Origin of the sequence: Tetzosporium hominis (genome assembly GCF_002265435.1) — a bacterium.
Classification (GTDB): Bacteria; Bacillota; Bacilli; order Bacillales_A; family Planococcaceae; genus Chryseomicrobium; species Chryseomicrobium hominis.
In genome coordinates this window covers 56,613-287,298 of the sequence record NZ_NOKQ01000134.1, presented here as the reverse complement: position 1 = coordinate 287,298, position 230,686 = coordinate 56,613, and the positions used below count along the sequence as shown (strand labels likewise).

Annotated in this window: 232 protein-coding genes, 1 pseudogene and 3 other annotated features (2 of these 236 only partly in view); of the genes and pseudogenes, 43 read left to right on the top strand and 190 right to left on the bottom strand. The window is 42.4% G+C overall.

From position 1 onward, the window contains the following. From CF394_RS02380 to CF394_RS02180, 41 genes and pseudogenes are all read right to left on the bottom strand, one after another. Positions 1 to 1,430, bottom strand: a pseudogene (locus tag CF394_RS02380) (PolC-type DNA polymerase III) (its annotated part extends 2,368 nt beyond the left edge of the window); the annotation flags it as partial. A 64-nt stretch (positions 1,431 to 1,494) separates the two neighbouring features. Further along, positions 1,495 to 2,748: an RIP metalloprotease RseP gene (gene rseP, locus CF394_RS02375; protein ID WP_094941662.1), complete on the bottom strand. Its 1,254-nt coding sequence runs from the start codon at positions 2,746 to 2,748 to the stop codon at positions 1,495 to 1,497. Between the two features lie 30 nt (positions 2,749 to 2,778). Next, positions 2,779 to 3,924, bottom strand: a complete 1,146-nt coding sequence (gene dxr / locus CF394_RS02370; protein ID WP_094941661.1) for a 1-deoxy-D-xylulose-5-phosphate reductoisomerase — start codon at positions 3,922 to 3,924, stop codon at positions 2,779 to 2,781. Positions 3,925 to 3,956: 32 nt separating this feature from the next. Then, the gene (locus tag CF394_RS02365; protein WP_094941660.1) at positions 3,957 to 4,748 is read right to left on the bottom strand and encodes a phosphatidate cytidylyltransferase; all 792 of its coding nucleotides are present in this window, start codon (positions 4,746 to 4,748) and stop codon (positions 3,957 to 3,959) included. After that, positions 4,745 to 5,521 carry an undecaprenyl pyrophosphate synthase gene (gene uppS / locus CF394_RS02360; protein ID WP_094941659.1) on the bottom strand — a complete coding sequence of 259 codons (777 nt, stop codon included), beginning with the start codon at positions 5,519 to 5,521 and terminating at the stop codon, positions 4,745 to 4,747. Before uppS ends, CF394_RS02365 begins: the two co-directional genes overlap by 4 nt. Before the next feature lie 163 nt (positions 5,522 to 5,684). Then, positions 5,685 to 6,242 carry a ribosome recycling factor gene (gene frr / locus CF394_RS02355; protein ID WP_094941658.1) on the bottom strand — a complete coding sequence of 186 codons (558 nt, stop codon included), beginning with the start codon at positions 6,240 to 6,242 and terminating at the stop codon, positions 5,685 to 5,687. Then, on the bottom strand, positions 6,242 to 6,967 hold the full coding sequence (gene pyrH, locus CF394_RS02350) for a UMP kinase (protein ID WP_094941657.1): 726 nt from the start codon (positions 6,965 to 6,967) through the stop codon (positions 6,242 to 6,244). The genes frr and pyrH overlap by 1 nt, the downstream gene beginning before the upstream one ends. A 72-nt stretch (positions 6,968 to 7,039) precedes the next feature. Next, the gene (gene tsf / locus CF394_RS02345) at positions 7,040 to 7,924 is read right to left on the bottom strand and encodes a translation elongation factor Ts (protein ID WP_094941656.1); all 885 of its coding nucleotides are present in this window, start codon (positions 7,922 to 7,924) and stop codon (positions 7,040 to 7,042) included. Positions 7,925 to 8,006: 82 nt separating this feature from the next. Further along, entirely contained in the window at positions 8,007 to 8,726 is a 720-nt protein-coding gene (gene rpsB, locus CF394_RS02340) for a 30S ribosomal protein S2 (RefSeq protein WP_094941655.1), read from the bottom strand. A gap of 174 nt (positions 8,727 to 8,900) precedes the next feature. Further along, positions 8,901 to 9,677, bottom strand: coding sequence for a GTP-sensing pleiotropic transcriptional regulator CodY (gene codY / locus CF394_RS02335; RefSeq protein WP_094941654.1), 777 nt, complete (start codon positions 9,675 to 9,677; stop codon positions 8,901 to 8,903). Between the two features lie 82 nt (positions 9,678 to 9,759). Beyond that, positions 9,760 to 11,136: an ATP-dependent protease ATPase subunit HslU gene (hslU, locus tag CF394_RS02330; RefSeq protein WP_094941653.1), complete on the bottom strand. Its 1,377-nt coding sequence runs from the start codon at positions 11,134 to 11,136 to the stop codon at positions 9,760 to 9,762. Continuing rightward, complete coding sequence (gene hslV / locus CF394_RS02325; RefSeq protein ID WP_094941652.1) at positions 11,114 to 11,677, bottom strand: ATP-dependent protease subunit HslV; 564 nt, start codon at positions 11,675 to 11,677, stop codon at positions 11,114 to 11,116. The genes hslU and hslV overlap by 23 nt, the downstream gene beginning before the upstream one ends. 12 nt (positions 11,678 to 11,689) lie before the next feature. Continuing rightward, entirely contained in the window at positions 11,690 to 12,580 is an 891-nt protein-coding gene (gene xerC, locus CF394_RS02320) for a tyrosine recombinase XerC (protein ID WP_094941651.1), read from the bottom strand. Positions 12,581 to 12,641: 61 nt separating this feature from the next. After that, positions 12,642 to 13,952 (bottom strand): FADH(2)-oxidizing methylenetetrahydrofolate--tRNA-(uracil(54)-C(5))-methyltransferase TrmFO, encoded by a 1,311-nt coding sequence (gene trmFO / locus CF394_RS02315; RefSeq protein ID WP_094941650.1) that lies wholly within the window; start codon positions 13,950 to 13,952, stop codon positions 12,642 to 12,644. 18 nt (positions 13,953 to 13,970) lie between these two features. Further along, a complete protein-coding gene (topA, locus tag CF394_RS02310) occupies positions 13,971 to 16,046 on the bottom strand; it encodes a type I DNA topoisomerase (RefSeq protein WP_094941649.1) in 2,076 nt (691 codons plus the stop codon). Positions 16,047 to 16,142: 96 nt separating this feature from the next. Next, positions 16,143 to 16,997, bottom strand: a complete 855-nt coding sequence (dprA, locus tag CF394_RS02305; protein ID WP_094941648.1) for a DNA-processing protein DprA — start codon at positions 16,995 to 16,997, stop codon at positions 16,143 to 16,145. A gap of 62 nt (positions 16,998 to 17,059) precedes the next feature. Next, on the bottom strand, positions 17,060 to 17,962 hold the full coding sequence (gene sucD / locus CF394_RS02300) for a succinate--CoA ligase subunit alpha (protein WP_094941647.1): 903 nt from the start codon (positions 17,960 to 17,962) through the stop codon (positions 17,060 to 17,062). An 18-nt stretch (positions 17,963 to 17,980) separates the two neighbouring features. Then, positions 17,981 to 19,141 carry an ADP-forming succinate--CoA ligase subunit beta gene (gene sucC, locus CF394_RS02295; RefSeq protein ID WP_094941646.1) on the bottom strand — a complete coding sequence of 387 codons (1,161 nt, stop codon included), beginning with the start codon at positions 19,139 to 19,141 and terminating at the stop codon, positions 17,981 to 17,983. Between the two features lie 105 nt (positions 19,142 to 19,246). Next, positions 19,247 to 20,005, bottom strand: coding sequence for a ribonuclease HII (gene rnhB, locus CF394_RS02290; protein WP_094941645.1), 759 nt, complete (start codon positions 20,003 to 20,005; stop codon positions 19,247 to 19,249). A gap of 519 nt (positions 20,006 to 20,524) precedes the next feature. Further along, positions 20,525 to 21,388: a ribosome biogenesis GTPase YlqF gene (gene ylqF, locus CF394_RS02285; protein ID WP_094941644.1), complete on the bottom strand. Its 864-nt coding sequence runs from the start codon at positions 21,386 to 21,388 to the stop codon at positions 20,525 to 20,527. A gap of 10 nt (positions 21,389 to 21,398) precedes the next feature. Further along, entirely contained in the window at positions 21,399 to 21,956 is a 558-nt protein-coding gene (lepB, locus tag CF394_RS02280; RefSeq protein WP_094941643.1) for a signal peptidase I, read from the bottom strand. A gap of 117 nt (positions 21,957 to 22,073) precedes the next feature. Next, complete coding sequence (rplS, locus tag CF394_RS02275) at positions 22,074 to 22,418, bottom strand: 50S ribosomal protein L19 (protein ID WP_094941642.1); 345 nt, start codon at positions 22,416 to 22,418, stop codon at positions 22,074 to 22,076. A gap of 128 nt (positions 22,419 to 22,546) precedes the next feature. After that, positions 22,547 to 23,278, bottom strand: a complete 732-nt coding sequence (gene trmD / locus CF394_RS02270; protein ID WP_094941641.1) for a tRNA (guanosine(37)-N1)-methyltransferase TrmD — start codon at positions 23,276 to 23,278, stop codon at positions 22,547 to 22,549. Then, positions 23,275 to 23,793, bottom strand: coding sequence for a ribosome maturation factor RimM (gene rimM / locus CF394_RS02265; RefSeq protein WP_094941640.1), 519 nt, complete (start codon positions 23,791 to 23,793; stop codon positions 23,275 to 23,277). The genes trmD and rimM overlap by 4 nt, the downstream gene beginning before the upstream one ends. A 62-nt stretch (positions 23,794 to 23,855) precedes the next feature. Continuing rightward, on the bottom strand, positions 23,856 to 24,089 hold the full coding sequence (locus CF394_RS02260; RefSeq protein WP_094941639.1) for a KH domain-containing protein: 234 nt from the start codon (positions 24,087 to 24,089) through the stop codon (positions 23,856 to 23,858). A 14-nt stretch (positions 24,090 to 24,103) separates the two neighbouring features. Continuing rightward, on the bottom strand, positions 24,104 to 24,376 hold the full coding sequence (rpsP, locus tag CF394_RS02255; RefSeq protein WP_094941638.1) for a 30S ribosomal protein S16: 273 nt from the start codon (positions 24,374 to 24,376) through the stop codon (positions 24,104 to 24,106). 93 nt (positions 24,377 to 24,469) lie between these two features. Next, positions 24,470 to 25,825 carry a signal recognition particle protein gene (gene ffh / locus CF394_RS02250; protein WP_094941637.1) on the bottom strand — a complete coding sequence of 452 codons (1,356 nt, stop codon included), beginning with the start codon at positions 25,823 to 25,825 and terminating at the stop codon, positions 24,470 to 24,472. 12 nt (positions 25,826 to 25,837) lie between these two features. Further along, the gene (locus CF394_RS02245; protein ID WP_094941636.1) at positions 25,838 to 26,164 is read right to left on the bottom strand and encodes a putative DNA-binding protein; all 327 of its coding nucleotides are present in this window, start codon (positions 26,162 to 26,164) and stop codon (positions 25,838 to 25,840) included. Positions 26,165 to 26,228: 64 nt separating this feature from the next. Further along, on the bottom strand, positions 26,229 to 27,245 hold the full coding sequence (gene ftsY / locus CF394_RS02240) for a signal recognition particle-docking protein FtsY (RefSeq protein WP_094941635.1): 1,017 nt from the start codon (positions 27,243 to 27,245) through the stop codon (positions 26,229 to 26,231). A 12-nt stretch (positions 27,246 to 27,257) separates the two neighbouring features. Beyond that, positions 27,258 to 30,803 (bottom strand): chromosome segregation protein SMC, encoded by a 3,546-nt coding sequence (smc, locus tag CF394_RS02235; protein WP_094941634.1) that lies wholly within the window; start codon positions 30,801 to 30,803, stop codon positions 27,258 to 27,260. 2 nt (positions 30,804 to 30,805) lie between these two features. Beyond that, positions 30,806 to 31,540 carry a ribonuclease III gene (rnc, locus tag CF394_RS02230; RefSeq protein WP_094941633.1) on the bottom strand — a complete coding sequence of 245 codons (735 nt, stop codon included), beginning with the start codon at positions 31,538 to 31,540 and terminating at the stop codon, positions 30,806 to 30,808. A gap of 115 nt (positions 31,541 to 31,655) precedes the next feature. Continuing rightward, a complete protein-coding gene (gene acpP / locus CF394_RS02225) occupies positions 31,656 to 31,895 on the bottom strand; it encodes an acyl carrier protein (RefSeq protein WP_094941632.1) in 240 nt (79 codons plus the stop codon). Between the two features lie 52 nt (positions 31,896 to 31,947). Continuing rightward, positions 31,948 to 32,694 (bottom strand): 3-oxoacyl-[acyl-carrier-protein] reductase, encoded by a 747-nt coding sequence (fabG, locus tag CF394_RS02220; RefSeq protein WP_094941631.1) that lies wholly within the window; start codon positions 32,692 to 32,694, stop codon positions 31,948 to 31,950. Beyond that, on the bottom strand, positions 32,691 to 33,632 hold the full coding sequence (gene fabD, locus CF394_RS02215; RefSeq protein ID WP_094941630.1) for an ACP S-malonyltransferase: 942 nt from the start codon (positions 33,630 to 33,632) through the stop codon (positions 32,691 to 32,693). The genes fabG and fabD overlap by 4 nt, the downstream gene beginning before the upstream one ends. Next, positions 33,629 to 34,621 (bottom strand): phosphate acyltransferase PlsX, encoded by a 993-nt coding sequence (gene plsX, locus CF394_RS02210; protein ID WP_094941629.1) that lies wholly within the window; start codon positions 34,619 to 34,621, stop codon positions 33,629 to 33,631. Before plsX ends, fabD begins: the two co-directional genes overlap by 4 nt. Further along, entirely contained in the window at positions 34,618 to 35,196 is a 579-nt protein-coding gene (gene fapR / locus CF394_RS02205; protein WP_094941822.1) for a transcription factor FapR, read from the bottom strand. The genes plsX and fapR overlap by 4 nt, the downstream gene beginning before the upstream one ends. A gap of 88 nt (positions 35,197 to 35,284) precedes the next feature. Then, positions 35,285 to 37,402 (bottom strand): ATP-dependent DNA helicase RecG, encoded by a 2,118-nt coding sequence (gene recG, locus CF394_RS02200; protein ID WP_341476719.1) that lies wholly within the window; start codon positions 37,400 to 37,402, stop codon positions 35,285 to 35,287. Then, positions 37,323 to 38,222 carry an L-serine ammonia-lyase, iron-sulfur-dependent, subunit alpha gene (sdaAA, locus tag CF394_RS02195; RefSeq protein ID WP_243370627.1) on the bottom strand — a complete coding sequence of 300 codons (900 nt, stop codon included), beginning with the start codon at positions 38,220 to 38,222 and terminating at the stop codon, positions 37,323 to 37,325. The genes recG and sdaAA overlap by 80 nt, the downstream gene beginning before the upstream one ends. A gap of 11 nt (positions 38,223 to 38,233) precedes the next feature. After that, on the bottom strand, positions 38,234 to 38,896 hold the full coding sequence (gene sdaAB, locus CF394_RS02190; protein ID WP_094941627.1) for an L-serine ammonia-lyase, iron-sulfur-dependent subunit beta: 663 nt from the start codon (positions 38,894 to 38,896) through the stop codon (positions 38,234 to 38,236). A gap of 286 nt (positions 38,897 to 39,182) precedes the next feature. After that, on the bottom strand, positions 39,183 to 40,826 hold the full coding sequence (locus tag CF394_RS02185) for a DAK2 domain-containing protein (protein ID WP_094941626.1): 1,644 nt from the start codon (positions 40,824 to 40,826) through the stop codon (positions 39,183 to 39,185). 13 nt (positions 40,827 to 40,839) lie between these two features. Then, positions 40,840 to 41,202 carry an Asp23/Gls24 family envelope stress response protein gene (locus CF394_RS02180; protein WP_094941625.1) on the bottom strand — a complete coding sequence of 121 codons (363 nt, stop codon included), beginning with the start codon at positions 41,200 to 41,202 and terminating at the stop codon, positions 40,840 to 40,842. A gap of 208 nt (positions 41,203 to 41,410) precedes the next feature. On the opposite strand from CF394_RS02180, the gene rpmB reads away from it, so the two are divergent. After that, positions 41,411 to 41,599 (top strand): 50S ribosomal protein L28, encoded by a 189-nt coding sequence (gene rpmB, locus CF394_RS02175; protein WP_094941624.1) that lies wholly within the window; start codon positions 41,411 to 41,413, stop codon positions 41,597 to 41,599. A 175-nt stretch (positions 41,600 to 41,774) separates the two neighbouring features. On the opposite strand, the gene CF394_RS02170 is transcribed toward rpmB, so the two are convergent. From CF394_RS02170 to gmk, 12 genes are read right to left on the bottom strand one after another with little or no spacing between them, the layout of a single operon-like run. Then, positions 41,775 to 42,419 (bottom strand): thiamine diphosphokinase, encoded by a 645-nt coding sequence (locus CF394_RS02170; RefSeq protein WP_094941623.1) that lies wholly within the window; start codon positions 42,417 to 42,419, stop codon positions 41,775 to 41,777. A 2-nt stretch (positions 42,420 to 42,421) separates the two neighbouring features. After that, a complete protein-coding gene (gene rpe, locus CF394_RS02165) occupies positions 42,422 to 43,069 on the bottom strand; it encodes a ribulose-phosphate 3-epimerase (protein ID WP_094941622.1) in 648 nt (215 codons plus the stop codon). A 2-nt stretch (positions 43,070 to 43,071) separates the two neighbouring features. Then, positions 43,072 to 43,947 carry a ribosome small subunit-dependent GTPase A gene (gene rsgA, locus CF394_RS02160; RefSeq protein WP_094941621.1) on the bottom strand — a complete coding sequence of 292 codons (876 nt, stop codon included), beginning with the start codon at positions 43,945 to 43,947 and terminating at the stop codon, positions 43,072 to 43,074. Positions 43,948 to 43,959: 12 nt separating this feature from the next. Further along, entirely contained in the window at positions 43,960 to 45,909 is a 1,950-nt protein-coding gene (pknB, locus tag CF394_RS02155) for a Stk1 family PASTA domain-containing Ser/Thr kinase (RefSeq protein WP_094941620.1), read from the bottom strand. A gap of 2 nt (positions 45,910 to 45,911) precedes the next feature. Beyond that, the gene (locus tag CF394_RS02150; protein WP_094941619.1) at positions 45,912 to 46,658 is read right to left on the bottom strand and encodes a Stp1/IreP family PP2C-type Ser/Thr phosphatase; all 747 of its coding nucleotides are present in this window, start codon (positions 46,656 to 46,658) and stop codon (positions 45,912 to 45,914) included. A 4-nt stretch (positions 46,659 to 46,662) separates the two neighbouring features. After that, a complete protein-coding gene (rsmB, locus tag CF394_RS02145) occupies positions 46,663 to 48,006 on the bottom strand; it encodes a 16S rRNA (cytosine(967)-C(5))-methyltransferase RsmB (RefSeq protein WP_094941618.1) in 1,344 nt (447 codons plus the stop codon). Then, a complete protein-coding gene (gene fmt / locus CF394_RS02140; protein ID WP_094941617.1) occupies positions 48,003 to 48,941 on the bottom strand; it encodes a methionyl-tRNA formyltransferase in 939 nt (312 codons plus the stop codon). Before fmt ends, rsmB begins: the two co-directional genes overlap by 4 nt. Then, positions 48,938 to 49,429, bottom strand: coding sequence for a peptide deformylase (gene def / locus CF394_RS02135; protein WP_094941616.1), 492 nt, complete (start codon positions 49,427 to 49,429; stop codon positions 48,938 to 48,940). The genes fmt and def (CF394_RS02135) overlap by 4 nt, the downstream gene beginning before the upstream one ends. Positions 49,430 to 49,444: 15 nt before the next feature. After that, positions 49,445 to 51,844, bottom strand: a complete 2,400-nt coding sequence (gene priA / locus CF394_RS02130) for a primosomal protein N' (protein ID WP_243370624.1) — start codon at positions 51,842 to 51,844, stop codon at positions 49,445 to 49,447. Then, positions 51,835 to 53,031: a bifunctional phosphopantothenoylcysteine decarboxylase/phosphopantothenate--cysteine ligase CoaBC gene (gene coaBC / locus CF394_RS02125; protein ID WP_094941614.1), complete on the bottom strand. Its 1,197-nt coding sequence runs from the start codon at positions 53,029 to 53,031 to the stop codon at positions 51,835 to 51,837. Before coaBC ends, priA begins: the two co-directional genes overlap by 10 nt. A gap of 57 nt (positions 53,032 to 53,088) precedes the next feature. After that, positions 53,089 to 53,313: a DNA-directed RNA polymerase subunit omega gene (gene rpoZ / locus CF394_RS02120; protein WP_094941613.1), complete on the bottom strand. Its 225-nt coding sequence runs from the start codon at positions 53,311 to 53,313 to the stop codon at positions 53,089 to 53,091. Next, complete coding sequence (gene gmk / locus CF394_RS02115) at positions 53,314 to 53,934, bottom strand: guanylate kinase (protein ID WP_094941612.1); 621 nt, start codon at positions 53,932 to 53,934, stop codon at positions 53,314 to 53,316. 85 nt (positions 53,935 to 54,019) lie between these two features. Between gmk and CF394_RS02110 the strand changes: the two genes are divergently transcribed. After that, positions 54,020 to 55,675 (top strand): Rqc2 family fibronectin-binding protein, encoded by a 1,656-nt coding sequence (locus tag CF394_RS02110; protein WP_094941611.1) that lies wholly within the window; start codon positions 54,020 to 54,022, stop codon positions 55,673 to 55,675. A 48-nt stretch (positions 55,676 to 55,723) separates the two neighbouring features. Here the strand turns inward: CF394_RS02110 and pyrE are convergent, their stop codons facing one another. The 42 genes from pyrE to CF394_RS01895 form a co-directional block, all read right to left on the bottom strand. Then, entirely contained in the window at positions 55,724 to 56,347 is a 624-nt protein-coding gene (gene pyrE / locus CF394_RS02105; RefSeq protein WP_094941610.1) for an orotate phosphoribosyltransferase, read from the bottom strand. Next, entirely contained in the window at positions 56,348 to 57,046 is a 699-nt protein-coding gene (pyrF, locus tag CF394_RS02100; protein ID WP_094941609.1) for an orotidine-5'-phosphate decarboxylase, read from the bottom strand. Beyond that, on the bottom strand, positions 57,043 to 57,954 hold the full coding sequence (locus tag CF394_RS02095) for a dihydroorotate dehydrogenase (protein ID WP_094941608.1): 912 nt from the start codon (positions 57,952 to 57,954) through the stop codon (positions 57,043 to 57,045). The genes pyrF and CF394_RS02095 overlap by 4 nt, the downstream gene beginning before the upstream one ends. Beyond that, on the bottom strand, positions 57,951 to 58,718 hold the full coding sequence (locus CF394_RS02090; RefSeq protein WP_094941607.1) for a dihydroorotate dehydrogenase electron transfer subunit: 768 nt from the start codon (positions 58,716 to 58,718) through the stop codon (positions 57,951 to 57,953). The genes CF394_RS02095 and CF394_RS02090 overlap by 4 nt, the downstream gene beginning before the upstream one ends. After that, entirely contained in the window at positions 58,715 to 61,912 is a 3,198-nt protein-coding gene (gene carB / locus CF394_RS02085) for a carbamoyl-phosphate synthase large subunit (RefSeq protein ID WP_094941606.1), read from the bottom strand. The genes CF394_RS02090 and carB overlap by 4 nt, the downstream gene beginning before the upstream one ends. Next, positions 61,905 to 63,002: a carbamoyl phosphate synthase small subunit gene (locus tag CF394_RS02080; protein WP_094941605.1), complete on the bottom strand. Its 1,098-nt coding sequence runs from the start codon at positions 63,000 to 63,002 to the stop codon at positions 61,905 to 61,907. The genes carB and CF394_RS02080 overlap by 8 nt, the downstream gene beginning before the upstream one ends. Further along, complete coding sequence (gene pyrC / locus CF394_RS02075; RefSeq protein ID WP_094941604.1) at positions 62,999 to 64,270, bottom strand: dihydroorotase; 1,272 nt, start codon at positions 64,268 to 64,270, stop codon at positions 62,999 to 63,001. Before pyrC ends, CF394_RS02080 begins: the two co-directional genes overlap by 4 nt. Next, positions 64,270 to 65,148, bottom strand: coding sequence for an aspartate carbamoyltransferase catalytic subunit (locus CF394_RS02070; RefSeq protein ID WP_094941603.1), 879 nt, complete (start codon positions 65,146 to 65,148; stop codon positions 64,270 to 64,272). Before CF394_RS02070 ends, pyrC begins: the two co-directional genes overlap by 1 nt. A 125-nt stretch (positions 65,149 to 65,273) precedes the next feature. Next, positions 65,274 to 66,500 (bottom strand): uracil-xanthine permease family protein, encoded by a 1,227-nt coding sequence (locus tag CF394_RS02065; RefSeq protein ID WP_243370637.1) that lies wholly within the window; start codon positions 66,498 to 66,500, stop codon positions 65,274 to 65,276. 64 nt (positions 66,501 to 66,564) lie between these two features. Beyond that, on the bottom strand, positions 66,565 to 67,101 hold the full coding sequence (gene pyrR, locus CF394_RS02060) for a bifunctional pyr operon transcriptional regulator/uracil phosphoribosyltransferase PyrR (RefSeq protein WP_094941602.1): 537 nt from the start codon (positions 67,099 to 67,101) through the stop codon (positions 66,565 to 66,567). 203 nt (positions 67,102 to 67,304) lie between these two features. Next, positions 67,305 to 68,213: an RluA family pseudouridine synthase gene (locus CF394_RS02055; RefSeq protein WP_094941601.1), complete on the bottom strand. Its 909-nt coding sequence runs from the start codon at positions 68,211 to 68,213 to the stop codon at positions 67,305 to 67,307. Then, complete coding sequence (gene lspA, locus CF394_RS02050) at positions 68,210 to 68,686, bottom strand: signal peptidase II (protein ID WP_094941600.1); 477 nt, start codon at positions 68,684 to 68,686, stop codon at positions 68,210 to 68,212. Before lspA ends, CF394_RS02055 begins: the two co-directional genes overlap by 4 nt. Before the next feature lie 99 nt (positions 68,687 to 68,785). Next, positions 68,786 to 71,539 (bottom strand): isoleucine--tRNA ligase, encoded by a 2,754-nt coding sequence (gene ileS, locus CF394_RS02045; protein WP_094941599.1) that lies wholly within the window; start codon positions 71,537 to 71,539, stop codon positions 68,786 to 68,788. Positions 71,540 to 71,746: 207 nt separating this feature from the next. Then, positions 71,747 to 71,952: a binding site (T-box leader), on the bottom strand. Between the two features lie 44 nt (positions 71,953 to 71,996). Beyond that, entirely contained in the window at positions 71,997 to 72,506 is a 510-nt protein-coding gene (locus CF394_RS02040) for a DivIVA domain-containing protein (RefSeq protein ID WP_094941598.1), read from the bottom strand. Between the two features lie 80 nt (positions 72,507 to 72,586). Then, on the bottom strand, positions 72,587 to 73,372 hold the full coding sequence (locus CF394_RS02035; protein ID WP_094941597.1) for a YlmH family RNA-binding protein: 786 nt from the start codon (positions 73,370 to 73,372) through the stop codon (positions 72,587 to 72,589). A gap of 78 nt (positions 73,373 to 73,450) precedes the next feature. Next, positions 73,451 to 73,720 carry a YggT family protein gene (locus tag CF394_RS02030; RefSeq protein ID WP_094941596.1) on the bottom strand — a complete coding sequence of 90 codons (270 nt, stop codon included), beginning with the start codon at positions 73,718 to 73,720 and terminating at the stop codon, positions 73,451 to 73,453. A 19-nt stretch (positions 73,721 to 73,739) separates the two neighbouring features. Continuing rightward, a complete protein-coding gene (locus CF394_RS02025) occupies positions 73,740 to 74,204 on the bottom strand; it encodes a cell division protein SepF (protein ID WP_094941595.1) in 465 nt (154 codons plus the stop codon). Positions 74,205 to 74,208: 4 nt separating this feature from the next. Next, positions 74,209 to 74,886 (bottom strand): YggS family pyridoxal phosphate-dependent enzyme, encoded by a 678-nt coding sequence (locus tag CF394_RS02020; RefSeq protein ID WP_094941594.1) that lies wholly within the window; start codon positions 74,884 to 74,886, stop codon positions 74,209 to 74,211. A 204-nt stretch (positions 74,887 to 75,090) separates the two neighbouring features. Next, positions 75,091 to 75,321: a sigma-70 domain-containing protein gene (locus tag CF394_RS02015; protein WP_165767429.1), complete on the bottom strand. Its 231-nt coding sequence runs from the start codon at positions 75,319 to 75,321 to the stop codon at positions 75,091 to 75,093. Further along, positions 75,299 to 75,409 carry a hypothetical protein gene (locus CF394_RS16260; protein WP_165767428.1) on the bottom strand — a complete coding sequence of 37 codons (111 nt, stop codon included), beginning with the start codon at positions 75,407 to 75,409 and terminating at the stop codon, positions 75,299 to 75,301. The genes CF394_RS02015 and CF394_RS16260 overlap by 23 nt, the downstream gene beginning before the upstream one ends. A gap of 128 nt (positions 75,410 to 75,537) precedes the next feature. Further along, a complete protein-coding gene (ftsZ, locus tag CF394_RS02005) occupies positions 75,538 to 76,689 on the bottom strand; it encodes a cell division protein FtsZ (RefSeq protein WP_094941591.1) in 1,152 nt (383 codons plus the stop codon). Between the two features lie 33 nt (positions 76,690 to 76,722). Further along, on the bottom strand, positions 76,723 to 78,021 hold the full coding sequence (gene ftsA / locus CF394_RS02000) for a cell division protein FtsA (RefSeq protein WP_094941590.1): 1,299 nt from the start codon (positions 78,019 to 78,021) through the stop codon (positions 76,723 to 76,725). Between the two features lie 97 nt (positions 78,022 to 78,118). Next, entirely contained in the window at positions 78,119 to 78,469 is a 351-nt protein-coding gene (locus tag CF394_RS01995; RefSeq protein ID WP_094941589.1) for a small basic family protein, read from the bottom strand. Positions 78,470 to 78,471: 2 nt separating this feature from the next. Next, the gene (locus tag CF394_RS01990) at positions 78,472 to 79,191 is read right to left on the bottom strand and encodes a DUF881 domain-containing protein (RefSeq protein WP_243370622.1); all 720 of its coding nucleotides are present in this window, start codon (positions 79,189 to 79,191) and stop codon (positions 78,472 to 78,474) included. Positions 79,192 to 79,204: 13 nt separating this feature from the next. Further along, positions 79,205 to 79,909, bottom strand: a complete 705-nt coding sequence (locus CF394_RS01985; RefSeq protein WP_094941588.1) for a DUF881 domain-containing protein — start codon at positions 79,907 to 79,909, stop codon at positions 79,205 to 79,207. Beyond that, positions 79,887 to 80,675: a cell division protein FtsQ/DivIB gene (locus CF394_RS01980; RefSeq protein WP_094941587.1), complete on the bottom strand. Its 789-nt coding sequence runs from the start codon at positions 80,673 to 80,675 to the stop codon at positions 79,887 to 79,889. Before CF394_RS01980 ends, CF394_RS01985 begins: the two co-directional genes overlap by 23 nt. Further along, on the bottom strand, positions 80,663 to 81,037 hold the full coding sequence (locus tag CF394_RS01975; RefSeq protein WP_094941586.1) for an FtsW/RodA/SpoVE family cell cycle protein: 375 nt from the start codon (positions 81,035 to 81,037) through the stop codon (positions 80,663 to 80,665). The genes CF394_RS01980 and CF394_RS01975 overlap by 13 nt, the downstream gene beginning before the upstream one ends. A 92-nt stretch (positions 81,038 to 81,129) precedes the next feature. Next, on the bottom strand, positions 81,130 to 82,479 hold the full coding sequence (gene murD, locus CF394_RS01970; protein WP_094941585.1) for a UDP-N-acetylmuramoyl-L-alanine--D-glutamate ligase: 1,350 nt from the start codon (positions 82,477 to 82,479) through the stop codon (positions 81,130 to 81,132). After that, positions 82,476 to 83,450 (bottom strand): phospho-N-acetylmuramoyl-pentapeptide-transferase, encoded by a 975-nt coding sequence (mraY, locus tag CF394_RS01965; protein WP_094941584.1) that lies wholly within the window; start codon positions 83,448 to 83,450, stop codon positions 82,476 to 82,478. The genes murD and mraY overlap by 4 nt, the downstream gene beginning before the upstream one ends. Positions 83,451 to 83,868: 418 nt before the next feature. After that, positions 83,869 to 86,079 carry a peptidoglycan D,D-transpeptidase FtsI family protein gene (locus tag CF394_RS01955; protein ID WP_094941582.1) on the bottom strand — a complete coding sequence of 737 codons (2,211 nt, stop codon included), beginning with the start codon at positions 86,077 to 86,079 and terminating at the stop codon, positions 83,869 to 83,871. Next, positions 86,076 to 86,435, bottom strand: a complete 360-nt coding sequence (ftsL, locus tag CF394_RS01950; RefSeq protein ID WP_094941581.1) for a cell division protein FtsL — start codon at positions 86,433 to 86,435, stop codon at positions 86,076 to 86,078. Before ftsL ends, CF394_RS01955 begins: the two co-directional genes overlap by 4 nt. Continuing rightward, on the bottom strand, positions 86,436 to 87,386 hold the full coding sequence (gene rsmH, locus CF394_RS01945; protein ID WP_094941580.1) for a 16S rRNA (cytosine(1402)-N(4))-methyltransferase RsmH: 951 nt from the start codon (positions 87,384 to 87,386) through the stop codon (positions 86,436 to 86,438). Positions 87,387 to 87,407: 21 nt separating this feature from the next. Continuing rightward, the gene (gene mraZ / locus CF394_RS01940; protein ID WP_094941579.1) at positions 87,408 to 87,839 is read right to left on the bottom strand and encodes a division/cell wall cluster transcriptional repressor MraZ; all 432 of its coding nucleotides are present in this window, start codon (positions 87,837 to 87,839) and stop codon (positions 87,408 to 87,410) included. A gap of 139 nt (positions 87,840 to 87,978) precedes the next feature. Further along, positions 87,979 to 89,598 carry a bacillithiol biosynthesis cysteine-adding enzyme BshC gene (gene bshC, locus CF394_RS01935; protein ID WP_094941578.1) on the bottom strand — a complete coding sequence of 540 codons (1,620 nt, stop codon included), beginning with the start codon at positions 89,596 to 89,598 and terminating at the stop codon, positions 87,979 to 87,981. Positions 89,599 to 89,661: 63 nt separating this feature from the next. Further along, a complete protein-coding gene (locus CF394_RS01930) occupies positions 89,662 to 90,051 on the bottom strand; it encodes a DUF3397 family protein (RefSeq protein ID WP_094941577.1) in 390 nt (129 codons plus the stop codon). Further along, positions 90,048 to 90,890: a ketopantoate reductase family protein gene (locus tag CF394_RS01925; protein WP_094941576.1), complete on the bottom strand. Its 843-nt coding sequence runs from the start codon at positions 90,888 to 90,890 to the stop codon at positions 90,048 to 90,050. Before CF394_RS01925 ends, CF394_RS01930 begins: the two co-directional genes overlap by 4 nt. A gap of 59 nt (positions 90,891 to 90,949) precedes the next feature. Further along, positions 90,950 to 92,488 carry an acyl-CoA carboxylase subunit beta gene (locus CF394_RS01920; RefSeq protein ID WP_094941575.1) on the bottom strand — a complete coding sequence of 513 codons (1,539 nt, stop codon included), beginning with the start codon at positions 92,486 to 92,488 and terminating at the stop codon, positions 90,950 to 90,952. Positions 92,489 to 92,510: 22 nt separating this feature from the next. Continuing rightward, on the bottom strand, positions 92,511 to 92,723 hold the full coding sequence (locus CF394_RS01915; protein WP_094941574.1) for an acyl-CoA carboxylase biotin carboxyl carrier protein subunit: 213 nt from the start codon (positions 92,721 to 92,723) through the stop codon (positions 92,511 to 92,513). A gap of 2 nt (positions 92,724 to 92,725) precedes the next feature. Next, the gene (locus CF394_RS01910) at positions 92,726 to 94,078 is read right to left on the bottom strand and encodes an acetyl-CoA carboxylase biotin carboxylase subunit (protein WP_094941573.1); all 1,353 of its coding nucleotides are present in this window, start codon (positions 94,076 to 94,078) and stop codon (positions 92,726 to 92,728) included. 96 nt (positions 94,079 to 94,174) lie between these two features. Further along, complete coding sequence (locus tag CF394_RS01905; protein WP_094941572.1) at positions 94,175 to 94,933, bottom strand: enoyl-CoA hydratase/isomerase family protein; 759 nt, start codon at positions 94,931 to 94,933, stop codon at positions 94,175 to 94,177. A 279-nt stretch (positions 94,934 to 95,212) separates the two neighbouring features. Beyond that, entirely contained in the window at positions 95,213 to 95,386 is a 174-nt protein-coding gene (gene rpmF, locus CF394_RS01900) for a 50S ribosomal protein L32 (RefSeq protein WP_094941571.1), read from the bottom strand. Between the two features lie 21 nt (positions 95,387 to 95,407). Beyond that, positions 95,408 to 95,932, bottom strand: coding sequence for a YceD family protein (locus CF394_RS01895; protein WP_094941570.1), 525 nt, complete (start codon positions 95,930 to 95,932; stop codon positions 95,408 to 95,410). Positions 95,933 to 96,057: 125 nt separating this feature from the next. On the opposite strand from CF394_RS01895, the gene CF394_RS01890 reads away from it, so the two are divergent. Next, positions 96,058 to 97,257 carry a nucleotidyltransferase gene (locus CF394_RS01890; RefSeq protein WP_094941569.1) on the top strand — a complete coding sequence of 400 codons (1,200 nt, stop codon included), beginning with the start codon at positions 96,058 to 96,060 and terminating at the stop codon, positions 97,255 to 97,257. On the opposite strand, the gene CF394_RS01885 is transcribed toward CF394_RS01890, so the two are convergent. Continuing rightward, complete coding sequence (locus CF394_RS01885; RefSeq protein WP_094941568.1) at positions 97,247 to 98,290, bottom strand: SepM family pheromone-processing serine protease; 1,044 nt, start codon at positions 98,288 to 98,290, stop codon at positions 97,247 to 97,249. The genes CF394_RS01890 and CF394_RS01885 overlap by 11 nt on opposite strands. Before the next feature lie 121 nt (positions 98,291 to 98,411). Here CF394_RS01885 and CF394_RS01880 point away from each other — a divergent pair, with 121 nt between their 5' ends. Beyond that, positions 98,412 to 98,621, top strand: coding sequence for a hypothetical protein (locus tag CF394_RS01880; protein WP_094941567.1), 210 nt, complete (start codon positions 98,412 to 98,414; stop codon positions 98,619 to 98,621). Positions 98,622 to 98,628: 7 nt separating this feature from the next. On the opposite strand, the gene coaD is transcribed toward CF394_RS01880, so the two are convergent. Together coaD and rsmD are read right to left on the bottom strand one after the other, a co-directional pair. Next, positions 98,629 to 99,108: a pantetheine-phosphate adenylyltransferase gene (coaD, locus tag CF394_RS01875; RefSeq protein WP_094941566.1), complete on the bottom strand. Its 480-nt coding sequence runs from the start codon at positions 99,106 to 99,108 to the stop codon at positions 98,629 to 98,631. Position 99,109: 1 nt separating this feature from the next. Next, a complete protein-coding gene (rsmD, locus tag CF394_RS01870) occupies positions 99,110 to 99,670 on the bottom strand; it encodes a 16S rRNA (guanine(966)-N(2))-methyltransferase RsmD (protein ID WP_094941565.1) in 561 nt (186 codons plus the stop codon). A 76-nt stretch (positions 99,671 to 99,746) separates the two neighbouring features. On the opposite strand from rsmD, the gene CF394_RS01865 reads away from it, so the two are divergent. Beyond that, entirely contained in the window at positions 99,747 to 100,133 is a 387-nt protein-coding gene (locus tag CF394_RS01865; RefSeq protein WP_094941564.1) for a DUF7147 family protein, read from the top strand. Here CF394_RS01865 and CF394_RS01860 read toward each other — a convergent pair. Further along, positions 100,128 to 100,400, bottom strand: a complete 273-nt coding sequence (locus CF394_RS01860; protein WP_094941819.1) for a YlbG family protein — start codon at positions 100,398 to 100,400, stop codon at positions 100,128 to 100,130. The two genes, CF394_RS01865 and CF394_RS01860, sit on opposite strands and share 6 nt — an antisense overlap. A gap of 104 nt (positions 100,401 to 100,504) precedes the next feature. Between CF394_RS01860 and CF394_RS01855 the strand changes: the two genes are divergently transcribed. Then, the gene (locus CF394_RS01855) at positions 100,505 to 101,413 is read left to right on the top strand and encodes a glycerophosphodiester phosphodiesterase family protein (protein ID WP_094941563.1); all 909 of its coding nucleotides are present in this window, start codon (positions 100,505 to 100,507) and stop codon (positions 101,411 to 101,413) included. Between the two features lie 24 nt (positions 101,414 to 101,437). Here CF394_RS01855 and CF394_RS01850 read toward each other — a convergent pair whose 3' ends face one another. Further along, positions 101,438 to 101,887 carry a YlbF/YmcA family competence regulator gene (locus CF394_RS01850; protein WP_094941562.1) on the bottom strand — a complete coding sequence of 150 codons (450 nt, stop codon included), beginning with the start codon at positions 101,885 to 101,887 and terminating at the stop codon, positions 101,438 to 101,440. 52 nt (positions 101,888 to 101,939) lie between these two features. Here CF394_RS01850 and CF394_RS01845 point away from each other — a divergent pair, with 52 nt between their 5' ends. Continuing rightward, on the top strand, positions 101,940 to 102,428 hold the full coding sequence (locus CF394_RS01845; protein WP_165767427.1) for a PaaI family thioesterase: 489 nt from the start codon (positions 101,940 to 101,942) through the stop codon (positions 102,426 to 102,428). Here CF394_RS01845 and CF394_RS01840 read toward each other — a convergent pair. After that, the gene (locus CF394_RS01840) at positions 102,388 to 102,759 is read right to left on the bottom strand and encodes a glutamate ligase domain-containing protein (protein ID WP_279327635.1); all 372 of its coding nucleotides are present in this window, start codon (positions 102,757 to 102,759) and stop codon (positions 102,388 to 102,390) included. The two genes, CF394_RS01845 and CF394_RS01840, sit on opposite strands and share 41 nt — an antisense overlap. Positions 102,760 to 102,827: 68 nt before the next feature. On the opposite strand from CF394_RS01840, the gene CF394_RS16255 reads away from it, so the two are divergent. Then, complete coding sequence (locus CF394_RS16255; RefSeq protein WP_094941559.1) at positions 102,828 to 103,193, top strand: amino acid kinase family protein; 366 nt, start codon at positions 102,828 to 102,830, stop codon at positions 103,191 to 103,193. Here CF394_RS16255 and CF394_RS01830 read toward each other — a convergent pair. Further along, the gene (locus CF394_RS01830; RefSeq protein WP_094941558.1) at positions 103,162 to 104,235 is read right to left on the bottom strand and encodes a CAP domain-containing protein; all 1,074 of its coding nucleotides are present in this window, start codon (positions 104,233 to 104,235) and stop codon (positions 103,162 to 103,164) included. The two genes, CF394_RS16255 and CF394_RS01830, sit on opposite strands and share 32 nt — an antisense overlap. Positions 104,236 to 104,368: 133 nt before the next feature. Between CF394_RS01830 and CF394_RS01825 the strand changes: the two genes are divergently transcribed. Both CF394_RS01825 and ytvI read left to right on the top strand, forming a co-directional pair. Next, positions 104,369 to 104,734 (top strand): YugN family protein, encoded by a 366-nt coding sequence (locus CF394_RS01825; RefSeq protein ID WP_094941557.1) that lies wholly within the window; start codon positions 104,369 to 104,371, stop codon positions 104,732 to 104,734. Between the two features lie 60 nt (positions 104,735 to 104,794). Continuing rightward, the gene (gene ytvI, locus CF394_RS01820; protein ID WP_243370620.1) at positions 104,795 to 105,856 is read left to right on the top strand and encodes a sporulation integral membrane protein YtvI; all 1,062 of its coding nucleotides are present in this window, start codon (positions 104,795 to 104,797) and stop codon (positions 105,854 to 105,856) included. A gap of 36 nt (positions 105,857 to 105,892) precedes the next feature. Here ytvI and CF394_RS01815 read toward each other — a convergent pair whose 3' ends face one another. The 7 genes from CF394_RS01815 to cyoE all read right to left on the bottom strand — a co-directional run bounded on the left by CF394_RS01815 (position 105,893) and on the right by cyoE (position 112,322). Further along, on the bottom strand, positions 105,893 to 106,354 hold the full coding sequence (locus CF394_RS01815; protein ID WP_094941556.1) for a DUF420 domain-containing protein: 462 nt from the start codon (positions 106,352 to 106,354) through the stop codon (positions 105,893 to 105,895). 21 nt (positions 106,355 to 106,375) lie between these two features. Next, positions 106,376 to 107,281 carry a cytochrome c oxidase assembly factor CtaG gene (gene ctaG, locus CF394_RS01810; RefSeq protein ID WP_094941555.1) on the bottom strand — a complete coding sequence of 302 codons (906 nt, stop codon included), beginning with the start codon at positions 107,279 to 107,281 and terminating at the stop codon, positions 106,376 to 106,378. A 128-nt stretch (positions 107,282 to 107,409) separates the two neighbouring features. Then, positions 107,410 to 107,745 (bottom strand): cytochrome c oxidase subunit IVB, encoded by a 336-nt coding sequence (gene ctaF / locus CF394_RS01805; protein WP_094941554.1) that lies wholly within the window; start codon positions 107,743 to 107,745, stop codon positions 107,410 to 107,412. Position 107,746: 1 nt separating this feature from the next. Then, complete coding sequence (locus CF394_RS01800; protein WP_094941553.1) at positions 107,747 to 108,373, bottom strand: cytochrome c oxidase subunit 3; 627 nt, start codon at positions 108,371 to 108,373, stop codon at positions 107,747 to 107,749. Continuing rightward, positions 108,373 to 110,238, bottom strand: a complete 1,866-nt coding sequence (locus tag CF394_RS01795) for a cytochrome c oxidase subunit I (RefSeq protein ID WP_094941552.1) — start codon at positions 110,236 to 110,238, stop codon at positions 108,373 to 108,375. Before CF394_RS01795 ends, CF394_RS01800 begins: the two co-directional genes overlap by 1 nt. An 18-nt stretch (positions 110,239 to 110,256) precedes the next feature. Beyond that, complete coding sequence (gene coxB / locus CF394_RS01790; RefSeq protein WP_094941817.1) at positions 110,257 to 111,330, bottom strand: cytochrome c oxidase subunit II; 1,074 nt, start codon at positions 111,328 to 111,330, stop codon at positions 110,257 to 110,259. A gap of 74 nt (positions 111,331 to 111,404) precedes the next feature. Beyond that, positions 111,405 to 112,322, bottom strand: coding sequence for a heme o synthase (gene cyoE, locus CF394_RS01785; RefSeq protein ID WP_094941551.1), 918 nt, complete (start codon positions 112,320 to 112,322; stop codon positions 111,405 to 111,407). A gap of 300 nt (positions 112,323 to 112,622) precedes the next feature. Between cyoE and CF394_RS01780 the strand changes: the two genes are divergently transcribed. Beyond that, positions 112,623 to 113,543, top strand: a complete 921-nt coding sequence (locus CF394_RS01780; protein WP_279327633.1) for a COX15/CtaA family protein — start codon at positions 112,623 to 112,625, stop codon at positions 113,541 to 113,543. A 40-nt stretch (positions 113,544 to 113,583) separates the two neighbouring features. Here the strand turns inward: CF394_RS01780 and pyc are convergent, their stop codons facing one another. The 3 genes from pyc to CF394_RS01765 form a co-directional block, all read right to left on the bottom strand. After that, a complete protein-coding gene (gene pyc, locus CF394_RS01775) occupies positions 113,584 to 117,024 on the bottom strand; it encodes a pyruvate carboxylase (protein ID WP_094941550.1) in 3,441 nt (1,146 codons plus the stop codon). Positions 117,025 to 117,044: 20 nt separating this feature from the next. Beyond that, positions 117,045 to 118,211, bottom strand: coding sequence for an FtsW/RodA/SpoVE family cell cycle protein (locus tag CF394_RS01770; RefSeq protein ID WP_094941549.1), 1,167 nt, complete (start codon positions 118,209 to 118,211; stop codon positions 117,045 to 117,047). An 84-nt stretch (positions 118,212 to 118,295) separates the two neighbouring features. Further along, positions 118,296 to 118,580, bottom strand: coding sequence for an Fpa/YlaN family protein (locus CF394_RS01765; RefSeq protein WP_094941548.1), 285 nt, complete (start codon positions 118,578 to 118,580; stop codon positions 118,296 to 118,298). A 163-nt stretch (positions 118,581 to 118,743) separates the two neighbouring features. Here CF394_RS01765 and CF394_RS01760 point away from each other — a divergent pair, with 163 nt between their 5' ends. Beyond that, a complete protein-coding gene (locus tag CF394_RS01760) occupies positions 118,744 to 119,241 on the top strand; it encodes a hypothetical protein (RefSeq protein ID WP_094941547.1) in 498 nt (165 codons plus the stop codon). Between the two features lies 1 nt (position 119,242). Further along, entirely contained in the window at positions 119,243 to 119,446 is a 204-nt protein-coding gene (locus CF394_RS01755; protein ID WP_094941546.1) for a YlaI family protein, read from the top strand. A gap of 203 nt (positions 119,447 to 119,649) precedes the next feature. Here the strand turns inward: CF394_RS01755 and CF394_RS01750 are convergent, their stop codons facing one another. Together CF394_RS01750 and typA are read right to left on the bottom strand one after the other, a co-directional pair. After that, the gene (locus CF394_RS01750) at positions 119,650 to 119,973 is read right to left on the bottom strand and encodes a YlaH-like family protein (RefSeq protein ID WP_243370617.1); all 324 of its coding nucleotides are present in this window, start codon (positions 119,971 to 119,973) and stop codon (positions 119,650 to 119,652) included. Between the two features lie 16 nt (positions 119,974 to 119,989). Next, the gene (gene typA, locus CF394_RS01745) at positions 119,990 to 121,837 is read right to left on the bottom strand and encodes a translational GTPase TypA (protein WP_094941545.1); all 1,848 of its coding nucleotides are present in this window, start codon (positions 121,835 to 121,837) and stop codon (positions 119,990 to 119,992) included. Between the two features lie 102 nt (positions 121,838 to 121,939). Here typA and CF394_RS01740 point away from each other — a divergent pair, with 102 nt between their 5' ends. After that, positions 121,940 to 122,128, top strand: a complete 189-nt coding sequence (locus CF394_RS01740) for a YlaF family protein (RefSeq protein WP_094941544.1) — start codon at positions 121,940 to 121,942, stop codon at positions 122,126 to 122,128. Between the two features lie 26 nt (positions 122,129 to 122,154). On the opposite strand, the gene CF394_RS01735 is transcribed toward CF394_RS01740, so the two are convergent. Continuing rightward, positions 122,155 to 122,943, bottom strand: coding sequence for an inositol monophosphatase family protein (locus CF394_RS01735; RefSeq protein ID WP_094941543.1), 789 nt, complete (start codon positions 122,941 to 122,943; stop codon positions 122,155 to 122,157). Between the two features lie 93 nt (positions 122,944 to 123,036). Next, positions 123,037 to 123,228, bottom strand: coding sequence for a YkzI domain-containing protein (locus CF394_RS01730; RefSeq protein WP_094941542.1), 192 nt, complete (start codon positions 123,226 to 123,228; stop codon positions 123,037 to 123,039). A 92-nt stretch (positions 123,229 to 123,320) separates the two neighbouring features. Here CF394_RS01730 and CF394_RS01725 point away from each other — a divergent pair, with 92 nt between their 5' ends. Further along, entirely contained in the window at positions 123,321 to 123,935 is a 615-nt protein-coding gene (locus tag CF394_RS01725) for a YktB family protein (protein ID WP_094941541.1), read from the top strand. A gap of 14 nt (positions 123,936 to 123,949) precedes the next feature. Here CF394_RS01725 and CF394_RS01720 read toward each other — a convergent pair whose 3' ends face one another. Both CF394_RS01720 and CF394_RS01715 read right to left on the bottom strand, forming a co-directional pair. Further along, complete coding sequence (locus CF394_RS01720) at positions 123,950 to 124,231, bottom strand: UPF0223 family protein (protein ID WP_094941540.1); 282 nt, start codon at positions 124,229 to 124,231, stop codon at positions 123,950 to 123,952. Beyond that, the gene (locus tag CF394_RS01715; RefSeq protein ID WP_094941539.1) at positions 124,221 to 125,189 is read right to left on the bottom strand and encodes an NAD(P)H-dependent flavin oxidoreductase; all 969 of its coding nucleotides are present in this window, start codon (positions 125,187 to 125,189) and stop codon (positions 124,221 to 124,223) included. Before CF394_RS01715 ends, CF394_RS01720 begins: the two co-directional genes overlap by 11 nt. Before the next feature lie 100 nt (positions 125,190 to 125,289). On the opposite strand from CF394_RS01715, the gene CF394_RS01710 reads away from it, so the two are divergent. Next, a complete protein-coding gene (locus CF394_RS01710) occupies positions 125,290 to 126,759 on the top strand; it encodes an aminotransferase class I/II-fold pyridoxal phosphate-dependent enzyme (RefSeq protein ID WP_094941538.1) in 1,470 nt (489 codons plus the stop codon). Between the two features lie 56 nt (positions 126,760 to 126,815). On the opposite strand, the gene CF394_RS01705 is transcribed toward CF394_RS01710, so the two are convergent. From CF394_RS01705 to CF394_RS01680, 6 genes are all read right to left on the bottom strand, one after another. Further along, the gene (locus CF394_RS01705; RefSeq protein ID WP_094941537.1) at positions 126,816 to 127,640 is read right to left on the bottom strand and encodes a polysaccharide deacetylase family protein; all 825 of its coding nucleotides are present in this window, start codon (positions 127,638 to 127,640) and stop codon (positions 126,816 to 126,818) included. A 93-nt stretch (positions 127,641 to 127,733) separates the two neighbouring features. Then, positions 127,734 to 129,146, bottom strand: coding sequence for a dihydrolipoyl dehydrogenase (gene lpdA, locus CF394_RS01700; RefSeq protein ID WP_094941536.1), 1,413 nt, complete (start codon positions 129,144 to 129,146; stop codon positions 127,734 to 127,736). A 5-nt stretch (positions 129,147 to 129,151) separates the two neighbouring features. Then, on the bottom strand, positions 129,152 to 130,531 hold the full coding sequence (locus CF394_RS01695; protein ID WP_094941535.1) for a dihydrolipoamide acetyltransferase family protein: 1,380 nt from the start codon (positions 130,529 to 130,531) through the stop codon (positions 129,152 to 129,154). Between the two features lie 20 nt (positions 130,532 to 130,551). Beyond that, entirely contained in the window at positions 130,552 to 131,529 is a 978-nt protein-coding gene (locus CF394_RS01690) for an alpha-ketoacid dehydrogenase subunit beta (protein ID WP_094941534.1), read from the bottom strand. Positions 131,530 to 131,532: 3 nt separating this feature from the next. After that, a complete protein-coding gene (pdhA, locus tag CF394_RS01685) occupies positions 131,533 to 132,645 on the bottom strand; it encodes a pyruvate dehydrogenase (acetyl-transferring) E1 component subunit alpha (RefSeq protein WP_094941533.1) in 1,113 nt (370 codons plus the stop codon). A 256-nt stretch (positions 132,646 to 132,901) separates the two neighbouring features. Further along, positions 132,902 to 133,531 (bottom strand): YkyA family protein, encoded by a 630-nt coding sequence (locus CF394_RS01680; protein WP_094941532.1) that lies wholly within the window; start codon positions 133,529 to 133,531, stop codon positions 132,902 to 132,904. A gap of 111 nt (positions 133,532 to 133,642) precedes the next feature. Between CF394_RS01680 and def (CF394_RS01675) the strand changes: the two genes are divergently transcribed. The 3 genes from def (CF394_RS01675) to rnjA all read left to right on the top strand — a co-directional run bounded on the left by def (CF394_RS01675) (position 133,643) and on the right by rnjA (position 136,347). Beyond that, a complete protein-coding gene (def, locus tag CF394_RS01675; protein ID WP_094941531.1) occupies positions 133,643 to 134,212 on the top strand; it encodes a peptide deformylase in 570 nt (189 codons plus the stop codon). A gap of 255 nt (positions 134,213 to 134,467) precedes the next feature. Beyond that, entirely contained in the window at positions 134,468 to 134,674 is a 207-nt protein-coding gene (locus CF394_RS01670) for a DNA-dependent RNA polymerase subunit epsilon (protein ID WP_094941530.1), read from the top strand. A gap of 5 nt (positions 134,675 to 134,679) precedes the next feature. Next, positions 134,680 to 136,347 carry a ribonuclease J1 gene (gene rnjA, locus CF394_RS01665; RefSeq protein WP_094941529.1) on the top strand — a complete coding sequence of 556 codons (1,668 nt, stop codon included), beginning with the start codon at positions 134,680 to 134,682 and terminating at the stop codon, positions 136,345 to 136,347. Between the two features lie 30 nt (positions 136,348 to 136,377). Here rnjA and CF394_RS01660 read toward each other — a convergent pair whose 3' ends face one another. Then, positions 136,378 to 137,037: a potassium channel family protein gene (locus tag CF394_RS01660; RefSeq protein ID WP_094941814.1), complete on the bottom strand. Its 660-nt coding sequence runs from the start codon at positions 137,035 to 137,037 to the stop codon at positions 136,378 to 136,380. Positions 137,038 to 137,156: 119 nt separating this feature from the next. On the opposite strand from CF394_RS01660, the gene CF394_RS01655 reads away from it, so the two are divergent. From CF394_RS01655 to CF394_RS01635, 5 genes are all read left to right on the top strand, one after another. Continuing rightward, positions 137,157 to 138,263, top strand: coding sequence for an ABC transporter ATP-binding protein (locus CF394_RS01655; RefSeq protein WP_094941528.1), 1,107 nt, complete (start codon positions 137,157 to 137,159; stop codon positions 138,261 to 138,263). Beyond that, positions 138,253 to 139,071: an ABC transporter permease gene (locus tag CF394_RS01650; RefSeq protein ID WP_094941527.1), complete on the top strand. Its 819-nt coding sequence runs from the start codon at positions 138,253 to 138,255 to the stop codon at positions 139,069 to 139,071. The genes CF394_RS01655 and CF394_RS01650 overlap by 11 nt, the downstream gene beginning before the upstream one ends. Next, a complete protein-coding gene (locus CF394_RS01645) occupies positions 139,058 to 139,861 on the top strand; it encodes an ABC transporter permease (protein ID WP_094941526.1) in 804 nt (267 codons plus the stop codon). Before CF394_RS01650 ends, CF394_RS01645 begins: the two co-directional genes overlap by 14 nt. Next, a complete protein-coding gene (locus CF394_RS01640) occupies positions 139,861 to 140,940 on the top strand; it encodes an ABC transporter substrate-binding protein (protein ID WP_094941525.1) in 1,080 nt (359 codons plus the stop codon). The genes CF394_RS01645 and CF394_RS01640 overlap by 1 nt, the downstream gene beginning before the upstream one ends. Positions 140,941 to 141,056: 116 nt before the next feature. After that, positions 141,057 to 142,259, top strand: a complete 1,203-nt coding sequence (locus CF394_RS01635; protein WP_094941524.1) for an MFS transporter — start codon at positions 141,057 to 141,059, stop codon at positions 142,257 to 142,259. Here CF394_RS01635 and ccpC read toward each other — a convergent pair. From ccpC to fadH, 3 genes are all read right to left on the bottom strand, one after another. Next, a complete protein-coding gene (ccpC, locus tag CF394_RS01630; RefSeq protein WP_094941523.1) occupies positions 142,256 to 143,134 on the bottom strand; it encodes a transcriptional regulator CcpC in 879 nt (292 codons plus the stop codon). The genes CF394_RS01635 and ccpC overlap by 4 nt on opposite strands. A 45-nt stretch (positions 143,135 to 143,179) precedes the next feature. Continuing rightward, a complete protein-coding gene (gene cbpB, locus CF394_RS01625) occupies positions 143,180 to 143,626 on the bottom strand; it encodes a cyclic-di-AMP-binding protein CbpB (RefSeq protein ID WP_094941522.1) in 447 nt (148 codons plus the stop codon). A gap of 66 nt (positions 143,627 to 143,692) precedes the next feature. Beyond that, a complete protein-coding gene (fadH, locus tag CF394_RS01620) occupies positions 143,693 to 144,451 on the bottom strand; it encodes a 2,4-dienoyl-CoA reductase (protein WP_094941521.1) in 759 nt (252 codons plus the stop codon). Between the two features lie 99 nt (positions 144,452 to 144,550). Between fadH and CF394_RS01615 the strand changes: the two genes are divergently transcribed. After that, complete coding sequence (locus CF394_RS01615; protein WP_094941520.1) at positions 144,551 to 145,018, top strand: YkyB family protein; 468 nt, start codon at positions 144,551 to 144,553, stop codon at positions 145,016 to 145,018. Positions 145,019 to 145,042: 24 nt separating this feature from the next. Here CF394_RS01615 and CF394_RS01610 read toward each other — a convergent pair whose 3' ends face one another. From CF394_RS01610 to ykzS, 3 genes are all read right to left on the bottom strand, one after another. Then, positions 145,043 to 145,906, bottom strand: coding sequence for an NAD(P)-dependent oxidoreductase (locus CF394_RS01610; protein WP_094941519.1), 864 nt, complete (start codon positions 145,904 to 145,906; stop codon positions 145,043 to 145,045). Positions 145,907 to 146,058: 152 nt separating this feature from the next. Beyond that, a complete protein-coding gene (locus tag CF394_RS01605; protein WP_094941518.1) occupies positions 146,059 to 146,217 on the bottom strand; it encodes an aspartyl-phosphate phosphatase Spo0E family protein in 159 nt (52 codons plus the stop codon). 55 nt (positions 146,218 to 146,272) lie between these two features. Continuing rightward, a complete protein-coding gene (ykzS, locus tag CF394_RS15540; protein WP_106408200.1) occupies positions 146,273 to 146,449 on the bottom strand; it encodes a protein YkzS in 177 nt (58 codons plus the stop codon). A gap of 90 nt (positions 146,450 to 146,539) precedes the next feature. Here ykzS and CF394_RS01600 point away from each other — a divergent pair, with 90 nt between their 5' ends. The 3 genes from CF394_RS01600 to CF394_RS01590 all read left to right on the top strand — a co-directional run bounded on the left by CF394_RS01600 (position 146,540) and on the right by CF394_RS01590 (position 148,084). Beyond that, positions 146,540 to 146,731, top strand: a complete 192-nt coding sequence (locus CF394_RS01600) for a YkvS family protein (RefSeq protein ID WP_094941517.1) — start codon at positions 146,540 to 146,542, stop codon at positions 146,729 to 146,731. Positions 146,732 to 146,793: 62 nt separating this feature from the next. Then, complete coding sequence (locus CF394_RS01595; RefSeq protein WP_094941516.1) at positions 146,794 to 147,402, top strand: CPBP family intramembrane glutamic endopeptidase; 609 nt, start codon at positions 146,794 to 146,796, stop codon at positions 147,400 to 147,402. Positions 147,403 to 147,448: 46 nt separating this feature from the next. Further along, a complete protein-coding gene (locus CF394_RS01590) occupies positions 147,449 to 148,084 on the top strand; it encodes a hypothetical protein (protein ID WP_094941515.1) in 636 nt (211 codons plus the stop codon). Between the two features lie 36 nt (positions 148,085 to 148,120). Here CF394_RS01590 and CF394_RS01585 read toward each other — a convergent pair whose 3' ends face one another. Then, entirely contained in the window at positions 148,121 to 148,570 is a 450-nt protein-coding gene (locus CF394_RS01585) for a MarR family winged helix-turn-helix transcriptional regulator (RefSeq protein ID WP_094941514.1), read from the bottom strand. Between the two features lie 513 nt (positions 148,571 to 149,083). Here CF394_RS01585 and CF394_RS01580 point away from each other — a divergent pair. Next, on the top strand, positions 149,084 to 150,799 hold the full coding sequence (locus CF394_RS01580) for a B12-binding domain-containing radical SAM protein (protein ID WP_094941513.1): 1,716 nt from the start codon (positions 149,084 to 149,086) through the stop codon (positions 150,797 to 150,799). Positions 150,800 to 150,820: 21 nt separating this feature from the next. On the opposite strand, the gene CF394_RS01575 is transcribed toward CF394_RS01580, so the two are convergent. The 5 genes from CF394_RS01575 to CF394_RS01555 form a co-directional block, all read right to left on the bottom strand. Then, entirely contained in the window at positions 150,821 to 152,173 is a 1,353-nt protein-coding gene (locus CF394_RS01575; RefSeq protein ID WP_094941512.1) for a TrkH family potassium uptake protein, read from the bottom strand. 79 nt (positions 152,174 to 152,252) lie between these two features. Then, positions 152,253 to 153,029 carry a TerC family protein gene (locus CF394_RS01570; RefSeq protein ID WP_094941511.1) on the bottom strand — a complete coding sequence of 259 codons (777 nt, stop codon included), beginning with the start codon at positions 153,027 to 153,029 and terminating at the stop codon, positions 152,253 to 152,255. A 209-nt stretch (positions 153,030 to 153,238) separates the two neighbouring features. Continuing rightward, the gene (locus CF394_RS01565; protein ID WP_094941510.1) at positions 153,239 to 156,313 is read right to left on the bottom strand and encodes an efflux RND transporter permease subunit; all 3,075 of its coding nucleotides are present in this window, start codon (positions 156,311 to 156,313) and stop codon (positions 153,239 to 153,241) included. Positions 156,314 to 156,436: 123 nt separating this feature from the next. After that, positions 156,437 to 158,005 carry a peptide chain release factor 3 gene (locus CF394_RS01560; protein ID WP_094941509.1) on the bottom strand — a complete coding sequence of 523 codons (1,569 nt, stop codon included), beginning with the start codon at positions 158,003 to 158,005 and terminating at the stop codon, positions 156,437 to 156,439. Positions 158,006 to 158,066: 61 nt separating this feature from the next. Continuing rightward, a complete protein-coding gene (locus CF394_RS01555) occupies positions 158,067 to 159,098 on the bottom strand; it encodes a M42 family metallopeptidase (RefSeq protein ID WP_094941813.1) in 1,032 nt (343 codons plus the stop codon). A gap of 121 nt (positions 159,099 to 159,219) precedes the next feature. Here CF394_RS01555 and CF394_RS01550 point away from each other — a divergent pair, with 121 nt between their 5' ends. Next, entirely contained in the window at positions 159,220 to 160,806 is a 1,587-nt protein-coding gene (locus CF394_RS01550) for a PAS domain S-box protein (protein ID WP_165767425.1), read from the top strand. A 27-nt stretch (positions 160,807 to 160,833) separates the two neighbouring features. Here CF394_RS01550 and CF394_RS01545 read toward each other — a convergent pair whose 3' ends face one another. Next, positions 160,834 to 162,222 (bottom strand): aldehyde dehydrogenase, encoded by a 1,389-nt coding sequence (locus CF394_RS01545; protein WP_094941507.1) that lies wholly within the window; start codon positions 162,220 to 162,222, stop codon positions 160,834 to 160,836. 193 nt (positions 162,223 to 162,415) lie between these two features. Here CF394_RS01545 and CF394_RS15705 point away from each other — a divergent pair, with 193 nt between their 5' ends. Continuing rightward, complete coding sequence (locus tag CF394_RS15705) at positions 162,416 to 162,556, top strand: hypothetical protein (protein ID WP_165767424.1); 141 nt, start codon at positions 162,416 to 162,418, stop codon at positions 162,554 to 162,556. A 59-nt stretch (positions 162,557 to 162,615) separates the two neighbouring features. After that, positions 162,616 to 163,296: a thermonuclease family protein gene (locus CF394_RS01540; protein ID WP_341476718.1), complete on the top strand. Its 681-nt coding sequence runs from the start codon at positions 162,616 to 162,618 to the stop codon at positions 163,294 to 163,296. 61 nt (positions 163,297 to 163,357) lie between these two features. Here CF394_RS01540 and CF394_RS01535 read toward each other — a convergent pair whose 3' ends face one another. Beyond that, positions 163,358 to 163,948 carry a phosphatidylglycerophosphatase A family protein gene (locus tag CF394_RS01535; protein ID WP_094941505.1) on the bottom strand — a complete coding sequence of 197 codons (591 nt, stop codon included), beginning with the start codon at positions 163,946 to 163,948 and terminating at the stop codon, positions 163,358 to 163,360. An 86-nt stretch (positions 163,949 to 164,034) separates the two neighbouring features. On the opposite strand from CF394_RS01535, the gene CF394_RS01530 reads away from it, so the two are divergent. The 4 genes from CF394_RS01530 to CF394_RS01515 all read left to right on the top strand — a co-directional run bounded on the left by CF394_RS01530 (position 164,035) and on the right by CF394_RS01515 (position 166,453). Beyond that, positions 164,035 to 164,754: an alpha/beta hydrolase gene (locus CF394_RS01530; protein ID WP_094941504.1), complete on the top strand. Its 720-nt coding sequence runs from the start codon at positions 164,035 to 164,037 to the stop codon at positions 164,752 to 164,754. Positions 164,755 to 164,807: 53 nt separating this feature from the next. Next, positions 164,808 to 165,320 carry a YjcG family protein gene (locus CF394_RS01525; RefSeq protein ID WP_094941503.1) on the top strand — a complete coding sequence of 171 codons (513 nt, stop codon included), beginning with the start codon at positions 164,808 to 164,810 and terminating at the stop codon, positions 165,318 to 165,320. A gap of 3 nt (positions 165,321 to 165,323) precedes the next feature. Then, the gene (locus CF394_RS01520; RefSeq protein ID WP_094941502.1) at positions 165,324 to 165,761 is read left to right on the top strand and encodes a GNAT family N-acetyltransferase; all 438 of its coding nucleotides are present in this window, start codon (positions 165,324 to 165,326) and stop codon (positions 165,759 to 165,761) included. A 176-nt stretch (positions 165,762 to 165,937) separates the two neighbouring features. Further along, positions 165,938 to 166,453 carry a CotY/CotZ family spore coat protein gene (locus CF394_RS01515; protein ID WP_094941501.1) on the top strand — a complete coding sequence of 172 codons (516 nt, stop codon included), beginning with the start codon at positions 165,938 to 165,940 and terminating at the stop codon, positions 166,451 to 166,453. Between the two features lie 34 nt (positions 166,454 to 166,487). Here CF394_RS01515 and mgtE read toward each other — a convergent pair whose 3' ends face one another. Genes mgtE through CF394_RS01490 form a run of 5 tightly spaced genes read right to left on the bottom strand, consistent with a single transcriptional unit; the run spans position 166,488 to position 170,623 of the window. Next, the gene (mgtE, locus tag CF394_RS01510) at positions 166,488 to 167,852 is read right to left on the bottom strand and encodes a magnesium transporter (RefSeq protein ID WP_094941500.1); all 1,365 of its coding nucleotides are present in this window, start codon (positions 167,850 to 167,852) and stop codon (positions 166,488 to 166,490) included. 5 nt (positions 167,853 to 167,857) lie between these two features. After that, entirely contained in the window at positions 167,858 to 168,784 is a 927-nt protein-coding gene (locus tag CF394_RS01505) for an RluA family pseudouridine synthase (RefSeq protein WP_243370614.1), read from the bottom strand. After that, positions 168,750 to 169,556 (bottom strand): NAD kinase, encoded by an 807-nt coding sequence (locus CF394_RS01500; protein WP_094941499.1) that lies wholly within the window; start codon positions 169,554 to 169,556, stop codon positions 168,750 to 168,752. Before CF394_RS01500 ends, CF394_RS01505 begins: the two co-directional genes overlap by 35 nt. Further along, a complete protein-coding gene (gene yjbM, locus CF394_RS01495; protein WP_094941498.1) occupies positions 169,553 to 170,224 on the bottom strand; it encodes a GTP diphosphokinase in 672 nt (223 codons plus the stop codon). Before yjbM ends, CF394_RS01500 begins: the two co-directional genes overlap by 4 nt. 18 nt (positions 170,225 to 170,242) lie before the next feature. Then, positions 170,243 to 170,623, bottom strand: a complete 381-nt coding sequence (locus tag CF394_RS01490; RefSeq protein ID WP_094941497.1) for a UPF0738 family protein — start codon at positions 170,621 to 170,623, stop codon at positions 170,243 to 170,245. A gap of 84 nt (positions 170,624 to 170,707) precedes the next feature. Between CF394_RS01490 and CF394_RS01485 the strand changes: the two genes are divergently transcribed. The 3 genes from CF394_RS01485 (at position 170,708) to CF394_RS01475 (ending at position 172,555) form a co-directional block, all read left to right on the top strand. Further along, on the top strand, positions 170,708 to 171,253 hold the full coding sequence (locus tag CF394_RS01485) for a CYTH domain-containing protein (protein ID WP_094941496.1): 546 nt from the start codon (positions 170,708 to 170,710) through the stop codon (positions 171,251 to 171,253). 88 nt (positions 171,254 to 171,341) lie between these two features. Further along, positions 171,342 to 171,740 carry a globin domain-containing protein gene (locus CF394_RS01480; RefSeq protein ID WP_094941495.1) on the top strand — a complete coding sequence of 133 codons (399 nt, stop codon included), beginning with the start codon at positions 171,342 to 171,344 and terminating at the stop codon, positions 171,738 to 171,740. Then, positions 171,737 to 172,555 carry a DsbA family protein gene (locus CF394_RS01475; protein WP_243370611.1) on the top strand — a complete coding sequence of 273 codons (819 nt, stop codon included), beginning with the start codon at positions 171,737 to 171,739 and terminating at the stop codon, positions 172,553 to 172,555. The genes CF394_RS01480 and CF394_RS01475 overlap by 4 nt, the downstream gene beginning before the upstream one ends. A gap of 223 nt (positions 172,556 to 172,778) precedes the next feature. On the opposite strand, the gene pepF is transcribed toward CF394_RS01475, so the two are convergent. The 5 genes from pepF to CF394_RS01450 all read right to left on the bottom strand — a co-directional run bounded on the left by pepF (position 172,779) and on the right by CF394_RS01450 (position 178,587). Then, positions 172,779 to 174,590: an oligoendopeptidase F gene (gene pepF, locus CF394_RS01470; RefSeq protein ID WP_094941494.1), complete on the bottom strand. Its 1,812-nt coding sequence runs from the start codon at positions 174,588 to 174,590 to the stop codon at positions 172,779 to 172,781. Between the two features lie 33 nt (positions 174,591 to 174,623). Continuing rightward, positions 174,624 to 175,760, bottom strand: a complete 1,137-nt coding sequence (locus CF394_RS01465; RefSeq protein ID WP_094941493.1) for a competence protein CoiA — start codon at positions 175,758 to 175,760, stop codon at positions 174,624 to 174,626. Between the two features lie 83 nt (positions 175,761 to 175,843). Continuing rightward, positions 175,844 to 176,482, bottom strand: a complete 639-nt coding sequence (gene mecA, locus CF394_RS01460) for an adaptor protein MecA (RefSeq protein ID WP_094941492.1) — start codon at positions 176,480 to 176,482, stop codon at positions 175,844 to 175,846. Positions 176,483 to 176,625: 143 nt separating this feature from the next. Next, positions 176,626 to 177,021 (bottom strand): transcriptional regulator SpxA, encoded by a 396-nt coding sequence (spxA, locus tag CF394_RS01455; protein ID WP_133079788.1) that lies wholly within the window; start codon positions 177,019 to 177,021, stop codon positions 176,626 to 176,628. 354 nt (positions 177,022 to 177,375) lie between these two features. Beyond that, positions 177,376 to 178,587: a putative glycoside hydrolase gene (locus CF394_RS01450; protein WP_094941490.1), complete on the bottom strand. Its 1,212-nt coding sequence runs from the start codon at positions 178,585 to 178,587 to the stop codon at positions 177,376 to 177,378. A gap of 102 nt (positions 178,588 to 178,689) precedes the next feature. After that, positions 178,690 to 178,908 (top strand) — a binding site (T-box leader). Positions 178,909 to 178,956: 48 nt separating this feature from the next. On the opposite strand from CF394_RS01450, the gene trpS reads away from it, so the two are divergent. Continuing rightward, entirely contained in the window at positions 178,957 to 179,943 is a 987-nt protein-coding gene (gene trpS / locus CF394_RS01445; RefSeq protein ID WP_094941489.1) for a tryptophan--tRNA ligase, read from the top strand. 243 nt (positions 179,944 to 180,186) lie between these two features. Here trpS and CF394_RS01440 read toward each other — a convergent pair whose 3' ends face one another. The 7 genes from CF394_RS01440 to CF394_RS01410 all read right to left on the bottom strand — a co-directional run bounded on the left by CF394_RS01440 (position 180,187) and on the right by CF394_RS01410 (position 188,500). After that, positions 180,187 to 182,022: an oligopeptide ABC transporter substrate-binding protein gene (locus CF394_RS01440; protein ID WP_094941488.1), complete on the bottom strand. Its 1,836-nt coding sequence runs from the start codon at positions 182,020 to 182,022 to the stop codon at positions 180,187 to 180,189. A 54-nt stretch (positions 182,023 to 182,076) separates the two neighbouring features. Then, entirely contained in the window at positions 182,077 to 182,985 is a 909-nt protein-coding gene (locus CF394_RS01435; RefSeq protein ID WP_094941487.1) for an ABC transporter permease, read from the bottom strand. Positions 182,986 to 183,014: 29 nt separating this feature from the next. Beyond that, complete coding sequence (gene opp4B / locus CF394_RS01430) at positions 183,015 to 183,977, bottom strand: oligopeptide ABC transporter permease (protein ID WP_094941486.1); 963 nt, start codon at positions 183,975 to 183,977, stop codon at positions 183,015 to 183,017. A gap of 2 nt (positions 183,978 to 183,979) precedes the next feature. Continuing rightward, positions 183,980 to 184,927, bottom strand: a complete 948-nt coding sequence (locus CF394_RS01425) for an ABC transporter ATP-binding protein (RefSeq protein WP_094941485.1) — start codon at positions 184,925 to 184,927, stop codon at positions 183,980 to 183,982. Beyond that, on the bottom strand, positions 184,924 to 185,943 hold the full coding sequence (locus tag CF394_RS01420) for an ABC transporter ATP-binding protein (protein WP_094941484.1): 1,020 nt from the start codon (positions 185,941 to 185,943) through the stop codon (positions 184,924 to 184,926). The genes CF394_RS01425 and CF394_RS01420 overlap by 4 nt, the downstream gene beginning before the upstream one ends. 369 nt (positions 185,944 to 186,312) lie before the next feature. Then, positions 186,313 to 187,545 carry a beta-ketoacyl-ACP synthase II gene (fabF, locus tag CF394_RS01415; protein WP_207761666.1) on the bottom strand — a complete coding sequence of 411 codons (1,233 nt, stop codon included), beginning with the start codon at positions 187,543 to 187,545 and terminating at the stop codon, positions 186,313 to 186,315. Positions 187,546 to 187,564: 19 nt separating this feature from the next. Next, entirely contained in the window at positions 187,565 to 188,500 is a 936-nt protein-coding gene (locus tag CF394_RS01410) for a beta-ketoacyl-ACP synthase III (protein ID WP_094941482.1), read from the bottom strand. A 171-nt stretch (positions 188,501 to 188,671) separates the two neighbouring features. Here CF394_RS01410 and CF394_RS01405 point away from each other — a divergent pair, with 171 nt between their 5' ends. Beyond that, the gene (locus CF394_RS01405) at positions 188,672 to 188,857 is read left to right on the top strand and encodes a DUF2929 family protein (protein WP_094941481.1); all 186 of its coding nucleotides are present in this window, start codon (positions 188,672 to 188,674) and stop codon (positions 188,855 to 188,857) included. 37 nt (positions 188,858 to 188,894) lie between these two features. Here CF394_RS01405 and CF394_RS01400 read toward each other — a convergent pair whose 3' ends face one another. Together CF394_RS01400 and CF394_RS01395 are read right to left on the bottom strand one after the other, a co-directional pair. Then, positions 188,895 to 191,018: an ATP-dependent Clp protease ATP-binding subunit gene (locus CF394_RS01400; protein ID WP_094941810.1), complete on the bottom strand. Its 2,124-nt coding sequence runs from the start codon at positions 191,016 to 191,018 to the stop codon at positions 188,895 to 188,897. Between the two features lie 126 nt (positions 191,019 to 191,144). Next, on the bottom strand, positions 191,145 to 191,453 hold the full coding sequence (locus CF394_RS01395; RefSeq protein ID WP_094941480.1) for a metal-sulfur cluster assembly factor: 309 nt from the start codon (positions 191,451 to 191,453) through the stop codon (positions 191,145 to 191,147). 122 nt (positions 191,454 to 191,575) lie between these two features. On the opposite strand from CF394_RS01395, the gene CF394_RS01390 reads away from it, so the two are divergent. Then, on the top strand, positions 191,576 to 192,394 hold the full coding sequence (locus tag CF394_RS01390; protein WP_094941479.1) for a Cof-type HAD-IIB family hydrolase: 819 nt from the start codon (positions 191,576 to 191,578) through the stop codon (positions 192,392 to 192,394). A gap of 10 nt (positions 192,395 to 192,404) precedes the next feature. After that, entirely contained in the window at positions 192,405 to 193,256 is an 852-nt protein-coding gene (locus tag CF394_RS01385) for a DegV family protein (RefSeq protein WP_094941478.1), read from the top strand. Positions 193,257 to 193,310: 54 nt separating this feature from the next. Here CF394_RS01385 and CF394_RS01380 read toward each other — a convergent pair whose 3' ends face one another. The 32 genes from CF394_RS01380 to CF394_RS01225 all read right to left on the bottom strand — a co-directional run. Continuing rightward, positions 193,311 to 194,624 (bottom strand): alpha-amylase family glycosyl hydrolase, encoded by a 1,314-nt coding sequence (locus CF394_RS01380; RefSeq protein WP_133079785.1) that lies wholly within the window; start codon positions 194,622 to 194,624, stop codon positions 193,311 to 193,313. Positions 194,625 to 194,739: 115 nt separating this feature from the next. Continuing rightward, positions 194,740 to 195,114 (bottom strand): YisL family protein, encoded by a 375-nt coding sequence (locus tag CF394_RS01375; RefSeq protein ID WP_094941476.1) that lies wholly within the window; start codon positions 195,112 to 195,114, stop codon positions 194,740 to 194,742. A gap of 15 nt (positions 195,115 to 195,129) precedes the next feature. Then, on the bottom strand, positions 195,130 to 196,026 hold the full coding sequence (locus CF394_RS01370; protein WP_094941475.1) for a fumarylacetoacetate hydrolase family protein: 897 nt from the start codon (positions 196,024 to 196,026) through the stop codon (positions 195,130 to 195,132). A 56-nt stretch (positions 196,027 to 196,082) separates the two neighbouring features. Then, entirely contained in the window at positions 196,083 to 197,240 is a 1,158-nt protein-coding gene (locus tag CF394_RS01365; RefSeq protein ID WP_094941474.1) for a DUF418 domain-containing protein, read from the bottom strand. Positions 197,241 to 197,254: 14 nt separating this feature from the next. Further along, positions 197,255 to 200,863: a helicase-exonuclease AddAB subunit AddA gene (addA, locus tag CF394_RS01360; protein ID WP_094941473.1), complete on the bottom strand. Its 3,609-nt coding sequence runs from the start codon at positions 200,861 to 200,863 to the stop codon at positions 197,255 to 197,257. After that, on the bottom strand, positions 200,860 to 204,330 hold the full coding sequence (gene addB, locus CF394_RS01355; RefSeq protein ID WP_165767423.1) for a helicase-exonuclease AddAB subunit AddB: 3,471 nt from the start codon (positions 204,328 to 204,330) through the stop codon (positions 200,860 to 200,862). Before addB ends, addA begins: the two co-directional genes overlap by 4 nt. A 57-nt stretch (positions 204,331 to 204,387) precedes the next feature. Further along, entirely contained in the window at positions 204,388 to 204,891 is a 504-nt protein-coding gene (gene lepB / locus CF394_RS01350; RefSeq protein WP_165767422.1) for a signal peptidase I, read from the bottom strand. Beyond that, positions 204,872 to 205,519: a TVP38/TMEM64 family protein gene (locus CF394_RS01345; protein ID WP_243370605.1), complete on the bottom strand. Its 648-nt coding sequence runs from the start codon at positions 205,517 to 205,519 to the stop codon at positions 204,872 to 204,874. Before CF394_RS01345 ends, lepB (CF394_RS01350) begins: the two co-directional genes overlap by 20 nt. Before the next feature lie 80 nt (positions 205,520 to 205,599). Further along, positions 205,600 to 205,860 carry a CsbA family protein gene (locus CF394_RS01340; protein WP_094941470.1) on the bottom strand — a complete coding sequence of 87 codons (261 nt, stop codon included), beginning with the start codon at positions 205,858 to 205,860 and terminating at the stop codon, positions 205,600 to 205,602. Then, on the bottom strand, positions 205,857 to 207,035 hold the full coding sequence (locus tag CF394_RS01335) for a PDZ domain-containing protein (RefSeq protein WP_094941469.1): 1,179 nt from the start codon (positions 207,033 to 207,035) through the stop codon (positions 205,857 to 205,859). The genes CF394_RS01340 and CF394_RS01335 overlap by 4 nt, the downstream gene beginning before the upstream one ends. Positions 207,036 to 207,405: 370 nt before the next feature. Continuing rightward, complete coding sequence (locus tag CF394_RS01330; protein WP_341476717.1) at positions 207,406 to 207,972, bottom strand: redoxin domain-containing protein; 567 nt, start codon at positions 207,970 to 207,972, stop codon at positions 207,406 to 207,408. Further along, positions 207,969 to 208,571, bottom strand: a complete 603-nt coding sequence (locus CF394_RS01325) for a hypothetical protein (protein WP_094941467.1) — start codon at positions 208,569 to 208,571, stop codon at positions 207,969 to 207,971. Before CF394_RS01325 ends, CF394_RS01330 begins: the two co-directional genes overlap by 4 nt. A gap of 69 nt (positions 208,572 to 208,640) precedes the next feature. Next, positions 208,641 to 209,969 (bottom strand): murein hydrolase activator EnvC family protein, encoded by a 1,329-nt coding sequence (locus tag CF394_RS01320; RefSeq protein ID WP_094941466.1) that lies wholly within the window; start codon positions 209,967 to 209,969, stop codon positions 208,641 to 208,643. Between the two features lie 38 nt (positions 209,970 to 210,007). Continuing rightward, positions 210,008 to 210,895 carry a permease-like cell division protein FtsX gene (ftsX, locus tag CF394_RS01315; protein WP_094941465.1) on the bottom strand — a complete coding sequence of 296 codons (888 nt, stop codon included), beginning with the start codon at positions 210,893 to 210,895 and terminating at the stop codon, positions 210,008 to 210,010. Next, positions 210,885 to 211,571 carry a cell division ATP-binding protein FtsE gene (ftsE, locus tag CF394_RS01310; RefSeq protein WP_094941464.1) on the bottom strand — a complete coding sequence of 229 codons (687 nt, stop codon included), beginning with the start codon at positions 211,569 to 211,571 and terminating at the stop codon, positions 210,885 to 210,887. The genes ftsX and ftsE overlap by 11 nt, the downstream gene beginning before the upstream one ends. Before the next feature lie 149 nt (positions 211,572 to 211,720). Next, positions 211,721 to 212,050, bottom strand: a complete 330-nt coding sequence (gene cccB / locus CF394_RS01305; RefSeq protein WP_094941463.1) for a cytochrome c551 — start codon at positions 212,048 to 212,050, stop codon at positions 211,721 to 211,723. A 42-nt stretch (positions 212,051 to 212,092) separates the two neighbouring features. Further along, positions 212,093 to 212,959 carry a YitT family protein gene (locus CF394_RS01300; RefSeq protein ID WP_094941462.1) on the bottom strand — a complete coding sequence of 289 codons (867 nt, stop codon included), beginning with the start codon at positions 212,957 to 212,959 and terminating at the stop codon, positions 212,093 to 212,095. Between the two features lie 267 nt (positions 212,960 to 213,226). Continuing rightward, positions 213,227 to 214,328 (bottom strand): peptide chain release factor 2 gene (prfB, locus tag CF394_RS01295; RefSeq protein ID WP_106408201.1). Its coding sequence is split into 2 segments (ribosomal slippage): positions 213,227 to 214,255 and positions 214,257 to 214,328, totalling 1,101 coding nucleotides; the frame shifts between segments, so codons are not numbered across the junction. Between the two features lie 20 nt (positions 214,329 to 214,348). Then, complete coding sequence (gene secA / locus CF394_RS01290; protein WP_094941461.1) at positions 214,349 to 216,859, bottom strand: preprotein translocase subunit SecA; 2,511 nt, start codon at positions 216,857 to 216,859, stop codon at positions 214,349 to 214,351. A gap of 118 nt (positions 216,860 to 216,977) precedes the next feature. Next, the gene (gene hpf, locus CF394_RS01285) at positions 216,978 to 217,532 is read right to left on the bottom strand and encodes a ribosome hibernation-promoting factor, HPF/YfiA family (protein WP_094941460.1); all 555 of its coding nucleotides are present in this window, start codon (positions 217,530 to 217,532) and stop codon (positions 216,978 to 216,980) included. Positions 217,533 to 217,697: 165 nt separating this feature from the next. Further along, entirely contained in the window at positions 217,698 to 218,288 is a 591-nt protein-coding gene (gene leuD / locus CF394_RS01280; protein ID WP_094941459.1) for a 3-isopropylmalate dehydratase small subunit, read from the bottom strand. A 15-nt stretch (positions 218,289 to 218,303) separates the two neighbouring features. Then, on the bottom strand, positions 218,304 to 219,710 hold the full coding sequence (gene leuC / locus CF394_RS01275; protein ID WP_094941458.1) for a 3-isopropylmalate dehydratase large subunit: 1,407 nt from the start codon (positions 219,708 to 219,710) through the stop codon (positions 218,304 to 218,306). Between the two features lie 15 nt (positions 219,711 to 219,725). Continuing rightward, complete coding sequence (gene leuB, locus CF394_RS01270; RefSeq protein WP_094941457.1) at positions 219,726 to 220,826, bottom strand: 3-isopropylmalate dehydrogenase; 1,101 nt, start codon at positions 220,824 to 220,826, stop codon at positions 219,726 to 219,728. Between the two features lie 13 nt (positions 220,827 to 220,839). Then, positions 220,840 to 222,375, bottom strand: a complete 1,536-nt coding sequence (locus CF394_RS01265; protein ID WP_094941456.1) for a 2-isopropylmalate synthase — start codon at positions 222,373 to 222,375, stop codon at positions 220,840 to 220,842. Beyond that, positions 222,362 to 223,393 carry a ketol-acid reductoisomerase gene (gene ilvC, locus CF394_RS01260; protein WP_094941455.1) on the bottom strand — a complete coding sequence of 344 codons (1,032 nt, stop codon included), beginning with the start codon at positions 223,391 to 223,393 and terminating at the stop codon, positions 222,362 to 222,364. The genes CF394_RS01265 and ilvC overlap by 14 nt, the downstream gene beginning before the upstream one ends. A 12-nt stretch (positions 223,394 to 223,405) precedes the next feature. Further along, positions 223,406 to 223,921 (bottom strand): acetolactate synthase small subunit, encoded by a 516-nt coding sequence (gene ilvN, locus CF394_RS01255; RefSeq protein ID WP_094941454.1) that lies wholly within the window; start codon positions 223,919 to 223,921, stop codon positions 223,406 to 223,408. After that, on the bottom strand, positions 223,918 to 225,621 hold the full coding sequence (gene ilvB / locus CF394_RS01250) for a biosynthetic-type acetolactate synthase large subunit (RefSeq protein WP_094941453.1): 1,704 nt from the start codon (positions 225,619 to 225,621) through the stop codon (positions 223,918 to 223,920). Before ilvB ends, ilvN begins: the two co-directional genes overlap by 4 nt. A gap of 61 nt (positions 225,622 to 225,682) precedes the next feature. Then, positions 225,683 to 225,900, bottom strand: a binding site (T-box leader). Further along, the gene (ilvD, locus tag CF394_RS01245; protein WP_094941452.1) at positions 225,896 to 227,563 is read right to left on the bottom strand and encodes a dihydroxy-acid dehydratase; all 1,668 of its coding nucleotides are present in this window, start codon (positions 227,561 to 227,563) and stop codon (positions 225,896 to 225,898) included. Its footprint overlaps the feature before it by 5 nt. A gap of 150 nt (positions 227,564 to 227,713) precedes the next feature. Then, a complete protein-coding gene (locus CF394_RS01240) occupies positions 227,714 to 228,343 on the bottom strand; it encodes a ComF family protein (RefSeq protein ID WP_094941451.1) in 630 nt (209 codons plus the stop codon). Continuing rightward, positions 228,340 to 229,653 (bottom strand): ATP-dependent helicase ComFA, encoded by a 1,314-nt coding sequence (locus tag CF394_RS01235; protein ID WP_165767420.1) that lies wholly within the window; start codon positions 229,651 to 229,653, stop codon positions 228,340 to 228,342. The genes CF394_RS01240 and CF394_RS01235 overlap by 4 nt, the downstream gene beginning before the upstream one ends. Positions 229,654 to 229,749: 96 nt before the next feature. Continuing rightward, positions 229,750 to 230,340, bottom strand: a complete 591-nt coding sequence (locus CF394_RS01230) for a nuclear transport factor 2 family protein (RefSeq protein WP_243370602.1) — start codon at positions 230,338 to 230,340, stop codon at positions 229,750 to 229,752. A 182-nt stretch (positions 230,341 to 230,522) separates the two neighbouring features. Then, positions 230,523 to 230,686: the final stretch of a response regulator gene (locus CF394_RS01225; RefSeq protein ID WP_094941449.1), read on the bottom strand. 511 nt of this gene lie beyond the right edge of the window; 164 of the gene's 675 nt are visible here — the last part of the coding sequence; its start codon lies off the right edge, out of view; its stop codon occupies positions 230,523 to 230,525.

Below are 230,686 nucleotides of genomic sequence, written 5' to 3'. Positions count from 1 at the left end.
GTAATCCCTGTCAATTCAATCGTAGTAGCAGATAACGTTTGGTGCGGGTTAACGAACCGTTCGAACTTATCTACTATAGCGCCGTCACGTATCTTCACAGCAGCAAGCTCAATGATTTTGTCATAAGTCGCAGATAGACCCGTTGTCTCTACGTCAAATACGATAAAGTCAGCGTGCTCTAGATTTCGGTCAACCGGCTCATAAGCAATGGGTACACCGTCATGAACTAGACTTGCCTCTAGACCATAAATGACTTTGATGCCGTTTGCTTTTCCAGCAGCATAAGCGTCAGGAAACGCCTGGACATTCCCGTGATCGGTAATGGCAACTGCAGGATGTCCCCATTTGGCCGCTTGTTTGATCAACTCTCCAACTGGAGTGACCGCATCCATAGCACTCATAGGTGAATGCATATGGAGCTCAACTCGTTTTTGTCCTTCAGGAGCTTTGTCTTGCTTCACTTCCGGACGAATTTCATTCATATCTTGAGCCATCATGATCAAATCACGAACGAATGTATCGTTTTGCACAGATCCTCTCGTACGGATCCACATGCCTTTTTTCAGACGCTCCATCATCTGGACATCTTCTTTATCTCTTGAGAACATTTTAACAAGGATCGAATCCGTATAATCTGTAACTTTTGCTGTCAGTAAAGAACGCCCACTTCGGAGTTCCTTGATTTCTACATCAAAGACGTATCCTTCGATTGTTATGCGTCGCTCCTCATCTTGAATGCGACGAATTTCCACGACTGGCTCGTCGTGCTTGATTTGAACACCCAATTGGAATGGACCTTGTGGCACATTCTCATCTGAAGTGTTTTGTTCACGGTTCATTTGGTCAGCAAGAGCTTTCCGGCTCAGTTCTTCTTCTTCTTGACGCTTCTGTTCAAAGAACTGACGCTGCATTTCAGCAAGTTTTTCCGTATTCTCCTCTAGCACACAATCAAACCGAACCGAGTGAATGCCGAGTTTTTGATAAGCACCTGCAAGAGACGGGAAGTACTTTGTTTGAAGAGTACGAAGCTCGAGCTCTTGCGCGCATTTTACGCGAACAAGTTGCCCTTCTACCTGTGGTGTTTGAGAAGCAAGCAACTCTTTTAAAGGTGGACTCATCTCATAAAAGGATTCAACCACGTCAAGCCAATAAGCCGGAATTACTTCTGATAAATCATAAGGTCCCGTCAGTTGAATCTCTAGATCTACAACTGCAATGCCTTTGAAGCGCTCGACAAGACGTTTTTTAAACTCTCGAAAAATGGGGCCAGGTAAAGCGTGTTGCCCAATCAGACGGAATTTCCACAAGCGGTCTTTTTTATGTACAGTCAATTTTTCAAGTTCATAACTTTCAAATGCATTACTATAGCTATCTTCTTCTAACTCAAGTTGTTGCAATAGAAGGAGCATTTTCATTCGATTTGTTTGCATAGTGGTCCCTCCTTACCGTAAAAATAAGGGAAAGTTCAGCATGTGAACTTTCCCCAGGTCTTCATTAAAAGAAAAAGCGTTGAATATCGTTCCATGTAACGACAACCATTAATACCATCAATAACATGATGCCCACAAAGTGGACCATTCCTTCCCGTTGCTTGTCGATCGGACGGCCTCTCAATGCTTCAAATCCAAAGAATAACAAGCGGCCCCCATCTAATGCTGGTAAAGGAAGCAAGTTCATAATACCAAGATTGATACTTAGTACGGCTGTCCAGTTCATGAGGTTGAATATCCCAAACTTCGCTACTTCTTCCGTTGCTTTGTAGATGCCAACAGGTCCCGATAAATCATCGATACTGAACTGACCGGTAATCAAATTCCCAAGTAATTGGAAAATCAGTACAGTCCATTCATAGGTTTGTGTTGCTCCGTAACTAAAAGATCCTAACACTGACTTTTCAAGTGGACTTTGAATACCTATCTGCCCAATCGTTTGTTCTCCATTTTCCACAGCATTCGGTGTGATTTCAAGAGAAACCGGCTGGCCATCTCGTTCTACATCAAACGTTAGTGGTGTTTCTGGATTTTCTTGAATCGTAAGCGCCATTTCTTCCCATGAAGAAATCGCTTGTCCATCAATTGCAGTGACTTCATCTCCTTGCATCAATCCCGACTCTGCCGCTGGTGAATCTGCCATAACAGTGCTAATCAGAGGCTCATCTGTAGGAATACCTCGGAAAAGCGCAAGTGCTGTAAACACAAGAAACGCTAAAATGAAATTGAATAGTGGACCAGCAAAAATAGCAAGTGAGCGCTGGCCAACCGTTTTAGAATGGAACTGACGATCAAACGGCGCAATTAAAGATTCGCGACCAGATTCGTTCACCTTTGCATCTCGTGCAATGGAGTACCGTACAAATTGTTCGGACTCGTCATACCCTTCAATATACATGTCTTTCATTAAGTCGGCACGTTCAACTTCAAGGAAATGCATATCCGGCAAATAATTTTTTTGGTTCATTACTAGTAAATCCACTTCGCCCGCATCATTTAACCGGACACCTACTCGGTAACCTGGTTGTAAATCGATTGCGTCAAGATCTTCCCCTGCCATCCGGACGTAACCTCCGATTGGTAAAAGACGAATGGTGTAGACCGTTTCACCTTTTGTATAACCAATCAGTTTAGGTCCCATTCCAATTGCAAATTCCCGAACCATGATACCCGCTCGTTTTGCAAAAATAAAATGGCCAAGTTCATGAAAAAACACGATGGATCCAAATATCAATATAAACGCAATAGCTGTTTCCATGTTACCCCACCTTCATTTCTTACAATATGCTTAGTGTACCATGTTTTCAACCATTCTTCTTGTTTCAGCATCCACTTCTAAGATGGTTTGTAAAGATGGTTTTTCAATCACTTGATGGTTTTCGAGTGCTTTTTCAATAGCGCTATCAATAGCTAAGAAAGAAAGTTTTTCTTGCAAAAAGAGACTGACGGCAGCTTCATTGGCCGCATTTAAAACAGTTGTGGCCGTTCCGCCAATTTTACCTGCTTGAATTGCTAAGTCTAGAGCTTTGTACCGCTCAAGGTCCATCTTCTCGAAATGTAACTTTCCAATCTCTACTAGATTCAATCGTTTGCCTTGAGGTAGTGGAAAGCGGTCTGGGTATGTCAACGCGTACTGAATCGGTACTCGCATATCAGGAGTTCCTAGTTGTGCTATAACACTAGTGTCTACAAATTCAATCATGGAATGAATGATACTCTCTCGGTGCAATACGACTTCAATGTCTTCGTAAGGCATATCAAACAATACGTGAGCCTCAATGACTTCAAGCCCCTTGTTCATCATCGTCGCAGAATCAATCGTGATTTTACTTCCCATGGACCAATTAGGATGGTTGAGTGCATCTTGTACGGTCACATGTTCAAGCTCTGCTCGTGTCTTATCTCTGAAGCTACCACCAGAAGCGGTGATGATCAATTTATTGATCTGTTTTGGATTTTCTCCGTTCAAAGCTTGAAATAAAGCAGAATGTTCACTGTCTACAGGTAAAATGGCAACTTGATGTTTGCGGGCTGCTTCCATTACCAAATGACCGGCTGTAACAAGAGTCTCTTTGTTGGCAATAGCAATGGTAATACCTTTTTCAATGGCTTTTAAAGTAGGTTGTAACCCAACACTTCCAAGCACTGCATTGACAAGTAAATCCGCACCGGATTCTGCTGCGACAGCTACTAATCCTTCGGCTCCAAATAGAACAGTTGATTCAGGTAAAGCCGCTTGTACCATCTTCACATCACTCTCATTAGCTATGGATACAAGTGGAACACGAAATTCACGGGCAATCTCAATAGCTTGATTCACTTGTTGCCCAACTGAAAATGCAACTAATGTAAAATTTTCTGGGTGTGTGCGAAGTACGTCTAATGTTTGGAGACCAATGGATCCTGTTGCTCCAAGTAAACTAATCTTTTTCATCCGGCAATCTCCTCATCGATCAAACCTGTGATTTAAACAAAATGTAAAAAGTGCAGTAATGGAATTACAAATAGCAGGGAATCAAAGCGGTCTAATATACCACCGTGCCCCGGCAGCAATGTACCAGAATCTTTCACATGATAATGGCGCTTAATAGCTGATTCAGCTAAGTCACCAAACTGTCCGATGATGGACGCAGCAATGGTTACAAAGAGTAGTTGCAGAAGAGAATCTGCAAATGGGAATAACCAGTTTAATACAAAAGCAAAAACGATTGCTGCCAAGACACCACCGTAGAAGCCTTCAACAGTCTTGTTTGGAGAAATCTCAGGCCATAACTTTTTCTTACCAAACTTTCTTCCTGTGAAGTAAGCTCCAGAATCTGTCGTCCACACAATTAGCAACGCAAAGACGACGTATATTAATCCGTCCATACGTGTCTCGATTAAATAGTAGAAACCGATTCCGATATAGAGCATACCAAAAAATACAAATGCAGCATCATCGTATGTAAATGTGTTTTTTACTAACACAGCATACAAAAGCAACATAAACACTAAGACATAAACCAAAGTCATTTTGTCGTGTCCTGTCCACCCTAAAAGTGTTTCTTCATACTTTAAAGGTAATAACAGCACATATAAATTGATCAGAGCTAGCGCTCCAGGAATGGACACTAAACGTATTTGTTTCATTCGCAAAATTTCATAAAGAGCAATTGTCGCTAGCGCATAAATTGCAAGAGTAAAAGGAATACCACCTAGCCATACTAGAGGTATGAATAACGCCATCGCTACGATAGCGGTAATGATCCGTTCTTTCATTTTGTTTGTTCCTCCAGTCCGCCATAGCGTCGGTTCCGTGTTTGGTACACTTGAATCGCTTCTAATAGGCAGGCTTCATCAAAATCTGGCCACAATACATCTGTAAACCAAAACTCCGTATAAGCAAGTTGCCACAGCATGAAATTGCTTAAGCGGACTTCTCCACTCGTTCGGATCAAGAGGTCAGGTTCCACCAAATGTTTTGTCATTAAATGTTCGCTGATGCACTGTTCTGTTATATCCTCAGCAGCGAGTTCCCCTTTTTGAACAGCTTGCGTAATAGCTTTCACTGCATGTACGATTTCTGTTCGACTGCCATAGTTAAGTGCAAAATTTAAAATAAGTCCGGTATTGTGACTCGTTTCATCAATTGCTCGCTTTACGGCGCGTTGTGTATGTTGAGGAAGTGAGTCAAAATCTCCCATGATCTGTACTTGTACATTCTTTTCAATCAGTTCTGGTAAATACGTGCTTAAAAATTCTTCGGGAAGACGCATTAAAAATTCGACCTCTTTTTTAGGTCGAGACCAGTTTTCCGTTGAAAATGCATAGAGAGTGAGTACTTTTACACCGATGTCATTTGCATAGCGTGTAATTTTCCGCACCGTCTTCATGCCTTCATGATGTCCTGCTATCCGAGGAAGCGCACGTTTTGTTGCCCATCGCCCGTTACCGTCCATAATAATGGCAATGTGCTCTGGTATGGGACCAGCGATAATCTGCTCGTCGCCTTCAATTGGTGTATGCTTTTGTGTAAAAAGCTTTTTAAACATGTATAAGTTCCTCCAAACGCTCGTATCAAAACATATATATCCTATCATACCAAATTTCATACATGTTATGAGTCGAATTTTTAACTTTCATCATATGAACGCTTTTTTGGGTGGAAGGTTTCGGGACAAAAGAAAAGCATCCTCCGAAGAGGACGCTTAGGACCTAAATTTCCATGATCTCGTTTTCTTTTTCTTTCGCCAACTCATCGATTTTCGCGATGTACTGGTCTGTTAGCTTCTGAACGTCGTCTTGATAGCTGCGTAGATCATCTTCTGTGATCTCGCCATTCTTTTCAAGTTTTTTCAAATCTTCATTTCCGTCACGACGCACGTTACGAATATGAACTTTTGCTTCTTCCGCTTCTTTTTTCACAAGTTTTGCAAGGTCTTTACGACGCTCTTCCGTAAGGGCTGGAACTGCAAGACGAATGACAGAACCATCATTTGTTGGAGAAATCCCTAAATCTGATTTCATGATTGCTTTTTCGATATCATTGATTACTGTTTTATCGTAAGGCTGAATTACTAGAAGACGTGCTTCTGGAGTCGAGATTCCAGCCATTTGATTAATCGGTGTTGGAGAACCGTAGTAATCTACAGTGATTTTATCAAGAAGAGACGCATTGGCACGGCCCGCACGAATAGTTGCAATTTCGCGTGAATAGGCTTGTACCGATTTCTCCATTTTATCTTTCGTTTGATCGATAACTTGCTTCGACATTATGAATTCCTCCTTACGACAGTCCCAATAGTCTCACCGAGTGCCGCTTTTTTAATATTTCCATTTTCCATAATAGAGAATACAATAAGATCGATGTCATTGTCCATACATAGCGTAGACGCTGTAGAATCCATCACTTGAAGACCATTTTGGATGACTTCAAGGAAAGAAAGATTTTCATACTTCACAGCAGTTGGATCCACCATAGGATCTGCCGAATAGACACCATCTACATTGTTTTTCGCCATTAAAATCACATCTGCTTCAATCTCAGCGGCACGTAATGCTGCTGTTGTATCTGTTGAGAAGTACGGGTTGCCTGTACCTGCTGCGAAAATGACAACTCGGCCTTTTTCTAAATGACGAATCGCTTTACGACGGATATACGGTTCAGCTACTTGACGCATTTCAATAGATGTTTGAACTCGAGACTCTACACCTTGTTTTTCTAATGCATCTTGTAAGGCAAGTGAGTTCATCACTGTTGCCAACATGCCCATGTAATCAGCAGTAGCACGGTCCATTCCCATTTCACTACCTACTTTTCCACGCCAGATATTGCCGCCGCCCACGACTACAGCTACCTCGATACCTAAATCCACTACTTCCTTTACTTGCTCAGCAACAGATTTAATGATGGCTGGGGATAAACCGAAACCTTGCTCTCCTGCAAGTGCTTCTCCGCTCAGCTTTAATACGATTCGTTTATATTGTGGTGTCGTCATTTATATCCTCCCAGATTTTGTCTTGAAAAATAGGGAACACACAGGTGTGTTCCCTAGTGGGTTCATATGAAATTAGTTCCCTTTAACTTGGCTCATAACTTCTTCAGCGAAGTTGTCTTCACGTTTCTCGATACCTTCACCAACAGCGTAGCGAGTGAATGAAACCAACTCTCCACCAGTAGCTTTTACGAAGTCACGAACTTTTTGATCTGGGTTTTTAACGAAAGTTTGGTCTAGGACACAAACGTCTTCGAAATATTTACCAAGGCGACCTTCAACCATTTTAGCAACAATGTTTTCTGGTTTGCCTTCGTTTAATGCTTGCTCAGTTAATACTTTGCGCTCGCGCTCTACTTCGTCTTCAGAAACTTCGTCACGAGAGATGTATTGTGGGTTAAGAGCAGCGATGTGCATAGCTACATCTTTAGCTGCTGCTTCATCAGTAGTACCTTCAAGAACAGCTAGAACACCAATACGTCCACCCATGTGTAGGTATGGTCCGAATGCGTCTGCATCTGTTTTTGTTTTGATGTCGAAACGGCGAAGAGTAATTTTCTCACCGATTTTAGCTACTGCGTTTGAGATGTAGTTTTCAACAGTTGAACCGTTTTCCATAGTAGATGCTAATGCTTCTTCTACTGTTGCTGGCTCAGTTGCTAGTAAGTGTGCAGATAGATCTTTAACTACTTGTTGGAAGTTTTCGTTTTTAGCAACGAAATCTGTTTCTGCGTTTACTTCTACTAGTACTGCTTTATTTCCTTGAACTTCAATTGCAGTAATACCTTCAGCCGCGATGCGGTCTGCTTTTTTAGCTGCAGATGAAAGACCTTTTTCACGTAAGAAATCAATAGCTGCGTCCATATCACCATTTGTTTCTACTAACGCTTTTTTACAGTCCATCATACCTGCGCCTGTTTTTTCACGTAATTCTTTTACCATTTGAGCTGTAACTGCCATGTTTAGTTCCTCCTATACCGTTTATGTTCTTAAAAAAAGGTGATAAGTGGGTTGGCCGCTTATCACCTGTTCGTTTTAAAAATTACTCAGCTGCTACTTCTTCAGTATCAGCTAGCTCTTCACCTTGTTTTGCTTCAAGTAAAGCGTCCGCCATTTTACCAGTTAGAAGTTTAACAGCACGGATTGCATCGTCGTTTGCAGGGATTACGTAATCAATTTCATCCGGATCACAGTTTGTATCTACGATACCTACGATTGGGATGTGTAATTTGATTGCTTCTGCAACTGCGATACGCTCTTTGCGTGGGTCTACAACAAACATAACGTCTGGTAGAGATTTCATATCACGAACTCCGCCTAAGAATTTCACTAAGCGCTCGTGTTCTTTTTTAAGTTGAACAACTTCTTTTTTAGGAAGTACAGCGAAAGTACCGTCTTCTTCCATTTTTTCGATTTGCTTCATACGAGCAACACGCTTTTGGATTGTACCGAAGTTTGTTAACGTACCACCTAACCAACGTTGGTTGATGTAGTAGTTACCAGAACGTTCTGCTTCTTCCTTGATAGCTTCTTGTGCTTGCTTTTTCGTACCAACGAACAAGACTTTACCGCCTTCTTCGCCAACTTGACGCATGTAAGCATAAGCTTCTTCTAATTTTTTCACCGTTTTTTGAAGATCGATGATGTAAATGCCGTTACGCTCAACGAAGATATATTTCTTCATTTTTGGGTTCCAGCGGCGAGTTTGGTGACCGAAGTGTACACCAGCCTCAAGTAGTTGTTTCATAGAAATGACTGACATGATATTTCCTCCTATTGGTTTAAACTTCCGCCATTCTTCCTGTGATCAAACGACCCGTAGGCACCTGCTTGACCATCAGAACAGCGTGTATAATCATACCGTCTTATAATGTACCATACATTGGACAGCTTGACAACAAAAAAATCCGACCAAATGAATGGTCGGATGCGTTTTTTATAACTTCATGTTTTCAAGTTCTTCTAGGAACTTGTTGTTAAGGACTTTGATGTAAGTCCCTTTCATACCAAGTGAGCGTGACTCAATAACACCAGCCGACTCTAATTTACGAAGAGCGTTAACGATTACTGAACGAGTAATCCCTACGCGGTCTGCGATTTTTGAAGCAACTAGAAGTCCTTCGTTACCATTCAACTCTTCAAAGATGTGCTCAATAGCTTCTAACTCACTGTATGAAAGTGAGTTGATTGCCATTTGAACAACCGCTTTACTGCGCGCTTCAATTTCGATTTCTTCAGATTTCTCACGAAGAATTTCCATACCGACTACAGTAGCACCGTACTCAGCTAAGATTAAATCGTCGTCACCGAATGCATCTTTAATGCGAGCAAGGATCAGCGTCCCAAGACGTTCCCCACCACCATTGATTGGCACGATTGTTGTAAGACCGTCTTTGAACAAGTCTTTGTTCTCTACTGGGAAAGCAGTAAACTCACTGTCCACATCTAGGTTTGAAGAAGTTTCTGTTACTTTGAAAAGATTTTTTGTATATTCCTCTGGGAACTGACGCTCCTCGAGCATACGGATCATGCGGTCGTTATCGATCTGTTGGTTGATATCAAACCCTAAAAGTTTCCCTTTACGGCTTACGATAAATACGTTACACTCAATTACTTGTGATAACGATTCAGCCATTTCTTTAAAATTCACTTGCTGCCCTGCAGACGCTTGGAGCATGGAATTGATTTTACGTGTTTTCGTTAATAGATTCATTATGAACCTCCATCTTTAAATTTTTTCTATTTATAAAATATTCTAAAGCTTTTTAATTGTTTTTAAAACAAAAAAGTTTCATTTACAAGATAAATTGTGACAAATCTTTGTTTTTTACGATATTTTTGAGCTTACTGTCCACAAATGCAGGTGTAATATCAATATGAGCTGGTGAAATATCTGATGCTTCATACGATAAATCTTCCATCACCTTCTCCAACAGCGTATGCAAACGACGCGCTCCGATGTTATCGGTCTCCTGATTTACTTCAAAAGCAAGCTCCCCTAAGCGGTCAATCGCTTCATCCGTAAATGCCACTTCAATACCTTCTGTAGCAAGCAACGCTACATATTGCTGAATCAAGGAATGATTCGGCTCTTTTAAAATTCTCACGAAATCGTCTTTCGATAACTTTTCGAGTTCCACGCGAATCGGAAAACGACCTTGTAGTTCCGGAATCAAATCAGATGGTTTTGCCATGTGGAACGCACCAGCTGCGATGAATAAAATATAATCTGTCTTCACTGCACCATATTTTGTAGATACGGTAGACCCTTCAACAATCGGTAAAATATCTCGCTGAACCCCTTCACGAGAGACGTCTGCGCCGTGACCAGATTTTGCGGCAATCTTATCAAATTCATCAATAAAGATGATGCCGTCTTGTTCTGCCTTTTCGATAGCCGCTTGATTCACTTCATCGCTATCGAGAAGCTTAGCTGCTTCTTCTGTAATCAGTGCTTTACGGGCATCCTTCACTTTCATCTTGCGCTTCTTCTTTTTCTTAGGCATCAGATTCGATAGCATATCTTGCATTTGAGCGCCTTGCCCTTGATCTGCGCCTGGCATCATATCAAACAAAGAAGGTACAGATTCGGTTACTTGAATCGTGACTTCCTCTTCTTCTAGAAGCCCTGCTTTTAGCTTTTCTGCAATTTCACTTCTCTTGATCCGAACCGTGCTGTCTTCTTCCTCTTCTTGTTCCATCCGGCCTCCAAGGAGTGTTTCAAAAGGATTGCTTGGATTAGATTTCTTTTTTAATGAAGGAACTAAATATTTTACTAATTGTTCTTCAGCAAGACGTTCTGCTAAAGGACGCACTTGTTCCATCTTTTCTTCTTTCACTAAGCGAATAGACGCTTCGACCAAATCACGTACCATAGACTCCACATCTCTACCCACATAGCCGACTTCTGTAAACTTGGTCGCTTCCACTTTGATGAAAGGAGCACGAGTTAGCTTTGCGATACGGCGAGCAATTTCTGTCTTACCAACTCCAGTAGGCCCAATCATCAACATGTTTTTTGGAACGACTTCTTGTTGCATCTCTTCTGACAGCATCTTCCGACGGTAGCGATTACGAAGTGCTATGGCAATAGCCTTCTTTGCTTCGTCTTGGCCGATAATATAGCGGTCTAAATAAGCTTTAGTCTGTTTAGGCGTTGTTTCTTTCGTCATGATCAATCGCCTCCAAAATAATATTATGGTTTGTGAATACACAGATATCTGCTGCTGTTTCAAGTGCTGCTTGGGCAATTTCTTTAGCTGTGAGAGCTTCCCCACTAAATTTCTTTAGTGCTCGACCTGCAGCTAGAGCGTAATTGCCACCTGACCCTATGGAAAGAATTCCATCATCTGGCTCTATTACTTCTCCTGTACCTGAAACGAGCAGTAACGTGTCTTTATTCATCACGAGTAGCATGGCTTCTAATTGACGTAGCATTTTATCCCCTCGCCACTCTTTTGCTAATTCTACAGCTGCACGCTGCAAGTTGCCGTTATACATCTCCAGCTTCGCTTCAAACTTCTCAAATAGCGTGAATGCATCCGCTACAGAGCCTGCAAAACCTGCCACAACCTGACCACCGAATAGTCTTCGGACTTTTTTCGCTGTATGTTTCATGACGACTTGGTTTCCTAGAGTCACCTGACCATCGCCTGACATGGCAGACTGCCCTTTATGTTGAATCGCGAATATCGTTGTTGCGTGGATTGCCATTTGGATAACCTCCTATGCACGTGGATGTGCATTTTTATATGTGGAAAGCAAATGATCTTTTGTAACATGTGTATAAATTTGAGTCGAACTCAGACTACTATGCCCTAAAAGCTCCTGAACTGTTCGCATATCAGCCCCATTGTTCAACAGATGCGTTGCAAATGTATGACGAATCATATGAGGATAGATAGATTTCGTGAGCGTACTCTTCTTCACAATCTGCTGCAAGATATGGCGGACACCCATCTCAGTCAGAGGGTCTCCCCTATGATTAACAAAGACCACCGCGTGATCCTTGGCTTTCATTAAACGAGGACGAGCTGTCTCTAAATAAGTTTCAAGCGCACTTTGTGCAAAGCTGCCAAGAGGAATGTACCGCTCTTTTCTTCCTTTTCCCATCACACGAACAATGCCATATGACAAGTCGAGAGCGTCTCGTTCAAGATTTGTCAGTTCACTGACGCGCATGCCAGTCGCATAGAGAAGTTCAAGTAAGGCCATGTTGCGAAGGTCCAGCGGTTGTTCACCTTGTGCGGCTTCAAACAATGCTTGAAGTTCTTCTTCATAAAAGAACTGCGGAAGCTTTTTCTGTTGTTTTGGATGAAACAACGCTTGGAATGCATCTGAATTCACTTGAAGCTCTTTTGATAAATAAGAGAAAAATGTCCGGATAGCCGAAATTTTGCGGGAGATGGTCGTGCGCGCAAGCTTTTGATCATATAGTCTCGTCACAAATAGTCTGGCATGGACATACTCAACTTCTTCAAAAGAAGAAATAGCTTCTTCTTGAAGAAACTGTACAAATTGCTGAAGATCCGTTTCATATTCTTTTACAGTATGCGGAGAATAGTTTTTATCTAACTGAATGTATTCCAGAAAACCTTGCAATTCCTGCGATTTCATTGTGCATCCTCCTCCACGTAAAAACCCCTAAGATTATACCAATCTCTAGGGGCTCAAGCAATTAAAGTGAATTACTCTTCACAAAATTTTGAATTGTTGTCAAAGCTCGGTCGGCTAATTTCTCAGACTTCACCTTTTTATCGCGGATGCGCTCTGGTAATGCTGGGAAAAGACCGAAATTGATATTCATCGGTTGGAAGTTTTTTGAATCGGCTTCTGTAATGTAACGAGCCATGCTTCCTAAAGCCGTCTCAGGAGGAAGAACAATTGGCTCTTCTCCTAAAACAAGACGCGCTGCATTAATTCCCGCTAGTAAACCAGACCCTGCCGACTCTACGTATCCTTCTACGCCAGTCATTTGTCCTGCAAAGAAAATCTTTTTATCGGCTTTCAACTGATACGTCGGTTCAAGAACCGTAGGAGAGTTGATAAACGTGTTGCGATGCATAACGCCATATCGTACAATTTCCACATTCTCAAGTCCTGGGATCAATTGAAGAACCTCTTTTTGTGGTCCCCATTTAAGGTGCGTCTGAAAACCAACGATGTTGTAAAGAGTTCCAGCCGCGTCATCTTGACGAAGTTGAACCACTGCAAATGGACGCTTGCCAGTTTTCGGATCTTCAAGTCCTACTGGTTTCATTGGTCCGAATAGTAATGTCTTGCGACCACGAGACGCCATCACTTCTACAGGCATACAACCTTCAAAGTAAATTTCTTTTTCAAACTCTTTTAGTGGCACAACTTCCGCCTCTAAAAGGGCCTCGTAGAATCGGTCAAATTCTTCTTCTGTCATCGGACAGTTGAGGTAAGCTGCTTCGCCCTTATCGTAACGAGACTTCAGATACACTTTTTCCATATCGATACTATCTTTTTCGATGATCGGTGCTGCCGCATCATAAAAGTACAGGTAATCTTGACCTGTCAACTCTTTTACTTTTTCTGCAAGCGCCGGTGATGTCAAAGGACCTGTAGCAATAATTGTGATGCCATCTGGAATCTCTGTGACTTCTTCGTTGATCACTTCAATGTTAGGGTGGTTGCGAATTGTGTCCGTTACTCGACCAGCAAAGTCATGACGGTCTACTGCTAAAGCGCCTCCTGCAGGCACGGAACTGTTGTCTGCTGACTTGATAATCAACGAGTCGAGCATACGCATCTCTTCTTTGATGACACCAACTGCGTTTGTCAATGTGTTGGCACGTAATGAGTTAGAACAAACGAGTTCCGCAAATTTATCTGTATGGTGCGCGGGCGTCTGTTTCACCGGGCGCATTTCATAAAGTTTTACTTGAATGCCACGTTTTGCTAATTGCCAAGCCGCTTCACTACCTGCAAGACCGGCTCCGATTACATGTACTGTCTGATTCATAAGATGATTGCCTTCTTTCTAGCTTTGTACTTCTTCTTTATAATCACAAGACACACATTGAATTTGAATGCCTTTTTTCAGTTTTTTCTCCACAAGAAGTGCTTCACACTTCGGACATGGACGGTTGATTGGTTTATCCCAAGAGACAAAATCACATTCCGGGAACTGATCGCAACCGTAGAAAATACGTTTGGTTTTACTTTTTCTCTCTAACAGCTGTCCTTTTTTACAAGTTGGACATGGAACTCCTATTTCTTTGACGATTGCTTTTGTATTGCGGCAATCTGGGAAGTTGCTACACGCCATGAACTTGCCATAACGCCCTAATTTGTAGACCATAGGTGAACCACACTTCTCACAGTCTTCTCCTGTCGGTTCATCTTTGATTTCGATTTTTTCCATCTCTTCATCTGCATGTTTGATGTGTTTTTCGAAGTCCACATAGAAGCGGTCAATCAAGTTCACCCATTCAATCTGCCCATCTTCTATTCGGTCTAAGTCTTGCTCCATCTGAGCAGTGAACTCGATATCGATGATATCAGGGAAGAACTCAATCATGAGTTCATGCACGATTGTACCTAATTCTGTTGGTACAAAACGTTTCGTTTCAAGCGTGACATAGCCTCGCTTTTGAATCGTATCCAATGTCGGTGCATACGTTGACGGACGACCTATACCTAGCTCTTCTAGTGTCTTGACAAGACGCGCCTCCGTATAGCGTGGAGGTGGTTGCGTGAAGTGTTGCTTCGGTTCAATGGCAGAAGCTTTCACTTTTTCGCCTTCAGCGAGGTCTGGAAGTAACTTGTCTTTGTCATCGACTTGGTCGTCAGAACCTTCCACGTATACTTTCATGAACCCTGCAAACTTCACTTGTGAGCCGTTTGCGCGGAACATCACATCTTGGTTGACGAGGTCGACAGCTACTGTATCCAGTACAGCAGGTGACATTTGACTAGCAATGAAACGCTCCCAGATTAACTTGTACAAGCGGTACTGATCACGTGACAAAATAGCTTTTACTTCATCTGGTGTTCTCAAGGCACTTGTAGGTCGAATCGCTTCGTGGGCATCTTGTGTCTTTTTCGAAGATTTTGCTGCCTGAGTAGTTGAATTAAATTCTTTGCCGTATTTTTCTTCGATGTAGCCTGAAGCTTCTATTTTAGCGCTATCAGAAATTCGAGTCGAGTCTGTACGCATATATGTGATCAAACCGACCGTTCCTTGTTTCTTTCCAAGGTCGATTCCTTCATAGAGCTGCTGTGCAAGCATCATCGTCTTACGAGCTCGGAAGTTCAGTTTACGTGCTGCTTCTTGTTGAAGCGACGATGTCGTGAATGCTGGAGATGGATTGCGTTTGCGTTCCTTCTTCACGACTTTCTCTACTGTAAACTGTTTGCCTTTCATCGACTTTAATACAGCGTCTACTTCTTCTTTAGAAGTCAGTTTTTTCTTTTCTTTTGTTGTTCCGTAATACATGGCGTCGAACACGCTTTTCCCTTTTTCAAAGGCGCCTTCAATTGACCAGTACTCTTCTGGAACGAATTGTTTGATCTCATTCTCACGGTCGATGATTAAACGTAACGCTACGGATTGAACGCGACCTGCAGAAAGGCCTTTTTTGACTTTCTTCCATAGTATTGGGCTGATGTTGTACCCTACAAGACGGTCAAGAACACGTCGCGCTTGTTGTGCATCGACTAAATCACGGTTTAATGGTCGTGGATGCTTAAACGATTCGATGACCGCATCTTTTGTGATCTCATTGAACACAACACGGCAATCAGAATCTGCATCAATGGAAAGCGCATTAGCAAGGTGCCATGCAATAGCTTCCCCTTCTCTGTCGGGGTCAGCCGCGAGATAGATTTTTTTCGCTTTTTTGGCAGCTGTCTTGAGTTCTTGAAGAACAGGGCCCTTTCCACGAATCGTTATATATTTTGGTTGGTAGTTATTCTCTACATCGACACCCATCTGACTACGTGGTAAATCAATGACGTGTCCTACTGATGCTTTCACTTTATACTTTTTCCCCAAATACTTTTCTATGGTCTTCGCTTTGGCTGGGGACTCTACAATGACTAGATAATCTGACATAATTGGCCTCCTTTAAATAGAAGGTAATCCGCTTCACGATAAAAACAAATACCTGAAGCAAAATGTATAACAGTTTTCCACTGATTGCAAGGCTTTTCATCTCACGAAGTTTTTTTGCGTCCCCAAAATGTGGTGTAAATCTTCTATTGAATGGAGCAATTGAGCCCCTTGTTGAAGTAAAAAATGAGGCCCTGCACTGAGGGGAGAATCAATCCTTCCAGGCACTGTAAAAACTTCTTTACCAAGGTCCAAAGAGAACTCAACCGTGGACATGGTGCCGCTCTTTTTCTCAGCCTCAGTCACAAGCAATCCGTCAGACAATGCACTGATAATACGATTTCTTGCGATAAATTGGTGAGGAGAAATAGCTGTATGCGGAGGATACTCGCTAATAACTAGATGATGATTTACAAGTCGTTCAAATAATTTACGATTTGACGGAGGATAGATAAATTGAAACCCGGACCCTAATACGGCTACTGTGCTCACGTCATGTGAAAGTGCCGCTTCATGAGCCATCGTATCTGCTCCAACTGCCATTCCACTGCAGATTCCCCAGTTCTGTTCTTTAAAATACGGCATAAAATGTGCAATGCATTCTTTAGAATAGGAAGTAGCTTTTCTAGAACCAATGATAGCCATTGTACGTTTTTGAAGTAACTCGGCGTGGCCTTTTATATAAATCACAGCAGGAGGATCATGTAATTCCTTGAGACGAGCTGGATAGGAAGTGTCGAATATAGTGATAGGTGTGATAGTGTGTTGTTCGTAGTAGAGATCGAAAGGAAACGTTGAGGCCTCGGGCCATTTTTGAAGGACAACATTAGGGATATTAGGTATCTCTGTAGGAAATGGGTGTGAAGAGGTCAAATAATCGAAGATTGGTCGGAGACGGTTCCATGGCCAAGGGATCAGGCTGTGCAGTGCGAGCAATTGCTGACGTTTGTTCACAAGTCACCTCTTTAGTAGATTTGGGGATAAAAAAAGATACGGCGGCTGCCGTATCTTTTATATTAGTGTGTTTTACAAGCGTCGTAAAGACCTGCTTCTTTAATTGCTTCAATTAAAGTTTCTCCGATTACAGATGGAGTTGCAGCTACTTTCATACCCGCTTCTTTCATTGCGCTGATTTTACCTTCAGCTGTACCTTGACCACCAGAGATGATTGCTCCTGCGTGGCCCATACGTTTTCCTGGAGGTGCAGTTTGTCCACCGATGAAGCCGACAACTGGTTTCTTCATGTTAGCTTTGATCCACTCAGCTGCTTCTTCTTCTGCAGTTCCACCGATTTCACCGATCATGACGACAGCATATGTGTCTTCATCTTCGTTGAACTCTTTAAGAACATCGATGAAGTTTGTTCCGTTAACTGGGTCTCCACCAATACCTACAGCAGTAGTTTGGCCGATTCCTTCTTGAGTTAACTGGTGAACCGCTTCATACGTAAGTGTACCAGAGCGAGAAACCACTCCGACGTGACCTTTTGTATGGATGTAACCAGGCATGATTCCAATTTTACACTCGTCAGCTGTGATAACACCTGGGCAGTTAGGACCGACTAAGCGAGTCTTTTTACCTTCCATGTAGCGTTTCACTTTGACCATGTCTAGAACTGGGATGTGCTCTGTGATACAGATAGCCATATCTAGTTCAGCATCTACAGCTTCTAAGATTGCATCTGCAGCGAATGGTGCAGGTACATAGATAACAGATACATTAGCGCCTGTAGCTTTAACAGCTTCTTCAACAGTGTTGAATACTGGAACGCCTTCTACTTCTGTGCCGCCTTTACCAGGAGTCACACCTGCAACGATTTTTGTACCGTACTCAATCATTTGTTTTGTATGGAAAAGAGCAGTTGAGCCCGTGATTCCTTGAACGAGTACTTTCGTATCTTTATTAATATATACGCTCATTTTATCTCCCTGCCTTTCTTATCCTACAAGTTTCACGATTTTTTGTGCGCCGTCTGCCATTGAATCTGCAGCAATAATATTCAAGCCAGATTCGTTCAGCATTTTCTTACCTAAGTCAACGTTCGTACCTTCAAGACGAACAACAAGTGGTACTTGTAGTCCTACTTCTTTAGCAGCGATGATGACACCTTCAGCAATAACGTCACACTTCATGATACCGCCAAAGATATTAACGAAAATACCTTTTACGTTTTTATCTGAAAGGATGATTTTGAATGCTTCAGTTACTTTCTCAGCTGTAGCACCGCCCCCAACGTCAAGGAAGTTAGCGGGTGAGCCGCCGTAGTAGCTGATCGTATCCATTGTAGCCATTGCAAGACCTGCACCATTAACCATACAACCGATGTTGCCATCTAAAGAGATGTAGCTTAGGTCATATTTTGATGCTTCGATTTCTTTTGCATCTTCTTCATCGTAATCACGCATTTCCATGATTTCCGGATGACGGTACAATGCGTTCGCATCGAAGTTGAATTTCGCATCAAGAGCGATAACTTGATCGTCGCCAGTTACAACTAGTGGGTTGATTTCCACGATAGCTGCATCTTTTTCAACGTATACTTTGTAAAGACCCATCATGAATTTAACAGCTTTGTTTACAAGCTTAGCTGGGATGTTCATGTTGAACGCCATACGACGAGCTTGGAATCCTGTTAGGCCGACTACTGGATCAATTTCCTCGTAGAAAAGTCTTTCAGGTGTGTTAGCTGCTACTTCCTCGATATCCATTCCGCCTTCTTCAGAACCCATAAGAGTTACTCGTGAAGTTGCACGATCTAATACAAGGCCGATATAATATTCTTTTGCAATATCGCTACCTTCTTCGATGTAGATACGTTTCACTTCTTTACCTTCTGGACCTGTTTGGTGCGTCACAAGAACTTTACCTAAAAGTTCTTTTGCGTATTCACGGACTTCATCAAGATTTTTGGCAATCTTAACTCCGCCAGCTTTACCGCGACCACCTGCGTGAATTTGTGCTTTGACAACTGTTACTGCTGAGCCTAATTCTTTTGCTGCTTTCACTGCTTCTTCAGGTGAGAAAGCAACGATTCCATTTGGCACGGCAACTCCATATTGACGTAGCAATTGTTTTCCCTGGTATTCATGGATATTCATTGTGCGTCCTCCAATCGAACTATTGAGTTTACTACCTTCCCCATTGTATAAAACCTGTCACAATATGTCCATAAAAGTCTGAAACTGCGAATTTTCAAATTTCTCTCATTTTGCAACAAGTGACTTTATAGGCTCGAATGAGCGTCGGTGCTCCTCACATATGCCGTGCTCTTCAATTGCTTGCAAGTGAGAGGGCGTTCCATAGCCCGCATGTTGCTCAAAACCAAATTGAGGATACTTGAGCCCTAGTTCTTCCATATACGCGTCACGGGTCGTTTTTGCGAGAATGGAGGCTGCCGCAATCGATAGACTTTTCGCATCTCCTTTAATAATGGCATGACACGGCTGTGTCACAGGTAAGGGCATGGCATCCGATACTATAATAGTTGGCGTTTGTTCCAGTTGCTCAATTGCGAGTACCATGGATTGTTTTGTGGCTTCGTAAATATTGAGTTGATCGATTTGTTCACGTGATTGAATATGTATTGCATAATGGAGAGCGTGTTGTCGTATAAGCTCTGCAAGATGTTTTCGTGCTTCTTTAGTAAGTTGTTTGGAGTCATTGACTTCCCAGAGTGCGGTCGTATCTTCCGGTAAAATGACGGCAGCAGTAACGACAGGTCCTGCGAGGGGGCCTCTCCCTGCTTCGTCGACTCCTGCTACGATTCCTTCGCCAAAGGAGCGATCGAATGCGGTGCGCTCAAGATAGTCCGACCAGCGTTGCTCGCGCTTGGCTAATCTACGGTCCCAGCTTGTGATGAGCTTTTGGACGCCGCTACGCGTGTCTTGCCGGAGTGCACTAAGCCATTCGGTTTCTTGCTCAAGCAGTTTTAGCTTTTCTTTGATTGTTTGAATCGACTCCATTTCATCGACCCCTTTCTTTTAAAAAATATAGTTTAACTAGTTAGCTGAGAGCGTTCGGAAAAGACACGCTTATCTGTGGGAGTAGCCATCAGAATTCTATATTTGTGTAGCGAGTTTCACCTGAGAAGCCCCTTTCCAAGGGGAGAACCTTGAAGCCTCCCTCGTCGTGAACAAAGCTTCGCTTTACTCCTGCGGGGTCTCCGAGAACCTCTTAATTCCCTGGGAAAGAGGCATCTCAGGTTCAAAATTATGTATGTTCTCGAATCCATTTTATTTGAAAGCGAAAAAGCGTGCCGTAGATCTTGGGGCTGTTTCCTAAAGGATCAGGTCGATGCCGGATATCACCCGTGTCGCTTCATCCGTGAAGCGATTGGGAAGATTCGGCACGGCCCTTCTGGAAACAGTGCCAAGTCAGGCACGATTTAAGCGTAAAAGTCGGTTCAGCTGTTAAAAAATTTTATAAAAGAACACTTTAGCTTTCTCAATTTAATTTCTAGACCTAGCAAAAAACCCCTTGGATCAGTCCAAAGGGTCTTGTTCTTCCACAAAATCAAATGTTAACCTGCCAAGATATTCATTCCGAACATCACGCACAATGAGTTCTGCCACTGCATCATAATCGATCTCTCCACCAGCAGCATACGTCTTCCGTAACTGACCAATGTGAGAAAATACCGCTTCCAAGTCATCCCCGACCGTAGTCATCTGATAGCGCTCTTGCAAACGCTCCGGATAATGCTCTTCTAAGAAACGAAGTGCGTAGACTGCCAAATCTTCCATTCGAAGCACAGCGTCTTTAATCGCTCCAGAAAGGGCTAATTTAAAGCCAATCTGCTGGTCTTCAAACTTCGGCCAAAGAATCCCTGGTGTATCAAGAAGTTCTAGTTCTTTTGCAATCTTGATCCACTGCTGCGACTTCGTAACACCTGGTGTGTTCCCTGTACGAGCAATGTTCTTTTTAGCAAAGCGGTTGATCAAAGTCGATTTCCCAACGTTTGGAATTCCGAGAATCATGGCACGGATGGCTCTCGGCTTCATGCCTCGTGCTTTCATTCGGTCAAATTTTGGCTGAAGCAGCACTTTTGTTTCTTTCAATACTTTTTGAAGATCTTTGCCTTCAAAAGAATTGATGGCCACTGCTTGAATGCCGTGATCTGCGAAATACTGAATCCATTTGACTGTCTGCTTTTCATCTGCCATGTCAGCTTTCGTCAAAATCATCAACTTGATTTTCTGATGGACGATCTGTTCGAGCATCGGATTGCGTGATGACACAGGTAAACGTGCATCGACTAATTCAAATACGATATCTACTAATTTTAAGTTTTCTGTTACTTCCCGACGGGCTTTCGCCATATGGCCAGGGAACCATTGAATGGTCATGTAATCACCTTTACTCTATAATGGTCGCATCTTGAAGAGGCCAGAAAATCAGATTGGTCGTTCCAATAATTTCATTTTGGGGAACAAGACCAATGTGGCGGCTATCCTTTGAATAGCGGCGGTTGTCTCCCATAACGAAGAAATAGCCTTCTGGAATTTCCGACATATTCGTTTGCTCTTCAAGTGTAAAATCTTCCGTTAGAGTTCCTTCTGTAATTTCAGCTTTCTTTTCTTCTAAATATGGCTCATCAATGGGTTCTCCATTGATATAGAGTTGGTCATCTTTATAGGCAACATGGTCTCCAGGAAGACCAATGATGCGTTTAATATAGTTTTTTTGTTCAGGTGCATGGAATACGACTATCTCAAACCGTTCAGGAGTTCCAATTTCATAGCCAATCTTGTTGACGACCATGCGGTCTCCATCATGTAATGTTGGCATCATTGATTCACCGTCCACCACTATTGGTGTGAACAAGAAGAACCGGATGATGGCCGCAATACTGAATGCGATCAAGATGGCTTTTGCCCATTCCCATACTTCATTTTTCTTTTTAGTTGTTTCCATAGTAGCTCGCTCTCCCCTCAGCTTCTATCTTACAAAAATTACAGGGTTTTCTCTACTGTTAGCCTTGCCCAAATAAAAATACTGTATGCTGTCTTGCGACAACATACAGTATTCCAATTAGCGAAGTTCTTTAATACGAGCTGCTTTACCACGTAGGTTACGTAGGTAGTACAATTTCGCACGACGTACTTTACCACGACGAACCACTTCAAGACGTGCAATCTTTGGTGTGTGTACAGGGAATGTACGCTCAACGCCTACACCAGAAGAAATTTTACGAACTGTGAAAGTTTCGCTGATACCGCCGCCACGACGTTTGATTACAACACCTTCGAACATCTGTAAACGTTCACGAGTACCCTCGACAACTTTAACGTGTACACGTACAGTGTCTCCAGGACGGAATGTTGGTAGGTCAGAACGAAGCTGATCTTTTGTAATCTCTGAAATAATGTTTTGCATAATCATTTCTCTCCTTATACGAATGCTCTTACACGCATATCCGCTGCAGCGGAACATCCAAAATAGGTGCAACTTATAAGAAGCACATCAGTCATCATAGCACAAAGTTTGACAAGTTGCAATACTTGTCAGTTAGATTTTAAGGTTTTTAAATAAGCTTGGTCTTGTTCGGATAAGTTTGCCGTTTCCAGTAAATCTGGACGGCGTTCAAATGTCCGTTTCAAGGATTGTTCACGACGCCACTGCTCAATCTTTGCATGATTTCCAGACAACAAGACATCTGGTACCTTCATACCGTTGAAATCAGCAGGACGTGTGTAATGAGGATGTTCTAGAAGCCCTGTAGAAAACGAATCTTGTTCATGTGACGCCTGCTTACCTAATACATCAGGTAACAAACGAACCACACTGTCGACGACCGTCATGGCCGCGAGCTCACCACCCGTCAATACAAAATCACCAATTGAGATCTCATCCGTCACTAAGTGCTCACGGATTCTTTCATCGTAGCCTTCATAGTGACCACAAATCACAAGAAGCGACTCTTCTTCAGCAAGCTCTTCCGCTTTCTTTTGCGTGAAGCGCACTCCTTGAGGACACATTAAAAGCACGCGAGGTGGTTTGCTAGACGCGCTCTTCAGCTCTTCCACAGCTGCAAACAGGGGTTCAGGCTTTAACACCATCCCTGCTCCACCACCATATGGATAATCGTCTACTTGCTTATGTTTCGACGTAGAAAACTCTCTAAAGTTGATTACTTCGAGCTCAGCACGTCCCGACTCTTGGGCTTTCTTTAAAATCGAAGAACCAAAGACCCCTTCAAACATTTCAGGAAACAGTGTCAGCACTTGAATCTTCATTCACTGAGCAGTCCTTCCATGACTTCAATCACAATCTTATTCTCAGCTGGATCAACCGATTTCACGACTTGTTCAATGTAAGGGATATAATGTTTCTTGCCTTTTTTAGGCGTCACTTCCCATACATCATTGGCTCCAGTCGCTAAAATCTCTGTTACCGTACCCAGCTCATCACCTTCTGTTGAATAGACCACGCAGCCGATAATTTCATGATAATAGAATTCATTATCCTCAAGTTCTGTCAATGCGGCTTTCTCTACTTTCAATAAGTGATCACGGTAACGTTCCACTTCATTGATTGACGGCATGCCTTCAAAAGTCAGCAAATCGAAATTTTTATGAGTGCGGTGCGATGCGACCGTTACTTCTGTAACAAGCTGATCTCCGCTGAATAAGCCTAATTTATTTCCTTTTTTAAATCGCTGTTCCGGAAAATCTGTCGACGACATCACGCGGACTTCTCCACGAATCCCATGTGTATTGACGATCTTTCCGACATTTAACCATTCTGTCATAGTGACTTCCTCCCTCTACGTAAACGAACAAAAAGGAAGAACCAGTGAGTTCTTCCTTTTGATCAATCCATAATATCGACAAAAACACGTTTTGATTGGTGACTGCTTGCTGCTGAATAGACAATTGTGCGAATCGCTTTCGCGACGCGCCCTTGTTTCCCAATTACTTTCCCCATATCTTCTGGATGTACAGAAAGCTTATAGACGACTCGGTTGCCTGAAGTCTGTTCATGGACCTCGATGGATTCCGGGAAGTCAACAAGTGGTGTAACGATCGTTTCAATCAGCTGCTTCATGCTGTCACCTCCGATTATTTATTGAATTTTGAGTTATGGAATTTTTCCATGATACCTTGTTCAGAGAACAAGTTACGTACTGTATCAGATGGTTTTGCTCCATCTTGAAGCCATTTCAATGCAAGTTCTTCATTGATTTTAACTTCAGCTGGTTTAGTAAGTGGGTTGTATGTACCCACTGTTTCGATTTGACGGCCGTCACGTGGAGAACGTGAATCAGCAACTACAATACGATAGAAAGGAGATTTTTTAGCTCCCATACGTTTTAAACGAATTTTTACTGCCATTTGTTAGTGCACCTCCGAATAGTTTCACACAAGATAGTATATTACCAAGCTTTTTTTAGTTTGTAAAGTGTTTTTTCTTAACACTACATAAAGTTATCGAAATAACCCGTCCATACCAGGGAAATTCATCTTTTTCTTGCCTTTTTGTTGCATAGAAGACATCTGTTTCATCATTTTTTTCATGTCATCAAATTGCTTTAGCAGACGGTTTACTTCTTGAATAGAAGTTCCCGATCCTTTTGCAATTCGCTTTTTACGACTTCCATTGATACTTTCTGGATGACTCTTTTCATGTGGCGTCATAGAATAGATGATTGCTTCTACACGGCCCATCTGTTTCTCGTCCACTTTTGCGTTTTCTATACCCTTGATTTTCCCTGCACCAGGAAGCATCTTTAAGATCTCATCAAGAGGCCCCATCTTCTTCACTTGTTGCAGTTGTTCAATAAAGTCGTCAAATGTGAACGACTGCGTCCGAATCTTCTGTTCAAGCTCTTTTGCTTTTGTCTCATCGACTTCGGTTTGCGCCTTCTCGATAAGGGATAACACATCTCCCATACCTAAAATACGGGATGCCATACGGTCTGGATGGAACTCTTCAAGAGCGTCCATCTTCTCACCCATACCGACAAATTTAATCGGTTTCTGAGTGACAGAACGAATTGAAAGGGCAGCTCCCCCACGAGTGTCTCCGTCAAGTTTCGTCAAGACGACTCCTGTAATACCTAGAGCTTCATTGAAGTTTGACGCCACATTGACTGCATCTTGCCCCGTCATGGAATCCACAACTAAGAAGATTTCATCCGGCTCTTTAATAGCGCGAATCTGCTTCAACTCGTCCATCAACGCTTCATCCACGTGAAGACGACCAGCGGTATCGATGATTACCACATCATGGTGCTCTTGTTTCGCATGCTCAATCGCTTGGCGTGCAATTTCGACTGGTGAAATCTCCGTGCCAAGCGAAAATACAGGCAACGATAACTGCTTCCCGAGCGTTTCAAGCTGTTTAATAGCAGCTGGTCGGTAAATATCAGCAGCTACGAGAAGTGGTTTTTTGTTGTACTTTTTCCGAAGAACAGATGCAAGTTTCCCACTTGTAGTGGTTTTACCGGCACCTTGCAAACCAACCATCATGATCACAGTAGGTGGTCGCGTAGAGAACGCAATCTTGCTTTGTTCTCCACCCATCAATTGGGTCAATTCATCTTTAACGATTTTAATGACCTGCTGGCCTGGTGTTAGACTCTTCATGACGTCTTGACCAATTGCGCGTTCAGAAACCGTCTTAATAAATTCTTTGACGACTTTCAAGTTGACGTCAGCCTCAATCAAAGCAAAGCGAACTTCACGCATCATTTCTTTGACGTCCGCCTCGGAAATCTTTCCTTTACCTTTAATCTTTTGCATCGTCACTTGGAGTCGTTCTGCTAATCCTTCAAAAGCCATTATCTGCTCCTCCTATTCGACGCCTTTTAATTGTTCTAGAATTGCGTGGAGCTGTTCGTGAGAGCCATCCGCAATGGTCTTCTCAAGCTCTTCAATCAATTGTTGACGCTGTTCAAATTTCTCAAACAAATTCAATTTCGTTTCATACTCTTCCAGCATCATTTCTGTACGACGAATATTATCATAGACCGCTTGTCTCGAAATCTCATATTCCTCGGCGATTTCTCCTAATGAGAGATCATCTAAATAATACAGTTCCATATATGAGCGCTGTTTATCGGTTAAAAGAGATTGATAAAAGTCAAAAAGGAAGTTGATACGGGTCGTTTTCTCAATCATCTTCTCGCTCCTTTATAGGTACACCCACTAGTTTAGTGGGTGTCCAACGTAGTGTCAAGTAATTTTACTTGTCTTCAGTATCTTCAAGTTCCAATCCTTCAGCAAATAAACCGTACACATATTTGTCTGCATCGAATGGTTGAAGGTCATCCATTTGTTCGCCTAAACCAACAAATTTCACTGGAATTCCAAGCTTGTTTCGGATAGCCAGTACAATTCCACCTTTAGCTGTACCATCTAGTTTCGTGAGCACGATACCTGTGACATTTGTGACTTCCTTGAACGTTTGAGCTTGAATCAAGGCATTTTGACCCGTAGTAGCATCCAGCGCTAGTAGAACTTCATGCGGAGCATCTGGAATTTCACGAGAAATTACGCGGTGAATCTTTTCAAGTTCATTCATCAAATTCACTTTATTTTGCAAGCGTCCTGCTGTGTCACAGATCAACACATCGACACCACGACTCTTTGCTGCTCGGACTGCGTCGTACATCACGGCAGCTGGGTCAGAGCCCTCTGCTTGTTTGACGACTTCAACACCTGTTCGGTTGCCCCATTCTTGCAGTTGATCAATAGCTCCAGCACGGAATGTATCTCCTGCAGCGAGCATCACAGTTTTTCCTTGTTGTTTCAAGCGATGTGCAAGCTTACCGATTGTCGTTGTTTTACCGACACCATTCACCCCAACTAAAAGGATGACACCGAGACCTGTTTCTGGTAGTTCAAGCTCAGATAATTGCTCTTCACCACTTTCATAGATCTCTACAAGTTTTTCTGCAATGACGGACTGGATACCTGATGTATCTTTAATGTTCTTGCGTTGTACTTCGTAACGAAGCTTGTCCATCAATTCCATGACTGTCTCAAAACCGACATCTGCTTGAAGAAGCAATTCTTCTAGTTCTTCAAAGAAGTCTTCGTCCACTTTCCGGTATTTAGCGACAAGGTCATTTACTTTTGATGTGAACTGGTCACGCGTCTTTGTCAGACCACCTTTAAATTTTTCGGTGATGGTCTGTTTTTCAATTTGTTCTTCCGGTGTACCGGACATTTTTTCTTTTAACTTTTTAAAAAAACTCATCGTCCTCATCCTTTATACGTAATCTTCAAGTTTTACAGAGACCAGCTTGGAAACTCCTGACTCCTGCATAGTAACACCATATAACACGTCAGCACCTTCCATGGTCCCTTTACGGTGTGTAATTACAATGAATTGTGTATCCTCAACAAATTGCTTCAAGTAGTCGCTATAGCGCACGACATTTGCTTCATCGAGTGCCGCTTCCACCTCATCTAGTATACAGAAAGGAACCGGACGCGTCTGCAAGATCGCAAATAGTAGTGCGATGGCTGTTAGCGCTCGTTCACCACCAGATAATAACGACAGGTTCTGCAATTTCTTACCTGGCGGTTGTGCGACGATTTCAATGCCCGTTTCAAGCATGTTGTCGGGCTGCGTGATTACAAGATCTGCCTGACCTCCACCAAAGAGTTTGCGGAAGACGACGCGGAAATGTTTTTGAATTTCAAAGAATGTCGTCGAGAACCGTTCTGTCATCTCTTCATCCATTTCAGCAATGGCCACGTGTAGTGTTTCTTTAGCCTCTAGAAGGTCCGTGCGCTGCTCAGTCAAGAACTGATAGCGCTCATTCACTTGCTCAAACTCTTCAATTGCTGAGAGGTTGACAGGTCCCAGTTCTTCAATAGACTTCTTGAGAAGACGAATCTTAGAACGCTCTTTTTCACTATCTTGCGGCAGAGTAAACTGAGTCTTCGCTTCTTCAAAATCTAAATCGTAGTCTTCTAGCAGAAGCATGTGAAGGCTATGAATAGATTTTTCAAGCTGCTCGCAAACTAGTGCCACTTTCTCATGACGAATCGAGACATCTCGTAGGTTCGAAGAACACGCTTCTTCTTTAAGTTCAGTTTTACGAATTTCTTGTTGATGTGTCATACGAGTGTCACGTAGTTGCTGAATAGTAAGAGAGAGCTGTTGTTTTGTTTCAGCCAGTCGCACAATTTCTTGATCAAGCTCTTGTTCCGTTTGCTGATCATGTCCTGACTGGTACCAAGTCAACTCGTCTTCCCATAGCTTGATTTGCTGAGCTGCTTTATCTCTTGATTCTGAAAGTGTCGACAGGTCGCGGTCAAATTGCTGACCCCGTTCTCTTTCTACTGCGATCGTCGTCAACAGTTCCCCAAGCTGATGCTGAAGTGCATCTTTCTCTTCTACTGTCTTGGTTTTCACTTCTGTAAGAGACTGAATCTGTTGTTGGATTGTGACCGTTTGTTCTGCAAAAAGAGCCAATTGGTCTTTAATTTCTTGCAGACGCGCACTTGCTACATCTCGGTCCTCTCCTTGTTCGCGTTGCTGCAAGTGATAGACCGAATGTTTTTCTTGCCATTTTTCTAACTGAGAACTAGCAGTCACTAGGTCTCGGTGCAACGTTTGCTGCTGATGTCGAAGCTGTTCTCCTAGAGCCGTCACCTTTTCCACTTCACTATCTAAGCGGATTTTTTGTTCTTTAAGATCAGCAACAACCGCCTCGGCACGAGCTAAATCCTTTTCCAACTTATGTACGAGCTTTGTGTAGTTTTCTAGATCTGCTTTTCTAGTAAAGACAGAGCTTTGTTTTTTAGCAGCCCCACCCGTTAACGAACCTCCTGGATGCACAACGTCTCCATCAAGCGTCACAATGCGGTAACTGTGCTGGATGACCCGAGCAAGTTCAGTTGCGCCTTTCAGGTTTTTAGCCACAATAGTTGTGCCCAATAAATTGTCGCGAATCGCTTGGTAAGAAGGTTCAGTCGTGACCAGTTCATTCGCTGTAGCGATAAATGCCGGGTGTCCATTTACTTTTTGCAGCTGGTGGCTTGCCACTTGACGTGGTTTGATGACGTCCATCGGAAGGAACGTCGCTCGTCCGTAGCGATGCTGTTTTAAAAACGAAATCGCTTGCTGCGCATCTTTTGTCGATTCAACGACCACATGCTGTGCTTGCCCGCCAATAGCTGTATCGATAGCCGCTATGTATTCAGAGGGAATCGTAAACAGTTCGGCAACTGCACCATGAATTCCAGAAAGCTTTCCACTCTCCCGTTGTTTTAGAAGCTCTTTGACTCCTTGGAAATAGCCACTAAACTCTTCTTCAAGCTCTGCGAGAGAGTCCCGTTTTGCACGCAACTGGTGTAGCTGTTGATAGCCATCAAACACAAGCTGACGTTTTTTCTCATACTCTTCTGTGACGCGATCTGCTTGCTGCTTACTTTCACGGTGAGAACTCAGTGCCTGCTCCAACTTCTGATCAATCTGTTCTTTTTCAAGAGCCACTGCATCGACTTTCTTTTTAGAATCGGCTAAATGGATCTCAATCTCCTCTACTTCTTGCGAGAACCGTTCTAAATGCGCTAACTGCTTTTCATTTTGTTGCAGTAGGAGGCGCTGCTCATTTTTGAGTGCTGCTTCTTCATTCAATAACTCGATGTAATCGGATTTCAATTGCTCGATTTGTTGCTCGATTTGCTGTTCGGACGTCCCTGTCAATTGTTCCAGTTTCGCTCGCTCCGAACGAAGTGCTTTCACTTTTTGGGCGTGTTCTTGTTTTTGTTCTGAGATCTGTTGTAATTTGCTCTCAATATCTTGAAGTTCTTGTGTCGCCACTTCAAGAGAGCGCGTCAACTTGTCAACTTGTTGTGCCCTGTTGTTCTGCTTTTCTACGAGAACTAGCTTGCGACCTTCTTGCCGTTCTAGAGTTGCTGAAATTTGTAACGCTTCATCTTGAAGCTGATCCAGTTGTTGCTCTAGTTCGGACAAGGATGCTTTGGACTGTTTTAACTGCGCAAGCATCTGTTCTCGTTCTTCCGTCAACCTATCCATCGCTTCTTTAGATGACACTTTCTCCTTACGGCTCTCTTCCAGTTGAACTGTCTGATGAGAAATATCATAAAGAGCAAGACTGACTTCGCGCTCTTTCAACTCTTCTGCGAACGCTAAATAATCCTTAGCTACAGAAGCTTGGATTTGAAGCGGTTCAATTCGCCCTTCTAATTCATGTAAGATATCCAGTACACGGCTTAAGTTGTCATCGGTCTCAATAAGCTTGAACTCTGCTTTTTTCTTACGTTGTTTATACTTCAATACACCTGCTGTTTCTTCAAAAATCGCGCGACGATCCTCTGCTTTGCTGTTTAAAATTTCATCAACTTTCCCTTGAGAGATAATCGAGAATGCTTCTTTTCCAAGCCCTGAGTCCATGAACAATTCTGTAATGTCTTTTAAGCGACAGCTCTGTCGGTTTAGTAAGTAATCAGAATCTCCGGACCGGTAGACGCGTCTTGTGACACTGACTTCTTCATACTCTGTCTGAAGTAGCTGGTCGCTGTTGTCTAGTACTAACGTGACTTCCGCAAAATTCAGCGCTTTTCTCGAGGCACTCCCAGCAAAGATGACATCTTCCATCTTAGCTCCTCGAAGCGACTTAGCAGATTGCTCTCCAAGCACCCAGCGAATGGCATCCGTGATATTGCTCTTTCCACTTCCGTTTGGCCCGACGACTGCTGTGACTCCAGGAACGAAATCCACAGCAATACGCTCTGCAAACGATTTGAAGCCTACAATTTCAAGCCTCTTTAAAAACATAGTTATTCCTCCGTCTTCACTTTCTCAATCGCGACCTGCGCAGCCTGTTGTTCCGCTTCTTTTTTGGAGCGTCCACTTCCTGTACCGAGCGGTTTGTCATCTAACGAGACCTGAGAAATAAAGAGACGATTGTGTGCTGGTCCTTTTTCATCCACAATTTCGTATTTTAGCTGGCCTGCATTATCTTGTTGAATCAATTCTTGGAGCTGGCTCTTGTAATCCGTAACTTTTGAAAAGGCACCCACTTCTACTTTAGGGAACATTACCTGTTCTAATAATTCGGTTGCTTTATCGAGTCCTTGATCCAGATAAATAGCTCCTACTAACGCTTCGAAGACATCCGCAAGAAGAGCAGGGCGCTTGCGCCCTCCTGTATTTTCTTCGCCTTTCCCTAATAAGATAAAGGTTCCTAACTGAAGCTCATTGGCCAAATGAACAAGGGACGGTTCACAGACTATCGACGCACGAAGTTTCGTCAACTCTCCCTCAGTCATTTTCGGGTAACGGTGAAATAAATATTGAGAAACAGCTAATTCCAGTACTGCATCTCCTAAAAACTCAAGCCGTTCATTGTCGATGAAGGATTTGCGGCGATGCTCGTTCACATAAGATGAATGCGTAAATGCTTCAAATAAAAGGCTTTCATTCGCAAATACAATGCCCGATTCCTGTTGGAAATCTGCAATCTTCTTTTTTGCCTCTTGGCTATATAGTGGTTTTTTCTTTTGGTCTTTCATTTTCCTCAGCCTTTCTCTATCTAGCGGTCTATCCTTACTAGTTTACTGCTATTTCTAGCTGTTGCATAGTAAAAGTAAAAGCCGGAGAGACAAGTCTCACCGGCTGTGTTACCTCTTATTCACCAAGTTTGCTTTCAATGTATGTTACTGCCGAACCTACAGTTGAAATATTTTCTGCTTCCTCATCAGAAATTTCCATATCGAACTCATCTTCAAGTTCCATAACAAGTTCTACAACGTCCAATGAATCTGCGCCTAGATCTTCACGGAAAGAAGCTTCCATCTTCACTTCGCTCTCATCTACACCTAAACGGTCTACGATGACTTTAGTAACGCGCTCTAATACTGTTGACATGTGATGTCACCTCCCCTCACTAGTATACGAAACTTCAAGGCCATTGCCTAGATTACATATACATTCCGCCGTTCACATGAAGCGTCTGCCCCGTAATATAGTTGGCATCGTCTGATGCTAAAAAGGCTACTGCAGCTGCAATGTCTTCTGGTTTACCAAAATGGCTAAGTGGAATTTGACCCAGCATCGCCGATTTGATGTCTTCTGGTAACTGTTCGGTCATTTCCGTTTCAATAAAACCTGGGGCAATGGCATTCACTGTGATCCCTCTTGATGCCAGTTCAAGTGCCACCGTTTTGGTCATCCCGATGACACCAGCTTTCGCTGCCACGTAGTTCACTTGACCCGGATTCCCTGAAGCGCCAACGATAGACGAGATATTGATAATTCGTCCAGAGCGTTGTTTCATCATTTGACGTGTGACAGCTTTCATTGTCATAAATACGCCTTTTAAGTTCGTATCAATGACTTCATCCCACTCGGAATCTTTCATTCGCATCAAGAGATTATCTCGCGTGATTCCTGCATTGTTGACTAGAATGTCTACACGACCAAACGCATCCACTGTTTCTTTAATAAGTGCAGTCACTTCATCTTGATTCGATACAGACGCTTTTATAGCAATCGCTTTGCCACCTGCCGCTTCAATATCTGCAACTACTTGCTCCGCTTTTTCTTGACTGCCACTATAGTTGACAACGACTTGAGCACCTTTAGCAGCTAAATATTTTGCAATGGCACTACCGATACCGCGAGAACCACCTGTTACGATGGCTGTTTTTCCTTGTAAAGTCATCAAGAGACCCCTTTCACAAACTGAATCGTCTTCACAAGACTTTCCGAATCATGCACAGAAAGAGTTGTAACAGAACGGTCTATTTTCTTCACTAATCCAGATAATACATTTCCTGGCCCACATTCAATAAATGTGTCAACACCAAGGTCAATCATCTTTCGCACGGATTCTTCCCAGCGTACTGGAGCCGTCACTTGCTCAATCAGCAACTGACGAATTGGTTCAGCTGTCGTCACTGGTTGTGCTGTTACATTGGCAATCACCGGCACTTTTGGTGTATTAACTGAGATCATAGCAAGTTCTACTGCCAGCTTTGAAGATGCTGGACGCATTAGTGATGAATGGAAAGGTCCACTGACCGCTAATGGTATTGCGCGTTTAGCACCGTTTTCTTTAGCAGATTCTGACGCCAGACGAACGCCTTCTGCAGTCCCCGAAATCACAATTTGACCGGGGCAGTTCAAATTCGCAATTTGAACAGGATGACCGTTAGCTGTAATAGAATCGGTTATTTCTTCAAGAGCCGCAGCTTCCATTCCTAGAATGGCTGCCATGGCTCCCTGTCCTGCAGGAACAGCTTCATTCATAAATTTCCCGCGCTTGTGCACGATAGTTGCTCCATCTTTCACAGATAGGGCACCGGCCATGACCAGAGCTGAATATTCCCCTAATGAGTGACCTGCAAGATACTCAGGCTGCACTCCATATTCCATTAACAAAGAGGCTGCGATCGTGCTGCTTAGCAGTAAAGCTGGTTGTGCGTTATATGTTTTCGTCAACTCTTCCATCGGTCCTTCAAACATTAAAGTGGAAATAGAAAAACCAAGTGACTTTTCAGCTGTTGATAAATACTTTTCATATTTCGAGTAAGTGTTGACTAAATCTTTTGCCATACCTACTGATTGGGATCCTTGACCTGGAAATAAAAATGCGATTTTCATTCGGATTGATCCTTTCTGATGGTTTCTGCAATCACACCACTGACATTCCATTCCACCATGGTGCGCGCTTGACGAATAGCATGGAAGATCGCGTTGGCATTTGACGAACCATGCGCCTTAATGACAGGTGCATTGAGCCCAAATAACCCTGCTCCTCCGTATTCTGTATAATCCATTAAGCCTTTCAAATCGGACAGATCGTTTTTGACAAGAGCTGCAGCTAGTTTCGTTTTCGTTGACTTCATAAATGTTGCTTTCAGCATCTTGAACAGACTTCCTGCTGTTCCTTCAATCGTTTTCAATACCATGTTTCCTGTAAATCCGTCTGTTACTACGACATCCGCAACTCCGTCTAATAGGTCACGAGCTTCTACATTGCCAATAAAGTTTACTGGCGCTTCTTCAAGCAAGCTATAAGTTTGTTTTGTCAGGTCATTTCCTTTACCCGGCTCTGTTCCGATGTTTAAAAGTCCTACTCTCGGACGTTCGATTGAACGGACATTTTGTGCGTATATCGAGCCCATGATCGCATACTGAACCAAATGTTCTGGTTTGGCATCTGCATTGGCACCAAGATCGAGCATCACAAAGCCCTTGCCATCAATCGTAGGAAGGGTCGGAGCAAGTGCTGGACGGTCAATACCAGGAATTCTTCCAACAATGAAAAGTCCAGATGCCATAAGTGCCCCTGTATTCCCTGCTGAGATGGCCGCATCTGCTTCTCCGTCTTTTACAGCTTGAGCCATTCGTACCATCGAAGCGTCTTTTTTACGACGGATGGCACGCACAGGTTCATCGGTTGCTTCAATTTTTTCTGTAGTTGGAATGAACGTTAATCGGTCATGCTGTTTTAGAAGTGGAGAAACTTCCGATTCGATTCCATAGAGTTGAATCTCAATGTCTGAGAATGCATCCAGTGCACGGTAGGCACCTTCTACAATTTCACGAGGGGCATTGTCGCCGCCCATTGCGTCTAGAGCTAATTTCATTCTGTCACCTTCTCTTCTGTCTTTGACACGTGATACATCTCAAACTCACCTTCGAACACGACTTCTTGATGTACCTTACTCGTTACATAAATGGTAGAGTTTCGTTCGTTATGGCGAGCCGTTACATGGGCTTTCGCTACGACACGATCTCCTTTTTTCACTTGCTTCACGAAATGAATCGTGGCTTTTTTAGTTAAAGCGAGCTCGTCATCTAGAAGAGCTACAGCCAATGAATTGGCCTGAGCGAACAAATGGTGGCCTCGAGCGATATTTCGTGTATGGAACACATGGTCTTGTCCGATTTCTAGCATTGAAATAGCCGTTTCTCCTAAAGTCAGATCTATGATTTCACCAATGACATCATCTTCTGTTAAGGAACGCACTGTAGTTAAACGATCCGTCGCCACATGTTTAATTCGTTCACGTAGTTCAGGAATGGATAATTCCATACGGTCCAAGCGAATCGTTTGAACACTTACATGAAAGGAAGTAGCTAATTGCTCATCTGTTATAAACGGGTTGTCTTCTAGCTTTTTTTTCAAGCCGGCTTGTCGATCTTTTTTAGAATAACGCAGAGTTATCACCTCAATTAGCACTTGGTACTAATATCAGTATATAAATACAAAAAAGAGAATGCAAGAACTCTTTCGTTCTGTGCATTCTCTAATCGATTCGTTGACCTTCTAAAATACCGGATTGCTGAAGTGCATTCCTGTAGACTGCCCATTCTTCAGACTCCCAGAAATGACAGCTCTCAACTAGCTTTTCTGCATCCTCTCTAGCAGTCTGGAGCGCGCGGTAATCGTGTACAAGATCCGCGACTTTGAATTCTGGCATCCCGCTTTGTTTGCGTCCAAAGAAATCCCCAGGTCCTCTAAGCTCTAAATCTTTTTCTGCAAGTGCAAAGCCGTCTGTTGTCTCCGTCATCGAAGTCATTCGTTCTTTCCCGACTTCCGTCTTCGGGTCAGCAATAAGTACACAATACGACTGCTGGTCCCCACGCCCTACCCGTCCACGGAGCTGGTGAAGCTGCGCAAGACCAAAGCGTTCTGCGTCAAAAATCATCATGAACGTCGCGTTCGGGATATTAACCCCTACTTCAACCACGGTAGTGGAAACAAGGATCTGACTGTCATTTTCGGCAAAGCGTCTCATGACCTGATCTTTTTCATCAGAGGGTAGTTTCCCATGCATCAGTTCCACTTTATACTGCGGTTCATAGTAGGTCTGTAATTGATGGTAGATTTCTAAAACATTTTGTAGGTCTAGCTTGTCCGATTCTTCGATAAGTGGACAGATGACATACGCCTGACGTCCCGCATCCAATTCTTTTTTAAGTCGTGCAAGGAGTGCCGGAAGCTGCTGCTCTTTCATCCAATACGTCTCTATCGGCTTTCTTCCTGCTGGCATTTCATCTACAATCGTAACGTCCATCTCTCCAAATGCTGTGATAGCTAAAGTTCGCGGAATCGGTGTTGCTGTCATGAACAGCACATCAGGTTCCAAGCCTTTTTGTTTTAACACTCTCCGCTGCTCTACACCGAACCTGTGCTGTTCATCTGTGACGACGACACCAAGATTCTGGAATTGCACATCCGGTTGAATCAAAGCATGAGTTCCTATCACCACGTCTATTTTCCCTGTCTGTAAGCCTTCTAGGATTTGCCTGCGAGCTTTTGCTTTTGTAGACCCTGTCAGCAGTGCCACTTGGATCCCAAGTGGCGCAAACCATTCGTAAAAAGCATTCGCATGCTGTTCAGCAAGGATTTCTGTCGGAGCCATGATTGCACCTTGCATTCCTGCACTGTACGCTGCAACTAGCGAGATAGCGGCTACAACTGTCTTACCAGAACCCACGTCTCCTTGTAACAAACGATTCATTTGGTACGGCGCACGGAGGTCTCGTAAGATCTCGTCGACGGCGCGTTTCTGGGCCCCTGTCAATTCATAAGGGAGCGACTTGATAAAACTCGTGATTAACAGCTGGTCATAGGAAACCGATCTTCCTACATTCGCTTCTTTGCGAAGTTTTTTCAATGCTTGCATCTTCAACTGGAATTGGAGCAGTTCTTCATAGACGAAGCGGCGTCTGGCGTGTTTAGTCTGTTCTGCATCTTCAGGAAAGTGAATGGCTTGGAGTGCATGGTAGAGATCCGGCAATCTATAAGACTCACGTACGGAAGCAGGTAAGGGGTCCACCAAGTCGTCTTTTGTCAGTTCAAACGCTTGAGTTAGTAGACGTCGAAACACTTTTTGAGTGACACGTCCCTTCAACCCATAGACCGGTTCAAAATCATGGGTATCCGTTCGTGGACCTAAGTGGTGAGCAGAAGCTTGAATCACTTGTCTGCCTTTGTCCCATTTCCCGGAAATCGAGACAAGTTCACCTGGTATCAATTTTGCTTTTAGATACGGTTGGTTGAAGAACACAGCTTTGATCAAATGGCGTCCCGTTAATACTTTGACCTGTAACCTTGATTTTCTCCCCATATATAAAACTGTCGGCTCACTCTCAATTCGTCCTTCCACTGTCACCCGCTCATTGTGCTCGGTCATCGTCAAATCTTTAAGACGAAAATCTTCATGCCTTGTTGGAAATGTGAACAGGACATCTTCCAAAGTGGAGATGCCCAGTTCTTGCAGTGCTTCAGTTGTTGCTTTTCCTACACCTTTTAAAATCGAGATAGGTTGGGAAAGGGTACTATTGTTCACGGCCGACCACAGCTCCGCCAAAGATTTTCGCTTCGAGCCAACGACCTGTTGGTGTTGCAGCCAAGCCACCTTGTGCAGTCTCTTTGAGAGCAGTTGGCATGGTTTGACCGATTTTGTACATCGCATCGATGACTTCATCACATGGAATTCGGCTAGTAACTCCTGCTAGAGCCATATCTGCAGCTACAAGAGCATTGGCTGCTCCCATTGCATTCCGTTTAACACACGGTACTTCTACTAGACCCGCAACCGGATCACAGACGAGACCTAACATGTTTTTTAATGTGATGGCAAATGCTTCCGAACATTGTTGTGGTGTTCCACCTGCCATTTCAGTAATAGCAGCCGCCGCCATACCAGCCGCAGAACCGACTTCTGCTTGACAACCTCCAGCTGCGCCTGAGATTGAGGCATTATTCGCCACCACAAAGCCAAATGCTCCTGAAGTGAACAGGTAGTTAATCATCTGCTCACGAGTTGGGTTCAGTTTATGGATGACCGCAAACAAAGTCCCCGGTACGACACCTGCAGAACCTGCAGTAGGTGTTGCGCAAATCGTCCCCATAGCTGCGTTCACTTCATTAGTAGCTACTGCCTTACTGACAGCATCAAGTAAAAGTTCCCCTGAAAGTGTATTGCCTTTTTTCATGTAGTTTTGAATGAGGACCGCATCTCCACCTGTTAATCCAGAAGTTGAGCGAACTCCTTGGAGACCCTTTTCGACCGCTTCTTCCATTACGGTCAAGTTGCGATCCATTTGCTTCATGATATCTTCTCTTGAACGATCCGTGATGAGCATCTCTTGCTCGATCATGATCTCGGAAATCAATTTATTTTCAGACTCTGCCCGTTCTACTAGCTCGCGGACATTACGAAATAATACTTCCATTTGAACCCCTCCTATTCTGCAATTCGTGTGACTTGAATAATATTTGGAAGAGCAGCAATCTGCTCGAGTACCTCTTGACTAACCGTCTGGTCGACTTCAATGACCATAAGTGCCATATTGCCTTTCTCTTTACGAGAAACTTCCATATGACCAATATTGATCTGTTGCTCCGCTAAACAACTCGCAACAGAAGCAATACATCCAGAACGGTCATCATGTACTACTAAAATCGCCGCGTGACCGCCTGAGAGTCGTAAAGGAAAACCATTAAGCTCAACAAGTTCTACTTTTCCGCCCCCAATTGAAATTCCGACGATCGACATTTCTTGTTTGTCGTCACCCAATACAATGCGAGCTGTATTCGGGTGTTCTGTATGCGCAGTCTCCGGAATAAATTCATAAGTCATTCCAACTTGCGCTGCTTCTTCAAAAGCCGTCTTGATGCGTTCATCATCTGTATCGTAATCAAGGAGACCCCCGACAATTGCAACGTCCGTGCCATGTCCCTTATAAGTCTCCGCGAACGAACCATATAAATGTATGCGAGCCCATGTAGGTTGTTTCCCAAATAAATCCCGTGCTATTCGTCCAATTCTTGCGGCTCCCGCTGTATGTGAAGAGGATGGACCTATCATTACGGGTCCAATAATATCAAAAACAGATTTAAACTTCATACTCGATTCCCCCAAACCTTTATCCTTACCATCTTACTATGAAAACGCTTTTAGTTCTAGCTCTAAAGTAAAGTGGCTGCAACGTAACACCTTTATCTAAACAAATGAAATAAAAGAGGACTATATTTAAAGTGTGCAGGGGTGACTCCAGCGGGATAAAAAGCGGAAGCTGAGACCGAGGCTCAGCCCGCGCCTGCGGAACGCTTCCCCTGCACACAATAGAACACACAAAAGGGAGTTTCCCATGACGAGAAACTCCCTTTACTGGATTCAGACTCAGTTTCTTTTATTCTACTGAAAGAATGTAAGGATATAACGGCTGCTTGCCATTATAGACTTCCACTTCTACATCTGGATACGTTTCTTCAACCCATTCAGCTAATGATTGTGCATGATCTTCTGTTGTGTCTTCTCCGTAAAGAATCGTTAACAATTCCGCATCTTCATCAATCATAGAAGCTAGAAGTTCTTTAGCTGCTTCATCTAGATCTTTCGTAGCCAAAATAATTTTACCTTCAGAAATCGACATGAAGTCGTCTTTAGCAATTTCCACACCGTCAATGGAAGTATCACGGACCGCATGAGTGATTTGTCCCGTTTTCACGTGAGCGAATGCCGAAGTCATCGCCTTTTGGTTCTCTTCAACGGATGCTTCAGGATTAAACGCTAATACTGCCGCCATACCTTGAGGAACCGTTTTCGTTGGAACTACAGCTGCTTCGATTTCAAGAAGCTCTGCAGCTTGCTCTGCCGCCATGATGATGTTTTTGTTATTTGGCAAAATCAAGACGCGTTCTGCACCGACCTCTTCAATCGCTTTGACGATATCTTCCGTAGAAGGATTCATCGTTTGGCCGCCTTCAATAACTGCAGATGCTCCTAAGCTCTTTAACATTTCACTGACGCCAGAACCCATTGCTACTGTGACAACCGCATAAGGATGTTTCGTTTTCTTAGCTTTTTTTGGTTGTTCCCCTACAATATCCGTATGCTGTTCACGCATATTTTCAATCTTGATTTTAATCAAGTCACCGTATTGTTGACCATAAGAAAGCACTTCTCCTGGTTGTTCGGAGTGAATGTGGATCTTTGCCACTTCATCATCTGAAATAACTAGAAGAGAATCTCCGAATGCACTTAAATCATTTCGGAAATCGCCTTCGTCGAATGCTTTTTTAGATTCATCCAGACGAACCATGAATTCTGTACAGAAACCGAACTCAATATCCGCTGTATCCATGAAGCCTTGGATTGCCATATGGTGCTCTGCGCTGACCATCTCATCCATTGAAGAAGCTACTGTTTTTTCAGGAAGTTCTTCCCCTTTAAGTGACGCAAGGAACCCTTCATAAACATAAACAAGTCCTTGACCACCGCTATCTACTACGCCTACTTCTTTTAATACTGGAAGTAAGTCTGGAGTGCGCTTAAGAGAAGCTTTTGCTTCTTCAAGTGTCAATGTCATGAGTTCATCGATCGCATCAACTTCTTTAGCTGCTTCTACTGCTTTTTTAGCTGCATCTTTTGCAACAGTTAGAATTGTACCTTCAACTGGTTTCATAACGGCTTTGTAAGCAGTATCTACACCATATTGAAGTCCTGCTGCAAATTGCTCTGCTGTCAGTTCCGCATGGCCTTCTACTGATTTTCCAAAGCCTCTAAATAGTTGAGATAAAATAACGCCAGAGTTTCCGCGAGCTCCCATTAACAAACCTTTTGCTAATGATTGAGCTGTTTTTCCAAGGTGCTCAGAAGTTCCTTTTGCGGTCTCAGCTGCACCTGATGTCATCGATAAATTCATGTTCGTCCCCGTATCTCCATCAGGGACTGGAAACACATTCAGTGCATCTACATACGCTGCATTTTGAGCCAGATGGTGTGCACCCATTTGAACCATTTCAGCAAATTGAATACCATTGATCGTTTTCATTGTGTTCTCTCCCTTACATTGTCGCGACGCGAACGCCTTGCACATAGACATTCACCGATTCAACAGCCATGCCTAATGATTTTCCTAGCGTATATTTTACTTTAGATTGAACTTGATAAGCGATTTCAGAGATTTTCGTCCCATAGCTTACAATAATGTACATATCGATATGCACTTTTCCGTCCACTTCGCGAACGAGCACACCTTTTGCAAAGTTTTCTTTTCTTAAAATATCAGCGAGTCCATCTTTTACTTGATGTTTGGATGACATTCCTACGATGCCGTAACACTCAATGGCAGCTCCACCCGCAATCTGTGCTATTGCATCTTGTGAGATCTCGATCTGCCCAAAGTCATTTTTAATTTCAATTGACATTGCTAGTTCCCTCCTACAGTCAAAGTGACTACCTTTCATTGTACTATAGGTTGCAGGGCATGAAAAGAAACGATTTCTTAAAGAGCTGTAAAGGAATTTTTCTTGATAACACTTGCGAACTGAAATAAAGTGTGGTAAATTACTAAAGTATGTGAAATAACGAAGTAAAACAATAAGCATAGCTTCTTGTTGTGAGGAGGGAATTAGTATGCCTAAACAATGTGTTATTACAGGACGCAAAGCTCGTACTGGAAACAGCCGTTCACACGCTATGAACGCTTCTAAGCGTACGTGGGGTGCTAACTTACAAAAAGTTCGTATTCTTGTAGATGGTAAACCAAAACGCGTATGGGTTTCTGCTCGTGCATTAAAATCAGGAAAAGTGGAGCGCGTATAATTCGCTCTTCTTTTTTAAAAGAACCACAGCTCTCTTTGGAGATGCTGTGGTTTTTTCTTTACTCCAAACAAAAAACCGCCTAATGGCGGTTTTTCTTCGTTGACTTTTGATCCCGAAAGAACAAACGCAATACCTTTGTAACAGCTGCAGGCAACTGAAATGTAATAACTCTCATTTAATCCCCACTTTCCTCGCGACTCTGTATAGTTAAACATATGCCCGAGGAAAATGTGATAGACCCCGCAACCGACAAAATCTCATTACTTGTAAATCGAGAGGAACGCATTGCGATAGTATCTTGTACTACAGGGTATTTGAATCCTTCAAGTGTCAAACCTTCTACGTCTTGGTGCCAAGCAAAAAATGAACAGTACGTATAACAATCCTTCTGAAGATTCGTTGTACCTGGTAAGAGAAAGCGTAAGCGGTTCGTCTCATTTACAATTTCAAATTGTATTTTTGGATACCGTTGTTGGTAAGAGGCGACGTCATGAAGGACAGCTTGATAATGATCCAGCCTTCCTCCTGTCACGCCATGTAGCGTCACACGATCAGGCTGTTGTTGAACTGCTTTTTCTAGAGCAAGCTGCGTATCGGTCTCGTCTTTCTCAGCAGGCAATACAATTGCTTGATTCAAACGTGTGGCCCACTCGGCCCTAGCTAGGTCGGAAATCGAGTCCATATCTCCAATGATCATATCCGGTTCAATACCCACTTCAAGCAAGTGAATGGCACCACTGTCAGCTGCTATCCAAAAATCAGCTGTGATCATTGTTGAAATTTCTTGTCGAGGTCCCCCTGCACAAATCCCGATATGCATACTTACGCTTCCTTGATTTGTTGCAAGGCTTGTCCTTTATCAGCTGCGCCGTAGATTGCAGACCCAGCTACAACGACTGTTGCACCAGCAGCTGCACAGTCTTTCACAGTATCCTTGTTGACGCCGCCGTCAATCTCAATCTCAAAACTCAAACCACGTTGTTCTTTAAGTTCTGCTAACGCTTTCACTTTTTCAAGGACAGCTGGAATAAATGACTGACCTCCAAAACCTGGGTTGACTGTCATGAACAATACTACATCTACATCTTCTAGCACGTGTTCAATTGTTGAAATAGGTGTATGCGGGTTCAATACGACACCGCATTGAAGTCCGAAAGACTTAATATAATGCAGCGTCCGGTGTAAATGACGGCAAGCTTCTACATGAACCGTAATGATATCGGCCCCAGCCTTTGCAAACGATTCAATATACTGGTCTGGTTGTTCAATCATCAAATGAACATCTAACGGTAGTTTAGTATGTGGACGGATAGCATCTACGACTAACGCACCCATTGTGATGTTCGGAACAAAATGGCCATCCATAACATCCACATGGATCCAATCGGCTCCCGCACGCTCCACTAATTCAATCTCACTTTGAAGGTTTGCAAAATCTGCTGCTAAAATTGATGGTGCTACTTTTACCATTGTTAGTACCTCGGCTTTCTGTCCATGATTTCTTGTAAAAATTGTAGGTAATGATCGTATCGGTGTTGTGCAATTGTCTGTTCTTCGACAGCTTCTTTCACAGCGCATCCTGGCTCTTTCAGATGGAGACACCCTCTAAATTTACAGGACAGCTCACGCATCTCTATGAAACAAGAGCCCAATTCTTCTTTTTCGATGTGGTCAAGTTCGAATGTACTAAAACCGGGTGTATCAGCAAGTAACCCTCCACCGACTTCAATCAATTCTACATGTCGAGTCGTGTGTTTTCCACGGCCTAATGCCATCGAGATCTCACCTGTCTTTAAGGCAAGCTCGGGTAACAACGTATTCAACATTGTCGACTTACCAACTCCAGATTGACCGGCCAGGACGCTCACTTGATCAACAAGCATAGGATTAAGCTGTTGTGTTAAATCTGCATCCCCTATACTCGTATAGATGACAGAATATCCAATTTTCTCATAATACAGAGCTTCCTGGCGTACTCCAGCTTCTTGTTCAGGAGACAGTAGATCCATCTTGGTAATGATAATAACCGGATCAACAGCGTAGCCTTCAATCACAGTAATAAAACGGTCTAGTAAATGAACGTTAAAATCTGGCTCCGTAGCAGAAAACACGAGTAGCGCCTGGTCCACATTGGCAATAGGCGGACGAACGAGTTCATTTTTCCGTTCAGCGATTTCTGTTACCACTCCATCATTTTCTCCATCAAAAGTATATGTCACGAAGTCGCCTACGAGTGGCGACTGACCGCGCTTCCTAAAAACACCTCGAGCTCTTGTTTGAATGAGTTCTCCTTGGTCGTAGACATAATAAAATCCACTTAACGCTTTACGAATTTGTCCTGTCGGCATCCCATTCCTCCTTTACGGTAATTCTTTGTAATCGATTGTTTCTTGCTCTACGACTACATTGTCTATTTCGATACGATAGGCACCTTGTGTACCTTCTACAATTTCTAATTGCAAGCGACGCGTCACGGTTTCCGTAATTTCAAATTCTTCAATTGGTTCAGCTAAAGTTCGGGTTTTATCTTGAACAAAGATTTTTACATTCTTCGGTTCCGCTTCTTGCCCTTCTTCAGGCTGTTCGTACGGAATCTCCACACTGACTACGTAAAGCTTCGTTGCCGCTGCTTGTGGACCCGATGAGAGAACTACTGTGACGGTGCTTCCTGGCTTCAACCTTGTTCCTGCAGCTGGGTCTTGACGGATTACTTCTCCTGCTGGAACTTCTGAAGAGTTTTCAGTTGCTGAAGAATTGATTACAAACCCCGAAGATTCCGCGTATGCATCTAACGCTCGCTTATTGTAGCCTTTTAAATCTTGAACTTCTCTCAGATCAGGTCCTTTACTCACTGTCAGCACAAGATCTGTATCAACCGGATTCACTGCTTCTCCAGCTTCGGGCTGTTGAGCGAGAATCGTTCCAGCTGGTTGTTCTGAGAACTCTTCATTTTCCGTCAGTGATTTGAATTGATCAGCAACGAGCGGACGTACTTGCTCCACACTTCTTCCTACATAGTCATTCATTTCCACAAGTTCCGGACCTTGCGAGACTAACAAAGTGACCTCTGTTTCTAAATCGCGCATCCTGCCAGCTTCCGGTGTCGTTCGAATGATTCGATCTTGTTCAACTTCTTCTGAAAAATCTTCACGGACATCGCCCACTACAAAGCCATTTGCCTCAAGTTCTTCAGTTGCTTCTTCTACCGTCATGTTCGTGACATCTGGAACGGCCACTTTGTCTGGTTTAAAGAGTCCAGGAAATGCCACAACTACAAGTAAGCCAATCAACAAGAGAGCCCCGATGATAGATGCGATGATGAGTCCCGTTCTCTTCTTTTTCTTTTTCGGTTTTGTTTGTGGTTCTGGAGCGTCACTTAATTTTCTTGTCTCAGCTAATGAATCGACTGGGATTGGTTGTTTGATGACAGGCATCACTTTTGTTGCATCGTCATCTACACTTGGCATATATTTTTCTTCGTTCATCCGGTCCGGGTGTAGGGACTGGACCAAATGCTCGTGCATTTCTTTAACAGACGCATACCGGTCTTCTGGTTTTTTCGCAGTTGCACGGAGCACTACATTCTCTAAGCTCTGCGGAATTGCTGGATTGATAGCTCGTACTGATGGAGTCTCAGCCTGAAGATGCTTCAATGCGATTGAGACTGCAGATTCGCCTTTAAAAGGCAGTTGACCGGTAAGCAATTCGAACAATACAATTCCAAGCGCATAGATATCCGATTTACGAGTTGCCGTCCCCCCTCTTGCCTGTTCAGGAGAAAGATAGTGGACGGTACCAAGGACCGAGTTGGTCTGAGTGAAGGAAGTTGCGGATAAAGCCATCGCAATCCCAAAATCGGTAACTTTCACATTGCCTTCCTCATCAAGTAAAATGTTTTGCGGCTTGATGTCTCGGTGAATGATGTGATGGTCGTGAGCGTGTTCAATTGCAGATAGCAGCTGCTTCATAATTTGAACGGCTTTAGCTGGTGATACAGGAGCATGTTCTGCTATGTATTCTTTGAGAGTTTTCCCTTTGACGTGTTCCATAACAATGTAATGGATATCGCCATCTTCTCCGACATCATAAATGGTAACGATATTGTCGTGAGTCAATGATGTGACAGAAAGGGCTTCCCTCTGGAATCGTCTGTGCATGTCCTCTTCACTTGAAAAATCATAGCGTAAGATTTTGATGGCCACGTCTCGGTCCAAAATCATGTCATGGGCTTGATATACATTGGACATCCCGCCTCCGCCTATATGCTTCTCAAGTTTATAGCGGCCGCTGATGCGTTTTCCAATTAACATGGTTATTCACCTGCCCTTACTCGGCTGATAATCAGTGAAATATTATCTTCCCCACCTTGTTCGTTTGCAAGTTCTATAAAGGTTTCCACTTTGGCCTGCAGCGACGCCTCCGACTGCAAGACATGGACCATTTGCTCAGCCGATACCATGTTGCTTAAGCCATCGGAACAAATCAACATATATTCTTCAGCTCGAAGAGACACAGTCAAAATATCAGGATCGATTGAAATTTCCGTACCAATTGCTTTCATCAACATATTTTTCCGTGGATGTGTCCGTGCCTGCTCTTCATTGATTTCTCCAGAGTCTAACAGCACATTGACGTAAGAGTGATCTTTAGTCAATGGATTGATTTCTCCTTTGGAATACAAATAGACGCGGCTGTCTCCAATATGAGCAAACGTCACTTTATTGTTTTGGAAAACGGCGGCAATCAAAGTAGTCCCCATCCCTTTACAGCTGGGATCTGATTCTGCGATAGTGCTGATTCGCTCGTTTGCTCCTTCATAGGCTTCTTTTAACCATGAAGATACCGCGTTCGAATCACTTGTAAGATGTAGCTTGGATTTATGAAAACGGTCGACCAGGAATCGTACGGCTAGTTCACTAGCCACATCCCCTGCGTTATGACCACCCATTCCATCTGCCAAAACAGCTAATACCATTCCCTGCTCTTTTTCCACTACATCTAAATAATCTTCATTAATAGCACGTTTCTTCCCAATATCCGTGCGATGAATAAACTCCATTATGTCACCCCTTGGTATCCGCTTTAAGTAATGCTGCTAAATAAAACCCATCTCCGTCTTCATAAGGTAGAACTTGCAGACCCGGACTTGTGGCTGCGTGAGGCAACTGGTGTAAAAAGTCAGGAAGAGCTTGTTCAGAAAGATCCGGATGAAGCTTCAAGAAAGAACTCACCACTTCCTGGTTTTCAGTTGGCTCGATAGTACACGTACTATAGACTAGGACGCCACCTGGCGCAAGTAAGTTATAGGCCTCTTCTAATATATCAAGCTGAATCGTAGCAAGTCTTTCCGCATCTGCTGGTTGTTTTGAATACTTCATATCCGGCTTTCTCCGAATGACCCCGTAACCACTACAAGGAGCGTCTACTAGTATCCGGTCAAACTGCTTCTGTTCAAGTGATTCTGTTGCTTTTCTTGCGTCAGACACAATCGTAGTAATCGTGTGAAAACCTAAACGGTCTGCATTGTCATGAATCAGCTTCATTTTATGCTCGTGAAGATCAAGCGCAGTAATCTCGCCCGTATCGTTCATCAACTGCGCAATATGAGTTGTCTTGCCTCCAGGGGCAGCACACATGTCGAGTATGTTCAAACCTTCCCGTAGACCCAGAGCATGTGCAGGCATCATAGAGCTTTCATCTTGAATTGTCAGTCCTCCTGTTGCAAATAACTCGGAACCTGCTGCTACTTTTCCAGAAAGGTGCAAGCTTTCCGGAAGAAGCCCGCGTCTCACTTGGAATCCTTCTTGTTCAAGAGCTTGAATTGCCTCATCTACTGAAATCTTATGAGTGTTAACGCGAACTGTCTGTGGGGGTGCCACATTGTTCTGATGCGCAATCTTTTCTGCTTTTTCAAATCCAAATGCTGCGACCCAGTTGTCAATCATCCAGCGAGGGTGACTGCTCTCGATAGAAAGTCGGTCAACCGGATCTTTAATTCCATCAAGACTTGGAGGTCCTTTTCGAAGATAAGAACGAAGTACGCCATTAACAAGCCCCGAAACGCCTTTGTGTCCATGAAGTTTAGCGAGCTGTACAGACTCGTTCACTACTGCATGGTCCGGAATTCGGTCCAAGTAGGTGATTTGATAAATGGCCATTCGAAGCAACCACTGAACCCAGGGCTCAATCTTGCCTTTAACAAAAGGCTTTAAATAATAGTCTAACGTCATTTTGTGTTGCAACGTACCATACGTTAACTCCGTCATCAAGCCACGATCGACTGGTGCAATTTTATGTTGTTTTAAATGCTTGGACAGCAACAGATTACTGTATGCCTGATTCTTGTCTACTTCAAGTAAAACATGAAGAGCTGCGTCACGAGGATTACCTATTGATTTTTTCTTCATTCAAATTTATCTCCCACTCTATAGCTCTGCCCGACACCTCTAAGAAATTCTTCAATAGAGAGTTTTTTCTTTCCAGCAGGTTGTAACTCTTGAATTTCTAACGCTTTGCCGTCTCCAGTTTGAACTTGAAAGACTCCGTTCGTTGCGATAATTTCACCTGGAGTGGCTCCTTGCTTTCCGTCCACTGGCGTCGCAGCCCAGATTTTTACTACTGTCTCTTGAAAAGTAGTATACGCACCTGGCCATGGAGACAGTCCACGAACTTGATTCCACAGGTCACGAGCTGATTTCGTCCAGTCGAGACGTTCCTGTTCCCTTGAAATATTGCGCGCAAATGTTACAAGCTGCTCATCTTGAGGTGAGCGAGGATTTGTACCATTTACGATAGATGGAAGCGTTTCTTTTAATAGTTCCGTTCCGGCAGCACTCAGTTTATCAAAGAGCGTACCTGTCGTGTCTGTGTCCTCGATAGGAAGTTCGACTTGAGAAATGATATCTCCTGCATCTAATTTCTTTTCCATGTACATGATGGTCACACCTGTTGTAGGTTCTCCATCAATCACGGCTTGGTGAATCGGTGCCCCTCCTCTGTATTTAGGAAGGAGTGAAGCGTGCACGTTGATAGCGCCCAGTTGTGGCAAATCCAAAACTTCTTGTGGAAGCAATTGCCCAAAAGCAGCCGTTACGATTAGGTCTGGATTGATTGCTTGAAGTCGTTCCCACTCTTCACTACCCTTTAACTTTTCAGGCTGTAATACTTCGATTCCGTGAATGAGTGCTTGCTCTTTCACTGGTGGTGGGGTCATTACTTTCTTACGTCCTACAGGACGATCCAGTTGTGTGACGACAGCTGCTACATCATAGCCTTCTTTGACAAGCATGGAAAGGATCGGTGCTGAGAACGCAGGTGTTCCCATAAATACGATTTTGGTCATAGCTCTTCCTCTTCCTCCTCCATGAACTCATCTGGTGTCACATAGCGGATGATTTTTGAAGTGAAGAGAATTCCATTCAAATGATCGATTTCATGTTGGATGGCTCTTGCTTCATAGTCTTCTGCTTCTAATTCATATAAGTTGCCGTCACGGTCTTCTGCTTCAATTTTCACGTAGAAGGGACGCTCTACTTCACCGTAGATATCTGGGAAACTAAGGCAACCTTCCACCTCAACTTCTTTCCCGCCAATGGCAACAACTACTGGATTGATCATTTCAATCACATCTTGCCCTTCGCCTAGATCCACAATAGCCACTCGTTTAGATACACCAACTTGAGGTGCCGCAAGACCGATTCCGTCTGCTGCGACCATCGTGTCATACATATCGTCAAGGAGCTGAGCAAGTTTTGAATCAAACTTTGTTACTTCTTTAGCAGGAGTTGTCAAAATATCATTTGGGTGAGTTATTATTTTTAAAATTGTCATGGGTATTCCTCATTTCTATACAATCGTAGACGGATGCAAATCAATAGAGATGCGCACGCCTTGTTTCTCCCAATCTGTTCGTGCCAGTTTCAACAGTTGGTGGAGAGTCTCTGTTAACCTAGGTTCTTGTTTGTATTTGATCATACACTGATAACGGTAGCGATCTTGGATGCGACTGATGGCTGATGCAGTCGGTCCTATGACTGCTGTGGTTGGAGATAGACGTTCACGTAACCAATCTGCTACTCGAGTGGCATATTCAGAAGTCGCGAGGACATCTGGATGACTGATCTGTAAGTGAGTCAAATAGTAAAACGGAGGATACTGATACACTTTTCGGACTTGCATTTCTTGCGTGTAAAATCCTACGTAATCATGCGTCTGCGCACAAGTCAGCGCATAATGTTCTGGGTCGTATGTCTGCACGATGACGTGTCCTTCCTTTTCGTGACGACCAGCGCGACCACTGACTTGAGTGATCAACTGGAACGTCTTTTCTGCTGCTCGGAAGTCCGCAAGGTGTAGTGAAGTATCCGCATTTAATACACCAACTAACGTGACGTCTGGAAAATCGAGACCTTTCGCAATCATTTGAGTTCCTAATAAAATATCTGCTTGGTGGTTCCCAAAATGGTGCAAAATGCGCTCATGCGCGCCTTTTGTCCGAGTCGTATCCACATCCATCCGAAGTGTTCGTGTTTCTGGGAAGAGACGTGTAATTTCTTCTTCTACCTTTTGAGTTCCCGTACCAAAGAATCGAATATGTTCACTTTCACAATGCGGACACTGGGTCGGCACTTGTTCTTCATAGCCACAATAATGACAACGCAATGCTTCTCCCATCCGGTGATAGGTCAGTGAAATATCACAGTTCGGGCACTGCACCGTTGTCCCGCAGTCCCTGCAAAGCACAAACGAAGAGAAGCCTCGTTTATTCAAGAAGAGAACAATCTGTTCTTTCTTTTGTAGTCGATTTCTAATGGCATCAATCAGCTCGATACTGAACATGGACCGGTTTCCGCCTTTGAGCTGTTCTCTCATATCAATCAGATCCACTGGGGGCAGTTCTTTAGCATTTGCTCTACTTGGCAATTCTAAAAGCGTATAGACCCCTTTCTTCGCTCGAGCATACGACTCGATGGAAGGGGTGGCACTTCCCAAAATCACGGGGCACTTAGCGTACGTCGCACGCCACTTGGCAACTTCTCGCGCATGGTAGCGTGGCGAATCCTCTTGTTTGTAGGACGATTCGTGTTCTTCATCTAAGATGATCAATCCCACATTTTCAAAAGGCGCGAAAATAGCGGAACGTGCTCCGACCACCACTCGCACTTCGTGACGATGGATTTTGCGCCATTCATCGTACTTTTCACCGATGGATAGACCGCTATGGAGTACTGCAACTTGATCACCAAAGCGCATTTTGAAACGAGTCACCATTTGAGGCGTCAAGGCAATCTCTGGTACCAGCATGATCGCTTCTTTTCCTAATGCAAGAGCATGTTCAATTGCATGGAGGTAAATTTCCGTCTTACCGCTCCCGGTAATTCCGTGAAGAAGAAATACATCACTCTTCAACTCGTCTTGTGCTTCTTCAATTTGCTGAAGAACGGACTGCTGGACTGGTGTCAATTCCACTACTTTATCGACAGATGTATCCGCTAATAGTTCAATTTCTCTGTATACTTCTTGGCGTGTCTTTTGCAAGATTTCTTTATCAACTAGAGCTTCCAATACAGCTGCTGTCACCGACACTTCTTGCTGCAGTTCTGCTAGAGTAAAGCGCTCTTTTCCTGAACGCTGAATCCACTCCAGTACTGCTGCTTGTTTTTTAGCGTTTCCAGAGAGTTCTGCATTCGGCTGAATGACTTCATAAACAGTCTGGAGTTTTGGTTTGGCTTTCTGGCGAATTCGATTTTCAATCACGGCATTTGAAGTATCCAAGTGACGTTTCAGTTCGGCAATCAAACCCTCTTTCTCAAGAACCGTGAAATCCACTTCGTGGTCTTTTGAGAGATGACGTCGAAACGCTTCTGAGACAAGTTCAGGTTGTCTGATTTGAATGATTTTTGAATACGTCGCCCGAAGAGCTGCAGGAATCATGACTTGCAAGGCGTCATTATAAAAACAAAGAGTATCGTCTTTCAGCCAGTTCGCAAGCTCTAGCATTTCTTCTGTCAATACTGGCTCTAAATCAATGACCGACTCAATAGGCTTCAGTTTCTTTGTATCCACGTCTGTAGTGTCTGCTATACCAACAACGAATCCTTGAACTTTCCGAGGACCAAATGGTACATGAACTCGAATGCCCGGTTGCACGAAGGCTTCCAAGTGTTCCGGTACCCGGTAATCAAAGGGTCGGTCGATCGCTGCCGTGGAAACATCCACGATGACACGAGCAATCACTAGTGCCATCCCTCCTGCTTCACAATATGCTGGAGAAGTTCAGAAGCAAGTTGGTCTTTCGGTAGCATCGGGAAATCTACTTTCCCTTCACTTGAAAATAACACTACTTTATTAGTATCTGTTCCAAAGCCTACTCCTGGTTGCGTCACATCGTTTGCAATAATATAGTCCGCATTTTTCTTTTGTCGTTTGGCGTCTGCGTAGGCTTCCACGTCATTCGTCTCTGCTGCAAATCCAACGATGACCTGATGCCTTTTTGCTGCTCCCATAGTAGCTAGGATATCTGCCGTGCGCTCCATCTCTAGTGATGTATCGCCCTGCTGCTTCTTCACTTTTTGATCAGCTGGGTGCTTCGGTTTGTAATCTGCGACAGCAGCGGTCTTAATCAACAGGTCTGCAGTGCTAAAACGATTCTCAACCGCTTCTAACATCTCTGCGGCGCTTTCTACATCAACCCGAATGACACCAGGTGGCGTGTCTAAAGCTACGGGACCCGCAATCAACGTGACATGTGCCCCAAGTTCTGCTGCCGCTTTTGCCATGGCAAACCCCATTTTCCCAGTTGAAAAATTGGAAACGTAGCGTACAGGGTCAATGCGTTCTCTCGTTGGTCCGGCAGTGACAACGACTTGTTTTCCGGAAAGAGGCATTGGCTTACTGTGGCGGTTCATGATCAGTTCTGTAATTTTTTCAGGCTCTTCTAAACGACCTTTCCCTACATAGCCACATGCTAAATACCCCTCTGAAGGTTCGATAAAGCGAATCCCACGTTTGTATAGAGTGGCGATATTTTGTTGCACGGCCGGATGGTCATACATATGTACGTTCATTGCCGGTGCCATCCACACATCTTTCGTTGTAGCAAGAAGTGTCGTCGTAATCATGTCATCTGCGATACCATTTGCATACTTTCCAATGACATTGGCTGTTGCTGGAGCAACGACGACAAGGTCTGCCCAGTCCGCTAAATCAATATGTGCAATGACACGAGAATCTTTTTCATCAAATGTATCAAAATAAACGTCGTTGCGAGACATCGCTTGGAATGTCAGAGGCTGAACAAATTGCATAGCAGATTCGGACATGATGACCCGCACTTCTGCACCTGCTTGTGTCAGTTTGCTGACGAGCGCTACCGATTTGTAGACGGCAATTCCACCTGTTACACAGAGTAAAATTTTAGTTGAACCATTCATTCGAAAATCCCCTTTTATACAGAATGACCTCCCAAAGTAAACTTTGGGAGGTAGGTTTTATACTTCGTCTTCGTATACGACGTTTTGATCAGTTTCTTCATTGATTAACACGCCTGTTGCGATTTCCTCAAGGGCTTTGCCGACATATTTATTCGAAACATACTTTACAAGACGCATGTTCTTTTCTTCTTGCATTTGGCGCGCACGCTTGGATGCGATACTCACCAACGAGTATTTTGAATCAACTTTTTTCTTTAAAGAATCCACAGATGGATATAACATTTATAAGTCTCCTTTCAACATGGCTTTGTAGCGTTGTTCAACACGTTCACGCTTACAATGCTCTGCTGTTACAATGGCATTAATTTTGTCACAGGCACGTTCTACCTGATCATTTTCTACGACATAATCGTAGAGGTCCATCATCGCAAGCTCTTCACGAGCTGCTGCGATTCGGGCTTGAATCACATCGTCAGTCTCAGTGCCACGTCCTACGAGACGGCTTTCTAGTTCAGACAAGCTTGGTGGTGCTAAAAAGATAAACAAAGCATCTGGTGCCTTTTCACGAACAAGACGTGCTCCTTGGACTTCAATCTCTAAGAATACATCACGCCCTGCGTCTAACGTGTCATTTACGTAATCCAGGGGGGTACCGTAATAATTGCCAACATAATTGGCATATTCAAGAAGTCGTCCTTGCTCGATCAGTTGTTCAAACTCTTCTTTCGATTTAAAAAAATAATCAACACCGTCAACTTCGCCTTCGCGCGCTTTCCGTGTTGTCATTGAAATCGAATATTCATAATTTGTTTCTGGGGTGGAAAAGAGCTCTTTTCGCACCGTCCCTTTCCCTACACCCGAAGGTCCAGAGAGAACAATTAAGATGCCGCGTTCTTTGTACATAATGACTCCTTCACATTCAACATACTTACTTGATTATAGCACATCATGATAGAATAGAACAAAACGTTTTGAAAGAGGAATTAAAATGGCATTTGACGGTTTATTTACAGCAGCAATCACAAAAGAACTTCACCAGCTTCAAACGGGCCGTATCACGAAAGTCCACCAGCCAAATGCACAAGAGCTGATGCTCCATATCCGTGCAGGAGGGAAAAATCACAAGCTTTTATTCTCTATCCACCCGTCGTATGCACGTATTCACTTAACGTATGAATCCATCGACAATCCCGCATCTCCTCCCATGTTTTGCATGATGATGCGGAAACATATAGAAGGCGGCTTTATTGAAAAAGTCGAACAAATTGAAGCAGATCGCATCATCCAGATGACGATTCGCAGTAAAGATGAAATTGGTGATGACACGAGCCGCATCTTGATTATGGAAGTGATGGGACGTCACAGCAACTTGACGCTCGTCAACGGAGATACGTTCAAGATCATCGAGACGATGAAGCACTTGCCGCCTTCGATGAACTCGTACCGCACCATGATGCCTGGTCAAGACTATATTTATCCACCGAAGCAAGATAAAGACAACCCATTTCTTCTGACGAAGGATTCGGTACCTACACTTGATGCAGCTGACTGGATGGCGACTTTCCAAGGCGTGTCCAAAATTCATGCTCAAGAACTCGCTTCTCTGTCTTCATCGGATGCTTTTGACTTTGTGATGAGTTTCTCGTCAGGTGGCAGTCAGCCTGGAAGTGCAGAAGTTGGCGGCAAGACCGTTTTTTCTGCGAGCCCTCTCACTCATCTGGATTCACCGTGGGTAGCAGCGGAGTCACTTGGTCATCTGCTTGACCGCGTCTATTATCAAAAAGCGGAGCGTGACCGTGTCAAACAACAAGCTGGAGATTTGGAGCGCTGGTTGATTAATGAGCGCAAAAAACTGACGACGAAATTGAAGAAGCTAAAATTGGACATGACCCGTGCGGAAAACTTGCAAGAGTATCAAAAACACGGGGAACTGTTGATGGGCAATCTGCATGCCATGACTAAAGGTATGAAGCAAGTTGAAGTCGTTGATTATTATGATGAAGACCAGGCGATGCTGACGATTGCTCTCGACCCTAAGAAGTCCCCTTCTCAGAATGCCCAGTCCTACTTCCACCGATACACAAAAGCGAAGACGGCACTGCACGAGGTGCAAGTACAACTGGATAAGACAACTGAAGAACTTACCTATTTGGACGAGATTATGCGACAGCTTGAGCAAGCGTCTCCGTCGGACATCGAAGAAATTAGAGAAGAACTAATGGAGCAAGGTTATTTGAAGAAACGAGCAAAAGCGAAGGCTCGCAAAGAAGTGAAAATCAAACCCGAGTCGTACCGTGCTTCAGACGGCACAGCAATTTCCGTTGGTAAGAACAATAAGCAAAATGACTACGTGACGTTCAAACTTGCAAAGCGCACAGACACGTGGTTGCACACGAAAGATATTCCCGGCTCTCACGTCGTTATCCACGATGCCGATCCATCTGAAGAAACGATTTTGGAAGCAGCTACTCTTGCTGCCTATTTCAGCAAAGCTCGTGACTCATCATCAGTACCGGTAGATTATACAGAAGTGCGCCATGTGAAGAAGCCAAACGGCTCTAAGCCTGGGTTTGTCATCTATTTTGAACAAAAGACGGTATATGTAACACCAGACCAAGAGACCATTCGGTCACTGCAAACATAAAGAGATTCAAAAAGGTCGAGAGCTGAAGTCCAGCTCCCGACCTTTTTATTATGCATTTTTCTGTTGAAGTTCTGTGTGCCAGTTCTTTATAAATGCTAACTGCTCTTCATTTAGTGCGCCACTCTCTTGCGCTTGCTCTGTCAACTTCGGAAGTGTCGTTAAAGATGCATACGGAACTCCTAGTTTCTCGAATGCTTGCGCAGCTTTCGGCAACTCGTACGAGAAGATACTGACGACACCGAGTACATCTGCGCCTTCTTTTTGAAGCGCCTCAACAGCTGTAATGCTGCTACCGCCTGTCGAGATCAAGTCTTCGATGACAACTACTTTTTGACCTTCAGAGAGCTTGCCTTCGATTTGATTTCCTCTTCCGTGTTCTTTCGCTTTCGAGCGCACGTAAACCATTGGGAGTCTCATTTCGCTGCTTACCCAAGCTGCATGAGGAATTCCGGCTGTAGCAGTGCCTGCCACTACTTCACATCCAGGAAATTCAGCTTGGATTTTTGCAGCTAGTTGTTTCGCCACTACTTCACGAAGCTCCGGGTATCCCATCAACAGACGATTGTCACAATAGATGGGAGACTGGATGCCAGAAGCCCAAGTGAACAACGGGTCCGTTGAAAGTTGAACGGCTTGTGCCGATAAAAGTGCTTGTGCTACTTGATCTGTCATTTAGATACTCTCCCATTCCGTTACGATTTGATGATACGATTCAAGTGGATTCGATGCCCCGGTTATCGCTCTACCAACAACAATATGTGTAGAACCAGCTTCCTTAGCTTGTAAAGGCGTTGCAATCCGATTTTGGTCATGAGCAACCCCACCAGCTAATCGAATACCAGGGGTCACCTTGAAAAATGTTTCTCCTATAGATTCACGTAACAGCGCCGCTTCATGGACGGAACAAACAACCCCGTCCAGTCCTGCTTGTTTAGTAAGCTTGGCATAATGAAGCACCGATTGATCAAGCGCTACAGGAATCAGTTGCTCTCGTTTCATCTGTTCTTCATTAGTGGATGTCAGTTGCGTGACGGCGATGAGTTTTGGAATTTCATCCGTCGCACCTTCTGCAAGACCCTCCTTTGCAGCTTTCATCATTTCTACTCCTCCAGCTGCATGGACGTTGACAAGATCAACACCTAGTCGTGCGAGACCTTTCATCGCTTTATGAACAGTTGTTGGAATGTCGTGAAGTTTCAAATCTAAGAAAATGGAATGCCCGTCTTCTTTTAACTTTGAGATGACTTGAGGTCCATTCTGAAGATAATATTCCATTCCCACTTTGACAAAAAGCGGCTCATGAAACTGTTTCAAAAAAGAGGACACTTCTTCTGGTGATGCAAAATCTAAAGCAAGGATAGGTTGTGTCATCGGTGTGCCCTCCCTATTACTTCTTCTATTGACGTATAACCAAGCTCTGCCAATCGTTCTGGAAGCTCTTCAATAATTGTTGGACATACTAAAGGATCTACAAAGTTTGCTGTTCCAACGGCTACTGCAGAAGCTCCTACAGATAGGAAATCAATAACATCCTGTGCGTCTTGAATTCCTCCCATTCCGATAATAGGAATCGAGACTTGTGGATACACTTCATAAATCATTCGAAGTGCGACAGGTTTGATGGCAGGTCCAGATAATCCACCTGTTTTATTGGCGAGTATAGGTTTGCCCGTTTTTTCGTGAAGGCGCATGCCGAGTAACGTGTTGATCATCGTCAGTCCGTCTGCTCCTGCTTGCTCAACGGCTTTAGCGATATCTACAATATTTGTTACATTTGGAGACAGCTTCACATAGACAGGAACTGCAGAAACTTCTTTCACAGCGCGAGTCAGTCCAGCTGCAATCTCAGGGTCCGTTCCAAAAGCAATCCCGCCGCATTTGACGTTTGGACACGAGATATTGAGCTCTAGTGCATGAACGTTGGGTGCTTGAGAGATTTCTCGTGCCACTGCCACATAGTCCTCTACTTCAGAACCGGCCACATTAGCGATAATCGGTACATCGTGTTGTTCAAGCCAAGGAAGTTCATGTTCTAACACATGAGCAAGCCCTGGATTTTGTAAGCCGATTGCATTCAGCATTCCAGAAGAAGTCTCTGCCACACGAGGCGTCGGATTGCCAAAACGACTCTCTTCCGTTGTGGCTTTAATCATAATAGCGCCTAGTACAGAGAGGTCATAAAACTTTGCATATTCTTGACCGAATCCAAAGCATCCCGAAGCAGGCATGATAGGATTTCGTAAATTAAGGCCTGGCAATTGCGTTGCTAATGCGTTCATGCGATCACCCCCGCCGGGAAGACCGGTCCGTCTAAGCAGACTTTCACGTAATCACCGTTACCTGTTGTTGTCGGACAGACACAAGCGAAACACGCTCCGATTCCACAGCCCATTCGTTGTTCATAAGATAGATAGCCTGGCACGTCCGGTAAGGCTTGCTCTACAGCATGAAGCATGGCATGAGGTCCGCAACTATAGTAAATAGCTGGTTTCTGTTCAAACAAGGCCATTTGATCGGTGACAAAGCCACCGAGACCGTGCGAGCCGTCTACTGTTGTCACATAGGTTTCGCCGAGTTCACGGAACTGCTCTTCATAAAACACGTCATCAGCAGATTGAAAGCCAAGAACAATTGTCAATTTCACTCCGGATTCGGAAAGTCGTTTTGCGAGTTCATAGAGAGGAGGGACTCCAATCCCTCCACCAATCAGCCATGCATGAATGTCTGGTGTCGCCACTACAGGGAACCCGTTCCCTAAAGGCCCCATGACATCAATCGTGTCCCCGGGGCGTTTCTCTGACAGAAGCTTTGTTCCTCTTCCGTCCACTCGGTAGATCATCGTGAACTCGAGTGTGTCTTGGTCGATTGAACAAATACTGATGGGTCTGCGCAGTAGTGGTTCGTGATGATCGGATACTTTGATATGGACAAACTGGCCTGGCTGATTCATCGCTGTTGTGTGTTGACCAATAACTGTCATTTCAAACACGTCTCGTGCAATTTCTTTGTGGCGCACGATATCCATTTTTCCAGTATGAATCATCCACGCACCTCCACTGGTTGCATCGTTTCTGTTGTGAACGTCATTGATTCCATCACTCGCAAGATGGCTTCAGCAGTATCGAGCGAAGTCAAGATCGGTACACCGTTCTCTACTGCTTCACGGCGAATTCGGAAGCCGTCACGCGCCGGCTGCTTGCCTTTTGTCAGAGTGTTGACGACAAATTGCGCTTTGCCTGACTGGATCACATCGACTAACGTCTCTCCTGAATCCCCAATTTTATTGACCGTCTGGACTGGAATGCCCTGCTCTTCAAACGCAGCTGCCGTTCCGCCAGTGGCAAGAATACGGTAGCCAATTGCGTGGAAACGTTTTGCAAGATTCGCTGCTTCTTCCTTGTCTTTATTTGCTACTGTCATCAATACTGTGCCATGAGGTTTCATTTCAAGTCCAGCTGCTACTAGACCTTTATAAAGCGCCTTCTCAAGCGTACGGTCTTTCCCTAACACTTCTCCAGTCGACTTCATTTCCGGCCCTAATGTTATATCGACGCGGCGCAGTTTGGCAAAGCTAAACACTGGTACTTTTACGTAAACGCCTGGTTGATTTGGTGCAAGTCCAGGTGTATAACCCATTTCAGTCAAGGTCTTTCCAAGAATTGCTTTTGTAGCTAAGTTAGCCATCGGGATTCCTGTGATTTTACTTAAGAACGGTACTGTACGGCTTGCACGCGGGTTCACTTCAAGAACGTAGATCTCTCCTTTAGAGATCACGTACTGAATATTGAGAAGCCCTACTGTTTTTAATGCTTTTGCTAAGCGCGTCGTATAGTCTACCAACTGCTCGATATGCTCGTTCGACAAGTTCTGAGGTGGGTATACTGCAATCGAGTCACCAGAGTGGACTCCAGCGCGTTCGATATGTTCCATGATTCCTGGAATGACGACTGAATCGCCGTCCGAGATTGCATCGACTTCAATCTCCGTACCCGTCAAGTATCGGTCTACAAGAACCGGATGTTCTGGACTCGCTTCTACCGCATATTCCATGTAGTGTTTCAGTTCATCTTCGTTGTAGACAATCTCCATAGCACGGCCGCCAAGGACGTATGAAGGGCGGACTAGAACTGGGAATCCGATTTCTCTCGCATTTGCTAAAGCCTGCTCTACAGATACAGCTGTTTTTCCTTCTGGTTGCGGAATGCCAATCTCACGAAGTAACGCTTCAAACTTGTCCCGGTTCTCTGCACGGTCTAAGTCTTCTAAGCTAGTACCAAGAATCTTGACGCCGCGTGCTTCTAATCCTGCTGCTAAGTTAATAGCCGTCTGACCACCAAACTGGACGATCACTCCTTCTGGCTTTTCAAGCTCAACGATGTGCATCACATCTTCAAGTGTCAGAGGTTCAAAGTACAACTTGTCTGAAATCGAGAAGTCTGTTGAAACGGTCTCTGGGTTGTTATTGACTATGATTGCTTCGTATCCTGCTTCTTTGATCGCCCATACAGAGTGAACTGTCGCATAATCGAACTCGACACCTTGACCGATTCGGATCGGGCCAGAACCTAGTACCATAACACTTGGCTTGTCACTGCGTATCGATTCATTTTGTTTTTCATAAGTGCCGTAGAAGTATGGAGTTTCCGATTCGAACTCTCCTGCACATGTGTCTACCATTTTATAGACCGGGAACATGTCTTGTTGCTTTCTGAAATCGTACACTTGCTGCTCCGTCCAGTTCCAAAGCTTCGCAATCGTCACATCTGCAAAGCCCATGCGCTTCGCTTTGTACAAAACGTCGCGGTCTCCTACATGGTCAGCAAGTACTGCTTCATAATCGACGATTCCTTTTAATTTGTTCAAGAAGAAGAAGTCGATTTCGCTCCACTCGTGGATCTGTTCAACCGTCATACCGCGGCGAAGTGCTTCTCCGATAAAGAACAGACGCTCATCTCCCGCACGCTTGATGCGTTTGATGATCCATTCATCTGTAATTGTGTGTGCATTTTTCATCTCCAGGTGCATGTGTCCTGTTTCAAGAGAGCGGATGGACTTCAAGATGGCTTCCTCAAATGAACGTCCTAGAGACATAACTTCTCCCGTTGCTTTCATCTGTGTTCCAAGATTTCGTTTTGCCGATTCAAATTTATCAAATGGCCAGCGAGGAATCTTTGCGACGATGTAGTCAAGTGCTGGTTCGAAACATGCGAATGTCTTGCCTGTTACCGGGTTCATCATTTCATCAAGAGTTAGACCCACAGCAATTTTCGCAGCAAGCTTAGCAATCGGGTATCCTGTTGCTTTTGAAGCCAGTGCAGACGAACGACTTACACGCGGGTTGACCTCGATGATGTAGTACTGGAAGCTATGCGGATCAAGGGCAAGCTGCACGTTACAGCCCCCTTCAATTTTCAACGCACGAATGATTTTTAAGGAAACGTTTCGAAGCATCTGGTTTTCACGGTCTGTCAATGTCTGAGTAGGCGCAACCACAATAGAGTCTCCTGTATGAATTCCTACTGGGTCAAAGTTTTCCATGTTACAGACGACAATTGCGTTGTCTGCTGAGTCACGCATCACTTCGTATTCGATTTCTTTAAATCCTGCGATAGACTTCTCAAGTAAACATTGCGTTACCGGACTGTACTTCAACCCGCTCGTCACGATTTCCTGAAGTTCTTGGTCGTTGTGACAGATTCCGCCGCCTGTTCCGCCGAGAGTAAACGCTGGACGAACGATGACTGGATATCCGATTTGTGCTACAAACGCTTTCGCTTCGTCAAGATTGTGGATGATCGTGCTTTCAGGAACCGGTTCGCCAAGCTCATTCATAAGCGTACGGAACAAATCACGGTCTTCTGCTTTGTGAATCGCTTCTAGTTTAGTACCTAAAATCTCGACATTTAACTCATCTAGAATTCCTGAACCATGAAGTTCAATCGCCATATTGAGTCCTGTCTGTCCTCCAAGTGTCGGAAGAATCGCATCAGGACGTTCTTTACGAATAATGTTCGAAACAAATTCAAGAGTGAGCGGCTCCATGTACACTTTATCCGCCATCTCGGTGTCCGTCATTATGGTAGCTGGATTCGAGTTCACCAAAATCACTCGGTACCCTTCTTCACGCAGTGCGATACATGCTTGTGTTCCCGCGTAATCAAATTCAGCTGCTTGTCCGATGACGATCGGTCCAGAACCAATCACTAAAATGGTATTGATATCGTGTCGTTTAGGCATGTAAAGTCCCCGCTTTCGTAGATGTGTGCATGAGCTGGATGAATTGATCGAATAAGTGAACCGAATCTTCAGGTCCTGCTGAACCTTCTGGATGGAACTGAACACAGAACACTGGGTAGTGTTTATGACGAACGCCTTCCACAGTTTGGTCATTTAAAGCAATGTGGGTCAATTCAAGATCCGTGTTTTCAAGTGACTTTAAGTCAATCGCATACCCGTGGTTTTGTGAAGTCAGTTCTGTGCGCCCTGTCGTCAAATCTTTAACTGGATGGTTGGCACCTCGGTGACCAAACTTCAGTTTAAAGCTTGTTGCTCCACTAGCTAGTGAAATCAACTGATGTCCTAGACATACTCCAAACATCGGAACATGAGGAATCAGCTGACGCACCGTCTCAATGGCTTCTGGAATGTCGGTTGGATCTCCCGGCCCGTTTGATAGCATGACTCCGTCCGGTTGCATGGCAAGGATGGTCTCTGCAGATGTGTTATAAGGAACAACAGTCACATCACAATCTCGCTTGTTCAGTTCGCGCAAAATACCGTGCTTCATTCCAAAGTCCATGACGACGACTCGGCAGCCGCGTCCAGGGCTTGGATAAGGGCGCTGCGTTGAGACGCGAGACACTTCATCATGTGGCAGGGACCAAGCATTCAGTTCTGCTACGATTTCTTCTACGTTCGGTTCTTCTCCTGCAGCAGTTAGTTTTCCACGAAGCGATCCGTGTGTACGAAGTAATTTCGTTAATTGGCGTGTATCGATTCCTGAAATTCCTGGAACTTGTCTTTCTTCCATCAGTTCTCCAAATGTGCGGTGGGAGCGGAAGTTGGATGGTTGTTCCGTCCATTCACGCACGACGACTCCTGCGAGTGTGATCGTCATGGCTTCAAAATCTTCTGGATTGATTCCGTAATTTCCAATAAGGGGATACGTCAGTGTTAGAATTTGTGCACAGTTGGAAGGATCCGAAATAAACTCCTGGTAGCCTGTCATTCCTGTTGTAAAGATGACTTCTCCTGTGCTTCCTTGTGGCGAGCCAAAAGCTTCACCTTCAAATACCGTTCCATCTTCTAAGATCAAATATCGTTTCATCCTTGTTCCCTCCAGACACATTTTCCATTAAACCAAGTTTCAGTCGGCCAGCCCTTGCATGTCCAACCCTCAAATGGGGTATTGGTACTTTTCGATAAGAATTCATTGGAATCAATTGCTTTTTCTACTTGTGTATCAATCAGTGTAAATTCCGCTTTTTTGCCAAGTTCAAGTTTTCCATATGGAAGATCGAATACCTCAGCAGGCTTCGTCGTCAAATAGCTTACCAGCTGACCAAGTGACCACTTTCCCGTTTCTACAAAGTGTGTGTACAGCAGTGGAAAAGCTGTTTCAAGTCCCACAATTCCAAATGGTGCTTTTTCAAACCCATGTGACTTTTCTTCTGCCGTATGCGGAGCATGATCCGTTGCGATACAGTCTAACGTTCCATCGAGTAATCCCTCTAGCAACGCTTGCTGATCTTCTCTCCCGCGAAGAGGCGGGTTCATTTTCCAGCTCGCTTCATTTGCTGGAATGTCGTCTTCACATAACAACAAATGGTGTGGGGACACTTCTGCTGTTACGTGGATTCCTGCACGCTTTGCATCTCGAATCACGCGAACAGATTCTTTTGTGCTGACGTGGCAGACATGATAATGCGCTCCAGTAGCTTCAGCAAGCAGACAATCACGCGCAATGTGAACCGCTTCAGAGGCTGAAAGAATCCCAGGAAGGCCGAGCTCTTTATTCTTTGAACCTTCGTGCATCACGCCGCCAAACAGCAGGCTATTGTCTTCGCAGTGAGCGACTACTGAGATACCTGCTTCCGCAGCTTGTTTCATCGCTTCATACATCATCCCTGCAGTTTGGACTCCAACGCCGTCGTCTGTTAAAGCGAAGGCCCCCGCTTGTTTGAGTTCAGAAGCGTTAGTCAGCTCTTTGCCAGCTTCACGGATTGTGATGGAGCCGTATGGCAAGACACGGACAGATGCTGTTTCTTGAATTCTGTTCTGCAACCATTCCATGTTTTCTTTAGTATCGGGTACTGGGCGAGTATTTGGCATCGAGCAAATAGTAGTAAATCCACCTCGAGCTGCAGCGAGTGTCCCACTTTCTATCGTCTCCTTATGCTCTCCACCTGGTTCTCTTAGATGGACGTGTACATCGATAAGTCCCGGAAGCACCAACTTCCCTTGCCCGTTAATCACTTCATCCGCATCTTGTACTTCTTCAAAAGAGTGCAGCACTCCGTCTTCTACTACTAGGGCTGTCGGAACGATGTCCCCTTGTTCATTCAGTCGTTTTAGATTGGTCCACATTGTTTTCATCATGCTTCCTCCTTTAATAAGTACTCCAGAATGGCCATTCGCATAAAGACCCCATTCTTCATCTGTTCAAAAATCCGTGATTTGGATCCTTCGACCACTTCATCTGCAATCTCTACCCCTCGGTTAAAAGGTGCTGGGTGCAAAATGATGGCGTCGTCTTTCATCGCGTGCATACGCTCTACCGTCAGTCCATACTGGCTGTGGTACTGCTCTCTTGTAAACGATTGACCAGGTTGGTGGCGTTCATGTTGCACTCGAAGCAACATGATGACGTCACTTTTTTCAATGGCATCATCTAGAGAAGCTTGTGTTTCAAACTCAGCTTGCCATTCTGGTGGACTGACAAACTGTAAGTTTGCCCCTAGCCGAGATAGCACGTGGACATTGGATCTTGCCACTCGGCTATGCGCCAAATCGCCGACAATGGTAATCGTCCTTCCTTCGAGCTCCTCGAACTCTTCCATGATGGTCATCAAGTCCAGTAAACTCTGAGTCGGATGGTTGCCCGTTCCGTCGCCTCCATTGATGATGACTGGTTTGACCTTACCAATCAGCGGTTCATAATAGGCATTGTCTGTATGCCTGATCACTAACACGTCCACTCCGATAGCTTCTAACGTCTTCACGGTATCATAGAGCGATTCACCCTTTGTCGCACTGGAGAACTGTGCTTCAAAAGGCAATACCGTTAGACCTACTTTTCGTTCTGCCATCTCAAAGCTCATCTTCGTTCGAGTACTTGGCTCGAAAAATAAGTTCGCAGCTACTAGTCCAGGCGGAACTTGGCTTGGGCTGCCTGCTTTGAGTTGTCTGGCTCGCTTTACTAGAAACAAAATATCGTCTGTCGACAGTTGTTCGATGGTCGTAAGTGTCCGCATGAGATCCGTCCTTTCATGAAAAAACCCTTTCCGCAGAGGGAAAGGGTATGAGGAAAGACACGTGACCTAGAAAGATCCGTGAGCAATCCGCTCCCCTTTCTCATCTCTCGGATGAAATTAAAAGGTTACGTCTGTGATTTAGTTTTAGGGAGTATCAAGTTGAGCAACACACCTACAATTGAAGCAAGTGCCATGCCTTCGATATGGAACGTCTCTGAAAACTTCACCATCGCCCCACCGATTCCTAGAATCAGGATAATAGAAGAAATGATCAAGTTTCGAGAATCTCCAAAATCTACTTGGCTATCTACGAGCATTCTGAGACCGGAAGACGCGATGATTCCGAATAACAGAATCGAGATGCCTCCAAGTACCGCTGCTGGAATCGTATCAATGACAGCCATCAACTGACCAAAGAAACTGAAGACGATGGCAAATACTGCTGCTAGTAGGATTACGGCTACACTGAACACTCGAGTCAGTGCAAGCACACCGATGTTTTCACCGTATGTAGTCTTTGGAGGTCCACCAATCAAGGCGCTGAAGAATGTTCCAAGACCATCTCCTAAGAGCGAGCGATGCAACCCAGGATTTTCAATGTAGTTGCGATCTACGATTTTACCAAGTACCAGCTGGTGACCGATGTGTTCCGAAATCGTTACGATGGAGATCGGCACCATGATTAACAAGAGCTGAGAAGTTACGACAAATGGATAATCCACTCCTGGAATCAGCATCTCAGGGACTTGCAAGAACTGAGCTTCTTTTACAGCTGTGAAATCTACAATGCCTACTGCAACCGAGTAAATATACCCTACGATGATTCCGCTGATAACTGGCATCAAGGAAAGCAAGCCTCTAAATACTAACTGCACGATGATGGCTGTCGAGAGTGTCACGAGCGCTGCTGAGAAGTGAAGCATGCTGTATGTGTCTCGCATGCCATCTCCATCCGTATCGATGTTCATTGCCATGTCTACAGCCACTGGTGCAAGTGCTAGTCCAATTACCATAATTACTGGACCGACTACAACCGGAGGCAAGATTTTCATAAACCACTGATGTCCAGTCTTCCAAATGACCAGCGCTGTCACAGCGTACACCACAGAGACAAACATCGCGCCGATCATGGCACTTCCGACTCCACCTGTGTTCGTTGCTATAATAATTGGTGCTATGAATGCGAATGATGAGCCCAGATAAGCAGGCACTTGAAAACGAGTTACGATGATAAAGATGATAGTTGCAATCCCACTAGTCAGTAAGGCGATTGCTGGGCTGAGCCCAACAAGTTTTGGTACTAGAATCGTCGCTCCAAACATCGCAAACATATGTTGCAAGCTGAGTACGATCCATTAAAATGTTTCAGGTCGTTCGTTGATTCCAATTTCCCTAGACACACAGCATTCCTCTTTTCTACTCCGTGATGACGACTCGGTCTTCTTGATCACTCTCTGTCATTCTCACTACAATTCGTTCTCCACTCGATGTGGGAATGTTCTTCCCTACATAGTCTGCGCGAATCGGCAGTTCCCGGTGGCCTCTATCGATGAGCACAGCCAGTTGTATTTGAGAAGGACGTCCGACGTCCATAATGGCATCCATTGCTGCTCGGACCGTTCTACCTGTATAGAGCACGTCATCTACTAAGATGATTTTTTTATCGGTCACATCATGTTTGATGTCTACTTGTCTAACTAGAGGTTGTTGATCTTCAGTCTTCACTGTCAAATCATCACGGTACAACGTGATGTCGAGCTCTCCAGTTTGGATGGCTTTGCCTTCGATAGCTGTGATACGCTCGGCCAAACGTTTTGCGATGAATGCGCCGCGGGTCTTGATTCCAACTAACACACAGTCATCAATTCCTTTATTGCGCTCAATGATTTCATGAGCGATACGCGTGAGTGCTCGCCGGATGGCTTGTTCATCTAATAACACTGCTTTTTCCATGTCGTTCCTCCTTTTTGGGTACAAAAAAACCTCTTAAGCAGCGCTTAAGAGGTTGACTATGCATAGTGAAATAAATCAAATGGACGAACAGACCGCAGTCTGTGTTCATTCGAAACCGTATGCCTTCTCAGCCTCTCTGGACTGTCTTTAAAGGACCCTTATTTAGTTATCTTAGTCAGTATACAAGATGATTCGACATATGGCTAGTTTTTATTTAATTCAGATAATAGATCCACAAAGGGTTGTGGTAGTGGCGCTTCGAACTCCAGGTATTCTCCTGTTGTTGGTTGAACAAAGCCTAAGACACCTGCATGTAGGGCTTGACCACCAATATCTAACGTCTTTTTCGGTCCATATTTTGGATCCCCAACTAACGGATGACCGATAAATTTCATATGCACACGAATTTGGTGCGTGCGTCCCGTCTCTAATTTACATTCAACTAATGTAAAGTCGCCGAAACGCTCTTTCACTTCAAAATGAGTGACAGCATGCTTGCCTTTATCGACAACATTCATGCTCTGGCGATCACGAGTGTCGCGACCAATCGGAGCATCGACTGTCCCTTTATCATGAGCAATGTGTCCATGAACAAGTGCTGTATATTTGCGAGTGACTGATCGTGCCACTAACTGATCCACAAGTGATTGATGGGCCTTATCATTTTTAGCGACCATCAGAAGGCCACTTGTATCTTTATCGATACGGTGCACAATTCCAGGACGCATAATCCCGTTAATCCCTGATAAGTCCTTTATTTGGTGCATCAAGCCGTTCACAAGAGTTCCTGATAAATGACCAGGTGCTGGGTGGACGACCATTCCTTTTGGTTTGTTTACGACAGCAACGTCTGCATCTTCATAAACAATCTCAAGGTTCAAGTCTTCTGCTTCAATCTCATACTCTTCAGGAGCTGGAATGCTGACTGAAACCACATCGCCTTCAGAGGCTTTGTAATTCGACTTCACTACCTCTCCATTGACGAGGATCAACTCTTGTTTCATGAGATTTTGAATCTGTGTTCTAGACCAGTCTTCGTTTGCGCTAAGCAATAGCTTATCTAGACGTTCTTTATGTTGCTCTTTTGTAATCGTTACTTCAAATTGCTTCATTTTTTCACCTTTTTCTGCTTTCTTTCATCCCATAGAATAAAAAGAAAAATAAGTACTACTCCTACAGTCAATGCGGCGTCTGCCACATTAAAAATAGGGAAGTCATAGTTTATGACAGGAATCCAGACATCAACAAAATCCACTACTTCACCGCGGAACAAGCGGTCGATAAAATTCCCAATCGCTCCTCCTAACAACACCATGAGCCCTAATTGGAACAAAGGTTGTCCTTTTGCTTGCGTATGAAAATAATAGATGATTCCGATGATGACGAGTGTTGTGACGATATAGAAAATCCACATTTGTCCTTCTAGCATGCCCCAGGCAGCGCCTCGGTTGCGATGCGACAGAAGACCAAGATACGGGTCCGCAAGTGCGATGCGTTCCCCAAGTTCCATATTTTGAACGACCAACCATTTGGTCCATTGATCAACAAGTACAAGAAGTAGTGCTATTCCATAGTATATCCACACAGTCGAACCCTCCATTTACATGTAGTTAAGTGTACCACATTTCACGCTTTTCGTAGACAAGTTAAAAACCTCTCCCGAGTAGGGAGAGGCTTTCATACTTTACTTGGAAACGACAGCTGCACAGCGTACACATAATGTTGGGTGCTCTGCATCTTCTCCAACTGTAGTAGAGATCGTCCAGCAGCGTTCACATTTTTCGCCTTGTGCTTTTTCAACAACAACAGAAGATTGTTCTAAAGCAACTGCCTGTTCTGGTGCTTCCTCAACAGTTCCTGCTAGTGTGAAGCCAGATACGATGAACAGTTGAGCGTAATCGATTTTATCATCCGCAAACAATTCTTTCACACTGTCTTTTACAAACAAGTGAACATGTGCTTCTAATGACTTTCCGATTTGCTTCTCAGCACGAGCCATTTCAAGTGCTTTTAATACATCATCACGAACAGTTAACACTTTATCCCATTTCGCAATCAAATCTGTTGCATTCGGAACTTCAACCGCTTGAGGCATATCCGTTAATTGAACGCTTTCCGCTTGTTCGTGTTCCATATAAGCCCACAATTCATCAGTCGTATGTGGCAGGACAGGAGTAAGAAGTTTCACTAATGCCACTAACGCATCATACATAACGGTTTGCATTGCACGACGGTCTTTATGATCTGCTTCGTAGATATAAACAACATCTTTTGCAAGATCTAAATAGAAAGCACTTAGTTCCGTTGAAACAAAATTGTTGATTGTATGGTACACAGTCGAGAACTCGTAGTTTTCAAATGATGTATTCACAGTTGAAATCATTTGTTGTAGTTTTGCATACATATACTGATCTACTTCACGCATGTCTTCAAAAGCTACACGGTCTGTTGTTGGATTGAAGTCATGCACATTCCCGTGAAGGAATCGTAGCGTGTTGCGGATCTTACGGTATACTTCTGACACTTGTTTTAAGATGGCATCAGACACACGAACATCAGCCGTATAATCTACGGATGCTACCCATAGGCGAAGGATGTCAGCACCTAGTTGGTTCATGACTTTTGAAGGTACGATAACGTTTCCGATGGATTTACTCATCTTACGTCCTTCTCCGTCTAACACGAACCCGTGACTTAGAAGTCCCTTGTAAGGTGCGTGACCAAACATCGCAACACTAGTGATTAGTGATGAGTTAAACCATCCGCGGTACTGATCCGAACCTTCTAAATACAAGTCCGCAGGGAACTGCAAGTCTTCACGCTCTGCAAGAACGCCTTGATGTGTTGAACCAGAGTCAAACCAAACATCCATGATGTCGAGTTCTTTAGTGAAGCGACCGTTTGGACTAGCTGGGTGTGTATAGCCCTCTGGTAATAAGTCTTTCGCATCCCACTCGAACCAGATGTTTGAACCGTGTTCACGGAACAATTCGGATACATGTTGAATTGTGTTTTCTTCAATAATCGGTTCGCCGTCTTCAGCATAGAACACGGGAATCGGTACACCCCAAACGCGTTGACGGGAAATGTTCCAGTCACCACGGTCACGGATCATATTGAATAGACGTGTTTCACCCCATGAAGGTGTAAACTCTGTTTGACGAATCGCTTCTAGAAGTTCTGGACGGAACGCTTCAACTGATGCAAACCATTGTGTAGTTGCACGGTAAATAACTGGTTTCTTTGTACGCCAGTCATGTGGATACGAGTGCGTGAAGAATGTTAATTTTTCCAGAGCGCCTGCTGCGTCTAATGCTTCTGTGATTGGCTTGTTTGCTGCATCATAAAAGAGACCTTCAAAGCCAGGTGCTTCAGCAGTCATTACACCACGATCGTCTACTGGACATAAAACATCTAAACCGTATTGTTTCCCAACGTGGAAGTCATCTTCCCCGTGGCCAGGAGCTGTGTGGACACAGCCTGTACCAGACTCAGTTGTTACATGTTCTCCAAGCATAACTAGAGAATCGCGATCGTATAATGGGTGTTTCGCTACGATACGGTCGAATTGTTTTCCTTCAAAAGTCTGTTCCACTTCGAAAGATTCCCACCCTAGTGTTGCGCTCACTTCTTCAAGAAGGTCTTTTGCAATGATAAAAGATTTATCGTTTGCGCGGACTTGAACATAGGAGAAGTCAGGGTGGACAGAAATTCCAAGGTTCGCTGGGATTGTCCATGGAGTCGTTGTCCAGATGATGAATCGAACGCCTTCTGCGACGACTCCTTTACCGTCTGTTACTTCAAAGCTGACATAAATCGAAGGAGACTTTTTGTCTTTGTATTCGATTTCTGCTTCTGCAAGTGCCGATTCAGATGACGGTGACCAGTACACTGGTTTGAGTCCTTTGTAGATGTAGCCTTTTTTTGCCATCTCACCAAACACTTGGATTTGTCGCGCTTCAAATTGTGGTTTTAGTGTCACGTATGGGTTGTCCCAGTCACCTGTAACTCCAATACGTTTGAACTGCTCGCGCTGATTGTCAATTTGCTCATAAGCATACTCTTCACATAGTTTACGGAACTCAGCAACTGTCATTTCTTTGCGATTTACGCCCTTGTTTGTCAGTGCTTGTTCAATCGGAAGTCCGTGCGTATCCCAACCTGGAACATACGGTGCTTGGAATCCAGACATTGATTTGTAGCGAACGATCATATCTTTAAGAACTTTGTTTAACGCGTGACCGATGTGAAGATCGCCATTTGCGTATGGAGGTCCATCGTGCAAGATGAACTTCGGACGGTCTTTGGTACGCTCTAAGTTTTTCGCGTAGATGTTTTTTTCTTTCCACATATCTTGGATTTGAGGCTCCTTAGTTGGAAGGCCTCCACGCATAGGAAAGTCAGTTTTTGGCATTAATAAGGTATCTTTGTATTCCATTTGTATCTCTCCTTAGTTGTTGATGAGGTTAATTAGATTGGCAGTCGGCTCCACTTTTCGTGGTGTCCAGTTGCGCCTCCTAGAAACACACGAGAAATGCCGTCGCAGCCGATGAGGCAAAAAGCGCCTCCCCGGCCACGCCACCATTTATCGGAGTTTCTGAACAGTCGGCTCCACTTTTCTAGGCACAAAAAAACCCGTCCCCATAAAAGGGACGAGTTATTCGCGGTACCACCCTAATTGCAGACGAATCTGCCACTTAGATGACCGTAACGTGGTCGAACGGAAATGCTTACGAAGTTCAGCATTTCGGCTCAAAAGTGATGGGCGTCTCTGGACTAGTTGATTGGGCTCTCACTATCCCCAACTCGCTTGGTCGTTCATCCAAATGCCGTCTTTATCAGTGCCTTTTTCTATGTGCTTATTATAAAGATTGCACTATGTATCGTCAAGCTGTTTAGACTTCGTCTGCAGTAATACGCTCTAGAGACGTTGTATCTACATCCGTTTCCATTAAGTGATCCCAATCGTCCGTGTTGATTAGTTCCAGTTGTGCTTCTACTAACATCTTGAAACGGTTACGGAATACTTTGGATTGTTTCTTCAGCTCTTCTATCTCTAATGCAATTTTACGCGCTTTTGTTAAGGATTCGTTTAAGATGCGATCTGCATTCTTTTCTGCTTCCTTCACGATTAACTTTGCTTCTTTTTGAGAATTGCGGCGCACTTCTTCAGCAGCCTCTTGTGCAACGACAATCGATTTTTGCAAGGTCGACTCAATGGTTGTAAAGTGCCCCACACGTTCAGTCGTCGATTTTAATTGCGCCTCTAGTTCTTTCTTGTCTCGGATAAGCGTTTCAAAGTCCTTTTTCACTTGCTCTAAAAACTCATTGACCTCATCTTCACTATACCCTCGAAATGCTTTACTAAAGACTTTTTGATCAATATCTAAAGGTGTTAATGGCATGGTTACAGCTCCTTTATCGAATATGGCTACTTGTATTATACCGTTGATAGAGCAGGAAAGCAGTACAATTTAAGAAAAATTCAACTTTTTTGCTCTAGCTTCGCTATCTGCAACCGTATTTTTTCTTTCTTCGTTCTACCTTCTATCAGACCAACTTGGAAGCGCCCAAATGTTCTCAAAGATACCATGTCGGATTCGTTCAAACTAAATGAGATGTCTTCCACTACAGACCAATTCACTTTCACTTTGCCACCCTTAATAAACGCAGCGGCTTTTTGACGAGAAATGTTCCAAGCAGAGGCTAGTACCGTATCAAGTCGCATAGAACTGACAATATGAAGTTCATCTACATAGTCTTCTGTGACAGCAAGTAGCACGGCTTCTTCTGCCACATCTTCCACTTGAACTTTCACTTTGCCAATAGAAGTCAGATTAGTTTTGACATAGTCCGCAATCTCAGAGGCTATGGCAAATTGCACCGTCCCTTCTTGCAAGCGAATATCACCGAACTTAGAACGGTCCAGTCCAAGCGACATTAGAGAACCTAGAACATCCGAGTGTTTTAATGTCACAAATTTAGTAGGATACGAGATTTGCACAATTTGAATCTGTTCATCTTCTTTTGCTGGTTCATAGTAAGACGGGGCAACGAGGACTCGTTCCCTCTCTGCTTGGTCAAAACCTCCAAAAGAAAAACCGTTCAAGTCTCTTTGTTGAGACAATGTTTGTAAAATAAACCGCTGCCGGGGATCTAAAAAATCCGTCAATTTTGGTGCGTAGCGATCTTCCACTTCTCGTGTTAGGCTAATCATCGCCTCTATAAAGGGTTGTTCATCTTTTCGAAAATGTTGAAATATCGTATCCATTAGAGTCCGCTCCAGTCACTAAACTAGTTGAAAAATAGCCCCAGAGCAGTTAGCTCTTGGGGCCATACAAGTTATACGTTAGAAAATCCATAATAACACTTGTTTGATTCCGAATGATGCAAAGTTTAAAGCGATGATTGCAATAATTGGTGACAAATCAATCATACCGATGGGTGGAATAATTTTTCTAAAAATCGAAAGGTATGGTTCAACAAGCGTTGCTAAAAATTGACCAATTGCCGATTGCTGCAAGCTCGGAATCCATGACATTAAGATGTAGCCAATGATCATATACGTATAAATACTAAAAGCAATATCAAGAATGTAAAATAGTAATGCTATAGACATCGTTTAGGAATCTCCTCGCTTATTGGTGTTCATCATAGTAGTAGTCGGAGATAGCTCCATCCACTTCGATGGTATCTGGTGCACATAAAAAGATATCGGTGCCGATACGCTGAATATCTCCACCTAAAGCGTACACTGTTCCACTTAAAAAGTCGATAATTCTGATTCCTTGTTCTTTATCGATTCGTTGCAGATTAACAATTACTGCGCGCTTGCCTTTTAGATGTTCAGAGATATCTTGAGCTTCCGCATAGACACGTGGCTCAATTAAAATCACTTTAGACGACTTTTGAACGTTTTGAATACTCACTAGCTGTGGAGACGTTGCTGTTGATGCGCTAGAAATTTTCCGTTCTCGGACGGATTTAACCGGTTGCTGCTTTGGACGTGCCTCTTGCTGTTCTGGTTTTGCTTTTGATTCTGTCTGCATTTCTTGCTCCTCTTCTTCATCCATTAAGAAAAATGAATTGAACCATTTTTTCATGCGATCACTCCTTTATACTTCCAACTAGTGCCGTACCGATTCGGACGAATGTTGCGCCTTCTTCTATAGCAATCTCATAGTCTCCAGACATGCCCATGGAAAGTTCTGTCATCGGCTGTTTTAAATGACCTGTTTGATTCATTTCATCACGTAATTCTCTCAGTCGCTTGAATTGTTTGCGAATGTCTTCTTCGCTTGCATCTGCAGGTGCCATGGTCATAAGACCGATAGGAAGAATTTTATCGTAGCTTGCAATCTGCTGAATAAAGTTTGAGAGTTCTGTATCAGCCAGTCCGTGTTTTGAAGATTCACCGGACACATTAACTTGAATAAAGCAGCGAACAGGTTGCTGTGCGCGTTTTTGAATTTCATCTGCAAGACTCATTCGGTCAAGCGAGTGGAGATAATCGATAGTGTTGATAAGGTCTTTTACCTTACGGGTCTGTAACGATCCGATAAAGTGCCATGAAACAGAAGAACCAATTTCTGCTTGTTTAGGAAGCAATCCTTCTGGACGGTTTTCTCCTAGATGTTTAAGTCCTGCTTCCACTACAACCTTCGTTTGATCAACCGATAGCTGTTTCGTAACAGCAATCAGTGTGACATGGTCTGCACTCAATTTGGAGCCTTGTATTGCTTGTTCTATTTTGTACTCGATCTGTTGTAAGTCGTTTTGTATCATTTTTACGTCCCAACTTTGCATTGTGTTTCATTTATTGTACCAATCCGAGCACGTTTAATCAATGTTCGACAGATTTCAGAAAGATAAAATCAGCTCCTACCGATACAACTTCGGACATGGTGACGAAACGATCCGTGCCTTATTTTTGAAAAAATCGGGTGGAACCACTTACAACATATCCCTCCACTTGACCTGTCTGCGCGTTCACTCCCGCAATGTCGTCCATAGATCTTCAGATGTGGAAGAATCTTTTAATTGATTTAGGAAGTAAACAGATTCTCCAACATCTTGATGAAGTGGTTCATGTAAAGACATCGGTTCATAAAGAGCTTCTAGAGCATATAAAACATCTTCCTCTTTCTTGTTTAACTGAGCTGCTATTTCCTTAATCGTCGGTTCCTGATTATGTTCTCTAATAAATTGTTCTCTGATCAAAATTTTGAATGGTTATGTTAAGTCCTACACAACCTACTTGAAACAAATCTTCTGGAGACTCACCACGACTACCAAAACGTTTAACCAAACTGAGGACTAGCCTCAAATTTCCGAGAACTAAACAATCTTTCGTAAAATCTGTTAGAGTTTTACATTTTAGTTTTTTCGCGGCAAAAAACCCCTATCTCTCGAAAGAGAAAAGGGGTTTACTAGCTATTAACGACGGTTACGGTTTCGTAGGAACGTTGGAATGTCTAAAGCTTCCTCTTCCTTGAACGAAGGTTGTTGTGGGCGAGTCTCTTGAACTGGCTCTTCATCGTAACGAGTTTCACGTGGTGGTGCTTGTGTTGGTGCAGGTGAAGACGGGCGCTTCATTCCTCCACCAGCCATACGCGGCTGACGTTGAATCAAGATTTCTTCGTTGAATCCAGTAGCAATAACAGTGACTACGATTTGATCGTCTAAATCATCATTGATTACAGAACCGAAAATCATGTTCACTTCTTCATCCGAAGCACTTGCTACAATATCTGCTGCCTCTTGAACTTCAAATAGAGACAGGTTTGAGCCACCTGTGATATTCATAAGAACACCTTTAGCTCCATCGATAGACGTTTCTAAAAGAGGACTTGAGATGGCTTTTTTCGCAGCTTCAGCAGCACGGTTTTCACCAGAAGCAATTCCGATACCCATTAATGCAGATCCTTTGTTAGACATGATTGTCTTTACATCTGCAAAGTCTAAGTTGATAAGACCTGGTACCGCGATTAAATCCGAGATACCTTGAACCCCTTGACGAAGTACGTTATCCGCTTCACGGAATGCTTCAAGCATTGGCGTGTTTTTGTCAACGATTTCAAGTAGACGGTCGTTTGGAATGACGATCAATGTGTCGACCGCTTCTTTCATCATAGAGATACCGCCAACAGCTTGAGTAGAACGCTTACGGCCTTCAAATGTGAATGGTCGTGTCACAACACCGACTGTAAGTGCGCCAAGTTCTTTAGCAATCTGAGCGATCACAGGTGCAGCACCTGTACCTGTTCCGCCTCCCATACCTGCAGTGACGAATACCATGTCCGCACCGCGAAGTGCTTCTTCAATTTGCTCTTTGCTCTCTTCAGCAGCTTTGCGGCCCACTTCTGGGTTAGCACCTGCTCCAAGACCACGAGTCAATTTACCACCAATTTGAAGCTTTACTGGCGCTTTTGACATATTTAATGCTTGTGCATCTGTATTGACTGCAATGAAGTCGACACCTTGCACTCCGTGCTCGATCATACGGTTGACAGCATTGTTACCGCCACCGCCAACTCCAATTACTTTAATAATTGCTAGAGATTCATCATTCGTTTCAAAATGTAACATGCAATTGCCTCCTATGTTAGATTGCCGATACTACTATTCAAAGAATCGGTCGAAAAATTGTTTGATCTTCGTCATGCCGCTTTCTTTTGGTTCATCTGAATCTTCAACAGACTCTTTTTTTACTTTTTGTTTTGTCTTTGGTTTCATAGTAGGTTCTTGTCGAGCTGTTACTGCACTAGTTGTACTATTCGACAGACCATAATATAAATCCTCTTTATAAATGTACTGAATTAAACCGATTGAAGTAGAGAATTGTGGTTCTCGTACGCCAATATAATCCGGAGTGTAGACACGAACTCGCGTCTGTAAGACGTGACGAGCCAATTGTGACAGTCCTTCTAGTTTAGAGACCCCACCGCTTAATACGATGCCTCCAGGGAGGTCACGCACACCAATACGGTACAGCTCTTCCATGATCATTTCAAACAGTTCCTCTAAGCGTACTCCAATGATTTCGGAAATGTACTTCTGAGAATACTGTTCTTTCATGTCTGCGCCAATGACAGGAACTTCAAACAGCTCGTCTTCGGAAGCATCGTCATAGAATGCATGCCCATATTGACGTTTGATCTGCTCAGCATGTTCCGTCGGTGTCTTGAGGACGATACTCAAGTCTTTAGTAATGTGGTCTCCACCGACCGGAATGGTCGTCGTATGTGTCAAATGCCCATCTCGGAATACCGCAATCGTTGTAGCTCCGCCCCCTATATCAATATAGGCAGTACCATGATTGCGCTCATCTTCAGTTAAAGCAAATTGACCTGCCGCTAAAGGCTGTAGATAAATCTCACGAATCTGTAAACCTGCACGTTCTACACAGCGCAGAAGGTTATGTAAGATTGTCTTAGATGTAGTGATCATGTTGGCATCGACTTCTAATCGTGTCCCAATCATACCTCGTGGGTCACTGATTTCTTCCACTCCGTCCAAAATATATTGAACCGGAATGATGTTTAAGTATTCACGTTCTGGTGGGATAGACATCACTTTAGCAGAGTCTAGAACTCGCTCTAAATCTATTCCTGTTACTTCTTTGTCTTCGGACTGAACAGCCACAACACCCTTAACTTGGTGAATGGATGCTTGGTTAGCTGGAATTCCTAAAACGACTTCTCGAATTTCCATACCTGCCATACGTTCTGCTTCTTGCACTGCCTTTTTTATAGACTGGACCGTGGCATCGATATCCACAATGGCACCTTTTCGAATGCCTGATGACTTGGCATTGCCAACACCGATAATATGAATAATTTGATTGTTGATTTCTCCAATGACCACTTTGATCGAGGATGACCCGATATCTAGTGATACGTATAATTCTGATAATTTCATTTTGTGGCACCTCCTAAAAAGGTATATACTTTTCATTTTAGAGTAAACACCTTGTAAAGTCTAAATGTTTCTTACTAGTCAAACAATTATTTTATTTTTATGCCTTGCCTTTGTCAGCCCATCTCGACAATAAAATACGACGAATCACTGCAATATTTTGGAATAAACGCACACCAAACGCGAAGATGGCTGCCAAGTACAAGTCGACACCTAAGTGAACTCCTAGAAAAGCAAGTGCTGCAGCTAATACGATATTGAAGAAAAATCCGGATACAAATACCTTGTCATCGTAGACTTGTTGTAGTTGAGCCCGAATTCCTCCAAACAAAGTATCAAGTGCAGCTAAAACAGCAATGGACAGATAGTTCTCATAAGCAGAAGGAATTTGAAAATCTGTCATCAATCCTAGGGAAATCCCCAAAATCAGACCTAGCAGTGGTAGCCACATAGTCAGTCCCCTTCCTTCCACTCAGTTAAATAATTGACCTGTATCGGTTGATCATATGAAGTGATGGTCAGCTTTTCTGCCGGTTCGCCTATTTCCAACATATAATTCTCAAGGTAAAAATCATCAGCTAGTCCGCTCGCTTGAATTTGTGCCACTAACTTTTCTACAGTCTCGATAGAATCAGTAGCTATTTTCATTTCAAATGGTGGCGTCTTTATCGGTAACGTGTTGATTGTCGTATTGCCATTAATATCGCGAATGGCTGATGAATAAATCAATCGTTTGTCATCGATTTCAATAGCCTTTGCTTGGAAACGATTCATCTCATTAACAAATCGAACCAGAAGTTCTGGTGAAATCGGTTCGATAGCCAGTCCAAATGCAATAGCCTCTTCAGATGGAGTCACCGTGATAGTAACACCTGGGCCTTCATACGGTATCAAACCGATATCTTGTTGAAGTTGTTTAATAGACTGTTCCACAAGCCTCTCAGGACGATCGGCCTGTGAGCTTTCATATTGTTGTACTAATTGTTCAGCTTCCCGGATTCGTGTTAGTAGTTCTGAATGGTATTGCGTTTCAACTGAAAGTTCTTTTCGAATCTCCCAGACATCACGCGTGTCACGCTGTTCCGGGCTCTGCATTGTATTAAACTGGATGGCTAACATAAAGCCGATGACAAAAAGTATCAAAGTAAAGCGAGAGATTCCTTTTTTTTTCAACTGGTTCTCCCCCTTAACTATCGTGCATCGACAACATCATCAGCTCAGAAACTTTTTCCGTTTGAATTCGAATCTGCTGTCCTTTCAATTGATCGAGGATACCGCCTGAGAGTTCAACTGCCTCTGACAATGTCGCAGAGTTCCCAATGGCTTCTATGATAAACGGAGCCGGGAAAGTCTCTCCATCCACAGTAATTACAGGTCCAGTACAACGAATATAACTCGTTTCATGGATACGTTTGCCATTTACACTTACCGCTTCAGCTCCCGCAATCTTCAATTCATTGATCACCATGAAGACATGACCTTCATGAACTATGTAATCATTCGGATTCACTTGGTCTGGATCGTATTCTCCATCTTCAAGCTGCACACGGTATCCTTCCCCCTTAACCGGAACTTCCCCAGTCAGCAGTCGGAGCGCTTCAGCCTCTTTCACCAGTTCATCTAAAGACGAAGTGTTGGATCCAGCTTGTTGCTCATAATCTCGAATCGTCTCTTGCACATCCCGCAGTTCTTCACTCAACTCTTTGTTGCGTTCTTTCTGTTCAATCAATTCTTGCCTCACACTTTCAGTTTGTCCATATGTGGCGGAGTTGATAGCTACTTCTTGATTTCGTTTTTGAGAAACACTGAAGCTAAAAGCTAAAATAAATCCTAACGTCAGACTGACCACTGATAATATGATTTTGCCTCTATTCACTGTCTTGTTCTTCATCTATTACCAGCTCTTCCCCTTTCCCACCATAAATGCTGTCATAACTCTCAAAGAATGTGCCCACTTCCATATCGACAATTCCTTTTTGTCCAATCGGAATTTGTTGAAGAACGGCCGGATAAAAATCCATCTTCTCTGAGAGGTCAAGAGCACTTAAAATGACCGTATTTCCATCATTCATAAACAAGGTAATGAGGTTCGGATCCGACTTACTTGGAGAGGAACTAATCTCTGATATCAGCATTCGATTTTCAGAAGCTAGTTTGCCAAGTTCTGATATCACTTTCTTTTCCACTTTCTTATCGTCAAACTCACCAAGTGCTGGTCCAAACATGCTACCAGCATCACGTGAGGTCACTTCTGCACCGTTTTCTAACAAAATGCGCGTTTCGTCAGCGCCTCGAAATCCAATCGGTTGAAACTCTTGAACTGTAATCGCTACTTCTGACCACCGTTTTCTCGACACTTTAGCTTTTTTGATTGCAGGATGTTGTGAAATTTTGTCCTCGATGTTCGACGTGCTAAACGACCATAAAGAGTCTCCTTTGTTTAGTGTTGAAACAGTTTCAATTTCTTGTGCATCCACGATCTCATTACCTGCAATCGTTAATATCTGAATCTTGCTTATAGAAGATTGTAAGTAAAGTACGAGAAACAACGCGCTAAAAAAAAGAAACAGAAGAATAGAAAAGGTCCACGTCATTCTGCGTTTTCTCTTTTTTCTAAGGCTGGGTATGCGTTCTTCGATATCAATTAATTTTTCCATTCTTCTGCCTCCCTTCCATGGTGATAGAGACTCAAAATAATACCGCAAAGAATCCAAGAACTCATAAGTGAAGAACCACCATAACTGATAAATGTCAACTTAACACCTGTTACAGGCAGTAATCCTGTTACCACTCCTAGATTCACGCCCGTCTGCAACATCATGAGGCTACCAAGAGCTGCTATCTGGATTCCTTGAACTGTGTAGCTATAAAAACTCGCTAATTGGAAACAGCATAGCCCCCAAGTGACATATGCCGAACAAAGCACGCATGCCATGATCCAACCATTTTCTTCAATGATCAGGGCAAATATGAAATCATTCTGCGGTTCAGGTAACAGCTGACCAATAGCTGCTGGCACTGGCTATAAAAGCAACGCCAGCAACGGTCAATAAAAGACTGACTACAAGGAGCGTCCATTTGGCTCGTTCGTAGGGCACATAGCCATCCTTTCTATTTTAAGGAGTCGTAAAGTGCTAAAAATTCATCTCCGCGAATTTCAAAGCTTTCGTATTGATCCCAGCTGGCAGAAGCAGGAGATAAAAGAATGACATCTCCAGGCTCAGATAAAGCGACTGCTTGCTCAAAAGCTTGTGTCAATGTTTCAAATGGAGCACCCTTCACTTGATGCGTCTCTAAGAACTGCTGAAGTCTTGGTGCCGTTTCACCATAGTGATAGACCGCCTTCAAGTTTCCTAAATACGGGATCAGCTCATCAAATGAATGGTCCCGCTCTTTCCCACCTGCAAGTAAAATTACTGGTCGAGTGAACCCTTCAAGTGCACTCTTAGTAGCTAATGCGTTTGTAGCCTTTGAATCGTTGTAAAACAAACGTCCTTCCCACTCTCCTGCAAATTGCGTACGATGTTTAACTCCAGCAAATGTGGATACCGTCTGGCGAATCTGGTGTAATGGAGCATGTAACAACATTGCTGCTGCTGTAGCTGCGAGGACATTTTCTAAGTTATGTTGACCAGGCAAGCGGATTTCGTCTCGCTTATAAAGTGGGTTTCCTAACCAGTACACCCACTCTTGGTCTGCACTGATCCCCTCGTCTTGACGGCCCGATACAAAGAACGGGAGTAGCTTAGCGGAAGTTTCTTTGACACGAGCGACTAAAACTTCTTGTTCCCCGTTATAGATTAATGTGTCTAAGTTTGTTTGATTTTGCGAAATCGCTAGTTTAGCTTGGATGTATTCTTCCAAGTCAGAGTGGTAGTCGAGATGCGCCTCATAAATGTTCGTGATAATTGCAATCGAAGGTTTTAATTTTACCGTACCCATCAGTTGAAAGGATGACAGTTCTGTTACGATTACATTATTTTTTGTGGCACTTTTTGCTACAGTTGTAGCGACTGTACCAATATTCCCAGCGACAAGCGGCTCTAGTGGTCCTTTACTCAGCATCTCCATTAGTAAAGTAGTTGTAGTCGTCTTTCCATTGGATCCAGTGATTCCTACCATTTGGGCATCACTGATGCGATACGCAAGCTCGATTTCTGTCCAAATGGGAATCCCTCGTTTAAGTGCTTCTTGTAATACCGGGTTACTATAAGGGATTCCAGGATTTTTGACGATAAGTGAAAACCCTTCATCTAACAGATTCTCAGGGTGACTTCCACAAATAACCGTCAGTCCTTGTTTTAATAAATGCTGGGCATGTTCATTTTCCTCAAATGGTTTGGCATCATTTACAGTGACAAATGCACCGAGTTCATGAAGAGTCTCAGCAGCTGCTGTTCCGCTCTTGGCTAGGCCGAGAACGAGTACTTTTTGATGATAAACTTCTTTTAATGGTTTCATACTAAGACCTCCAAGACCAGCACAACTAGTGCAGCAATAAATCCAATTGTCCAAAATACATAAACAACTTTAATTTCAGACCAGCCCGATAATTCAAAGTGATGGTGAATCGGACTCATTTTAAAGATCCGTTTTCCGCGTGTTTTAAAGCTGATTACTTGAAGGATGACAGACAGTGTCTCCACAACAAAAATGATTCCCACGAACAATAATAAGAGCTCTTGTTTTAAAATAATGGATAACATCGCAAGAGCTCCCCCTAAAGCCAGAGAACCAGTGTCTCCCATAAACACTTTTGCAGGGTTTTTATTGAACAGTAAGAAGCCTAATAGGGCACCAGTCACTGCAAATGCAAAGATGGCAGCATCCGTTTGATTGTAAATTACGGCTAAGATTCCAAACGTAGCAAATGCAATAGAGGCAGTTCCACTCACTAGCCCGTCTAAACCATCTGACAAGTTGACGGCATTGGAGAATCCAACTAGCCAAAATACGATGAACACCACATACAAGATGCCAAAATCAATTGACCAAGTTGTGAAAGGAATTGAAATGGCCGTATCGAATGGTCCGAGTTGTAGCAAGAAATAAGCGATGATAGCAATCACGATCTGACCAATCAGTTTTTGTAATGAAGTCAGTCCAAGATTTCGTTTCATTACGACTTTGATAAAGTCATCTAAAAAACCGAGCGCTCCAAATCCAATCAGTACTAGTAATAAGACCACAGTTTGTGTCGTCAATGTATTTGTAAAATAAGTAACACCTAGGGTTGAAAGTAAAATAGACAGTAAGAAAATTAAGCCACCCATTGTAGGGGTACCGGCTTTTTTTTGATGAGACTCAGGGCCTTCTTCTCGAATGCTTTGTCCGAATTTCATTCTGCGCAAATACGGAATAGCAAGTGGAGCAAGTAGTGCAGAAAGTGTGAATGCGAGTGCGATTGTGAGCACGATAGTTACAAGTGACATAATGAAACTCCTTTAGTTAATCAGTATAAAGATGGATAAGATAAGGAGGCTTTGCTAATTCATCTGGAGCAGGCAATTGATCCAGTATTTTCTGACTGTCTCCATGCCATATCAATTTGAATTCATGCAGTTGCTCCTGAATCTCATCTTTTGAGAGTCCCACGAGATTCGGGACTTTTAATTCGGGTATCTCATCCCATGTTCGTTCTTTAATGCGAATCCTCTTTGAAGCTGCCGATTCCAGCTTTCGCGAGCTTGTTCACTAAGAAAATCATAGCGCCAAAGTTGAATATACAGCACTTTTACTAGAATGGCTAGAAGGACTATAAATACAACAAGTCCAACAATTCTAAGACGCATCTTTTGTAATGGGGAGATAAAATAACCTCCTGCACTACTTTATGACGCGGATGTGAGGTTATTCTTGCTCTTCTTCTAGCTCTTCCGGATTTCCTTCCATTTCGACTGGTTGTTGTTGATAGGCTTTTTCGGGACTATCGAGTTCTACCACGACTGGAGTATCATCTACAACGGTCCCCGGCGTAATGCTTTGTCTCACAACATAGCCGGTTCCGGTTAATTCGATTGGAAGTCCTGTGAAGTCTTTATAGATTTTCACTTCTCGAGAAGACCAGCCTGTCATGTCTGGAATTTGAATCTCTCCACTAGCTTTGAAGAACACTTTTGTTCCACTGATCAGTTCTGTGTCCCCAGCCGGATACTGTTGTTCAATCTTGCCTTGTTGGCCCATTGTGATGACTTCTAGACCTTGTGCCTGGAGTGCAGACTGCACACCTGCCACTTCTTTACCACGATAATCCTCCACTTTCACTGTTTTTCTTTCTTTTGAATCGTTTGGAGAGATATTCAAATACTTCAAGGAATTCTCTGTTACGTAATTGAAGATATACGATGTTGGATCAGACCCCACTTCTGTTGCTTCAATCTTCGGTTTGTGAACTGCAACATAGACAATGATTTCTGGATCTTCTACAGGAGCCATTCCCAGGAAGGAATAAAGAAATAGTTGACGTCCCCATAAATAGTTTCCATTAGGTCCTGGGATTTGAGCAGTACCTGTTTTTCCCGCAGACGTATACGAGTCCAACTTAAATTTTTGTGCTGTACCTTTTTCACTTGTAACCGTGCTAGCAAGAATCTCTTTTACTTGATTGGCTGTTTGAGCAGAAATTGGAGATTGCTTTTTAACGGGCTCGTGATTCAAGAGTACTTCCCCTGTATTTGGATCGACAATTTGATCGATGATGTAAGGCTGGTACATCGTTCCTTCGTTTGCAATAGCCGTCATGCCTTGCACAAGCTGAAGGGGTGTCACGGTAGTCCCTTGGCCATATGTTGTCGTCAAGCGATTGATTGGGTAGCGGTCGCTAATGGTACCCGTGGCTTCATTCGGTAAATCGATCCCGGTCTTTTCACCAAAGCCAAACTCTTTAATATAGTTGATAAAGGTTTCATCACCTAGCTTTTCAAGCAAGTAGGCCATAGAAACGTTGGATGAGCGCTGGAAACCTTCTAAATACGTGATAGTTCCCCATCCAGAGACATTGTGATCATAGATAGTTCGATCAAGTAGTTTATAAGATCCTGATTTATACCAAGCATTTGGATCCCATTTCCCTTCCTCAATCGCAGCAGCAAGAGTAAAGATTTTCATAGTAGATCCCGGTTCAATTGTATTCTCGACACTTTCATTCAACCAATTTGTCGTCAAGCCTTCTCGAGTATTCGGATCAAATGTTGGCCGCTGGGTCATCGCTAAGATTTCTCCTGAATCAGCTTTTACCACAAGTGCAGTGATCTTTTCAGGTTCGTACTTTTCTTGAACGTCCGATACGGCTTCTTCTAAAAAGTTTTGAATCGTCCGGTCATTAGTTAGTTTTACATCCGCACCGTGTTTTGGTTCTGTGATCAGTTTATCTGATGAGGGTAGCAACAGCCCATTGCGTCCAATTTGAAAATCAATGCGCCCAGGTGTCCCAGTAAGTGCTTCATTATAGATACGCTCAAGGCCCATCTTTCCTACTAAGCGTGTTTGGCCATCTTCCACCTCTTCTGGAATCGCAAAACCTATCAAATGCGATGCAAAACGTCCATTTGCATAATGGCGCTTCAAATCTTTATCAAATTCGATTCCTGGAAGCTGTAATTCCTCGATTTTTTTCATCTGCTGATGGGAAAGATTGCGACCTGGTGCTCCGAACTCCACTTGATAGCGTTCCTCGTCAACCCCGTTTTGTAGACGCGTTGCAATTTCTTCTTTTGATAGATCAAGGAATTCACTTAACTTCTGAGCTGTATCTTCCACATCAATGACGTGGCGCGGGTCATTTGCATGAGCCGTTGCTTTTTCACTCACTACCGCGTAGATTTTGTAGCTAAGCGTGTCCTCTACTAAAATTTGGCCATTCCGATCTTGTATGGTTCCACGGTGTGCTTCAACTACTTGAGAACGACTGTATTTTTCCTGTGCCCTTTGTTCCAAAACTTCTCCATTTACGACTCCCGTGGCTTGAATGTAGATAAATCGACCTAATAACAGAAAAAAGAGCCCCCCGTATAGCAAAAACAGCAGGAAGGCTCCCCATTGAAAACGTACTTTTTTATTCATTCACCAGACACAACCTTCACATTTTTCTCATTCAATGTTAAGCCGAGCTCCTTTGCTTTCAACCAAATGCGTTCGTAGCTAGAAAGTTCTGCAACTTGAATTTCAAGGTCTGTGTTTTCACGTTTTACCGTATCAATTTGTTGTTCCATCTGTTGTATTTGCACGTCAACTGCGCGAACTTCAGTCTGAGTTTGAACAATGAAAATCATTAAAAAGGCACACGTCATGACAAATGCGGCAAATAAGAATTTTTCCCCTTTAGAAATGATCTGTTTTCTTTTGACAGGGGTTGGATATGTATGAGGTACGGCAGGTTGTTGCGGTTGTGGTTGTTGTTGATACTGTCGTAGCGCCATTTAATAACTCCCTTTCTCGTCAAGTTTCTCTATAATACGTAATTTTGCTGATCGTGAACGATTATTTGCCGCCAGTTCTTCTTCACTTGGTAAGATTGGCTTCCGTGTGATGAGCTTAAACTTCGGCTGCATCTCTGGTGGAATGATCGGTAAGTTTGGTGGCAATTCAGGTAATGACGCTGCCTCTTTAAACATTGTCTTCACAAGACGGTCTTCTAAAGAATGGAACGTGATAACTGAAATACGGCCGTTTGGCTTCAGTAGTGTCATAGCTGCTTCGAGCGAGTCTTCTGCAGCACCCAATTCATCGTTTACAGCGATCCGAATCGCTTGGAAAATTCGTTTTGCAGGATGACCACCTGTACGTCTAGCGGCTGCCGGTATCCCTCGTTTGATTAGTTCCACAAGATCAAATGTTGTTTCTATTGGTTGGTTCTGTCTTGCTCTCTCAATCTCTCGAGCAATCTGTTTTGAAAACTTTTCTTCTCCGTAACGGAAGAAGATTTTCACAAGCTTTTCATATGGCCAGTCATTGATAACATGATAAGCCGTTAACGCACTAGTTTGATCCATCCGCATGTCGAGCGGTGCGTCGTATTGGTAGCTGAAGCCTCGTTCTGGCGTATCTAACTGCGGCGAAGAAACACCCAGGTCATATAGAATTCCGTCTACTTCAGTAACGTCTAATTTCTCTAATTCATCTTTGATATAACGAAAGTTGGAATGAACAAATGTTACTCGGTTTATGTATGGTGCTAATTTTTGCTTTGCATTTTCAATGGCTGTCGTATCTTGATCAAAACAGTAGAGGTGTCCCTCATCTGAAAGCTGCTTCACCAGATATTCACTATGTCCTGCGCCACCTAATGTGCAATCTACATATATACCGTCTGGTCGAATCGCCAAACCATCGACTGTTTCGGTAAGTAATACGGTTGTATGGTTAAACAAGCGACCCGCTCCTTTGGACTATTAGATATTAAAATCAATCATATTTTCAGCGATTTCATTAAAGGATTCTTCCGATTCCTCTGCGTAACCATCCCAAGCATCTTTTGCCCAAATCTCGAATCGACTGGACACACCTAGAACGACACACTCTTTTTCCATTTTTGCATACTCCCGCAGATTTGCAGGAAGCATGATTCGTCCTTGCTTATCGATTTCTACTTCGGTAGCTCCAGAGAAGAAGAAACGAGTAAATGCGCGGGCATCTTTTTTAGTAAGTGGAAGCTGCTTGAGCTTTTCTTCGAGTTTTCGCCATTCTTCCATAGGATAGCCAAACAGACACTGATCCAGACCACGTGTGATGACAAAGTTGCCTTCCAGGTGTTCTCGAAACTTTGCCGGGACGATTAAACGGCCTTTGGCATCGAGCGAATGCTGATATTCTCCCATGAACATGCTACTCACCCCACTTTATGAACTAAACATACCACAATCCCCCACTTTCCTCCACCACTTTTCAAGAAAGTTCCCAAAAAAATTCAAAAGTACTAGTCGACTCTTTTTTGAGAAACAAAAAAGCCGCCAGAGGCGACTTTTAAGAGGTATGAACTACGATATGTTTCCCGTTCATTTCATATGGAATTTCAAGTAACTGATTAATAATTTCGGTACCGTACTTATTTAAGTAATGAAGTGGTGAATAGATTCGTTCTTGAAGTGAATCCAGTGGGACTAATTCGTTTTGAATCGCCTTATAAGATGCAACGGCCGCATCAAATCGTCTGTAGTATAAGTCTTCGATAGTGTGATCTAAAAATGTAACTTGCTGACGGTGTAAGTTGTGATTCTTTTCTAGTAACGGATCTAGCTTAAACCCTTCTTGCTGCAGAGTTTTGCTTAGTTTTGTATAGTGGTTTGATAAGAGTGTATATAGCTCTTCCACTTCACTTGACAGTTGTTTGTTCTTTTGAGAATCGATATAAGCTTGAAGTCTCCCCGGAGTTTCTCCAGCCCACACATCTTCTAATGATAAGCCCGTCTCTTTCATTTTCTTTTCAATTGAGAGAGGCAAGATGGTAATACTGAATCGTGGTGCCACAATAGGCATCTTTAAATTCATGACCGTGAATGCCTCTTTTAGCAGTGCCCAATAAGCGATTTCTCCTGGTCCACCAACAAAAGTATGAACTGGGAAGAGGTACTGTTGAACTAGCGGACGTGTCACGACATTGTGACTAATACAGGCTGGATTCTGCTCCACTTCTTCAAGAAGTTGCTCTGTAGTCCACGATTTCTTAAGGTCTTCGTTTTTAAATCCAGTATCCGTTGCTTCAAGTAGATAGCGATGATTATCTTCTACATAAAAAAGATGTGCATTTTCTAAGCGGCACTGAATGGGAAATCCGAATCCTGAAGAAGCTAGCTGCTGTTCTTTGTCATAAACGCTGTTTCGTAATGCTTCGTTGTTCCGAATCAATTCTTTCGTGAACTCTTTGGCTAATTCTCGCATAGCCACGTCAGAAGAATTGACGAACAACAAGCCTTCTTTATGGAAGAACTGCTGAAATAACTCCAAGAAAAATCCTTTGTAAGTCCCGTGACGTTCTAATGAGGATTCAATCATTTTCCATAAGGATAGCGTATGTTCCGTTTCGGGTAAGTCTCGGAAAGCTTGGTGCAAGAGACCGCGGAACTCTGAAGTTGGGATTTGTTGTTCTGCTACCATTTCAGTCGACAGACGCTCTACACTTAAGGAAAGCTTCGACACTTCTCGGTTTTTTTCGACATAAAAGTGATTCACTTCTAAAATATCGTGATCTTCACCCGCCATCCAAAATACAGGAACTACTTTCTTCATCGTAGTTTCAGAAATTTGTCTGGCAAGGACGATGGCAGTCACTGCTTTATGGATCGAATAGATGGGACCAGTCAAAATCCCTGTCTGTTGCCCAGTTATGGTGACCGCGGCACCCTTTTCTAAGTCAAGCAAATGCTGACGCTGCATTTCACTGAGTTCTAGTTGATCCATTGAAGCTTTGATAGTTTCTACTAACCGCGCTCTTCGACTACTAGGATACTTCAACTCTTCCGTTCTTGTTTTCCAAGCTTCCGGCTTCCATGAATAGTGGAAGTAGTCTTCCACCTCTTCAAATCGATCTATATATGTAGAATAAAAGGCTGATGCTTTTGGTTGTGGATGTGTGGTTACTTTCATGAGAACACCTCTTCTGAAATCAATACGTATACGAGTATAGCAAACAACTATCTCAAATTAAAACTATCCGCCTAGATAACTCATAATTGACCGAGTGAGTCCAATAATCCACCCAACAAAATAGAAGAGAGAAAGCACGATAAAATAGATTCTCCATAATAGCCGAAAAATAATGCGTGGCCCGACGTCTTGTTTTTTTCTCCACAAGATTACAATCAAGATGATGGCGATAAATAGCAGAAAGAGTAGCAAGTTGGTAATGGGATTTGGTATCCCTAGCAAATTGTATACACTCGCAACAGCGAAAAATAACACAACAGTTGTAACATCTGCTGCAAGTCCTGTTCGTTTCGCTTTTCGAATGCCGATAGCTTTTGCCCCCCACCATACAAGCATAAAGATGAGAATAGGAAAAATAATAAGAGCACTAACTAAGCTTTGTATGAGGTTCACTTCCCTTTAGATAGAATCAAGTTATAAAGATAGTTCGTAATTGGTAAGTAGCGGTTTTTACTTTCCGCTAACTCTATGAGTGGTTGCAATATGGCCCCTGCTTCTGTCTGCCGACCTGCTGCAACATCACGTCTCATTGAAGACGAGTTCGTGGCCGTTCGTTTGATCAATTCAAATACATCTTCAAGTGTAAGCACTATTTCTAGTTCAGTGAACGTTTGTATTAATTCATCGTAATGCGTAATGACCGCTTGTTGGAGTGCCGTGTTGGTTCTGAGTTCCCCGTTTGGCACATCGAGTATTGCGGTGACAGGATTGATCAACGTATTTAATACTGCTTTTCTGAGTAAAATTAGCTCAATTTCTGCCTCCCAGCTTATAACTGGAGCCAATATTTCTACTTGTTCTTTGTAAGTGGATGATCCGCCAACTCGAATAGTTCCGTGACCGGTATGAAGCAGCATGTCTTCTTCAACTCCGACACCGTGATCGACACTTCCGTAAAGAACATAGGTACTATCTAACACTTGCTGCACTGGATGCTTTATCAAACCGTTCTGTAAAAAGATGATGGGACCTTTCCTATTTTTAAGACGAGGTAACACATCAGAGAGGTGGTAAGCTTTCGTAGCCACCAACACGATAGCTGCGGAATCAACAATTGACCAGTCTTCTGACACGGATACTCCCATCAGTTCAACCACTCCATCAGGAGATTGATAGAGTACTGGGAGCTGTTTCGCACTGCGAATCAAAACGGTCACTTGATGCCCTTTGTCTTCTAATAATTTCGAAACGAGGATTCCGACAGCCCCTGCTCCAATCACGACGATATTCACGTGCGTCCCCCCTTACATTGGTAGAAAAAAGTCTACCCAGTTGAGGGTAGACTAAATGATTACACAGGAAATACAGGATGTTTACGTGGTGGCGCCGGAATATGCTTTGTCGCATACAGCTCAAGACGTTCCACCAACTCTGAACGAAGCGCAGAAGGAGCAATGATCTCATCTACAATCATTTCAGATGCCAGTTTATAAATATCGATTTCCTTTTTATATTCTGCATGTTTTTCTTGCACATAAGCAAGTCTTTCTTTTGGATCTTCAATGGATTCAATCTTATTTGAATAAACAGCGTTCACAGCTGCTTCAGGACCCATTACCGCAATCTGAGCAGTTGGTAAGGCGATACAAACGTCTGGTTCGAATGCCGGGCCCGCCATTGCGTAAAGTCCAGCTCCATAAGCTTTGCGAACAACAACTGAAATTTTCGGTACAGTCGCAGAGCTCATTGCCGCAATCAACTTAGCTCCGTGACGGATGATACCGCCGCGCTCTACTTTTGTTCCGATCATGAATCCTGGAACGTCTGCTAGGAACAACAATGGAATATGGAACGCGTCACAAAGGGAGATAAATTTCGCTCCTTTGTCAGCAGAATCAATGAACAACACGCCGCCTTTTACTTTAGGCTGGTTGGCAATGATTCCGACCGGTTTGCCGTCGATTCGTGCAAGACCTGTAATCAATTCAGCAGCAAATAATTTTTTGATTTCAAAGAAGCTGCCTTCATCAATCAATCGGTCGATCGCTTCATACATATCAAATGGTGCATTTTGGTTTTCTGGAATGATTTCTTCAAGTGAGCGTCCTTGTTTAGGCTCTACTGCTTCCAAAACAGGGGGTCTTTCTAAGAAGTTTGCCGGGAAGAACGATAGATACGACTTTGCAAGCTCAATTGCTTGTTCTTCGCTCTCAGCCAAAACGTCCCCGCACCCACTGACCGAACAATGCATGCGCGCTCCGCCCATCTCTTCAAGCGTCACTTTCTCCCCGATAACTTTTTCAGCCATCCGAGGAGACCCCAAATACATAGATGCGTTCCCGTCTACCATGATGACGATATCACAAAAAGCTGGGATGTAAGCTCCGCCTGCAGCAGAAGGACCAAATAACAAACAGATCTGTGGAATGAATCCAGAAAGACGCACTTGATTATGAAAAATCTTTCCTGCTCCCCGACGATTCGGGAACATATCCAGTTGATCCGTGATACGAGCTCCAGCAGAATCCACTAAATAAAGAAGTGGCAAGCGATTCTTTTCCGCAACTTCTTGAATGCGGATAATTTTTTCTACTGTACGTGAGCCCCATGAACCCGCTTTAACAGTAGAGTCATTTGCCATGACACAGACCATTTGGCCGCCGACTTTCCCCATCGCCGTGACCACGCCGTCTGCTGGCAGGTCTCCTGCTTCTACATTGGCAAACTTTGCATCTTCTTTGTATTCACCATCATCAAATAATAGTGCAAGGCGGTCACGCACAAAGAGCTTGCCTTGTTCTTTCATTTTCTCATGATACTTAGAAGCTCCACCTGCAAAAATAGTCGAGACTTTTTCTTCAAGACGTTCATTATATGATTTTGTTACCATGCCCATTTCCCCCTAAGTTGTCTTATTCGAATGTAACGAGCGTGTCCCCTTCGTTTACAAAGTCCCCTTCTGCCACGTGGATTTCTGCGATTTTACCTGATTGATCAGATTCAACCGGAATCTCCATTTTCATCGATTCAAGTACTAGTACCACATCACCTGTTACGACTTCTTCCCCTACTGCTTTGTTTAATGTGAAGACGGTACCTGCCATTGTTGAAATAAGTGTTTTCATTGTCATTGCTCCTTTGGTTGTTTTCTGAATAAAACGATACTGTTTGTAGCATAGTCGCCTTCTTTGAATCCATCGTATTGGATAAACGAACGGAAAAACGCGACATTTGATTTAACACCTTGTACATCTAAATTCTCTAACAGTGCTTGTGCCCGTTCAAGAGCTTGTGTACGGTCTTTGCCTGACACGATGACTTTTGCAATCATCGGGTCGTAATAAGGTGTTACAGAGTTCCCTTCTGCATACCCACTGTCTATACGAATCCCTTCGCCTTCAGGGAATCGCAAAACATCAAGCTTCCCAGGTGAAGGCATGAAGCGCTCGGAGTCTTCCGCGTAAAGACGGAACTCGATGGCATGGCCTTTTATAACCAACTGGCTTTGATCCGAAATTGGGAGGGGTTGATCCATTGCCGTGAGCAGTTGCCATTTTACAAGGTCTGTCCCCGTGATCTCCTCTGAAATCGGATGTTCAACTTGGAGTCGCGTGTTCATCTCTAAGAAATAGAAATTTTCATCGGCATCCATAATAAATTCTACGGTCCCGGCATTTTTATAGTTCACAGCTTTTGCTGCTTGAACGGCTGCTTCATACAACTTGTCTTTCGTTTCTTGGCTTAGAGCCGGCGATGGTGCTTCTTCAATCACTTTTTGGTTGCGACGTTGCACCGAACAGTTGCGCTCAAATAGATGGAAGACGTCCCCTTTATAGTCTCCAAATACCTGAACTTCGATATGACGAGCTGGTTCCACAAATTTTTCGACGAACACGGCATCATTGCCAAAATAATTTTTAGCTCGGGTTTTGATTCCTGTGAACTGTTGAGCGAGCGTTTGCTCAGTTTCACATTTCACCATACCAATACCACCGCCGCCACCAGAAGCCTTTAGCATAACAGGATAGCCGATCGCATTTGCAAACTCGACCGCTTCTTCCACAGTTGCAAGGCCTTCTTCCGTTCCTGGTACAACTGGAACTCCAGCTGTTTTCATAGTGTCACGCGAGGCAATCTTGTCCCCCATCTTGTCAATCGTCTCTGCAGACGGTCCAATAAACCGAATTCCTGCTGCTTCAATTTCTCGAACAAACTCCGCATTTTCAGATAAGAAGCCGTAACCGGGATGAATAGCATCCACTTGTTCTTCTTTGGCTATGCGGATAATAGCTTCTTTATTAAGATAGGATTGATTCACAGGTGCTGGCCCAATAAGGTGTGCGCGAGTTGCCTGTTTGACAAAAGGCATATCAGCGTCAGCTTCTGAATAGACCGCTACGGTTTCGATTCCCATCTCGTCACATGTACGAATGATGCGACTTGCGATTTCTCCCCGATTTGCAATTAATATACGTTTCAATCCATTTCTCCCCTTCCCACACTTTTTAAGTCTATACGATAGATGAAAGCGATTTCAACTATCAATTGACAAAATAAATCAAATTGTCCGGACTTTTTAGTTTTTTCGGTTTAAAAAGTGCGCTACTGCATCATGGTGAGGTTGTTGTTCCCACAATACGGAACAAACTCGTGCTTCTTCTAACATCCGATCAAGAATTGCTCGTTCTTTTAAAGGAGCTGTCAAAATAGACTTATAAGCTTTGGCAACGGAAGGGTGACGGGTTTTCATTTTGTGAATGAAATCGGCGAAAGCTGCCCATTTGTCCCCTTCAAAGCTCTCTGTTACCCAGCCGATTTCTTCAAGCTCGGCTGCTACAAGTGGCTCTGCCTCTGTTGTAAGCTTCAAAAGTTTATCGTATGCCATTCCTTTCGTTTGGAGCAGTGTAGTTCCACCCCACCCAGAGGTGATTGCAAGCCGGCCTTGGATAAAGCCTGCTTTTGCATCTTTTCGCATTAAACGGTAATCGCAAGCACTTGCAATCTCTGCACCGCCTCCGATAGCTGTGCCATTAATTAATGCAATCACGGGTACAGGTTGCGTGGCTAAGCGGTAAAGGATATGTGTCATACGTTGATGGATCGCATAGGCTTCTTGTTCTGTTCGAACCGAGTGAAAGACACTTAAGTCTCCTCCGCTGCAAAATGTTTTGTTTCCTTCTCCAGTAATGACGCCAAAATGGACATCTGGCTGGTCCAAGCGTTTTAAGAAGAGTTCGAGCCCCTCCATGACTTCAAAGTTTACTGCGTTATGTATGTGCGGTCTGGTGATTTGAAACTGGACGATACCGTCTAATTGATCAATACGAAAACTCATAATCATCCCTCCAAATAGACTATCTTGCTTGTGTGTTTCTCATTAAAAATGGGATGCTTTCCGGAGGAGGGTTCCTAAGTCTCCTCCTTACGTCCGGGGCCTCAGGAATCCCTCTTATTCTCCCGGAGTCCCCCATTTTTAATGAGAAACTCAATTTTATTTTTGAATATAAAAAAAGACTACCAAAGAGCCATGGTCTCTCTGGTAGTCTTTATTATACGGATAACTCAAAAAGTTATCAGTATTTATGTTCTAAAACATAGCTGCGCAAATACTGAATTATTTGCTTACAACTTCTTTCCCTTTGTAGTGTCCGCATGACTTACATACGCGGTGAGCCAATTTTGCTTCACCACAGTTAGGGCATGCTACCATACCAGGTACAGATAATTTGAAATGCGTACGACGCTTTCTTTTTGCAGTTTTAGAAGTTCTTCTAAATGGTACAGCCATTGATGGCACCTCCTTACAGATCTAATCGTCTGTTTGATCAAAATACTTAGCTAATTCAGCAAGTCTTGGATCCGTTTTTTGTTCGTCCGCTTCCTTTTCCTCGAGCTCTTCTTCCGTTGCAAAACTCCAAAAGCTTCCACCTTCCGGCTTGCGCTCGTCTGCATTGTCTTCAAAGACTTGAAGAGGTATCGTTAAAAGGATTAATTCCTCTAATACAGGATCTACGTGAATCACATCACCTTCAACAAGATGAACGTTTTCACTTTCCTCTGCATGCTCCGACCAATCAAACATTTCTGTTGAATCAATCGAAAAAGGAAATTTTACATCTTCCCATGTCCGAGAACTTGGTAAGATGAGATGCCCTTCTAACTGGAAGTGACAAGTTAAACTCGTTGCACCAACTGTACAACGGGCCTTTACATGTACGGGTGATACGTGCCGAATCTCCGGATTTCGAGTCATCAGTTCAGGAAGCTGAACTTCTTCGTCAATTTCCATCTGACTGCGACGGTATTTCGCCAATTGATGAATTGTCCATTTCATACGTTTATCACCTCAAGACAACAAAGTTGATTATATAACGTGCTGAAATAGATGTCAAGATAATTTCTTGTCACCTGATTTCTTTCTACGTATACTGTTACTAGTATACGAAGGGGCGATGAAAAATGAAAGCAACAGGAGTTGTAGTTGAGCACAATCCGTTTCATAATGGTCATGCTTATCATATAGAACAGGCCCGCCAGTCATCTGGTGCAGACATTGTCGTGGCGGTCATGTCAGGCAATTTTTTGCAGCGAGGAGAACCTGCACTTGTCGATAAATGGACACGAGCTGGGATGTCTCTTGCAAACGGTGTAGACCTGGTCGTTGAACTTCCCTACCGCTATGCAACGGCATCTGCTACTGAATTTGCTGCTGGATCCATCCATTTGCTTGAGCAGCTAGGATGTAGTTCGTTTGTGTTTGGGAGCGAACACGGCAAAATCCAGTCATTTCTCGATACGTATCACCTAATTCATTCAAACCGCGACAAATACAACCACGCCATTCGGCAGTCTTTACAAGCTGGCAACAGCTATCCGATGGCTTTGCAGCATGCCTTTCTTGCAGTTGCACAGGATTCAAACGAATTCGTAGATCTATCACAACCTAATAACATTCTGGGGTATCACTATGTGGAAGCGGCTCTCAGCCAATCTTATTCGATTCAACCTCTAACGATAGAGAGAATTGGAGCTGGATACCATGATTTCATACGTCAGGGACAATCTATTGCAAGCGCTACGGGTATTCGCCACGCACTTTTTGAGATGATGGAGATACCTGGAGAGTTTGTACCCAAAGAAACATTACAAGCGCTCACAGGCTGGTATGAGCACTATCAACAATACGGTAGCTGGGAACAATTCTGGCCGCGGCTTCGCTATGCCATCTTATCAAACAGCCCCGAGCAGCTGCGGAACATTGCAGAAGTATCGGAAGGTATTGAACACGCCATTCAAAAACACGCTCTAGTTTCTGCAACTTATAGTGAGTTTATGCACCGCTTGAAGTCGAAACGGTACACGTGGACTCGTTTACAGCGTATGATGACACATATCTATACAGGATTCCAAGAATCATCGCGCACAACCACTTTACCTGATGCGGTTCGACTGCTCGGGAGAACAGATAAAGGGCAGCAGTATTTGGGTCAAATAAAAAAAGACTGTCCGCTGCCGATTGTATCTCGGCTGGCAAGCAGTTCTTCTGAGTTTCTTAGACAAGACACAAAGGCTTCGGATCTTTACTATTTAGGCTATGAATCTGGAGAAGTCCATGAGCTTGTCGGAAGCGAATTTAAAAGACTGCCCCTTAAGATTTAGGGGGCAGTTTTTCTAAGTAGTCAAGTGCATCATCAATCGTTTTCACCGGAATGATATCGAGGTCAAGACCCAGCTTCTCTTTTGTGTCGACAGCCAATTGATAGTTACTCACAAGATCTGGATTCTGCTTTAAGATTTCAGGATCAATGGTATCATCTGGCGCAAACATAAAGTCTACATTCGCATCTGAAGCCGCTACCACTTTCAAATCGATGCCACCAATGCGGCCAACTTTCCCGTCTTCTAAAATTTCTCCAGTACCCGCAATTTTGTAACCTTTTGTCATGTCTTCCTCTAAAAGCTGATTCATGATTTCTAAAGTGAACATGAGGCCTGCTGAAGGACCACCAATCTCCTCTGATTCAAAGGACACATCACGTTCTGTAGTGATTTGTTGATCTTGCTGATAGGAGATTCCCACTGCAGGGCGATCGGGAATTTCTTCAATACTACCTAACGTAATCTGTTCCTCACGAGTCTCTCCATCTCTTTGAACTGTCAGATCGATCGTATCTCCTACTTCTTTTGTCAGAATGAACTCCTGAAGTGTTGCCTCACTGACATCTCCATTTCCATTAATCGCTACAATTCGGTCTCCAGGTCGTAACTTTCCATCTGCAGGGCTTCCTTTAACTACTGAATAGATAAACAACCCATTGTTAATCAGTTCATAGGGTTCACCCGTCTTTTCATAAGCTACTTTGATGGCATTGAGTTGGGAGTTGGACATCAACTTTAACTGACGGACTTCATAGGCCTCATCATCTTCGTCCTCACGGCGTATCTGATTGGCTTCCATCAAGTGTTCAGGATCTTTCAGACGCTGATACAAATAAGTTGCCGGAGTAGCTTTAGAAAGAGCAATCGTCAACAGTCGAAGCTCCCCTTCATCCCCTGAATCTTGATTTTCCACTTGAACGATAGGAGATAGTTCGTATGCTCCACCCGGTTTCGAAATATAATAATCCAGCGGATAAAATAGAAACAACAAGATAGCCAGCAGTAGAAGCGGCCCTCTCCATTTCTTCATCATATGATCATTCCCTTCCCCTGTCTCTTGTCGAATCCATAAAGAGATGCGCAAGGTGTTCCATTATTTTTGAGGGTTCCAGTCCCTTACACTCCCTTCCTATTTAGGAGCGTTGCTGTATGGAATGCTCGAACTCTCAGCGCGAATGGGACAACTGGCTTCACTTGATGCTCCGCTTGTCTATTACGGAATCGTACTCGGTTTCTCTAGTTTAAGTATTCATTTGCAAAATTTTCTGTTGGTCCGAGGTTCAGGTATCTCATTTGGTCCCTACTGGTTGTCTCGTATCGTGACAGTAGCAGTATTAGGTTGGCTGTTACTGATGCTCGACTAGATAGTAGCTATTTCTTGAATTTTTCACGAAGTGCTTTCTCCACAGGTGGCGGAACAAATTCGTGCAGGTTCGCTTCGTATTTTGCAACTTCTTTTACAATGCTCGAACTGAGGAAAGAGTATTCATTTTTCGTCATAATAAATAACGTTTCTACTTGGTCGTTTAATTTGCGGTTCATAGACGTGATCTGCATTTCGTACTCAAAGTCAGAAACGGCACGTAAGCCACGAATTATCGCTTGAGCATTTTGTTCTTTTGCATAATCCACAAGGAGACCTGAAAACGTATCCGCTTCCACGTTTCCTAAATGAGCCGTGGAAGCTGCAATCAATTCCATACGCTCTTCTACAGAAAATAGTGGATTTTTAGAGGAGTTATTTAATACGACCACTTTGATTTTGTCAAAAATCACGGATGCTCGTGTAATGATATCCAAGTGACCATTTGTAATGGGATCAAATGATCCAGGTACTACAGCGATTTTCATACTACTTGTCTCCTTTAGGTTCAAAAAATGAGATGGATAAACTGCCGTACGTCTCTTTTCGGTAACAAACACCGGACGGTATAAGAGATTCGATCTCTGCTTCTTTTGCATGTTCGCAAACTACGATTCCATTCGGTTTTACTAAACCGTTCGTAAAAAGCGTATCCGCTAATTTATAAAGATCCAATTTATTATAAGGTGGATCTAAGAATACGAGGTCAAACGTGCTCTGTTCCATAGCAAGACGTTCTAGCGCTTGCTTTGCGTCTGCTTTCAATACAGTAGATTGATCTGTAAATCGTGTTTTCTCAATATTTTCTTTGATAACCTGCAGAGCCTTCCCCTGTTTTTCTACGAACACACAATGCTCGGCTCCTCGACTTAACGCCTCAAGTCCCAAACCTCCAGAACCTGCAAACAGGTCGAGAACGGACTCTCCATCTAAATAAGGTCCCAATATATTAAATAATGATTCTTTGACTTTGTCTGTCGTAGGACGAGTCGTCTCGCCCGGTACAGCTTTCAATGGGATGCTTTTTCGTGTTCCCGCTACGATACGCATAACTCTTCCCCTTTCCAAGTACCTCAATATCTAGTAAATTAACATAAGTAGCTTTAATAAGAAAGGACGTCTCAACATGATTCAACGATTTATAGAATTAGGTGAAGGATACGGAGATGTATTTGAGTTATGTGAACTCGCCAAAACCAATCAGCACCGTATTCATCACGCGTTTATTTTACATGGAACAAAAAATGACAAAAAAAGTGTCTCCTTGGCTTTAGCACTGAAGCCAGCAGGAGACGTGCCTTTTATTCCTATCTATATTTGTCGAGAAGGCATGGACTTCAGAGAGCCCAAAATGGAAAGACAACTTGCATTTGAAAAAGTGCTCGCCGATTTGGACGTGACACCTGTTACGCTCGAAGTCAAACATTCTAGCGAGTTTGGGTCAGTCGATCACTATTATCAAGCTCTCATCGCCATTATGCGACTGAATCATTTGCTGCCGCCTTTGTCATAAGCCGATCTTGTAATCGTATTCTTTCGCTTTATCCGGTTTGGAGTTTTCATACTCTGTCTTGATGAACGGTCGCTCCGATTCCATAAGCTTTTTAACAAATGGCAGCTTCAGTAATTTAGCAGTTACAGCTTCTACATCTTCTTGATTGACGTAGATGACTGCGTACTTTAATTTTCTCGATATATAATAGACATGACCATATTTTCGTAATGTCTTTGCATGCTTCAGATGGTTGACAAATACAATCAATCCTTGTCTAGGAATCATAGCCATTCCTCACTTTCTTGATTTGCTCAAATTGCTCTTTCGTAGTAAGTTAAGTCTACCACAGCAGGGAATATCTGAAAACTGAATCACTAGGAGGCAACAGCATGACACGCAAACGCAAGATTGCACTGCTCCTTGCAGCAGCTGCAGGAACTGCTTGGGCAGGAACTAAAGCCCTGTCAAAACCACAATCAAGACCGCAAAAACAAGTTTTAGATACAGCATCACCCATCATTCTAGCCCATCGTGGCGGATCTCTAATTGGACCAGAGTCCACTTTACTTGCTTTTGAAAAAGCAGCAGAACTTGGTGTTCATGGATTTGAAATTGATCTTCGCATGACAAAAGATGAGCAGATCATTGTGTTCCATGATGATACCGTAGACCGCACAAGTGCTTCCTCTGGACTTGTGAGCGATATGACATTAGCGGCTATCCAAGCAATCGATTTTAGTGCAAACTTTGAAGGACGCGATCAGTTCACAGATGAAGAACTGGAAAAAGCTCGCATTCTTACACTAGATGAATTGTTAGAGCGCTTTCCTTTTATGTATATCAATATGGATATGAAAGATGCTCCTTCTTCCTATGAGGGATCTTTAATGCCATCTAAACTCTGGCGAATCCTAGAGGAAGCTGGTGCTCTTGACCGTGTCGTCGTGACGAGCTTCTACGATGAACAGATCGACCGCTTTAATCTGTACGCTCAGAACCGCGTCGCTTTAGGTGCTGGAGAAAAAGAAGTTCGCAAAGCCTATACTGCTTATACGAGCCAGTTCAAGCACCTGTATCACCCTAAAGCAGATGTTTTCCAGCTACCGGTGAAACACAAGTCCATTCGCTTGGACTTAAAAGGGTTTATTGAATTCCTGCATTCCTTGAACATTAAAGTGCATTACTGGACGATTGATGAAGAAGAGGAAATGTTGCGGCTTGTGAAGCAAGGAGCGGACGGAATTGTTACAGATCGTCCAGACCTTGCTATTGAGACATTAGAGAATACAACCAAATAAAAAAGCCCCCGAAGGGACTTTGCATTAGGCTGAACAGGCGCAACCTCCGCCTGTTCCACAGCCTGTGCCGCATGAGCCTGTCGCACTCTGGAAAAAAGGATTGCTGACAGGTACTTTAATATCTTGAGATACAGCATGGGCGACTAGTAAACTGATTTCATCCAACAGATCTTGGACATCGTTCTCTGCAGCTTTTAGTTCTGCTACTTGAGGCAACAAGTCCATCTCTCTTTTTTTAATACGGATCTGAGTATTGATCGTTTTATAGTCAGGGTGGTATTTCCCGAAACGCTGTACTTCTTCATACGTCTCTTTCAGACGTGAAAATTCGTGAACGACTTTGGCCACTTCAGGAGTCGAATAGACGTCTTGATGGGCTTTATGATAGGCAGATACGATAGCAGAATGTATGAAAAGTTCATTTAACTCATCTACACTCTCAAAAATATCGATCCAGTCCGATGACATCTGCATGATGATCCCTCCCGTTTCATCATACCAAATTTTGATAAAGGGGCAAACCGAGATGCAATCTACAACTTCTATTCAACACTTTTACGAGACCGCTTCTGCTACCGAAAAGGAGCTACTCGACCAATTTGTTCAAGGGCTAGAAAAAAAACGACAAGGCGTTTATAGCACCTATGTGAATGCAGCGTTTCAATTCGATATTTCATTCCCAGAAGAGACATGCAAAGTGACAATGCCGGTCACCCCGATGACTACGAATTCGTTCGGTATGCCTCACGGGGGCGTTATTGCAACACTGATCGACAATGCGATGGGATTCCTAGTGAATAAAGACTTACGTCCAACCGGCAAAGGTGCGGTAACTACCAATTTGACGATCCACTACACGAAGGCAACAACTGAACCATTCGTTTATAGTGTAGCTTCTTATTTACATAAAGGAAGCCAGACAATGGTTTTAGAAGCATCGGCTTATGATTCTAGAGACCGCCGCATCGCTTACGCTACAGGATCTTTCTTTGTGATTGATCTTCCCACTCGATAACCACTTTTAGATCACTATACGGAATGTGCAATCGCCGAAATTCGATAGAACGTTCATCGCCTTTTCCAACTATAAAAATCGTCTGATTTTGTGAAGTCACCTCTAATGCGTACCAGATTGCCACTCGCCTATCGGGCATAACGAGTGCGTCTGGTGCGCATTTTTGCATTTCTAAAATAGGTTGCAGGGCATCTTCTGTTCGAGGGTTGTCGAGCGTAAGAACCACTAAAGAGGCGAGACGACTAGCAATCTGCGCAATCTCACATCTTTTGAATCTGTCGCGGTCTCCCCCACAGCCTAAGATGACCATTCGGTCTCCTTGGAACCGAATTCCTAGTGTCCCTAAACTAGCGACTGAACAAAGCTTCGTGTGCGACAGGATTGAAGAAATGGTAGAGAATAGAAATTTGTTCGCAAACAGTAGAAGAGTTTCCGGTCACCATCATTCCAGGGTTACACTTTCTTTCAGAGGATGGTCTCTTAAAAACATTTGGACATGGCGGTAGTGATTTCACAGCGCTCCTCTATGCTGCCTACTTTGAGTGTGAAGCATTGTTTTATAAAAATGTTCCAGGAGCTTATTATCCACCAGGCTCTGCAACGCTCGTTCCGTCTTTAAATCACAATCAAATATGCGAACTGGAAGTATTACAACAGCAAGCAGCTGAATTTGCTAGACAAAAAAATATACCACTCTCCATCATGTCGTTTCAGACATCAGAAAGTGGCACGCTTATTCGGTCTCCGGTTCCGAAAGCTCTATAAAATTCTGTGTATAGAACTCAGAGAAGACACCGATTCCTATATGAGTGTAAGAAGATTCTAAGATGGTCTCTCTATGTTCTTTCGAGTTCATCCAACCGTTAATTGCTTCTATGGGATCACGGTAAAGAGCCGCGCTGTTTCCGCCGGCTTTTTTAAATGGGATTTGGTACTCCTCTAACTTGTCTTCGTATTTAGAGAGCTCAAACTCTCCTTGCATGACGGTTTCACTTTTAGCAAGTTCTTCACTATAGTTACGTGCAATCTCTGCAAGTGATGGATAAGGTAGTAGCGGTTCTTCACCATGTCTCAATCGGTAAAGATTGGTAAGATCCATCAATTCTCGTTCTGCAGCTCGGTCTACAGCATTTTGGATGGATGAGGTCGGATATGTGGTCTCAATCATCTCACCCTCATAATACGTATCATAAGCTCGGTGCTGCAATAAAACTTCTGGAGTGATGAAGCGCACCCCTTCTAATTCGTTATCAAATGTGTCTATATAGAGTTGTGCAAATATGCCTTCATATTGGACTAGGATCCGCCGCTGAGTATCCGCTGGAGTTAGGGAGAAAACGTACGAACTGTCTCCAAGCTCAATACCAATCTCAGGTAGTACAATGGTGAAGCGGTAAATATCATCTAAACTTTGACCAATTTTGTACGGTGTGACTTTGGCATTTTCACCTGCTGCATACACTTGATTGATGATACCATCCTCAACTCCAACCATTTGGTAGCTGTTTAGACGGTCTTTATAAATATGCCACTCGTAATTATAGAGAGAAGGTTCGATTCGTTGCGCCTCTCCGTAAACCGCTTTCCACTCGTCGATGGTCTTTCCTACAAATGTAGAGACTCCTTCTTTCGGTCGAGAGAAAACATTGTAATCAGGTGTTGTCTCTGTCAGATTTTCTTGAGGCAGGACTTGTCCTGTCTGTCTTTCTTCTGTTAGCAACTCATTTTCTTGTACAGGCCGATCAAATAGGATGAAAGCAAAGATCACAATGGCAGTCGCAATAAATAGTTTAGCTAGATTGTTCATTTGCTCTCACCCCTTTCTAGTTTCAGTATAGCAGGGCTCCCCTTTCTGACACAATGTTGTCATTGCATCCAGGGCTCTTTTCCGCTACTATTAAGTAGAAGAAATAGGGTATTTACCTTAAGGAGGGTGTTCCATGTATTTTGAAAATACTGGTCTAGAAGGCATGGTAGTAGATTTAAATCTACTGGATGACATTATGAACAAGCATGGAATGGTACGTGCTGGTGCATGGGACTATGAGCGTGCTACGTATGACAAAAAATTTGTAATTCGTGAAGGCACATATTACCTTCGCGTATTCACGTATACAACAGATGGCGACGTTGGTGCACATGATGCAATGATGACGTTAATGAAACCTGTTGTAGGTAAACACTATTATCCACATGGTGTGGAGTATGGTGAAGATGAAGTGTTCCCAAAACACTTACTTAAATCATGTGAACAGACACTTGCAGCGATTAAAGCAGAGCTACATGCATTTGAAATTCACGCATAATTGAAAGAGAGTAGACTGCGCTCTACTCTTTTTTATTACCTAAATAAAGGAGCGCCTGTAGTGAAAGTGAAACGATTTGATCGTCCTCTGATACGCAATACGGTCATCTTCATCATTTTGGCCATACTTGCTTTTGTCATTCTTCTTGTTTCGGTTCCCATCATTTTGGCTCTTTTAGTAGCCATATTTGTAGAACCACTTGTTGAATTTATTCAAAATCGCTTCAAAGTTACCAGAAAGACTTCCGTCATCATAAACTATACAGTGACATTTGGTTTGTTCATTCTATTGTTCTACTTTGTGATTACATCTTTGATTGCACGAGTTATTTATTGGTCAAAAGCATTTCCTTCGTATTTAAATGACTTAGGTGGCATCTGGACCAATATTCAAAACAGAATGTTCGATATGACACAAGGTTTGCCACTAGAAGTCGTCAACTCCATTCAAAAAGAAGTGGATTCCACTCTCTCAGACATTCAAGAGTCTTTATTAGCCATCGTCAATTATGAAAACATTACAGCTCTCGCAACCGAGCTACCTAGCTTACTTGTCAGCTTTATCGTCTTCTTAATTGCGTTGTTCTTATTCATGCTTGATCTCCCTATGCTACGAGGAAAGTTTTTCCGCTACTTCTCAAACGAAACAGCAGATAAAATCCTTTTTATGTATTCAGGAATTAAACGAGTCATCTTTGGGTTTATGAAAGCTCAGATTTTAGTGAGTTTCATTATATTATTTGTTAGTTTGATTGGCCTTTATATCATTATTCCGGAATATGCACTCGTCATGTCGATTGTGATTTGGATCATTGATGTCATTCCAATTTTAGGATCTATTATTGTCTTGGCACCTTGGGCTATCGGAGCGTTTGCTATGGGCAACTTTGCGCTTGGTACTAAACTTTCGATACTGGCTGTCATCTTATTGATTATCCGCCGTTCTGTGGAACCAAAAGTAATGGGTGCTCAAATGGGCTTGTCTCCATTAGCAGTTTTAATTGCCATGTTTATTGGTGCGAAACTTTTTGGACTTGCTGGATTCATTGTAGGTCCATTAGTAGTCATCATTTTTACTACGGCTAAGGAAGCCGGCATTATCAAACTTGATTTTAAACTCTAAAAAACCTTTCTGAACGATATGTTCAGAAAGGTTTTTTTAATTACCAAGTATAGCTTTAAATACAGAAGTGGTTTCTCCGCCTTCATAAAATACATATAGTAGCATGTATACAGCTACACCCGTAATGGCTACGAAGAACCACACTACCGATGTGATAGGACCCCATTTACGGTGTTTCTCGATGTTGTTTTTAAGTCCCAAGTAAAGTGTCGTCAAACCGAACACTGCACCTGTAGTAGCTAGAATAATGTGGAAAATTAAGAACAGCGTGTAATAGATTTTGATATCATCTGGTCCACCAAACGCGGTGTTTCCAATAAATAGCGTTCGTGATACATAGATGATGAAAAACGTTAGCGCAGACACAGCAGCTGCAAGCATAGTCTTTTTATGGGCTTCGATTTTGCGTTGTTTAATAAAAGCCCATCCGACGGCTACAAGTACTGCACTTAAAACGATAAAAAATGTACTGATCGTTGGTAGTAGTGGTAACGACATAGTTGCTCTTCCCTCAATTCCTTAAGCTTTTGTTTGCAAGTCACGGAGTGCTTGTTCCGTAATTTCATCTGCATTTTCTTGCTCATTTTTATACCAAGCAAAGAAAACTCTAGATAACAGCACTGCATAAATCAGTTCTTGAATAATTTTCATGATGATACCACCAAGTTGTTGGTCTTCAATAGCTGACATAGCAGAGAACAACTCGGGACCTGAAAGAGACAGGCCGGACAACGTTTCGGATGGTACACAGAGCTCCATAGCTTTTAGCCAAGCATCAGCATCCGTATAAGTAGCATACATCGGGTTACTAGCAAAAATAATCAGAGCACAAGCGGGTGTAATCAAAACAGCACTTCCGATAATAAAACCAATCTTTTTTAATCCGTGTAATGTCTTCTGATTTCTTGTCACATCAATGACCGACCACCACATGAAGAAGGCGGTTAGAAATAAGGCAAATGTGACTGCAGTATGCAAAGCCTCACTCATCTTAATTTGATCTAATACCATAGGGATATGGTAAATGGAAAAGAATGCGCTAAAGACAATCAAAGCAAGTAGCGGTTTCGTGACAAAATTAAATAGACGCGCGAAGGTTTGATTTCTAAACATACCTTCCCAAACCCACCAAGGAATTCCCTTCATTAGCAGAATAGGAATTAACAATAGTAAAATTGCCATCTGAGCCATATGGACTGAGAACATGATGTGACCTAGCAAATCAATTGGTGAACCTTTAACGATATAGAGTAAGATGATTCCGCTTAGAAAATAGGCCTTTTCTTTCGTCCCGACTGGCTCTGACTCTTTAAAAAGAGAACGACCAGATCCTATCAAATAGAAATAACCAATTACAACGAGTAGTAGTATATAAATCAAATAAGGGCTCCAGTTAGCTACGAAGCCAAAAGTCGATAATGACAAGGTGGACCACCTCTCCTTAAGTATGTCGCTACTTGTATTATAGCCTTGCCCCAAGTGAACATTCAATGAACAGAGCGTGAACAATATTATTCCATAATAAAAAGGGCCCCAGAGGGACCCCCTTTTTATTACCACCATACAATCGTTAAGAAAGTAATAACGAATGTGAATCCGAACAACGCACCGCTATAAAGGAAAAACGCAGGCATATTGTGACCTTTTTCACTCATGTGCATGAAGTAGTAAAGTTGCAACACAACTTGTATTGCAGCAAGCAACAAGATGACTGGACCTACGTAATAGGCAGACATTCCAGCTGCAACCGCGGCAAAAGCGATAAATGTTAAGAAAATCATGATTGCAAATGTCACAACTTGCATTTGCATTGTCTGTGAACGTTTACGACGCGCATATTCATATTGCGTCTTATTTTTTGCAACCACTACATGTGTATCGTGACCCATCTTAACCCATCACTCCCATCAAGTATACTACTGTGAAGATGAATACCCACACAACATCGATGAAGTGCCAGTATAGTGAAGCAGTATAGTATTTTTGAGCCGTGTAAATTGATAATCCACGTTTTGCATTACGAAGCATCAACAGGATGATCCATCCTAATCCGATGACTACGTGCAACCCGTGCATTCCGACTAAGGTAAAGAAGGAAGAAGAGAACGCACTTTGTGAATAAGTGAAACCGATGTGTACATAGTGATAGAACTCATAAATTTCTAGAGCTAAGAATCCAAATCCAAGAAGGACCGTAATGGCCATCCACGTTTGAACACCGCGGAAATTAAAGTTTTTCATATGGTACATTGCATAAACAGATGTCAAAGATGAAGTTAATAGTAACATCGTCATGACAAAAACTAGTGGTAGTTCAAACAAAGACTGTGTAGTAAATTCCATACCTTCAGGTCCTTTGTTTTTAAGAGCCAAGTATGTTGCAAACAAACTTGCGAACAGTACAGTCTCTCCACCAAGGAATAGCCAGAAGCCTAAGAATTTATTCTTACCTTCAAGGTTTGCCGTTTCCGGATGTTCCGGCCACGTTTGAGGGGTATATTTCACTTCTTCAGCCATTAGTAGTTACCCCCTTTGTGATCCATTAAATCTTCTTTATGAATGTGATACCCGTGATCATCTTTCAATGAACGAGTAGCCATAGAAGCTAATGTAATACCAAGACCGATGACTAGGACTGGCACAGCCCAAGCTTTTTCCCCATTATATAATGCACCGAATGCTGCAATGAACAATCCAAGTGACATTACGAAAGGAATGAACGAGTTGTTTGGCATGTGGATATCGCTAAGTGGTTCAGCGTAACTCATACCTTCTTTGTTGCCTTCTTGTTTTTCAATCCAGAATGTATCTAGACCACGAACAAGTGGTGTACGTTTGAAGTTGTAGAACGGCACTGGTTGTGGAATCGCCCACTCAAGTGTACGTCCATCTTTCCAAGGGTCATTTCCAACTGGAACATTTTTCACTGTAGTCATCACAATGTTGATTACAAGTACGATAACACCAATTGCCATCAAGATTGCACCCATTGAACTGATGAAGTTGAATAGATCCCATCCTTGTTCTGCTCCGAATGTGTAAACACGACGTGGCATACCCATTAGACCCAAGAAATGCTGAACAAAGAATGTTGCGTGGAATCCTAGGAAGAAGAACCAGAATGTAATTTTTCCTAGTTTTTCACTTAACATTGTGTTGAACATTAACGGCCAGTACAAGTGAAGACCAGCTAAAATCGCAAGTACTACCCCACCAACGATTACGTAGTGGAAGTGAGCTACGATAAAGTACGAATCGTGCAATTGATAATCAAGTGGTGCAGCTGCCTGCATAACACCTGTTACCCCACCTGCTACGAACGATGGAATGAATCCAAGCGCGTATAGCATTGGTGTAGTCACTTTAATGCTACCGCCCCAAATGGTAAGTAGCCAGTTAAAGATTTTAACACCAGTTGGAACAGCAATAGCCATTGTTGCTACAGCGAAGATTGCGTTTGCTGTTGGCCCAAGACCTACTGTGAACATGTGGTGAGCCCATACCATGAATCCCAAGAAACCGATAAGAACAGTTGCGAATACCATCGCTGAGTAACCGAATAGACGCTTACGTGAGAAGATGGCAAAGATTTCAGAGAAAATACCGAAAGCCGGTAAAATCAAGATGTATACTTCCGGGTGACCAAAGATCCAGAATAAGTGCTCCCAGATAATCGTGTTTCCACCCATAGTGTGATCAAAGAAGTTGGCTCCAAACATGCGGTCAAAGATCAAGAAGAATAGACCGATTGTTAATGGAGGGAAAGCGAAAAGAATTAGTGCAGATGCGACAAACGTAGTCCATGTAAATAGTGGCATACGCATATATGTCATACCAGGTGCACGCATGTTAATGATTGTTACTAGGAAGTTGATCCCGGCGATATATGTACCTGCCCCGGAAATCTGAAGTCCAAGCGCATAGAAGTCAATACCATGACCTGGAGAATACAAGGATAGAGATGCATAAGATGTCCACCCTGCATCAGGTGCCCCACCCATGAACCAAGATAAGTTTAGGAAGATTCCACCGAAGAAGAACAACCAGAAACCAAGTGAGTTTAGGAATGGGAATGCAACGTCACGCGCTCCAATTTGCAAAGGAACAACGGCGTTCATATATCCAAATAATATCGGCATGGCTGCAAGGAAAATCATTGTCGTACCATGCATGGTAAGAATTTCATTATAAAGTCCGGCACTTAAGAAGCTGTTGTCCGGAACAGCTAACTGGATACGGATCAACATTGCCTCGATACCACCGACAACGAAGAAGAACCCACCAGATGCTAAATAAAGGATGGCAATCTTTTTATGGTCTACGGTAGTTAACCAGTCCCATAAAGCAGAGCCAAAGCCTTTTTTCTGTGCGATTGCGCTCACAGTTTCTACCTCCTTCGACTATTCTCTATTTTCTACAGATAAGCCCATTAAATACGCTGCTAATGCGTTTAGCTCTTCATCCGTTAAGTCTGGATAAACAGGCATTGTATTGCCTTCTTTATACTCTTGAGAGTTTTTAATCCATCCTTTTAGGTTTTCTTCATTATGCTCTAGGTAACCAGCAATACGGTTACGATCCCCAAATGTTGCTAAGCTAGGGCCTTGTCCGCCCGCTGAGCCAGCTCCAGAAGTGGCGTGACAACCGATACAGCTATTGTCTACGAATAATTGTTCACCTTGAACAGCTAAATCTTCTGTTGGTGCAGTTGGCTCTTCAAGAGCAGCTGCTACCCAAGCATCAAAGTCTTCACGGTTAAGTGTTTTTACTTTGAAATCCATCAATGCGTGTGATGGGCCACAAAGCTCAGCACATTTACCATAAAACACGCCGTCTTTTAAGCCTTCTGATTCTTTATCAAATTCAAGGTAGAATTTGTTTACGTTTTCAACATTCGTATCTAACTTACCACCGATTGATGGAATCCAGAACGAGTGCTTTACATCTGCTGCTTTTAAGTTAAAGTAAACTTTCTCCCCAGTAGGAACAACCAATTCTTGTGCTGTAACGATTCCAAGATCCGGATATTCAAATTCCCACCAGTAAAGTTTAGCAGTTACATTAACTGTTAATGCTGTTTTGTTTCCTTCTTCATCTACTTGCTCCATGCCGCTGACTTCAGCTTGTTTGTAAGTTAACCAAACTGTAGGTACTGCAAGAATCAAAAGCAAGATGATTGGAATGATTGTCCAAACGATTTCTAGTTTCGTGTTTCCTTCAACTTGTTCAGGAATCGTATCTTCCCCAACTTTTGAACGTCGGAACTTCATAAGTGCCAATACATAGATAACAACAACGACAATAATTACAAAGGTCATGATTGCTGTTGAGAGAATCAACAAATCAAATTGTTCTGATGCAACTGGACCTCGTGGAGTCAAAGTTGAAATTTGCTCTTGGCCACAAGCAGCTAAGAAAAACACAAGCGCTGCTAGCATTGAAAAGAGTCGCCATTTTTTTAGCCCTTTCATCATCGCTAAATCAAACCCCACTTTCATAGTTGTAATGTTCTTCAATTTCGGTGTGCTTGCTCTAACAATCCAACTACTTAAATGAAGATTGCAAAGATCACAATCGACACAAATAAGATTGTCATGTAATTAAGAGAGTAAACAAACATTTTTGTTGCCCACTTTAAGTCATCTTGTGCTTTATAACCGGCAATTGCAAGCCATAGCCAACCAAGATTTAAAGCAGTTGCTAAGATTAAGAATCCTGTTCCTAAAGAACTTAACAAGAATGGCACTGGAAGCAGTGCAATAACCCATAGCAACATTGACAATTTCGTTCGTTTGAAGCCTTTAATTACAGGTAGCATCGGAATGTTTGCTGCACGGTACTCTTCAGTCCGCTTCATCGCTAGAGCATAGAAATGCGGTGGTTGCCAAATAAACATAATTAAAAATAATGCCCAAGCTTCCCAGCCGATGACCGGTTCAATTGCAGCCCAACCAATGATTGGTGGGATAGCTCCTGAAATACTTCCTACTACCGTATTGCTCACATATTTCCGCTTAGACCACATAGAGTAGAGCACGACATAACTAATGATGCCGGCAAGTCCCCAAACACCAGCAGATGTAGATGCCATAAATAACAATAATTCGCCTACAACGAGTAAAGTCAGAGCAATCGTCAGAACCATTGAACTGGAAAAACGACCTGTTACTGTGGGACGTTTACGTGTTCGTTTCATAATCGGATCGATATCTTGGTCAATCCAGTTGTTCATAGCTGCAGAGCCCGCTATGATGAATGCCGAACCCCCAATTGTCAGCAGTACTAGATCAAATTCCTGTATAAAGCTGCGTCCTGTCAGTTGAAATGCCAACCACATCCCTGTGAATACCGTAATCAAGTTGGAATTGACGATTCCAATTTTAATTAGCGCTAGGAAATCTTGCATCCACGTAGTCGATTCAACAGTTGGCTCTGAAGTAGCAGCAATTGTCGTACTGTTCGACATGTTGCGCCTCCTTTCATCAATGTAAGCATAATCTGCTACTCTTAACTATAACTAAAATCCACATAGATTTCTAGCTAGTTCCGAGAATTTCACAATTTATGGCCCACACCATCATTTTGTCGTAACAACTTAATAGTAATGGATTTCCGTCTAAGAGTTGTGAAGAGGAAGGTACGAATTTATGAACAAAGTGTGAAATAACAAAGGCATCTTTAGGGAGACGGGGTGTTGACATTGTTTTTTAGCCGTAGGTTCGCTATTATCAAAGAGCAGATATGGTAGAGAAATGAAGGTGAAGTAGTGAAAATACATCCATTATTAAAAGTGCTCGCTGTTCTTTCCACTTTAGGGATGCTGCTAATTCTATTAGGCGGTGCTCTAGTTACTAAAACTGAAAGTGGACTTGGATGCGGTCGTAACTGGCCTGACTGTAATGGGAACCTTATTCCTAAAGAAATTACAGCAGAAGTCCTGATTGAGTTTTCCCATAGAGCCGTTACACTTGGTGTCAGCGTCCTTATTTTGGCTCTAGCTATTTGGTCTTGGAGAAAGATCGGTCATGTACGCGAAACAAAATTTTTAGCATTTATCTCCGTGTTTTTCTTAGTGTTACAAGCTCTTATCGGAGCTGCACAAGTTCTATGGGGCCAAGGTGACTTCATATTAGCTTTACACTTTGGAATCTCCTTGATCTCGTTTGCAGCAGTCTTCTTGCTTACACTTTTGGTTTTTGAAGTGGACAAGAAATTTGAAACAAATAAAATTTCTATTGATTCTAAACTTCGGTTTCACACAATTGGCGTGACACTTTATTCTTATGTAGTGATTTACACCGGAGCCCTTGTACGTCACACAGATTCAAGCCTGGTGTGTAGAGATTGGCCGCTTTGCCGCAATAATGAGTTTGGATTACCAACGAATATGTATGAATGGGTGCAGATGGGTCACAGGGTAGCAGCTGCAGCCATCTTTATCTGGTTGCTCTACATCATGATTTATGTCATTAAAAACTACAAATCACAGAAAGTCATTTACTACGGTTGGATTATTGCATTTACGCTTGTTGCTCTCCAAGCAACGACGGGAATGCTATCGGTTCTTACTCGACTAAACTTGTTCGTCGCCTTGTTCCACTCCCTATTTATCACGTTGCTGTTTGGATTGCTTTGTTACATGATTCTTCTTGTTTCAAGAAGTCGTGCCAACTACCACCGTGACTAAGGAAAAAGCCTGTCAGCTAATTAGCTGACAGGCTTTTCTGTTACCCTTTTTCGATTTCGATTAAAAGATCTCCTGGAGAAATGGCTTCTCCTGCGACAACGTGAATTTCTTGGATGGTTCCGTTAAATGGTGCTTGAACTGTTGTCTCCATCTTCATTGCCTCTGTAATTAGTAAGTGTTCGCCGCGTTTTACTTTACTGCCTTTTGCAATCGCAACTTTCAAAACTGTACCTGGCATAGTAGCACCAATATGAGAGTCGTTTCCTGGCTCAATCTTGCGGCGTGCTACATGGCTCACTTCTACATTCATATCTTGAATATAGATTTCACGTGGTTGACCATTTAGCTCAAAGTAGATAGTCCGTTGCCCTTCTAAGTTTGCATCACTGATAGATACAAGCTTGATCATCAACGTCTTCCCTTTTTCAATCTCTACTTCAATTTCTTCACCAAGTTTCATTCCGTACAAGAAAGTCGGTGTATCAAGTACAGACACATTCCCGAACTGATCCACAGTCGTACGATACTCATCGAACACTTTTGGATACAGTAGGTAGGCTAGCACTTCGTGACTGCTTACAGGGCGGCCAATCTTTTTAAATAGTTCTTCACGAACCTGTTCAAAATTAGCAGGCTCTAAAAGTTCACCTGGTCGAACTGTGATTGGTTTACGATCTTTCAGAATGACTTCCTGCAATTCTTCAGGGAATCCACCATACGGTTGTCCGATATACCCTTCAAAGAACTCAATTACAGAGTCTGGGAAGTCCAGTGTTCTTCCTTTTGTTAGCACTGTATACTCATCTAGATCATTTTGTACCATGAATAATGCCATGTCCCCTACTACTTTTGAAGATGGAGTCACTTTCACGACATCTCCAAACAGTAAGTTAACAGAGGAATACATGTCTTTCACTTCTTCCCAACGTTCGCCTAATCCAACTGCTTTAGCTTGCTGTTGAAGATTCGAGTATTGACCACCCGGCATCTCATGTACATAGATTTCAGAGTGGGGGCTCTTCATTCCGCTTTCAAAGTCGCTGTAGTATTTACGAACTTCTTCCCAATACTGGGATAACGCTTCGAGTTCTTTCACGTCTGCTCGGACGTCACGGCCTGTGCCTTTTAGTGCATAGGCAAGTGAACTTGCAGAAGGTTGTGAAGTCAACCCACTCATTGAACCAAGTGCTGTATCGACGATGTCTACACCAGCATCGATGGCACGAGCATACAAGAACACACCATTTCCACTTGTATCATGAGTGTGCAAGTGAATTGGCAGATCCGTCGTGTCTTTTAATTCACTAATCAGACGGTAGGCAGCTTCCGGCTTTAATAGTCCGGCCATATCTTTAATAGCTAAAATATGCGCGCCAGCTGCTTCTAGCTCTTTCGCCATGTCTTTGTAGTATTGCACTGTGTATTTTTGACGGCTGTCATCTAAAATATCTCCTGTATAACAAATCGCTGCTTCTGCTAACTTTCCAGCTTGGCGAGTTGCATCGATAGCCACTTCCATTCCTTTGATCCAGTTGAGACTGTCAAAGATACGGAATACATCGATTCCTGCATCTGCAGACTTTTGAACAAATTCACGAATGACGTTATCCGGATAGTTCTTGTACCCAACTGCATTTGCTCCGCGTAGAAGCATTTGGAACATTACGTTTGGAATCTTCTCTCGTAACGTCAGCAAGCGGTCCCAAGGATCTTCTTTTAAGAATCGGTACGCAACGTCAAATGTAGCTCCACCCCACATTTCAAGCGAGAATGCATCTTGCATTCCATGCGCCGTTTGATTGGCAATCTGGAACATGTCGTAAGAGCGGACACGAGTTGCAAGTAAGGACTGGTGAGCGTCACGGAAAGTTGTATCCGTAAGCAACACATCATCTTGCGCTTTAATCCACTTGATGACCCCTTCAGTGCCTTCAGAATCAAGCAATTGTTTTGTACCGCTCAATGACTTTACATCAAACTTCTGATCCGCTTTTGGTGGTAAGTGGAACACAGGCTTTGGCTTCCGCTCAATACCTGGGAATCCATTGACACTGATATTCCCAATATAGTTGAGTAATTTCGTTCCACGGTCTTGTCGAGACGGGAATAAGAATAATTCAGGAGTGCTATCGATAAAGCTTGTATTGAACTTCCCTTCGATAAAGTTCTGGTGCTTGACCACGTTTTCAAGGAACGGAATGTTCGTTTTGATTCCCCGAATACGGAACTCTTGTAAGTTACGATCCATTTTGGCAGCTGCTTCTTTAAACGTCATGCCCCAAGTCGAGACTTTGACGAGTAACGAATCGTAGTATGGCGTTATGACCGCCCCTTGGAAGCCGTTTCCTGCATCCAAACGGACACCAAATCCTCCTCCAGAACGATAAACCATCAGCTTACCTGTGTCAGGCATAAACTGATTCAGAGGATCTTCTGTTGTAACACGAGACTGGATCGCAAATCCAAATAAAGGAATCTCATCTTGAGCTGGAATTCCCATCTCTTCGCTTGTCAAACTCAATCCTTGGGCAATCTTGATTTGGGAATGCACGATATCGATACCCGTGATCATTTCCGTAATCGTGTGCTCCACTTGGATACGTGGATTGACTTCAATGAAATAAAAATCATCTTCTGTAACTAAGAATTCCACAGTCCCTGCATTGATATAGCCAACATTGTTCATCAATTTGACAGCAGCATCACAAATTTCTTGTCGAAGCTCTTTGCTCAACGCGTTCGACGGTGCAATCTCTACGACTTTCTGGTGACGACGCTGAATGGAACAATCGCGTTCATATAAATGAATGAGGTTCCCATGGCGGTCTCCTAATATCTGTACTTCAATATGTTTTGGTTTGTCTACGAATTTTTCAACGTAGACTTCGTCCGAACCAAAAGCCGCTTTGGCTTCTGATTTTGCACGGTCATACGCTTCTTGCAAATCTTCCTTGGTTGGCACAACGCGCATGCCTCGGCCGCCGCCCCCTAAAGCTGCTTTGATCATGAGAGGATAGCCGTATGTATCACCAAATGCCTCAAGCTCTTCCATGGACTTAATGGGACCGTCGCTCCCTGGAATAACGGGAATGCCTGCTGCAATAGCTTGTTCACGAGCTTTCACTTTGTCACCGAACATATCTAAGTGTTTCGATGTAGGCCCAATGAAGATAATCCCTTCTTCTTCACAACGCTTAGCAAATTCGAGATTTTCAGATAAGAATCCGTAACCAGGGTGAATGGCGTCAACGCCAGCCTCCTTGGCAATTTCAATAATATTTTCAATGTCTAAATACGCATCGATTGGCTTTTTGCCATCCCCCACCAGATAAGATTCATCTGATTTAAAACGATGAAAAGATCCACTATCTTCTCGTGAATAAATGGCTACCGTCCGAATTCCTAGTTCCGTACATGCACGGAATACTCGAATTGCGATTTCCCCTCGGTTTGCCACTAAAATCTTGTTAATCTTGTTCACTTTTCATCGCCACCCTTTGTTTATTTTTTTGATTTCTCGTAACGTGCGAACATCGTGACGTTCATTAAAATTCCAAGTGCTGCTGAAAATAAAATAAGAGCTGTTCCTCCGTATGAAATAAACGGAAGAGGTACACCTGTAAGTGGAATTATTCCTAACATCCCACCGAGGTTTACAAACGTTTGGAAGCCAAAAATTGATGCGATCCCGGCAGCAATCATCCGGCCATGTGGGTCGCGCCCTGTCAAAGCAATCGAGAGGCCTTTAAAAACCAAGAAGAAAATTCCGGCTAGTATAATGACGACTCCGATAATTCCTAATTCTTCCGCAATCACTGCCATGATAAAGTCTGTATGTGGCTCTGGTAGATACCCGTATTTCTGATTTGAATTCCCGAGTCCTAGTCCAGTTAAGCCCCCTGAACCAATAGCCAAATAGCCATTGACGATTTGGTATCCAAAGGATTCTTCATACGCAAACGGATTAAAGAAAGCCTCTAGGCGCCCCAATCGTCTCGGTGTAATAATAGTGTCCCTAAAAAAGTATAGCAAAATACCAATTATCAGAAAAGCGCTAATAATTAGTCCAAGGAGTTTTGAGAACACTCGGAACTGAACTCCACTAGCGATAATAACGGTAATACAAACAAATGTAATGATCATCGAGTTCCCTACATCTGTCTCGAGCATAATAGAACCAACTGCCGCAGCCATAATAAGAATGGGTGGATAAATGGAATTAGTAAGGTCATTCAAAGTTCCTTTTTGAATTTTTTTTGCAAACAAACTAGAAAAATACAAAACAAGCACAATTTTAGCTACTTCCGAAGGCTGTAAATTGAGGGGGCCAATGTATAACCAGCTTTGAGATCCTGCCGCTCCACCACTCCCAATAAAATGCACCAGGATCAGTAGCAAGAACATCACACTGACCATCGAGATCATAACGAACTTGTTTTTGAAGTGTTTATAAGGAAATAAAGACATGATGAAAAAGACAGGAATCGCTAAGAAAAGGTTTGTTTTTTGTTGCTGGAAAAAGTGGTCAGGAGCCCAATCATACCGTTCGACAGCCCAGTAAAACGAGGAACTGTAAATCATGACCAGTCCGAAGACGACAAGTACTAAATAAACAAATGCGATTGAAAAGTCTGCGTAATGCAAATACCGTTTTAAATAAGTTTTCATGGATAACACACCTTGTTGTTGTAAGAATTTTTCATGATGCACACTTTCATATAGTAAAAAAACTCAAACACGAATTGTTTGAGTTCATTTACGATCTGTATACGTTTCATGAAGTAGGGACATCTCTTTTTCAAGAGACGCGAGAATTTCTTTTCCTTCTTCACGTTGAATTAATCCGAGCTTTACTGCAAAATCGATTTCTCGAGATAGACCAAACATCTGTGTATCTAACACCTCTTCGTAGAGAGGACATTGTGGCATCGTCAAGTTATCTAGCTGTACCTTAATCAATTGTGCAATTTTATCTGCATCTGTCTTAAGAAGAGATAGCGCTTTGTCTCGATACGACTGCTCCATCTGTAGATCCATATGAGGACGCCCCCATCTAAAATTTCTAGTTTACCTTATTAAAGTGTATCTTTCTGCTAGTAAAATTGCAAGTAGAGACCGTACACCTCTAAGGAAAAATACTTTGTTTCCATGTTTTTTCAAGGTATACTTACATCAGATTAGAGATGGAGGGAACGCATAAATGGATATGATTATTCCGGTAAAAGGTGCCGTTAAGTTTCCGATTACCATTGATCCCACCGTGTGGATTTTTGATGATCGCAAAGTAGATATTGAAGAATTTTTCGGAGGCCACTACGAAGAAGTGGATGCAGACGACACTTATACAGACGTCACATCGAAACAATGGTCTCGTGAAATTACAGAAGGCGCGGTCTTCCCGCCAACACTAAAATCCGAAAAAAAATATGAGCGCACAAAGCTTTTAACGAACTCCTATGCCATGCCTTTAGAAACATTTATTTTAAACTCAGAACCAACAGCAGAAGCTAAAGAACTCGTGGTTGAAACGAACGGTCAAGAGGAACGTTTTTCATTGTCTGAACTTCCGAACCTCTTAGTTCAGTTCAGTCAAGAAGGGAAACCACTACGAGACGATGGGCCAGTCTACATCTTATTTAAGGACGGTAGCAACTTAAATTCGCCACTTAAACACGTTAGTGCGTTTCGGGTAGAATAATATGCGTGTAAAATGCGTTATTTGTGACCGAATCGACCGTTTAGAGGACGATCTACCTCTTGCAAAGAAATTGCGCAACCGACCTATCACGACTTATATGTGTCCAGATTGTTCGGAACGTATTAAAGACAATACTGAAAAACGGATTGCGACGGGCAATTTTCGGTTCTTCCGGAGCTCTCATCCTGCAGAAGAAGAATTTTAGACAAAACTAGCACTCCCTTAAGTATGAGGAGTGCTAGTTTTTTAGGTTGAGCGAGCGTTCTTCAGCAAATTTGAAGTTCCTTTAGACAGAATTGAAATTCTTAAACGCAAATTACAATTCGCTTTAGACAAATTCTCAGTTTTTTTCGACCGAACTCATTTCATACAAAAACCTCGGAACCGATTTTGGCTCCGAGGTTTTTACTATGCGGCTGAACCTCGTTTTTCAAGGCGCATCCGGATTTTATAGATGATAAGAATCAAGGCAGCTACAATCAGCCCTTCGACAATCGGTAAGAAGAATGCCAAGAACGTCAAAACGAGACACCCGATAAATAGGAATAGATAGATCACAATGTTTTGACCTAGGCGCAGACGTTTCGCAAACCCCAGCTTATAAACGAGTACGGATAGCGCAAAAATGATGGCAAATAACACATAGCCTGCTACATCATAGTTGGGCATTTGTTCGTAGATAAATCGAGATAGCGCGGACATCCGTCCAAAGACAAATTCTTGCTCTTCCACTTAGAGTCTCCCCTTCCTAGGATTGCTCAGCGTACTTTTGCTTCTTCGCAATGCGCTCACGTTCGTTCTTATCAAGAAGTTTTTTACGTAAACGGATAGACTGAGGTGTGATTTCACAGTACTCGTCATCGTTCAAGTATTCTAAAGCTTCTTCAAGAGTCATGATACGTGGCTTTTTACGAGTTGTTGTTGCTTCTTTATTGGCAGAACGAATGTTGTTGGCAGCTTTTACTTTTGTGATGTTGACTGTTAAGTCGTTGTCACGTGTGTGCTCTCCTACAATCATCCCTTCATAAATATCTGTACCTGGCTCAACGAAGATCGTTCCACGATCTTCAACACCAAGAATTCCGTACTCAGATGCTTTTCCTGTTTCCATAGAAACAAGTACACCTTTAGAACGGCCACCCACGCGACCTTGTGCCATTGGCTGGTAGCTGTCGAATGTGTGGTTGATGATTCCGTAACCGCGTGTAAGCGTTAAGAAATCAGTTGTGTATCCGATCAAACCACGAGCAGGTACCATGAAGATCAAACGAACTTGACCTGATCCATTGTTGATCATGTCGAGCATTTCACCTTTACGCTCACCCATAGATTCGATGATAGAACCTACGTGCTCTTCAGGAATGTCGATTTGAACGCGCTCCACTGGCTCCATACGAACGCCATCGATCACGCGAACGATAACTTCTGGTTTTGATACTTGAAGCTCGAAACCTTCACGACGCATGTTCTCGATTAAGATCGATAAGTGAAGCTCACCACGACCTGAAACGACCCAAGCATCTGGAGAATCTGTTTCTTCTACACGTAATGAAACGTCTGTCTCAAGTTGTGCAAGTAAACGCTCTTCGATTTTACGAGCTGTAACCCATTTCCCTTCGCGACCTGCGAATGGACTATTGTTTACTAGGAACGTCATTTGAAGAGTTGGCTCATCGATACGAAGAATTGGAAGAGCCTCCGGTTGTTCAATCGGACAAACCGTTTCCCCAACGTTGATATCTTCCATACCAGATACAGCAATCAAGTCTCCAGCTTTAGCTTCTTGAATTTCAATACGCTTTAAGCCCATGAAACCGAACATTTTTGTAACGCGGAAGTTTTTCACTGTACCATCAAGCTTCATTAAAGAAACTTGTTGTCCAACGTTCATCGTTCCACGGAACACACGTCCGATACCAATACGTCCAACATAGTCGTTGTAATCAAGTAGAGCTACTTGGAACTGAAGTCCTTCGTCGCTGTTATCTACTGGTGCAGGAATTTTTTCTACGATTGCATCGTAAATTACTTGCATGTTTTCTTCTTGATCAGCTGGATCTGAAGACAAACTAGCTGTCCCGTTGATTCCAGATGCATAGATTACTGGGAATTCTAACTGCTCATCATTCGCATCAAGCTCGATGAACAATTCAAGAACTTCATCAACCACTTCTTCAGGACGTGCGAAGTCACGGTCGATTTTGTTTACGACTACAATTGGTTGAAGGTTTTGCTCGAGCGCTTTTTTCAATACGAAACGCGTCTGTGGCATACAGCCTTCATAAGCATCGACGATTAATAGAACACCGTCTACCATTTTCATGATACGTTCTACTTCACCACCGAAATCGGCGTGACCAGGTGTATCAAGGATGTTGATTTTTGTATCTTTATATTGAATCGCTGTGTTCTTAGCAAGGATCGTGATTCCACGTTCTCTTTCAATATCATTGGAATCCATTGCGCGTTCTTCAACATGTTCATTTGAACGGAACGTGCCGGATTGTTTTAACAATTGGTCTACTAACGTCGTTTTTCCATGGTCAACGTGAGCAATAATAGCGATATTACGTAAATCTTGACGAGTATTAGTCATTTTTCCACTCCATATTCTTTTTTCGAGTCCATAACTGTGATATTATAGCACAGATAGGACAGAAAAACATCTCTCAGTTTTTCCGTTAAGGAGGAAAACACCTTGAAAAACGTAAAATGGATTTTCGTACTGTACTCGTTTCTTGCTATTTTCGCTATGGCTTCTATAGGAATTGCCGTGTCATACCGCAGTGTTCCGTTCATTTTGTTAGCTATCTTAGCTCTGATTATTGTTATGGGGCTTGGATTCAAAAAGAAAAAGGAATACAGAGAAAAAGGATTATTAGACTAGAAAAAGCTGCCCGCCGGCAGCTTTTTTCATTTCACCAAGTAATCTTTTATGAGCTCTTCAAAAAGAGCTGGATTAGCGATGACAAACGGCTGTTTCTTCAGTAAATCGAACGGGGCTCCTCCTAGAGTTCCAGATAGAGCTCCGACCTCGTTCGCAATTACCATACCTCCAGCTACATCCCAAGCAGACAATCGCATCGAGAAATAGGCGTCGAGACGACCTGTTACCACATAGCTGATTTCAAGAGCTGCTGAACCGTAAGACCGTGTCCCACGCACACGTTTGATCAATCTAGCCACTCTTTCATGGTCGATATGCCGATTAGGTGCCACCCATGAAGCATTAACTCCGATAAGGCTATCTTCAAATGCAACGGGTGTCAGCGGATGCAGTTTTACTCCGTTTTGAAAAGCGCCTTGACCTCGAATCGCGGAAATCATCTCACCTGTCATCACCTGATAGATGTACCCGAGTTCCCCAATACCATCTTTATAGATACCGACTGTGATGCAAAAGTTTCGTTGTTGATTGATAAAATTCGTGGTTCCATCAATTGGGTCCACAATCCAGACATAGCCGTCGAATGATGTGATTACGTCACCGCTTCCTTCTTCGCCTAAAAGACGGTGTTCCGGGAATTGTTTGCTTACTTGGTCAACGAAAAATTGTTCCGTCTCAATATCTATATTGGTGACCAGGTCGGAAGATGATGTTTTTTCCGTTACCGTCATTTGTTTATGTAAAGAATCTTTGATTCGTTCTCCTGCTTGTCTAATGAGCTTTTGTGCCGCTTCATCTAGTAACTGATGATTCATATGCATCCACCTTCCTCTCAGTTCAGTGTATCAAAAAAAGCACCCTCTGGCATCAAACGTGCAGTGGGTGCTTCACCTATTTAATCTAGTCATTTAAATTGATAACTCCTTCAGCTCATTTGTGATTTCAAGAAGTCGATGCTTCACGCATGCCATCTCTTTCTCGTCTTGTCGATCCATCGCATCATGAAGAGTTGCTAAGAAGTAATCCAGTTCAAGTTCCAATAAGTGTTTTCTCTCTTTGTCCATCTCATCTTTACGAACAATATGAATAACTTGGCGCATTGGAATTCCCCCTCTCTATCTTGAAATACTTGTTACAAGATTTTTACCCCGATGTCATTTAAACTAAACATACAGGAAAGGAGAATTTTTTCATGACGTATTGGACGAAAAAAGATTTTGACGTATTCAAAAAAGAAGGCTTAGAAGCACGGATGGAAGGGTTAGATGCCACCATTCGACCAAAATTTCATGAACTGGGAGCGCACTTTTCTGAGGAATTAGCCGCAAAACTTGGACATGAGATGTTTCCGCACGTAGCAAAACATGCAAGACGAACGGTAAACCCACCTAAAGATAGTTGGGTCGCATTCGCTCCATATAAACGAGGCTACAAAGCACTTCCACACTTTCAAATCGGCTTATGGGAAAGTCATGTGTTTGTCATTCTAGCTGTGATCTACGAAGCACCAACAAAACCAGCAATTGCCGATAGACTATCGAAAAAGACTTCTCTAGTCACATCTCTCCCGAAAGACTTTGTGATTTCCGGAGATCACATGAAGCCAGATGCAGAGCCTATCTCGAAATCGACAACTGCACATTATGTGCAACGGCTAGGTAACGTTAAAAAAGGAGAGCTTGTTATAGGACGCCATCTGTCAGCAGACGACGCCTCCAAACTCTCCAAGGAACAATTTTATCAATTTGTAGAAGAAACATTTGATGCTCTTCTTCCTCTTTACAGAAAAATGACGGAACTTCGCTAGACAGCTTTTGCTGTCTAGTTTTTTGTTGCCATTTTGATACGAGGTTCCCCTGCTTTTGCAGCTTTTACGACAGGATACGCATCATAGCCACTAACGTCTGCAAACTCTCGGAACGATGTCTTTTCTTCTGCAATTGATCGTACGACTTCTTTAAAAGGTTTATAGCGTTCCATTACTTGTTGTGAAGTGACACCTTTTTCGTAGGCAAGCTCAATGACTTCGAAAAATTTTACAACGGCAACCATCTCTTCAGTCGTCCAATCAATAGACAAAGGATAACTATATTCATTCGCCATTTTGACACCATCTTTCTTGTACTTCTTTCATTTGTTTATCAAAACGGGAAAACAATTCGGCAACCGCTGGCACATCGTCAATCAGTCCGACCGCTTGGCCAGCCCACCCAAATCCGTGCTCGTGTTCCCCGTCATAAATAAATTTTTTATTTGCATCCCCACTAATGAAGTCTTTCAGCGCTTCATATGTAGGAGTTGCATCCTCGATACTTAAAATCTGCTCGGTCCAAGTAGATTTTAATGCACGTGCAGGGGCCCCTATAGACCGCTTTATGACGACCGTGTCTTGCTCCGTGGCATCTAAGATTGCCTGCTTATAGGCCACAGACGCATGCACACACTCCTTAGTTGCGATAAAGCGAGTCCCCATCTCGACTCCATCTGCTCCAAGAGCAAGCGCTGACATAATACCGTAGCCGTCTGCAATGCCACCAGATGCCACAATAGGAATTGAAACGGCTTGTGCAACCTTGCGTATCAAAATCTGAGTAGAGACATCGTCTCGACCTAAATGTCCGCCACCTTCTTGTCCTACCACCATTACGGCATCCGCTCCAAGTTCCTGCGCTTTGACGGCTTGTCGAACAGCAGCAACTAGAACGAGTTTTTTACACGGAACGCCTTTCAGCATTTCAAAAATAGGCGCAGGATTTCCACCTGTCATCGTGATAACCGGAACTTTCTCCTCTATCGCCACTTGCACCATATGTTCAAATGGACGACCATGTTGACCAATCGCAAAGTTAACACCAAACGGACGGCTTGTCATCTCTCGAACTTTGCGAATCTCCTCTCGGAGTTCCTCAGGTCCTGGTAAACTCATAGCAGTGATTTGGCCTAATCCTCCCGCATTCGAGACTGCAGCACACAAGTCGGAATAAGCGAGATATGCGAGGCCCCCTTGTATGATTGGTTTTTCAATCTGTAACAGTTCAGTTAAACGTGTTTTCATCTCTATCCCTCCCCCCCTCAGTCTATCAATATTTCTCTTTCAATAGTAGTCTGAAAATGCTATACTTCACTTGTTTTCTATTTCAACAATAAAGGTGGTTAGCACGTTGTCACAATTAGAAACTCCCTTGTTCGATGCTCTTCTCAAACATCGCAACAGGCATCCGATTCAGTTCCATATTCCTGGCCATAAAAAAGGACAAGGAATTGACCCGGCTTTTCGAGAGTTCGTTGGCGATAATGTATTGTCGATCGATTTAATCAATATTGCTCCTTTAGATGATTTACATTCTCCTAAAGGCGCTATTAAAGAAGCACAACATTTAGCAGCAGAAGCTTTTGGAGCTGATGCAACATTTTTCTCAGTTCAAGGTACAAGCGGTGCAATCATGACGATGATTTTGACGATTTGTGGCCCTGGAGACAAACTCCTCGTTCCTCGAAACGTCCATAAATCCATCATGTCCGCTATCGTCTTTGCTGGTGCGATTCCTGTATTTATTCACCCTGAAGTGGATACTGAACTTGGAATCTCTCACGGTATCTCTGCAGAATCTGTGGAACGCGCTCTAGACGCCCATCCGGATGCGAGTGGTCTTCTCGTCATCAACCCGACTTATTTTGGCTTTGCAGCGGATTTAAAGCGAATTGTCGACTTAGCTCATAGCCGCAACATTCCTGTTGTAGTAGATGAAGCTCACGGTGTTCACATTCATTTCCATGACAAATTGCCGATTTCAGCAATGGCAGCAGGCGCAGATATGGCCGCAACATCCGTCCATAAACTGGGTGGCTCGATGACACAGACGTCAGTACTAAACGTACGAGAAGGTCTTGTATCTTCCAAGCGTGTTCAATCGATTTTATCGATGTTAACAACAACATCAACATCCTATCCATTACTGGCATCTCTAGATACTGCGAGACGCCAACTTGCAATCCATGGCTACGATTTAATTGACCAAGCTATTAAAATTTCAAAAGATGCACGTAAACGAATCAACACGATTCCTCATTTGTACTGTGCCGGTGTTGAAAAGTTGCGCACATCCGCCACATTCGATATGGACCCAACTAAAATCTTGATTAGCGTCAAAGACTTGGGGATTACCGGTTATGAGGCTGAGAAATGGCTTCGTGAAAAAGCGAACATTGAAGTCGAGCTTTCGGATCTGTATAACATATTATGTTTGATCACTTTAGGAGACTCACGCAAGGAAGTCAACTTGTTGATCAATGCTTTGACTCGCATGTCAGCGGCTTTTGAGTCCGAAGCTGCAGTCAAAGAGACAGAAGTTACACTTCCAGAGATTCCAGGACTTGCGATGTCTCCACGTGATGCATTCTATGCAGAGACAGAAACTGTGAAACTTGCTGAAGCAGCAGGCCGCATTTCTGCAGAGTTTGTGATGGTCTATCCCCCAGGGATCCCGATTTTCATCCCAGGTGAGATCATCGCACAAGACAACATCGATTACATTGCGATGAATATTGAAGCAGGATTGCCTGTACAAGGTCCTGAAGATGATACTCTTGAGACCATCCATGTAATTAAAGAGACAAAAGCGATTTACTAGAAAAAAAGACACTTAAAAACCAGCATCTCTCATCCATAGAGAAATGCTGGTTTTGTTTATTCTACACCTTGAATTTCGCTAGGATCTACAAATCCATACCCTTTCTCCTGAAGCCCCACAATAATGTCTTCAAGAGCAGATGCCGTCCATTCTCGGTCATGCATCAGCAAATTGGCGCCTTCAGTTAGATAGGGTGTGTTCACCATGATGTCAGCAAGAGCCCCTGCATCTTGATATTGCTTTTCCCAGTCGTACCCATAGGTCCAGTTCATAAGGAGCATCCCTTCATCAGCTACCAGCTGTCTGCTGAAATCGGTATTGACTCCAAAAGGCGCACGGAAAAATACTGGTTTTTCACCAATGATCTGTTCTACCGCTTCATTGACTTGGACAATCTCTTGCTGTTGTTGTTCTTCAGAAATCTCACTTAAGTTCGCATGTGTCTGCGTATGGTTCCCGATTGCAAACCCCATGTCATGAATTGTCTTTAGTCTCTCTTTTTCTTCTTCGCTATCGATAAAGTGACCGTTCACGAAGAAAATCGCAGGTACTTCAAGTGCTTTTAAAGTCTCAGCCATTTCTAGACTGTATGTATCTGGTGCATCATCAATAGTGACTAAAACGACTTTTTCTTCTGCATCTTGAGTCGGTGTGAGTGTCCAATTCGCTTCGTTGAGAGCATAAGCAGGAGCCACTTCTACTTCTACTTCTTCCTCCACAACTTCTTCAACAGGTTCCTCTGTTTCTGGTTCTACCGGTTGTTCTACCTTTTCCAGATCTTCAACTTCTTCGACTGGCGCTTGTTCAGGAGCCGCCTCTTCGGACCCACAAGCAGCTAGAAAAAGACCGAGTGCGGCCACGCCAAATAGTTGTTTGTTCATAGTTGATTTCCCCCTCTACTCGAGCTAGTATAGCATGCCTTATCCAGAATTTCACATACAAAAAGCCCTACCTGGAGAGGTAGGGCCGTCTACTTATTTGCTTAAGATGTGGATTGGGTGACCCATAACAACTTCTGCAGCTTCCATTGAGATTTCACCTAAAGTTGGGTGCGCATGAATTGTCATTGCGATATCTTCAACCGTCATACCCGCTTCAATTGCTAAACCAAGTTCAGCGATCATATCTGAAGCACCTTGACCGACGATTTGAGCACCAATTAATAGGCCATCTTCTTTACGTGAAACAAGTTTCACGAAACCGTCTGTAGCGTCAAGTGCAAGAGCACGGCCGTTTGCACCGAATGGGAATTTCCCTGCTTGTACTTCGTAGCCTTCTGCTTTTGCTTGCTCTTCTGATAACCCAACAGTTGCAAGTTCTGGATCTGTGAAACATACAGCTGGAATAGCCAAGTAGTCCACTACTGATTTTTCACCTGCAATTGCTTCTGCTGCCACTTTACCTTCGTAAGAAGCTTTGTGAGCAAGTTGTGGTCCTGCGACGATATCACCGATAGCATAGATGTTTTCAACGCTTGTACGGCACTGCTCATCTACTTCGATTAATCCACGCTCACCAAATTTGATACCGACTTCTTCAAGACCGATTTCATCTGTGTTTGGACGACGGCCTACAGTTACTAGTGCGTAGTCAGCTTCGATTGTTTTCTCTTCTCCGCCTACTTCATACGTAACTTTTACGCCAGTATCCGTTTCTTCTACACCTTTAGCAGATGCTTTAACCGCTACTTCGACTCCTTTTTTCTTAAGAGCTTTTTTCACGATTTGTGTCATTTGTTTTTCAAATCCAGCTAAGATATCGTTACCGCCTTCAATGATTGTTACTTCAGAACCTAGGTTTGCATAAGCAGTTCCTAATTCAGTTCCAATGTATCCGCCACCGATAACTACTAATTTTGCTGGAACTTCTTCAAGTGCTAGTGCACCTGTCGAGTTAATAACACGTTTTGAATATTTGAATGTTGGAATCTCTACTGGACGTGATCCTGTAGCGATGATTGCGTTTTTAAATTTGTAAGTTTGAGCGCTATCTTCTTTCATGATACGAACTGTGTTCGCATCAACGAAGTAAGCTTCGCCTTCTACTACGTCTACGCCGTTTCCTTTTAACAGACCTGAAACACCGCCTGTTAATTTTTTCACGACACTGTTTTTGAACTCTTGCGCTTTAGCAAAGTCAATTTTTACATCAGAAGCTGTAATTCCCATGTTGTCTGAGTGTTTCGCTTGCTCAAAACGGTGACCTACTGAAATCAACGCTTTAGAAGGGATACATCCGACGTTCAAACAAACGCCACCGATATGTTCTTTCTCAACAACTGTTACCTTTTGTCCTGTTTGTGCTGCACGAATTGCTGCAACATAACCACCAGGGCCTGATCCGACGACCAGTGTATCTACTTCGATTGGGAAATCTCCTACTACCATAGTTTTTACGCCTCCATTAATAGATGTTCTGGGTTACCCAGTAATCGTTTGATGTGATTCAGCGCATGTTGGGCAGTTGCACCATCCACCATACGGTGATCAAAGCTCAATGATAATGCTAACACAGGTGCAGCTACAATTTCACCATTTTTAATGACAGGCTTCTCAGAAATTCGACCAATCCCTAATATTGCAACCTCTGGGTGGTTGATTACTGGAGTAAACCATTGGCCTCCTGCGGATCCAATATTTGTGATAGAGCATGAAGCACCTTTCATTTCTTGAGGGCTCAATTTGCCATCACGTGCTTTTGTAGCAAGCGTGTTGATTTCGTCAGAAATCGCGAACATCGACTTACGGTCAGCGTTTTTGATAACAGGAACTAGAAGTCCTTTTTCTGTATCAGCTGCAATTCCGATATTGTAGTAGTGTTTGTGAACGATTTCCTGAGCGTCATCGTCATAAGAAACGTTAAGTGCTGGGAATTCACGAAGCGTGCTCACTAGAGCTTTTACTACGTATGGAAGATACGTCAATTTGATTTCTTTTTCTGCAGCAATCTCTTTGAACTTTTTGCGGTGTGCTACAAGTTCTGTTACGTCTACTTCGTCCATTAAAGTTACGTGCGGAGCCGTGTGTTTTGAATGCACCATAGCTTTTGCAATAGCTTTACGGATTCCAGAAATTTTCTCACGTGTTTCAGGGAATTCTCCTTCTGACACTTGAGGCGTTGCTTTTTTAGCTGGCTCTTCTGAAGCCGTTTCTTTCGCTTCAGCAGATTGTTGTGGAGCTTCCGAAGCTTTTGTTTGATCCCCATTCATGAAGCTTTCAATATCTTCTTTCATGATGCGGCCGTTTTTCCCGCTTCCTGTTACTTCAGCAATTTCTACGCCGTTGTCACGAGCAAACTTGCGTACAGATGGCATTGCAATAATGCGTTCAGAACCTTTTGGTTTTTCTTTCTGTTCCGCTGGTTCCGGTTGCTCTTTAGAAGGAGGTTCTTTTGAATCAGAAGGAGCAGCCTCTTTCTTTTCAACATCTTGTCCTGCTTCAGCTGTCGCTTGAACTTGTTCTTCTGTTTCAGAAGCTTCTTTTTTAGCAGGTGCGTCGTCTTTGTCGTCACCTTTGAACTTTAAGTCTTCATAGCCAGGTGCGTCGATTCGTACTAAAACGTCACCAACAACTGCTACTGTTCCTTCTTCAACAAGAACTTCCTCCACCTTACCTTTTACAGGGGATGGAATTTCAACTACAGCTTTGTCATTTTGTACTTCACATAGGATGTCATCTTCGTTGATCTCGTCGCCTGCTTTGACGAACCACTTGACGATTTCACCCTCGTGGATACCTTCTCCAATATCTGGTAATCGGAATTCAAATGCCACTACGCGTCATCCTTTCTTAATTAAAATTCAAGTACTTTTTTAGCTGTTGCAAGTACATCTTTATAGTTAGGTAACCAAACTGTCTCAGCTTGAGAGAATGGATATACAGTATCTGGTGCTGTAACTCGTAATACTGGAGCATCTAAGCTTAAGATAGCGCGCTCTGTGATTTCAGCTACTACGTTTGCTGCGATACCTGCTTGCTTTTGAGCTTCTTGAACCACCATTGCACGACCTGTTTTTTCAACAGAAGCAATCAGTGTTTCAATATCTAATGGTTGCACAGTACGAAGATCGATAACTTCAGCAGACTTGCCATCTTTTTCAAGCTCTTCTGCTGCTTTCAATGCTTCGTGTACCATCGCACCGTAAGCGATAATTGAAATGTCTGTACCTTCACGTTTCACATCCGCTTTTCCAAGTGGAATTGTGTACGATTCTTCTGGCACTTCACCACGGAAAGAGCGATATAGCTTCATGTGCTCTAAGAAAATAACTGGGTCGTTATCGCGAATTGATGAGATTAACAATCCTTTTGCGTCATATGGAGTTGATGGGATTACTACTTTTACACCTGGAGTAGATGTCATTAGAAGCTCTAAGCTATCTGCGTGCATCTCAGGAGTGTGAACACCTCCACCGAATGGTGAACGGATTGTTACGGGTGCATGAAAGCTTCCGCCTGTACGGAAACGCATACGTGCCAGCTGTCCACTGATAGAATCCATCACTTCAAATACGAACCCGAAGAATTGAATCTCAGGAACTGGACGGAAACCTGTCATAGCTAGACCTACTGCCAGTCCACCAATACCGGATTCTGCAAGTGGCGTATCGAATACACGGTCTACACCGAATTCTTTTTGGAGTCCTTCAGTTGCACGGAACACCCCACCATTTACGCCAACGTCTTCTCCAAATACAAGAACGTTTTCGTCATCTTTTAATTCACAGCGTAATGCGTCTGTGATTGCTTGAATCATGGTCATTTGTGCCATTGTTTAGTTCGACTCCTTTTCTGTGTAATACGCTTTTTGCTCTTCAAGGTTGTATGGGTTTTCTTCATACATAATATTGATCAAGTCTGTCACTTTTTGTTTAGGAGCAGCATCTGCTTTCTTGACTGCTTCTTTGATTTCTTCTTTAGCACGTTCAATTACTTCGTTTTCTTTTTCTTCAGTCCATAGACCTTTGTTAGTTAAGAAGTTACGGAAGCGAATTAACGGATCACGTTTCTCCCACTCAGAATCAGTCTCAGAAGTACGGTAGCGAGTTGGGTCATCTCCAGCCATTGTATGTGGGCCGTAACGGTAACATAGTGCCTCGATGAATGTTGGTCCCTCGCCTGCAACTGCACGTTCACGTGCATCTTTAGTGACTGCATAAACTGCAAGTGCATCCATTCCATCTACTAAAATAGAAGGAAGTCCTGCCGCAATCCCTTTTTGAGCGATTGTTTTAGCAGCCGTTTGTAAAGAACGAGGAGTTGAAATTGCGAATTGGTTGTTTTGTACAAAGAAGATTGCTGGAACTTTATAAGCACCTGCAAAGTTCAATCCTTCATAGAAGTCCCCTTGAGAAGATCCACCATCACCTGTGTAAGTTACAGCAACTGCTTTTTGACCTTTCTTTTGGAAGCCCATTGCAACTCCTGCCGCTTGAATGTATTGTGCCCCAATAATGATTTGTGGTGGGAATACATTCACGCCTTCAGGAATTTGGTTCCCCATGAAATGACCACGGCTAAATAGGAATGCTTGGTAAAGCGGTAGGCCGTGCCATACGATTTGAGGAACATCACGGTATCCTGGTAAAATGAAGTCTTCTTTTTCAAGTGCAAATTGAGAAGCTAACTGAGATGCCTCTTGACCTGCTGTAGGAGCATAGAATCCTAGACGTCCTTGTCGGTTTAGGGAAATCGAGCGTTGATCTAAAATACGCGTATATACCATACGAGACATTAGTTCTACTAACTGCTCATCCGAAAGGTCCGGCATTAAATCTTCGTTCACCACATTGCCTTCTTCATCCAAAACCTGTACCATTTCAAATTTCTCTTCGATTTCATGAAGCACGTTCACAGGATCGAATCGATTGTCTTTACTTTCCGCCATAAAACAACTCTCCTTTTGTTCTGTATTAAAATTTATTGTAATTCGAGTAATACACATACGTATCATTCATTAGTATATCCGACCAAAATAGGATGGTCAATCGTTTGAGCACGGTTCAAAGAGTTTCCAATAGTCTAAGAATTCACATCTGTATCAGTCCGTAAATAAATCTGTATTATATCAGCTTCAAATTAAAATAGTATCTATATAACACAAAAGCAGCCCCTAAAGAGCTGCTATGGTCATACTATATTCACTATTCCTCTTGTTTTAGTGTTTCAAACACACGATCTGTAGTTGCATTAAATTCTTCTGTTTTGACATTCATTGCTTCTACAGTTTGCTGGACTACTTCATTTTGTGCATTCACTTGTTGAATCAGCTCACGAATCGTTTCTATTGAAACATCTTCCGTCACCATTTCACCGTAAAGATTTTCCTGCAGTTCAATCAATTTTTCGTAATTTGCATACACTTCATCATATGTAGTAAATCGTTCTTCATAAGCCGTATCAATTTCACTAGCCAGCTCAAGCTCAGTATCTTCTAACTCAAGACCAGTAAAATCACTTTCTGCAAGTGCTTCTTCCATAGAAGCTCGTTCAGTAGCTAGCAATTCTTTACGAGTCTCAACTAAAGACTGCAGTTCTTCCACTTTGGCTTTTAATTCTTCCGTCTGCTCTTGATCAAGACCTAAAATTTCGTCAAACAATTTATATTCATTTTGCTCTGCATCCGTCATGTCTGACTGGACAGAACGATACCCTTCTTCTGCAGAGTGCATCTGCTGCAATACTTCCGCAATTTGTTGTTCAGCGGAATCCCCAAATGTACAACCACTAAGTAGTACGGCACTTAGCGACACCATTCCAACCCATTTCTTCATAATTCGACCTCCTAAGTACTCTCCCCCACTATACCGATTAAAACTGACCTTTTCAATAAGAATATCGCCTAAAGATTTGGTATACTTTCAAGTAAGAAAGGAATGAGAACGATGATTTTAATGAAAGATATTATACGAGATGGTCACCCAACCCTAAGAAAAAAAGCCGAAGAAGTTCCGTTTCCATTGAATCAAAATCATGCACAACTAGCAGAGGATCTTCTTAATTATGTAAAGATGAGCCAAAATCCAGATCAGTCAGAAGAATTTGGGCTACGTCCCGGCATCGGAATCGCAGCTCCACAAGTAAACCAAAGCCTTCGTATGTTCGCACTCCACATCACAGAAAACGACGAGCTATTGAGTGAAGTGTTTATTAACCCAAAAATTAAGAGTCATTCTATAGAGAAAACTTTTATTACTTCTGGAGAAGGTTGTCTCTCTGTCGATGAAGAAATTGAAGGATACGTGCCACGATATGCACGAATTACAATAGAAGCAAAGAATACTTCTGGCGAAACCATCACAAAGCGGTTAAGAGGACTTAAAGCTATTGCATTTCAGCACGAATTGGATCATTTAAATGGCATCATGTTCTATGATCATATTAATAAGGCGAATGCATTCGCTCCGATAGAGAACGCCATACCTTACGAGAGAATTCCAACAATCGAATATTAATTATTTGACTTTTCAGAATAAATACTTTACTATTGTGGATTTTTCATTTATACTTATCCATAAGGAGTGAGTATCATGTTGAAACGTTTACGAAGAAAAATGCTCAAACGTCTCGGCGAAATCCTAGGTAAAAAATCTGTAGCTTAATCTTTCCCCCTCTATATTTTTTTAGAGGGGTTTTCTTTATTTTCAAAGGTGCACATGCTAAGATAAAGAGAATTGAATGAATCTGAACGTGAAAGAGGAGAAGAAAAAATGATTTACAAAGTATTGTATCAAGAAAACGCTACACAAGTACCTGTCCGCGAAAACACAAAATGCCTTTACGTTGAAGCTGAATCGGAACGTGAAGTCCGTGCCAAACTAAAAGATCGTGCTATCATGATTGAGTTTGTCCAACTGCTTGAAGGTGCGCACTTAGCGTATGAACAAGCTAGTGAAGACTATAAGGTTGAACAATAACCCTTATGAAATTCGTTAAGAACGATCAGACTGCTGTTTTCGCACTAGGCGGACTAGGTGAAATCGGTAAAAACACATATGCAGTACAGTTTCAAGATGAAATCATCGTAATTGATGCGGGGATTAAATTCCCTGAAGATGACTTATTAGGTATTGATTACGTCATCCCAGATTACACGTACTTAGTACGGAACCAGGACAAAATCAAAGGTCTTTTCATCACGCATGGTCACGAAGATCACATTGGTGGAATTCCTTATTTATTAAAACAAGTGAATATGCCTGTATACGGAGGAAAACTAGCTCTTGGCTTATTACGTAATAAACTTGAAGAGCACGGACTCCTTCGCCAGACGAAGATGACCGAGATTTCAGAAGATGATGTTATCAAGTTTAGAAAGACATCGGTTTCCTTTTATTTAACCACTCACAGTATTCCAGACGCTTATGGACTTGTTGTTAAAACACCATCTGGAAATATCGTGCATACAGGTGACTTCAAATTTGATTTCACTCCAGTGGGAGAACCAGCTAACCTTACAAAGATGGCCGAAATCGGAAAAGAGGGCGTATTATGTCTTCTTTCAGATTCAACAAACGCTGAAGTTCCGAACTTTACTATGTCTGAGCGCAAAGTCGGCGAAAGTATGGATAGTATCTTCCGCAAAGTTGATACACGCATCATCTTTGCTACATTTGCATCTAACATTCACCGTCTTCAACAAGTAACTGATGCAGCGGTTCGCTATGGTCGTAAAATTGCTGTATTCGGACGCAGTATGGACAATGCCATTACAATCGGCCGTGAGCTTGGTTATATTACAGCTCCAAAAGAGACGTTTGTGGACACAAACACTTTAAACCGTTTACCGGCTAATGAAGTCCTCATATTGTGTACAGGTTCTCAGGGGGAACCAATGGCGGCCCTTTCTCGAATTGCGAACGGGACACACCGTCAGATCCAAATTCAACCTGGAGACACTGTCATTTTCTCGTCTTCCCCAATTCCTGGGAACCGCGGAAGTGTCAATCGTACTATTAACTTGTTATACCGTGCAGGCGCAGAAGTTATTCATGGTTCCTTGAACAATATTCACACGTCAGGTCACGGATCTCAAGAAGAACAAAAGCTTATGCTTCGTTTAATGAAACCAAAATTCTTTATGCCAATTCACGGTGAATATCGTATGTTAAAACTTCACAGTGAGTTAGCAATTGATTGTGATATTCCTGAAGAAAACACATTTATCATGGAAAATGGTGACGTCTTAGCTCTAACCGCTGATGAAGCTTCGGTTGCTGGACGTGTCCCTGCTAGTGATGTTTACATTGATGGTAGTGGAATCGGCGACATCGGAAATATCGTGTTGCGCGATCGCCGTGTTCTTTCAGAAGAAGGACTAGTTATTGTTGTGATGACTGTAGATATGAAAAAGAAACGTGTATTATCAGGTCCTGACCTGATTTCTCGTGGATTCGTCTACATGCGTGAATCAGGAATGATGATTAATGAAGCGCAACAAATGCTGAATCGTCACGTAAAAAGTCTTTCTAAAGAAAATCCTGAAGGCTGGGATGATTTAAAGTCTGAAATCATCAACGTCTTAGGGCCTCATCTTTATGATAAGACAAAACGAAAACCTATGATTTTACCAGTTATTATGGAAGTATAATAAAAAGCTCATCCCATAGGATGAGCTTTTTTAGTTAAATACTTTCTTTTCAAAACGGTTGATATCAACATCCGCACCGATGATAATCATGATGTCATTCATTTGAAGTTTTTCGTCAGCTTGAGGCGAAACAATAATGTTAGAACCTCGTTTGATAGCTACAATATTGATTCCATATTTCGCGCGAATATCTAAATCGATGATTGAGTTTCCTGCTAGCTTTGAATTCACAATCAACTCCATGATGGAGTGTTCATCAGAGAGTTCTAGGTAATCGAGAACATTATTCGACAAGATATTGTTTGCTATACGAATCCCCATATCTCTTTCTGGATGAACGACTTGATCGGCACCAATCTTAAGCAGAACTTTTTCGTGATAATCATTCTGTGCTTTTACAGTAATTTTCTTAACACCTAGTTCCTTTAACATTAATGTAGTCAGGATGCTTGACTGAATGTTGTCCCCAATCGCCACGATCACATGTTCAAAATTCCGGATTCCTAACGATTTTAAGACAGCTTCATCTGTTGTGTCAGCGACGACCGCCTGCGTGGCAATGGGAGCAAATTCATCAACTCGCTCGCTTTCGATATCAATCGCCATGACGTCCACACCTTGTTCAATAAGCTCTTTTACGATACTACCACCAAAACGACCCAATCCTATTACTACGAATTCTTTTTTCATGCCCATCCCCTGCTTCCATGTTTCGTCTACTTTATTTAGTTTACATCAAAATACTTTCGATATCGAAAGAAATCTATGATAAAATAAACTCTAATCTTTGTCAATTTGGAGGTAGAGCCGTGTCGAATGAACCGATAATTCGTTTCGAAAATGTCAGTAAATCTTATGGAACGAATGAACCTGTTTTACATACAATTAATTTTGAACTAGAACGGGGTAAATTTTATACTTTATTAGGGCCTTCGGGCTGTGGAAAAACAACGATTCTTCGTTTGATCGCTGGATTTATCCAACCTACAGAAGGAACTATCCATTTGAACGGAAAAGTCATCAACAATGTACCAGCTAACAATCGCCAAGTAAATACGGTGTTTCAAGATTATGCGTTATTCCCGCACTTAAATGTTTATGAGAATATTGCATTTGGTCTGCGAATCAAAAAAATGAAATCGAAAGAAATTGATGCCAAAGTGAAAGAAGCTCTTCGCTTCGTTAACTTGGATGGGTACGAAAAACGAGAAATCAGTGAGATGTCTGGTGGGCAACGTCAGCGCGTCGCCATTGCTCGTGCAATCGTGAATGATCCTGAAATCATTTTACTAGACGAGCCTCTATCGGCTCTTGATTTAAAGTTGCGTACAGAAATGCAATACGAGTTGCGTGAGTTGCAGCAACGCCTTGGGAAGACATTTATCTTTGTTACTCACGATCAAGAAGAAGCACTTGCCATGTCAGATGAGATTTTTGTTATGAATCATGGTCAGATTGTACAAAGTGGTACACCTCTTGATATTTATGACGAACCTATCAATCGTTTTGTTGCAGACTTTATTGGAGAATCTAATATCGTCGAAGGCATTATGATTGCAGACTATCGAGTACAGATCGGTTCGAAAGAATTTGAGTGTGTCGATAAAGGGCTTACTCCTGGAGAAAAAGTCGATGTCGTGATTCGCCCTGAAGATTTAGAAATCAAAGCAGTAAATCAAGGCAAAATGAATGTCCGTGTTGATACACAATTGTTCCGCGGTGTTCATTATGAGCTGTCCACTTACGATGAAGACGGGAACGAATGGCTTGTTCACTCGACTCGTAAGGCAGAGGTTGGATCTACAATTGGACTTGATTTTGACCCTGAAGCTATCCACATCATGCGATTGAATGAATCAGAAGAGGATTTTGATCGTCGACTGGAATCGTATGAGGTACCTGCCAATGGAAACTAGATCTCGTACATTTTTGATGGTCCCCTATTATCTATGGATGGTAATGTTCGTCGTGGCACCAATTGCGCTGGTCGGCTACTATTCCTTTTTTGATATCCAAGGGAACTTCACTCTCGCGAATTACCAGAATTTCTTTTCGGGAACCTATTTGTCTCTAACGCTCAGTTCCTTTTGGTATGCCTTTTTAATTACAGTGTTTACACTTTTAATTGCGTATCCGACTGCTTATTGGATCACTAAAACGAAACAGAAGCAGCTATGGCTTTTATTAATCATCATTCCTTCATGGATCAACCTGCTTTTGAAGACATATGCCTTCATTGGGATCTTTGGTATGAACGGATCTATCAACAACGTGTTGACGTTCTTAGGTCTTGAACGCCAACAAATTTTATATACGGATTTTAGCTTTATTTTCGTGTCGGTTTATATTTTCATTCCGTTTATGATTTTACCTATTTTTAATGCTCTTGATAAATTAAATCCAGGTCTTGTTGACGCATCTAACGATTTAGGTGCCAGTCAATGGGTCACATTTCGAAAAGTCATTTGGCCGCTTACAATTGGGGGCGTGAAAGCTGGGATTCAAGCAACATTTATTCCTGCTCTGTCCCTCTTCATGATCACGCGCCTGATTGCAGGGAATAAAGTCATCACACTTGGTACGGCTATTGAACAACAATTTCTTGTTACACAGAACTGGGGCATGGGGTCAACTATTGCCGTCTTCCTGATTGTTTTCATGGTCATCATTATGATTCTTACTGGCGACCGAGAAAAAGGAGGAAACCAACGTGGGAACTACTAGTAAATTAGCAAAAGTTTACTTAGCTTTAGTCTTTGTTATTTTATATGCCCCTATCTTCTATTTGATTTTCTATTCTTTTAATAGTGCTGGCAACATGTCTAATTTTGAAGGATTTACGTGGGAACATTATGCAGCTGTTTTTGAAGACAAACGCTTGTTAAGTATTGTTGTGAATACTATTATCGTGGCGCTATTATCTGCATTAATCTCTACGGCTATAGGAGTTCTCGGTGCAGTTGGCATTGTCTACATTACTAACAAACGCTTGCGTCAGTCCTTATTGTCTTTGAATAACGTCTTGATTGTTAGTCCAGATGTTATTATCGGGGCTTCCTTCCTTATCTTGTTCACCATGATTGGTGTCAAATTAGGGTTTGCCTCAGTACTGATTTCTCATATCGCTTTTAGTGTACCGATCGTAGTCATCATGGTATTACCAAAATTGCAGGAAATGAGTTCTACTCTTGTGGATGCTGCTCGAGATTTAGGAGCGAGTCGCCGAGACGTATTCACACGCGTTATCGTGCCTTATATCCGTCCTGGTATCTTTGCAGGGTTCTTCCTGGCTCTGACTTATTCACTTGATGACTTCGCTGTAACATTCTTCGTTACCGGAAACGGTTTCGCTACACTCTCTGTGGAGATTTATTCTATGGCACGCGCAGGTATTACACTTACTATCAATGCGTTGTCTGGACTGCTGTTCATTGTTACTTTAATTTTGGTGTTAGGCTATTACTTCGTGGCCAACCGTGCGAAAACACCTTTCCAAGCGGGGGTGCCTAAATAATGAAATCGTTAGTACAAACTACTATAGTTTTACTTGCAGCCGTTGCACTACTATTTTACGTCAACTCTCAGTTGAACGATTCGTCTTCGAAAGCCAGTTCAGATACCATCACAGTCTTTAACTGGGGCGAATATATCGACCCAGAATTAGTCGATCGCTTCGAAGAAGAGACCGGTATTCGAGTCATCTATGAAACATTTGATTCAAACGAAGCGATGCTCACAAAAATTCAGCAAGGCGGAACACGCTATGATGTGGCCATGCCCTCTGAATATATGATCGAGAAGATGAAGGAAGAAGATTTGCTGATTCCAATCGATCAATCCAAATTACCAAATCTTCAAAATATCGACCCTTATTTCTTAGACCTCCCCTTTGACCCTGGGAATCAGTACTCAATTCCTTACTTCTGGGGTACCGTGGGAATTGCGTTTAATCCTACCTTGTTAGATGGCCAAACTTTTGAAAGCTGGGACGAGCTTTGGTCACCGGAGCTTAAACAGGAAGTCATTTTAGTAGACGGAGCACGGGAAGTAATGGGGATGGGCTTAAATACATTAGGGTATTCCTTAAATTCTACGGATGAGACCGAGCTGCGTGCAGCTACAGACCGTCTTAAAGAGATGGGTCCGAATGTAAAAGCTATCATCGGAGATGAAATTGTAGAGACAATGCGTCGTGGTGAAGCTGCTATTGCCCTCGTCTGGTCTGGACAAGCTGCCGATATTATGTACGTGAATGAAGATATTGATTACAGTGTTCCAGAAGAAGGCTCTAACTTATGGTTTGATAACATGATCATTCCGAAAACTGCTGGAAATGTGGAAGGTGCACACAAATTCATTAATTTCATGTTAGATGCAGAAGTAGCCGCACAAAATGCAGATTATGTAGGCTATTCTACTCCAAACACAGCAGCCATCGAATTGATGGATCCAGAAGTAACAGGAGACACTCGTTTCTACCCTACGGAAGAGATGCGGGAGCGTTTGGAAGTGTATCAAAACCTCGGACCGGAAAAGTTAGGTCTTTATAATGAATTATTTTTAGAGTTTAAAATGAGTATGAATCAGAACTAACATATGGACCTTCTTCGAATGTGAAGAAGGTCTTTATTTTGAGTTCCGAAATTTTCGATTTAAAACTTACTATGCTATAATCTTTTCATCACTAGTTACTAGAAAGCAGGAGTTCTATGAAGAAAAATCCTTTTGTAATCTATCTCTTGATGTTCAATATGTTCATCATTATGGCAGGGATTGGATTGATTGTCCCCATCATGCCTAGGTATTTAGAGACGTTTGGGGCTGCTGGACAAGCACTCGGCTTAATCATAGCTGCTTTTGCATTTGCACAGTTTGTGTTCTCGCCTATTGCAGGTGACTTGTCGGACAAATACGGGCGAAAGAAAATGATTGTGATTGGCCTTGCGTTATTCGGGCTTTCTCAACTTTGGTTTGGTACAGCAACACAAGAATGGATGCTTTATGCTGCTCGTTTCATCAGTGGAATCGGCGGTGCTTTTTTAATTCCACCAACCATGGCATTTGTTGCGGATATTACTACTTATGAAGAAAGAGGAAAAGGCATGGGTTATATTGGTGCTGCAATGTCTCTCGGCTTCATGATCGGTCCAGGAATCGGGGGCTTGTTCTCCGCCATCAGCTTGAATTTCCCCTTCTATGTATCAGCGGCAACTGCAATCGTAGCCATGATCTTCTCGATGTTTGTGTTACCAGACTTCCGCAATCGTGAAGTGGCAGAATCATCTAAGCCTAGAGAAAATATCATCAAGCAGATGAAGCGCTCGTTCTACACACCCTACTTCATGATGTTGTTGATCATTTTTGTCTTTTCTTTTGGTATCGCCAACTTCCAAGCCACTTTCGCTCTTTATATGAACTATAAGTTCGATTTCACACCTGAACAGATAGCTATTGTCTTAACTGCCGGAGGATTTGTTGGTGTAGTCATCCAGATGTTCTTGATAGAGAGGTTATTTAAACGCTTTGGTGAGATGACCATCATTTTGAGCAGTCTCGCCTTTGCGGCTGTTACTCTTTTTGGAATGTTATTCGTCAACCAATTCTTCACTATTCTATTTGTAGCCACTTTGTTCTCTATTGCGGTTACGCTCATTCGCCCTGCAGTCAATACGGTTGTTTCCAAGCTAGCTGGTGCCGAACAGGGATTTGCAGCTGGCATGAACAATGCTTATATGAGTCTGGGAAATATGGTAGGACCCGCATTAGCCGGATTATTATTTGATGTCGACTACAATCTTCCCTTTACAGTAGGATCTGTGGTACTGTTAGGAACGTTCTTCTTAACGTATGCCTGGATGAAGAAAAAACAAATCAATCTGCAACAAACGCAAACAGAGCAGGGTACTCCTTAACGGAGTTCCTGCTCTGTTTCTGTTGTTGCCATTTTGACAAAACTTTGGACTTGAGGAAGTTCAAACGCTGCATCGTAACCAATCAACCACGTATCTCGGGTCAATTCAAAAGCAGGATCTTCATGGTTCAAAGGAATTTTGTGTATTTGATCATAGTCTGAAAGTGTTATGGATGGCAAAATTGCATAACCAAGACCGTTCAAAGCCATCTGTTTACATGTTTCTATTTGGTCCACTACAATTTGTTGTTTTGGTGTCATTGAAAAATTCTTTTGCCACCACTGTTGTATTTCTTGATAATAACTTGAATCACTTTTAAATTGGATAAAAGGCTTGTTTGACTTTTTGATGTCCTCGAGAGTGGTCATTTCTTGATCCACGAGATACAAGGTATCTTTGAATAAGTGAATCTTCTTCCCCTTCCACTCGGTCTGACCTCTCACAATTCCAATCTGCGCCTCTCCGTCTACCAAAGAACGAACGATTTCAGAACTCCATCCTGTATGTAATGAAATCTTGGCTTCGGGGTAGTGACTTACATACTTTTTCAGAACAGTGGGCAACCAATTCTGTCCTACTATAGATGCACATGCGATTTTCAGAGTTCCATGTACTTTTGAAGACAGCAGCTGCACTTTCTCTCGTGCTTGTTCCTGCTTCGCTAATACCTCTTCACTAAATTCAATCACAATTTCTCCTGATGGAGTTGGCATTAACCCTTTTTGAGATCGAATAAAAAGCTGCGTTCCCCAGTCTTTTTCGATATTTTGCAATCGTAAGGATAGCGCAGGTTGTGTCAGAAACAACTTTTCAGCTGCTCTTCGCATATTTTGTTCTTTTGATAAGATGGAGATGATTTCATAGTCTGAATACATCGTGTCATTCCTCCACTAGAAAAAAAACCCTTTCAACAAGGGTTTTTAGGATTCAAGCGATAAATATAATTGTTTCTTCAATTGTTTCATTACGACGCGTCTTGTAAGTATACCTAAAAACATGTCATCATAGTCTACAACACAAATGTAAGGATGATTGATTAAAAGGTCTAGCGCTCGCTGGAATGTATCGTTCTCATGAATTTTCACAAAATCATGAGTCATCACATCATCAACTTTGATGGTATCTAATCGTTCATATTCTATTCGATCGAGTCCTAATATCTCATCCGTAATTTGCTGCACACTGACCATCCCATGCATTCGGAATTTCATATCAAGCACGGGTATCGATGAATAACCAGTCTTAGTTAAAACAAGAAGAGCATGCTCTGTATTGTTACCAATTTGAACATGAGCTACTTTCTCAGAGGGTATAATGAAGTCTTTGATCGGCAGCTTCAAAAAATCTCTTGAGCTTACTGAAAGCATGTCTATCTACTCCTTTTTTCTGCTCTTCCATCATATCACAGAAAAAATTGGAATACGAAAGATTCATCAGAAAGGATGACTATTTAACCATTGTCCCCCATCTAAAGTAACGATTTCTCCATTCATATATGCTGCTTTATCAGACAACATAAACGCTGCCAGTTCTGCGATTTCTTCTGGCTTTCCTAAGCGCCCTAGTGGCACTGATTTCAAAGTTCGCTCAGCCGCTTGTTCCGATTCCCAAAGCTTATCCGCACCGCCAGTGCGCTCGATAGGACCAGGTGCTATCCCGTTTACACGAATGCCATATTTTGTACCCCATTCTACTGCCAACGTTCGTGTAAGTGACATAACACCTGCTTTAGCTGCAGCCGAGTGTACTACGCCTGCTCCTGCCCCCCAAGCATAGGTAGCAAGCATATTTAAAATGGCACCTTGTTTCTGGTTTTCAATCCAGTAGTTCCCGACAGCATGTGAACAATAGAAAGACCCGTTTAAGACGATATCGATTACTGCCTTCCACCCATTAGGGCTTAACTTCTCAGAAGCCACTAAAAAGTTTCCAGCCGCATTATTCACTAATGCATCAACAGAGCCAAATCGTTCTACGGTAAAAGCCACCATAGCTTTCGCGTGCTCAGGCTCTCGTACGTCCATTTGGAAAATATCGATTGCTCCAATTGAGTTAAATTCTTCTTTCACCGATTGTAACTTCTCTAAATCACGTCCTGTAATGACAACTTGATCTCCGTCGTGCAAGAACTTCTTAGCCATGTACTTGCCCATTCCTGATGAGCCACCTGTGATGATTACAGTTTTCCCCATTTGAACCCCTCCAAATTGAATGAATATTCACTCATAATAGTACAGGAATACTAGCTGCTTGACTAGTAGTTTCTGGTATACTGAACTAGAGGTGAATCTATGAAACTGACAACTCATCAACAACAGAAGCTTGCTAGTGCGCTATACACAATAAACAGACACGTTAAGACGGCTTCTGATAAAAAACCCTTATACGAATTAAAAAAAGACTCATTAGATCAGCTCATTAGACTTGGGTATGCTTCAAAAAAAGGCCTTCACTTCTCAGACAATCCAAAACAGAGTAAGCAACACTCTACTACGCTAGTAGAGTTTGGAGACTATTTGTTTCACCTTCCCGTCGGACCTGAAGATAAAACGCTTCCTCATCTTGGAAAACTGGATCACACGTATGCAAATCCACAAGTCAAAATGAATTTGCAGACAGCCAAAACAGAATTAGAAAATTTCTTACAGCGGAAAAAACCAATGGAACGTCCAAAACAGCCTGTATCGAGATACAAACCACTCACTTCCACGCCATCTCCTTCTGAGTATAGACGCTCTCAAAAAAATCCCTATAAATAAAGAAAATCCGGCCATGTGCCGGATTTACCACTGTTGTTTATAATGACGAATCAAAGCTTGAGTTCCTTCCTCTTCGAACCCTTGATCAATAAGCTCATCATACAATTTTTTAGCACGAGCAAGACCTGGAAGTTCAATATCCATACGTTCCGCTTCTCCTAATGCAATTCCCATATCTTTTACAAAATGCTTGATATAAAATCCTGGCGCGTAATCTTCATCAATCATTTTGGGACCTAGATTTGATAATGACCAAGAACCCGCAGCCCCTTGAGTAATGGATTCCAATACTTTATTCAGATCAAGTCCAGCCTTTTTCCCATAAGTAAGAGCCTCACAGACAGCAACCATTGTAGAAGCGATAGCGATTTGATTACACATTTTCGTATGTTGGCCAGCCCCTGCTGGTCCATGATAGACAATATTTTTACCAAACACATGGAAGATAGGTAGTAACTCTGCAACTGTTCGCTCATCTCCACCAATCATAATGGAAAGTACGCCCTGCTGTGCGCCTATATCTCCACCAGATACTGGGGCATCAATCACGCTCAGACCTTTTGAAAGACCGATCTCCGCTAAACGAGAAGCGAGCTCTGGAGTCGATGTGGTCAGATCGACAAAAACTTTGGCTCCTTCAGTTTCAAAGAGACCATTCGTGCCCAAATACACTTCTTCTACATCATGGGGGTAGCCTACCATTGTGAAGACAACCTCTGACTGATTCGCTACTTCTACTGGCGTGCCGTGCCAACTCGCTCCACTCTCAACGAGACTAGTTGCTTTTTCTTTCGTGCGAGTGTAAATATGTAATGTGTGGCCAGCTGCTTGTAGATGTTTACAAATACTAAGTCCCATAACTCCTGTTCCAATGAAACCAATATGCATAGTGTCATCTCCTTCGATAATCTAAATACAGTATATCATGGCAAAAAAAAGAGAACCATTCAACGAATTGAATGATTCTTAAAAAGGGGGAAATGAGAATGTTGCTGTGTTCTTTCTTAGTATTTCCACTCTCTCTACTAGTTAAACCTTTTTTATTTATTTTTTTTAAATTCTTTATAATATTGATTAATTAATTGATCCAACTCTTCGCTCAGACGAATGGTTGACTCATCAGTCAAGCCTTTCTCAGATGCACATTGAATCATATCTTGCCTTACTTGTTCTAACTGGTTAAGCAATGTTTTTGTCATTGTGCACCTCCATCCACTTTTTAACAGTGTACACTAGAATTCCGTAAAAAAACAATCATGTTCTCGGATTAACACTCCATCGATATCTTACTTTTCCACCTGGATAGGCTGTACCGATAAAATGTTTAAAATCAGCTCGTTTTACGAGCTCTTCTCTTACTTCAAGAAATTGCTCTTTAGTTAAAACCAATTCCTTCAATTCTCCTGATTTTAGTTGTTCAAATTGTTCCATTCTATACCTCTTGTCTTATTTTTATAGTTTTCCCTTTACGAAGTCTACGGTTTAAGGCAAACTGTGAATATAGAGAAGGGGGAAATCTAGTTGAAAATTGCTGAAGTTGGAAATATTATCGAATTCAAAGATGGTCTACAAGGTATTGTTGAAAAAGTAAACGAAAACTCTGTCATCGTGGATCTGACGTTCATGGAAAACTTTGATGAGCTTGAAATGGAAGAAAAGACCGTTATCAACCATAAACGTTATAAAATCATCCATGGCTCTGAAGAACAATAACCGCTTGACCTTCATTGGTTTTGCGGTTTTCTTTCTATTAATTTTCTGAAAGGAGATTATTAGTGCAGTCACTACAATTTTATAAGGTTTCGACTATTCTTGCTATAGCTTATGCTTTATTTTTTTTCACATTTCAAGATTCTGACACATTTTGGTACTTCTATTCCTTTACTATCCTATTTTTAATGGGTGTGTCCTTACTATATGCGAAAGTAGAAGATGAAGTCCAAACTTTAGAATACTTATTATTAGGTGTAGGGTATGGCACTCTCACTTACTTTTTATTTGCAGCGAGCTACTGGGTAATTGATGTAATCCCGTTTCTATCTGTTGCACCGATCCATCGGTTTTTAGAAGCATTCGGTCCAACTACGATTTGGCATTTTATGCTGTTATTCTTTATTATTGCTCCTGCCGAAGAATTTTTTTGGAGAGGGTTCGTTCAACAGTACTTTAAAAAGTATCTCCCTACGTTTTATGCAGTACTCGCTGCTTCTATCCTTTTCTCCATTTCCCTACTTGTGGGAGGATTTGTATATGGAGCGTTAGCTGGCCTCTTCTCAGGCTTGTTATGGGGTCTTTTATACGAATGGAAAAAAAGTATGCCTCTTCTCATTGTGACACACAGCACTGCCCTTATTTTATTGTTTTTAGTTTTACCAATTGAGTGAAACATTTCACCACCGGACCGTCTACTAAACAAAAGGAGTGGTCAATATGAAAATTTGGAAAGCAGCAATTGCATCAAGTGCACTAATTCTATTGTTATCTGCTTGTGGAACTTCTGATGATACGGATTCTGCAACACCAGAAGAAACAGAAGAAGTCACTTCTGGAGAGCAAGACCCTAGTGAAGATACGACTGAGGAAGAAACAGAAGCGGGAGAAGACACTGGTGAAGCTGCAGAGGAAGAGCCAGAAGCAGTAGAACCCATCGGTGAACGCGTAGAAAGCGACAATCAACCATTCTCTTTAGAACTACTTGATGGCTATTCGTTAACTGCAGAAGAGCCAAATCGAGACGTGGTCTACTTCGATGAGAACGATGCAGCATTCATGCGTATTGAAACTATTTCAAAAGAAGAGGGAGACCGTACACAGCTTGTGGATACTTTAAAACAAACGATTCAAGCATCTGACAACGCTGGTTCTCTCATGGGAATTTCTTCTCCAACAAAGCTACCAAATGTTGACATGCCTGTTGGCTATGAAATGGATGTGGAGGGCGGTCAAGTAAGCGGATATGTTTTCGAGACAGAGCTACATTACGTACGCGCCACAATTTATGATGTGTCAGACGTGATGAAAACTGGCGAATTCATTCAAATGCTTTCAACTCTTCAAACGAACTAAACAAAACAGGGACTGCATCTCGCAGTCCCTGTTTTGTTATATAGATAAGTTTTTAATAGACAACCCTAGTTTTTTTAAGAGCTCAGTTAACGTTTGTTTTTCCTCTACATTTAAAACACTCATCAGCTCTACTAACTGAAGTTCATGTTTTGGAAAAAGCTCTTCCATAAAAGCTTTTCCTTCAGCTGTAATCTCTGCATAGGTGACCCGGCGATCTTCATCACTTGCAATCCGATTGATAAAGCCGCGTCTCTCCAACTTATCTACCACATATGTTATAGAGCCACTAGCCAGCAATATTTTACTACCAATCTTTTGTAAAGCTTGTCTGCCCTTATGGTAAAGGAGTTCCAAAACAGCAAATTCTGTTGGATTCAGCCCGTGGTCTTGGAAAAATTGATTAGTTGATTCATGAAGTACTTTATGCGAACGAGACAATACAATAAATAATTTCAATGCCTCGAGTCGTTCTTGCTCGGTTGCCATATGCAGTCCCACCTATCTCGATTTGCGCTGACTACATTATAGTAGGAAAAATATAGTGTGTCAAAATCACACATAGACTGCAGTTGGGAAGAAATAATAAAAACTAGCCCCACCAGCTAAGTTATTTGCGACTTCAATTCTTCCTCTCAAATCCTCCATGACACGAGAAGCATGCGCTAGTCCAAGACCTGTTCCCGTTTCTTTAATTGTTGAGATAGGTTGATTGACTAGCTGATCACGCTCTAAGCCGAATTGATTACACGCTTATAAATTGATTTCTTCAATCATCCCTAGCTGATTGATTACTAAGATTCCTGTCGCGAATTTATTAAACATATACTCGTACTTTTTCTTAAATACCCTCTCAATAATCAATGAAGAATCTCCTTCCACCCCTAAGTTATCAACTAATTCTGATCATTTCATATTTTGAATTTAATGTGCATAGTATTTTTAGCCTATATTGTCGACACATTTGGACTGTTAAAATAGAAAGAATGAAAGGAAGATAGCATGAAAACTTTACTTACAACATTAAACGCTAAATACATCCATACCAATCTTGCCATTCGTCATCTCCAAGCATATAGTGGCAATGAATTCGATATATCTATTAAAGAGTTTACAATTAAAGATCCTATTCTATCTATTGTCAGTGAAATCTATCAATTGAAACCTACTATTCTCGGATTCAGCTGTTATATATGGAATATCGAAGAAACTCTAAAAGTCGTCGAAATGTATAAGACGATCTCCCCAGAGACGACTATCATCTTAGGAGGACCTGAGGTTTCCTATGATACAGATTATTGGTTAAAAACTCACCCTTCCATAGATTACATCATCATAGGTGAAGGGGAAGAATCGTTTCGTCAGTTCCTTCAGTTCCAATCCGGTTCAAGGGAGAAATCTGAAGTAGCCGGAATTGCTTACATGGAAAACGGCAACTATAAAATGACGATGCTCCCTCCAAAGTTGGATTTACGGACCTCCCCTTCTCCTTATCGGAATCCGGATGATGTTGCATCTTTAGGAAAAAGGGTCACCTATGTGGAGACTAGCCGAGGCTGTCCCTTCTCTTGTCAGTTCTGTTTGTCTTCAATAGAAGTAGGCGTTCGCTACTTTGCGAGAGAAGCTGTTAAAGAGGATATTCGTTATCTTATGGACAACGGCGCTAAGGTTATTAAATTTGTAGATCGTACGTTTAATATTTCTCGAAGCTACGCGATGGAAATGTTTGAATTCTTAATTACAGAACATCGCCCCGGTGTCGTCTTTCAGTTTGAAATTACCGCTGACATTATGAGACCTGAAGTAATTCAGTATTTGAATGACAATGCCCCTAAAGGGTTATTCCGATTTGAGATTGGCGTTCAATCAACGAACGATCATACAAACGACCTCGTGAAGAGAAGACAAAACTTTGAAAAGCTCACAAGAACTGTTACGATGGTTCGCGATGGAGGGAAGATTGACCAGCATCTTGACTTGATTGCTGGACTTCCTGAAGAAGACTATCAATCTTTCCGTCAAACTTTTAATGATGTATTTGCTCTCCGCCCTGAAGAATTGCAGCTCGGATTTTTAAAACTGTTACGTGGAACAGGTCTTCGCATTGACGCCGCTAAATATGGGTATCAATTCGTTGATCAAGCGCCATATGAAATCGTGGGGAATTCTGTCCTTTCGTTCAGTGAGATCATCCGAATCAAAAATGTAGAAGATATTTTAGAGAAGTATTGGAACAGTCAAAAATTCCAGCGCACAATTGAGTACTTAGTTTCACATGTTTTTGAGACACCATTTGATTTCTTCCAACAATTTGGAGATTACTGGACGCACCATAACTGGTCGCGGATCGGTCACCAATTTGAAGATTTGTTCAAGCGCCTCCAAGCATTCCTTATCTCTAAAGACATGATGAGTGCTTCTGTGCTCTCTGAAATGAAACTTGATTATCTAGCCCACCAAAAATTCATTCCACGTCACGTTTGGTGGGAAGAAACCATTCAACCAGAACATCGTTCCGTACTATTGCATCAGGTTCTCTCTGATAGAGAAGAGTACCCTTACTTGGTCGAACATGTTATTTATGAGCGTGAGTTGTTTAAGCGTGCATTTGTAACAGAAATTGTCACACCAAACGGTCTGACACCTATTCTTTATTTCTTTGATACACCTCATGTCTGGTTTGAAGTTCAGACAGCAAAAAAAGAAGCATTTTCCTAATTGGAAATGCTTCTTTTCTAGTTATCCGATAATAACACGCTCTTTCGGATAATGGAATTTTGTGGAATTTGATTTACCACCTAATGTAAATAGGAAGGAAATGAGTCCCACACGTCCTATAAACATCAAGAACATGATAGTCACTTTTCCTATATTCGAAAGGTCATCGGTAACACCTAGGGACATCCCACAGGTACCAAACGCACTTGTGATTTCAAAGATTAGCGCAGTGATAGGAATCGTTGGATCTGTAACAGATAATAAAATCGCAGAAAAAATAACAATTAGTGCAGCTAGTAAGATCACCGCATAGGACCTAAACACGTCAATCAAATGAATTTCTCGGCCAAAAATCTGAATCTCGTTCTTTCCTCTTGAGAAATTGATTAGAAACAAGAGCGCAATCGCAAATGTGGTCGTTCGAATTCCTCCACCTACTGAACTAGGTGACGCTCCAATAAACATCAAGAAGGACATAAAGAAGTTTGTCCCTTGATCAAACATTTCAATATTCATCGTAGTTAATCCACCAGAACGAGAGGAAACCGAATGGAACAAGGCTCCAAATAGAGCATCATGCCAACTTAAAAAACGGAACGTATTAAAGTACTCCAATACATAAATTCCAATAGCACCAATTACAAGTAAAGCCCCGTAAGTAGCTGTTGTGATCTTAGTAAATAAGGAAAAGCGGAATGTCTTATCTTTATTCGATAAAAACTCTTTTACTTCAATGAGTACTGGAAACCCTATGGCTCCAAGCACAATAAGTAACATGTGAATGGATTGCACAAAATAATCACCACGGAACGACAGTAGCGAGTCTCCGTTTATATCGAATCCACCATTTGTTGTAGCAGAAATCGTTGAGAAAATACCATTTAAAATAGCGAATTTGGGATCCTCAAAAACCTGCATAAAATAAAGAGATAGAATAATAGACCCAACTAATTGAATGAGTAGTAGAATTTTCACAATTTCACGAATCAGTTTAACTACACCTGAAAGCGTCGGTTGGTTATGGTCAATCATAATCAATTGCCTTTCGCGAAGACCAATTTTCTTGCCGGCAATTAACCACACAAATGTCCCGATTGACATGATCCCAATTCCTCCGAGTTGAAGAATCATCATGATAATGGCGTACCCAAAAACAGTAAATGTGTCGGCGATATTAACCGGCGAAAGACCGGTTACACTGACGGCGCTAACAGCAACAAATACCGTGTCGATAAAGCTGAGTTCTGCATCTGCTTCGGTTACCCCAGGAAGATAAAGAAGGGCTACAGAGATGGCAATCGCTATAAAATAATAAGAAACGATGATTTGAGCGGGTGTTAAACTTTTAGTAGAAGGTAGTGGAACTTGCTTCATAAGATGATGTCTCCTTCTTTGTAATACCCTTTAGTATAGAAAACTATATAAAAAAAAGATAGGATTTCTCCTATCTTTTTTACATTTTTTCACCTGGTATTTCACGGTTGCGTTTGACTCCAAGTAAATAACCACCAACAGCAATAACTAATAAGACAATCCAGAAAATCAGTTTCCATTCCGTAGAGTGTGGGAAATGCTCATCTAACACTTGAATTTGTGGGTGTGACAATGTAAGAACTAGAAGTTTGACCCCTACCCATCCAACAATTAAGAATGCTGCTGTTTCTAGTGTTGGATACTTTGCAAGGAGTTGGACAAACTTATGAGCTGCAAATCGCATAATGATTAGACCCACTACACCACCAAAGAACATCACAGCGAATTGACCACCATTAATACCACCGATTTCAAAGTTTCCGACTTCTGGTAACGTAACAGCGATTGCCACAGCTGCCAGCATCGAGTCGATGGCAAACGCGATATCTGCCAGTTCTACTTTTAAAACTGTCATCCAGAAACCAGAACCTTTTGTTTCAGGGGAATGTGTTTCTGCGAGTTCTTCCCCTTTATGCTTCCTCTGATCCCATATATGCTTAGCTGAGATAAACAATAGGTAAGCAGCACCTAATGCTTGAACTTGCCAAATGTTTACTAAGAATGTGATTAAGAATAGTGCTGCAAATCGGAATATGAAGGCTCCCATCAATCCATAGAATAGAGCTTTCTTTTGTTGTTCGCGCGGTAAATGCTTTACCATAACAGCCATAACTACGGCATTATCTGCTGCAAGTAAACCCTCTAATACGATTAGTACAAGTAGTACCCAACCATACTCTAAAAGTATCGCTTCCATTTCTTCACTCCTAAAACCTAATTTTGAAAACAAAAAAGACCTATGCCTAATAAAAGACAAAGGTCTTGCTAAGTAGATTGTATCTACCAATCATAACCGATGGCTAAGCCATGTAATGACGACTATGAAATAGGGGAAATCCCCCTAAAGCTACTCCCCTTTGACAGCTGTCAAGGTCTTATTTTGTTATGAAAATAGTATACCACATTCTAGTTCGCTGTAAACGTCTTTTCAGTAGCGCGCTTTCGTGTCTCTTTGTCTAATAGACTATAAATAATTGGAATGATGTACAATGTGAAGAATGTGCTTGATGTTAATCCTCCGATAACGACAATCGCCATAGGTTGATTAATTTCTGTTCCTTCACCAATACCTAGAGCGAGCGGTACCAATCCAAGAATGGTAGTGAGCGCGGTCATTAAAATAGGCCGAATCCGATCTTTAGATGACGATACTATGGCATTAAATGAAGGCATGCCTTCCGCTTTTCGTGAATTGATTGTATCTACTAGTACAATTCCGTTGTTCACCACAATCCCCACAAGTATCAATATTCCAATGACACCTGGAATACTTACTGGTGTCGATGTAACAAATAAGCCAATTCCTACCCCAATGATTAATAGCGGAACTGTAAAGAGGATGACAAATGGATACTTGAATGACTCAAACTGAGCGGCCATCACGAGATAGACGAGAACTATAGCTAATACCACTGCTAAAATCATATCAGCTGCTGCATCTTCTAAAAGTTCACGGTCTCCCCCAAACGTGACTTCAACACTCTCAGGAACCTCTGCTTGTTCGATGAGCGCATCGATTCTAGTCGACATCTCACCAAGCGTTTGACTAGATTCGTAAGTCAGATCCACAGTAACAGCTTGCTCTTGATCAACTTGACGAATAGAAACTGGTGATGCCACTGTAGAAATGTCTGCCACTTCATCTAACGCGACAAAGCTTCCTGAAGGAGCGCGTAGATTAAAGTTTGACAAGTCATCTGCAGATGCATAGCTATCCTCTGGATATTGTACAAACACACTAAAGACCTCGTCTTCTTCTGTCACAACTTGTGTAGAGAAAACGCCTCTTGTAGCTTCTGTTACATTCTGTGCAATTTGTGCGGGCACAAATCCGAATTCCCGTGCTTTGTCACGGTCAATGGTAATGACCACTTCTTCCACTGTATCGGAAAGATCACTACTTACTTCCGTGACATACTGTTCGTCACGGATTAACTCTTCCACTTTTGAAACCGACTGTTCAAGAGCTTGTCGATCTGACGAAGTCATAGTAAATGTAAGTGAGTTCGGAGTAGATCCAGCAGCTGTTTGAAGTGCAAACTCCACTTCTGCTCGTTCCCCAAGAAGCTCTTCTACTTCTGGCTTGACGTCATCAACAAATTGGAAAACAGAGCGCTCACGTGCCTCTAAATCAACCATTTTCACATAGATTTCGGCTTCATTTTGAGACCCTGACCCTTGCGACTGTTGTTCCTGGTTACTACCAATTAAAGAAGTGTAGACCTCCACGTCCTCTTGTTCCTTGAATACTGCTTCGATTTCAGACACAATTCCTTCAGTAGCATCTAGAGAAGCACCGTTTGGCAATTCTACTTGTACGGTCACAAACCCTTCATCAGTAGGAGGCAAGAACTCTGTTCCGACTCGGTAAAGACCGAACAAAGAGACGACAATCAATACGGTCGTTACAAGAAGTAACAGCGCACGATGGCCAAGAGCCCATTTAATAGAGCGCTCGTAATTGTTATAGGCTTTGGAACGGCGTCGCTTGGCTTCGATATCTCCTCTTTGCTTTTTCACGAAGAGACTCGCAGCCATTGGAATAATGGTCAATGCAACAACTAGTGATGCAAATAGACTAAACGAAATCGTTAGAGCAAACTCTTTAAATAATTGCCCAATCAAACCGGACAGGAAGATAACTGGAACAAAGACTGCTATCGTTGTCAAAGTAGAAGCGGTAATCGCCCCAGCCATCTCTTTTGTACCTACAAGAGCGGCTTCTTTTCGATCCTTCCCTAATCCCATATGCCTCTCGATGTTCTCGATAACAACAATCGAGTTATCCACAAGCATCCCGATTCCAAGCGCCAAGGCCCCTAGTGTCATAATATTTAACGAGAACCCTGTAAAGTACATTAAGACAAACGTCACGACAACCGAATAGGGAATGGCTACTCCTACGATGATTGGACTTCGAATTCCTCGTAAAAAGACAAACAGCACTAGCATGGCAAATACGGCTCCAAATAATAGCGATTGCCCGATGTTGTTGATTGCTAGTTTCACGTAATCTCCTTGATCGAAGAGGATGGAGGCCTCAATATCTTCATAAGCAGGCTGTTCAAGAAGTTCATCAACCGTCTCTTGGAAGTTCGTCGAAACACTCGCAGTATTCGCACTGGACTCTTGGAATACAGAGACTAAAATCGCAGGTTCATCATTGGCACGAGTAATAGTGCTTTGATTCCGTTCCCCTACACGTACTTCTGCAACATCGCCGATTGTCACAGATTCACCAGATAGAGGATTCACTGTGATAGCCAAGCCCGCTACATCATCTGCCGACGTGACACTTGAAAGAACACGTGTCGTTAATTTTTGGTTGTCTTCTGTTTCAATCGGGTTCCCCGGTAACGAAACATTCGAAGACTGGACTGCTTGAACGACATCCGTCAATGTCAGTCCTTGTTCTTCTAGGAGAGCTGGGTCTGTGTCCACTAAGATGTCCTCGACCATGGTTCCCGAGATGCTGACACTCGCCACACCTTCTGTACGTAGAAGCTGCTGTTCAATATCATCTGCAAGTTCTGTTATATCTTGATCTCCAGTAGCGTTAATCGCCATTTGGATAATTGGAAACTGAGCAGGATCAAATTTTAAGAAGCGAGGTTGTTGCGCGCCTTCAGGAAGCGGCACTAAATCAATTCGTTGTAGAATATCTAACTGAACATCATCTATAGATGTAGACCAGTCAAATTGAAGCAATATAAAGTTAGCGCCTTCTTGTGAGGTACTGCTGACCGTCTCAATGCCAGGAAGTGTGCTGAACTGGGCCTCTAGAGGCTTTGTAAGCTTTTCATTGACTTCGACTGGGGAAGCTCCCGAATAATTGGTAACGACTACACCAATAGGCGGATTCAAGTTTGGAATCAGAGTCACCGGGATCTTGGTGAGCGAGACACCACCGAGAATTAAAATTACCAACATGGTAACTATTGTAAAAATGGGTCTTTTTATAGAAAACCTACTTAAGTTCATACTGTATTCTCCCTCCACGTGCATTACTTTAATCATAGGTGGACTGGCGCTCGATTACAAACTCCAATGCTTCAGAATAGAAAAAAAACGAACAACCTTGTCAAAAGTTGTTCGCAATCGTTTTTATAAAAGATTGTACAGACGAATATGTTCATATTTGTCTTGGAACCAGCGCATAGCAAAATCATTTTCAAACAAGAAGACGTAACGATCAAACCGGTCACGGACCAGCATACTACGAGGTCCAGTCATCGATTCCTTTACTTCTTCTTCATTTTCAATCCATCTTGCAACTTTCGAGCCAATTGGTTCCATACGCACTTCTACGTTGTATTCATTTTTCATCCGGTGTTCGAACACTTCAAACTGAAGTTGTCCGACTGCACCAAGAATGACATCTTCTGTATGAAGCGTCTTATAATACTGAATGGCACCTTCTTGCACGAGCTGTAGAATCCCTTTATGGAAATGCTTTGATTTCATGACGTTTTTTGCGGTCACTTTCATAAACAATTCCGGTGTGAACTGAGGAAGCTTTTCAAATTCAAAGCCCTTCTTACCGCCTACTACAGTATCTCCGATTTGATAGTTCCCTACGTCATATAAACCAATGATGTCTCCTGCAACAGCTGTATCTACCGTTTCTCGATCATCTGCAAGGAACTGTGTAGATGAGGAAACCTTGTAAGACTTACCTGTCCTTGAGAGCGTGATATTCATTCCACGAGTAAATTCACCAGATACAATTCGCACAAAAGCAATCCGATCTCGGTGAGCTGGGTTCATGTTCGCTTGAATTTTAAAGATGAAGCCAGAGAACTCTTCATTCGTCGGATCGACAATATCGCCTACGTTTGTTGCTCGCGGTTGTGGCTTCGGTGCAAAGTCCAAATAAGTCTCTAAGAATGTCTGAACACCGAAATTAGTTAGCGCACTCCCGAAAAATACAGGTGTTAATTCCCCTTTACGGACGCGTTCTTCATCAAAATCATTTCCTGCTTCAGCAAGCAATTGAATATCTTCCATAGCTTGCTTGTAGTACGAGGTTTCTTTCATAGAATGGTCGGCTACTAACTCGCCTTCTTCATCCACTTCTAAAAAACGTTCGTCTTCATTCGTACGGAACTGCTCGATACGGTTGTTGTAACGATCGTAAATCCCTAAGAATTCTTTCCCCATCCCAATTGGCCAGTTCATCGCATAAGACTCAATTTCTAGAACTTCTTCGATTTCTTCCATTAGTTCTAGAGGCTCTTTCCCTTGTCGGTCCAATTTGTTGATGAACGTAAAAATTGGAATTCCACGCATGCGACAGACTTTAAACAGCTTCAGCGTCTGCGCTTCAATTCCTTTTGCTGCATCGACAATCATTACAGCACTATCTACTGCCATTAATGTCCGGTAAGTATCTTCACTGAAGTCTTGGTGACCAGGTGTATCCAAAATGTTGATGCGGTTTCCGCGGTAATCAAATTGCATAACCGAAGACGTTACAGAAATTCCCCGTTGCTTTTCAATTTCCATCCAGTCAGAAGTTGCAAACTTCCCTGTCTTTTTCCCTTTGACTGTTCCTGCATCACGAATGGCTCCACCAAAATATAATAGCTTTTCCGTCATCGTCGTCTTCCCGGCATCCGGGTGAGAGATGATGGCAAAAGTTCGTCTTCTTTGAATTTCTTCTTTAGTATTCATTGTGTTATTCTCCTTCATTTTTGCCTATCTAATCATACGTATTTTTGGCAGCGAAGGCAAGTTAAAGCAAGTTACTAGTTGCATATGCTTCAAGTAATCGGTACGTTGCGTTTAATGATTTTTCATGTGTCCGCTCATAAGCGTGAGAAGATTCGATGCCAGCACCGCAAAGTGCATGCTTGACATCTGCACCGGCAGAAACTGCTGCAGAAGCATCTGAAGAGTAGTACGGATAAATATCCACTTTATACGCAATGTCATTTTGTTTTGCGAGTTGAATCAAATGACTTGTCAATTCATAATGATAAGGGCCTGAACTATCTTTAGCGCAAATAGAAACTGTATATTCATCGGAAGCCTGACCATCACCAAGAGCTCCCATATCTACTGCAAGATACTCCACGACATTCTCCGGTATCGAAGAGTTTCCTCCGTAACCGATTTCTTCATTATTAGAAATATAAAAATACGTATCTACTGGGAACTGTAACTTGTTTTGTTTCACATTTTGAAGCAGGGACAGTAGCAACGCCACACTAGCTTTATCATCTAGATGACGAGAGCGAATGAACCCACTTGCTGTATGTTCAAAACGAGGATCGAAGCTAACAAAGTCTCCCACCTCAATACCTAATTTTGCTGTCTCTTCTTTTTTCGTCACAACTTCATCGATCCGAACTTCAATCGTGTCATCCGAACGCTCAACCTGCCCTGATTTTGCATAGACATGAACAGATGCTTGGTGCAACAAAATAGTGCCCCGATATGTTTCTCCACTTCTTGTGTGAATGGTGCACGTCTCATTCTCGACCGCATTCCAAGAGAAGCCTCCTACTTTTGTTAATTTCAGACGGCCATCTGCTTTAATTTCACGCACCATGGCGCCTAAAGTATCTACGTGTGCTGTTAACAGTCGTGCTCTGTCAGAAGACTTTCCTGGAACTTTGACAATGATAGCTCCTTTATTAGTGACTACAGGTGTAAATCCGATTTCTTCTATGTATGATCTTATCCAGGCGCTGATTTCTTGTGTAAACCCTGTTGGGCTTGGTATGGATACAAGTTCTTTAAGTAGTTCTACTTTTGTTTTCATTATCTCCCATCCTTCCACGTTTCATCATACCAGAATCTATAGTCAACATGAATGTTTCCTGCTACACTTCTACTATAACAAATTACGGCAATCACTATTCGTTTGGCCGAAGGAGGTACAAATGGATAAAAAAGATCAAATAGCTATACGAATCCGGTATTTCTCATTATTAATCGGTGTCTATGTCATCATTCATATTTTATTTGCATTCACTCATCCAGAGATTCATGATGGATTCTTTTACATCTACTCTTCTATTTATCTCATCTTACTCAGTTATTTATTTTTTTCAAAGCGGCACCCTACATATACTTTGTATTTGTTTGTCCTTTCATTGAACGGGTACATCATGCTGGAATATACAACGGAGATGACCTATTCGTATGTCATTTTCTTGGCCTATCCGATATTTTTAGCCGCGTATTTCCAAAATTTTAGAGCGGTCTTTATGGTTATTGGGATTACCTATGCGGAGTTGTTTTTTATATTCTCTCGTCTCTCCGATTCTTTTTCCAACCAAATCGCACAACATGATATCGAACTAGTGTTATTCTTTTTCTTCATGCTTCTTAGTACAACTATTTTATTCATGTGGGTAGAGAAAAAGATTATAGCTTCAATCAACTCTCAAAATACTTTAATGAAGAGTCAGTTACTCAGTAAAGAAGGGTATTTAAGGCTGTTTTTCGAAACTGCTAAAGATGGCATCGCCGTATTCGATTTGAACAATCGATTAATTGACTTAAATCCAGCGTTTGAGGAATTGTATGGTTATTCCCGAGAAGAATTAGTAGGGAGAGAAATTTATTTTGTTAGCCCTGAGGATGAAGAGAACGCACGGGAGAGAACGAATAAAATCAGAGAAGGAAATGTGTTTCATTTTGAATCACAAGATATGCGTAAAGATGGCAAACTGATCGACGTCCTCCTTACCCTGTCCCCCATTCATGACAAGCGGGGTAACATCATTGCCATGTCAGTCGTCTCACGGGATATTAGCTATAAAAAAGAAGCAGAAACACTAAAGTTACAAACGGAACGCTTGCAACTAGCTGGGGAGATTGCTGCCGGTGTCGCTCATGAAATTCGCAATCCAATGACCGTCATCTCTGGTTTTATTCAGATGATGAATAAAAATGAAGACTCGCCTTCCTACCGCTATACGAAGTTGATTGAAAGCGAAATCAAGCGAATTGAATACATCGTCAGTGAGTTTCTTCAACTCTCTAAACCGTCTCCTCCAATTAACGAAAAGTTTCATTTACGGGCCGTTTTAAACGATGTGATCAGCTTGTTTGAACCTCAATTGCAGCAATCCAAAATCAAAATTCATCATAAATGGAATGCCCATAACATGTGGCTCCAAGGAGCAGAGTCTCACGTCAAACAAGTGTTTATTAATATTATGAAGAATGCAGTCGAGGCCATCACGGACTCTGGGGAAATCCATATATACAGTTATTCTAAGAATCATGAAGAATATATTGTAGTGATTAGAGATACGGGATCTGGTATGTCTAAAGACATTATTGATAACTTATTCACACCGTTCTTCACGACGAAGGCAGAAGGAACCGGTCTTGGTATGTTGATTTCTCAAAAAATCATGGCGGACGTCGGCGGAAAGATTCAAGTAGATTCTATTAAAGGGAGTGGTACGACGTTTTATCTTCACTTCAAAAAGGTCTCGTTCCCTGAAGAAAGCTAAAAAATCCAGCCGGAGGCTGGATTTTTGTTATTTCAAGACACTGCGAACCAATTTCACTTTCGATTTATACGGTGGATATAATAGATTTACTGGTAGCTTTGTACTCTTCTTGAAAATCGACTTCTGATGTGTAAACTGATCAAAACTAGCACGTCCATGATAGGATCCCATACCCGATGACCCAACTCCACCAAATGGCAAGCTGACACTTCCTACATGGGAAATCGTATCATTGATACAACCACCACCGAATGGGAACGCTTCTACAAAGTACTCTTGCGCTCGGTCATGTTCACTGAAGAAATAAGCAGCTAGAGGTTTTGGCAACTTGCGGATGTCATAAAGCGCACGGCTTAAGTCTTCATAAGTCAAGATAGGAAGTAATGGACCAAACAGCTCGTCTTGCATCAATGGATGATCAAAACCATCCACTTCAAATAAAGTTGGCTCAATATACAGGTCATCACGGTCTGTGTTCCCACCAAAAATCAAATCATCTTTAGATTTTTCTAGTAAGTCATGTAATCGATCATACTGTCTCTCATTTACAATCCGGCTGAAATCGGCACTTTTCTGAATGTCCTCTCCGTAAAAATCCCGAATCGTCGTTTTTAACTTTTCAATGAATGCTTCTTTAATGCTCTCATGCACCATTAAATAATCCGGCGCCACACACGTCTGACCGGAGTTCATGAATTTCCCCCAAACGATTCGCTTTGCGGCAACATCTAAGTTTGCTGTGTGGTCAATAACGGCTGGTGATTTTCCACCTAGCTCTAATGTGACAGGAGTTAGGCGCTCTGCAGCAGCTTTCATAACGATTTTTCCAACAGGAACACTTCCTGTAAAGAAAATAAAATCAAACGGAGCATGAATCAGTGCAGACGTTTCTTCTTTTTCTCCCTCTACCACTCGGATATAATCCGGACTAAACGTTTCCTCTAAAATATGGCGAACAATTGCTGCCACATGTGGTGTGGACTCAGAGGGTTTTACTATAGCCGCGTTCCCTCCGACGATTGCTCCAAGTAAAGGTTCCATTACGAGCTGAAACGGATAGTTAAATGGCGCGATGATTAAGCAGCTTCCGTAAGGTTCTCTTACAATAAAGCTTTTCGCAGGTTGAAGTACAGTAGGCGTTTTCGCTGCCTCAGGTTTCATCCAGCTACTCAAATTCTTTTTCATATAAGAAATAGATTCATAGATGATTCCAATTTCAGTTGTGAATGCTTCAAACTCTCCTTTACGAAGATCTTGATAAAGCGCATCCAACACTTGCTCTTCATATTTTTTAATACCTGCTTTTAATTTATCTAATTGCTCTAAGCGAAATTCGAGTGAACGCGTCTCTCCCGAGTAAACTAATCGTTGCTGAGCTTTAATCCAACCTTCTACATCTTGTGCAGTGAAATTCATCGTATTCCTCCTCGTTATGTCTAGTACATTTAGTATACGGGCAAATACAGTTGCAAACAATGAATCAGCATTCACTATAAGTCTTTCGTCTTATTTTTAACTTTTGTGTGTTTATGGCGAAACTTTTAGGGGTAATTTTCAGACAACTACATATACCAATAAAAAGACTATTAAAAAGAGCGGAGGAAGCAGAATGAATCAAACGACTAACTGGTGGGAAGATCTATTTCAAGGACCAATCTCTCTTGGGTTGAACAAAGACCGTCTTACAGAACTTGAGGAAGAACAATTTATCTATTTTGCTTCAACAGAAAACACGGAAGCTATGAACTGACACTCGTAGGAGTGTCTTTTTTTTATCTAGGTATGCTATTCTAAGTCGGGTGATACATGATGAAATTATGGATAAGCTTTTTGACTGCGACTGTCATTCTACTAATTGGATGCACTGAACAACAGTCCTCGGCAAAAGAAGAAGTTGAGCTCTTAGAGGTCATTGATGGAGATACTATTCGTATAGAATGGAATGGGGAAGAAGAGACAGTTCGCTATCTGCTAGTGGATACTCCTGAGACCAATCATCCTAGACTTGGAAAACAGCCTTATGGGGAAGAAGCAAAAGAGCTGAACAAAGAATTACTTGAAGGAAAAACGATATCTATCGAACTGGATATCGGCGAGCGCTATGATGATTACGGTCGCTTGCTCGCTTATGTTTATGTGGACGGTGAACGTGTTCAAGATCAACTAATCGCATCTGGTGTTGCGCGTGTAGCTTATGCATATCCACCAAACATTAAGTATTTAGACGAATTTGAACGAATTCAAGAAACTGCTAGAGACCAAGAAGTGGGTATTTGGCAATACGATTATTATGTGACCGATTACGGTTTTGATTCTTCTTCATTTGATCAACAAGACTCAGAATGTCTAATCAAAGGAAATATCAACCGTGAAGGTGATAAGATTTATCATGTACCAAGTGGGCGCTATTATTCTCAAACGAATCCTGAAGAATGGTTTTGTTCTGAGAAAGAAGCAAAACAAGCCGGTTTCAGGAAGTCCATGGAATAAGCAGATATCTCAAAAAAAGAAGCATTTCTCAAAATGAGAAAATGCTTCTTTTGTATATGGATTACGTTGTGCCACCTTCAACTTTCGTTTCTGGTGCTGTTTCTTCAGGTGAGATATCGCGGAACGTCTCATTGTGCTCTTCTAAGTCGCGTGTTCTGTGCGCAATACGAGAAGCAGCACTTGCTGCAATACTTGCTGCCAAATCGTCTAAGAATGTATGCACCTGCTCTCCCGCTTTAGTATCTAATTGAGAGATGATACCGATCTTGTTTTTATCGAGATGACCAAATGTTGTAACCGCAATACTTCCGTAAGTGAAAACTGATCCAAGAGCAATAGTTTCATCTACGCCGAAAAGGCCTTCATCGCTTTCTACGATTTGTTGAAGCGGTTCGGACAACATACGCTTCTCTGCCAGTTCATCAAGCTCGACGCCAACTAAGATGGCGTGTTGCATCTCACGTTTTTTAAGTACGGATTTCACTGACTCTTCGCAGTGTTCGAGCGTTAACCCATCGTTATAAGGCAGCTGCATTTCATAAACGATACTTGCAATATCTTCGATCGTAACTCCGCGGCGAAGTAGTGCCGCTTTTGTCGCTTGGTACACGGTTTCAGAATGAACCCGTGTTCTAGATGTGTTTGAATCCATATCGTTACCTCCTATTTGTTCCTACATTATACTATTTGTTTAGGATTTGATACAATTTGAATACAATGCTTGATTGGAGTGACACGATGGATAAAGGAAAAATTGAAGAACGCACACTCTATAGTGAGGCTTTACAAGAAGAAGTGAAGCTACTCGTTTATTTACCAGCTACGTATTCCCCACTTTATAAATATTCTTTATTGATTGCATCTGACGGGAAAGATTATTTTCAATTAGGTCGCATTTCTCGAGTGGCAGATGATTTACTTGCATCTGAAGAAATCGAGAACCTGATCATTGTAGGTGTCCCTTATGAAAATGTAAAGGCGCGCCGAGCCAAATACCATCCAAATGGCGATAAAAATGAAGCTTACATGCGCTTTCTAGCTCAGGAACTTGTTCCTTATTTAGATGAACAGTTTCCAACTTATCAAATTGGAATGGGCCGTGGTTTAATTGGCGATTCGCTCGCTGCCACTGTGTCATTGATGACAGCTTGCGCCTACCCTCATACGTTCGGCAAAGTGATGTTACACTCACCTTACGTAAATGATGACGTATTAGCAGCTGTCAAAGACGTATCAAATACTCAGTTTACTGTGGATCATATCATCGGGCTCGATGAAACAGCTGTGCCAACAGGTGATGGGGTCGAAAAGAATTTCCTTGAAGAGAACCGACAACTGTCTGAGATTTTTAACGAACGCGGTTTCGACTACAGGTATGAAGAAGTTGAAGGTGGTCACACATGGAAGACATGGCAAAAAGATATGACACGAACTTTACAGATGAATTATACGAAATGAACGAATTTTTGGTATACTAGAAAAAGAACATAGAAGACATGGAGGGATCGCTTATGAAATTTGGTATTGTCGCATTTCCATCTAAAGCTGTTCAAGATTTTGCAAACTCGTATCGGAAACGGTATGACCCACATTATGCATTAATTTCACCACATATGACGTTAAAAGGTGTTTTTGAAGCAGATGACCAAGAAATCAAAACGATTGCCTCAAAAGTTGCTGATGTCGCAGCAAAACAAAAGCCTTTTCAACTAAAAACAACAGGAATCAGCTCATTCGCTCCTGTTACAAACGCAATTTATATTAAAGTAGAACCTACAGATGAATTAGTATCGTTGCATAAGAATTTAGCTGATGTCGATTACCAAGATTCCGAGCAATATACGTTTGTTCCTCACATTACAATTGCTCAAAAGATGACGTCTAGTGAACACGATGACATTTATCCACAATTAAAAATGATCGGTGCTTCTTTTGAAGAAACGATTGACCGTATCCACCTTCTCTATCAATTAGAAGATGGCTCTTGGACAGTGCATGAAACGTTCCGTTTGTCAGGAGAGTAAGTCATGATTCGTGCACACCAAGTACAGGATGACAAGCAGTATCAAGATGCTCTGGCAATACGCCGCAAAGTATTCATTGAAGAACAAGGTGTTCCGCTCCACTTAGAGATTGATGAGTTTGAACAAGAAGCGGTTCATTTTGTAGTGTATGATGAGGAACAGCCCATTGGAGCAGGACGTTTCCGTCGCTTTGATGAAACCACTGCTAAAGTGGAACGCATCTGTATTCTTCCTGAGTATCGCGGTAAGCATATCGGAAATACTTTAATGGATGAGATTGAAAAAATAGCTGATACTATGGGGTTTAACAAGCTCAAGCTTAATTCTCAAAGTACAGCCATCCCATTTTATGAAAAACGCGGGTATGAAATCAACTCACCTGAATTTATGGATGCGGGGATTCCACACCGCGCCATGGTCAAACATCAAGCTACATCATAAAAAAGCGAAGCCAAGTCGGCTTCGCTTTTTTATTTGAGCAACTGCTCAATGTGTTCAATAGTAAGGCCCTTTCCGCTAGAAAGAATCGACTTCGTCAACTCGTCTTCTGTGTGCTGCGAAATATGCCCTAACCGTTTTTTGTGAAGCGCATATGTTAGCACTAAGGAGGTGAGAAAATGAGTTGTTCAAATTGTTCTGAAGGAGTAGGCGTTGCTCCCACAGGCCATTGTGTATGTGAAGTAGTTCGCGAAATCAAACGTATTCAAGATGCTGCTACTAACAATGATTGCAATCCATGTGCATACAATTGCTTTTTAGAGCCACTGGGTGGACTTGTAAGTCCATCACGAAACCAGGCAGATACACGTGTATTCTCTTTATTAACTAAAAACGGTACTCCGTTCTTCTCTACATTTGTAGATGAAGACACACCTGACTGTGACTGTGTATCCGTATATTTCCGTGTAAATGAGTTTGTTGATGACTGCTGCGTGACATTAACTGTGTTAAAACCATTAAATGCTCAGCGTCAAGAAGTTGATTTACTCAATGAATATGGAACCGGCATTAACTTGCGCAAACTTTGTAAAGTACGCAACTTTGAATTGACAGGTACTTGTATTACGGTTGACTTACATTGCTTCTGTGGAATTCTCTGCGTAGCAGACGTGTTCCTGGATGTCTGCAACTAAAAAAAGGCACTTCACATCATGTGAAGTGTCCTTTTTACAGTCCTGAGATAAAAGTTGTCGCAAGACCCAAATAGATCAAGATACTGATAATGTCATTGATAGTCGTTATAAAGGGTCCAGAAGCAACTGCCGGATCAATCTTCATTCGGTGAATCAGAAGTGGTATAAACGATCCTGCAATGGTGGCTACTAGAATTGAAGATGAGATGGCAGCTCCGACGAGCAAGCCTATTAAAATATCACCTTTCCAGAAATACACTAGGAATACTACCACGACGCCACTGATGATTCCCGTAATCAGTCCTGTACCCGCCTCTCGAATCAATAGCTTCATCTTGGACTCTTCTTCAATGTCTCCCGTAGCAATACCACGAACAGCTACAGCTAGAGCTTGTGTCCCACTATTCCCTGCCATTCCAGCTATCAACGGGATAAATACGGCAAGCAGTGCAACTTGATCGAGTGTCTCTTCAAACACACCAATAATGTTGGCTGTAATCATTCCGAGGAATAAAAGAATCAAGAGCCAGGGCAAACGCTTCTTGGCAGCTTGCAATGGATTACGGTCAAACGTATCCATATCCGATACGGCCGCAAGTTTTGAGTAGTCATCCGACGCTTCTTCATCTAGAACATCGATGATATCATCGACTGTGATAATCCCAAGTAAATAACCGCGGTGATCGATAACCGGCAATGCCAGAAAATCATAATCTTTCATCATTCTCGCGACTTCTTCCTGGTCTTCTGAAACAAGGACGCTCACGACGCGTTCATTCATGATGTCTCGAATCAGTGTGTCTTCGTCCGCAATAATCAAATCCCGGAGGGAAATAACCCCAGTTAAAAAGTGGTCATCGTTTACAACAAATAGGTAGTAGATCGTTTCCGCTCCTGGTGCTTCTTTGCGAAGAATATTCATTGCCGAACGCACGGTCGAGGATTCTGGAATAGCTACATACTCCGTCGTCATGATGGAGCCCGCAGTGTATTCTTCATAATGCAGCAAGTCTTTAATTTCTTGAGCGGACTCCTCGTCCATCATGCTCAAATAACTGACGACTTGATCCTTGTCGAGCTCATTTAAAACGTCAACAGCATTATCTGCATACATATGAGAAAGCATGTCAGCTGCATAAGAGGGTTCCATTTCTTCTAATAGTTCTTGGTAATCTTCATCATCAAAATTGTTGGCTTCAAAAATTTCGGCTACTTCTTCTGGTGACAAGTAATGAAAGATCCGTTTTCTTGTAGCAGAATCGACTTTGTCAAAGAAGACCGATTGATCGTAAGGGTGCAACCCCATAAATTCATCGCGGAACAGATCTATCTGATCCTCTTCAAGATACGAAAGTAACCGAATTTCTTGTTGAAGCAATTCATTTTTTTCTTCATTCATGGAGGTTACCTCCTTTCAAGTAACAAAAGAAAATCGTCAGGGAGACGACTTTCAAAAGTGAGGGGCTGCTTATCAAATGGATGGATCAGTTCCAGACGAGCCGCATGCAAGGCTTGTCTTTCCATGAAGTCCGTGTGACCTCCGTATAAATCATCTCCGGCCAGTGGGCATCCTATAGAAGCCATATGGACACGGATTTGATGTGTACGTCCTGTGTAGAGTGTCACATCTACTAAGTGATGGATTCTCCCTTGAACTATCCACCGATCAATAGAACGATAACCGGTTTTTGCATATTTCCCGAAAGGATCGATGCACCGTTCGATGATCGACGTATTGACCCGGCCAATCGGTGCTTCAATGATACTTTCTGTCGCAGGAAGTTCTCCTTCTACAATTGCTCGATACGATTTCGTAATCTGCCCTTCCCTCATTTGCTCACTCAATAAGTGATGCGCATGGCGATGTTTCGCAAGTAACACAAGCCCGGAGGTCTCCCTATCTAGCCTCGTCACCATATGAACTGTCGTTTCTAGATTTTCAGCTTCAAAGTAGCCCGCCACACGATTAGCTAAGGAATCTTTAGGATGATCTCGAGACGGAATGGATGGCAAATCATTCGGTTTATTGATTACGAGTAGATGCTCATCTTCGTAGACGATGTCCAAATGCTCATACACGGGTATCAGTCCTTCACTGCGCACTTCAGCAGGAAAAATGATTTCTACAACATCTCCTTGTAGAAGCACTTTGCGAACAGTCTCTTCTTCACCATTTACCAGTAACTGTCCGCCTTTAAATTTGATGTCGGTCAGTGCCCGTTTGGAGATACCTTGTTCCCTGATGGCTTCCCGTAAAATCCCTTGTGGTTCTGAAAATACAAATCGGTGCCGAAATCTAGTCTTCACTGCCAGCATCAATAAACGAGTCATGAACTCGTTTCCAGAATGGGAATGGGCGGAATCTAGCAAAACGGACTTTTTCCTCGGCTACACGGTAACTAATTGAAGATACATCTTTATGTAGCAGTTGCAGGTGGTCAACAGTCACCATGAAATCTACTGCTTTGACAGGTTTTAATGTACAAGTATGGTGTTTTGGTAAAACGAGCGGTGAACCGACTGTTCTGAACACACGATTGTTGATAGAGGCGATTTCTGATAGTTGGATGGCTTCAAGTGAAGGATGCACAATTGCGCCTCCTAGGGCCTTATTATATGCCGTAGAACCTGAAGGTGTAGACATACAAAGACCATCCCCCCGAAATGTCTCAAAGTGCATCTCATTTAAGAAAACGTCCATCACTAATGTCACGTCTGGTGATTTCACAGTGGATTCATTCAATGCTAAATAGGTAGCAGGGTCTTCACTAGATTGGTAGTCCACAGTCACTTCTAAAAGGGGGTACTCAATAAATTTGAACTCTTCTTTTGCAATACTGATCACTAATTTTTCGATTTCGTGAGGTTTCCAATCTGCATAAAATCCTAAATGCCCTGTATGAAGTCCTACAAATGCCACTTGTGAAGAACTGGAACGGTATTTATGAAAGGCATGTAAAAGTGTTCCGTCTCCACCAATCGATAAAACGATATCCGGGTGCTGCTCATCATATGCTAAATCAAAGCTTCGAAGATATCGCATGGCTGTGTCTTTTAATTCATTTGACACGGCATCGCCTCTTGATTGGATAGCAAATTTCATTCTGACTCCTCCTTTTGGCGATCCTTCCAGCCGGGTGTGGATTGCTCTTTAAACTCTGTAAAATACACTTGTGCTTCTTGAATTTCATTGCGAATCAACGACATTTCTTCATCCAATCGAAATGCCGCCTCTGCTGCAGACTGCAATCGAGTCTTTATATTTTCAGGGAAGTCCCCTTTGTATTTGTAATTCAATGAATGCTCAATAGAAGCCCAAAAGTTCATAGCAAGCGTGCGGATCTGAATTTCCGCTAAAATCTTTTGTTCTCCGTGAATGGTCTGCACAGGATATTCAACAATCAGATGATAAGACCTATAGCCGCTCTGCTTTTTATTTGAAATGTAATCGCGTTCTTCTACCACACGCATGTCGTGCCGATTGCGAATCAACTCGACAACGGATTCAATATCATCGACAAACTGGCACATCAATCGAACACCCGCAATATCAGGAATTTCTGCTGCTAGCTGTTCTGATGGTACGAAAGGAATACGCTTTTCAAGTGTTTTGTCATAGATACTGGCTAAAGGCTTCAATCTTCCTGTCACAAACTCTATTGGAGACGTTGCGTTATGAACAGTATAGTGTGTGCGAATACCTTTCAACTTCACCTTAAGCTCATTAACTGCCTGCTTATAGGGATCTAAAAATTGCTCCCACTGTCCCATCACTGTCACCTACTTTCGTTACGTCAGCGTGTCATAAAACTCTTTAAAAATCGTTTCCGTCTCTTCAACAAAACGATTTCCGTAGTTCTCATTTCCTTCAATTGAGTGAAGCAAAGAAAGCAATTCTTCTGTAAAGTTCACTAATTCTAATGTGATTGTCCCGTCCGTCAAAAAAACAGGTGCCAGGTTCAAAGAGATCGAGCTGAGCGCCTTCCAATCCTTGTGATCGAAATGTAGATACATATAGTGGTCTCCAGCTTCTACTAAGTACACAAAACTCATACGATCTGTATCGGTTATCATACGGCCTGACGCCGTCATAGAAGACTCTAATCCAGCAGTTGTTACCGTCCATTTAGATTCTTCATGAATAAAAGCTACAACATCTAGTGTTTGCAAAATCAACACCCTTTCTACTGGCTATAGGCTTATTTTAGCACACTCTTTGAAACAAGCGGTATAATGGGAATAAGAGGTGATTGAATGGATATTCATACCGAGATTGAATTTAAATCCATGCTTACGAAAGAAGAATATAAGCGCATACTTGATGCCTTTCCATTTACAACATATCGTCAGAAAAACGAATACCTAGACACTGTTGATCATCAATTCAGTCAGCAAAAAAAAGGGTGTCGAATTCGAACGAAAAACAGTAATTTTGAACTGACCATTAAAACTCCCATTTCACAAGATGAAACAGAAGAACGGAATTGGAGTTTAACGGCAGAGCAGTATAAGCAGTTTCTACTGACACGAGATTTGTCTTACATAGATCCTCTTTTCTCTCAACCCTTACTAACTATAGGAACTGTAGTGACAGTTCGGAGCGAGGGGTCATACAAGAGCGGTGTCCTCATGGTGGACCACTCGATTTATGAGTTTCACGAAGATTATGAGGTCGAATTCGAAGTGACAGATTCGAGACTAGGAAGAGAAGAATTTGAGAGTTTTTTACATGAATTCGAACTTCCTTACCGGCCCGCCGAGAAAAAATTAGTTCGTATGAAAACATCAGGTAAACACTAGGAAACAAGTCCCAGATGTGTCTATCATTTGAGAAATAACTAGTAGGTTGGTAGAATAGACAGACAGTATTAAAAAAGGAGTTTCAACTATGACGCACAAACCGATACTTCCCTATGACCAAATTGGGGCTGAAAAATTGTCTCAACTCATTGATGTTTTTTATGGATATGTCGGTCAACATCCGTTACTGAAACCCATATTCCCGGACGATTTAACTGAGACAGCCCGCAAACAAAAACAATTTATGACCCAGTATCTTGGAGGACCTGATCTATATACTGAAGAACATGGACACCCGATGATGCGCATGCGTCATAATCCTTTCCCTATCACTCCAGAACGAGCAGAAGCATGGCTTGCTTGTATGCATCAAGCAATGGATGATGTGGGCTTAGAAGGTCCGTTTCGTGACCAGTATTACAAACGACTTGTGTTAACTGCACATCATATGGTCAATACACCAAGCGATAAGGAGGATGTGCTGTGACAAAATCTCAGCCAGATTTCGAGCAAATGTCTACAGCTTGTACGACTAGACCGCTTGAAATTTATGCATTTCTCGATCCTTTGTGCCCGGATTCCTGGCGTTTCCAAATGACATTGAAGCGTTTACAACTCGATTATGGTCATTACTTCACTCTTCGTGTGATTTTGAGCACGAATGTTTCTCAATTAAATAGTGGTACTATCACTCAGTGCTCTGCTCCGGTACAAGCAGATCAACCTATTATGGAAATTGAGCACCCTGTCTTGCCAAGTATCGCTGTAAAAGCAGCTGAGTTTCAAGGGAAGCGAGTAGCCAATCGCTTCTTATCTAACTTACAGGAAGCCTATTTTGTGTACCGACAAAATGTTAATTCTTTAACCACTCTAAAAGGAATCGCACAAGATTCTGCAATCGATGTGAAAGAATTTCTGCAAGATATTCGGTCAAAGGAATGTGCAAAGTCGTTTCAAAGTGACCTATCTATATCTTGTGAGATGGAAATCGATCAGTTCCCTTCCATCGTGTTCTTCAGTGGCAATATCGAAGACGAAGGCATTAAAATCTCTGGCACTTATTCGTATGAAATTTATGAACATGTACTTTCTGAAATGCTCGGCGAGTCGCTAGAAAAACAAGCACCGCCAGAAGTGGAATTTTTATTGGACCATTTCACATCCCTTTCTTCTAAAGAGATTGCGATGTATTACAATATGCATGAAAAGCAAGTTGAATATGAAATGAAAAAGAAGTACCTACAACGAGAAGTTGATCGTGTTGTAGTTGGTGGTATTACAAAGTGGAAATCATTGAAGTAAATACAAAAAGAAAAAGACCTTGTTCAACCTACCGTTGACAAGGTCTTTTTCACTTACAAAGGGGATGGGAGAAATGTTCACGTTAAACAAAGGGGTGTATGTTTTATGTGAATTATTTCACATCCTTAATTTATCATGGTTGTCCGTACATTTCAATCGATGTGAATCTCTTTTCACAATTTCGTCAAAATGAAAACCCTTTCTTAACGAAAGGGCTCTCTTTTTACTGCTGTGCAAGTAAATTTTCTAATTCTGTAAGCTTTTCATCAAACACTTGGCAAGCTTCTTCAATTGCCTTAGCACTTGTCATATCGACACCTGCAGCTTTTAAAACTTCAATTGGATAATCAGATGAACCTGCTTTTAAGAAGTTATTGATATAACGGTCTACAGCAGGTTGTCCTTCTTCTAAAATCTGTTTGCTAAGCGCTGTCGCTGCACTTAGGCCCGTAGCGTACTGGTATACATAATAATTGTAGTAGAAGTGTGGAATACGTGCCCATTCTAGGCCGATTTCTTCATCTATCACCATATCTTCCCCAAAATATTTTTTATTCAATGCATAATACTCTTCTGTCAATTTTTCAGCAGTTAACGGAACGCCTTGTTGGTCAAGCTCATGGATCAAATGCTCAAACTCGGCAAACATTGTTTGACGGAAGATAGTTCCTCGGAATCCTTCTAACCAGTGGTTTAATAAGTAAATCTTTTTCTTCGGATCATCGATTGTTTTTAATAAATGGTCGTTTAAAAGAGCTTCATTTGTTGTAGATGCAACTTCTGCAACAAAGATTGAGTAATCTCCGTAAACGAATGGCTGAGTCGTACGTGAGTAGTAACTATGCATACTGTGCCCAAATTCGTGCGCCAGTGTGAACAAGTTGTTGACATTGTTTTGCCAGTTCATCAAGATGTATGGATTTGTGCCATAAGATCCTGAAGAATATGCACCTGAGCGCTTCCCTTTTGTTTCTTCTACATCCACCCAGCGATCTTCTAAGCCTTTTTTCACTGTATTCACGTAATCTTGCCCTAAAGGAGCAAAGCTATCTACCATCGTCTGTGCTGCTTCTTCATACGTATATTCCATATCTACTTCTTTTACTAATGGTGCAAATAAATCATACATATGAAGCTCATCAAGACCCATCACTTGCTTGCGTAGCTTAACGTAGCGATGCAATAAATGGACATTGTTGTTGATAGTAGAAACTAAGTTGTCATAGACTTCTTCAGGAATATGATTGCTCGCCATAGCTGCAGCACGTGCATTTGGATAGTTACGGATAGCGGCTTGAACATTGTCGCCTTTTACATTTCCAGATAAGATGGCAGCAAATGTGTTTTTGAATTGCCCAAATGTACTGTACATCGCTTTAAACGCATCTTCTCGTACACGACGGTCTTTGCTCTCTAGGAAGCGAATGTAGCGACCATGGGTCAGTTGAACTTCTTCCCCGTTCTCATCTTTAATTTTTGGGAATTCAAGGTCTGCATTATTCAAGTTACCGAAAATATTCGCAGGTGCACTTGATACTTCCGCAAACTTTGAGACAAGTTCTTCTTGTTCTTTAGAAAGAACATGCGGACGTTGCTTTGAAATTTCATCTAAAAGTTGACGGTACAGTTGTAAATCTTTGTTTTCTTGTAAATAGCTATCCACTTGTTCAGAAGATAGTTCGAGTAATTCAGGAATAAAGTATGATAAAGCAGTAGACGCTTTCACATAAAGAGACTTAATACGGCTCTCCATGGCCTGATACGTGTTGTTTGCTGTGTCTTCATCATGACGCATATGTGCATACGTATAAAGAATCTGAAGTCGTTTAGATAGTTCATCACGGAACGAAAGCGCTTCAAACAAACGATCGGCTCCCTGATTCAACGTTCCTTGGTAGTCTCCTGCGCGTTCAGTGAGAGCGGTCACTTCTGCTAGTTCCGCTTCCCATGCTTCATTTGATGCAAAGATGTCTTCAAGCTTCCATGTTTTTTCAACTGGAACGTCTTGTCTTGTGAAAACTTTTGATTCTGCCATTTCATTTCCTCCTTTAGATACTTGTATATTTTCTCAATGTTTCGAAGGTTTTGCAAGTAACTGAAAGCGATACCAAGTTTCCATATAAAGTTTACTTGAATTCGATTTGTAAAACGGCTTTTCAGGTAGCTGGTGTAGTTTTAAAAAATCGTAATAGGTAGCAATCACTCGAATAGTATCTTGAGATTGAACAGCTCTATTAGGAAGACTTAACAGAAACAATTCAATTGTTTGCTCTCTTGATAAAGGTTCTGTTGATTGCGATCGTGTCACCAAATAGTTGACAAGTTTGAACTGCCATATAAACTCGCAGCCTAAGTCATGTGATTCGACAACTGGCAGACCAATGTATTTAGGAAGTGTATGCTCTGTCTTCTTCCACTTTTTCACTAAAAAGTGAAAAGGACGATCTTTTGATTGGAAGTAAGTAAACAAATTTTTCTTTCTTCGGTCGTACTGTTCCTGCATAACTTTACTTACAGCTTGTGAATCTGGTAGACAATGAACAGGTTGTTGAAGTATAAAAGTACCGGAATCAAGCTTTAGTTGAATCGGCTCTACCACATAGTAACCCTCATTAAGAGTATGTTGAAGAATCATCATCGTTACACTTTGTGTCTCTGCGTTTAAAAACGTGAGAGTTTGTACTAAATTTTTGTGGGTGTAGAGACAAGACTGTAAGAACTTAGATAACTTCACTATTGCTAGCGTCTTTTGCTCACTAGGTAAAAATTGTGGGTGCAGTAACCAGCGAACATCATAAGCACATTGCCTATAACCTTCTGTTCTGCTGATTACTTCAGATGCGGAAATTGCAGAACATTGGTATTCGACCACTAAAGATAGTTCCCCACTTAGACATACATCTGCTCGTTGTTTGATGGAAGGAAAATAATATTCTAGATGGACTTGTTGAAAGTAGTTAGAGAGTAAATCATAGAGGAGTTGCTTGCCAGCAAGGTGCTGCTGTGTCTCTTTTGGGGATAATGAATTTGAAGGGCATGAAGAGTGGTGAGCAAAATGTGGAAGTTTGTAGGTCCCTTTTCTTAGAATTAGAAGGGCATTGCAATCGGGACAATAATAACCTGATCGCGGCAATTGCTGAATCTCCTTCCAGTTAAGAGCTGGTAGGTGAAGCAAGTCTCCTGAAGCTGTTTTCGCTGTGAACATAAATCCTCTCCTTTACTAAATAATTAATTCAACTATAGCATAAAGAGAATCGCAGAAAGAAAAAAAACCCTCCAAATGGAGGGTTAGAAGTAACGCGTCAGTTGTTTAAATACTGCTTTATCCATTACAACGGTACCATATTCTTCGAGGACATGTATGGTCTTAGAAGATAGCGTACCGTATTCTGCGATAATGCTTTCAAGATTGGTTTTATACTCTTCAACATAAGCATCTTCATCAAAGTCTAATGATAGGTAGTAGTGATTACCATAGTGGAAAAGTTTTGTAGCTACTAGTTCATCCTGTAAACGTTTTGCAAGTGGAATCAAATGCTCAAAATCATTGAATTCATAAACTACAGTTCCATTTGAAGCTAAATGTTCCATGTCTTCTAAGAACTCATCTTGATCAAATAAGTTCTCTGACTCTCCCATTAATTTAGCTAATGGAGCCGGATAATCCGTTGGTTTGCCATCTTGAGACACTTCAGGTTTTGTGACGACTACTTCAATACCTTTTTCTACGGCATGTACTTGAATCCATAATGGACCTTCAAAATCGAATGGATTGATTTCTTCTACTTCGTCCATCATTTCCCAGAATAGCTGTTCACTTTTTTCTCTACTGAACCAAATTTCGTCTGGGTTGAATCCTCGTTCTTCAATGTCGATGTATGAAATGTAAATTTTCAAAGTAGTATCATTTATTCTCTCGTAATTCATTCTACACATCTCCTCTCTGATTCAACCACATGTCACTTGTGTTATATCTATTGTATGATGAACAGTCCGGAATTGAAAGTGTTCGAACTCATAGGTGCAAAGAAGGAGTTGATTGACTAAGCAATCAACTCCTTACTTATAAATTAGTTCACCATACGCTGTGCTTCTAGTAATTGGTATGCTCGTACCTTACGAGGAAGGAAGCGACGGATCTCATCTTCATTATAGCCAACTTGTAAACGCTTCTCATCAATGATAATCGGACGGCGCAATAAGCCTGGATGATCTTTGATCAATTCATACAGTCTTTGTAGTGGCAGACTGTCGAGGTCTACATTTAATTTTTGGAAAATTTTCGAACGAGTAGAGATAATCTCATCGGTACCATCTTCAGTCATTCGTAGAATCTCCTTAATCTCAGCTATAGTTAAAGGTTCGGAGAAAATATTGCGCTCTGTATATGGAATTTCATGTTCCTCCAACCATGCTTTCGCTTTACGGCATGAAGTACAGCTTGGAGAAGTATAGAGGGTCACCATCATTCGATTACACGCCCTTTCAGAAATTTATAAGTGTGTTTCATTCTTTAAATTAGAATAACTCTAAATTACAACTCTATAGCAACAGTATACATCAATTTTCTTTGATTTTAAACCCTAAATTTAAATTAATTTTATGTACTACAGGGGGCTTACTTTCAGTAGAGTTGTAGTCTTACTTTACCCTTTTCAAGGAAGAATTAAACCAGATTCTCTGTAGTTTCACTAAAACAAATTCTCATTTAAAAGGACACCAATGAAAAAAACTGTTCTATATTTAGTAGTACGTATTAGTAACACAAAAGGTTGCATAAATTTAAAAAAAAGAGAAAGAAAGTTCTTTCTCTTAACTAGTTAAGGTGTATAATCTACATTCTGTGTATACGAATTGCCAGCATTCCAAAGTAAATACTCCGTAATTCCTGCTTCATTTAAAGCTCGGATCTGATCTTCTACTTCTTTCTTGCCATAAACTTTATAATTACCAGCACCAAGATAAGAAGCAGTAAAATCTTGCAGCCAAGGTCTTGAAGTAGGCGCTTTATCACCCAATTTTTTAAGTGTTGCATTTTCAACCTTAGCATATTCTTGTACTAAGCGATAAGGTTCTAGATCGGGTTTGGCGATTCCAAAATAAGATGTCCAATGACTTGGATAAATCATAGAAGAAATGACATCCACATTCGATGAAATTTTCGAGAAGTTCTGTCCAATGCCTGGAGCTTCTGGGAGTGTCGCAGAATATCCAAAGATATCAACTGAAACTTCCACATCATAAGGCTCTAATTGTTCTCTGGCATAAGCAACAAAATCGGTTACCGCAGACACCCGTTTTTGCACCTCATCAACAGTAGCTTCCGAGTAGTCACCCTGAGAGTACTTTAAAGTATCGGAACGATTTTCAAACCCTTCTGGGAACCGTACATAATCAAATTGGATTTCTTTAAATCCTAACTTGGCAGCTTCAATTGCAATTTGGACATTGTAATCCCATACTTCCTTCATGAATGGGTTAACAAATGCTTCGCCTCTTCTATTCTTCCAAACCGTTGAACCTTCCTGGAAGGACCATTCTGGCTTTCTTTCTGCAAGTTCAGTGTCTTTAAATACGACTACACGTGCAATCGGATAAATTTGTTTTTCTTCCATCGTTTCTAAAACAGAGCGCATATCTTTTACAAGAGGTTGCCCAATATTATATTGTGCTAACGCACTGTCTTCTTTCGGTATATACGTTAAATTGCCAAAATCATCTTTTACATCGATCACCATAGCATTTAAGTCAGTAGAGTCTATAAGGTCAACAAGTTTAGAGAAACGGTCTCCTCCAGCAGAATGCCCGGTGACATAAATCCCACGCACTGCGTCAGGGTACTCAAATGTAAGCCCTGATGAGAAACGGAATAACTTTGATGAAGTTAGCGATTCCTCATCAATTGTGGAATATGTAAATTCTTTACTTGTAAATTGTTGTAGTTCTATTTCTTCTGCAGTAACGTTAGTCGTTTGCATAGATAGTAGTAAAGCCGTGGCAGTTGCAGTGATTAAAGCGCGTCTCAGTTGCATATGTACATCCCCTTTTCTATGTTAAGTGTACCAATTGTTGACTGCTGTGAAAAGACTGAAAATATTGCTTGTTGTAATGAAATGAGCTATAATTTTTCAAAAGTACATGCCGTGATGAAGAATAGTAGGTAAGGGTAAGAAGTGAAGAGAGACTGTGGATGGTGCAAACAGTTCTTCTACCTTAGTGAATGGACTTCTGAGCAGATCGTCGAAACTAGTAGATGCATCCGGGTAGTCCCGTTACAGGCTTCAAAGTGACCGATCTAATTTAGAACGGTAATTTGGGTGGTACCGCGGATTCAAGCATCATTCGTCCCTTATTCAAGGGATAGATGATGCTTTTATTTGTTTATAGAGGAGAGAATCAGAATGAAGCGTATTTTTTCAGGAGTACAACCGACCGGAACAGTAACATTAGGAAATTACATAGGGGCCTTCCGGCAATTTGTAGAATTACAAGAAACTTATGATTGTATTTTTTGTGTAGTCGATCAACATGCTATTACTGTTCAGCAAGATCCGAAAGAATTGCGAGAAAATATTCGCTCGTTAGCAGCTCTGTACTTAGCTGTAGGATTGGATCCAGAGAAAGTAACATTGTTCATCCAATCAGAAGTGCCTGCGCACGCACAAGCAGGCTGGATTATGCAGTGTATTTCAAGTATCGGAGAGCTAGAGCGCATGACCCAATTTAAAGATAAGTCCTCTGGAAAAGAAGCGGTATCAGCGTCCTTATTGACGTACCCGCCTCTAATGGCTGCTGACATACTTTTATATCAAACAGACATTGTGCCTGTAGGAGATGACCAGAAGCAACATATTGAGCTGACACGTGACCTTGCAGAACGCTTTAATAAGCGCTATAAGAATGTACTTAAGATTCCGGAGATCCAACTTCCAAAACATGGTGCTCGTATTAAGTCACTGCAAGAACCAACGAAGAAAATGAGTAAATCCGATGACAATCAAAAAGCAACGATTCGTTTACTCGATACTCCAAAACAGATCGAGAAAAAAATCAAGAGTGCTGTTACGGACTCTGAAGGGAAAGTTTATTTTGACCCAGATAATAAACCGGGTGTCTCTAACCTTTTAGTAATTGAGGCATCGATTCGTGGCGTTTCAGTGGATGAAGTAGTCGATAAATATAAAGACAGTCAATACGGTAACTTTAAAGCTGGTGTCGCAGAAGTTGTGATTAATCATCTTCTTCCTATTCAACAACGCTATCAAGAGCTCATTGATTCTTCTGAGCTAGATGCGATATTAGATCGAGGTGCGGAGAAAGCCAATGCCATGGCAAAAGCTACTTTGACGAAGATGGAGAGCGCGATGGGCTTAGGCAGAAAGAGATAGATCCCATTAACAAAATACAAAAACAAAGCAGCTTGAACTCGGTGGATCGAAATATCATCGAGAATACAAGCTGCTTTTCCCATCCAATGGTCATATAATTAGTTGCTAATAATAGCTCAGCTGTAAAAAAATAGCTAAAAAATAACTCATTACAAACAAGACAAACCAGATAGAGGTCCCTCCTATTTTGTATTTTATGAAAAAAAAACTCCTACAGACGAATCTGTAGGAGTTTTCACTGCATTATTTTACTGGAGCGTCAGCAGTTAATTCAACATCGATATAATCGAATTCTGTATCATAACCGAAATCCCAGTTCTTAACGCGATCGTTTACTGGCATTAACTCATAACGGAACTGCATTGGGATAACTGGAGATACTTCCGCCATGTATTGTTGCCACTCACGGAATTTATCAGCGCGGAACTCAGCATCAAGTGCCTCTTCAGAGTCGATAGCTTGTAGTAAGCCTTCTAGCTCATCAGAAGAGTAACGGCTGAAGTTGTAAACAGCTGTTTCAGAGTATAGACCTGATGGAGATGGGTTTGTACCTGTACCCCATGCACCCATGAAGATGTCGATTTCTGGATCGTCAGCTTGTACTTTGTCGTAGAATGAGTTGAACTCGATTAAACGACCAGTTACTAGTTGAACATCAAGACCTACATCTTTCCAGTTTTGCTGGTAGTATGCAATAGATTCTTGTTGTGCAGTGTCGCCATCCATAGCTGCTAACATGATTTGAAGCTTTTCACCGTTTTTATCTTCACGTAGACCGTCGCCATCTGTATCTTCATAACCAGCGTCATCTAAGATTTTGTTAGCCATATCTGGATCATAGCTATATCCTTCAAGTGATGGATCGTGGAATGAAGCAAATACTGGTGGAATTAGAGAATTCGCACGCTCACGTAGACCGAAGTAGAACGTTTCAGAAACTTGCTCAATGTCTAATGCGTAACCCATAGCTTTACGAAGCTCAACGTCACCCATTTTAGAACCTTCAATATCCGTTTCAACTAGACCAGTGTCATAGTTGTATTTACCAAGTTTGAATCCAAGGTAAGAGTAGTACAATTCTTGACGACCAAGAAGAGTAATGTTTTCTAGATCTTTAACATTTTCATAAGAAGCTGTTGGGAATGACAAAGCGATATCGTATTCTCCTGTTTCCATTGCTTTTGCAGCAGAAGCAGTAGGTACTGTTTCGATGACAACGCCATCAAGTTTCGCTTGACCTTTCCAGTAGTTTTCGTTACGTACTAGTGATACAGACTCACCAGGTACGATTTTGTCGAATTTGAATGCACCAAGTGTAACTGGATTCACACGAACTGCATCAGACTCTAAAAGCTCAGCAACAGGAATGTCTTTTAAGATGTGGCTTGGCTCAGCAGAAGACCATAGGCCGTCTCCACCTGAGTAGATTGCTGGTGATACTTTGTTGAATGTGATTTCAACAGTTTTATCGTCGATCTTTTTGATACCAGAGATTGTGTCTGCCTTACCATCGTGGTACTCAACAGCACCTACGATGTTTTGGAAATCAGCATCGTAACGTACACCAGCGTAATCTGGGTGACCGATGATTAGGTAAGGTTGGATGATGTCTTCAGCTTTTAAAGGCTCTCCATCAGACCATTTGTAATCGCCATTGATAGTGATTGTAGCTGTTTTAGCTTCGCCATCAACTTCCAAAGAAGCGATACCGTCGTTTGTTAATAGGAAGTCACCATCTGTATCGAAGATGATGTTGCTTGCAAATGCCATGATTTCTTCATCGTAAGCATCTTCATAAAGAACGTAAGAGAAGATCCCTTGGAATGGAGAATCATTCACTAGTGCAGCTTGAAGAGTTCCGCCTTCGATAGCGTCACCTTCGTTTTCAACTACTGTTGGAAAAAGTTCTTCAGAAGCAGTTTCGCCTTCGCCTTCTCCTTCTCCTTCACCTGAACCTGCTTCAGTTTCAGAGCCAGTTTCGCCGCCTTCTTGGCCAGCTTCTTCTTCGTTGTTACATGCTGCTAAGAACAACATGAACGCCATTAGCAAAGCCAATAAAGCTAAAAGCTTCTTGTTCATTCGTTTTCCTCCTTTTTATACTCTCTTTTTATATCAAACGGTATCCGTTTAATATCAACCTAAGCGCTGACGCGCATCTGCCGAACGGCGAATTGCCTGTCCAACATAGTTGATTGCAAGCATTAATAATAAAATTAATAATGAAGCTGGCAACCAGTTCCACCAAGCATTCTCTAAAATGAACGGATCGTTAGCATAAGCTACTAGCGTTCCAAGAGAAGGTGTTGATTGTGGTAATCCAAATCCTAGGTAAGAAAGACCTGTTTCCAACCCAACGTTTCCTGCAAAGTTTAGCGTCATTTCTACAATTAGAATGGACGAAAGGTTTGGCATCATTTCTTTGAAGATGATAACCGCATCGCTTGTTCCCATTGTTTTAGAGGCGTTGATATAATCGCGGCGACTCTCAGAAAGAGCTTTACTTCGCACTAGACGCGCTGTTCCTACCCATAAGAATACACTCATGATGAGAACAAAAGTTACTACTGTATATTTTGGTACGATAGAGATGAAAACGATAATGATCATCAAAGAAGGAATCGTGATAAAGAAATCAATGATTCGCATGAAGATGTTATCAATCCATCCACCGAAATATCCTGTAATTAATCCAATTGCGATACCGATAATTCCTGTAATCAAAGTTACAGAGATGGCAATTGTGATAGAGTTGCGAGCTCCAATGATAAGTTGTCCGAGAATGTCTCGACCACCTTTATCTGCACCTAACCAATACGTTTCACTTGGTGGGGCCATTTGATCTCGAAGACTAATTTTCATAAGTTCTGTTTGATCAATCATGAACGACCAAACATAAATTCCACCAATCAAGACAATTAAGAAGATTAATGAAAACATTGCTAATTTATCTTTTACAAACTCTCGCGCGATAACCTGAATACCGGTTGGCGGCGAGGCTGCTGGTGTTTTTTTCTCTACGTCAACAGTTTGCTTTTCAGCCATTTTCGAATCCTCCTTTTCCATTAAGTTTGTCAATCAATCCGGATACGTGGGTCAACAATACTCATGATGATATCGGATAGTAGACTTCCTAGTAATGTTAAGAATCCGAAAAGCATTACCAATGCGTTAATTACGCTGTAATCACGACCGTTAATTGCTTGAACAAACAATTGGCCCATACCTTGATAACCGAAAATCGTTTCAATGAAAATCGATCCTCCTAAAAGGTTTGTGATGGTGAAACCTAAGAACGCTGCAATTGGTAATAATGAGTTACGGAAAATATGTTTAGAATACACTTTGTTGTTTGGAATTCCCTTTGCACGAGCTGTACGAACATAATCCATAGTTTTAGAATCAATGATTTCCGTACGTAGGTATTGAATAACTCCAGTAGTACCCAGAACAGCAAATACTAAAGCAGGTAATAACAAGTGATGCACGCGACTCAAGAAATAACCAAACGTCCCAGCCTCTGCATTGATATCAACAGTTCCACTAGTTGGGAACCAGCCTAATTCAAATCCAAAGAAGAATAGTGAGATTAAACCAAGTACAAATGTTGGAATCGCATATACGATAAAGCTGTAGAATACAATTGATTTATCAAGAAAACTATCTTGGTAACGACCTGCTAATACTCCTAAAGGAATAGCTATCAAATAGAGTAAAGCTACACTTAGCAAAGATAACCAAAACGTGTTCAATGCACGTTCACCAATTAAATTGGAAACTGGTTGGTTAAATGTGTAGGAACGTCCAAAGTCACCTTGGAAAGCATTCCCAATCCAGTTGATGTATTGAATATACCATGGATCATAGAATCCAGCTTTTTGACGAAGCTCTTCTACTCGAGCTGGATCAGTATCTGGTGTAATCAACCCTGTAAAAGGATCTCCTGGCATAAACTTTGCCATGATAAAGATAAGAAGACTAAGAACAAACAACTGTGGAATCATAACAAGGAATCGACGTACAATGGTTTTCCACATAATTAATTGCCCCCCTGTTCTGAAGCTGTCATAGCTACTTGATGTGTGTCAGAGATTGGGCGTAAATCAAATACTCGACCGTTTTCATCAAAGTATTTTTTGTTTTCTGTTTGATAGTTTGCTTCTACGCGTTGACGCTCGATTTTACGCTCGTCACGAGTAGCAGGCTCAATATTAGGAATTGCAGATAACAATCGTTTTGTGTAGATGTGTTCTGGATTGCTGTAAATATCCTGCTTCGTCCCTGTTTCAACAAAACGACCTTTATACATAATATTGATTTCGTCACACATGTGTTTTACAACTCCAAGATCGTGAGAAATGAATAAGTATGTAAGACCTAATTCTTTTTGGATGTCCTTCATGAAGTTCAAAACTTGAGCTTGTACAGATAAGTCAAGTGCTGACACTGGCTCATCGGCGATGATCAGTTTCGGGTTTGTAGCAATCGCACGGGCGATACCGATACGCTGCTTTTGTCCACCTGAGAATTCATGTGGGTATTTTAGTTTCACATCTTCTGGCATCCCAACAATAGCTAGAAGTTCATTGATGCGACGACGTTCTTCATCTGGTGTTAGCTTCATAAAGTTACGTAATGGCTCAGCTAAAATCTCTGAAACTCGCTTACGTGGGTTTAAACTAGAGTGAGCATCTTGGAAAATCATTTGAATGTCACGGTTGTATGCTGAGTTACGCTGTCTGCGTGCATTCGTTACGTCTTTTCCTTCGTAGATGATTTTTCCTGAAGTGATTTTCTCTAGACCGATAATTGATTTACCAGTTGTTGATTTCCCACATCCAGACTCTCCTACTAAACCGTAAGTCTTTCCTTCTTCAAATTCCATTGAAATCCCGTCAACTGCTAAGACGTGATCTTGAATTGTATTAAAGAATCCTCCGCGAATCGGGTAGTGTACGCGTAGATCTTGGATCTGCATGAAACTCATTCGACAATACCTCCCATTTCATCTTCACTTTGGAAGTAAAAATGTTTCCAGCAGGTACATCGCACTAAATGACCTGGCGCTACTTCATGAAGTGTTGGTTGCGCTTCATGTGCTTCTGCAGGAATCCACGGAATACGTGGTGCAAAGCGGCAGCCTTCACGTGGAAGGTTGATTAGCGATGGCACTAGGCCTTGAATTACTTGTAGACGTTCTGAATTACTATTCGCTTGTGGAATCGAATTTAATAATGAACGCGTATATGGGTGCTTCGGATTATTAAATAGTTCATTTACTGGTGCTTCTTCGATTACTTGACCTGCATACATAACTGCAACACGGTGCGCTACTTCAGCTACTACGCCTAAGTCATGGGTAATCAAGATAATCCCTGCACCTGTTTCTTTTTGCAACTCAATCAACAAATCTAAGATCTGAGCTTGAATTGTTACATCTAGTGCTGTAGTCGGCTCATCTGCAATAATGATTGCTGGCTTACATGCAATCGCGATAGCGATAATAACACGTTGGCGCATACCACCTGAAAGCTGGTGTGGGAACTGACGAGCTGTACGAGTAGGGTTTGGAATTCCTACTTGAGCTAATAATTCAAGAACACGCGCTTTACGTTGTTCTTGGTTTAAATCCGTATGATAGACCAACGACTCTTCGATTTGATCCCCAATTCGCATTAATGGGTTTAACGCTGAAAGTGGATCTTGGAAGATCATGCCGATATCATTACCTCGGACTTTGTTCATCTTATCTTCTGATAAGTTTGCAAGATTTAAATCTTTAAATTTAATTTCACCGATCACACGGGTTTTATTTGAGTTGTGTAGGCCAATGATAGAAGTAGCAAGTGTACTTTTCCCACATCCTGACTCTCCTACGATTGCAAGGATTTCATTCTTACGAAGAGTAAGAGAAACTCCATCCACTGCGTTGTAGTATGTATCCTTGATACTGAAGCCCGTATGTAAATCTGAGATGGTTAATAATTCTGATGCGTTATTCAACCTACTGCTCCTCTCAAGTTTCACTAAGATGTTGTAACTAAGATGATGTTTCAAAGTTTCTATTTTTCAGTTAATTGTTCACCTAGATGTAAATTCTATTACAGAATTATTACAGTTACAATAAGTTTTTTGGCTCATTTCATAATTTTAACCATTCTCTGAATTCCGAAAACTTCGTAAACCTTAGAGTCTCTAAGGTTTGAATAAAAAACAATATTGGGAAAATTTTTTTAAGAAATGAAGAAGGATTCAGTCAGTATGTGTCAATAGACTCACAATAGCGATTTAGCGCTACAACGCACTAAAGTGTTAAATAAGAAAAAAACTGCCGATATATATATCAGCAGTTTTTATTATTTCGCAATATGATTAATATTTTTTCAATACAAGACTTGCATTATGACCACCGAAACCAAGAGAGTTTGAAATAGCTGCTTTAAGTTCTTTTTGTCTAGCTTGATTTGGAACATAATCAAGATCGCATTGTGGATCTGGTGTCTCATAATTAATAGTAGGAGGTAAAACCGATTCTTTAAGCGCTAACGCCGTGAAAATTGCTTCCACTCCTCCTGCCGCTCCTAATAAGTGACCCGTCATCGATTTCGTTGAGCTAATCGCTAGCTTAGTCGCATGGTCACCAAATACTGTCTTGATTGCCTGTGTCTCAAACAAATCGTTATATGGTGTACTTGTTCCGTGAGCGTTGATATAGCCTACGTCTTCTGTAGCAATTCCTGCATCCTCAATGGCTTGTTGCATGGCTCTTGCTGCACCCTCACCTTCTGGAGCTGGAGCCGTAATGTGGTGAGCATCTCCTGTTGATCCATATCCCGCCACTTCTGCATAAATTTTTGCACCACGAGCTAAAGCATGCTCTAGCTCTTCTAGAATGACGATACCTGCTCCTTCTCCAATAACGAAGCCGTCTCTGTTTGAATCGAATGGACGTGAAGCTGTTGCTGGATCCGGGTTCGTCGTAAGTGCCGTATTCGCACAGAAACCTGCCACTGCCATGTTCGTGATAGGCGCTTCTGCTCCACCTGTAATCATGATATCGGCATCTCCACGTTGGATGACTTTAAATGCATCTCCGATTGAGTTGGTTCCAGAGGCACATGCTGTAACCGAACACGAGTTAATTCCTTTTGCTCCGAAATAGATTGAAACTTGACCAGATGCCATGTCCGGAATCATCATTGGGACGAAGAATGGACTTACTCGGCGCACTCCTTTGTCTAAGAAGGTCCGGAATTGAGTTTCATACGTTTCCATTCCACCAATTCCTGAACCAATCCAGACACCCGTGCGTGGTCCTGTCTTGTCGTCAAGCTCAAGACCTGCATCTTTCATTGCTTCAATAGATGCCGCAAGTGCGTAATGAGTGAAGCGATCCATTTTTCGAGCTTCTTTTTTCTCAATAAAAGTTTCGATAGAAAAATCTTTTACTTCTGCCGCAACTTTTGCAGGAAAATGATTAGCATCTAAACGTGTAAGAGGACCTACTCCCGATTTTCCTTCTTTAATGGCCTGCCATGTTTCTGTAGCTGTATTTCCTAGTGGTGTTACTGCACCAATTCCTGTAATAACGACTCTTCTTGTCACGAGTTCTCCCTCATTTCTATTATATTCCCCAGCGTAACGCAATGGCGCCCCATGTAAGTCCGCCACCAAACCCTACAAGTACGATCACATCTCCATCTTTAATTTTTCCTTGTTTCAGTTCATAGTCAAGGGATAGTGGAATAGAGGCCGCAGACGTATTTCCATAGAGATGAATCGTCTTAGACATCTTCTCTTCCGGTAGTTGCAAACGCTCGCGCGCCGCTTCCATAATCCGAATATTGGCTTGGTGTGGAATTAAGAAGTCTACATCTTCTTTAGTTAGTCCAGCTTGTTCTAATACGTTGACTGCTGACTCACCCATTTGTCTCACTGCAAACTTAAATACTTCTCTTCCGTTCATTTGAATGTAGGGACCTTGTTGAGACAAATGCTTTCCACCGCTACCGTCTGAACCAAGTTCAAATGACAAGATGCCTTTGCCTTCAGATACAGGCCCGAGCACAACAGCTCCAGCACCATCGCCAAATAATACGGCTGTGGAGCGTTCTTCCCAGTCAATAATTTTCGATAATTTTTCTACTCCTACTATCAACACATGCTTATAGGCGTTTGTTTGAATAAACTGCGATCCTGTAATCATTGCGTACATAAAACCCGAACATGCAGCTGCAACGTCCATAGAAGCTGCTTTAGTAGCACCTAAACGATATTGGAGTGCATTTGAAACGGTTGGGAAGGGTTGATCTGGAGTGACAGTTGCCACTAAGATCAAATCGATGTCTTCCGCATTTATATTTGCTGCCTTCAGTGCTCGTTTTGCTGCTTCATAAGCCAAGTCTGATGTATTTTGTGTGTCTTCAGCCAGATGACGTGCTTCAATTCCTGTGCGTGATTTAATCCATTCATCTGAAGTGTCCATGCGTTCAGCCAGATCATCATTGGTTACACGATTTTCTGGAACATATGAGCCTAAGCCCCAAATCCCTACTCCCATAGTTCATCCTCATTTCTTTATAGCTATTATTAGCACCTGGTCATAATGATAGCGAAATCGTGAACATTTATCAACACTCTTCCATTTTGAAAGCGATTTTTTTCGTTTCCGGTACCTTATATAAACTTTATATGATATGATGCAGAGAGAATATTGACTGAGGTGACGATCATGCGTTATGTAATGACTCTTATTTGGTCACTAGTATTAGTGACAATGTTAAATTATGTAGTAAGTGCTGTAATCAATGTAGAATTCGTTCTAATGAACGGAATCATCATGGCTGTTGTTATGGCTGTTGCGATCGTAGTAATCGACGCACTTTTACCAAAAATGCCAAAAAACGCGCATCACTAAGAAAAAACCGGTTTCTCCTTCGAGAAACCGGCTTTTTTTATTCAACTACTACTTTTCCATTCTCTATTGTTAGATGCAATGTCTGCCCCGGTAAGATATCTCCTTTGATCAACTGTTTAGCAACCTGGGTCTCAATATGACGCTGGATATAACGTTTCAGCGGACGTGCACCAAAAGCGGCATCTACACCTTTTTCTACAATCCATGAATACACCTCATCCTCAACTTCAAGAGAGATTTCTTGTGCAGTTAACTTTTGCTGAAGTTCCTTCATGTATTTCTTTGCAATTTGAACGAAGTGTTCCTCACCGAGTGCATGGAACATGACGATGTCATCCATCCGGTTTAATAGCTCCGGTTTAAAGTGTGCACGCAGAGCCTTCAACACCAAGTCTTCCGTCGATTCAGAAATACCTCCATGGTTTTCAAGTAAATAAGAAGAACCGATATTAGAAGTTAAGATGACGATTGTGTTTGCAAAGTTCACAACCCGTCCTTGACTATCTGTGATGCGCCCGTCGTCTAAAATCTGCAATAAGATATTGGCCACATCTGGGTGTGCTTTTTCAATTTCATCTAATAACACTACCGAGTAGGGGTTACGTCTCACTGCTTCTGTTAGCTGGCCACCTTCTTCATATCCGATATACCCTGGAGGCGCTCCAACAAGTCGCGATACGCTATGCTTTTCCATGTACTCGGACATATCAATTCGAATAAAGTGCTGCTCGGAGTCAAACAGTTGTGCTGCAAGCGTCTTAGCAAGCTCTGTTTTCCCGACTCCAGTGGGTCCTAAAAATAAGAAAGAACCTATTGGTTTGTGGGCATCTTTAATTCCTGCTCGCGCACGAATCACAGCTTCTGAGACTAACTGAATGGCTTGATCTTGCCCTACCACTCGCTCGGACAGAATGGATTCCAAGTTAAGTAGCTTTTCTCGTTCTCCTTCGACTAACTTAGTGACAGGTATTCCCGTCCAGCGAGCTACAATAGAAGCAATTTCTTCTTCAGTGACTTCCTCTCGTAAGATGCGATCTTCTGACTGTTCCACTAGTTCTATAGAAGCAAGTTCTTTTTCCGCTTGTGGGATTTTGCCGTGACGCAGCTCTGCAGCTTTCGTTAAATCGTAGTCTGCTTCTGCCTCTTCAAGTTCTCTGCGAAGTTTATCGAGTGTCTCACGCTTCCCTTGAACAGCTTGGAGAGCTTGTTTCTCTGACTCCCATTGTGTTCTCATGGCAGTTGAAGATGCCTTTAATGACTCGAGTTCTTCACGCAACTGCTCTAAGCGTTTCTTACTCGCTGCATCTTTTTCCTTCATTAGAGCTTGTTCTTCAATTTGAAGTTGCATGATTTTCCGAGTGACTTCATCTAATTCTTGTGGCATCGAATCGATTTCTGTGCGAATCATCGCACACGCCTCATCTACTAAATCGATTGCTTTATCAGGCATAAATCGGTCTGTAATGTAACGGTTTGACAATTCGGCAGCTGCTACAATCGCACGGTCATGAATTCGCACACCATGGTGAAGCTCAAAGCGTTCTTTTAGACCTCGCAAGATCGAGATAGCATCTTCAACAGAAGGCTCTTTTACTAGTACTTGCTGAAAGCGTCTTTCAAGAGCTGGATCTTTTTCGATATACATCCGGTATTCATCTAATGTTGTAGCCCCAATACAATGCAGCTCTCCTCGTGCAAGCATCGGCTTCAACATATTCCCCGCATCCATTGCACCATCTGTCTTCCCTGCTCCAACAATCGTGTGCAGTTCGTCAATAAACAAGATAATGGATCCTTCGCTATCCTTTACTTGTTTTAACACAGCCTTAAGTCTTTCTTCGAACTCCCCTCGATACTTGGCTCCGGCAATAAGTGCAGACATATCCAGTTCATAGATTTCTTTGTCTTTTAATCCTTCCGGAACATCTTTTTTTACGATACGCTGAGCAAGTCCTTCAACGATTGCCGTTTTACCTACCCCAGGTTCACCTATCAATACCGGATTGTTTTTTGTTTTTCTAGATAAAATGCGGATGACATTACGTATCTCTTGGTCTCGTCCGATTACGGGATCCATTTTCCCTTCTTTTGCATAGGTTACAAGGTTTCTTCCGAACTGTTCAAGAGGCGGTCGTGTATCTTCGTTTGGCATTTGGTTCATTTGCATTTGTGTTCCTCCTTACATAGTTTGACCTTCTTTGACTAATTTGATTATACGAAGACCTTGGACCTTCTGTAAAGTAAAGTGCATGAAAAAAACCCGACAAGTGTCGGGTTTTGAATTCGATTACCGAATGCCTAATGCAATTTTCGCGTAACGAGACATGTGATCGCGTGACCAAGGTGGATTGAAAGTAATATTGACTTCTGTCTCTTTCACTTCTGGCAACTGTCCAAGTGCAGTTTTGACTTGGTCAACAATCAGTGGCCCCATTGGGCATCCGATAGATGTCAATGTCATGGTGACTGTCGCTAATCCTTCGTCGCTTAGGTCTACATCGTACACAAGCCCAAGGTTGACAATATCAATACCAAGCTCCGGGTCAATGACCTCCTCTAACGCGCTCATCATGCTATCTTTCATATCTTGATCCATCGTGTTTCCCACCTTTCCGTTAGTTGTAGTGTACCAAATCATACACCCAATTGCCACTATCCCTTCCCTTTGACGCTATACTGCGATAGGAGTAAACTAGAGAGTAAGGGAGAGGTGAAAGAATGGAAAAACATTTAATCGTATTAGACCTGGATGGAACACTTTTAACGGATGAAAAAGTAATTTCCCCTCGCACAAAAGAGAATTTGCTTAAAGCAAAACAGGCGGGTCATGAAGTGATGATCGCTACAGGACGTCCTTACCGCGCAACGGGAATGTATTATAAAGAGCTCGGATTGACAACGCCGATTGTCAACTTTAACGGGGCCTTTGTTCACCATCCATTTTCAAAAAGCTGGACTACCATTCATGAGCCGATTCAACTTGGAGTTGTAAAAGAAGTCGTAGATGCAGTTGAAGAGTTTGAAATCAAGAATTTGCTAGCAGAAGTATTAGATGAAGTGTATCTCCATTACCATGACGAAAAAATCATGAACGCATTTGGTTTTGGTGACCCGAACTTTACAACTGGTGACTTGCGGAAATATTTAAAGCACGATCCAACGAGCATGTTAATCCATGCAGAAGAGCATCATGTAGAATCTATTCGCAAACACTTAGCTGCTGTTCATGCGGAAGTCATCGACCATCGCCGTTGGGGAGCACCGTGGCATGTCATTGAAATCGTCAAGAGTGGTTTGAACAAGGCTGTTGGTATTCAGCCTGTCGCGAAACATTTAAATATTCCACGTGAACGTATCATCGCTTTTGGTGACGAAGATAATGACTTAGAGATGATTGATTATGCTGGAACTGGCGTTGCTATGGGAAATGCCATTGCCCCACTCAAATCGATTGCAAATGAAGTTATTGGTACAAATAACGAAGATGGAATCGGCATCTATTTAGAAGAAAGATTGAATTTGAAATTACACGTATAGGAGGAACCCAATGAAGATTTACGCAGATAGTGCTACAGATTTACCCCTGTCGTTCTTCGCGCAAGCGGATGTGGAGCTTTTTCCACTCCGTGTACATATTGAAGAGCATGATTACGAGGACATGCTAGGCATCAACGCCAAAGAAGTTTACGATAAAATTCGTGAAGGCCATCAACCAAAGACTTCTCAAGTCTCTCCAGAAACGTTTTTAAATGAGTTTGAGAAGCTTGCCAAAAATGGCGAGAAAGGTGTATATGTCGCATTCTCTTCCGAGCTTTCTGGCACCTATAATACGGCCGTCATGATGCGTGATCAAGTGCTAGAAACCTATCCGGATTTTGAATTTGCTGTTGTAGATTCAAAAGCAGCTTCTCTAGGATATGGCATGTTAGTGAAAAAAGCTGTAGAGCTTCGAAGTAACGGGTTATCGGTTGCAGAGGTAGCTGAAGGAGTTCAAGTAGCCATTGCTCAAGTAGAACACTTCTTTACAGTTGAGGACTTAGATTATATGGCCCGTGGTGGACGTGTGTCGAAAACAAGTGCATTTGTTGGGGGACTATTGAACATCAAACCTGTGCTGCATGTAGAGCACGGGAAGTTAATACCTATTGAAAAAGTACGTAGTCGTAAAAAAGTAATTAAGCGCCTTGTGGAACTAGTCGGTGAACACGGTGTCAACTTGGATAAACAGACGGTCCACATTTCGCATGGCGATGATGAACAAGCCGCTGAAGAACTTAAAGCGCTTCTTACAGAAGCATATGGTGTGCAGCAATTTGAGATTCAAATGATTGGATCTGCTATTGGTGCCCACGTGGGACCTGGCGCTCTTTCAGTTTTCTTCTATAATACAGCGCAATAATCAAAAGGGAGTTTCTCAATGACGAGAAACTCCCTTTTCTGATTTTATAAACCTTTATTTTTGTTCTTGCAGCCTCTTTTGTTTCCCTTTTCTCCACGCCAAGTAGATAAACCCTAAAAACAATATATAAGCTACAACCATTGCAGCTATATAGGCTACATTTAAGCCTTGATCTTCTTTCACGTGATACAGCTCCACAAGCTCGCGGTCTACAGTCAGTTTATACTCTCCATTATCGTCTTCACGCACAACATCCCTGCCGAAAAGTCCTCGAAGTTCTTTCCCTTCTCCTACAACCTCTTCTTTAACGTTGAACACTTTTGTTTCGCTCGAGTTGTTGATTACAACAATAAATGTCTCGTCTTCTGAAGAACGCTTGAATACCATATAGCCATCTTCACTTGTTAAGAGTTCGAAATCTCCTAGTTGGAGAGCAGAAGATTGGTTACGAATCGTTTGCAAATCTTCTGCAAACACCATAATATCTTCATCTACTCGGAAGTTCATGATTTGGTGGCTCGTCTCTTTCGTTGTACCGTTCATAGCAATCTCTGTGCCATAAGTTACTACGGGAACGCCTGGCAGTGTCAGAAGGGCCCCTAAAGCGACTTTAACACGTGTTGGAGGAAACATGTTTTCTTCCGTGCTAAAATACGTGAATCGTTCCGTCAGTAGCGTATCCAGTGCGAGAATATCTTCATTTGAAAAATCTTCAAGAGCGTCCATAGGTTGGTCTACCGTTTTAAAAGTAGTTTGAAATGCTTCTACTGTCTCTTGTGAAAAGGAAGCATCTAACTGTAAATTGGTCTCTTCTAAAGTAATGACGTCCATTTCAGCTGTATTGATTTCTTCTATAAAAGGCTGAATCAATGCTTCATCCGATTCAGCTAGTCCTGTCAACTTCACACCATCTACCTTGTAGGTGTCTAAAAAAGATTTCATTTCATCTAACTCTGCTTGCCCTACACCAGCTAGTGGAAGATCAATCATGAGTTTCATGTCCCGGCTATGTAAAGCTTCCAGAAGTTGCTTAAACTCTTCTTCTGATCCGAAGCGCGATTCAATCACTCCATAATTTTTGATGTCACTTCCATCATAACGATTCGTCTCAAAAATTGGCCCTGTAGATACATAAGTAAAGCCCATTTTTTGTATATGATCTAGTCGGTCAACAATTCCTAAAAAATCGCCACCAGCGAAGGCTGTTGGGTCTTGTGTATTAACATCTTGGTCATTTTGAGATGTTTGATTAAAATAGCGGTCTACTAATAAGTCGTATACAGATTCACCTTGCATGGAAGCAAGCGCAGGTGCTGGAATACTCCACAGCAACGTAAGCAGGAGTAAAAGGCCCATAGATTTTCTCAATTCAATTCCTCCTTATCTCATTTATTGTACCAAAGAAGCAACGCTATGCCTCACTTACAATCTGAAGATTATGTGACTAAAAAAACTGCCTGACCGCAGTCAGACAGCTTGGTGTTTATGCTAAGAAATTAATCCCCATTGGTAATTTGAATCCTAAGAATAGAGCTACAAACAAGAATACGAGCATTAATACTACAAACAATGTAGATGGCTTGCCCTTGCTCTTTTTCACAAGAGCCATTTCCATCATACCGATTACAAGAATACCTGCTAAGAATTTAAACCCGTATAGCATTCCTTGCCCAAAGTCCATGCCTTTAATAAATAAAGCGACTCCCGTCAAAATGATCAGTAAGTAATCTACTCGTAAAATCATGTGCACAATCTTTGTATTCTTTGCAGCTGCTGGCATCAAGTATGCAATAAAGAAAAGTGCAATTCCTAATACCCAAGTTGTGATGTGTAAGTGTGTTGATGCTAAAAAGTCCATGACGTGCCTCCTAAGTTAGTCAATATGTGTTACTAGAGTACCAATGCCCTCTATTGAAACTTTTACTGTATCCCCAGAAGCTAAAAACTTTGGCGGAGTAAAGCCTTTCCCTACGCCTGCTGGAGTTCCCGTCAAGATGACATCTCCAGGTTCTAACTCAACGACTGCGCTGAGTTTAGAGATGATTTGTTCAATAGAATAAACCATATCCGATGTCTTGCCGTTTTGACGGATCTCATCATTCACTTTTGTGACCACAGTCAGTTCATGTGGGTTAGCTAATTCATCTTTAGTAACCACATAAGGTCCAAGTGGGCAAGAACCTTCTAAGCTCTTTCCTAAGAAATACTGCTGATGGTTTTTTTGAAGATCTCGAGCTGTGATATCATTTCCAATCGTATAGCCAAAGACAGCGTCAAATGCCATTCGTTCTGGAATGTTTTTCCCGCCTTTACCGATAACAACCGCCAGTTCCCCTTCATAATCCAGTTGCTCTGTTGTCTGGCTATGAGCAGAAACAGTTGCCTCGTCACCCACAATTGCTGTTGGAGATTTAGTGAAGACTACAAAATCAATAGCTTCTCCGCCCATTTCTTTTGCGTGATCTGCATAGTTCTTACCAATAGCAAAGACGTTTTTAGGTGTGCGTGGAATAGGGGATAGCCATTCAATATCCGAAAAAGCATATTTGAATGTGTCAGCTTCCGGATGTCCTTCAGCTTGTTTCACTAGTTTTCGAAGCTGCTCCACAAAATCCATTCCTTTAGCAGCGCCTTGCGCTAGTGATGTTGGAAAATCTGAAACTACTTGGAACGTATCATTAATTTTTTGAACATCCCAAACAGCCTCTTCCTTCTTCACTTTTGGGCCAAACTTTTCTTGCTGCTGATAGCGATACGACAATAGTTTCATATGACAGCTCCTTTTCCCTTTACTAACAGTCTAATATATTCAGTCGACAATTTCATCTATTTGTTGGTCGGATACGTCAGCTTTCTCCAAAGCCACTCTGCAGGACCTTGTTTTGCCTTAGATAACCAGAGCTCCGCGAAGATAACGCAAATTGCATAAATACCTAAAGCAATCCAAAAGCTTGCTTGGATATCAACCTTGCCGTAAAAGCCAAAACCATAGTTATAAAAGAAGGTAGTCGCAATAAGAGACATTAACAAATAAATCGTCAACGACATCCGCCCTGCTTTTACAAATGGACGCCATCCAATAAAGCCAGTTGTTTTCGAAGCTAGGCTGAGCAGTAGTAAGCCGTACCCTATAGCTTGAACGGGTCCACCAAATGTATCTTGGATCATACCTGTTACTAAATCACCTTGTGTTAAATACGGAATCCACTTCACTGCTGTTCCTAGGGCTATAAAAATCAGTCCAACAGCTAAAAATTGCATAGGGCTCATTCGAATCTTAGAAATGAGATGCCCCTTAGCTGCAGCTGCTCCGAACATTAGAAGTGGCACTATCGTAAAGAGCATCCAAATCAAAAATAAGCCACCTTGATTCATAAAATTCCAATCTGCCAATCGCTGCACAAAGATATCTGAAAAGCCGCCTTGCCCATATGCTGCAATCGATTGTTCAATCCCTTGAACATCTGTATACACTGCAGTACTCTCAGGATCTAGACGTTGTACGACTAATAGAAGAAGCGTAATAGCACCGTTTGGAATCATATAAAAGAGGATTCCAAGGGCGAGTAACCACTTGGTAGAAAGTCGCAACAAAAACAATAACACAAAGCCTGCAGCTGCATAAGTTATTAAAATATCGCCTGCCCATAATAACAATACATGTGCGATACCAAAAGCGAACAAAACAGCCATCCGCTTCATTCCAAACTTTAAAAATGCGCCTTCAAAGCGTTGAAATTGAGTCGCTAAACCAAACCCAAACAGCATGGCAAACAACGGATAAAAGCTTGCTTGGACAAAAATGTCGATGAACTGGTATCCTGCTTTATCTGCAGGAGCTGTGTACCAATTGAATGGATCAAAATAAATATAAGGTGAGTGAAAGAACAACATATTTACGAGTAAAATTCCGAGTAGTGCAATTCCTCGTAAGCTGTCTACTTCAGAATACCGTTCCTTCATCCCCACGGGTTGCATCTGCATCCTGCTAATTCCTCCTATACTGTAACTATCCTCTCGTATGACACACTATAAATTCGTTTCGTCTTTAAAGATATACGAACGATTTCTTCAAGAGCTTGGCCGTACATGGTCATCTGCACGGAGTATCTATCCCGTAACTCTTGATCAGCACCCTCAGGATCGTCTCGGAATTCAAATAAGGCGTCTGTCTTAAAATCAATCAGATGCCAGTCCCCTTTTGCATCCTCGAAAAATAAATCGACAACCCCTTGGATGATTTGATGATCGCCTTCTTGATCCCGTTTTGCAAAGGTAAAAGGTTGTTCTCGGTAAACTTGTTTAGCTGCTTGCAGTTCCTCGAGTAGAGAACTTTGTAAGAAAGCTTTAATCGAAGGTACGCGCACTAATTTTTTTTCTGCTTCGGTCAGAACTTCTTTTGCTACAAGCTCATTCAAAAATGCGTCAATATCTAAATCTCTTGTAAAGGGAAGATGCTGAAATACAGTGTGGTAAACCGTTCCTCTTGTAGTAGCAGAAGGTTCTTCACTCTCTTCAATGAATCGTGGTGACTCCCATGTCTCCTCTACAGGCCCGATGGCCGGACTTGAGAAGAAATCATCTTCATGTTGACGGAACTGCTCGATTCGTTTCAATTCTGTCACTGTCTGCTTTGCAGTCTTCTTTGTTGTAGCTAGATAAGGGTACGTATAATCAAATAGCTCTTTCAAGTCACCAGACGATTCAGGAGGTGTTGAACCAACTGCTAGTATGACGTTATCTTGCTGGTCTGATTGGAGTCCCTTATCTAATGAGTGAAGTTCAAAAGTCCAGTTTCCAGGTAAGGGCTTCTGGACAGTAGACCGGACACCTGTCAGCTGTTGAAACTCTGGTAAGCGCATCCAAGCAGGACCTAACCAATCGAAATAACTCATGGCACCGCTGCGTAAGAAAGGTGGCACCGGCTGATCCGCTTCCACATAACCTACCGCTCCCCACTTCTGCACAGAAAGATCTAAAGATTTTGGCGTTAACGTCATATAGAGCTTTTCACGCGCTCGAGTCATCGCTACGTATAAAATACGCATCTCTTCCGCTTTTGCTTGAAGTTGTTTGCGTTCTTTCAGTGCGATGAACGGGAGCGACTGATAAGCAATTCGGAGATCCGGATCAATGGCTTTTACAGCAATACCGAATTGTTGATCAAATAGATAGTTCTCTTTAAAGTCCATCATATTGAAGCTTCTGGCCATTCCCGGTAAAAAAACAAATGGGAACTCTAATCCTTTTGATGCGTGTATGGTCATGATGCGGACTACATTTTCCCGGTCGCTGATTGCTTTCGCTTCACCTAAGTCATCTCCTCGACTCCGAATCCGTTCTATGAAGCGCAAGAAACGAAAGACGCCACGGAAAGATGATTTTTCAAACTGCTCTGCTTGTTCTAAAAACATGCGAAGGTTTGACTGCCTTTGTTGTCCTGCAGGCATTGAAGAAACTTGTTCAAGCAAATAGGTATCTTGATAAATCGACCAGATCAAGTCGGCAAGTGGACCCGTCTGCGCTTTTGCCTGCCACGATTTCAGTAAGACAAGGAAGTGTTGTAGTTTTTCTTTGGCCGACGCATTTAAAGTAGCTTGAGCGTGCGGGTTTTGAATCAGATCATAGAACGCAGATTTTGTATCAAACGCTCGAATTTTCGCAAGCTCTTCATCTGTCATACCAATCATTGGAGACCGCAAGATTGCAGCTAACGGAATGTCTTGATAGGGATTATCGATTATCTTCAATGTGTCCATCATCCATAACACTTCTAATGCATCATAGAATCCCGTCTTCGTTTCTACATATAAAGGTATCTTCCTTTTTTTGAAGACATCTATAAAATCAGGGGTCCACGTCATAGACCGCATCAGAATGACAACGTCGCGGTACTCAGCTGCTCGTGTCTGTTTTTTCCATGGATCGTAGACTTCGGCACCTGTACCGATCAGTTGCTCGATTTTACTTGCGGTCCATTCTGCTTCGGCCCTTGCTTTGGAAATTTCTTCCTCATCCTCGTGTTGTTTTTCGAGAATGTGCACTTCAATAGGAGAGGCTACTGCATTATAAGGAGCACCTTTTTTGAGGGAGGCGTCGTCATCATACGCAATTTCACCCACGTCTCTTCCCATGATCTGCTCAAATAAATAGTTGATTCCTTGAAGGACCTCTCCTCGGCTTCGGAAGTTGGCATTTAAGTCAATTGCTGTGCCAAGGGACGTTGCTTTGAAACGCTCGTATTTTCCGAGGAACAGCATCGGTTCGGCAAGACGAAAGCGGTAAATCGATTGTTTGACATCGCCAACCATGAACAAGTTCCCGTCTTCTTCTTCGCCGCTCTTTACAAGCTGGATGATGCTTTCTTGCAGCAAGTTGATGTCTTGATACTCATCTACTAATACCTCTTTAAATTTTCTCCGGTAGCTCAGCGCAATCTGTGACGGGCTTTCTCCATCAGATTCTACTAAAATGGAATGCGCTTTATGTTCCAAGTCAGAGAAATCAAGTAAGCTTCGTGCTGCTTTTTTCTCTTCGTAACGGTCTGAGAATGCATAGACACATTCCACTAACGTTTCCACGATCGGTTGCATCATTCGAATCTCTTCTAGTAGACGCTCCGGTCGACGAGTGAAATAGTCTTCTTTGATAGCGAGTAAATCTTGCTTATAGTGATTCCGGATTGTTTGTGCCTGTTCTTTCATTTCTTCATCATGGTCACCACGCACAGCTTTTGCTGTCGGCCATTTAAATTGACTAAAGAACTGATACAGCTCCTCCCAAGAGGAGTCATTTGCTTTTTCTTCCGCTACTTGGAGCAAAGCACTGTCCATAGAAGCTGTGTCAACAAGTGAGCCGAGGCCCTCTGCAGAAGACGCGAGTTGGAACATCAATTGATTTTGTGCACGAGCAGTCTGCACGCGGTACAAGATGGCTTGTTTAATTCCCTGTGTATAAGGCAACTCATCCACTGTGGTTCCCTCAGGCACTATGTAATGCTCTATGATTCCAGCAAGCCATTTCTGCGGATCAGGATGCACACGTGCATAGAGATACAACTGACGGATCAAATGTTCGAGTGCACTGTCTGAGCGGTCCGAAGAGAAGGAATCTGCCAGACGGTACATCCGCTCTTGATTCAGTTCATAGCCCTCTTCAATAATTTCTTCTAATGCATCTTCTTGTAGGAGTGCCGCTTCGTTTTCACCTGCTAAACGGAACCCGGGGTCGATATCAATCAAGTAACCGTATTGTCGAATCACTTGAAGACAGAAAGAGTGCAACGTAGAGATAGTTGCTTTATTCAATAAATGCATCTGTTCTCGAAGATGTTTAGAATCCGGATTTTCAAGCAGTGCTTTTTCGAGCGCTTCTGCAAGACGATGACGCATTTCAGCAGCCGCCGCATTAGTAAACGTTACGACGAGCAGCTCATCTACTTGTATGGGATTCTCCACAGCCGTAATTTTTTCAATTAGACGACGAATTAAAACAGCCGTTTTACCGGATCCCGCAGCTGCAGATACTAAGATATCCGAGCCATCTTCCCAAATCGCTTGCCACTGGGCATCAGTCCATGTTTCGTGATCAGGCTTAAGTGGAATCATGAAGGCTCCACCTCCTGTATAATTTTTTCTAATACCTCTGCTGGTTTTTCAGCTTTCAGTTTTCGCACAGGTTGTCGTGGATCTTGCGGATCAAACTGACAGATGCTGCGGTAACTGCAGTAATCACATGGCATTTTCTCACGATACCTATAAGGGAGAACACGCGTATCTCCAGCAAGCATACCGCCCCCAGCTTGACGATGACGCTTCCGTACAAAATCTCCTGTGCGTCTTAACTCTTCTGGAGCCAAGACTTTCGATGTGGCTCCAAATGAACCGTCTCGTTTAACGTGAACGGGTACAATATCCGAGTGACCCGAGAGTTCTTGATCCATTGCTTCTAAAACATCACGGTCTGTTGTGACAAGACCGTCCATCTTGAACGACTTCAGTTCCAACTCTTCAAACTTCTGCTGTGAGAGTTCTTCTGTAGTCTGATGGGTTGGTTCATGTAAATGGACATATAGCATCCCACCTGGCTCTGCCTCACCTTCAACCCAGTGATCTGCAAAATGTGTCGCTACATCTAGGTACGTCAAAAGCTGCAATGACAGGCCATGGTAGACTTCGTTTAAATCGAGTCCTTTTTTTGAAGACTTGTAATCGATGATACGCAAATAGTTGCGGTCTTCAATTTTTGCCGCGTCAATTCGGTCAATACGACCTCTCAGTTCCATCTTGCCACCTCGGTTAAGCGGAATGGTAAGAGGCGGTAATTGCTCACCAAGTCCGAAGCCTACTTCTATAGCAACGGGATGGAAAAGAGAGCGCCCTGCGTGTTGACGCAGTGCATTCATCGTCGACGCAACAATACGAGTCAATTTCTTTGAGATATATTGGTAGCGGCTCGTACTCATCAACAACTGATGGAAAAAGCGTGGCACAATATGATCAATTGCTCGGGCTGCAAGTTCATAAGATTGTTTGCGTGTCAAAGAAGCCCATTCGATCTGGTGTTCGGTCGTATAATCAGAAATCCATTTGAGTGCCGCATGGAACAAGTCACCCATTGCAGGAGCTTCTAGTTTATAGACATCTCTACCTTGGAGCTGCAGACCATAAGATGCAAACTGTTTGTAAGGACAGCTGTAGTAGGTCTCGACTCGCGAGATACTCCCTGAAATCACTGACGTATAGAGTTGTTCCGCGGTTTCTCTAGTGATCTTTTCGGTCCCCGGTTGTTTCTGCAGAGGACGTTCAATTCGCTCCAATACGAAATTCCAATAAAGGCTTGTTCGCAAGTAGACATCTACTTGACTCCAAAACGGCGATAGTGGCTGATTCAATTCCTGCTGCGCATATCTTTTGATGGCATAGCCAGATAAAGCGCTTCTTGGATGATTCACCAATCGAGGGGAATCACCTTCAAAGTCTGCCTGAGATACCTGCTGGAGCACTGGATTCGTAAAAAGTTGCTGCAGACGTTTCAAATAAGTTGATGGTAGTAGTGGTTTTCCTTCTAAACTTGCGAGCGAATAGCTAAATGACACTTGGTGACTGGCGGTTGTCAGCACTTTATAAAGCACGTAGTTCTCTTCGAGTAACCGTTCTCTCGTAGTTGGAGCTAACTCCATACCCGCTTCTTGAAGGAACTGTCTGTCTTCATCTGTAAGCAGCCCTTCGTGATCGATGCGCTTTGGATAGTTCCCATCGTTCACACCTAATACGAAAGCGGCTTTAATGCCAAGGTAACGAGCCGTATCTGCCTGGCCAATGACGACTTGATCAATAGCTGGTGGAATTTTAGAGAAACAGAGCTGATCCAGCCCTTCTTCTAAGATAGCCGCTACATCTTCTACGGAGAGTTCTTGGCCTCGAAACATTAGATCAAACTGCTCCAAAACGTGAATCCATTCTTTCCATACTTGGCGGTGTTCAACAGCTTCTTCAAGTAAAGACTCCAATTCTGCTTGCTGTTGCCAGACTGCCAATTTAGCGGGAACTGCTGCTCGGTCCATAAAGTCGATGAGTGCTTGTGCATAATCTCGAGCAGTTGACGCTTGTTCGAGTTGTTCTCGCCACGGATTCACTAGCGACAAAATCCAGTCCCTTGTCTCTTTTAACTCTCTTTCTCTAGCTAACTCCTGGTCTGTCTGAGGCATTTGTACTGTCTCCAGACCTCGTATTCGCTTCACACGCCAGTAACTATCAGTTGCCCAACGCTCTCCGCGAATGCCTCGCTCAAGAACAAAGTTCTCGAGGCGGTAAATCCGATTTCTCCATTCATGAGGCGAAGCGTCTAAAGGATATAGTAAGCCTGTCTTGACGAGTCGGAACATAGATTCGTAACCTAGATTACTACGATGTATGTCAAACAAAGCTTTTGTCACTTCTAGAAGAGGATGGTCGAGCATCGGTCTTTTTTCATTACTAAAGTAAGGAATCTCTTGCTGAGAAAAAGTAGTAGTCAACAGTTGCTCGTATGTCTCCGCATCTCTGTGAACCACAGCTATCTCTTGATACCGGTAGCCTTGTTGTATGAGGTGGCGAATCTGGCTAGCAACAAAGTTTACTTCCACTCGAGGATTCGTGGCTTCTATAAATTCAATACCGCTCTGATCCTCGGATTTTGAAGGTCGTAATTGATCAAAATAGTGCTCCGCATGACGAGCACCAGGAGATTGCAATCGCTTTTGATCAACTAAGTGTACGTCTGGTTCAACATCTACCTGGTGCTGCTCTGCTACTTCCACAAGTTGTTGACGCGTCTTTGCTGCACTATGAAACAGTGCCTGTGAGTCAAAGGCTTCTTGCGGACTGTCCATAGGAAGTGCAATGTGTACCCGTTTCGCATGACAAAGTAGCTGCTCTATGATGGCACGTTCAATCGGTGTAAAAGCAGTGAACGAGTCGATGTACACTTCACTTCTTGCAATCAATGAAGAATGAGGGATGGCATCGATCAACAACCGAAGATGTCCTTCTCCGTCTACATACTGCGTTCCCAAACGTTTCTCGAGTTCTATGGCAATCGTGTAAAGATCTTTCGTTTTTTGTTGCAGCGGCACGGGTGCATTTCGTTGTACCAAAGTCTCTAGACTTGCTTGAAACGATTCTGGAGTCACACTATAACGACTCATCTCTTTAAGAAGCGTCTCCATTTGATCGGTAAAACCCTTTTTAGTTGCCGCTCTGTGGAATAGAATGAATTCATCCTTTTGTTCTCGTAAAAGACTCCGAATCAACATTCGGTAGCCAATGCCATTCACTTCTTCTCTGGTAATACCACCAGCTTCTTGTAGCACGCGCCATGACAGACGCTTAAATGTGGTTACTTGAGCGCGAATTAATCCAGTCTGCCCTTTATGTCGTGAAAGATGCCACTCCGAAGTAAATGACATTTGATCGGGTACCAAATAAAATAACGGATCTCCTAAAGGCTCTGTAGCCGTTCTATCCGCAATCTCATTCATCATCGTGGTAGTCTTCCCTGTTCCCGTTCTTCCTGTTATAAAACGTAGGCTCATCTCAAGTCCCCCCATCAAAAAAACCTTTGTTTCTATTGTAACAAAGAAACAAAGGTTCTAATAATGAATCCATGATAAATGCGTGAATGGGAAGTAAATCAACTTGACTTCTCCAACGATTTCTTTAGAAGAAAACGTTCTCAACTCGCGACTGTCTAGGCTATGATTTCGATTGTCTCCCATTACAAAGTAAGCATCGTCTTCTAAAGTGATGGTCGTCTGCTGCGGATTCCACTCACTGTCTTGCAAATACTTTTCTTCCACTTTTTCACCGTTGCGGTACAACCCATCTTCTCGGAACTGAAGCGTATCCCCTGGAATTCCGATGACTCGTTTGACTATATCTTTTTCGTTGTCTCGTTCTACAATGACGACATCCCCTGCTTGGATAGGAGAAAGTAGACTCACTACAACTTGATCTTCTGAATGAAGGGTAGGTAGCATAGAATCTCCGTGAATATGATACGTAGTAAACAGTGTAGTTCGTATCAAGGCAATAAAAGCAATCCCAATGATAAGTGCGAGAAACCATTCTTTCACTTCACTTTTCCAGTTTTTCACGATTCGCCTCACTCACCCTCTGTCTTGCAATTTCTCGAAAATCAGCTTCTACTTTTTTATCTAACCGTTTCTCGAAATACTTCCCAATAACCCACAAGAGCGCGATGACTGCTGCTACTATAGCCGTACGTATAGGTTGAGAGATAAGTGCTCGTATGTCTGCTCCAATAAAACTAATTACAAAAATCATAATGAGTTTTCCAAGGATTAAAGCCGTCAAATATGTAGATTTTCGAATATTGGATAGACCTGCTACCACATTGACTATCGCAGAAGGAGTAAATGGAAAACAAAGCAGTAAAAATAATGGCCCAAAGCCATTTCTCTCTACCCAGTGAATGAGCCGAGAAATTCTTTGATGTTTGGTCAAAAAGTTAAGAATTCGTGCTCTCCCATACTTTCGTATAATCAAAAATACCAAATAGGAGCCTACTACCGAACCTGCCCACGATAAGACAAAGCCATATAAAAGTCCGTAAGCAGTCACGTTCGCTACAATAAAAACAACTAATGGTAAGAACGGTAAAAATGCTTCGAGCATAGGCAACAGAATACCAATTACTGGTCCTAATGTTTTATAGCTGTTCATGATCTCTTCGAGTGTTTCCATACTAAATAGATCTGTCATGGTCCGTGTCACCTTCTTTATTCTAGTATTGCCGATTGTGCCTATAACAAAACGTTGGTTTGAAAAAACGACCCTGTCGTTCAGACAGAGTCGTTCGATTCCGATTTGCTTTTTTGCGTCATGTGAGTGGCGTACCAAAATCCGACCGTCATGGATGCAGCATCTAAAATGTAGTGAATCCATTCTCGCGTGTATCCTGCAATTACGGAAGCTGTAAAAAGAGCAATCGTGATGGCGAGCGCCACCCATCTATTAAATGTAACGCGAGTGAACAAAATAACGAGTAAGGCAGGAACAAAAATAGCTAAGATCACTTCTGTAGCTTGGCTCAAATTGTTCATCGGACCGACCTAGCAATCATCAAGCCAAGACGGTGATGGTCATGACGAAAGATGACTTGTTGTTTCAAGCGAAGCTCGTTATTGTGATCTAACACTTCTAATCGACAATGCGCTGCATTGATCTGTATCGCTTCGTACAGCTCTTGCTCGTTTGAAACACGTTGTCCATTAACTTTCACAATCTTTTCACCGATTTCTAATCCCATCTTGTCAGCAGGAGAGCCTTTTAGAACTCCAGCAATTTGAATTCCTTCAGATACAGGAGCTACTGCGTAATGACCTGTATTTTGCAGTCGGTAGCTTTGAATATCCAACACAAGACGACCAATAAAAGCCACGACAAGTGCTACTAAACCGAACCAGTATGTAACGATTCCTAGTACAGCAATTGCTGCGACACTAATTCCCAGAATCAAGATATGTTTGGCGCGTTGCGGTATCGCAAGAAACGGATAGACACTTTTTGAAAGCTGTTGGAATCCTGTCACGTATGGGAACGCTAAAACAGCAAAAGAGGTTTCCCCAAAATGAACAAGTGGCCACCATCCTGCTATACCTGAAAACCACTCTCCAGGTATCAACAGAACTAACGGAAGCAACCAGATACGTTTTATTTTATATTGGACTGCAGAGCCACCTCGTATTGTTTTAACAAGTTGAGGAGACACAATTTGGAGCCCTTGCCGCTTCAAAAGCAAGCCTTCTGCAACTAGGAGAAGTCCTGTGAGAGCAGCAACGGGCCACACGACATTCCAAGAGAACTGAACGGCAGAAAGCGTGAATGGGCCGACCAAAATGCTATAAGACCATTGATCCACTAGCATCCAGATGAGAACACTGATAGATAAAATATAGGCTGCTGAAAGCAGTTGAAATTGAAAAAGTACTAATGCAAGAATAGCGACTAGTGAAACAATCAACAAAAACTCTTCGTTAAAGAGAATGCCTACTAGAGCGAGCACAAGTGATATCACTAAGCCAAAAAGCCAGGAATCTTTGAGGACGCTTGTAAACTCCGTCCACCCGAGTACTAGACGGGTTCTAAAATCTTTGCGCTCTCGCTTCACTCGGAAATAGCCGGTTGCGATTGCAGCAGCGAGCGTTAAAAAGAACAACGGATGTACGAAAAATTGTCCGACGTTCCATAATATCTCTAATAAACGTTGCTGATCCATAGTATCCCTCCCAGCGGTTACTTTCTATTTTAGCAAAGCAACTCAGAGAAAAGTATACTTTTATTGAGAATGTGAAAAGTAATCTAGTGCCAACCGAATCGCTTCATCATTTTCGGGATTTTTGGTATAGGTTTCATAGGCATCTCGTACTAGCATCAAGAAAGAAGCATCCACTTGCCCGGTCTCTGATAAATGATTTACTTTTTTGGAAGTGTTCAAGTAAAGTCGGGTGTTCTTTTGTAGACGGTTGTTGGTTTGTAGGATCGCAAGCAGTTAGAAATAGACTGATTAGAAGTAATACAGAAATGAATGAACGCAAAAAAATCCCCCTTCGTCGAATTATACGAAAGGAGATAGTAAACTATTCGAATTATGGTGTAGATGAAATCAACTGCTCCATCATCGCTTCGTCCATTGGTCCAACAATCTTATGTTGTACAGTCCCTTCAGAGGTTATGATGTAGCTCGTTGGGATAGTCAATGCCTGATAGGCCGTCCCCACTTCCCCTTCTTTATCTAACGGAATAGGAAATGTCAGTTCATAGTCTTCAATGAACTGTTGGATAGTTTCTACCCCATTATCCTTATCAGTCAAATTTACTGCCAAGACTTCCACTTCTTCTTTATTTGCATCGTAGAAATTTTGCATATGAGGCATCTCTGCTTTACATGGTGGACACCAGGTTGCCCAAAAATTCAATATGACTTTCTTTCCTTTATAATCACTCAATCGCACTTCTTCCCCATCTAGAGTGGTCAATGTAAAATCTGGAGGAAGGTCGCCTTTCTTTAACTCTGATCCGGCACTAGAGAGAAGATCCGTTCCTAGCTGCTCATTATTTAACGTATCCACAGAATCTGCATTCTGCTCAGCAAACGAATAAGTTGCAATTCCAATTAAGACAGCTAGGCCAAGTAGCGCTACCCATTTCTTCATGATGTCATTCCCACTTTCTTATTTCTAAAGACCTGATAACTATATAGTACTAGGAGTACGCTAAACATCCAAACAATATACGTTTGAAATACCCCTAGGGGTTGAAAAAAAGCTATAAAAAAAAGCAATCCAACAGGGAGTATGCGAACAGTAACTTTCTTCCATAATAGAACGAAAACTATCACTAGTGTAATAAGTGTCACCAATTCTATAAGTATTGGATTTGAATTAAGTACAACCATAAAAAAGAGATAATAACTTACACTATAAACTGCCATCAACTGGATAATAGATACGGATACTTTCGCTCGAATCAAGCTAATCAAGGCACCAAGTGTCCCTATCACAACTCCTACGTACCCTCCATTGAAATATAAAAGACTAAAAGGCTCGTGAACCACTGCATAAAAGTCAGTTACAATCACGCTAAATTTCCATAGTAGTATGAAGGCAATAGCAGCATCAACAAAGTGACTTGCCACTTGTTTATTGAATTGGAGCAAAAGTGTCAAAGATGTCAAAATGAGTGCTAGTAATACAGCAACCCATGTAGATGGCATAGTCAAGGATACAATGACATACCAGTCTGTAATTTTCATTTAGATGCCTCACTTTCTGCTTCTATGCTAAAGAAAAAAGCAGTCCACGTAAAGTGAACTGCTTGATCATCACATTGGGATATAGCGTAATGGATTAACAGAGTTTGCTGCCATTCCGTTCCAGCTACCTACGTGCACTTCAAAATGTAAGTGAGGACCGGTCGAGTTTCCTGTATTTCCTAAAGCCCCGATTTGTTGCCCTTTGCTCACAGTTTGTCCAACAGATGCATTGATAGCACTCAAGTGCGCATATAATGTTGTAAATGTTTGACCATCAATATTGTGTGTGACCATGACTGCATTACCATACGTACTAAATGGTGCTGCATAGCTTACTACTCCAGCCGCTGCAGATACAACTGGTGTTCCAATGCTGTTTGCAAAGTCTACACCATAGTGCATTTTACCAGTTCCATAGATTGGGTGAACACGGTACCCATATCCGGAAGTCAATGTTCCGTTTACTGGTTTTGTCCAAGCCCCTGAAGAGACTGCTGGAGCTGACACTGTAGAGCTAGAACCACCAGAGCTTCCTGATCCGCCAGAGTTTTGCTGAGCTTTACGTGCAGCTTCTTCTTTGCGGCGTTGCTCTTCTGCTTGTTTACGAGCGATTTCAGCAATTCGTTTTTGTTCTGCTACGATTTTAGATTTTGTTTCTTCACTTAAGTTCGCGATTTCTTCATAATCAGTTTCCATAGCTTGTTGTTCAGTTTTTAGTTTGTTCTGCTCTGCTTCTAACTCATCTAACAGAGTGTTCATTTGAGCGCGCTGACCGTCTAATGATTTCTTTAAATCAACAAGTTCCGCTTTCCGGTTTTCTTGCTGCTGAAGCTTTTGCTCGACTAGCGCCTTCTCATCTTCAAGTTGTTTCTTATCATTTGCTTGGTCGCGTAAAATTTGACGATCCGCTTCCATTAGCGTGGTAACAGCTGAAAAGCGATCAATTAAATCAATGAATGACTCAGCGCCTAAAAATACACTTATGTAGTCAACAGATGAACCGTTCACTTGCGTAGCTCGAAGACGCTCTTTTAGAAGTTCATCTCGCTCTTCAATTTTAAGCTTTAGTTCTTCAATTGATTCTTTTAAATCGGCAATTTCTTTTTCAGTCGTTGCAATCTGAGCAAGAACTTCATCAATTTTCTTCTCAGTTGACACGATTTCGTCGCTTAGTTTCTTAACCTTACCTTCAATCGTCTCAATTTCAGAAGCCTTTTGTTGAATCTCTCCTTTTTTCTCTTTAATAGAAGAGTTCAAATCATTTTTCTGTTGTTCTAATTGTTGTTGTTGTTCTTTCAACTCATCGAGTGATGCGGCGGAAACCGTCCCACTTGTAAATAGTAGGGTTGCTGCAGTTAACCATGTTGCAATTTTCACTTTCCGTGACGTTGTGGACATGTGTTCATTTTCCCCTTTCTTTCACCAGTACGTTTCCTCTATACTTTTAAGAATTTTCGAACGGACATAAAACTTCCCCAAACACCGATTACAATTCCCATTGCAAGTAACAATGCATTGATTTGCAGTAAGAATGGCATTGGTGTAAGTAACGAATAAATTCCCGTTGATGCAAGTTCTACATTTAAGAGATTAAACAAATTGTAATAGGCAACGGAAACAAGTGTTATTGGTAAGAGCGCCCCCATGATTCCGAGCCACATACCTTCAAAAATAAATGGAATTCGGATAAACCAGTTGGTCGCACCTACTAATTTCATAATTTCAATGTCTCGACGACGAGCTACGATAGTGATGCGGATTGTATTGGAGATCAAGAACATAGCTGTAAACAACAATCCAAGAATCAATACCAGTCCAACATTACGGCTAACATCTAAGACGGAGAACAATTTTTGTACTTGTGCTCTTCCATCTTCAACACGCTCTACACTATCTAGTTTTGCTATACGAGAAGCAACTGCCAACGTCTCTTTCGGAGTAGCTGCTTTCACATAAAATGTATTAAATAACGGATTATCTTGTTCATACAATTGGAACTCTTGCCCCATTGTTTCGGCAAGCTTCAGAAGCTCTTGTTCTTTTGAAGAATAAACAACTTCTTGAACACCTAAGGTAGTACTGATTTCTTCTTCTAAAGTAGCAAGCTGTTCTTCATCAGCAATCAGTTCCGCATAAACTTTTACTTCCACATTGTTTTCTAAGTCATCTGCCAGTTTGTTTAAGTTCATCATAATCGCTACAAAAACTCCAACAAGGAGCAATGTGACAGTTACGGCACTAACTGAGGCAAAGGTCATCCAGCCATTCCGGCCAATACTCCGGAAACTTTCTTTGACGTGACGTCCCATAGTTCTAAATTTCATAACCGTAGTCTCCTTCTGCTTCATCTCGGGCAATCATTCCGCCTTCAACTGCAATGACACGGTGTTTTAATGTGTTTACAATTTCTTTGTTGTGGGTAGCCATAATAATGGTTGTTCCCCGAGAGTTGATTTCTTGGAAGATATTCATAATCTCCCATGATGTATCTGGATCTAAGTTTCCTGTTGGTTCATCTGCAATAACGAGCTTCGGTTTATTTACAATGGAACGCGCAATCGAAATCCGTTGCTGTTCTCCACCGGATAGCTCCGTAGGGAACATACGCGCTTTGTGTTTTAATCCTACTAGATCAAGTACTTCCATCACTCTTTTGCGAATCACTTTTGGACTTTCTTCTATTACTTCAAGTGCAAATGCAACATTCTCATACACATTCATTCTCGGAAGAAGTTTAAAGTCTTGAAATACGACTCCGATTTGACGTCTTAGTAAAGGAACTTTTTTAGCTTTAATTTTTGCCAAGTTCATTCCATTGATTATAATGTCACCGCTAGTTGGCTTTTCTTCTCGGTACATCATTTTAATAAATGTAGATTTTCCCGCGCCACTTGGTCCAACTACATATACAAATTCACCTTGTTTAATGTCCACTGTAATCCCGTTCGCTGCCACGATTCCGTTTGGATACTTCTTGTAGACATCTTTCATTTGAATCATATATCTAACCACCTATTTTGTATACTTCGTTTTAGCGCAACAAATCCATTATAACACCTCTCGAAATTTTGTATGTTACAGGTTTATTTCAATTTTATGTAGGAAAAAGAGCACATCCGTTTGGATGTGCTCTACTTCGAAGTACATATTTATTTTTTCTCTGCCAACCAGGCCGCTACCGCTTCCGCTTCTTCTCCTTGAAGAAGTCCTCCAGGCATCGCTCCTCGACCTTCTAAAATTACTGTTAAAATTTCTTCTTCGCTGAGTCGAGATCCAACATCATTTAGTGCTGGGAAGTTGCCTTGACCTTCTAAATTTGTGCCATGACAGCTGATGCATTTTTGATTTGCGATTGCCTCTGCATCAACGGTTGCCGTTTCTCCAGAGTCTGTCGGTGCCTCAGGCTCCGCACTATCTCCACCACAAGCAGCTAGGAATAACATCGATGTAACTGATAAACCGAAAAGCAGTTTTTTCATTGGGCACACTCCTTTATCTTCTATATCCTTAGTATACCAAACTTAGTACCTCTTAAAACCCTCACCTAAAACTTCATACGCATCTGAAACGATGACAAAAGCATGTGGATCCACTGTTTTGACTACCTGTTTCAACTTTGTGAACTCTGTTTGATAAACAACTACCATTAAAATAGGACGCGGCTCTTCTGTGTATCCACCTATTCCTGTCATCTTTGTCACGCCACGATTGACTTGCTGATAGATAGCTTCTTTCATAGCTTGCTCTTGAGAAGTAATTATATGCACCATTTTTGACTGACTAAAGCCAAGTTGGATGATATCAATCGTTTTCGTCGTTGTGAATAACCCAATCAATGCGTATAGCGCTCGTTCAATATCGAATACTAAAGCAGCTGATAACACAATCAATCCGTCAATCATCAAAACACTTGTCCCTAGTGAAAGCCCTGTAAACTTAGTGATGATCTGAGCTGCCAAATCCGTACCGCCAGTTGAAGCGTTTCCTCTAAACACCAGACCAAGACCGGTACCCACTGCGATTCCTCCAAAAAGAGCACCTAAAAGAGGATCGGAAGACCAAGGTTCCCAACTAGAAGTTGCCAATACGACTGCAGGCAGTGTAATCGTTCCTACAAAGGATTTAATCCCAAAATTTTTCCCTAAGATAATGACTCCCGCTATAAAGAGCGGAATGTTGAATGCATATTGTACAATCCCTGGCTGCCATCCTAGCACCGAATAAATGATGGTACTGATTCCACTCACGCCTCCAGAAGCGATTTGATTCGGTAATAGAAAAACGTTGAATCCGATAGCTACTATTGCGGCTCCAATGATGATAAATATATAATCGCGAATCTCACGAACTATTGGGGTTTCTTCTTTTTTTACTCTTCTTTTTTTCATGTTTAGTACCTCGTTATAAGTCTTTAGTGATTACTATAAGGGTTTTCTCGACTGCAATGCTCTATGAAACGTGCTGACTTGGTCAATTTTCCTAAGGGCCGTGCCGAATCTTCCCAATCGATTCACAGGTGAATCGACACGGGTGATATCCGGCATCGACCTGATCCTTCAGGAAAATTGACCAAGATCTTACGCACGTTTCTAGTCGCAATGTATGCATAAAAAAGTCCACTATGGTTGAGTATACCATAGTGGATTTGAATGCTGTTATTGGATTTTTGAGCGAAGATACGCATGAATGAAATTGTCGAGTTCTCCGTCGACCACCGCATGCACATTTCCACTTTCTTCATTCGTACGGTGATCTTTCACCATAGAATACGGGTGGAACACATACGAACGGATCTGAGAGCCCCATCCGATTTCTTTTTGTTCTCCACGAATAGCTGCGAGCTCTGCCTCTTGCTCTTCAATACGTAGTTGATAGAGCTTAGATTTTAACATCTTCATGGCATGCTCACGGTTCTTGATCTGAGAGCGCTCTGTTTGACACGTCACTACGGTATTTGTAGGTAAGTGAGTAATTCGAACAGCGGAGTCAGTAGTATTGATATGCTGACCACCCGCACCACTAGCACGGTACGTATCAATTTTCAGGTCTTCTGTACGAATATCAATTTCAATCTCTTCATTGAATTCGGGCATTACGTCTACAGAAACGAACGACGTATGACGACGTCCTGATGAATCAAAAGGTGAGATCCGTACCAGACGGTGCACACCTTTCTCGGCTTTCAAGTAACCGTATGCATTATGCCCTTTAATAAGTAGAGTTACCGATTTGATACCGGCTTCATCTCCTGGAAGGTAATCCAGTGTCTCCACTTTAAATCCTCTTTTGTCTGCCCAGCGCTGATACATGCGAAGAAGCATAGAACCCCAGTCTTGAGACTCCGTGCCTCCCGCCCCTGGATGAAGTTCCAAGATGGCATTGTTTTTATCGTATTCTTCACTAAGAAGCATTTGAAGTTCAAAGTTTTCAAGTGCTCTGCGGTGGTCAGCTAAAGCACTTTCCAACTCGGCATGCAATTCTTCGTCTGGCTCTTCCTTTAACAGTTCTACTGTCATCTCCAGATTCTCTTGTTCGTCTTCTAACTTTTTATATTGTTCGACGACAGCCTTTAAGCCATTCAATTCATTGATAGTCTTTTGTGCACCTTGTGCATCGTCCCAAAAATCAGGGAAGGTCATGAGCTCATCAAGTTCTTGAATTCGTGCCTCTTTGTTTTCTAAGTCAAAGAGACCCCCTAAAGTCTTGGATTTTTTGCGCAGAACGGTCTAGTTCTGCACGTGCTGCTGATAATTCGATCATGTGAGTTCCTCCACTAATTAGCTGACTGCCCCGTGACAGTTCTTGTATTTCTTGCCGCTGCCGCAAGGACAAGGTTCATTGCGCCCTACTTCAGCGTCTTTTTTCATTGGTTGTTTTTTAACAGGCTTGCCATCTTCTTTCGGATTGACAGCTTGCCCTTTCGCCACTTCTTCACGCTCAAGGTTCTGCTGAATTTCAGCTTTCATCGCATATTTTGCCACATCTTCTGAAATAGAGGCTACCATCGCTTCAAACATCGCGAACCCTTCGTTTTGGTATTCGCGTAAAGGATCATTTTGACCATAAGCACGTAAGTGAATCCCTTGACGCAATTGGTCCATAGCGTCGATGTGGTCGATCCACTTAGTATCAATTGAACGAAGTAAGATAACTTTCTCAAACTCTCGCATACGCTCTGCAGTGAACCGTTCTTCTTTTGCATCGTATTCTGCAAGAACTGCTTGTTTCAGTTCCTCACGGATTTCTTCACGATCTTTGCCTTCAAAGTCCAGTGTTCTTTCAGTATCTTCAGGTAGAAGCGTGGCATTCACATAATCCGTCATAGCTTTTAAGTTCCACTCAGATTTTTGCTCAGAAGTAGTATGAACATCTACAGTGCGATCTACGACTTCTTGAATCATCTTCTCTACTAAGGCACGCACGTTGTCAGTATCTAACACTTCATTACGCTCTTTGTAGATGATTTCACGTTGTTGGCGAAGAACATCGTCGTATTGAAGCAAACGTTTCCGCGCGTCGAAGTTGTTTCCTTCTACACGTTTTTGAGCAGATTCTACAGCCCGAGATACCATTTTCGATTGAATCGGTTGTGTATCATCTAGACCTAAACGTGTCATCATAGATTTCATGTTGTCTGAACCGAAGCGTTTCATCAGTTCATCCTCTAAAGAAAGATAGAACTGAGTCACACCTGGATCTCCTTGACGACCGGAACGTCCACGTAACTGATTGTCAATACGGCGAGATTCATGGCGCTCTGTACCGATAACAGCTAAGCCACCTAATTCTAAAACACCTTCGCCCAATTTGATATCTGTACCACGACCAGCCATGTTAGTGGCAATGGTAACTGCTCCTTTTTTCCCGGCATCAGCAATGATTTCCGCTTCACTTTCGTGGTTTTTTGCGTTCAATACATTGTGAGGGATTTTATGTTTTGTTAATAACGCTGAAATAATTTCAGATGTTTCAATAGCTACAGTACCAATTAAAACTGGCTGACCTTTGCGGTGTTTTTCTGCAATGTCAGCTGCCGCTGCTTCAAACTTCCCTTTCATCGATGCATAAATTAAATCCGGACGATCATCTCGAGCAATCGGTTTGTTGGTCGGAATTACAATAACGTCCATATTGTAAATGTTACGGAATTCTTCTTCTTCCGTTTTAGCTGTACCCGTCATACCAGATAGCTTTTCATACATACGGAAGTAGTTCTGGAATGTAATTGTAGCCATTGTCATTGATTCGTTTTGTACTTCTAAACCTTCTTTTGCTTCAATCGCTTGGTGCAAGCCGTCAGAATAACGACGTCCTTTCATCAAACGACCTGTGAAAGAGTCAACGATGACGACTTCTCCATCTTGAACGACATAGTCTACATCTTTGTGCATGGAGACGTGCGCTTTTAGCGATTGGTTGACTGCATGATTTAATCGAACATGAGTCAAGTCAAACAAGTTGTCGATGTTGAAAGATTTCTCAATCTTCTCAACACCAGTATCCGTTAAGACTACCCCTTTAGTTGACTCATCATAGCTGTAGTCTTCTTCATCGCGAAGCAAACGAACTACGGCATTGGCTTGTTTGTATAGAAGCGCCGCTTTAGAAGCTTGCCCTGAGATAATCAGTGGAGTACGTGCTTCATCAATTAAGATAGAATCCACTTCATCGATAACTGCATAGTGAAGTGGTCTTTGAACTTTTTCTTCTTTATAAAGGACCATGTTGTCTCGTAAATAATCAAATCCTAGCTCATTGTTAGTCGAATAAGTAATGTCACAGAGGTAGGCTTCACGCTTTTCTGCTTTTGTTAGAGCATTCGTATTCAATCCGACAGTCAACCCTAAAAATGTATAAAGTTTACCCATTTGAGCCGCATCACGACTTGCCAAGTATTCATTGACTGTGACTACGTGAACGCCTTTACTTGTTAGCGCGTTCAAGTACACGGACATCGTAGAGGTTAAGGTTTTCCCTTCCCCTGTCTTCATCTCGGAAATATTCCCTTCGTGAAGTGCAGCTGCCCCCATGATTTGAACACGGTAAGGATACTCGCCAAGCACGCGTTTTGCTGCTTCACGAACTACCGCAAAAGCTTCTGGCAGTAATTGATCTAAAGTTTCACCATTAGTATAACGGTCTTTGAATTCAGCTGTTTTAGCTGTAAGTTGTTCATCACTAAGTGATTCCATTTGAGAAGCAAGAGCTTCAACAGAATCTGCAATTTTCTCAAGTTTTTTAATTTCTCGTTTATTGGGATCAAACACTTTATTTAATACACCTAACATGAAGGTCACTTCCTATTTCAGACTTATCTTTCATTTTACCACTGAATCAAAACCGACTTCAAGCGAACGCGTTGAAAAGACCAAAAGAAAAGCCCCTGCATCAGCAGGAGCTTTTGTGTTAGTTTGTTTCAATTAAACCGTATTTTCCATCTTTTCGTTTGTATACAATATTAGTTCCGTTTGATTCAGCATCTGTAAAGATGAAGAAGTTATGTCCAAGCATATCCATTTGTAGGATTGCTTCTTCTTGGTCCATAGGTTTCAAATCAAATGTTTTTGTACGTACGATTGAGTATTCTTCTTCAGATACTTCAGGCTCTGTTGAAGCAGCTTCTGTAGTTGCAAAGTACGTTCCAACGCCTTCACGCTCACGGAACTTACGATTTACTTTTGTTTTGTGTTTGCGAATCTGACGTTCTAATTTATCTACGATCAAGTCGATAGCTGCATACATGTCTGTGTGACGTTCTTCTGCACGCAGTGTTAAATTTTTCATTGGAATTGTCACTTCAACCTTTGTTTGCTTGTCATTGTAAACCTTTAAGTTCACGTTAGCAGTTGAATTCAATTCTTCATTAAAGTAGCGATCAATTTTTTCGATTTTTGTTTCCACATATTCTCGAATTGCAGGAGTTACCTCGATATTTTCTCCACGGATGTTAAAGTTTAGCATGAAAACTCCTCCTTTATAATTGCTATACTACTTATTTCGACATCTCCTACTCTCATTCCTTCTTTTATGCGAAAGAATTTAAAAGATGACTTGTGAAGATTGTACACGTTTCCCAAAGAATTATCCAATAATTCTGTGGTTTCGTGAAAGATAAAAAAAGACTGCTCAAGAAGCAGTCTTTGAATTTTGTGCGTTTTCATACGCAGCAATTTTTTCTTCATATAAAAATGTTAAAGAAATCTCATCCCAACCGTTTAATAGCATTTTCTTTTGATACGGATCGATTTCAAATGAATAGAGTGAACCGTCCTTCCCTAGAACTTGCTGATTGGGCAGATCTACAGTCACGTGTAGTTGTGGTTTTGCAAGAAGTTCCTCCACTTCATGAACAGGAAGACGAATAGGCAAGATCCCGTTCTTCATGCAGTTATTGTAGAAAATATCTGCAAATGAAGGGGCAATCACCACACGGAATCCGTAATCTGCGATGGCCCATGGGGCATGTTCACGTGATGAACCACAACCAAAATTGTCGTGCGCCACTAAAACTTTCGACTCTTGATAGACCGGATTATTGAGGACGAAGTCTGGCTTTTCATTCCCTGATTCATCAAATCGCCAATGATAAAACAAATACTTTCCAAAACCTGTCCGCTCAATTCGTTTTAAGAACTCTTTTGAGATAATTTGATCTGTATCCACATTTTTCTTGGCAAGTGGCGTCACGATGCTCGTAACAAGTTGAAGAGGTTCCATATCATTTGCTCCTTTCTAAACTCCGACTGCGCGTAAATTTCGAACATCTGTCAATTTTCCTTCAATGGCTGCTGCTGCCGCCATAGCTGGACTCATTAAATGTGTACGTGCGCCGTTCCCTTGGCGCCCTTCAAAGTTACGGTTGCTAGTAGATGCACAACGCTCTCCTGCAGGCACAACATCTTCATTCATAGCTAGGCACATGGAACAGCCAGACTCTCGCCATTCAAAACCAGCCTTTAAAAAGACTTGATCTAAGCCGAGCTCTTCAGCTTGTTTTTTAGTCGTTTGTGACCCAGGTACAACCAGTGCTCGAACTCCGGGAGCGACCTGTTTGCCACGGATTACTTCCGCTGCTTCCTTCAGATCACTGAGTCTTGCATTGGTACACGAGCCGATGAACACATGTTGAATGGATACGTCTTCAAGAGCTTCTCCCCCTGCAAATCCCATATAATCGAGTGCTTGTGCTACTGCAAGCTGGTCACTTTCATCCGCAAAATCTGTTGGTTTTGGTACAGAATTTGAAATTCCAGACCCCATAGCAGGATTGGTTCCCCAGGTAACAAATGGCTCAATTTCAGCTGCATCAATCGTGCAGACACTGTCATAAGTAGCTCCTTCATCTGTAGCAAGAGCGAGCCATTCTGCTTCTAACTCACTAAACTTCTCCTTGTCGACATATCGTCGACCTTTTAAAAACTCAACAGTCGTAGCATCAGGTGACACGAGTCCTGCCCGCGCTCCTGCTTCAATGGACATATTGCAGATCGTCATTCGTTCTTCCATAGAAAGGTTTCGGATGACGTCTCCTGTATATTCGATCACGTGTCCAGTACCCATATCAATTCCAAATTTCGCGATGATGGCGAGGATGATATCTTTTGCCGTCACTCCGTATCCAAGCTCTCCGGTCACTCGCACTTCCATCGTTTTTGGTCGTGCTTGCCAGAGCGTTTGAGTAGAAAGAACATGTTCTACTTCACTCGTTCCGATACCAAATGCAAGAGCGCCAAAAGCCCCGTGAGTCGACGTATGCGAATCCCCACAGACTATTGTCTTTCCTGGCTGGGTAAGTCCAAGCTCGGGTCCAATGATATGAACAATGCCTTGATCCGGGTGATCCATATCTGCAAGTTCAATACCGAACTCCTTGCAGTTATCAGCTAATGTATGGATTTGCTTCTTAGCAATTTGATCACGGATGACTGCACGATTGATAGTCGGCACATTATGATCCATAGTCGCAAAACAAAGATCAGGTCTTCTCACCTTTCTACCGGCTAAACGAAGACCTTCAAAAGCCTGTGGTGAAGTTACTTCATGTAGTAAATGTAAGTCTATATAGAGGAGGTCTGGCTTTCCCTGTTCTCTGACAACAACGTGCTGATCCCAAATTTTCTCGATGATGGTTTTCGCCATTACACTTCTCCTCCATTACCCTGAAATATAAGAAAAACAAATACTATCTGAAACAGATTCGCTATCAAGCTCTTCTATTACTTTTGCTGTCCATTCTTCTGTAGTTAACACTCGCCCACCTTGAAGGTCCGCTGTCACATAGCCGTCTTCTAAGACGCGCTCCACAGCATCTTCAATTGCTTGTGCTTCCGCTTGAAGATTAAACGAATGGGACAACATCAAAGCCGCTGACAAAATAGTTCCTGCCGGATTGGCTTTCCCTTGCCCCGCAATGTCCGGCGCGGAACCGTGAATCGGCTCATAGACTCCAAATGAGTCATCTCGCACACTCGCTGAAGGCAACATGCCAAGAGAGCCCGTAATCATAGAAGCCTCATCACTTAAAATATCTCCAAAAAGATTTTCTGTTACCACTACATCAAATGAGGAGGGTTCTTTGATCAATTGCATAGCTGCCGCATCTACTAAGACGTGTTCTACATGTACGTCCGGATAGCCTACACGCTTTTCTTCTACAATTTCACGCCACAATTTACTAGAGGCAAGAACATTTGCTTTATCCACAGAGGTTACTTTTCCGTTTCTTTTTCGGGCTAATTGGAATGCCGTGTCAACGATGCGCTCGATTTCTTTACGTGTATAGACGAGTGTGTCTACTGCCGCATCCGCTGTCTTTTTACGAGGCTCTGAGAAATAGAGTCCTCCTGTCAGCTCACGGACAATCACAAAATCAGTCCCTGCAACTACTTGTTCCTTCAGTGGAGAAGCTACTTGAAGTGCTTTGTAAGCTTTCACTGGGCGTAGATTGGCATATAGATTAAACTGCTTCCGAAGTGCAAGCAGACCTTTTTCAGGACGAATCGACGGATCAACGGAATCCCATTTTGGTCCTCCAACAGAACCTAGTAAGACGGCATCCGCCTTTTCACAGCTGTTTATTGTAGCATCAGGTAGAGGCTCTCCTATAGCATCAATAGCTGCTCCTCCGATTAATGCATAGTGGAAGTCAAATTCATGATGAAATCGTTTCGCTACCGCTTGTAGTACACGGACAGCAGCTTGTGTCACTTCTGGTCCAATCCCATCTCCAGGTAATACGGTAATCTGTTTCTTCATCTAATCTCCTCCTCTAATGGACCGCGCTTAATGTACGTTCCTTTTGTAATTGACGGTTAATTGCATTCAAATAGGCTTTTGCACTCGCTTCAAGAACATCTTGTGAAGCATTTCTGCCAATCGATTCTTGGTCTTGGAATCGGACTTTCACGACGGCTTCTCCAAGAGCATCGCGTCCTTTGGATACGGAACTCACTCGGTAATCAAGGATCCGCACGGTCCCTTGTACAACTCGCTCAAGAGTATTGAAAATGGCTTCTACAGAGCCTGCACCTGTATCGGATACAGTGACTACGTCTCCACTTGGTGCCGTCACGCGAACAGTAGCGGTTGGAATGTTAGAAGTCCCGTACTGTACTTGGACACTTTCCAGTTCATAAACCGGTGTGTCTGTGACCGTCACTTGTTGATCCGTCAGCAAAACAAATAAGTCTTCTTCTGTGATTTCTTTTTTGCGATCTGCCAGATCTTTGAATGCGCTAAATGCAGTAGCATATTTGTCATCAGATAACTGGAAGCCCATGGACTTCGCTTTGTTGATAAAGGCATGACGACCCGAGTGTTTTCCAAGTACTAACTCGGTCGTAGCGTCTCCAATTAATGCTGGAGTGATGATTTCATACGTCTCTGGATTTTTCAGCATTCCATCTTGATGGATTCCCGATTCATGCGCAAATGCATTTCTTCCGACTATAGCTTTATTTGGTTGAATCATGACACCAGTCAATTGACTAACGAGCTGACTTGTCCGTTTCGTCTCTTTCAAGACGATTCCAGAGTGAGTTTGATAATAATCTTCCCTGATGTGCAGGGCTACTGCAATTTCTTCAAGAGCGGCATTTCCTGCGCGTTCTCCGATGCCATTGATTGTGCCTTCAATCTGAGTAGCACCATTCTCTATAGCTGCTAATGAGTTGGCTACCGCCATTCCTAGGTCATCGTGACAGTGAGCAGACATTTTGACTTTCTCTATGCCTGGCACTGTCTCTTGTAGATAGCGGAAAAGAGCGCCATATTCAGCTGGAGTTGTATAGCCGACTGTATCTGGAATGTTAATAGTTGTCGCTCCAGCTTTGATCACTTCTGTAATGATACGCGCTAGAAACTCTTTGTTTGATCTGGTTGCATCTTCAGCCGACCACTGTACAAGTGGAAAGTACTTGCGAGCAAGTTTGACAGATTCGACTGCGATTTCGACTACTTGATCCGGAGTCTTCTTCAATTTGTACTCCATGTGAATTGGTGAAGTAGCAATAAACGTGTGAAGATGCGGCTGTGCTCCGTATTTTAGCGCTTCATAAGAAGTGAGAATATCAGAAGGAATAGCTCGAGCGAGACCCGTCACTTTCGCATCTTTCACGATTTGAGCGATCTGCTTTACGGCTTCAAAATCACCCGGTGACGAAGCAGGAAAACCTGCTTCAATCACAGCAACTCCGTAGCGCTCCAGTTGTTTGGCAATTTCAATTTTCTCTGCTGTATTTAAATTGATTCCCGCGGACTGTTCCCCGTCTCGTAAAGTTGTGTCAAAAATATCAATTTTGGCCACTCGTCACCACTTCCTTCTCTGGTTGTTTTGTAGCTTGGACAAATGGCATCATCTCACGAAGCTTGGCACCTACTTCTTCGATCTGGTGCGTCGTTTCGGCTTGTTTGATTCGTGTATAATTTGGTCGGTCCTGTTCATTTTCTTGAATCCACTCTTTCGCAAATTTCCCTTGCTGGATATCTGTTAAAATGTCCTTCATGCGCGCTTTCGTATCTGCATCGACGACACGTGGTCCAGATACAAAGTCTCCCCACTCTGCTGTATCAGAGATTGAATAGCGCATGCCTGTCATTCCGCCTTCATACATCAAATCAACAATCAGCTTTAGTTCGTGCATCGTTTCAAAATACGCAAGTTCTGGTTGATAGCCAGCTTCGACTAACGTTTCAAATCCAGCTTTTACTAGAGCCGTCAGTCCTCCACATAAAACTGCTTGTTCCCCGAATAGGTCCGTCTCTGTCTCTTCTTTAAATGTTGTCTCCAATACACCAGCTCGTGCACTACCGATTCCTTTTGCATAAGCAAGCGCCACTTCACTAGCTTTACCTGTTGCATCTTGGTATACCGCATAAAGTGCAGGAACTCCAGCACCCGATTCATAAGTTCTGCGTACCAAATGACCAGGACCTTTAGGAGCTACTAGGAAGACGTCTACATCTTCAGGTGGCACGATCTGACCGAAATGAATATTGAAGCCATGTGCAAACACTAAGGCTTTACCAGCAGTTAAGGCTGGTTTGATTTCTGCTTCGTATACCGCTTTTTGACGTTCATCTGGTAGTAATACCATTACAACATCCGCTCCAGCTGCAGCTTCTGCCACAGTTGTGACTTCTAATCCGTCTTGTTTTGCTTGGTCGAAGGATTTCCCTGGACGAACACCTACTACGACGTCAAACCCACTGTCTTTCAGATTGCGTGCATGGGCATGTCCTTGTGAACCGTACCCGATAATTGCTACTTTCTTCCCCGCTAGTGCTTGTTCTGAAATATCTCCGTTATAGTACATGTTTGTCATTTTCCATTCCTCCTAATAAGCTAATAGTTTTGTTTGTGTAGGGTATTTCTGTTGTTCTCTAGTAAATGCTGTGACGCCAGTACGGGTAAGTTCTTTCACACCGTATGGCCGAACTAGTTCAATAAAAGCATCGATTTTTTCAGGGTGACCTGTGATCTGATAAGTGACCACTTGTCTCCCAGCATCAATGATTTGAACTCGAAACGGTTCGATCAAGTTTGATAGCTCCAATCGTTTTGTAGCAGGTGCTTGTACTTTGACAAGTGCCAACTCACGAACCACGATGGCTTGATCTGTCAAATCTTGAACCTTTAACACATCAATTTGTTTTTGCAATTGCTTCAACAGTTGCTCAAGTTTCTGAGCATCTTCTACATGGACGATAAACGTCATTTTAGAGACATTGTCCTGTTCCGTATGGCCCACTGTCATGCTTTCAATATTGAACTGTCGCTTCATCAGTAAGCCTGTCACTCGGTTCAACACGCCACTTTGATTCAATACAGTTACTGTGATGATGCGTCTCACGAAGGCTTCACTCCAATCATTTCATGTAAGGCTTTTCCGGGCGCCACCATTGGTGTAACAGGCTCGTGCTGCTCAATTCGACAATCAATCAGAACCGGCTCGTCCGAAAGAAGAAGCTCTGGTAGTAGCTGCCGCGCTTGCTCCAGCGTGTCAATCCTTACCCCTTGAATGGAGTACGCTGAAGCAAGTTTTTCAAAATCTGGTTGAACCGGCATCAACGATTGGGAGTAGCGCTCTTCGTAAAATGCTGTTTGCCACTGTCTTACCATTCCCAGGCTCTGATTGTTCAAGATCACTACTTTTACAGGTAATCGATATTCTTGGAGTAACGACAATTCTTGCAAAGTCATTTGGAAGCCAGCATCTCCTACGACTGCAATGACACGTTCTTTAGGAAACGCAAGCTGTGCACCAATTGCAGCTGGGAAGCCAAACCCCATCGTTCCTAGCCCTCCTGAAGTGATCCACTGGTGGGGTTTCTGAAATCCGTAATACTGGGCAGTCCACATTTGATGTTGGCCTACATCCGTTGCCACAATGGCTTCACCTTTTGTTACTTGATGAATGATTTCAAGCACTTGTTGTGCTTTTAAACCATCCCTTTTGTAATGAAGCGGATGAAGTGCTGCATTTTGTTTCAGAGTATCTACCCACTCAGATTTCTCGTGACTAACAAGTTGTTGTTTCAGAAGCTGCCGTAAAGCTGCTTTCGCATCTGCCACAATGGGAATCGCAGTTGGGACGTTCTTTCCGATTTCAGCTGGATCGATGTCGATATGAGCGACTTTTGCATGAGGTGCGAAACCGTTCAAGTTTCCTGTAAGTCGATCGTCAAACCGTGCTCCAATATTGACTAATAAGTCGCATTCTTGGATGGCCATATTAGCCGCGTACGTTCCATGCATCCCTGCCATCCCAAGATAGCGAGGATGATTATCTCGAACAGCTCCAAGACCTAATAATGTAGAGACTGCAGGAACTCCTGATTGCTCTAGTAACGTTGCTAATTCGTCGGTACCTTTTGCCGCCAACACACCTGCTCCAATCAGAAACAATGGTTTTACTGCCTGATTCATAGCATCTGCCAGCTTCTGAATCTGCAAGAAGTTGGGCTCCGTTGTCGGCTGATAACCTGGGAGGTTCACGGGATGGACGGTCCAATCTAATTGCTGTACCGTATCAGCAGCCAAATTTTTTGGAACGTCGATCAGAACAGGACCAGGTCTACCTGTAGAAGCTATATGAAAGGCTTCTCTTACTATGCGAGGTAAGTCACGAGCATCCTTCACCTGATAGTTGTGTTTTGTGATAGGCTGCGTAATTCCTAGTACATCTGCTTCTTGAAAGGCATCTGTGCCGATAACAGTGCTCGCTACCTGTCCTGTAAAAACGACAAGGGGTAGAGAATCCATCATGGCATCGGCGATTCCTGTAACTAGGTTCGTCGCTCCCGGACCGGAAGTGGCGATGACCACACCAGGCTTTCCTGAAACACGTGCGTATCCCTCAGCTGCGTGGATGGCGCCTTGTTCATGACGAGCTAAAATATGTGGGATTGGATTTCTATATAGAGCATCGTAAATCGGAAGAACAGCACCTCCTGGATAGCCAAATAGTAATTCCACTTGCTGCTCATGGAGCAACTCAATGAGTAGATCTGCACCTGAAAGTTGCACCGTTTTTTCTGCCTGCATGACCATTCGTTTCACTCCTTTTTGGGTATAAAAATAGCCCTATGCAAAAGAACACAAAGATTCCTTGCATAGGGATGAAAGTTTTTTCATGGTACCACCCTACTTCGCAGCCTAAGCTGCCTCGCAGTGATTGGTAACGGGATCAACCGAAAGGACTTACTGGTCAAATGACGTTCATCCTTCACTCAGAGGGGATGTCGATTCAAGGCGTTTTACCGGTTCACACCACCCACCGGCTCTCTGAAATCAACGACACTTGTTCTTTTACCTCTTCAACGTTTTAAATTTTCATGACGCCACCCGTACTTGCGGATGTAACGAGTTTTGAATACCGGGCCAAGTAACCCTTTTTGATTTTTGGTTCAAATTCCGGAAGCTGACTTGCTCGAGAAGCAAGTGTTGCCGCGTCTACATTTAATTCGATAGAACGATTTGGCAGGTCGATCACAATTTCGTCTCCGTCATGTACTAAAGCTATTGGCCCGCCTTCAGCAGCTTCAGGCGAGATATGCCCAATCGAGATACCTCGAGAAGCTCCAGAGAACCTTCCGTCTGTAATTAGGGCTACTTTTGTTCCTAAGCCCCTTCCTTGAATTGCAGAAGTAGGGGCAAGCATTTCTGGCATTCCCGGTCCACCTTTTGGACCTTCGTAGCGAATGACAACGACGTGTCCTTCTTTTACGAGCCCTTCATCGATCGCTTGTTGAGCGTCTTCTTGAGAATCAAAGACGATTGCTTTCCCCGTGAATGTTTGAATCGATGGGTCTACTGCTCCGACTTTGATTACGCCCCCATCCGGTGCCAAGTTTCCAAAAAGGACAGATAATCCACCAACCGGACTGTAAGGATTGTCTTTTGTACGAATGACTTCCGAGTTTAAGATTTTTGCATTCTCGACATTTTCATAGACGCTTTTCCCAGTAATCGTTTTGCGTTGTCCGTGGATACCACCCGGAATCTCGCACAACTCTTTAATGATGGCTGACAAGCCACCAGCTAAATGAACATCGTGCATGGAATAGTCGCTCGCTGGCATAATTTTCGCGAGATACGGGATTCGTTTTGCTACTTCGTTAATTTGTTCCATGTTGTATGGAATCTCAGCTTCATGTGCAATGGCCAACGTATGTAGAACTGTATTGGTAGAACCACCCATAGCCATATCTAGAGCAAATGCATCATCAATTGCTTCTTTGGTGATTAAGTCACGTGGTTTCACATCGTCTTCTATCATTCGCAGCAGATGTCCGACCGCTTCTTTTATTAAACGGTGCCGCTCTGTTGAAGTTGCCACGATAGTAGCATTTCCTGGAGGTGTAACACCTAGGATTTCCATCAAAGAGTTCATGGAGTTCGCTGTGAACATTCCAGAACACGAACCACATGTCGGACACGCATTTTGCTCAATATCGAGGAGTTCTTGTTCTGTCATGTTGCCGGATTTATAGGCACCGACTCCTTCGAAGACAGATGTCAGTGAGAGCGGCTTCCCATCTGAAGAAGTTCCCGCTTCCATCGGCCCTCCTGTTACAAAAACGGAAGGGACGTTTGTTCGAACTGCTGCCATTAACATGCCAGGAGTTATTTTGTCGCAGTTTGGGATATAGAAAACTCCGTCAAACCAATGGGCATTGATGACCGTTTCTGCCGAGTCTGCAATTAGTTCTCGACTTGGCAAGGAATACCGCATTCCAACGTGCCCCATGGCAATTCCGTCGTCGACACCGATCGTGTTAAATTCGAACGGTACGCCTCCCGCTTCCCAAATTGCTTGTTTGACGATTTCTGCAAAGTGATTTAAATGTTTATGACCCGGAATAATGTCGATATAAGAATTACACACTCCGATAAATGGTTTTTGTAAATCTTTCGTTTTAACGCCCGTAGCATATAACAGACTACGATGAGGCGCTCTGTCTATTCCCTTTTTTATCATGTCACTACGCACTTACATCACCAACTTCGTGTAATTTTCTGCAATATGAAATATATTGCAACAATCATACAATCCACAAAACGGCGTGTCAATGGTGTTTTTTCAAATTTTCTATCTTTTTAGAAAGTTTAAAATTCATGCAATCGCTTCCAATTTGATTTCCTAGCGTGTTTGCGTTTCATCCGTTTTTTCTAAAGTTTCTGCTAAACAAATTCCATGAACTTGTTTTACACCCTGTTTTTTTAAAATTGCTGCCGCTTGATACATCGTCACTCCTGTTGTGAAAATGTCATCGACTAAGAACAGCTTTTCAGGAACCTGCGCTCCTGGAATTAACTCGAACGGGTTTGCTGATTGGATTCGTTGTGCTAAATTACGTGAAGATTGTTTAGTGGGATCATTCTTTTTAAGTAGATGAAGCAAGTGGTTTTGACAAAACAATTGCTCGACATGGGAAAATGTTCGATTAAACGAGTTGTCTTGATAAGAGGGGATCGGAATACAAGGCACCTTTAGACGGAGTTCTTGTGAAAAGACTAGATGAAGTATCTGGTCTCCTTCACCTTTATAACGTTGAAAATAGTGTTGCATGGAAGAGTTATAGCTATAGAAACAGAATATCGAATCAAGCGCCCCGTCTAACTCTGTGCCTACTACATATCTGCGGACAGGTGATGAAGAAATTTTATGAAACCCTTCTCGACAAGATTTACAGACGCAATCTTGCTTTCCTGTAAATAGTGAACTCCATGTATCTCTCATCAACTGCTTCTCACATAAAAGACAATTCATTGCAGGTTCAACCTTTCAATGGCACTCTTGGCTCTTCTCATGTCTTCTGTGACTCCATTGTGAAAAAATACTACATCACCTGTGGGGAACTCAGCCGACCTTCCCGCTCTCCCAGCAATCTGGATTAATGCTTGCTCGTTAAAAATTGGCTGTTCTGCACCAAGAACAGCAATTTGCAAGTTGGAAATGGTGATGCCTCGTTCTAATATCGTCGTTGTACACAAGCCTTTAATTTTTCCATCTCGCAATTGCTGAACGAGTTCTTTCCTAAATGGATGCTCGGCATGGACACGTTCCATATTTCCCGGGAAATCTTCTAGAGTTCGAACCGTAGGGAAAAAAATCAAAAAAGGGCGGTCCATTTCGATTTGAAAAGCTATCCACTTGTCGAGTGCTGGAGGAACCTTTTGTCGAGTTAAGTGCTTCTGATAAGAGAGTGCTTTTTGAAAGCGAGGAACAGGTAGTGGGTGACCATGAAATCGTTTAGCTACTAGTGACTTGCGATCCGTGTGGAGGATTTTTGAAGGCGTTGCGGAAACGTAATGGATGGAGCCTCCAGGTAGGAGCGATTTCTCAACCGCTGTTACAAGAGTTGCATCTGCAGAGTATGGGAAGGCATCCGCTTCATCAATGATGACATGATCAAAAGCTCGATAAAACCTGTATAATTGATGCGTGGTAGCAAGAGTCAGATCCGCTAACCCAATAGGTTTTTCAGAGCCACCATAAAGAACATCTATACGCATTGATTCAAAGGCTTGTTGTAAGCGAGGCGCAAGCTCAAGTATTACATCCGTGCGTGGACAAGCTATAGCGACACGTTCACCGCGAGACAACATCAGTTCTATAGCTCCAAACATGATCTCCGTCTTCCCTGCCCCGCATACTGCATGAATCATATGACTTTTTCCTGTTGCTATAGACTCTCTCCATTCCTCCAACGCTTGCTGCTGCAAATTGGAAAGTGTGCCTTTCCATGTCATTACTATTTCAGGCTGTACATCTGAGCGCGGACCTTTCCAGATGAAGAGCTGTGTGCAGCTAGTTATCTTGCCCATCCGGATACAGTTTCTACAATAGGTACAGTAGCATTTGCAGCGAAGGCAGTAATGCGTCGCATAATGATGGGGTTGTTGAGTTAGGCAGCGGTTGCACTTAAAAGTCACTTGGAATGGGGATTTTCGAAGAATTTCAATTCCTTTGATTTGATCGAGGTCTCCCTCTAGAAGAGAGAGGGCAATTGAGTCTTGAGACAGGGTCACGTCTTCGATTGGTTGAATCTTACCTTCAAAATAGTGGCGATGGTGCATGAGATCTCTCCTTTTGCCAAAAGGTCTCATCTCGTAGCTCTATCATAGAGGCATCCATAAAAAAAATCCAGCCATTAGTTGGGCTGGACCTCCGTATTAATCACGAATAAAATAAACACTTGTTACAAGCCAGTTACCATCTTCTTTAGCAAACACAGTGACTTGTCGTCCTGAGCTAGTTGCTTTCCCACCTGTAGAATGTTGTTCCAGGTCAATGGAAACCGTGGAATAAACTTGTGCTTCTTGCTCGTTGTATTTAATGATTGTAATATCTTCAGCACTGCGTTTTGTATCATACTGCTCAAATGTGTCAGTCACAAACTGTTTTTCTGTCTCGTAGCTAAAACCCTGTGGCTGTTTGGAAATAACCGATAAATAACTTTCTAGATCTTCGTCATTAAACGCCTCTATATATGTCCGAAACGCATTTTCAATAGCTTCTTTTTCTTCCGCCGGTACATTGGCGGCTTCTTCAATAACGCCACCGGCAAGTTCAAAACCTACCTCTTCGTCTTCTCCGGAAGAGACTGCGTTTCCATCTGCAGAATGGGTCTCTATATTTTGTGAGCCCTGCGGTACAAGATCCGTTGCTGAATCTGTATTGACTGCTTCATCTGATGATGAACATGCCGCTAAGAAAAGAAGAAGTACTGCCAGTATAGTTGTCACTTTGACTAATCGATTCACAATTCATTCCTCCTGCTAGACGTATTTTGGCATATTTGAAGCACAGATTCAAACAGATTTACTTATTGTCATGAAACTTTTGCTTTTATCTGTTACGTCTATCCATTGAAAGGACGATTGAATTCTAAAGAAGTTCCATAAAAAAGACACCTCAAGAATGAGGTGTCGTAAGATTATGAAATTCAGCGCACTTCTACCCAGCCGTTTTTGATAGCTGTTACAACTGCTTGCGTACGGTCGTTCACGTTCATCTTTTGTAGAATGCTGGATACGTGATTTTTAACCGTTTTTTCAGAAATGAACAATGTTTCACCAATCGTGCGGTTACTTTGTCCATCTGTTAACA

Excerpts from the sequence above, each read along its gene's own strand:
- CF394_RS01610 (WP_094941519.1), bottom strand. The coding sequence starts at position 145,906 with ATGCATATTGGTTTCATTGGAACAGGAGTTATGGGACTTAGTATTTGT.
- sdaAA (WP_243370627.1), bottom strand. The coding sequence starts at position 38,222 with ATGGAAGTATTATTTCGTAATGTCCGCGAGCTAGTAGAACGGGCAGAG.
- pyrH (WP_094941657.1), bottom strand. The coding sequence starts at position 6,967 with ATGACGACACCACAATATAAACGAATCGTATTAAAGCTGAGCGGAGAA.
- CF394_RS01370 (WP_094941475.1), bottom strand. The coding sequence starts at position 196,026 with ATGAAACTATTGTCGTATCGCTATCAGCAGCAAGAAAAGTTTGGCCCA.
- hslV (WP_094941652.1), bottom strand. The coding sequence starts at position 11,677 with ATGGCAATCCACGCAACAACGATATTCGCGATTCAACATAAAGGGCAG.
- CF394_RS01545 (WP_094941507.1), bottom strand. The coding sequence starts at position 162,222 with ATGAATTTCACTGCACAAGATGTAGAAGGTTGGATTAAAGCTCAGCAA.
- trmFO (WP_094941650.1), bottom strand. The coding sequence starts at position 13,952 with ATGAATCAGACAGTACATGTAATCGGAGCCGGTCTTGCAGGTAGTGAA.
- CF394_RS01650 (WP_094941527.1), top strand. The coding sequence starts at position 138,253 with ATGGAAACTAGATCTCGTACATTTTTGATGGTCCCCTATTATCTATGG.
- CF394_RS01890 (WP_094941569.1), top strand. The coding sequence starts at position 96,058 with ATGAAAGCAACAGGAGTTGTAGTTGAGCACAATCCGTTTCATAATGGT.
- CF394_RS01565 (WP_094941510.1), bottom strand. The coding sequence starts at position 156,313 with ATGAACTTAAGTAGGTTTTCTATAAAAAGACCCATTTTTACAATAGTT.
- CF394_RS01465 (WP_094941493.1), bottom strand. The coding sequence starts at position 175,760 with ATGTTCACAGCGAAAACAGCTTCAGGAGACTTGCTTCACCTACCAGCT.
- CF394_RS01885 (WP_094941568.1), bottom strand. The coding sequence starts at position 98,290 with ATGATGAAGAAATGGAGAGGGCCGCTTCTACTGCTGGCTATCTTGTTG.
- CF394_RS01560 (WP_094941509.1), bottom strand. The coding sequence starts at position 158,005 with ATGAATACTAAAGAAGAAATTCAAAGAAGACGAACTTTTGCCATCATC.
- CF394_RS02110 (WP_094941611.1), top strand. The coding sequence starts at position 54,020 with ATGGCATTTGACGGTTTATTTACAGCAGCAATCACAAAAGAACTTCAC.
- CF394_RS01375 (WP_094941476.1), bottom strand. The coding sequence starts at position 195,114 with ATGGACTTTTTAGCATCAACACACTTACACATCACAACTTGGGTATTA.
- def (WP_094941531.1), top strand. The coding sequence starts at position 133,643 with ATGATTTTAATGAAAGATATTATACGAGATGGTCACCCAACCCTAAGA.
- hpf (WP_094941460.1), bottom strand. The coding sequence starts at position 217,532 with ATGCTAAACTTTAACATCCGTGGAGAAAATATCGAGGTAACTCCTGCA.
- CF394_RS02020 (WP_094941594.1), bottom strand. The coding sequence starts at position 74,886 with ATGATACAAAACGACTTACAACAGATCGAGTACAAAATAGAACAAGCA.
- rnhB (WP_094941645.1), bottom strand. The coding sequence starts at position 20,005 with ATGGAGTCGATTCAAACAATCAAAGAAAAGCTAAAACTGCTTGAGCAA.
- tsf (WP_094941656.1), bottom strand. The coding sequence starts at position 7,924 with ATGGCAGTTACAGCTCAAATGGTAAAAGAATTACGTGAAAAAACAGGC.
- xerC (WP_094941651.1), bottom strand. The coding sequence starts at position 12,580 with ATGAAATCGCAGGAATTGCAAGGTTTTCTGGAATACATTCAGTTAGAT.
- rimM (WP_094941640.1), bottom strand. The coding sequence starts at position 23,793 with ATGACAGAATGGTTAAATGTCGGAAAGATCGTCAATACACATGGGATT.
- CF394_RS01915 (WP_094941574.1), bottom strand. The coding sequence starts at position 92,723 with ATGAAAACACTTATTTCAACAATGGCAGGTACCGTCTTCACATTAAAC.
- def (WP_094941616.1), bottom strand. The coding sequence starts at position 49,429 with ATGACAATTTTAAAAATAATAACTCACCCAAATGATATTTTGACAACT.
- CF394_RS01320 (WP_094941466.1), bottom strand. The coding sequence starts at position 209,969 with ATGTCCACAACGTCACGGAAAGTGAAAATTGCAACATGGTTAACTGCA.
- lepB (WP_094941643.1), bottom strand. The coding sequence starts at position 21,956 with ATGGAAACAACTAAAAAGAAAAATGAAGTATGGGAATGGGCAAAAGCC.
- ykzS (WP_106408200.1), bottom strand. The coding sequence starts at position 146,449 with ATGGAACAATTTGAACAACTAAAATCAGGAGAATTGAAGGAATTGGTT.
- pknB (WP_094941620.1), bottom strand. The coding sequence starts at position 45,909 with ATGTTAATTGGAAAACGCATCAGCGGCCGCTATAAACTTGAGAAGCAT.
- ftsX (WP_094941465.1), bottom strand. The coding sequence starts at position 210,895 with ATGAAATTTAGAACTATGGGACGTCACGTCAAAGAAAGTTTCCGGAGT.
- CF394_RS02040 (WP_094941598.1), bottom strand. The coding sequence starts at position 72,506 with ATGCCATTAACACCTTTAGATATTGATCAAAAAGTCTTTAGTAAAGCA.
- rpoZ (WP_094941613.1), bottom strand. The coding sequence starts at position 53,313 with ATGTTATATCCATCTGTGGATTCTTTAAAGAAAAAAGTTGATTCAAAA.
- CF394_RS01240 (WP_094941451.1), bottom strand. The coding sequence starts at position 228,343 with ATGAATTGTCTTTTATGTGAGAAGCAGTTGATGAGAGATACATGGAGT.
- rsgA (WP_094941621.1), bottom strand. The coding sequence starts at position 43,947 with ATGCCGACAGGACAAATTCGTAAAGCGTTAAGTGGATTTTATTATGTC.
- CF394_RS01635 (WP_094941524.1), top strand. The coding sequence starts at position 141,057 with ATGAAGAAAAATCCTTTTGTAATCTATCTCTTGATGTTCAATATGTTC.
- CF394_RS01920 (WP_094941575.1), bottom strand. The coding sequence starts at position 92,488 with ATGGTAACAAAATCATATAATGAACGTCTTGAAGAAAAAGTCTCGACT.
- leuB (WP_094941457.1), bottom strand. The coding sequence starts at position 220,826 with ATGAAGAAACAGATTACCGTATTACCTGGAGATGGGATTGGACCAGAA.
- CF394_RS01390 (WP_094941479.1), top strand. The coding sequence starts at position 191,576 with ATGGAAAAACATTTAATCGTATTAGACCTGGATGGAACACTTTTAACG.
- CF394_RS01720 (WP_094941540.1), bottom strand. The coding sequence starts at position 124,231 with ATGGCGAATGAATATAGTTATCCTTTGTCTATTGATTGGACGACTGAA.
- codY (WP_094941654.1), bottom strand. The coding sequence starts at position 9,677 with ATGAATCTATTAACGAAAACACGTAAAATCAATTCCATGCTCCAAGCG.
- CF394_RS01880 (WP_094941567.1), top strand. The coding sequence starts at position 98,412 with ATGCTCGAACTCTCAGCGCGAATGGGACAACTGGCTTCACTTGATGCT.
- mgtE (WP_094941500.1), bottom strand. The coding sequence starts at position 167,852 with ATGAATGAAGAAAAAAATGAATTGCTTCAACAAGAAATTCGGTTACTT.
- CF394_RS01515 (WP_094941501.1), top strand. The coding sequence starts at position 165,938 with ATGAGTTGTTCAAATTGTTCTGAAGGAGTAGGCGTTGCTCCCACAGGC.
- topA (WP_094941649.1), bottom strand. The coding sequence starts at position 16,046 with ATGTCAGATTATCTAGTCATTGTAGAGTCCCCAGCCAAAGCGAAGACC.
- CF394_RS01705 (WP_094941537.1), bottom strand. The coding sequence starts at position 127,640 with ATGAACAAACAACTATTTGGCGTGGCCGCACTCGGTCTTTTTCTAGCT.
- uppS (WP_094941659.1), bottom strand. The coding sequence starts at position 5,521 with ATGTTTAAAAAGCTTTTTACACAAAAGCATACACCAATTGAAGGCGAC.
- CF394_RS01335 (WP_094941469.1), bottom strand. The coding sequence starts at position 207,035 with ATGGATCAGCAACGTTTATTAGAGATATTATGGAACGTCGGACAATTT.
- secA (WP_094941461.1), bottom strand. The coding sequence starts at position 216,859 with ATGTTAGGTGTATTAAATAAAGTGTTTGATCCCAATAAACGAGAAATT.
- sucC (WP_094941646.1), bottom strand. The coding sequence starts at position 19,141 with ATGAATATCCATGAATACCAGGGAAAACAATTGCTACGTCAATATGGA.
- ftsE (WP_094941464.1), bottom strand. The coding sequence starts at position 211,571 with ATGATTCAAATGAAAGATGTCTACAAGAAGTATCCAAACGGAATCGTG.
- CF394_RS01590 (WP_094941515.1), top strand. The coding sequence starts at position 147,449 with ATGAAAATTTGGAAAGCAGCAATTGCATCAAGTGCACTAATTCTATTG.
- CF394_RS01405 (WP_094941481.1), top strand. The coding sequence starts at position 188,672 with ATGCGTTATGTAATGACTCTTATTTGGTCACTAGTATTAGTGACAATG.
- ftsY (WP_094941635.1), bottom strand. The coding sequence starts at position 27,245 with ATGAGTTTTTTTAAAAAGTTAAAAGAAAAAATGTCCGGTACACCGGAA.
- CF394_RS01570 (WP_094941511.1), bottom strand. The coding sequence starts at position 153,029 with ATGGAAGCGATACTTTTAGAGTATGGTTGGGTACTACTTGTACTAATC.
- CF394_RS01530 (WP_094941504.1), top strand. The coding sequence starts at position 164,035 with ATGGATAAAGGAAAAATTGAAGAACGCACACTCTATAGTGAGGCTTTA.
- rpsB (WP_094941655.1), bottom strand. The coding sequence starts at position 8,726 with ATGTCAGTCATTTCTATGAAACAACTACTTGAGGCTGGTGTACACTTC.
- CF394_RS01615 (WP_094941520.1), top strand. The coding sequence starts at position 144,551 with ATGAAACTGACAACTCATCAACAACAGAAGCTTGCTAGTGCGCTATAC.
- CF394_RS01865 (WP_094941564.1), top strand. The coding sequence starts at position 99,747 with ATGATTCAACGATTTATAGAATTAGGTGAAGGATACGGAGATGTATTT.
- acpP (WP_094941632.1), bottom strand. The coding sequence starts at position 31,895 with ATGTCAACAGTATTAGAGCGCGTTACTAAAGTCATCGTAGACCGTTTA.
- CF394_RS01735 (WP_094941543.1), bottom strand. The coding sequence starts at position 122,943 with ATGAATCATCAGTTACTAGATGAAGCGGCACAAAAGCTCATTAGACAA.
- ylqF (WP_094941644.1), bottom strand. The coding sequence starts at position 21,388 with ATGACCATTCAATGGTTCCCTGGCCATATGGCGAAAGCCCGTCGGGAA.
- CF394_RS02030 (WP_094941596.1), bottom strand. The coding sequence starts at position 73,720 with ATGTCTATAGCATTACTATTTTACATTCTTGATATTGCTTTTAGTATT.
- CF394_RS01365 (WP_094941474.1), bottom strand. The coding sequence starts at position 197,240 with ATGCAGATGCAACCCGTGGGGATGAAGGAACGGTATTCTGAAGTAGAC.
- CF394_RS01575 (WP_094941512.1), bottom strand. The coding sequence starts at position 152,173 with ATGAAGCAAGTTCCACTACCTTCTACTAAAAGTTTAACACCCGCTCAA.
- CF394_RS01435 (WP_094941487.1), bottom strand. The coding sequence starts at position 182,985 with ATGGCTGAAAAGCAAACTGTTGACGTAGAGAAAAAAACACCAGCAGCC.
- pdhA (WP_094941533.1), bottom strand. The coding sequence starts at position 132,645 with ATGGCGGAAAGTAAAGACAATCGATTCGATCCTGTGAACGTGCTTCAT.
- pyrC (WP_094941604.1), bottom strand. The coding sequence starts at position 64,270 with ATGAAAACAATGTGGACCAATCTAAAACGACTGAATGAACAAGGGGAC.
- CF394_RS01330 (WP_341476717.1), bottom strand. The coding sequence starts at position 207,972 with ATGAAGAAATGGGTAGCGCTACTTGGCCTAGCTGTCTTAATTGGAATT.
- CF394_RS01450 (WP_094941490.1), bottom strand. The coding sequence starts at position 178,587 with ATGCAACTGAGACGCGCTTTAATCACTGCAACTGCCACGGCTTTACTA.
- CF394_RS01340 (WP_094941470.1), bottom strand. The coding sequence starts at position 205,860 with ATGAACAATTTGAGCCAAGCTACAGAAGTGATCTTAGCTATTTTTGTT.
- rsmD (WP_094941565.1), bottom strand. The coding sequence starts at position 99,670 with ATGCGTATCGTAGCGGGAACACGAAAAAGCATCCCATTGAAAGCTGTA.
- CF394_RS01480 (WP_094941495.1), top strand. The coding sequence starts at position 171,342 with ATGACGCACAAACCGATACTTCCCTATGACCAAATTGGGGCTGAAAAA.
- CF394_RS02025 (WP_094941595.1), bottom strand. The coding sequence starts at position 74,204 with ATGAAAAAATGGTTCAATTCATTTTTCTTAATGGATGAAGAAGAGGAG.
- CF394_RS01760 (WP_094941547.1), top strand. The coding sequence starts at position 118,744 with ATGGATATGATTATTCCGGTAAAAGGTGCCGTTAAGTTTCCGATTACC.
- CF394_RS01485 (WP_094941496.1), top strand. The coding sequence starts at position 170,708 with ATGGATATTCATACCGAGATTGAATTTAAATCCATGCTTACGAAAGAA.
- ilvC (WP_094941455.1), bottom strand. The coding sequence starts at position 223,393 with ATGACAAACATGTACTATAACGGAGATATTTCAGAACAAGCACTAGCG.
- bshC (WP_094941578.1), bottom strand. The coding sequence starts at position 89,598 with ATGAAAGTAACCACACATCCACAACCAAAAGCATCAGCCTTTTATTCT.
- CF394_RS01605 (WP_094941518.1), bottom strand. The coding sequence starts at position 146,217 with ATGACAAAAACATTGCTTAACCAGTTAGAACAAGTAAGGCAAGATATG.
- pepF (WP_094941494.1), bottom strand. The coding sequence starts at position 174,590 with ATGGCAGAATCAAAAGTTTTCACAAGACAAGACGTTCCAGTTGAAAAA.
- CF394_RS01505 (WP_243370614.1), bottom strand. The coding sequence starts at position 168,784 with ATGACTCGTTTATTGATGCTGGCAGTGAAGACTAGATTTCGGCACCGA.
- pyrF (WP_094941609.1), bottom strand. The coding sequence starts at position 57,046 with ATGACACAACCTATCCTTGCTTTAGATTTTGCATCACCAGAAGAAGTG.
- CF394_RS01690 (WP_094941534.1), bottom strand. The coding sequence starts at position 131,529 with ATGGCACAAATGACCATGATTCAAGCAATCACAGACGCATTACGCTGT.
- CF394_RS01980 (WP_094941587.1), bottom strand. The coding sequence starts at position 80,675 with ATGGAAAAATTAATTGATATCGAAGAACGCATACCCAGCCTTAGAAAA.
- CF394_RS01640 (WP_094941525.1), top strand. The coding sequence starts at position 139,861 with ATGAAATCGTTAGTACAAACTACTATAGTTTTACTTGCAGCCGTTGCA.
- CF394_RS01985 (WP_094941588.1), bottom strand. The coding sequence starts at position 79,909 with ATGAAGAACAAGACAGTGAATAGAGGCAAAATCATATTATCAGTGGTC.
- ftsZ (WP_094941591.1), bottom strand. The coding sequence starts at position 76,689 with ATGTTACATTTTGAAACGAATGATGAATCTCTAGCAATTATTAAAGTA.
- CF394_RS01825 (WP_094941557.1), top strand. The coding sequence starts at position 104,369 with ATGTATTTTGAAAATACTGGTCTAGAAGGCATGGTAGTAGATTTAAAT.
- CF394_RS01520 (WP_094941502.1), top strand. The coding sequence starts at position 165,324 with ATGATTCGTGCACACCAAGTACAGGATGACAAGCAGTATCAAGATGCT.
- opp4B (WP_094941486.1), bottom strand. The coding sequence starts at position 183,977 with ATGTGGAAAACCATTGTACGTCGATTCCTTGTTATGATTCCACAGTTG.
- trmD (WP_094941641.1), bottom strand. The coding sequence starts at position 23,278 with ATGAAGATTCAAGTGCTGACACTGTTTCCTGAAATGTTTGAAGGGGTC.
- coaD (WP_094941566.1), bottom strand. The coding sequence starts at position 99,108 with ATGAAAATCGCTGTAGTACCTGGATCATTTGATCCCATTACAAATGGT.
- CF394_RS02365 (WP_094941660.1), bottom strand. The coding sequence starts at position 4,748 with ATGAAAGAACGGATCATTACCGCTATCGTAGCGATGGCGTTATTCATA.
- carB (WP_094941606.1), bottom strand. The coding sequence starts at position 61,912 with ATGCCTAAACGACACGATATCAATACCATTTTAGTGATTGGTTCTGGA.
- CF394_RS01235 (WP_165767420.1), bottom strand. The coding sequence starts at position 229,653 with ATGCACCATCGCCACTATTTTGAAGGTAAGATTCAACCAATCGAAGAC.
- rpmB (WP_094941624.1), top strand. The coding sequence starts at position 41,411 with ATGCCTAAACAATGTGTTATTACAGGACGCAAAGCTCGTACTGGAAAC.
- CF394_RS02055 (WP_094941601.1), bottom strand. The coding sequence starts at position 68,213 with ATGAAGCAATTTGAAGTAACGATTACAAAAGAGCAACATAAAGAACGT.
- dxr (WP_094941661.1), bottom strand. The coding sequence starts at position 3,924 with ATGAAAAAGATTAGTTTACTTGGAGCAACAGGATCCATTGGTCTCCAA.
- rsmB (WP_094941618.1), bottom strand. The coding sequence starts at position 48,006 with ATGAAGAAAAAATCAATAGGTAATCCTCGTGACGCAGCTCTTCATGTT.
- pyrE (WP_094941610.1), bottom strand. The coding sequence starts at position 56,347 with ATGACAGATCAAGTAGCACAAGCACTTTTATCGGCACAAGCCGTTCAA.
- addA (WP_094941473.1), bottom strand. The coding sequence starts at position 200,863 with ATGATTCCACTTAAGCCTGATCACGAAACATGGACTGATGCCCAGTGG.
- cbpB (WP_094941522.1), bottom strand. The coding sequence starts at position 143,626 with ATGCTTTCAGTAAGCTCAAGAGATTTTTTGAAGCTGCCGATCAAAGAC.
- CF394_RS02170 (WP_094941623.1), bottom strand. The coding sequence starts at position 42,419 with ATGCATATCGGGATTTGTGCAGGGGGACCTCGACAAGAAATTTCAACA.
- pyrR (WP_094941602.1), bottom strand. The coding sequence starts at position 67,101 with ATGGAAAAAGCAGTGTTATTAGATGAACAAGCCATCCGGCGAGCACTC.
- yjbM (WP_094941498.1), bottom strand. The coding sequence starts at position 170,224 with ATGGGACAGTGGGAGCAATTTTTAGATCCCTATAAGCAGGCAGTTAAT.
- CF394_RS01555 (WP_094941813.1), bottom strand. The coding sequence starts at position 159,098 with ATGAAAACAAAAGTAGAACTACTTAAAGAACTTGTATCCATACCAAGC.
- gmk (WP_094941612.1), bottom strand. The coding sequence starts at position 53,934 with ATGTACAAAGAACGCGGCATCTTAATTGTTCTCTCTGGACCTTCGGGT.
- sdaAB (WP_094941627.1), bottom strand. The coding sequence starts at position 38,896 with ATGAAGTTTAAATCTGTTTTTGATATTATTGGACCCGTAATGATAGGT.
- leuD (WP_094941459.1), bottom strand. The coding sequence starts at position 218,288 with ATGGAACCTCTTCAACTTGTTACGAGCATCGTGACGCCACTTGCCAAG.
- CF394_RS01580 (WP_094941513.1), top strand. The coding sequence starts at position 149,084 with ATGAAAACTTTACTTACAACATTAAACGCTAAATACATCCATACCAAT.
- plsX (WP_094941629.1), bottom strand. The coding sequence starts at position 34,621 with ATGAAATTAGCTCTAGACGCAATGGGCGGCGACAATGCCCCTCGTGAA.
- CF394_RS01680 (WP_094941532.1), bottom strand. The coding sequence starts at position 133,531 with ATGAAGAAATGGGTTGGAATGGTGTCGCTAAGTGCCGTACTACTTAGT.
- CF394_RS01670 (WP_094941530.1), top strand. The coding sequence starts at position 134,468 with ATGATTTACAAAGTATTGTATCAAGAAAACGCTACACAAGTACCTGTC.
- mecA (WP_094941492.1), bottom strand. The coding sequence starts at position 176,482 with ATGAATTACGAGAGAATAAATGATACTACTTTGAAAATTTACATTTCA.
- CF394_RS02245 (WP_094941636.1), bottom strand. The coding sequence starts at position 26,164 with ATGATTGAGAAAACGACCCGTATCAACTTCCTTTTTGACTTTTATCAA.
- CF394_RS01855 (WP_094941563.1), top strand. The coding sequence starts at position 100,505 with ATGACACGCAAACGCAAGATTGCACTGCTCCTTGCAGCAGCTGCAGGA.
- hslU (WP_094941653.1), bottom strand. The coding sequence starts at position 11,136 with ATGACGAAAGAAACAACGCCTAAACAGACTAAAGCTTATTTAGACCGC.
- CF394_RS01860 (WP_094941819.1), bottom strand. The coding sequence starts at position 100,400 with ATGATTCCTAGACAAGGATTGATTGTATTTGTCAACCATCTGAAGCAT.
- CF394_RS01540 (WP_341476718.1), top strand. The coding sequence starts at position 162,616 with ATGAAATTATGGATAAGCTTTTTGACTGCGACTGTCATTCTACTAATT.
- CF394_RS01585 (WP_094941514.1), bottom strand. The coding sequence starts at position 148,570 with ATGGCAACCGAGCAAGAACGACTCGAGGCATTGAAATTATTTATTGTA.
- rnc (WP_094941633.1), bottom strand. The coding sequence starts at position 31,540 with ATGAAAGACCAAAAGAAAAAACCACTATATAGCCAAGAGGCAAAAAAG.
- CF394_RS02070 (WP_094941603.1), bottom strand. The coding sequence starts at position 65,148 with ATGCGGACACTTACGACCATCGAACAACTGTCGACAGACGATATTTTG.
- CF394_RS01300 (WP_094941462.1), bottom strand. The coding sequence starts at position 212,959 with ATGAAAAAAAGAAGAGTAAAAAAAGAAGAAACCCCAATAGTTCGTGAG.
- CF394_RS01400 (WP_094941810.1), bottom strand. The coding sequence starts at position 191,018 with ATGAACCAAATGCCAAACGAAGATACACGACCGCCTCTTGAACAGTTC.
- rpmF (WP_094941571.1), bottom strand. The coding sequence starts at position 95,386 with ATGGCTGTACCATTTAGAAGAACTTCTAAAACTGCAAAAAGAAAGCGT.
- typA (WP_094941545.1), bottom strand. The coding sequence starts at position 121,837 with ATGACTAATACTCGTCAAGATTTACGTAATATCGCTATTATTGCTCAC.
- CF394_RS01725 (WP_094941541.1), top strand. The coding sequence starts at position 123,321 with ATGACGTATTGGACGAAAAAAGATTTTGACGTATTCAAAAAAGAAGGC.
- smc (WP_094941634.1), bottom strand. The coding sequence starts at position 30,803 with ATGTTTTTAAAGAGGCTTGAAATTGTAGGCTTCAAATCGTTTGCAGAG.
- CF394_RS01440 (WP_094941488.1), bottom strand. The coding sequence starts at position 182,022 with ATGAACAAGAAGCTTTTAGCTTTATTGGCTTTGCTAATGGCGTTCATG.
- CF394_RS02035 (WP_094941597.1), bottom strand. The coding sequence starts at position 73,372 with ATGGATACGATATTTCAACATTTTCGAAAAGATGAACAACCCTTTATA.
- fmt (WP_094941617.1), bottom strand. The coding sequence starts at position 48,941 with ATGACCAAAATCGTATTTATGGGAACACCTGCGTTCTCAGCACCGATC.
- lpdA (WP_094941536.1), bottom strand. The coding sequence starts at position 129,146 with ATGGTAGTAGGAGATTTCCCAATCGAAGTAGATACACTGGTCGTCGGA.
- CF394_RS01500 (WP_094941499.1), bottom strand. The coding sequence starts at position 169,556 with ATGAAATTTGCTATCCAATCAAGAGGCGATGCCGTGTCAAATGAATTA.
- CF394_RS01525 (WP_094941503.1), top strand. The coding sequence starts at position 164,808 with ATGAAATTTGGTATTGTCGCATTTCCATCTAAAGCTGTTCAAGATTTT.
- CF394_RS01830 (WP_094941558.1), bottom strand. The coding sequence starts at position 104,235 with ATGAACAATCTAGCTAAACTATTTATTGCGACTGCCATTGTGATCTTT.
- sucD (WP_094941647.1), bottom strand. The coding sequence starts at position 17,962 with ATGAGCGTATATATTAATAAAGATACGAAAGTACTCGTTCAAGGAATC.
- CF394_RS15705 (WP_165767424.1), top strand. The coding sequence starts at position 162,416 with ATGAATCAAACGACTAACTGGTGGGAAGATCTATTTCAAGGACCAATC.
- CF394_RS02150 (WP_094941619.1), bottom strand. The coding sequence starts at position 46,658 with ATGGAGTTTATTCATCGCACGGATATTGGGAAGAAACGTGCTATTAAT.
- ftsA (WP_094941590.1), bottom strand. The coding sequence starts at position 78,021 with ATGAAATTATCAGAATTATACGTATCACTAGATATCGGGTCATCCTCG.
- CF394_RS02180 (WP_094941625.1), bottom strand. The coding sequence starts at position 41,202 with ATGTCAATTGAAATTAAAAATGACTTTGGGCAGATCGAGATCTCACAA.
- CF394_RS01395 (WP_094941480.1), bottom strand. The coding sequence starts at position 191,453 with ATGGATCAAGATATGAAAGATAGCATGATGAGCGCGTTAGAGGAGGTC.
- CF394_RS01995 (WP_094941589.1), bottom strand. The coding sequence starts at position 78,469 with ATGTGGCTACCACTGCTAGGTCTGATTTTGGGGATTTCCCTAGGATTG.
- CF394_RS01905 (WP_094941572.1), bottom strand. The coding sequence starts at position 94,933 with ATGAGTTTTCGTATTGATCAATTAGACGGTATCGTCCAGTTTCAAATC.
- addB (WP_165767423.1), bottom strand. The coding sequence starts at position 204,330 with ATGAGCCTACGTTTTATAACAGGAAGAACGGGAACAGGGAAGACTACC.
- CF394_RS01850 (WP_094941562.1), bottom strand. The coding sequence starts at position 101,887 with ATGCAGATGTCATCGGACTGGATCGATATTTTTGAGAGTGTAGATGAG.
- ffh (WP_094941637.1), bottom strand. The coding sequence starts at position 25,825 with ATGGCTTTTGAAGGATTAGCAGAACGACTCCAAGTGACGATGCAAAAG.
- CF394_RS02090 (WP_094941607.1), bottom strand. The coding sequence starts at position 58,718 with ATGATTCATACTGGAAAAATGGATATCGTGCGCCACAAAGAAATTGCA.
- CF394_RS01895 (WP_094941570.1), bottom strand. The coding sequence starts at position 95,932 with ATGAAATGGACAATTCATCAATTGGCGAAATACCGTCGCAGTCAGATG.
- spxA (WP_133079788.1), bottom strand. The coding sequence starts at position 177,021 with ATGGTGACCCTCTATACTTCTCCAAGCTGTACTTCATGCCGTAAAGCG.
- CF394_RS01755 (WP_094941546.1), top strand. The coding sequence starts at position 119,243 with ATGCGTGTAAAATGCGTTATTTGTGACCGAATCGACCGTTTAGAGGAC.
- murD (WP_094941585.1), bottom strand. The coding sequence starts at position 82,479 with ATGAAACCATTAAAAGAAGTTTATCATCAAAAAGTACTCGTTCTCGGC.
- leuC (WP_094941458.1), bottom strand. The coding sequence starts at position 219,710 with ATGGCGAAAACCATCATCGAGAAAATTTGGGATCAGCACGTTGTTGTC.
- CF394_RS01730 (WP_094941542.1), bottom strand. The coding sequence starts at position 123,228 with ATGCGCCAAGTTATTCATATTGTTCGTAAAGATGAGATGGACAAAGAG.
- rpe (WP_094941622.1), bottom strand. The coding sequence starts at position 43,069 with ATGGTAAAAGTAGCACCATCAATTTTAGCAGCAGATTTTGCAAACCTT.
- cyoE (WP_094941551.1), bottom strand. The coding sequence starts at position 112,322 with ATGTCGAACAGTACGACAATTGCTGCTACTTCAGAGCCAACTGTTGAA.
- CF394_RS01425 (WP_094941485.1), bottom strand. The coding sequence starts at position 184,927 with ATGAGTTTCATGCAGATCCAAGATCTACGCGTACACTACCCGATTCGC.
- CF394_RS01770 (WP_094941549.1), bottom strand. The coding sequence starts at position 118,211 with ATGAAAACTTATTTAAAACGGTATTTGCATTACGCAGACTTTTCAATC.
- ileS (WP_094941599.1), bottom strand. The coding sequence starts at position 71,539 with ATGGAATACAAAGATACCTTATTAATGCCAAAAACTGACTTTCCTATG.
- CF394_RS01550 (WP_165767425.1), top strand. The coding sequence starts at position 159,220 with ATGGATAAAAAAGATCAAATAGCTATACGAATCCGGTATTTCTCATTA.
- CF394_RS01955 (WP_094941582.1), bottom strand. The coding sequence starts at position 86,079 with ATGAATAAAAAAGTACGTTTTCAATGGGGAGCCTTCCTGCTGTTTTTG.
- CF394_RS01765 (WP_094941548.1), bottom strand. The coding sequence starts at position 118,580 with ATGGATCTACAGATGGAGCAGTCGTATCGAGACAAAGCGCTATCTCTT.
- ctaF (WP_094941554.1), bottom strand. The coding sequence starts at position 107,745 with ATGGGTCACGATACACATGTAGTGGTTGCAAAAAATAAGACGCAATAT.
- CF394_RS02260 (WP_094941639.1), bottom strand. The coding sequence starts at position 24,089 with ATGAAGCAGCTGATTGAAACGATCGTTACACCACTTGTTGACTTCCCG.
- ccpC (WP_094941523.1), bottom strand. The coding sequence starts at position 143,134 with ATGTATTCAGACTATGAAATCATCTCCATCTTATCAAAAGAACAAAAT.
- coaBC (WP_094941614.1), bottom strand. The coding sequence starts at position 53,031 with ATGAATGGTTCAACTAAAATTTTACTCTGTGTAACAGGTGGAATTGCC.
- coxB (WP_094941817.1), bottom strand. The coding sequence starts at position 111,330 with ATGATGAAAGGGCTAAAAAAATGGCGACTCTTTTCAATGCTAGCAGCG.
- rpsP (WP_094941638.1), bottom strand. The coding sequence starts at position 24,376 with ATGGCAGTAAAAATTCGTTTAAAACGTATGGGAGCTAAAAAATCTCCT.
- CF394_RS02080 (WP_094941605.1), bottom strand. The coding sequence starts at position 63,002 with ATGAAACGATATTTGATCTTAGAAGATGGAACGGTATTTGAAGGTGAA.
- priA (WP_243370624.1), bottom strand. The coding sequence starts at position 51,844 with ATGGCACTAGTGATTGCTCGTGTCATCGTGGATGTTTCCACGGCAGCG.
- frr (WP_094941658.1), bottom strand. The coding sequence starts at position 6,242 with ATGTCGAAGCAAGTTATCGATCAAACGAAAGATAAAATGGAGAAATCG.
- trpS (WP_094941489.1), top strand. The coding sequence starts at position 178,957 with ATGAAGCGTATTTTTTCAGGAGTACAACCGACCGGAACAGTAACATTA.
- CF394_RS01385 (WP_094941478.1), top strand. The coding sequence starts at position 192,405 with ATGAAGATTTACGCAGATAGTGCTACAGATTTACCCCTGTCGTTCTTC.
- rnjA (WP_094941529.1), top strand. The coding sequence starts at position 134,680 with ATGAAATTCGTTAAGAACGATCAGACTGCTGTTTTCGCACTAGGCGGA.
- CF394_RS01345 (WP_243370605.1), bottom strand. The coding sequence starts at position 205,519 with ATGACAGATCTATTTAGTATGGAAACACTCGAAGAGATCATGAACAGC.
- CF394_RS01325 (WP_094941467.1), bottom strand. The coding sequence starts at position 208,571 with ATGAAAATTACAGACTGGTATGTCATTGTATCCTTGACTATGCCATCT.
- rplS (WP_094941642.1), bottom strand. The coding sequence starts at position 22,418 with ATGCAAAACATTATTTCAGAGATTACAAAAGATCAGCTTCGTTCTGAC.
- CF394_RS01800 (WP_094941553.1), bottom strand. The coding sequence starts at position 108,373 with ATGGCTGAAGAAGTGAAATATACCCCTCAAACGTGGCCGGAACATCCG.
- CF394_RS01660 (WP_094941814.1), bottom strand. The coding sequence starts at position 137,037 with ATGAAAAAAGAATTCGTAGTAATAGGATTGGGTCGTTTTGGTGGTAGT.
- ilvB (WP_094941453.1), bottom strand. The coding sequence starts at position 225,621 with ATGGTCATGCAGGCAGAAAAAACGGTGCAACTTTCAGGTGCAGATCTA.
- mraY (WP_094941584.1), bottom strand. The coding sequence starts at position 83,450 with ATGTCACTTGTAACTATCGTGCTCACAATCGCACTCGCATTCACACTT.
- CF394_RS01845 (WP_165767427.1), top strand. The coding sequence starts at position 101,940 with ATGCAATCTACAACTTCTATTCAACACTTTTACGAGACCGCTTCTGCT.
- cccB (WP_094941463.1), bottom strand. The coding sequence starts at position 212,050 with ATGAAAAAACTGCTTTTCGGTTTATCAGTTACATCGATGTTATTCCTA.
- fabD (WP_094941630.1), bottom strand. The coding sequence starts at position 33,632 with ATGAAAATCGCATTTTTATTTCCAGGTCAAGGATCCCAATCAGTAGGT.
- CF394_RS01535 (WP_094941505.1), bottom strand. The coding sequence starts at position 163,948 with ATGGATTCAAACACATCTAGAACACGGGTTCATTCTGAAACCGTGTAC.
- CF394_RS01410 (WP_094941482.1), bottom strand. The coding sequence starts at position 188,500 with ATGGGAGTAGGGATTTGGGGCTTAGGCTCATATGTTCCAGAAAATCGT.
- CF394_RS02185 (WP_094941626.1), bottom strand. The coding sequence starts at position 40,826 with ATGAAAACGATCAATGGTATTCAATTTGCTGAAATGGTTCAAATGGGT.
- fadH (WP_094941521.1), bottom strand. The coding sequence starts at position 144,451 with ATGGGGAAAACTGTAATCATCACAGGTGGCTCATCAGGAATGGGCAAG.
- CF394_RS01815 (WP_094941556.1), bottom strand. The coding sequence starts at position 106,354 with ATGTCGTTACCACTACTACCAACGATCAGTACATTTTTTATCGTTTTA.
- rseP (WP_094941662.1), bottom strand. The coding sequence starts at position 2,748 with ATGGAAACAGCTATTGCGTTTATATTGATATTTGGATCCATCGTGTTT.
- CF394_RS02095 (WP_094941608.1), bottom strand. The coding sequence starts at position 57,954 with ATGAACGCATTAGCAACGCAATTGCCAGGCCTTAATTTACGAAATCCT.
- mraZ (WP_094941579.1), bottom strand. The coding sequence starts at position 87,839 with ATGTTCATGGGAGAATATCAGCATTCGCTCGATGCCAAAGGCCGTTTA.
- ftsL (WP_094941581.1), bottom strand. The coding sequence starts at position 86,435 with ATGGCGCTACGACAGTATCAACAACAACCACAACCGCAACAACCTGCC.